Below are 230,686 nucleotides of genomic sequence, written 5' to 3' on the forward strand. Positions count from 1 at the left end.
ATGAATACAGTACAAAGCGCTATCGAATTAATACTACATAAAGGGTTACGAAAATATAAATCTAAAAATTCGAAAGCTGGATTAGTATCTATTGCAACACAAGAGAAATTTGAAAGCAAAGTGTTAAATGGCAAGAAGAATAAAAAAGGTTCAGTTTTTATTACTCGTAAGAAAGAAGATTTAAGCGCCAAGTTTGGAACTAGGGGCGTAGTATTATCATCTGAAGAAGCTGTACTGGATCATGTTGGACAGGCTTCACACTGGACACCTAATGTATATAATTTTGGTACATATGGTGAAAATGGTCTTCGTACAATTGTGGGGCATACTGAAAAGAACCTACAACAAATTAACTGTTTTGTTATTGATATTGATTCAAAGTCATTCCCTATGACTGCGATTAATGATGTGGCATTAAATGCAGGTTTTGGTGTACCTACTATGATTCTTGAAACAACAAAGGGCTATCAAGTGTATTATGTGTTGGATAAAGCTGTGTACGTATCAAATAACAAGAACTTTATAGCTATTAAATCAGCGAAACGTATCTCTCAAAACCTACGAGAAATGTTTGCTGAGAGTTTGTCAAACGTGGATTTAACATGCAATCACTTTGGGTTCTTCAGAATGCCTTCAGTACAAAATGTTGTGATGTTCTTTGAGGAAAATGTGTATACATTCAAGGAGTTACAAGAGTGGAGCAAGCGACAAGACGACAACAAGGGAAATGAACAGTTTCATAATGTGATAGAGAGTCCTTTTGCTAAAAACGCTCCTGTAGAGCAACCAAAACAAATGGATGAACTATGGTTCAAACAGGTGATTAGTTGTACAAATGTATCTCCAAAACAAACGAAAGCAGGGCGAAACAATGCGATTTTCACCCTTTCTTTAGCGTGTTTCCAAAGTCAGTACGTTATTAAAGACACAATGGACTTAATGGATCAGTTTAATAGTAACCTAGAGCAACCGCTAGATCATACTGAAGTTAGAGGAATTGTTATGTCTGCGTACTCTGGAAAGTATCAGGCAGCACATAAAGATTACATAGAGCGTTTATTACAAACATATGGGGTGGGTGGACAGGCTTCAGCTTTCCGTGCGCCTTCTGTACTTTGGAAGAAACATAAGAAACAACGTAAGGATCGTGTGCGTAGTCATTGGCACGAGTGGGAAGCTGACATTATTACTTTCTTATCGATGAATTCAAATAATAAACCTGTGCTATACTTTACACAATCAGAACTGTGCGAAGCGCTTAACATTCCACGTAGTACATTAAACACGGTTCTAAAAAGGAGTACAAAAATCTATAAAACGGTTGAGGGAAAAGGCAAAACAGCAAAAACAGGACTATCTACACAAGGAATGCTAATTGCATTTGCTTTAAAGGAAAACGGAAAAAGAAGAGAGAGCTATTTAAACTATTTACAAGGGCTATTCCCTCAAATGGGTAATGTTCTTGGACAAGCAAAAACAAGTAACGCTATGGCGGAAGAAGAAACACTATACGGCATATTAGAAGGGCTACCAGCCGGTTAATTTTTAATTGTCCACTCTGCCAATACATAATTATATCTACGATACACGGTTCGGTCAGCTAGCTATAGCGTTATGGCCTTACATAGTTTATGTTTCTTTTATTCTTGGAGATTAGTCTTATACTACTAGGGTTAACTACTCATTATGGTATGTGAAATTTATAGAGGTTTACTAGAAAATTATAATATTGGTGGTGCTTACTTTGGGTAAAAATTATCCTATAGATCGTGATAGTAGAGGGCGTTACAGACACTCTTTTGTATTTATGAGGGGGGCTACTGTAGATATAAAGCTACTAAATCATGATGATTTGTTAAAAGGTAAAATTTCAACAATAGAAGAGTATTATTGTGTTCTTGATGTGGAGGGGAACGGTGCTCTGTATCAAGTAACAGTTAATTTCTCTGAAGTTAAATATATAAGGCATGAAGAGTTTCCAACTGTTGAAGAAAGATCTCCTAAGTTTAGCGAGGGGAAGAAGAAAACATCCTTTGTATTTGAGATTGGTGAACTGATAGGTTGTGTATTTAAAGATGGTAAGGGGATCAAAGGGACTTTATTGTCTGAAGATGCCTATTATCTTTATGTTAAAACTGAAAAAGAGAATTACTATACAATCATGAAGGGTGCTTTATCTTATGTTACACATGTGAAGCATGATCCATTACTTATGACAAATGATTTCTATACGAAGGAAATGAAACTAGCTGATTATAAAAAGCCTACGGAGTATGTATTTTCTGTAGAGGATACTATTACGGTTTATTTTCCTAGTGGTAAGAATGTATCAGGTGTTGTGTTGGATGAAAGTAAGTATTGGGTGTTGTTGCAGACTGAGAAGCGCCAACTAACGATTTTTAAGGGTAGTTACTCGTATTTTAAACATGAGCCTTATGAGACAAAAGCCTATTTGTATGTTGGGAACAGAAGTTTAAGAAAACAGTTAAGAAGCGAAGGGTAGCTAAAATAATAGTGCAAAAGAGAACTTTGGTTTCATTACTGAAGTTCTCTTTTTTGAAAATATGCATTATTTCATATTTGACAAGTACGGTTTATCGACAATTTACGACAAAATCTCTAGTGTTATTATGCTAAGATACGACATGCTAACATTACGTTAAAAGAATATTAAATGGATCGAGATTATTTTTTAGTTTTGTTTACTTTGATACTTCCAGACTGAAAGGTTCGATTTTAAAATAATAAATTAAAAATTAGAAATTACATAGTTCTATTCAAGGAGAAATGTTTATGCATGATAAAATAAATAAACAAGAAGAAACTAAAAAAGCGTTAATAGAATTTCTAAGAATACTTATTGATGAAATTGATTTTCAAAGAAGAACTCATGGTAAGTTAGCGGAACAAATTGGGATTAGTAGTGGCTTGTTATCAAGGCGTTTATCGGGGAAAAATCAATTCAATTTTTTGAGTTTAATTAAGTTGTTAAATATTTTATATGAAAATGATGCACTTCAAAAACAGAAATTAATACACAAGTTTTGTTTACTTACCACAAGTAAACAAAACTTACGTATTGCGATGGAGTATGCGCATGCTAAAGGAGATTTGAATCTGTTAAAACTACTCGTTGATCAGGAAAAAACATCATCCCTTGCAACAAATAGAGAATGGGCCTATGTATATGATTTGGTATGGACAAGGGGTCAAGGGACTCTTCTAGGTAAAGAGTTACTTGAAAAGTTAGAGAGTAGTAAAAAGGGTAGAGTAATAAAGACAACTGAAATGAATGCTTTATATGATGTTTTGACATGTTATATTATGTATGATATAGAAAAAGTAACCTCTTTTTTCGAATATATTGAGATATCGAAGCCGAAATTCACTGAAATAAAAGATGAATTTACTAGAAATATGTATAAAATTAGGATGAAGGAGGTTCATGCTGCTGCACATTTGTTGGGGGGAGATATAAAAACTTGTCGCAAATTATGTAATGAGATTATAGATACGGAAGATTTGTATGATGTTTTTTCGATACAAAAAGCTTCAGCATATTCGTATTTAGCTGAGTCATATACCTTTGATTGCTTTGAAACTGCATCAAGTTATGTGAAAATGGCTTTGCAATATTTAGATACATTGTATTTTAAAAGAGCGGAAGTAAGAAAAAAACAAATATTAAATACATATGGGTTTATGCAGATGGTACAGTATTTAACTAGTGAGAAACCACTTTTCAACCTAAATGATATTAAGGTGTTTCATCCTGCTGAACAAGCTTTATTAGAAACGCTAAAAGGAAATAGAGATACGGCGATAAAGATTATAAAAAATATGAAAAAAGAGAATGGATATCTATTACCAATAGAGTATTGCTATTTAGGATTGGCGATGAATGATATAGAATACATTCATAAATCTATTGAGTTATTTAGGTATAAAGGAGGAGGGTTTTATAGTGAATTACCGATTTTTATATTGAAATATTTTTCGGAAAATGGTATCATGTATAGGAGTGTAGAAAATGAAAAAAGTATTATGTGTAGTTAAAGTTTTAGTTATAGTTGCTGTTGTATTATGTACAGCTTACGAAAAAAAAGAATCATATCAGATTTCCCAAAAACATGAAAAGCCTTTACTTGCTAAAATGGTTAACCCAGGTGGCGGAGTTGGGTAATTAATTATATTTATGAATGCGATTGTCTCAAATGAGGCAATCGCATTCGCTGTTTTTAGGGATGTTTACTAAATTTCAAATTCGTAATTTAGTAAAGGATTGTGATTTGATTCACAAACTATGAAACGATAACTATATTTTAATTACTAATTATCAAGATTTTATATTAACAAAGCTAAAAAGAAGTGTTAAAATCAGAACAAACGTTCTACGCATTTCCACAATTTGTAATTTAGAAAAGTCAAAAAAAATCCCAGTTATCTAATCCGTTGATAACACTGGGTTTTCCGAAGACTTTTGATATGTAGTTTGGTTAGATGTAGCAGTTTTTGAGAAATTATGGATTGACGATAAAACACAATCGTTGTAATCTTAATTTTGAAAGATGTTTATTAGCATCTAAATTGTGAACTACTAACAATTACATAGTTACATGGGCTGAAAATAAAAAGAGCTACCAACTCTTGATATTTTCGACCTTTTAAAACAACGACCTGTTTTAGAAAGGCTGCCCACTTAATGAAGCATAACGAGATGCAACATCAATAATATTATACTGTTTCGTGTATTTATACAAGATATGTAAATGTATACGTACACGTGAGTTTAAGCAATATTATTGATGTTGTGCGGTTATCCTTCTTAAAAGTGGTTCTTCGGATTGAAGAAAAAGGCGTAGACTAAAACATTAGTTTACGCCTTTTTTGTATTCTGTAAGAAACCCATTGGCTATATGAAAATTTTATAATGCTCACCTTTATATTTGTAATTGTTTATGTGGATAGGGTTGAGTTAAGAAACTTGTTAAGTATGATGAATCTAGACCCTGAGAAAGTCTAGATACAAACTGAAATTTTAAAGATTGGAGAGAAGAACCATGAGAGAAAAAGAGTTTAGCAAAGGTACACACAGGCTTAAAGTAACAAAAGAGATGGATGTTGGCACTCTATTAAACAGAGCGCACAAAGTTAGTACATTTGATGGCAAGAATTTAGTCGTTCTCGACAATGGCAATCTGTACGATCAAACAGTTAGAAGAGAAGTTCCAGTAACAAATATGTTTAGGTATATCAAATGCGTAAGAAATAGCGATGGTATCATCATTGCCAAGAAGAATAAACCATGTGCTACATTGATGCAGGTTATTTTTGAGAGAAAAACAAAGAAAAAAGTGAAGTAGTAATACATTTGATCGATTTAATTGTGCAAGAAATACAGCACACTTGGGGTTCATAGCTTAAGGACATAATTCTTGTGTATGTTCCCCATACGTTCTTTGAAAACTTGATATAGTTGCTGGGGGAAGGGCAAATCATCGCATGCCAATCTATTTCGTGAATCTAGGAGATGCAAGACACGAATAAACCCTTAGGGACAATAGTCCGCTTGAAAATAGCAATCGATGTTGGTCTATCTGTAGCAAGCCTACAGACTACTTAAAGGGCTGTACACATGACGCCATGACGGAGAAATTCCAAAGCGATATATTTGTACAAGCATTCCTTTAACGAGAGGGCGTAACGAGACTAAACGCCCCTGTTACAAATGGAGATACTCCTTTTTCGCATTTGTATCCGACCGAATATAGACCGTTTATTTTTTAAAAATCAAGAATACAAAATATTTTTTGTAGAATTAAACAGATCAAATAGGAGTAAAAAATTATGAGTATGGAATGCCGAGAAAGGTATATTAGGCAAATAGCAAATATTCTTACAAGCAAAACAAAGCATGCAACAGGCTGCCTAATTGAAGGCAAAGATGATGTGTGTTTAGAGTTTCAAATAGAGCTAATAAACGCATTACAAGATAATGATACACTTGCTTATCATGTAGATTTCACCGATTATACAAGCGAAACTGAATGTCTTGCAGCGTTGAAAAAGGCACGTAAACAACTTAGTTCAAATAAGCAAGATGGAAAGACATTATTTCTTTCTCTAGCTTCCTTTGAACGTGTAGAGAAGAAAACAATGGATGCAGTAAAAATATTAATTGGTAGCCGATCACTAGGCATACATTTACTAGTTAGTGCAAATAAGAGATTCGTCCACTTAGTAGGATTAACAGAATACTTGGTTACAATGAACAAATCAGATGTAGTGTTTTCTCAGCTGTACCGCTATAGCACACAAAAGGTACTGGCTTCCCTAAAAAATGATTCATGGGGGGAAGCTGATGAATCATAAAATCGAGAAAATATTGAGAACAAAGAGCATTCATGTAGATTTGTTTAGATTGGATGAAAGATATGATCTCGGACAAAGTATAGATGTTTGCTGTAATAAAATGAATGTAATTCATACCTTTAAAGTGTTTAACATCACTTTGCTAAGAGGTAATCATTGGCTCGTTCATTTGCAGTAAGGTTGTAGTATAGCGCTATAAAAGTAGTGGGGTCTCAAATGTTCATATGTTAATATATTAATGTAATGAATATAAATGGAATGGAGTGTAGAGACCATGTTTAAAAGGTTTAAGTTTTTATCAGCTGTATCGGCTTTATTTATATCTATAACAGTACTGCTTGCAGGGTGTGGAGGTTCTTCAGTCCCCTATAAAAAGGGTGATACTTATAAAAATAGTAAAGACAATTTCGTTACTATTACAGCTGACAACGAATGGAGAGTTAAAGGGTATCAAAATCGTGAAGCAATTTATAAGGTGGAGCCAACGGAATATAAAGTTGATTCGTATTCAGTTGTATCAATTTCTGTAAAAGAAAAAATAAATGGTAGAGATCCTTTGCAGGTTGTAAATGATTATGAATATTACATACTTGCAACTACAGAAAAAGGCTTTAATTCTGTGTATATTGGTTCTTCGCATCCAAATGATACCAAATGGAAAGAAATCAAGAAAGAATTAGAAAGCTCTAGTGATAAAGAGGATCTTTTGAAAAAAGAGTATGAGAATAATAAGAAGACTCTAAAGAAATTCGAAAAGACAAATTAGGACATACAAATAACTGTAAGAGCAGAATCATATTAATGGTTCTGCTCTTTTTTATTGTCAAAATTAAGTAGGGCAATGGGAGGTAAGGGGATATGATCAGCCGAGATCAACTGTTATTTCCAGCTATGATAACTTTTATGGTTTTAATGATTTTGTTATTTGATGCATCGCTATCATTCATAATGATTCTTACAGAAAAGACAATGTAGTAATGGAAAACGTCAAATCAGCTGTAAAAGATGCTTGTTTGTGGTTGTTAGTTTTGGTTTTAACAACTTTAACCTGGCTGGGAATTGAAAAAATGGTTATTACCATGCTTTTAGACTAAATATATTTTTTGTGTGCAAACTCTTTTTGCACATTTTAAATGGGGGAAAGTCATGAATATTGTTGCAACATTTCATTTTGTAAGTGGTTTAAGAAGATCGACTATTATCAAATCGGAGAATATAGAGAAAGCGAGTATATTTATTAATAATAAGTTTTTTCAGGGTGTTGGACATGCAATATTTGAAGTAGAGATGCAAGAAAGTAGAGATGGATTTGAAGGTATTGATGGTAAAGTAGAAAAGTTTGAAGTGTTTCGTGATCAAGTAATGTTTATTGATTATCAAGTGAAATAATTTTATGTAAAGAGAGCAGATCCCTGGGGGCTGCTCTTTTTATGTTTTGAGATTAGCAATAAACAAAGCATATTGAGTATCTTCAATATGTTTTGTTTGTAATTAATCGATAAATTACAAGTTGATTAGAAAGTGGAGGTGTTAGCATGGTAAGGCTTGGTCAAGTCGAAAAAGCTGTTGAAATCGTGAAGGAAGAAGTACAGGAGCAAGAGAATGTAAACACAGCTGTTGTAGGTGGAATAGGAACAGGAAAAGATTTTTCTGTTATAATACCTAACATTCTGCTAGAGGAAGAAAAGAATTTAGTAGTAATAGATCCAATAGATCAAATATCAAATGTGTATACATTTAAAGAAAAACAAGGATATCATATTTTAACGTATAATTTAGAAAAAGAAGATATTTTGCGGCAGTTAAATAATGATTTAATGGCAAAAAAAGAAGAAAAACTTTTAATTCATGTAATCTTCCCTAATGAATTTTTTGGAAATCAAGAAATGAATAGTCAACGTGTTATGGAATTCTTAATGGAAATAAAAGAAATGCAAGATATAAAGTGGGGACAAGAAAAATCATTACATCTTTTCCTTATGGAATATGAAGAATATGCATCTCCTAAGTTTCATGCTATTTTTCAAACATGGTGTGGATACGGAATTAGCACCACGTTGAGCGTTCAGCATGTACTAAGATTGGATGATGTTATTCTAGATAATTGTCATTATGTACTTTATAAAAGAATACTTGATCCACAAACAGCTGAATGGATTGCAGAGAAGCTGAAATATCATCATGTAGAATTTCACTCGAAATTTTTAGTAACAAACTTATTGTTTTTACCATTGACAGCGGGTATGTTAATGGATTTACCTCTTAATTTAGGAATCTTACAGAAAAACTATAGAGATAATCCTTATGGAAATGATTCATGGACAAAACTTGTAGAAACTTACAATGCTGAGGATATTTTGGGCAGAGCGTTATATCCTAAAGTGTAAAAAAATCTAAAGATAAAGATGATAAAAGAGCAGCTCCTTAAAGGTCTGCTCTTTTTTTATAGTCAGTTGTGTATAAGAGTGGAGGTAACAGATATATTTCTTCCTCCTTTCCCCAGGTGATATAGCGTTGTTACCTCTACTCTTATGTACATCTAAAATATTTTAAACAAGATTGGTACTGAAAAAGGGTAGATCCTAAAGGGACTGCTCTTTTTGTTAAACAGTTGTATATAAAAGTAGAGGGAGGTGTTTGTATTGGTAAAAAAACCCCTAATAACGGAATACGAGTTAGCTAATTTGAAGCATAATTCAGAGAAAGAAAAACAAGTGGTGTTAGAAATTTATAGAATAGCTTTTGAAAATTTTTTAGAAAAAGAGTTTACTAGTAAATTTCTTACTAAAAAAATTAGAGAGCAAATGAATAAAGGATTTGATCATTTAGGAATAAGCCTAATGAATTGTAACATTATGGAGAACCGTACTAGTTTCAATTTTAAGGATATGATTAGAAAAACATTTTCGAATTTCTTTTGTAGGTTTTTCTATAATAGTGTCGTTATTAAATGGAAGTATTGGAAATATCGCAAAGACGTAAAAAGAATTGTAGGTATTTGTTGGGAAGATGAAATAATTGAACTTAGCATGGAAGAAATTGCAGAAGAAGTAATTTATAAGAGTAATGTTTACTTGAAAATAATTGATGATCTAGAGAAATCAGGATTAAGAGTAAGTGTGAAAGTTGATGGTGAAATCTTTATTTTACTTTTAACCTGGGGGAAATGGATGGAGACGGACAATGAAGAAGGTTAGAAAATGTAAAAAGTGCCAGGGCAAAGGTTTCATGTTCGGTAAAAATTACATAATAAAAGAGAATTCATTTGGTTATGAAACGCAGGAGTTTGGTATTAAAGTAACCTGTACTAATTGTTATGGGAAAGGTATTAAATAATTGTATGATTCTAAAAAAATATAATTGGTATTCAGAAAATAGATCCTATACTAACCGTAGCAAACGAGGGGGGAAATCATGAACAAGGAAGTCACAATAAAAATTAATGAAAAAGGTTGGGAAATGTTCGTTCAAGTTGGAGAGAACTTATATGAAGAGAAAGGTATCATGCAGAAGTTTAATGATGCTTTAAACGTAAAAGGCGTGTTAGACGAAGATGCTGCATGGATGTCAGATCCTTTGTTTCAAGTACTTAGTGAAAACTTCTTTTGCTATCAGGTAGCAAATGCCTTAATAAAAAGCTAGTAAGAGGGTGAATGTTTTGAATGCAGCAGAAAAAGAACGTAGGATAGGTCAACTGGAAGATGAAATTGGTGGTATATGGATATCTTTATTTATAGGATGTATTATGTTTTTGGCGTTACAGTGGGGAATAGAACCAATGATGAAAAATGTACTAGATAGAGAGGGTTTTCCAACTACTCTTGTTGATATTATTTTTAATTATATTATTGGTGCTGCTTTCTGGATAGGGTATATCATTGGAATTATAACTATTTTGAAGAAAAAGAAAGAAATTAGGAGATATAAAAAAGAAAAAAATTCTCCTTCAAAAATTAATATACAAAAAGATGATATAAATCAGAATCCTGTTTATGTAATTGATCATAGCAAGGATAAAAAAAATCGATATGAAAAAGGGGATAGAGATATGATGAAGCGAGTATTTAACCAAAATAACAATGTTTCTACTAATTTGGGTAAACAGAACACTAATAAAACGAGAGGTAAAGGAAGTCCAATACGTTCATACAATGGGTCTACTCATTCTTCTAATAGTACGGAAAGTAATGACATTAATAATATTGTTTTAGGTGTTGCATTAGGAAGTTCAATTTATTCTTCAGGGGATGATAATAATTGTTCCCAATCGGATTCTTCATCGATTGGTGATAGCGGCCCAAGTTGTGATTAATGGTTTCTGTTGAGGATTAATAAAATAAGAGAATGTAAAAGAAAGAGCAGATCTTAATTGGCTGCTCTTTTTTATTGGTAAAGATTAGCTATAAACAAAGCATATTAGGTAGTAATCAGTATGTTTTGTTTGTAATTAATCTCAAAAGGAAAGGCAATTTAAGAAATTAGGGAAGTGGGGATGGAGATATGAATAAGAAAAAAGCATTAATTAGTTTAGCGTACGCTATGGCGCTATATAGCTTAGTAGGTTGTTCGAATTCTACTAATACAGGTACTATGGCAGCGGAGAATGAAAAGGCTGCTACAAGTGTAAATAAAGAAGTTACAAATACCGAAGAAAATTATGAATTAGGAGAAATTAAGATTACAAATAAAGAACGAAATAAGGAATCAAGAATTGAAATTCTAGAAGCTCATATTGTTGATGATGGTGTAAGGGGAACTGATCCTCGAAATACAGCCTTACAAGAAGTAATCATTTTACATGATAAGGTACAAGATTGTAATTATCTTTATACATATAGCTCCAGTAGTACGGGATCAGGTTCAGCGACAATGAAAAAGCTAGAGTGTGGTAAGAAAGAGTAAGGTGATTCTATGAAGGGGTACCGCCAGCATTTCGGAAAAAAACCACGCTAAGAAAATCAGAGTTAAAAAATCAGAAAATATATCATTATTCCAAGACACATACAGTGTCTTTTTTTATACAAAAAATAATACAACACAATATTAATTGTGTTGTATTAGGTGTTATAATAAATATAAATCTAGGGGTTTAACGCAACACAATTTATCGATAAATAAATACTTTTAGACGCAACACAATTTATAGACGCGGAGGAAATCACATGGATGTTGCAAAACAGTTTTCTTCTTATCTTAAACAAGAGAATAAAACTGAGAACACTGTTCAGGGATACACATCAGGTATTAGACAGTACATAAAATGGTTTGAAGGTTCCTATGACAGAAAATTAACAAAATTGTACCGACAAAATATCTTAGAGTACATTAGTTATTTAAAGAATGTCAAAATGTTGAACGCCAAGTCCATTAACCACAAGATTAGTAGCCTTGCTAAATTTAATGAATTTCTAATACAGAAAGGAAGTCAACAAGATCAAGTAATTTTAAAAACAGACATGATAAAGGTTCAAACTGTCTATGCTTCTCCAACCCAAATTGTTGAATTAGATGTAAAAAAGTTTTTACAAAGTGTGTTAGAGGATAATAACAAACGTAATTATGCAATTGCCACTCTCCTAGCATATACAGGAGTACGTATTTCAGAGGCATTATCTATCAAAATGAATGACTTCAATTTACAGACTGGGGAATGTATTATTCGAAGTGGAAAAGGAGGTAAACAACGAATTGTATTACTAAATAGTAAGGTACTTAGTGCTATCAAAGATTATCTCATCGATCGAAAAACATACAGTACAGCACATGAATCTCCGTATCTTTTTATTAGTAAAAAGCGAGAAAAGCTCGACCGTACGGTCGTCAATCGTATCTTTAAATCATACAGCAATGTTATTACTCCACACCAATTACGACACTTCTTCTGTACGAATGCAATTGAAAAAGGATTTAGCATTCATGAAGTTGCAAATCAAGCTGGGCACTCTAACATCCATACGACACTACTTTACACAAATCCAAACCAACTGCAGCTAAAAAATAAAATGGAGCTCTTATAAAGGAGTAAAGGGGAAACAATGGGAGTTAAACAATTACTGTCAGAGGCACAACGAAATGAGTTAATGGATTTATCACGTTTAACAGAATGGGATTTGGTAACATTTCATACTTTTTCTAAACATGACTTACATTTAATATTAAAACACCGTAGAGGATACAATCGTTTAGGGTTCGCTCTTCAGCTTGCATTAATTCGTTATCCTGGCTGGTCCTTAACAGAATATAAAGACATTCCACAATATGTAGTGGCTTACGTTGCGAGTCAGTTACAGATTCCACCTGAAGAATTTTTAGTATATGCCAAACGTGGGAATACTTTATGGGAGCATCTTGGGGAAATTCGAACAGAATATGGATATCAGAATTTTTCTTCTGAATATAAAGAAACTTTATTACAATTTTTAGTGCAACAAGCAATGGATAACAATAATACCCTCTATTTAATTGAAATAACAATATCTACATTGCGAAAAATGAAAGTCATTCTTCCAGCTATGTATGTGATTGAAGATATCGTCTGGGAAGCAAAGCAACAAGCAGATCAGAAAGTGTATAGTATACTACATGACGGTTTGGTCCAAGAACAAAAAGATCAATTAGATGCGTTACTTTTACCAACTATAAATGGTAAATCTCCATTAGCATGGCTAAAAGATGTACCGGCCCAGCCTTCACCAGAATCATTTTTAAAAGTAATAGACCGATTACAATTTGTTCAAAAAATTGGTCTTACTATTGATACCACAAAAATTAATACAAATCGTCTTCGGCAGCTCGCTAGATTAGGATCAAAATATGAGCCATATGCTTTTAGACGATTCAATGAAGTAAAAAGATATAGTATGTTAGTCTCATTTTTATTGGAGATTACACAAGACCTTATAGATTACGCAATTGAAATTCATGATCGTCTTATGATGAATCTTCAAACAAAAGGGAAAAAAGAACAAGACGAAATACAGCAAGCAAATGGGAAAAAATTAAACGAGAAGATTTTACAATTTATTACTGTATGCGGGACACTAATTGAGGCAAAAGAAACGGGTAAAGATGCTTTTGCAGCCCTAGATGAAGTAATGTCATGGAATGAGATGGTCGAATCTGTTGAAGAAGCAAAACAACTATCACGGCCTTTAAATTATGACTATTTGGATTTGTTAAATACTCGTTATTCCTATGTTAGACGATATGCACCTACTTTATTACGCAGTCTTCATTTTAGAGCGACGAAATCTGGAGAACCCGTTTTACAAGCACTTGATACGATTCATGAATTGAATGAAACAGGTAAACGAAAAGTGCCTCATGGCGCTCCCTTACACTTTGTATCTAACCGTTGGCAAAAACATGTATATGATGATGACGGAAACATTAATCGGCACTATTATGAATTGGCAGCTTTAACCGAGTTAAGAAATCATATTCGTTCAGGAGATATTTTTGTATCAGGCAGTAGACATCATAAGGCATTTGATGATTATCTTATACCGTATGATGAATGGAACGAAGTTTCAAACATTCCAAATGGCCTTACAGCCCCTTTAAAAGCTGAAGATTATATAACTGACCGAATAAACCGATTAAATGAACATTTAGAATGGTTATCAAAAAATAGCGAGAAATTAGAAGGAGTAGATATTAGTCAAGGAAAACTACATGTTGAGCGATTGGATAGAGGAACTCCAGAAGAAGCAAAAGCATTTAGTAAACTTCTTCATAGTATGTTACCCAGAATAAAACTGACAGATTTACTAATAGAAGTGGCCAGTTGGACTGGATTTCATGATCAATTTATCCACGCCTCTACCAATCAATCTCCTGATCAAGAGGAACAGAATATTGTATTAGCTACTTTGATGGCAATGGGGACAAATATAGGTCTTACAAAAATGGCGGAAGCTACCCCTGGAATCTCCTATAGACAAATGGCAAATGCTTCACAATGGAGAATGTATGATGATGCAATGGTTCGCGCTCAATCTATTCTCGTGAATTTCCAAAAGGAACAAAAGTTATCATCCTATTGGGGAGATGGGACAACTTCTTCTTCTGATGGTATGCGTTTATCCATTGCTGTACGTTCTCTACATGCAGATTCCAATCCACACTATGGAACGGGAAAAGGTGGAACCATTTATCGATTTGTAAGTGATCAGCTATCTGCCTATCATGTGAAAGTCATTACTACCAATGCACGAGATGCTCTTCATGTATTAGATGGGCTTCTTCATCATGAAACAGATTTAAAAATTGAAGAACATTACACAGATACAGCTGGATATACAGATCAAGTTTTCGCTTTAACACACTTGTTGGGATTTCGATTTGCTCCTCGTATTCGTGATTTGGCAGATACTAAGCTTTTTTCTATACCTGGTGGAGAAGAATATGAAAATGTTCAAGCACTTTTAAAAGGAAAAATTAATGTAAAGTTAATAAAAGAAAACTATGAAGATATTAGAAGGTTGGCATACTCGGTTCAAACAGGAAAAGTATCTAGCGCTCTTATCATGGGGAAGCTCGGATCATATGCAAGACAAAATAAACTCGCAACAGCACTTGGAGAAATGGGACGAATCGAGAAAACCCTCTTTACGCTGGATTACATATCTAATAAAGCCGTAAGGAGACGGGTTCAAAAAGGTTTAAATAAAGGAGAAGCAATCAATGCATTAGCTAGAATTATATTTTTTGGACAACGTGGAGAATTTAGAGAACGTGCTCTCCAAGACCAGTTACAAAGAGCTAGTGCACTAAACATAATTATTAACGCTATAAGTGTGTGGAACACTGTATATATGGAAAAAGCCGTAGAAGAATTAAAAGCAAGAGGAGAATTTAGAGAAGATTTAATGCCATATGCGTGGCCGTTAGGATGGGAACATATCAATTTTCTTGGAGAATACAAATTTGAAGGATTACATGACACTGGGCAAATGAATTTACGTCCTTTACGTATAAAAGAGCCGTTTTATTCTTAATATAACGGCTCTTTTTATAGAAAAAATCCTTAGCGTGGTTTTTTTCCGAAATGCTGGCGGTACCCCATGAAGAAGCTAATAAAAATGATATTTAGTATAGAGTGTCTCATATTTGCACTGATGATATGGTTTTTCTTATGGTCTTATACATGGATGACTAATGAAGCAAAAGAGGATAAGGTAAAATCCCTACAAACTTATGAAAATATTAAAATAGCAGAAGAGTTAATTGCAAAGGAACTAAATAAGGATATTAAAAACATTAAGTTATTTGATAATAGACATGGCAAAGAACTAAATAATCAAAAATGGGTAGAAGAGGACATGAATTGTAATGTCAAAACGGATGATGGAAAGTATAAAGTGTATTTTAATGTCAAAAAAATAATTGATAAAAAAACGAATACTGAAATGTATGCCCCTAAAAATATTGAAAAGTTAGTAAGGGAGTAACTTAAAATGGTCAATATTATTATCATTTCAGGAATTGTTTTTCTAATATTAGTATTGCTAGTTCTTTATATCCATTGGCTAATAAATTAAAGGGAGAGAAGAAGTATGAAAATAAAAGAAACAGATTGTAAATATACGTATTGGGAAGAATCAATAAAAATGTTTTATAAAAAGCAAGAATGGGAACGAAAAAGACAGCAAGAAAATCAAGGAAAACGAGAAGGTAAGTAGCATGGATTCGCAAACAAAGAAGAATACCAGATCTAAAATAGGGTTAATTAAAGTAATAAGCATAATTATCTTTATTGTTGGAGGGCTAGTTTATATAGGAATTAGTTGGGAGGAGTATCTTGATAAGAGCAATAAGGCGCATGCTATAAAGATAGAACAAACCCATGAAAATATAAAAATAGCAGAAGGGATGATTGAAAAAGAATTAAATATTAGTAGCAAATATTTCAAAATGCTCGGTACACGCACTCTTTTATTTTTATCAGAAGATGCAGAACTAAACACCAATACGGATGCATATTGGGTAAGTAAAGATATAACATGTAAAGTACAAGTTAATGGTGAGAATTATAGCGTTACTTTTGAAACTCAAAAAGTAGATAGTGAAAATGAAGAATTAGAAATGTATGAACCAGTAAAAATTAACAAGATCATAAAGGAGCAGAAATAGTATGAAAAAATTCTTACTAGGATTTGTTCTTATAGGGCTTGTTGGTTGTGTAGATGTTGATAAGCCGGTAACAGGGGATTCTGAAGCTGTACAAGAGATTTCAAGTGAGAAAGAAGGTATTAAGGTTTTTGTAGATAAAGAGACAGGGTGTGAGTATTTATATAGAAATAAATTTGTTGGAAATGTTACATATGGTGGAATGACAATTAGACTAGATGAACAGGGTAAACCGAAAGGGTGTAAAAAAATCTCTGAGCAAAATTACAACTAAATATGGAGGGTTACAATGTCAGTTTATATTGAAGGAATTCATGAGGATTATACTTATGGATTCCTTTTTTACTCTAAAAATAAAAGAATTGTTTTGGATGATGGAGTTCAAGAGTACCCAATAGATGAAGCAGAAGTACTCCTGGAAAAAGAATTCGTGTTTATAGATGAGTTAAGGAAGCTTGATCCATTAAAAGTACCAGGATTAAGAGCAAGGATTAAATTACAAGTGAATTAAATAGAAATCAAAAGTCTATCAAAGCCTATTGGTAGACTTTTTAGTTTTATTTAAACAGTAATGAAGTTGGAAGGGAGGAGAGAATATAATGCCAGTCTTTCATGTTTGGTATAAAAAAGGAATAACAGATGAAGATAAATTACATCAAATTGTCAGGTCGAAAAATGAAAATAAGGCAATATTAAAAAGTGATGCTTATAAGGAGGGAAGGTGTATAGATGATGTGGGAATAGAAAAATATGAGTGCCTTAAAGCGGAATTCGGTATGTCTTTAAGGGAGGAGTTATTCGAGCTTGGATGGGCATTTCGATGTGCGAAATGTTATCAGGTAGTAGGTGATGGCATAATATTAACCAAAGTATTCCGTGGAATATTTTGTGAATGTTGCAAGGAACAGAATGCCAAAGAAATTGATGAGTATTCACATTTTAGAAAAGTTATTGATGCAAGGCTAACTTATATATTTCGTATTAGTTGTTTGCTCATCATAATTGGGACGTGCATGGCTGGATATATTTATGATGGGATTTCATTACCAGGATTTGTTATGAGTTATCTTTTATGGTGTACAAACTGGCTGTTTTATTATATTTCTGTTAATCAATCAACGTTTGAGCCTGAGAGTGACCTGAAAAAAGATTCGATTGCAATAGGCGGTTTTACGTTTATCCCTATTGTGATAAATTTGCTTGTTACTGGTGAAATTCCTAATTGGTTATACCTTGATTGGTTTAATAGCCAGTGGTTAAATTTAAGTTCGTTTTTAATATTAGCTGTAATTTTAATGATAATAGCGTATATTATCATATTTATATTCTGTGTATTAGTGCATGAAGCGATACCTTCTTTAATACGATGGTTAAAACGACAAAGAAAGAGCTATTGGATTGATTTAAATTATGGTGATTGGGTTATTTATAAAGGATGTACTTGTCAGGTAATAAGTTCTAATACTTTATTTCATAGTAATAGATATTCTGTAACTCTTGATGAATGGAGTTACCTTAGTATTGAAAGTATCACTCGCTTAGATGGTTATTTTATAGTTGAAAATAAAAAAAACATAACTGTATTTATGGATGAGGATGAGATTGAAAGAGTAGCAACAGAGGAAGAAATTCAACAAGAAATAAATAGAAGAAGTAAATTCAAGATATATGAGTTTAAGGAAAGATATGGGTTAGAATTCACATGTGAGCAATATGGACCTGAACTCATAGACAATCGATTTTATTCAGAGGGTATCATGTTTAATAATACCAAAGTTAAGAGCAAGGATTAAATTACAAGTGAATTAAATGGAAATCAAAAGTCTATCAAAAATATATGGTAGGCTTTTTAGTTTTATTTAATAAGGAGTGGTTAAGAGTGCTGAACAAAGTAACTATTGAGTTTGGAGAAGGAACAAAAGCCTGGAAGGATATGCAGGATGTAATGACTATTTTAAAAGAAAAAGGATATTCTGTTGAACCTTATGAGGAAATTGGCACTGTAAAACTAACTAAGGGGATTGTTGATGAGATGTCTGAAGAAGATAGAGGAGCAGAGTCATTAGCAGCGGTATACCATTCTAAGTAAATTGTCATAGCGCTATGATTCGACTGAAAGGAGGTTTATATGGAAGAAAGAGCAAGAAGTCCAACCAATCCCCTTCTCTCATGTGAGGATAGATCCTCATGGTTGTAAAGAGAGGAGGAATACGATTGTGGTTTAGAAGGTCATTTAGTTTACTATTTGTTGTTATGCTTCTGTTTGGAAGCTTGGCCGACTTTGTATCAATTGGACATGCAGAAAGTACATCGGACCAGAAACAGGCTCAAGAGAAAAAAACGGACGATGTGACTGTGCTGCAAGAAAAATCTGATCTGAAGAGTACGGGAACTAATCCAAGCGAGGTAGTTGTAGCAAATGGTAAAAAAGGTAGTGAGTTGTTTGATTTTGAAGCCTTTATTAAGCCTTCAGACATTGTAGATGGAACAGCACCTTTTGATTCGAATGATGAAGCAGGTAATGATTCTAGCCCTAATAATGGCATTGTAAGGACGTTTGATACAGTAACGTACCCATTGAAAGTGACGATTAATCCTAAGAAGAATGAAACGTTAAAAAATATTAAGATGAAAATCACTGGTACATTAGAAAATGGAATTACAAACAAGCGTGTTAATGCAAAATTTGCTGTTGGTGGTAAAGAGGATTTGGAAAAGGGTATTGTTTCTTTTGATATGGAATACACGTTAAAGGAAACAGGTAACTCCTTAATGATTCCTGTTACGGTGGAAGTACAAGGGGCGGAGCATGGATTGAAATTAAAGCCTAACATTAAAATCCAGGTTATAAGTGTAGATGGGAAAGATATTGCAAATGAAAATGTATCGCAATCATTTGATGGTATTAGTCCCGTTACTACTTCAGGAAAGGTTAATGTAAAGGCTCGCTTTACTGCTTCTTATGGTGGAATGCCTAGATTGGATTATAAGGTTTATGATCCCAATGCAAAAGAGGATGATCGTACAATCATATATCCAGTTGCTTTAGATTTATTTGTAAATAATTTACCAAACCGAACTGATTTACGAGGAGCTACATTCCCTGCTGGAAAGATTAATTATCACTTTAATTTTTCAGGAAAAGTCGATTGGGATTATAAATCGTTAGGTGCAGAAACATTGAATTTTGAGGGTCGGGATAAACCGATAAAGATCTTTAACTATCAGGCTATTGATAAAATAGTAGATAAAGTGCCACAAGAAGGTACGGAAAGTTTTGAAATTGGTATGAAGGGCTATAAAGATCCTCGTACTGAGACAGCAAACAGTCCTAAATCATATATTCCAAAAGATATATGGAATGCTAGTGATATTGATAAATACACGATTGACAGTGTATGGGATAGTGGAACAGTACGTTTGAATAAACCAGAAATTACAAAGGATCGTGTAGGTTATACGGGTAGTATAGAAGACTATGTAATTGGTTCAACTTTCCCAACGATGATGTCAAGGCCAGGTTATTCAGTAATTCCTACCTTCGGAAAGAATGAAAAAGCATTTTCAAGCACACGTTTCTTAATACATTCAACAAATGAATATTATCCTGTACTGGGTAAAAATAATAAGGATAATCTACCGAATAATGTTTTTTATTATTTAGAATTTGTTATTGATTCTTATGAGGATGGCAAGGGTAATACAATTCCTTATAACACTGTTGGAAGATACACGCTTACCGAAAGGAATAACCCTAAAGGTGCATACTCCATACAAACTACATTCCATACAACAGATCATAAGGAGTTAGGTACACCAAATGTTGGCTATAGCGCTGTATCTAAAGGAGATCCAACAGTTATAGTAGGACAAAATGTAAAAGTCGTTAGTCATTTGAATGTTCGTGCTGTTACAGAAGGTGGTACAACGATGATTTATAAGTGGAATACAGATTCGTTTTATCTATCTAAAAATAGTGCGGAAACAGCTAGGAAGAACATGTTAAACGAGGGGTATCCCAACACTTCTGCGGGAAGGGTTACAAATAGTGATAAACAAAAAATCTATTTTGGAATATCTAAAAAAGGAGATAATTCTTTTGAAACACTAACCCAAAACAAAGATGAGGATTATGATTGGTATAGCACATATGATGAAGCAAAGAAACAAGGTGAAGTAGCTGCTATCAAAAATGATATTAATGCATCTATGGGGGATGGTGAGGTTGTAGCATGGAATATTCCATTAGAGGTAAAAACAAAGAAAATAGGTAGTGTTAATGAAAAAGGAACGCCAAACATAACGGTTACGGATTCAATAGTGTATCCTTCAGCTGATAGAAAAGTGGGTTATCGAGTACGTGGTGAAGGGAAATATAATAACTTTACTGAGTATGATGAAAAGGGAAATATAACAAAACTGCAATCTCCTGTAGGAAGTACTGTGAATTTTGAAACGCTAGGCATTATGAATGGTGAGACGAGTAGTGATGTGAAAACAAATAAAAATACTTACTACAGTTCAGATAATGTTAGTGTAACCGTTGATAATTTAGTAAAGTTACCTGATGCAATGGATTATAATTCATTAGATGAAAAAGTAGAAATGAGAGTGAAAATACCAAAAGGTCTTGATTATGTGGTTGGTTCTGCTAAATATGGTGATCAGTATATCGAACCAAAAATTGAGCAACAAAATGATGGAAGTAATCATTTGATTTGGCATGACACATTGACTCGTGGTAATAAAACGCTCAAAAAAATCAACTTTGAGACAAGAATTAATCCTGTACTACTTCCGCAAGGAAATCAGGTAGGTTTGGAAATTACGAATGTTCTTAGTAGTGCGATGGACACAAGGGCAGAAAAATTTAGGACAAGTTCTAAGAATATTTCAGTTGTGAAAATTGGTATGGTTGGTGTTAGTGAAACAATTGAGAAAGTGACAGGGAAAAAGAACAGTGACTATGTGGTCGGTGTTCAACCGTATACGACAATCAAAGATGAGTCACATATTAAGGCACTTACATATGTTCCAAGAAATAAGGATCATAATGGATCTGCTTTTAATGGTGTTACTTTCTTGAGACAAATAGCACTAGAAAATGCTAATAATAAGAACGTTGAAATATGGCTTAATAACAGCTTTGTTGAATCAAATAATCCAAACAAAATTGATTTAAAGTCAAATGGTTGGTATAGGTATACAGGAGAGCAGGATCTATCAAAAGTGGTCTCTATTTTGCTGTATATAAATGATTCATTAAGTAGCAGCGATATTGTAAAAATGAATCTTGTTTACGGCACACATAAAAATGAATTTGGAGATTTTTACGTAAGTAAAACAGTGGTAAATACCTCTGTTGATTACAAATTATCTCCTGTTTCTAACCAGGTGAAATATACAATTGTAGCAGATGCAAATTTAGGTCTTAGAAAAATAAGAATCGATACTGCACCTGCTGATATTGGTTTGCCAGTAATTGTACGTTTAGACAAGGACATCATTTATGAGGACTCTAATAAGAGTAATGTTGCTGTTAACTTATATGATAAGTCTGATAATAAGTTGGTAGACAGTAAAGTATATACAATTCAGGAATTACCGGAGGAAATAAAATTCAAGGTAGATCCTAAATTTTTAAAGAAAAATAATAAGAGAAACTACGAGGTTAGATTTGAAAAAGTCAATAAAGAATCTATTTTTATCGTAGATGGGAAAGGAAAAGTAGATACGGATGGTTATACTTCTTCTGAAGAAACTGTAAAGGCAAATACAAAAGCATCTACTGAGTTAAAATATAAAGGCGTTATAATGACGGAGCGTGAAGTCGGAAAAGAGATGGAAGTCTTTTATGAAACACTTACAATTCCGTTAAAACAGCTACCTAAACAAAAAACTGGCTATGGTTTTGAGTTGAAACCATTAGTTAGTTATAACAATGAATTAGCGGTTTCTTATGATGTTAAGACAAATGCTTTAGTAGATAAGAGATTAATTGATTCTCATTTGAATTATGAGAAAAAAGGTGATCAATTTGTTGTTCCTTTAGAAGAAGCTGAGAAAACAGGCAGCACGGACAAAAAGAACACTGATTATCTTTTTGAATTGCCACATATTAATGTGGAACAAAAAACGGGTAATTTATTTACAGACCAACAAGTAAAAGACCATGATCCACGTATTAAGAATGCAATAAAGGATGGGAAGCGAAAGTTATATGTTCCTATTTGGGCAGATCTGGGAGAATACAACGTTTTAATAGTATCGGGAATCCCTATAGGCGCTAATAAAGTTAACTTTGAGGTAACACAACCATTAAATTTATATGCATATATGTACGGGACAATTGGCTCGAAAACCCTGGAAGATGATGAATTACTGTTAGAGCCTGTTGATCCAAAAAATCCTTTCTCAAATGGCAAACCGCCTGGTTGGTCAGATGTAGATGTTGCTTGGTTAAAGCAATAGGAAAGGAGATGAAAAATGTGTGAATGTCCTAACTTATCATTCGGCCAAGAAACAAATTATCTTTATGGCGCTATACTTCGTAATTACAGGAATAGTAATTCGTTTAATTGGATATTCGTTGCAAGGCAGCCTTTCTGCTTTTACACAAGCTGGCATCGGAAATTTACTTTCGGGAAATTTATCATTAGGTGATATGTTCCACTTTGACTTTAGCTTTGATACGAGTCAATTTGATGGATTTAGTTTTAATATGTGGATTGTTTTTATAAAAGACAAGATTCATAGTATTATAAATGATTTATTGCCTACTACATTAGGAGCAATTAATATGCTTATGATGGGCAAATACTTAACGGTAGAGCGTGCTATTAAATTAGGCATTAGGTTGTATTAAAAAATAAATAATTGGTAGAAAAAGAGACGTGATTTTTTAATTGCGTCTCTTTTTTATATACAAAAATAAAAATTGAGAGGATGTAGTAAATATGTTAGATCAAAATACGGATCGTAGTTGGTGGATGATTGGTGCAGTTTCTGTTGGTGGTGTTTTGTTAGGAGCAATCCTAATCGCTTATCCTGAAATTTTACAATCAGTAATTGATTTGTTTAAGCAAAAACTGGCTGCTGCATCAAAATAACTCTTTTAAATGTGGATGTTTAACCATTATCCAACAAATTAGGGGGAGTAAGCTCTCCCTTTATTTGCTTGGAAAGGAGTGAAAGAAGTGAAAGAACATCCTTTCATCCTAGTGATAATCGTTTTAGGGATTTTCTTAGTTTCCATAGGTGGTTATTACTATAGAGAGAATTTTGCTACTGATTCAGTCACACAAGGAGTTACAGAGACAGTTCGAGCGAGTGTAATTTCGAATGTAGATAATAGCTCTCGTGTGCAAAGTGGAGAGCTGTTTATTGTAAAGAGTGATTTTGAAAAGGATTTTAAAAAACGTATTGAGTCAAATAAGCTTGTGAAAATCAGTAACGATGCAACATATGAATTTAAGTACCGAGATAATAAGAATGGCTCTACTAAAGCAATTCGAGCCATTATCCATGACGGAGATCAAACGTATCAAGCAACTTATAAAGTAAGTATTGCAACATCCTAGCAGAAAGGAGAATTGTATGTTAGAAGCGTTTAAGAACGTAGCAGTAAAAAAGAAAAAAGACAGTAAATTTAACGATTTTAGCTCTGTGAATTTTCAAAAATCTTTAGAAACAATAAGAAATGATTTGAAAAACAGTAAAGCGGAATTAGTTATTGATGCCATGTTAAAAGAAGAAGCAAGACAAAAAATCAAAGATATTATTAAAGAGAAATATGCAGCTCATTTCATGGATTTTCCAGAAGATAAATTGGTTGAGGTTTATGAGTATGTGGTATCTGAAATTGTTGGAACAGGTGTTATAGAAAGGTTAATTAATGAACGTCCTGATATTACTGATATATCATATAACTCAAGTCACTTAATTGTAGAATCTAGTGATTATAAAGAAATTCATAGAGACACTGATCATCAAATTACGGAACAGTATATAACACGAGTAATACAGAAATTTGCTCATGCAGTGGGAAAAGAGTTTGCTCCTAAATCACCTATTTTTGATGGTGTTTATGACTCTGTACGTATTAATGCGGTTCATCACCAAAATACAACAGGGAATTCTACAATGTCATTAAGGATTGTTCGTCCGAGATTGGCATTACATGAAGGAAACTTTGAAACATTTGCTCCTACGTTCATGCTTGAATTCTTTAGAATTCTCATGGAAACCCGAAATAACATTGTGATTTCAGGAGAAACAGGGACAGGGAAAACCGAGTTTTTGAAGCTTTTGTTCTCATATATCCGATTTGAACATAAGGCAATTATGATTGAAGATGTTCCTGAAACGCATGTAAAAAAACTATTTCCTGATAAAGATGTGTTTAGTTGGTTAACGGGACATGGGGTTACTGTTACAGATCTTATAGAAGCTGCATTGCGAAATAATCCACGCTGGATAATGATTTCAGAATTACGTGGTAAAGAAGCATATGAGATGATTCAAGCGGTGTTCTCAGGACATCATATTGTTACTTCTTTACACTCTGTAGATGCAGAAACTTCTCCAAAACGACTTGTTAATATGTCAAAGATGGGATACCAATTTGATGAAAAATCTCTAGAAGAGGATATTTTGCGCTATTTTAATTTTGGATGCCATATTAAGCGATTGGTAGTAAAAACAACTAAACAAGGGAATGTACAGATTAATAGAGTTATTCGTTATCTAGCAAAGGTTGTGGAATATTCGCCAGAAGGTAACAGAATGGTATTTGAACAAAAATATAAAAATGGTAAATTTACTTATTCAACAGGAAATCTATCTGATCAATTTTATGAAAAGTTAGCGGAAAATGATATGAATTATAAACTTCCTGATTTTAAGGATGAAGTAGCCGTTAAAAAGGATTTAATCATTAGTAGATAAAAAATGGAAAACTCCGAGAAAGGAGGTAAAGGTTTGAAAATCTCTACTTTTAATGCAAAAACAAGAAAAAAGAAATTTGTGAATGCCGAAGAAATTAATGCATTCAAGGTAGCATATGGGAAACCCTTAAACAAAAAGGATTATATGAGATATGCAGCTATTCCAGGTCTAGTTACAGGGGTATTTTCTTTTCTCTTACTTTATATATGGTGGCTCTCATTAATTTTAGGATTGATGGGGGCACTATACGGATTGAAAGTGCTAATGCCTAATATTATTAAAAGGGCATATGAGCGTGATTCATTTAGGGAAAGAAATAAATTTGTCAATAATATGACCTCTCTCTTATCGAATGAAAATCAAACATTATTAATCTCCTTAAAACGAGCGATTAAGCGTGCAAATGGGGAGTTGAGGGAAGATTTAAATATATTAATGGCAAATATTATTGGGGCGGATCAAACACAGGTGATTCATGCTTTTAAACAACTGTCCAATAAATATCGAGAAGATATTACATTTGATCAGTATTTAGAACAACTTGAAACATGTGTTTTAGAGGGGAGAACAAACCTGGAGACATTGAAAGATATTAAAACTCATCACAATGAAACGAAAGAAAAAAAGGATGACTATGCAAGAAAGAAAGAGGGCCATATGAAAGATATGAAAACTCTTTGTTTTATTATAGTAGTGTTCATCTTGGCAATTACTGTTTCTTTTGGTGTTAATACGTATATAACAGCATTTGCAAGACACCCTATTGGCTGGGTTACGGGTGGTATTTATATGAGTACAATATTTTTCTTCTTTAAATCCTTTACTGCATACTTTTTCGATGATTCGATAATGGAGGTCAAAGTATGAAGATAGTAACAGCTAAAAGTAGTAAAAAAAATCGTTACAATCGATTACTGGCGGAAGAAGATTTATATAGCATGTTAGAAGAAATGGGAAATACAAAGGCAATGATTGATAAATTTCAAAAGAGACGATTGTTACAATCATTTGTTATGTGTATTTTCGGATTGCTATTAGGTTTGTTTCTCTCCAGTTGGTGCTACCTCATAGCAATTGGTCTACCAATTTTCTTGTATCGTTCTAAATATACACACGTTAATAAGGTATATAGTGCTTTTAAATTTGAAAGACATTTAAATTTTTCTAAATTCACTAGATTATTAATGCCTTACTTGAAAGAGGCGGGTGAATCAGTGAGTCTATATCAAGTTTTTCGTAAAATACTTAATCGTATGGAAAAGCCAGTAGATAAAAATTCGTTAGCTAAATTAATGTCGGAAATGACAGACAAACCAAATGATATTCAGCCATTCACCGATTATGCTATGCGTTCAAGTGGTAGCGATATGTCAATAAACTTTATGCAACTTGTTTATGATTTTCAACAAAATTCATCAGATACAAACGTTATTAATGAGTTAGGACAAATAGCAAGTGCTGAGTTACAAAGAGCAATCGATGAAATTATCGCTTTTAAGTTAAGACGATTTAATTTCTTCCCTACGAAAATGGTAATGAGTTCTTTCATATTAGTAGTAGGGTTTGCAGCAGCGGTATTGGTATATCACCTATCATCAATTAATCTCTCATAAATAATAGGGGAGGGTGAAATGAAAATGAGTGGGTGTAAAATATGTTAGATGGTTCAATTATGACAATTGTAAAATGGTTTGTAGGGTTAATGTTAATCATGCTGATGGTTGCAGTAACCCTTTTCGGCATTCAATTGAACGATGTAAATTCTTATAAACAACAGGTGAATTATCAAATAGAACGACATGGTGGATTAACAAAAGAATCTATTCAGAATTTGAAGGAATATAGTGATCGTCAATACAAAGGAGCTTTTACTATAAAAAGTGAGCAACTAAATAAAAAAGTTAATTACGGTGACGTTGTTGATTATCAGGTAATAGCAAATTTGAAAATCATACTTTTTAATTTACCTGATGTGAAGATGGAATTTCATGGATCTGCAATCTCGCAAGTACGCTAGAGAGTAGGTGTTTGAGAAATGCTAGAAAATAATACTTTTCGCTTAATAGTTCTTATGGGGGGAGTAATCACACTTATTGCGATTATAACAATATGTTTAGATGAAAAGCCTAATATGGAAGGTTTATTCCATCATTTTATTTCTCAAAAAAACACAAAGTATTAAGTAAAGGAGTCAATTAGATATGGCTAGGAAAGTTGGTAAAAATGAAAAAACACCATTGCAGAATGCAGCAGCGGTGCTTTTAAAGAAACAAGGAACGATATATGAGGAATGGTCTCAAAAGATTGTAAGTGACAATTGCTTATCTCTACTTCAAGGGGGAAATCCTGAGTGGAGAAATAAGATGTTAGAAGGAGCTGCGATGGATCTCATCGCAGCTTCTGTTGTTGAAGAGGAAAAAAAGAACAAAACACAAAGTCAATCGGATGCACAACCGAAACCTAATCATTTAACTCAAAATAATCAATCACATAAATAAGAAAGTGGGAATTTAAAATGGATCTATTCAATATTTTTGCTATCAAATTATTAACTTACAATGATTTCTTTGATTCTGTAAGTAATGCATTAACATCTTGGTCTGGAAAGTTACAAGGACTTGGTATAGCAGTTATTATTTTCTGTGTATGTATTATTGCTTTCATGTTCATGTTCGGCGAAGGGCCAAGCCGTACAGCGAAAAAATGGCTACTTTACATTGTTGTTGGTGGTGTTCTTTTATGGGGAGCAGGAACTTTCGCAAGTACAGTTCAAGGCGTTACAGCTGGTTTCTAAGAAACACACTGAAAGAGAAGCTTACTAATTGTGGGCTTCTCTTTTGTTTTAAAAAAATTCTATATTTGAAATGAGGTTAAGAGAGTGTATATTGTAGAGTTTTTACAAAAAGAACAATCAAAAGCTTTCAAAAAGTTTTTAAGGAAGAATAAAGCAGGGAACGGAAAACAACTAGGGTTAAAGGCAGCAGAAGAGTTAATTCAAAGATATATTGAACAAAATCAACAATCTGATCAAGTGCTACTGTTATTGCAAGATGTTGAGAATGAAAAGGCATATGAATTTGAATTACCGGTACAAGTAGGAAGTGAATTTTCTTTACTCAATGCTATTTCAAAAGACCTTGAAAAAGGAACAGATTATAACTTAGGAATGGAAATCAAACAAGGTATATATGAAAGTTACAGAGCTGAAGAAGGTGGAGCAGTTATAGAACATGAGGAAGGAGCACCTAAAAAGAAAAAAGGTGGCTTGTTCGCTAAATTGTTTGGAAAAAAGGAAGAAGTACCACATGGTGATAATGAAGTGAAAAAAGAGTTTGCAGGTGTAGAGGAAAATCCTTTTGAAGAAATGCCTATGCATGAATTGAAAAGTAGGGGAACACATCATTTTGAGGATGAAGATATTCAGGGGCTACAAGAACACGCTGCTGCTTTAGATGAAAAAGAAGATGATGATCCATTTACAATTGAAGAAGAAGAACAAGATGAATTACCCGCAGGAGTGAACTTGGAAAAAGTGGCTGAAGAACTACCATTTCCTACAAATGAAGTTGATTCAGTTCAAAGTATAGAAGAAGAGCTATTTAGTAACGGTTCAGACGTTCAGAAAACAAATCAAGAGCCTGTAATTGAAGCTCAGAACCAAGGTGTAACATTCCCTGATTATGAAGAATATCTGAACCTTAGTGAAGTTGAGACAAAGCAAGAAAGATATGATTCACGATTTACTATCAAGCACTTACTAAGTCGGTTTGGTATGAGTGAGGAAGCAACTACAGGGCTTGAAAAGAAAAAAATGCAATATGTAAAAAACGTGTTAAGTGGAAAAGATTTTTTGCTGATTCAAGATAAATATTACCAAGAAGTAAATAATTTGAGAGATGAAATCCGTTTGGCTCTTGAAAATATTTATAAAGAAGTCATGATGCGTGATTATCAAAAAGAAGCTGAAGAAAGGCTGCAAGACATTTTTGAACAAGGTTTCCAAACAAGGTTAGCAGAGTTAAATGAGTTTGAGAACAAAGAAATGCAAGAAATGCAAAAAAAATTATCTGTATTTACTGAAAAACAAAGATTAGCATTAGAGTCTTTTAAATTGCAGCAAGAAGCAGAATTTACGGCATATCAAACAGAATTAGAAGGGCGTAAGAATACGTTAGTAAGTGCGTGTGAAGAAGAATTAAAGAAAGAAAATGAAATTGAAAAGAGAAAAGCAACTTTAGAGAAAGTGTATGAGTTGAAAGTAGAAGGCAAAAAAGAACTGATCAATAAAAAGAACGAGTATTTATCTGATTCTATAGAAATGACAGAACAGATTATGAACGCTGCCAATGAACAACAAGAAGTGGGGTTTGCGGTTTTAGAGGATAAAATGAAGCAGTTAATCCCTGAATGGAAAGAAGAAATTCAAGCAGAGCACGATAAAGAAATGAAAGAACGTCAATTAAAAATAGAAGAAGAAAAGAACAGAATTGAAGTAGAAGCACTAAACTTACAACAAAGAAAAGAGGAAGCGAAAGAGGTAAGGAGCACCGATAGAGAACAGAAGCTATTGAATATCATAGAAGATTTAAAAGAAAAGTTATTAAAAGCTCATGCTAACCCAGAACAACAGCCACTACAACAACCAGTGATGATGTATCCGCAACCTGTACAACAGCCAGTATATATGTATCAACAGCCAGTACAACAAGCTCCAATACAGCCACAACAACCTGTAATGCAACAACAAACAAAAACGTCTACAAAAAAACGGAGAACATTTTTAGCTAGACTAATGGACTCTGAGTAAGTGGTTAATAAGGAGGGAATGCGAAAATGACACTATTAAAATTCAAGCGGAATAAGTACCTTCATCATAATTACAATATTGATGGTGAAGACCTGCCACAAGAAAAGAATAGGATAAATAAAAAAGCACTCGCAATTTCTTCACTTGCGGTGCTTTTTCCTTTAGGTGGACTAAATTTTGTAGCAGGTACGTACTACGCCATTGTAAATGAATTATCAAAAACGGTTGAAAAGCCAACTATTTTTGATGTATTTGGTACGGATTGGGAGAAAGGTATTTCAATTAAAAATGTTTTTCTTCCTGTTCTGCCTACAAATATGTACTTGTTTGGCTTATTAGCTTCTACGGTGATGGGTTTTTTGGTGTATTCAAAGGTTAATTATCGAAGTGACGAAAATGTAGCTTATGGTCAAAAGGGGGATAGCCGTTTTACTACAATTGAAGAAATTCAAGAACAGTATAGAGAAATTCCCGAAAAGACGGAAATGTTTGAGGGGTATGGCGGTGTTCCTGTATCACATTATAAGAACAAATATTATGTCGATACAGATACAGTCAATACAGCAATACTAGGGGTTTCTCGTTCAGGTAAAGGGGAAACGATTGTCGTACCAATGATTGATAATTTGAGTAGAGCAAAAAATCAATCAAGTATGGTTGTAAATGATCCGAAAGGAGGCGCGACACGTTCCTAAGTGAAAAGCTTAGGCACTGTCGAACTCAACAGTTCAGCAGTGAACTGTCATTTTGAGAAGTCAAATGAAGGAGTAACGTCTGGAAGGGCTTCCCTTAATCCTCCGACATGCAGGAAAGTAAGCAAGTACTGAACTGTGTGAAGCTCGGTGAAGTCGGTTGAAGGTTACCGTAAATTAGTATCTCTAATACGAAAGCTATTCAGCGGTGGATGGTGTAACTGATAGACCGGAGGTCTATAAAACACTCAAGGTTAGGATGCGCGATGAACTAGAGGCGATCGCTAGTAAGCGCAGACGAATCCCTGATGGTACGGGTCTATATCGGGAGGGAATCGAAAGGTTCTCTGACACAAATAAGTGTCGCTACTGTGGGTGAGTAAAACTCTCCTTTATGAAAGCCCATATATCGTTACAGGCGTTATTAAGGTAGCAGGCTCATAGGGGAAACCTAAAAGTGTATGTACAGATAAGAATGACGGAACGTGGTAAGCTGCCGACATGGAGGGCTTGTTCTCTTTGAAGTGTTGCCAAGGAAAGTCACAATGAGATTAGTTGTCGATATAACTTGGTTTAACGGCAGTGAAAGTGGTGGCACAGTACCGATGAAACGTGTAATGAACGTGGAGGGATAGCCACTAGTCGATTGAAGATTGAAGGTTACTATTGGTTAACATGGTTTCGAGTAAGACTAAGAGATGTAATGCTCCAAAGTAATAAGGAGGTTACAGCCCATGTTAAAGAAAACCAAGCTAAGACATAACGAATATTATGATACACAAAAAAAAGTGTATGACAATTTATACTCGAACAGTCTTAACGGTAACAATTTCTTTCAATTGGAAACGATGGAACGCCGTATGCCCGGAAACGGGCGCGTACGGTGTGAAGTGGGGGAAAAGCTGGAGATAATCTCAAAGGCTTACCTATCACTATAATTGTATAGTGCATCTAAAGAGACATTAGAAAAACGTGGGTATGATGTTCAAGTTTTGAATATCTCAGAACCCTTACAAGGAATGTCGTATAACCCGTTACAGTTAGTCATTGATGCATGGGTGAATGGCGATGACCAAGAAGCGGCTAAACGAGCGAATACATTAACATTCTCTCTTTATAACAACCCAAATGCTGGTGATAATGCATTCTTTAATACATCTGCACAAAATGCGATTAACGGTATTATTCTCGCTATCGTGGACTATTGTGTGAAGAATAACTGTATTGAAAAGATTACAATGCACAATGTATCTCAAATGCTAAATGAATTAGGTACTTTTTATTATAAAGAGAAGCCTGATGATTTTACCGAAAAGAGCGCATTAGATGAATATTTTAAGAGTCTACCGCAAGGTAATGTCGCAAAGATGCAGTATGGATCAACTAGCTTTGCAGGAGAAAAAGCAAAGGGGTCTATTCTAGCAACAGCCAATCAAGGGTTACAAACTTTTGCGGATAAAATGTTTGCAAAAATGACTTCGAAATCAAGCTTGGATTTAAAACAAGTAGGTTTTCCTAAAAATCTATTTTTTCAGTTGGATGAACGATTTTTGAATAAGCGTGTAACGGTATCTTTTCATAAGAATAACCAAGAAAAAACGGAAATTTTAAGCTATGAAATTAAGGTGAAAGCCTTAGGTATGTGCAACATGAACTTTGATGAATCCCTAGAAGATGGGGATTTATTACTAATTCGTTATCAAGATGTAGAAAACCAAAAAAAGAAGTACAGATTATTTTATAGCTTACAGTTTGAAAAACTGCTAGATGAAAAGGGGCAAGTTGTTTATCAAAAGAAAGAGGGATGCGAACATAAACCTGAGTATCAGCGTCAAGTCACACTGATTTTAAAAGCTAATACTTTTCCTTTACAACCGAAAGCGAAGTTATCGTATTCCAATAAGCCTACAGCTGTATTTATGATCGTCCCCGACTACGATAAGTCGAATCACGCACTAGCAAGTATTTTTGTTAAGCAGCTGTATACAGAGCTATCGATGAATTGTAATGATACAAAGGGTAAAAAGTGTTATAGGCGTGTCCATTTCTTACTAGATGAGTTTGGTAATATGCCACCTATTGATGATATGGGTGGGGTATTAACGGTTTGTGCTGGGCGTAATATGCTGTTTAATTTGGTGCTTCAGTCATACTCGCAAATTGAGAAACTATATGATAAGCAAGCGAAAGAAATCAAACAAAACTGTCAAAATCATCTTTATATTATGTCGACAGATCCTGAAACAATTGAAGAAATTTCAAAACGTGCTGGACATGAAACTATTATTGGAAAATCTTCCAATGAAAGTCACTTGGATACAGATAACAAGGTAACGAAAAGTGCAGACCAACAACGTATCATCTCTCCAGATAGATTATCACAATTTCTTGAGGGAGAAACTTTAGTTATTCGTGCATTGCATAGACAAGATTTAAATAGGAAAAAAGTGCGACCATATCCGATTTTTAATACACAAGGAATGACAATGCCTTTTCGTTGGCAATTTCTATCGAGCTTGTTTGATACTTCAAATGATTTAAATGATATTGATATTCCTTCCTTACATACAGGATTAGATTTAACAGAGCTATACCTAAACTTCTTGGATTTTATATTAAATCCAGTTGCGAAAAAGGAATATATTAAAAAGCAACAAGCTAATCCTGTAGTGAAAAAAGAGCAAACAGATATTAATGAAGCGATTAAATCGCTCATTGGTCTTGTGAAAGAGAAAAGAAATAGAAACGACACTGAAGATATTCAGAAACGACTTGTACAAATGCTATTAGATTATGCAAAACATACCATCGTTCCAAAGACGGAAGAAGTGAAGTTTTTAAAAGAACATTCTTCAGATGATGAAATCAAGATGTATTTAGAAAAAATATTGGACATGTTGGTAGAGTAATTGATTTGAAATCAAGCAGAAAGGTAGAAAAGTAATGGCTACTATGAAAATAAAAGAATGGATGTTACGTAGTAAAAAATCTTTAGTTCTAGGGATTTTAGCAGTCGCAATGCTATTTGGAAGTTTCACGTTCACACCGATTGCGTATGCTTTTGATTGGTACAAATTTCTTGGTCTGAAAGATGTGGATACAGAAAAAGCAATTGTCTTTTTAAAAAATGAGTGGATACAATATGCTGATTTTTTAGGTTCTATTTGGCAAACAATTCAAGGAGGGATAATAAAGACATTACTCTATATCGTATCAGCGCTAGAAGGACTAATTCCTGACACTTTTTCTTTTTTTGATGTGCTAAAAGATGCAGGATTAAATGACTTTGCATCATCTATTATAAAGGGTTTATTCTATGCCTTATTCGTATTAGTTGTCGTATGGTTAGGGATTAGAACAATTATTCAGCATAAGCCCCCACGTTTTAAATCAGTAGGAGTTAACATTATTGTAATGATTGGCTTACTAGGTGGATTAAATGAGTTGATGGCGGATATGCAGAAGATATCCACTGATTTCTTTTCGGAAACGACAAACACTAGTAAAACAAAAGATGGATTGGCTTGGGATTTAGTCAAGCAGAATACAGCTGATCTGATTTATTTAAGTAAAACAGGATTCGATCCAATACGAGGGAAAAAGGAAAATGAACCAGCAATTTCATCTACAGATAATAAACCGAAAAATGGAATGGGAAAGGAAGTCTTCCTTCAAGCAAATTTGGGGGATATAGTGACACCAGAGTCTATAGAAGATTTATCAAAGCAGGATGGAATTCCTGAAGAAACGAAATTTTTATCTTATAAAATTACAAATGATGGGGATAAAGAAGTAATAGAAGAAATAAAGAATAGTGTGTTTAATCCATTTAAGGATAAATTTCCAGGGGGCTATGTTCGTTATCCAATGAACTTCGGGACTATATTTTTGGGGTTATTAGCTCTAGGAGTTGCTTATTTATTTACAGTTTTCGTATTTGTGATGACGATATTTGAAATTGCCATGAAGAAAATTATTGCGCCAATTGTATTCGTTACAGATATTGAAACGGGCGAAAAAACAAAAATGGTAATGCAGGATATCTTTAAAGGGTTCTTAATATTTGCCTTTACAGGTTTAAATTTAAGATTCTATACAATTATCGTTAACTATTTAGCAGAGAAAAACATCAATGCGTTTTTATATATCGTAGCAATGGTTTGTTTAACTGTCGCATTAATTAAAGGATCAGAATCTATTTTAAAATACTTTGGTGTTGATGTTGGATTAAAAGAAGGAAAGAATCACTTAATGGGTATGGTTGGCGGAGCTATGGCAGCGAAAGGAGCTGTGAAGGGCGTTGGTCGTATGTTTAGTGGTGCGAAGAACCTAATGAGTGGTGGAAGTGGACAAACACGAGAGGATACGCCTAAACGCTCTGAAATGGACTCGAATCATGAGAGTGCTGATCTACATGGAGAACAAAAGAATAATGCTAAAGGCGGCGGTATGCAAGCGAAGAAATTTGCTAGAAATACGGGCGCTGCGTTGAGTTATGCTACTAATCGTGGAGTTGGCGGCATGATGAATGATGCAGGAAATAAAGTGGCTGAGACTGTTGGTGGCGCTGTTGATAAAGGGAAAGAAAAAGTATCAGGCGTTGCGAAAGGCGTATCGGACGGTGTGAAAGGTACTGTAAGTGAATTTAAGAGTGGTCAAGAGCAAGGTAAAGAAAAGGCACAAGAAAATGCTGATCGTCAAACACTAAATACAATAGGTAAAGGTATTCAAAATAATGCAAATGCAGGTATAGAGCCATCTGCTAGCCCTAAGATGGCTAATCGTTCGAATGTAGCTTCTATTTCAAATGAAGGGCAGCAAGGCAATGTAAAAGGCGAAAGACAAACAGCGGAACGAGAAATCGAATTACAAAACAAACTAAGAAATACAGGAAGAGAAGAATCACAGCAAGGCAATGTAAAAGGCGAAAGACAAACAGCAGAACGAGAAATCGAATTACAAAACAAACTAAGAAATACAGGAAGAGAAGAATCACAGCAAGGCAATGTAAAAGGCGAAAGACAAACAGCAGAACGAGAAATCGAATTACAAAACAAACTAAGAAATACAGGAAGAGAAGAATCACAGCAAGGCAATGTGAAAGGCGAAAGACAAACAGCAGAACGAGAAATCGAATTACAAAACAAACTAAGAAATACAGGAAGAGAAGAAGGACAGCAAGGCAATGTGAAAGGCGAAAGACAGACAGCAGAACGAGAAATCGAATTACAAAACAAACTAAGAAATACAGGAAGAGAAGAAGGACAGCAAGGCAATGTAAAAGGCGAAAGACAAATAGCAGAGCGAGAGATTGAGCTACAAAATAAATTAAGAAATACCGGAGGTACTGAAGCATCGCAAGGAAATATAAAATCAGGGACACAAACAGTACAGCGTGATGTGAACGTTCAAGATACATTAAGAAATACAGGTGGAACAGGAACAATCAATAGTGATGCAAAAGCAGGTGTAGCAACAGTACAACGTGATGTAAATGTACAAAACAATGTAAGAGGAAGTGAAGCGGTAAATAACGATGTAAAAGCAGGCTCAACCACGGTACAACGAGATGTGAATGTACAAAACAATATAAGAGGAAATGAAGCGGTAGAGCATACTGCAAGGGCAGGAGCAGCAACAGTACAACGTGATGTAAATGTACAAAACAATGTAAGAGGAAGTGAAGCGGTAAATAACGATGTAAAAGCAGGCTCAACCACGGTACAACGAGATGTGAATGTACAAAACAATATAAGAGGAAATGAAGCGGTAGAGCATACTGCAAGGGCAGGAGCAGCAACAGTACAACGTGATGTAAATGTACAAAACAATGTAAGAGGAAGTGAAGCGGTAAATAACGATGTAAAAGCAGGCTCAACCACGGTACAACGAGATGTGAATGTACAAAACAATATAAGAGGAAATGAAGCGGTAGAGCATACTGCAAGGGCAGGAGCAGCAACAGTACAGCGAGATGTAAATGTACAAAACAATGTAAGAGGAAGTGAAGCGGTAAATAACGATGTAAAAGCAGGCTCAACCACGGTACAACGAGATGTGAATGTACAAAACAATATAAGAGGAAATGAAGCGGTAGAGCATACTGCAAGGGCAGGAGCAGCAACAGTACAACGAGATGTAAATGTACAAAATAATGTAAGAGGAAATGAAGCGGTAGAGCATACTGCAAGGGCAGGAGCAGCAACAGTACAGCGAGATGTAAATGTACAAGATAATGTAGTAGAAAGAACAAAATCAGGATTAAGACAAAGAGGAAGTAAACATAATCGGACAGATCAATTACGTAGAAAATGAGATTAGGAGGGTTAGCTGTGAAAGTAATTGATATTGCGAATCAAAGAAGAATTTACTTTGAGATGAAACAGCGAGAATCACAGGCGAGTATCTTAATAATAATAGCGGGATTGTTTGCTGCCGTCGCTATAATGGTTTTTCAAATAAGTTTTGAATTAGATCATTTATATCATTACATTGTTATTTTTTCCTTTCTAACTTATTTTTCTCTCCATCTGTACTCGAAAAACAAGTCATCAAAAAATAGAGAGAAAGCAAAAGGGATTTTAAGATGAATAACTGGATATTTGCTATCTTGATGTTAGGAGTTGCGATTGTGTTAAGCATGATCGCAACTTTTTTTAAACAGATTTTTAGAGTGCTAAGGCGAAAGAAGAAAAAAGATCCTAAGTTGGTTACAGTAATGAACGCTGAGTATGTAAATCAAGATTTTTTTGGGGGGAATTTTAATGAAAGAGTTTCTAATAGAAATACTAAATAATCAATTTGTAATGCAAATTATCTTTACAACAACACTTTCATTTGTAGTATATATGATATGTTTTATTGCCTATAATGGAGGGTTTTGGAGAGATATGCAATTAGATGCTTCAGAGCATATCTTTCTTGAGCTTGATCCTTTACTGCGCATTATAGTAAAACCTGCCTTATTAAGTTGGCTAATATATGACAAGCCCTTTATTAAGCAATGGTTTTTATGGTCTTTAGATCATACTTTAGTGAAATGGATTATTGGGATTTTATTTGTATTAATTGTGGGGGTATGGATTTTACAAATAGCAATGTGGGTATATTGCTTTGTAAGAGAAACTATTTACGCAATTATACGTTGGAAAAGAAAACAAAGGATAGCATTTACAACACAGGAAGAAGAAATATTTGATTTTTGTGTAGACAAATTTCCGAGTTATACAGAAAAATATTTAGCTAATGAATTAACTGATTCTGTAGAAGCAAAGGAGATAATTTATAAGTCATTTTTATGCTTGCACATTTTGAATCCTAAAGGTTTGCGTAATTATTATGGTTTGCGTGTTTATGAATATGATATTAAAGATTATCCTGAGGAACATCCAGTTAAACAATATTATGCTAAGTTTGAAAAGTATCCACTTTTTATAAAGGAACGTATGGAAAACGATAGTAAAATGTTTAAAACTATGAACCTATATATTAAAAGTACGATAAGAGAGTATAAGTCTTGTAACAATAAGGGGGAAAAATAAAATTTATAACGTAATAAGGGGAGTGTTGAGTAATGGAAATGATGCGTAATCCTAAGAATACAAAGCAAGAAATTAAGTTAGCCTTCTTTTATATCATGGATGGAGCAATCATAGTTCTAATGTTAGTACTAGCAAGTTATATGTCGAAGCTTGTTCCAGTCGGAGGACTTGGAAGGATAATGTTTTATGTGCTGTTTGGGGCGTTTGGGGTGTTCTTATGTATTAAACCTCATAACAGTCCTACAAATAGAAATATATTTGTGATTTTGGATATGTTGAAGATGGACAATAAAAACTATCATCCAATTGAAGTAAATACCATAAGCAGCGAAACAAAAAAGAAATAGGAATGAAAGGAGAGTGCAGATATAGCGCTCTCCTTTTTTATATCTCATGAAAGGAAAGATGAAGATGAAAGTTGCGACAGTTGAATCTAAAAAAGTAAACCGAAAGAGACAAGTTGAGTCAGAGAAAAGTAATGGAAAACAAAGTTTTATTTCAACGATCTTTGCTTCTTTTAAAAATACGGATGCATCAATTGTTGATGTTGCACCTTATAAACGACTGGAACAAAAAAAGGGGATCTTAGTAGATCGTAGAGACAACTTGCAGGTGTATTTAAAGGTAAAGACTACGGACTTAATTTCTATGAACAAAGATGATTTAAATCGATTTATGAATCAGTTAACTAGTTTATGTCGTGTGTATCATGAGCCATTCAAGATTTTGTCTCTAACGTACTCTACAGAAACAACAGAACAACAGGTGTACTGGAAGCGCATGGCGCTACGTTATCAAGGGAAAATGAGTCAAGATGTGTCAGAGAGAAACGAAGAACACTTATGGTCTCAACGCTATAGTTTAGCAATTGAAAATTTAAATCGGGTACTGTGGGTAGAAAAGAATTTAAAGGAATTGGCTTTCTTCATTGTTGTGTATGCAAAAAATGAAACAGAGTTAGTAAAGAATGTGAAGGACATGAAGCGCTATGGTGGACGTCAATTTAACTTGCAGAATATGAAAGCAAAAGAAGTTGAGAAGCTAATCTTTAAGCTACAAAACATGAATTCAGAAATGTAAAAGGAGGAAATGAATAATGGTAAAGTTGGGGAAAAAAGAACACCGAAAATATCGTACTGAAGGATATGATTTAGATTTTATTTCGAGGGTGCAGCCGCAAGGTGGCATTAAATTTAATGAGAAGTACATAGCGCAAGGTGATTGCTATGTTGCATGTTTACATGTGTACTATCTAGCTGAAGATATTCCTCCGCTATGGCTAACGGCACTCATGAACAATAAAGATACCGTTTCAAGTGTAGACATAGCGACAGCGAATAAAGAAGAAGTAGTAAAAGACATTAACCGTTCTATTACTGAATTAAAAGACCGTATGACATCAGAACGTCGTTCTACTGATCGTGACGATGCTCATTGGGAACTACAAAATTTAACAGACTTTGCTCGTTCTATTACGCAGCAAGGTGAAATTGTTAAACTCATAAAGTTGCGTATCTTCATATATGATCCAGTGCTAGAACAATTGGAGAAAAGAATTGGTGATATTAAGAAAGAAATTGCGGGGCAGAACTATAAAGCGCAAGTGTATGTTTTTAAACAAAAAGAAGAGTGGCAAACATTGTTTGCAAGCTATGACGATCAAATAGAATACTTGGGAGTGAAAAGTGGCTATCCATTACCTTCACAAAATATTGGTTTCGGTATTCCATTTCATCATCAAGATTTAAAAGATCCAAGAGGAATTTATCTAGGACAAACTACTACAGGTGGCGCATTTATTTTAGATCCGTTTTTCTCTACAAGTACTAGAACATCATTTAGTGGTTTCATCTTTGGTAAGATGGGTGCTGGTAAATCAACACTACTTAAACAAATCGAAGAAGGATTGGTTGCGAAAGATTGCTTCATTCGTGGTTTTGATAAAGCAAGAGATTATTACACAATTGTGCAGCAGCAAGGCGGTAAAATAATTGATTTAAGTGGGGTTCAAGATTCGGAAGAAGTAGAAACAGGAATGATAAACCCCTTAGAAGTATTCGCAACGAAAATTACAAATACAGGTGCAGTTGATGAGAAAGGTTCATTCATTCAACATATTTCTAAAGTCACGAATATGGTTCGATTTTTAAATTCAGAATTTGATGATACGGTGATTCAAGAGTTTCGTAAACATTTGTATGCTTTCTATATTGAGTGGGGACTTGTACCTCAAAAGGGAAGTGATCGCCCGTACAAAGTAACGGGATTCCCTCCTAATCACTATCCAATTTTAGAAGATTTTTATAAATATTTAAGTGAGCTGAAGCTAGAAGCGGGAGCAACACCACAACGTCTCCGTGATTTAGAAGCAATCAAATTGCAGGTGGAGGACATGATTACGGTGTACGGTGATATGTTTAACGGTCATACAACACTTAAAAACTTTGAAAATGAGCAGATTGTTTTCTTTGATATTGATGGGATTTCAAAATACGATAAATCAGTTTTTAACTGTCAATTGTTTACCGCATTAACATTGATTTGGAGTCATGCGCTTAAAAATGGTCGTCAAATGAAGTATTTACGAGAAGAAAAAAACTTATCAATAGAAGACGTTAAGTATTTCATGGTTTTCCTTGATGAGTGTCATAACATTATCAATTCGCAAAATGAATTTGCCAATCGTTATGTATTAGAGTTCGAACGTGAGATGCGAAAATTCTTTGCAGGTATATTTTTTGCGACACAATCCCCACAAGAAATGTTACCACCACCAGGAAGTACAGTGGATGTGTCTACGATGAAAGCCATCTTTGAATTAACTCAATACAAAATATTCTTGAACATGGATAACTCCGTGTTAGAGACTTTAAAAAGTGTTCTAGGTGAGAGTTTAACAGAATCGGAGTTTCGTATCTTACCTGAGTTGAAACGAGGGGAAGCAATTGTACAGGTAAGTTCTACTGAAACATATAACGTGATGTTTGATCCTGACGAGAAACAATTAGAACGCTTTAAAGGTGGTCAGTAAAATGGCAGCGACGCAAGAAACAGCAATAGACAAGTATAAGAAAGTGAAAAGAATAAAATGGCTCGTTCGCTTGTTAGGTGGTTCTACAGGAGTAATAATTGCGGCAGCCATTACGATTCTTTTAATTGTTAGTATGGCGATTTTGGGTGGAGAAAGCTCTACAGGTACACCGAATGGTGGCATAAGTGGGAATGCTTCAGTGCAGAATTTACCACCTGAAGTCATGAGGTGGCAATCGATGGTGGAGCAGGAATGTGCAGCGCAAGGTGTACCAGAGCTAGTTCCATATGTACTAGCAATTATTATGGTAGAGAGCAATGGTATTTCAGAAAAACTACCTGATATTATGCAGTCTTCAGGCGCGACACGTTTCTCTATAAGCGTTTAGACGTGAAGTGAGAGTGTTGCTGAAATTTATCTTAAGCAACAATAACTAATATATCGAGAGTTGGAATGAAAATCGTCATGTTGAATTGAAACAACTCCATTAATACTCCTACATGCATGATTTGTTAGTAGACAGATTGTGTATGAAGCTAGGTGAAGTCGGCTGAACGAGCCTAAGTGATTTTTAATCATATGGTGTAGGATAGGTCGGATGGCTGAAAAGATAACTATGGTGAGAATGTCCCTTATGGGTCTGACGAATTTGCGAAGGTACGGGTCTAAAATTGCACTATACCGAAAGGTATAGCACACAAGAGTGTGGTAGGGTACCGAGAAGTACGAATCTGACGGTAGGAAATCGGGATAAGCAACGATGAGCTTATAAACTCTACAGGCTTATAGCAAACACCTACGGTTATCATGAATAGCTAGATATATTGGAACGTGGGAAGCAAAAAACTGCTAAATGAAAACAGCTACTACTGGGCAGGTGGATATAAGGTAATTAGCCGAAATTCCTTTATTTTTGTGAAGGTAGGGGCACAGTACCGTTGAAGCGTCTAATGAACGTGGAGGGATGGCCCCAAGTCTAGTTTGTTTTATGTTTAATTTTAAGAAAATGAAGCTCAATGGTCAGGTAGGAATGTGGGCAAAAACCTAGGAGGTTTCCACAGTTGAGCACAACAATGAGATATTGGGAATATTACAATATGCAAGAAACATTTGATAGGTTATATGAAGAAAGTCAAGGAAATAAATCATTCCATGGTCTATATGAATTGATTACTTCGGAGAACAATATTCTTTTAGCATACCGAACAATAAAATCTAACAAGGGGTCCAAAACCGCTGGCACGGATTTGTTCACGATAGATAATTATAAACCAATGTATAAAAAGGAATTCTTATCATTGGTTTGTAAACAACTAGAGATATACAAACCAAAAGCAGTAAAGAGAGTTTTTATTCCTAAGTCCAATGGAGATAAAAGACCTTTAGGAATTCCAACAATGTTTGATCGGTTAATTCAACAAATGATTAGGCAAATTTTGGAGCCGATTTGCGAGGCGAAATTTTACGAACATAGTTATGGATTTCGTCCGATGAGAGGAACAAAACATGCCATTTCTAGAGTAATGTTTTTGATAAGCAGAAATACTTTTCATTACGCGGTAGATATAGATATAAAAGGATTCTTTGACAATGTTAATCACACATTACTTCTAAAACAATTGTGGAATATGGGTATTAAAGATAAGCGAGTGTTAAAACTTATCTATTTAATTCTAAAAGCACCAATTAAGGGATTTGGAATTCCAAAAAAGGGAACACCACAAGGTGGAATACTCTCGCCATTACTATCCAATATAGTTTTAAATGATTTAGACCAATGGATAGCAAGCCAATGGCACTATTTTGAAACATCATATCCATATACAAATAATGCAAATCAAAAGCGAGCAATGAAAGGTACCAAATTGAAACAAGGATTTATTGTTCGTTATGCAGATGATTTTAAAATTATGGCAAAGGATTTCCGAACGGCACAAAAATGGTTTTTCGCGACAAAAATGTATCTCAAGGAACGATTAAAGTTGGACATTTCACCAGAAAAATCCAGAATAATCAACCTTAGAAAAAACAAATCTGAGTTCTTAGGATATTTATTATATGTAGTACCCAAAAGAAACAAATGGGTTTGTAACTCTAGGATATCAAATAAGAAAAAGAAGCAAATCAAACTTGAGATCAAAAAGCGAATAAAAGCTATTCAGTTGTCATCAACTCGGAAAAATGTGCAATTATATAATGCCTATGTACTTGGACTGCGTAACTATTTTAGGTATGTTACACATGTAAATATTGAAATGAAACAGCTTGCATTTAACCTATCATTAGTAATATTCAATCGATTAAAAAGTGTCGGGAAATATGAAGTTCCAATCAATGCACCTCCGGTGTTTACAAAATTCTTTAAAAATAATTATCGAACATTTAAAGTATGTGGTATTTACTTATTTCCACTAGCGGATATACAAACAGCAACTATATGGAATTACACGCAAACCCAAACACCTTACAATCAAAAAGGCCGAAAGATTGCCAAACATATTGAGTTAAATAAATTGGTATTAGGCGAAATTAAGAAACTACTAACTGCAAATATCCCTAATGAAAGTATAGAGTACTTGGATAATCGAATGGCAAGGTATTCTATGTTGAATGGAAAATGTGAGATACTTAAAGAATTTTTACCAGCAAGTGAGCTACATTGCCACCACTATATTCCGAAGGGATTAGGCGGAACAGATGAGTATGAAAATCTTAGAATCATTCATAAAGAAATTCATAGATTAATTCACATGACAAATAAACAAACGATTGAATCCTACTTTCAAAAACACTCGTTGACTGTGGAACAAGTTAAACGAATAAACCAATATCGAAGAGCTTGTAATTTAGAAAAAATTAAACAATAAACAAATTAGATGGAGCGCCGTATGAGGTGAAAGTCTCACGTACGGTGTGGAGTGGGGGAAAAGGTAGAGATAACTTCAAATCCTTACCTATCACTAACAGGGGCAATATGGAGACATGAGCTCATCTTGTATTGGTGTAAAGGGGAATGCTCGTGTAGGGTGTATTAAAGATCCCAATATTTCTATAGAAGCAGGTGTACGGGAATTTAAAGATGTACTAGGAAAGGTCAATGGTGACATTGCACTCGCTTTGCAGTCGTACAACTGTGCGACACGTTCCTAACTGAAAAGGTTAGGCGCTGATTCAATATTCAGCAGAACTATTATTTCGAGAAGTCAAATGATAGGGTAACGCCTTGAAGGGCTTCCTCTGATACTCCGACATGCAGCATACAAAAGATAAGCCTGTAGTTGTGTGAAGCTCGGTGAAGTCGGCTGAGAGCTACCGTTAAAGTATCTCGATACTACGAAAACTGTCCAGCGGTGGATGGTGTAGCCTATAGGCCGGGAGTCTAAAAAGCACTCATGGGTAGAATGGATTCAACAAAACCAACGGGTAGGCAGAATCTGACGAATCTTCGAATGTACGGGTCTAGAACGATGACACATAGAAATGTGTGTGCCACGAGCGTGGTGCTGATGTGGATGAGTAAAAATAGTTGTTATGAAAGTCCATATGTCGTTATAGGCGACATCAAGTCAGTAGGCTTAAAGGAGAACCCTAAAAGTGTTATGCATAGATAGAAATAATGGAACGTGGAAAGCCACCAACATGGAGAACTTATCTTCGAGGAAGTGTTTGAAGGGAAGGTGTTTGTGAGATTAGCAAACGTATAACCTTCATTTATGGTGGTGAGAGTGATGGCATAGTACCGGTGAAGCAATGGAAACATTGCAGAGGGATAGCCATTAGTCTGATGAAAGATTGACCAACCGTTTCAACAAGCTACGCAGTCGAATTATAAGGTTCTTGTGAGACTAAAAAAGGTAAACTCTGAAAGGAGATCCGACTTATAAAGAAAACTGAAAAGCTTAGACACGCTGAATATTATGATATGCAGTCTACACTAGATGACTTGTATCAGCAAAGTCAAAACGGTAACAACTTTTATAAATTAATAGAGCTTATGAAGATGGATGAAAACATACGTTTAGCATATCGAAATATAAAAAGAAATATGGGAAGTCTGACAGCTGGAACAGATGGAATGACAATTAATGATATTAAAATGCTTTCAACGGATGAAGTGATAGAAAAAGTAAGAACGATGTTTGGTTGGTATGAACCACAATCTGTAAGACGCGTATTTATACCAAAACCAAATGGAGACCGTAGACCTTTAGGGATACCAACCATATGGGACAGATTATTTCAGCAATGTGTATTGCAAATATTGGAACCAATATGCGAAGCGAAATTTCATAACCATAGTTACGGTTTTCGCCCTAACCGAAGTACACATCATGCACTAGCGAGAATGAAATCTTTAGTGAATAGAAAAGGAAACGGATTTCACTACTGTGTGGATATAGACATTAAAGGTTTCTTTGACAATGTGCATCATGGAAAACTTCTAAAGCAATTGTGGACGATAGGTATACGAGATAAGAAATTACTTTCTATCATTTCAAGACTACTGAAAGCAGAAATTGTAAATGAGGGTGTTCCTCAAAAAGGTACTCCGCAAGGAGGAATACTAAGTCCGCTTCTATCTAATATCGTACTCAACGAATTAGATTGGTGGGTAAGTAACCAATGGGAAACGATAAAGACCTCACATCCATATAAGGGAAATAGTGAAAAATATCGAGCGCTAAAGAAAAGCAAATTAAAGGAATGTTTCTTAATTCGATATGCAGACGATGCAAAAATATTATGTCGTGATTATGTAACGGCTTTAAAAATGTTTGAAGCAACAAAAGACTTTCTTAGAACACGCCTACATCTGGATATTAGCCTTGAAAAATCAAAGATTATAAATTTGAGGAAAAAAGCGAGTCACTTTTTAGGCTTTACAGTTAAGGCAAATAAGAAAGGAAACAAACATGTGGCTCATAGCAGAATGTGTGTAAAATCCAGAAAACATGCGTATAGCAAGCTGAAAAAGGCTGTTAAAGATATAAGCAGAGAACAAACACCAGAATCAGTATGGCGATTTAACACGACTGTAATGGGAATACAAAATTATTATTCAGCCGCCACACATATTAATCACGATCTAGATCACATGAGTTGCCATCTCATAAGAACACTCTATAATCGACTGAGGCGAGATTGGAAAAAAGCCACTAAGAGTGACATGTCGACTGTATTAAGGAAAAGATATAAACGATACAATCCTAAATTGTATAAAATCAAAGACATCGTATTACTACCTATCCATGCGCAGAAGCACAAACCGGCTAGAAATTTTACTCAGTCTATCTCAAATTATACAAAAGAAGGTAGAGAGAAAATACATGATACGCTAAAAGCCGTAGATAGGGAGACACTCCGACATGTACATCGTTTTTATATGAAGCATCGAACAGTAGAATACAACGATAACAGAATTGCAAAGTTTATTGCACAGTATGGAAAATGTGCAATTACGAAACAAGAAGTTGGATTAGTAGGTTGGCACTGTCATCATAAAATTCCGTTGGAATTTGGGGGACAGGACAATTATGAAAATCTGGTAATTGTACTAGAAGACATACACATAGCAATTCATAGCGATGATTCAGATAAGGCAAAATCAATCTTAAATAAGTACGACATTATTGAAGATAAGAAAGTGATGTTTGACAAGCTGAGAATATCAGCGCGTCGACATCCTATCTTTGCTTCAATACAAAAGTTGGTCAATTGAATTAGATGGAGCGCCGTATGAGGTGAAAGTCTCACGTACGGTGTGAAGTGGGGGAAAAGGTGGAGATGATGTCAAAACCTTACCTATCACTATACGGTCCTGGATTCATTAGCTATGCATTAGCAAGAGGTGGATATTCAGAAGAAACAGCTATTGCGTTTTCTAGGGAGCATGCTGATGAAAATAGAGCTGGCTGTTCTGATCCAAATAACTTCCGAACCAAAGTCGGAGCGTGCTATGGGGATTACGTGCGCCCATAAGGGGGCAAGGAAAAACGGTGATTGCAAGCTGTTAGGTCAACCCTAAAAGACCTAGTATCACTTGGCTAACCTTGGAAGGAAACTGAAAGGGGACAACAGCATGCCAAGAAAGCCGTAAGTTGGCTAAACATCAAGTCAAGACTGAGCGGCCAGATATAAAGTATAGATAAGGATGAAGGCTAAACCGCTTGAATGATAGCACAAGGGAGGCCACCGTAACTAGTCTCGAAAGATGTTTATAAACGAGATTCAACAGATATCATAAAGATAGTGTGAGTCATCTTATATGAATAGGGTTATCTGTTGCCCACTTCTATATGGAAGAAAAGTGTGAACGTCACATCCGACACTATACGTGCAAATTCCTTGTTTACTAAATGGGGATTGTCTAAGTTAGAATGCCTGCGAGGCTATTGAGGATAACTTCAAGATGTAACAGTCAAGAAGTATGGCTCATGAATATCTAATATGACAACGGAGCCTTCGTAGTAGTCAGAGCTAGGGAAAGCCTAGTACAGGGCGAAGGAAGGCAGTCTGTTAGCTTATTACCAAATTGGGGAGGTGCGAAAGGCACTATGCAATGTCCAAAAATAGTACTAAGCAATCTGCGAACGAAGAGTCTTAATAAGGAATATCAATATACAAGACTTTATCGTAATTTATATAACCCAGATTTCTTTTTATTAGCATACGATAATCTAAGTAAAAATGATGGCGCATTAACGATAGGAGTAGACCAAAGGTCTATTGATGGTTTTTCTATGAAGGAAGTGGAGGACTTGATAAGTGTTTTAAAAAGTAAAAGCTATCAACCATATCCATCTAGAAGAACCTATATTGAAAAGAAAAATGGCAAGAAAAGGCCATTAGGAATTCCTAGTTTTTATGATAAATTAGTCCAAGAAGTTATACGTATGATACTAGAAGCAATATACGATTCAAGCTTTTCTAGTTCATCACATGGATACCGAAAAGGAAAGGGATGCCATAGCACGTTATTAGAGATAAAGCGCACATTTACAGGTAGTAAATGGTTTATCGAAGGAGATATTAAAGGATTTTTCGACAATATTGAACATCATACTCTAGTTACAATTCTTAAAAGAAGAATAAAGGATGAGGCGTTTATAGAGTTGATCTGGAAATTCTTACGAGCTGGATATTTAGAAGAATGGAAATTTCATAATACCTATAGTGGAGCGCCTCAAGGTGGAATCATTAGTCCAATACTTTCTAATATTTATCTAAATGAATTAGATGTTTATATGAAAAAGTATCAGGATAGATTTGAATCAGGGAAAAAGCGACAAATTAATAAAGAGTATAGTAATTTACAGTATAAAGTACGAAAGATTCAAGAGAAAATCGATACTGCCTATCTAAATGGAGAAGTAACACGAATTACGGAACTAAAAGAACAACAAAAAGTTTTGAAAGGGAAGTTGTTACAAACACCTTATAATAATCCAATGGATGAAAATTATAGAAGGCTCAAATATGTAAGATATGCGGATGACTTTCTTATTGGAGTAATAGGTTCTAAAGAGGATGCAATTCTTATTAAAAATGAGATAGCTTCATTTTTGAAAGAAGAGCTAAAATTAGAATTATCTATGGAAAAGACTCTGATAACAAATGCCTTCAAGAAACACGCTAAATTTCTAGGATTTGAAATTAAAGTGTTTAAAAGTGAAGCAACACGCATTAACAGTCTTGGGAGAGCTTCTAGGGTTCTTAACGGTAAAATTCAATTAAAAATGCCACATGAGGCATGGATAAAGAAACTTCAAAAGTATCAGGCCATTAAAATGTGTGCCGATGGCACTTGGAAACCTCAGCCAAGAGGATATTTCCAACACAATGAAGATTTAGAGATTATCACGCAATATAATAGCGAAATTCGAGGGTTATACAATTACTATCGACTAGCTGAAAATGTGAGCAATCACATGCACCGCTTTGCATATTTCATGTATTATTCAATGTTGAAAACTTTTGCGTCAAAATACAGAACACGTACGAAACAAATTCGAAAGAAATACGAAAAGTACGGACAATTTACTGTACAGTATGAGACAAAGAAAGGAATGAATAAAGTTCATTTCATTGAAAGAAAGTTTCCAATGACAAGAAATTTATCACTAGAAGGAACAGACATTTTACCAAATACTCGGCATGTAATGAGTACGACTAAATTGTCAGATAGAATCAAGGCGGAAACATGTGAACTATGCGGAGCTAGCAATGTTGTGATACATATGCATCACATTAAGAAATTAAAGAATCTACGAGCAAAGTCAAATAAATCATATCTTGAAAAACAAATGATAGCGAGAAATCGAAAGACTATCGCACTCTGTAAAGAGTGTCATATGAAAAGACACAAGGGCGAGATATAAAATGCAGAAGACAGATGGAGAGCCGGATACATTGAGAGATGTAAGTCCGGTTCGGGGAGGAACATTTGGAAACCTATCACAGGAATGTAATAAGGCGCTGGATGTTTACTCTACACGTACGTTTCTAAAGTTTTGAAATATTACAAAGATTTAGGATGCGTGGCGGATGTATCTGGAGAATGGATTTCTGATAAAGGTTGGAAATGGCCAACGAAATCAGGGCGTATTACAGGTACATTTGATGAAATTCATGCTAGCAAACCGCATAATGCTGTAGATATTGGGGCCATGACCGCCGGAAAACCAGGAGACCCCGTATGGTCGATGGAAGCTGGTATGGTTACGGATAAAACAGGAAATGTAAACAACGGTGGTTTAGGAGTCTATGTTGACCATGGAAATGGCGTTGTATCCCGTTACTTACATTTAAGTAAAATCTTAGTTGCACCAGGAACTATGGTAACAAAAGGACAGATTATTGGGGAAATGGGGGGGGCTAACTATGTTGGTGGTGTTCTTAATATGTTTGGATACGCTGTCCATTTAGATTTCCAAATTCGTATTAATGACCAACCAACGGATCCAATGAAATTCTTTAAGAAAAATGATGATCCAGGGTTATCATCAGGTGGTGCTCCTACAATGACAAATGCTAAACGACAAAAGGTATTAGAAGAAGCAAAAAAATGGCTTGGGCAAGGGAAAGTGAGCTATGTGTCCGGTGCTAGAAATCCAGCTGCAGGTAGTGCAGATTGTTCTGGATTTACACAATATGTGTTTAAAACCAGTATAGGTGTTCAGCTAGGAGATTGGACAGGTGCTCAAATTGGACAAGGAAAACAGGTGCCAGATATCGGTCGTGCACAACCAGGAGATTTAATTTTCTATGAAAATCCTAACCATGTATCTATTTATTTAGGAAATCAGAAAATGATTCATATTGGTGATAATAAGGGTGTACAAATTACAGGTCTAAACTATACGGCAAGAGGACAACATATGACGCAAATCCGTAATGTTATAGACTGATAAGGGATGAGAGTAGATGAAGAAAATAATCAACATTTTATCCAATATGCCTCGTAAGTACTTGGTCATATTAGGAATTATTGTACTAGTGGTAGGTGTTACTACCTATAATACTATTCATCGTTACATGATGAAATCTCAAGTACAAGAGGAAGAGCAAGTAAATCAAGATGAAATTGAGATGCTTGGAGATAAGCCAAAGGGATTTGATACAAAAGAAGAGGAATATATCGCAAAGACAAAAGCTGTAGAGGATTTACTACGAAAAATTTCTAATAGTAGTTATGATGTCCCGTATTTGTTTACAAAGGCTGGATTTGGTATTGAACCAATGAAAATGACAAGTAATGAACGTATGCTTGCTACAGAAGCTGTTCAACGATATTTCCTAAATGGGGATAAGTTTTACAATGCACGAATTACCAAAATTGAACGTGGGAAAAAAGTAGATACGTTTCATATTGAAGTTTTAATTCAACAGGTAAACTTTTTAGAACCACGACAATTTAAAGTGCAGGTAAACAAATATGCACAAATTGTAACACCAATTGCACAAATTCCACATGGTCAAGAAGAAGTGCCTGTGGATTAAGAGAAAAGCGAGGGTTGTGGATGTAAAGCACAACCCTTTATAAAATTTAAAGAAGTTTTGTTTTTGTTTGGGTAATAGATATTTGTTAGTGGAAAATTAGTAAAAGTAGATTGTGAGATAATTCCTATGAAGGAAAGAATTACTTTAGCGTAAAGAAACCTTTCCGAAGTGTAATAAAAAATATGATGTTTTTATGTTTTTATAATTTTAAAAATTCAGAATAGGATTTGTAGATGATGGTAAATGTCTAAAGAAGAAGGGTGATGAATATAATAATATGAATACTACTAATATACATAAATCGGCCTATGTCATTCTTATTTATTTTATTATGAATCAATTTGTAGGAATAATAGGTGTGCAGTTATTAGCTAAGACAGGTTGGTATGATATTCATGAGAATCAAGAACAAGCGATTCAACAAATTTTGGTACATTGGGAGCTAATTGGGTTTCTGCTTATATTAATTATCACTTTTACTATATATAAAGAAAAACATATTTATAAATCTATACTATCAATTAAATTATCAAAAACCGCATGTGGATGGATTCTAGTTGGAATTGTTTTAGTTTTCCTTGCACAGATAATTGGTAGTTTTTTAGATAAAAGTTTATTCCAAATTTCTACGCAATCAGAAAACACATCTAGTATAGTTGCAGCTGCATCAATTTCACCTATTGCAATTATATCAATTGTAATTCTTGCCCCATTGGTAGAGGAACTGGTATTCCGATATGCTACTATGAATATTTTAATGAAGAAATTTAAAGAGGTAGGGAGTATTGTAATCAGTGCATTGTTTTTTGCAATAATGCATTTTGACTTCCCATTTATATTTGGTTATTTTTTTATTGGTTGTGTATTGGCCTTTGTATATAAACAATCAAAACAATTATTAGTTTCTTATATAGTACATGCTATGATGAATTTTATTGTATTGATGATTCATATTATGCGAGTATGATTTTGATCTACTATATAGTATTTTTGTAATGAGATATATCTTGAGAAAATAATAGATAATAGATTTATATTCTTAGCAAAAATTAAAAAAGAATGCCATTTTCTTTAAATAGAAAGGCATTCTTTTTTTAGTGTTATTATTTGGAAATTATTATTTAAATTGTTTTTCTTAGTAAAACCAGAATTAACCAGAAGATATTCAGTATCAGCTATTAAAAATGTATAGCTTTAAAAATAGATTAATTCCCTGAATATTCCATAAAAACTTTATAAAATTTTACAAATATTCCAATTAAAAGAAATGTATGTTAAAGTTTTTCTTAGTTAGATATGATAAAAATTTTAAGGATTATTGTAGAAAAGAGCAGAAATTTAAGGGCTTAATAATTGTATGAAAAATAAAAAACAAGGAGGATACTATGGATTCAATTCTAGAAGGGCATAGGAAATTTTTTAGGTTTCCTAAAAGTTTAGATGTAGGAGAATATATAGAAAATGTTTATATAGATACAATGAATACGTGCAAATTACATGATATTTTGAAAAAACATCTCTTAATTCTATTTTATAGTACGTCATGTGAAGGATGCTTACCTTCCATGGAAGCGCTCGATAAATTTTTAACTAAAGATTCATCATTAAATGTTCTTATTTTAATCGATACAAGCCCAGAAAACTTTGAATATATCAAATCCACATTTGAAGGTAGAGCTTTAGTATCTTTATGTAATAAAGATAAGATGAAGAAAGAATTTAAAGTTAGTGGTGTCCCTAGAACGTATTTTGTCAATGAACTAGGACAAGTATTATATGCAGAAATAGGCTATCAAGATAATATGTTTGAAGACATTATAACTAAATTTAAATGTATTATAGAATATTAAGGAGGACTCCAGAATGATAAAAGGGTTTAAAGAAATGTTTCAAAAACATAGAGTGCCACCTCAATCTAATACAAATTATTTAACAGTGGGTAAAATATTACCTAAAAATTTAATGAATATTTCAAATAAGAGTCCTTGGCTACTAGGGGCAATTTCTTTAAGCTGTATGAAATGTATTGATCTACTCCCGAAAATATCAGAGATAGCAAATTCATATAAAGGAGAGTTTGTATTAGTAACTGATGGATCTATTGAAGATATTGATGAGATAAAAGATTACTTTGGGTTTGAATTTAATATAATCTCCTTTGGTGATGAATTGATTGATGAAGGTGGCTTTCAGGAAACGCCAAGTTTTTGTCTAATAGATGAAAATAACAGGATAACTGCTATGAGAGTAATTGATGATATAGAAAATGCAGTTGAACTTCTTTCTATCCTAGAAGGTGAGTCAAATTAATATTCTATCGTCGTGTATCGACTTGAGTATAGCATTTATATTTTTTGCATCTTTCTACATGAAAAGTTATTCTATCCATGGTTTAAAATGTGATTTAATTTTATATAATATTTTACCATTAAAATCTATACTATTTTTTAGTTATATGGTACTAATTTTAGAATTGTGCATTTTTATCACGTTTGTATTAAATATATATTATCCATATAAGGAAATAGGTACTATTGCTTTAATGATTGGTTTTATATTGTTAATTATCAGAAAAAAACATTTATATAAGTTAGAGAAAACAAGTTGTAGCTGTTTTGGTAAGATGCAGTTTATGAATAAGTCTCCAATTGCAAGAAATTCAATCATCGTAATATTATTAATAATAAAAGTATTGTTACCTTTCTCTTTTCGAACATTAGAAATAAGTTTATTCTTAGGGCTACTTAGTGTATATACTGTGCTATTGTACAATCTCATATCTTTAAAAAATTATGATAGGGAAAGATTAAACTATGGCTATAAATCTGATGTTAGTAATTAGTGGTTTAATAGCATGTGTACTTATTGTTTATGCACATTATTATAACAAACGACTACATGTGCAAGAAAAATATGAAATAGATAATTTAATTGATAGTTTGCACATACCCGAGATGGAGGAATATCATATTCTTTTTCTGAGCTATGATAATTATTATTTTAAGAATATCGATAAACTTCTAGAAACAATTGATGAAAAATATGTTGTTATATTAACAGCACCGATTTGGCTATACAAAAGAAAAGTTAAGCACTGGAGAAATCATATGGTAATTGATAGTACAGATGTGAAAAGCAGTATAGGTTATTTTAAAAAGTATGAATATGTACATTATCAGAAAGATAGTAAAAAATTACCCAAAAATGATAGCGCTTACTTTTCGTTAATTTGTATGAATAAGGAGAGAAAAGTATGAAGAATAATATTTCATGTCAAATTTTAATAGCAGAAAATATAATGTTTGATCCAAAAGAAAAAAAGCATACTGCTTATAATATTCTAAATAAAATTACTGTTCCTATACTTCCGGCTTCTGTTATTACATCAGTTTTATTCAAATTTCAATTTTCTGAAGAAGATGGATTGGAGGAAATTAATAACAAAATCCTTGTATATAATTCTAACGAGGAAATTGTTTATAGTGGTCAACTACCAAAATTAAAAAATCTTCGAGATAACAGAATGACTCCTGGTATTGATGGCGTAATAGAAATAAGATTTCCAGTTATGGAGAGTGGCAAATACGAATATGTGGTCTATAGCAATAATCAAAAGATTTTTACATATCCACTTTTTATTGATGTTATTCAAACAGAAGAGAAGGACAGGGAATTGTATAAAAAATAGATTGTAATAATATGTGTAATGTAAAAATTGATTACAAGGAAAAATATATTTAGTAGTTTTATAATTCAGTAGTTTGCAGAAAATGACAAACTTAATTATGAAAGACCAACTATGAGAAGTCAAGGGGAGTTTTTTATATAAATAGGGGGTGTTTTTCTAAAAAAGGGCGTGCCAAATAAACCTAAGGATTTTCAAAAAAAATGAAAAGGTCATGTTTCTGTTGTGTGAGGTGGTACTTCATAAGGCTTATTGCTTTTAAGAATGGCATAGATAATGTAACACAGCTTTCTAGCTACCGCCCCTATACAAACATAGTAGTGCTTTCCTTGCTTTCGTTTCTTTTCATAAAAAGCTTTTAATACAGGGTCATGTTTATGCGCTGTAATAGCCGCTTGGAATAAGGCTCTACGCAAATGAGAAGAACCACGTTTGGATATAGACGTACCTGAGGCTTCAAATTGTCCAGATTGGGACACAGAGGCATCAATGCCTGCGTAAGCGACAAGTTTAGATGGTTTGTCAAAGCGGTGAATATCCCCAATTTCACTTAGTATAGTGGCTCCTAAAATGGGCCCAACACCAGGTATTGTCATGATAGGAGTATCTAAATCAATTAAAAGTTGTGACATTTCTTCTTCACATTCTTTGATTTGATCTTCGATAAAACGAATTTGTTCCATCAACATTTTTAGTTGGAAGGAAAAAGCGTCTTTACAGAAGGTAACACCAAACGAATTAGAGGCTAATTCCATTAGCTTGTTGGCTGTTTTCTTCCCCAGTCGATTACGACTGGTTTGCTCAATTATTTGTGTTAAATCATCAATAGATATCTGTTCATAGTCACTAGGAGAGGCATATTCAAGTAAGATTTGCGAAGAAGTTTTACCAAAAACATCCGAAAAGATGCTTTGGTACTCTGGGAAAGTCTGATCTAATACGACAAGAGCTTTTCGTTTTAAATCACTCATATTACTTACAAGCGCATTACGAAAGCGGCTCATTTGTTTTAGAGCGAACATTTTCTCGTCCACAAGTGGGGTTTCAACAAAACGGCCGAATCGAATGATATCGGCAATCATAGTGGCATCAATGGCGTCTGTTTTTCGCTTTCTAATTTCTGTTCCTTTTCGCCAAGCATTGGTTTGAATTGGATTTAATACAACGACTGAGAAGCCATGATCAAGTAGAAAAGAATAAACGGCTAACCAATAATGTCCTGTTGCCTCCATTCCAATCAGTATTTCTGTAGGAGACTCAATATATTGGTACATCCAATTTAACAGTGCTTGTCCGCCTTCTTTATGATTCTGAAAGGGAAATGGCTTAGTAATAGGTTTTCCAGTTTGGTCGATAATGGACGCATAATGTTTATGTTTAGCGATATCAATACCTAAATAGAACATAGCTTACACCCCTATTTTAATCAGTGTTAGATAGTGTTGTCCTCCTCTGAACTAATAAGCGCTACTACCTCGTAAGAGATACGAAGAATGACCAATGGTCATCAACATCCAACTCATTCGTAAACTACTTATTAGACAGAGGTACCATTCTTTCAACCGAATACAAAGATTCAAGGAGGTGGTCGGCAACACTCTATCTACAAATATAAGTATCTCATATAACTAGATACTCACGGGTTTATAGGTAAATCCCTTTCCTAAAAAACCTAACTTTATCATACGAGGAGGTTTTGTTAATGAATTTGAACTATAAAGGTACTAATAACCAAGGTCGTGCCGAATGGATTGAATCGGATTTAGGGGAAGTAATGGAAGAATGGCAACTGAATCAATATAGGCCGTTTGTGGAATTCTTACAAGAACACATCAGTCGTCAGTTGACAAAAAACGAACTGCGAACAATTTTATGGTTATCAGGGTTCGAGCAAAGCTCTATTAATAACATCATGAGTATCGTAAGTGCAGCCCACGAGCATGGAAAAAATAAAAAGTGATGAACATTCCATAAATTAAGGGGCCTTTTTATTCTTAAACATTAACAAAAAGAAAAATTATTTACATCATTAGAAAGGGAATTGTTCATGAAGGAAATCGATAAATACATGTTTCTTCAGGAAGCAGCTATACGGTGGGGGATCCCCTATGAAACAGTGAAGAATAAGGTGAAACCATCTTTAGTAAAGGAAGAACAGATTAACAGTATGATTAAGCGTGGTTTAATTAAATATTTTGAACCACCTCGTGATCCAAATCGCATCTATAAACGAGATCAGAAAACTTGGCTTGTATCAATTGATGCAATGCATGAGTGGTTTGGTGAACCGAAAAATAAGGAGTAAAAATAAAAGAGAAAGATGTTTCCGCGCCTGGCAGCCTGGAAAAACACCTTCCTCTTGTATACAAACATAATTTTAGAAAGGATGGTTGTCATGAAACAACCCTTTATTAAAATCACGTCTGGTGAGTCTATTTTAACACAACCTCACCAAAAAACTAAATCCTTCAAAAAAATACGTCCATTAATTTCGGAAAATTACAAAAAGTTAAACATCTATTTTGGTATTGAAGAAAATTTCTCGGATCAAATTTGGTTCTATGGATTCTTTGGAGTATCTATTTCTATGATCCTTTTCACATATGTTTTATCAGGAGTTATGTACGGTTTTTAAAAAATAGAAATTATAAAAAGGGGAATTTAAAATGATGAAGTCGGTTCAATTATTAAAAGGTGAAGAGTTTGAAATAGGAACAACAGATAAACATGGAAATCCATTAAAACAATCTGATTTTGTTGTAACACAAAACGATTTCGAAGGGATTAGTATATGCCGAATTTTATATAACGGGATTACAAAAGAGTTTGTAGCAATGAGTTCGTCTAATTGGTGGATCCCATATCATGATTTATCAATCGTAACAGAACGGTTAGATCATGTAATTGCAAAGGAGTTTTTAGGATTGGAAAAATGCGGTGGATATTGGGGCAAGAACAATACACCATTTATAAGAATGCCGATTAAATATTTCAATCCAGTTGAAGAGTCAACGGCCATTCTAGAGAAGCTAGGAAGACAGTATGATGACTTGTTTACGGTGAAAGAAAAGGGATGTTGGTATTTGACGGTCAACAAAAAAATATATAGTGAAGCTCGTCTTGGCATTGCATCCTGTCTAGCGGCTATCGATACAGTGAGAAATAATGGGTAAAGTAAATCGGTAATTTAGGGGAGAAGTAGATTGTTAAATAAATTGATAAAGTGAGGGATTTAACATGATGCATGCACATTTACAAGAACAAGCCTATTGGAAAGCGCAAAAAAAGGTACTGCGGAAGAATACTAATAAGTTACTAATTTCCTTAGAACCAGATTTGTATGAAAAACTACAGGGATTGGTTCTTTACGATGAGAAGATGGATCATATTGCATCGGAGTTGGTGGTAGAGGGATTGGATTACATTTATATGGAAGACATTCCAGTACGTCAGTACCAGGCTTTTCAACATTTTGTAGAAATAAAATTGTCAAAATTCCAAGAGAAACGATTACACCGTTTAGCGCTAAAAAGAGGATGTTCATCACGCAGAATGGCTTATACTATATTACATTTCATATTGAAGGAACAATAAAAGAACCCTACAAAAAGCAGGATTCTTTCGCTAGGGTATTCTGATGGCAAATGAGCTATTACTATCAGAAGTTGAGTGGTCTAGACTCAATCTTCTTTATAATATTATAGTTTTAAATCGAATTGCAAGGATAACACAAATGTAATTTAAAATCAGGAGTTTAATTGTATAATGCTTCGTTTACATACAAAAAGATTGGGATAACCCAATCTTTTTGTATGTAAGGAATTCGATAACAGACTAAATATTCAACTCATTTTCATTACAACTAAATTAAACTGAAAATTCAATCCGATATTCTTTGAAAGTATTAAAATGTCTGAAAATGAAAGGAGGTCTACTACTTCAAATCTTTGTGTGGTAAAAGAAACAACATAATTTGAGAAACAAAATGTTAAGTTTTTATTTAAATTGGATTAATTCTGCCCTTCTGCAAATGTGTCTGATTGTTTTAAGATTTATGAACGGTTTTATCTTACTTGACTGAATTTTATTCAGTCAAGTAAGATTGAATTAGATTCAGTTGTAAAATGTGGAATTAGGCTTCGAGGAGAATATCACAACTATTGTGGGAATTTGGTATCAACAAAATGATACTGATATTGCATTGAAAACAAGGGGGACTCTATTATGAATTATAATAAACAAAATCATCCATTTGATACAGCAACGCAGTTGACTGGGGAATCTGGGATTTATTACGGGTGCACCTCTGAATGTTATGCCAATATGGTTGGGCCATTTGGCGGTATTATTGCGGCCACTCTTCTTAGAGCCGTAATGGAGCATCCGGAACGAAAAGGCGATCCAGTATCTCTAACTATTAATTATACAGCGCCGGTTTTGGACGGCAATTTCAGCATCAAGGCAATACCGACTAGAACGAATCGATCCACACAACATTGGTATATTGAACTCTGTCAAGATAAAGGTATTATTATCACGGGTACTGCAGTTTTTGCAAGCCGGCGAAAAACTTGGTCTTCTACAGAAAGGAATTTTCCAAATGTACCATCCGCAAAAGAAGTTAAGAATTTTTCATCTGAAGGGCTGCCACCTTGGGTATACAACTACGACATGAGGATTATACAAGGGACACCACTCGCATTATCACAACCAAATCCAAAAAATACTTCCGATTCTGTCACACTCCAATGGATCCAGGATGAACCGCGGAGACCCATCGATTTCTTATCACTTACAGCGATGTGTGATGCGTTTTTCCCGCGTATTTACGTGCGGCGCAAACAAATGGTTCCTGTTGGCACTGTTTCACTTACCGTTTATTTTCATATCAATTCAGAAGTGCTTACTAAACATGGTGATAAAGAGGTGTTAGGCCATGCTCGCGCGCTTCAATTCTACAATGGATTCTTTGACCAGACCGCGGAATTGTGGAGTCCTGAAGGAAAATTGTTAACTACAACCAGTCAGCTTGTCTATTACAAAGAGTAGAGAGTTGCAATCTATACTTAAAATAAAAAGAAAAGTAGTTTAAATCAAAGAAGATTATGGAAATTATATAGAACGAATATCACAAGAAATAAATACTCCTATACTTCAATCTTGCGCTTTCCTACAAAAATGGAACAGCGCTTATTTTTATTTGCGTATAGAATTTTTAATTTAAAGTAATCGAACTTGACTGAATTAAGTTCAGTCGTGTATGATTGAACTCGATTCAGTCGCGGAAAAATAATATAGGAGATGAATTATGAAAAGAATATCAAAAGAACCTGACATTAGGCGTCAAGAGTTAATGGATATTGGTTTTGAACTTTATATAAAAAACGGTATAGGAGGCTTTAGCATAAAGGATGTTGTTAATCATGCAGGTGTAGCAACAGGTTTATTTTATTATTACTTTAAATCCAAAGATAATTTTGTTGATGAACTTTTAAACGATTTTATCGCAAAAAATATAGAAAAAATTCAACAAATACTTACTTTGAATGAATTACCCGTTATACAAAAAATGAAAAATGCTCTGGATATATTTTGGACATTTGTTGAAAAATTGGCTCCCTACAAAGATGCCAGTTCATTTCATACAGAACAACATTACCTGCTTGAGCAAAAATTATTTATGCAATTACGGCCACTCATTGAACAAGTTATTGAGGATGGAGTAAAAATAGGAGTATTCCATACGGACAACTTATCTTTAACTTCTGGATTTATTTTATATGGTCTTAGTAGTATTGCCCATTCAGAGATAGATCTAACTCTAAATACGAAAAAAGAGACGATTAATCTAATCTTAACCACTCTAAAATACGAACAAAAAGAAGAAAAAATTTAAAATAACATCATGGGAATTTTATTTTCAGATATGTTTAAAAGAAATACTTAGGTTATATTCAATAAATTGACTAACAATAAGAGTAAAAACAATCGTTGGAATAATACTTGATGAAGAGCAAAGGAGAATTAATATGAAAATTTATATTGAGGGGAAAAATATTTCACCAGAAGAACTCACAAAATGGAAAAAAGAACGTATTAAGAAAGTTTTCAATACATTAGGACATAAAGAGCCTAAAATACATGATACAAATGACATGATAAAAAAACTAACGGAATTAAAGTTAAGATATTCATACAATGAAATGTACGATAAGTTGAGATTTAAACTTAGATTGAGCGAGATGGGCATGCGTATTGGTACAGCTTTATCTGGTGATAGACGGAAATTTTCAAAAACAAGTATTTATTTAGATGGAATTACAGCAGAAGAAGCGATAAATGGAATTGATAGTTTTATGCTTGAACAGTCACGTGAGAATGATCAAGTGAATTTATCAGCTTGTCCTGATCACTATGTATTAAGACCTTTTGGAGAAAATGAATTAGAAGTTATAGAAACTACTGGTAATTCTCCGTTTCCAGTTCAATTCTTTATTGTTTTTGGTGACGAAACTAGGTTGCAAACACCGAGAGATAAGTCTTATCAATACCAATCAACAGGTGTAGCACGTATGAAAGATGGAACTATTATCGGTGGAGTTCGACATCAATTTAAAGATACTGATACTGGGATAGAAGTAAGTCTAGTTGTTGAGTTTCCTGCACTTTGTCCTAATAGCCTTATTAAATCGCATCAAATGCATTTAGCATGTGAGTTTTCTTACTGGTTACAGTGGATAAAGGATCATAAAAAATAATAACGGCAGAGCTTCTTGAAATAAAAAATCATATTTTTTTATAATTAACCCTGAACTTATTATATGTATTATATCTGACGACGTCTTTGACATAATCACTGCCGTCGTTTTTAATTTATATTTTTTAGACAGAGAATACTTCAGTAGGAGAGACTGGGTTTCTATTTAATAATAATGAGGTGTAAATTTCTATGTTTTCCATACTTTTAGCTATAAGTTTTGGTGCTGTTTTCGCTTTACAAACAGCCATCAATTCTCAATTAAGAAAATTTGTGATTTCTCCTTTTTTAGCTTCAATGATCTCATTTGTTATAGGAGTAATCTTCTTAACTATTACAATATTAATTAGTGGTTCACCATTAGGGATTCCACTAGACTTATTTTTGAACCAACCTATTTTTATATGGTTGGGAGGGATTGGTGGGGCAATTGCTTTAACCGCTAATATTCTTTTGTTCCCTAGATTAGGTAGTGTGCAAACATCGATAATGCCAATTTTGGGAATGACTTTGATGAGTATGTTAATAGATAATTACGGTTGGTTTAATTCAATACCGTATCCATTTGGATGGAGCCGAATTTCCGGCGTGTTACTAGTCTTAACAGGTGCCTTTTTAGCTATACAAGACAAAAATCATGAGAAACAATTTTCTAAAACAAATAAAAAAAACATGGTAAATCAATGGATTTGGCGATTGGTTGGTATAATGGCTGGAATGTTACTGGCTATACAAATTGCTATCAATGGTCAATTAGGAAGGGTTCTTTATTCCTCCTCACAAGCAGCTCTTGTTTCATTCTTTGTAGGTACTATTACCCTAATTATAATAGTCGGGATAATGGACCGTTCTTACACAAATATTAAAGAACCAATTAAGCAATCAGCTCCATGGTGGATATGGCTTGGAGGGATATTAGGCGGGTCTTATGTTCTAATAAATGTATATCTAGTTGACCAAATTGGAAATGGACAAACTGTAATCTTTACCTTATTCGGTCAAATCATTGGTAGCTTGATAGTAGAACAATTTGGATTGCTTAATTCTTCAAAAAATCGAGTTAAGCTTATACAAATTTTAGGTTTACTGGTTATGGTAGCTGGTGTTTTTTTTATTCGGGTGTTTTAAATTATTCATGAATATCTTTCTTTGGAAGTAACAAATAAATTTAGTGGTTTTTTATTTTAGGAGGATACTGTTTTATTAGGTTGATGGGTATGGGGCGGTACTCCTAAATGAAGTTAATAATGTTATAGGGGTACCGCCACATGCCCATCAACTTAAGGATAGAAACTCTACGGTTTTCCATTAATTGAAATGAACAAACTTTTAAACAGTATAATCCTCTTAAAAATGAGCATACGAAATAAACCCTAACGGGTTTCATTTTTTTCTTATGCAGCTTTCTTTTGTTTTCTCAATCCATTATACTCATAGACAACACCCATAATATCAAAGATAGTTTTCTTCTCATATCGATGGGATTTCCGGCCATTTTTCTTTAGTAGGGTAAACAGGCGGATTAAAACCTTTGTTATTATACGGGTGTTTCTCTGTATCGCTTGATATAACAGGGATAGATGATCTTGAATCATCCCAATTGCTTTATATTCGCTTAGTTCTCTTTTGTGCTTTTGCAACAGAAGTTGGCGCATCTTAAACATCGTGGAAGAACATATAAAAATGGCAATGAGTTTTCCATACACATGGCATTCTAATCGCTCTTGTTTGATAGTTTGCCAATGATGAATTTGAAATAGAGATTTCCACGTTTTAAATATGATTTCGATCTGCCAGCGGAGGGAGTAAAAATCATGGATTTGTTCCATCGGAACCACTTCCCAAGGCGTATTCGTAACATATATGTTGATACCCGTTAATCGTTTACTCTTTTCTGAAAATGTAATCCCCTTTTTACTTTCGGTATAGCTTTGTTTTTTTCTACGTTCCAGTATTTGTTCCTCTGTTAATCGGTAGATAATTACTCTTGTAAATAATCTTTGATTCTTGCCAATATACGACTCTTTTATTTCATACGTTTGTCCTGGTTTTAACGTGTGCATAATGTTCTCTAAATCAACTTGGATATACTGTGACTGTTTTTTGATTGTCCCATTTCGAAAGTATTCTGGAAATGGATTTTTCGTATAGACGGTATGGTTTAACTTAAGTCTTGATATATAGCACACGCCACGTTGATCCATTTGATCTAAGTCTTCCAATGAAAAATATCCTAAATCACGAATACACAGATCACCCGGCCGTAAGGTATCTAAGCAATCTGTTCCAAATGTTTTATCATTATTTTTTCCAGGACCTACCTGGAAGTTTAAAAACTGTCCGCTGTGTAAGTCATATTCTAATTGAATCTTGATACCTGCAGTTTGTGCACAACCACCTGACCCAGGATATACATGTGCTAAATGTTTCGGTACTTGGAAAATCGTCGCATCTAAAATACGGATTCGTTGAAAATACGTGAGTGCTGCACTTGAAATGGCTGATGTTTTACAAAGTTTACTTTTCCATAATGCAGAAAAAATATATTTCAAAAATTCAACCGCTTTTTTATCAAAGCGTTTATTGAGTCCTTCTGGACTCATAAGAGTGCCTGTGGCGGCGTGTAATTGACTGCATAGTCGAACGAGAGAATCACTCGCTGTACGTTGACTGACCCAGATACATATGGTAGCTAATTCATTTCCTGAAAACTTTCGTTTTCTTTTTACAAAACCTAATTCTTTAGCGAGTTCTTCCAAAAGAGAAGGGGTTAAATGACGATACAGCTCTTCAGAAAATAGTTGTAATTCATCTTGAATTGAAAGATTCATAAAAAATGTCATCCTTTCTAGCTAGCTTTTTAGAAAGAATAACGTTTTTTGACACTTGGGGGTAGTGCAAATTCTTAAGTTGATGGGCATGTGACGGTACCCCATGAATAGGATATTCATAATAATAGTTCCAACCAGATAGATATCTCATGATAAAATAGAAATAAAAGGAAAGATGGTGAAGATTTGAAAAAACCATTAAAAACTTCAACAATTATAGTAACCATTATCACCATTATCGCTTGCGGAATAGGATTTGATTTTTACAATCACTCTTTATCTCCAGATACAATTTATAGTACAGGTATTATAATTATTATTTTTCTTCTTTTTAGTACAAGTATTACCGACAAGTCTAAAAATACTTCTAAGCCAACAAAGAAAAAGGTCCCAGCAATATTTTGGTCTAATATCCTCATAATGATCATTTTATTCGTTGTAATTAGTTTTGTAACTACAGGTCATATATCCATTCAAAATCTAATTTTATTTATGTGCTTAATTATATATGGTGGTTTTGTTATTATTAGCATTCTATCAAAGAAAGGCAAGATATAGATTTATTAACTTCCGAGAACGAGAATTATGTAAATAAGCTGTCCATATGGGCAGCTTATTATTTTTTTGCTTAGCGTGGTTTTTTTCCAAAATGCTGGCGGTACCCCATCCCTATCAAGCTAATAGTTTTAATTACCCCATAACGAAATTTTTAGCATCGTTAACTATTGATAATGATAGGTTATGTTAATAAAAATTGTATGGGTGATATATCATAAGTATTTGTATTTCAAGTTATAAATTGTTATGATAAACTGGTTAATTTAGGGAAATAAAGGAGGGGAAATATGGATTTAATCAAAGAAGTGACTTTATTAAGATATCAATTTAGACTTATGCAAAGTATGATTCAGTCAGATGAATTCCCATTTTATAGATTTGTTATAGATCATGAATTTGAAGAAGAACAAGTAAATGCCTTAAGAAACATTTCAATTGCATTTCATGATCGATTAACTAGAGAAGAAGTTTCGATTTTTGCACAAAACGATCATTTGTTTTCTAAATTTAAACTTCCTTTAGATATGCTATATAGCCCAGAAAAGCCTAATTTAGATGAGTTTAAACTATATATCACTAAGATTTTTTATCAAGAATTTGAATTGAAATACTTATTATTAAGTTTAAAAAAACAATGTATTTTTGTGAATGTCTGTGATTATCTTTTAGAGCAATTAAAAATGAATAATAACGTTTGATTATACAGATATATAAAGTTAGCATAAATAATTATTAAACGGATATTTGGTACCGCTACATCGCTATAAAATTAAGGTTTTGGACTATCCATAAAGTAAAAAAGGCGTTATCCTTTCTGTAGAATTATAGGAAAGGATGGCGTTTTTTATGTCTGTTTCTGTGTCTGATGAATTACAACTATTTGCTCAAGAGATTCAAAGTTTTTTATCTCCAAATACCTTACGGGATCTTGCTAGAGATGTTGGTTTTGTACAACGAACTAGTAAATACCAAGCAAAAGATTTAGTCGCTTTATGTATATGGATGAGTCAAAATATCGCTACAACCTCTTTAGCTCAGTTATCTAGCTGTTTAGAATCATCCACAGAAGTACTCATCAGTCCAGAAGGACTGAATCAACGGTTTAATACATCAGCAGTTCAGTTTTTACAACATATATTGACTAACCTTCTAAATAAAAAATTAACTTCATCTATGCCACTTTCTTCTCCATACACCTCTGTTTTCAAGCGTATTCGCATTTTAGATTCCACTGCATTTCAGCTTCCAGATATATTTTCAACCATTTATCCTGGGGCTGGAGGATGTAGCCATACTGCTGGGATGAAAATTCAACTTGAATATGACCTATTAAGCGGACAATTCCTACATATCCATACAGGTCCAGGGAAACAACATGATCGAACCTATGGTTCTCTGTGTGTTCCAACTGTAACACCAAATGATTTATGTATCCGTGATTTAGGGTATTTTCATTTGAAAGATCTTCAACATATACAAGATAAAAAGGCTTACTATATCTCTCGTATTAAATCCAATACACGTATTTATCAAAAAAATCTCACACCTGATTATTTTCAAGATGGAAGAATCAAGAAAGGTACAGAGTATATACAGATAGATATGGAGGTATTAATGAACTCTCTCCAACCAGGACAAACCTATGAAATATCCGATGCTTATGTAGGAATGACTGATAAAGTACCAACTCGTGTGATTGTTCATCGACTTACAGATGAACAACAACAAAAACGATTGCAAGATCAAGCTGTAAGAGAGAAAAAGAAAGGAATAAAGTATTCCCCTCGTAGTAAACGTCTCAGTGGTATCAATGTATATATGACAAACACCTCTACAGATACTGTCCCGATGGGACAAGTACATGATTGGTACTCTTTACGTTGGCAAATCGAGATTTTATTTAAAACATGGAAATCATTCTTTCATATTCACCATTGTAAAAAAATAAAACGAGAAAGATTAGAATGCCATTTGTATGGGCAACTGATCGCCATTCTCCTCTGTTCTTCTACTATGTTTCAAATGCGTCAACTACTTCTTATGAAAAAGAAACGAGAGCTGAGTGAATATAAGGCCATATATATGATTAGAGATTATTTTTTTCTTATTTATCAAGCCATACAGAAAGACACCCAAGAATTATCAAAGATTCTCATTCGCCTGTTCAACCTCCTACAGCAAAATGGGCGAAAATCTCACAGATATGAGAAGAAAACAGTCTTTGATATATTAGGTGTCGTTTACAATTCTACCATTTCTGAAGATCAAGCGGCCTAATTCAAAAAATGAAACCCGATAGGGTTTATTTCGCATGCAAACCTTTAAATTTTCTAAGCCTGGCTTTTAGAAAAAAGAAATAATCTCTACTATACTTGATATTGTATAATCTTAGCTTGATAGTGATGTGGCGGTACCCCATGCCCATCAACCTAACAGAACAGGTTGCCCCCAAAACGATAAAAATGAACTTCATTGCTATAAAAGACTCTAATTTTTCGTTTTGGGGGCATTATAAAATTTTAACTTGATGGTGGTGGGAGATACCCCTTCAAAGGAATTTCCTCTTTAATGTCGAAATATTTCGTTAAAACGAGAATCAAGGAGAGAGGAAAATGGATAAGGAATTTTTCAGCAAACATTTTAGTCTTGAAAAAGTTAGTGAAGGGATATACGTTGCAATAGCAAGAGAAGGCAGTGGTGCCGTAGCAAATGCAGGCTTTATTGATTTAGGAGATAAAACAATAGTTTTTGATACATTTAACACACAACAAGCTGCTGAAGATTTAAAATATATTGCAGAAAAAATAACCAATCGACCCGTGACATGGGTTGTAAATAGTCATTGGCATGGAGATCATATTCGAGGTAACCAAGCATTTAAGGAAAGTAATATTATTTCAAGTCAAGTTACATATGAAAAAATGAAGGATATTCATCCATCGAGAATCAATAAGCAGAAAAATGATATACAAGGTCTAAGAAATTATATTCATTCTTTAAAAGATCAAATAAATCAAACCAATGACCCTAAGTTAAAACATCAAATAAACTTTCTAAGCGAATTGGAAGTTTCATTACCAACTTTGAAATTAGTTTTACCTCAAAAAACATTTTGTGATGCAATAACGTTTCGTGGAATTGAGCGTAGTGCACAGCTTTTCACATTAGGTGGTGGACATTCATTTTGTGATGCAGTTCTCTATATTCCAGAAGAGAAAGTAATATTCATGGGTGATTTATTATTTGTTGATTGCCATCCAACATTTTTTGAAGAATCGAATCCTGAGAATTGGATTCGCATTTTGGAAAAGGTTAGCGATATGGATGTTGAGATAGCAATTCCAGGACATGGTTCAATTGGAACGAAAATCCGCATTTTAGAATTAATAGACTATATAACTGATTTAACTGTAATTGCACGAGAAAAAGACCATATCGAAGATATTAAAGTACCTAACAACTACAAAAATTGGGGTTCTCCAGAGGTTTATCAACAGAATTTTAAAATGCTAAAAGGAATATTGGAATGTTAAATCATATAGAAATCCCTTTTACATTCCACAATATGGGGTCCCGCCCATCGCTATTAAGCTAATAAAAAGAAATACCCTCAAAATGAAAATATACGTTATTCTTTCTGTAGAATCATAGGAAAGGATGGCGTTTTTTGTATGTCTATTTCTATATCTGATGAATTACAACTATTTGCTCAAGAGATTCAAAGCTTTTTATCTCCAAATATCTTACGAGATCTTGCTAGAGATGTTGGTTTCGTGCAACGAACCAGTAAATACCAAGCAAAAGATTTAGTCGCTTTATGTGTATGGATGAGTCAAAATATCGCTACGACTTCTTTAACTCAATTATCTAGCTGTTTGGAAGCATCAACAGAAGTGCTCATCAGTCCAGAGGGATTGAATCAACGATTTAATCAAGCGGCCGTCCAATTTTTACAACACCTATTAGCTGAACTACTAAACCAAAAATTGACCTCATCTATGCCGATTTCTTCTCCACATACTTCTATTTTCAAGCGTATTCGTATTTTAGATTCAACTGCATTTCAACTTCCAGATCCCTTTTCTTTCGTTTATCCAGGTGCAGGAGGATGCAGCCATACAGCGGGAGTAAAGATTCAGCTCGAGTATGATTTATTAAGTGGACAGTTCCTTCATATTCATATAGGTCCAGGTAAACAACATGATCGAACCTACGGTTCCCTGTGTGTCCCAACTGTAACAGCGAATGATTTATGTATCCGAGATTTAGGCTATTTTCATTTGAAAGATCTTCAACATATACAAGAGAAAAAGGCTTATTATATTTCACGTATCAAATCGAATACACGTATTTATCAAAAAAATCCTAACCCTGATTATTTTCAAGATGGCAGAATCAAGAAAGGTACAGAGTATATCCAGATAGATATGGAGGCTTTAATGAACTCTCTTCAACCAGGACAAACATGTGAAATATTCAACACTTATGTAGGAATGACTGATAAAGTCCCAACTCGTGTGATTGTTCATCGGCTAACAAAAGAACAACAACAAAAACGATTACAAGATCAAACTGTAAGAGAAAAAAAGAAAGGAATGAAGTATTCCGCTCGTAGCAAACGACTTAGCGGTATCAATGTATATATGACAAATACTCCTACAGATATTGTCCCAATGGGACAAGTACATGATTGGTATTCTTTACGCTGGCAAATTGGCGTGTCCAGATAAGGACACATTATCTAGTTGGTGAAAGTCCAATCGGGGGAATAGACTCCACTCCCGTAGCCTGAGAGGCGCCATGAAGTGAAAGCGACATGGCGAAGCCCTCTGACATCACATGCAAAAGGCATGTGGGCAAATCTCCAGGTTGTAACGTACAGTGAACGTAGATGTAGCCTCGTTACACGCAATTCCGGTGGCTGAGACGGTCGATAACGTGCGAAAGCAGCAAGAACTGACCGAAACGAGTCTGGAACGGCAGTTCTCACCGGCGGGGTATCAGCGGCGACATGGAGAGAAAGATAATGTGGAAACTGGAGAAGCCCTCGACACCCGATGAAGAAACCTCATCGAGGAGACCGTCTCTATAACCGCGATCGGGAAGTGAGAACGGTAGGTGTCAGGGTGGCGGAACGGATCGTAGTACCAGAGATCTGCGTGCAGCAAAACGCGCGGGGAGGAAAGGGTCCGAACCTGTAAACATTTCGTATGACTAAAGGAGGCAAGGGTGCCATGACAAAAACACCCATCACTTTGCAGGAACTAAGGCAACGAATCTATCGAAAGGCGAAGTCTGAACCTACGCACCGGTTTTGGGGGTTATTTACCCACATTACCAAAATGACAACCCTTCACGAAGCATATCAACAGGCGAGGAAAAACAACGGTGCTCCAGGCATTGATGGAAAAAGTTTTGCTGATATAGAACTAGAAGGAGTTATCCCATTCTTAACGGGTATTCAAGAGGAATTGCAAGCTGGAATATACCGACCACAATCCAATCGAAAAGTAGAAATCCCAAAGGCAAACGGCAAAATGCGAACTCTGCAAATTCCGTGTATACGAGATCGTGTAGTACAAGGAGCGCTAAAACTCATATTAGAAGCAATTTTTGAAGCTGATTTCTGTCCAAACTCGTATGGGTTTCGACCGAAACGCTCTCCACATCAGGCATTGGCAGAAGTACGACGCAGTATATTACGCCGTATGACCATAATAATTGATGTTGATTTGTCACGCTACTTTGATACAATCCGACACAACATATTATTGGAGAAAATCGCGAAACGTGTCCAAGACCCACAGGTTATGCATCTTGTAAAACAGGTAATTAAGGCAGCAGGAAAGATCGGTGTCCCGCAAGGGGGGCCATTTTCTCCACTAGCCGCGAACATTTACCTCAATGAAGTGGATTGGACATTTGATGCCATTCGACGCAAAACAGCTGAGGGCAATTACGAAGCTGTAAACTATCACCGTTTTGCCGACGATATAGTTATCGCTGTAAGCGGACACTCTAGTAAAAGTGGATGGGCTGAACTGGCATTACGACGACTGTGGGAACAGTTAAAGCCTTTGGGAGTTGAACTGAATCTGGAGAAGACTCAGATGATCAATGTCCTAAAAGGAGAATCCTTCGGATTTTTAGGATTTGACCTGAGACGAATACCGAACCGAAATAAGAATGGATTCTTCGTTTTCATGATCCCGAAGAAGAAAGCTCGCACGACAGTGAAAGCAAAAATTCGCGAACTCATTCAAAACGCAGGAGCGAAGCCAGCACAAGACTTAATAAAACAAATCAATGCCGTACTAACTGGATGGGTGAACTACTTCCGGATTGGGAACTCTAGTCAAGCTTTCAGTGAAGTACGTGATTATACGGAGATGAAAATTCGCACATTGTTAACGAGAAGGAAACGAAGACGAAAGCGTAGCATCGGATGGCAGAGATGGAGTAACGAATATCTCTATGGTGTACTGGGGCTCTACTGGGACTGGAAAGTCCTTCCCCTGAAAAGTGCAGAGAGTTTTCGATGAAAGTGTCTGCCATTTGATAGGTCTCATAACCCTTTTGATGAAGTTTATGGGGTGAGCTGCTTGTGAGGGAAAACCTCACGAGCAGTTCTTATGGGGAGAGGCTGGAAACGGGTCACAATTGATACCGCGCCAGTCTTTTACCCGACAGATTATATTTAAAACATGGAAATTTGATTACCGTATGTGCATTTAAATCTATTTCCAATCCTTACACCTAATTAATTTATACATTTTTATATATAAATTTTATTAACTGAAAGGTACCTTGTAAATACAAATTTATGGAACTACTAATATCAAAATCCATTGAAATATAAAATCTTAATATATATCTTATAGGTAATTTAGTAACTGAATAATTTCTTTTTTAAATTCTGGACTTGCTAGTTTCAATAATTTAGGGACTTCTCTAAAGTGTTTTACAAGGGCTCTGTTAATTTTATTAGAGTAATTTTTTTTGTCCCCTGTGAGTAAGTCTACAATGTCGTTTTTCAATGAAGTACTCACTTTCCCCCATAAAAATTCTGATTCTGCCTTGTGTTTATCAATAAATTTTTTTACTTGATTAATAAAAGGATCATTTTTATGCTGAATAGCATCTTGTAACTGTGTAATAGTCATCACTTCTGCTTGAAGAGATTGGTTCATAGGAGCTGGATTAGTATTTTCGGCAGCACTTACACTTGTTGCGAAAACTCCAATACCACTACATCCAATCATACTGGCCAACGCGATTCCTGTACATTGTTTTACAAATGATTTTGGTTTTCTTGCTTTCATAATAAATCTGCCTCCCATATTAATAATTCGTCTTACAGGTAAATGTTACCATATAAATTAATAGCTTGCGCATGTCGAATGTTACAATACAGTTAAATATAAGAATTTTATAATGAATTATTATAACTTCAATTGGAAACAGTGGTTTTGAAATTGAGTCATTTTATAGGATTCTGGTGCAAAAACTTCAGAATAATTACAATAAATCTATAAAACTTGGACATACTGATACTATTACTCTAGAAAGGGTGTGTGATTCGGATGGAAAAGGAAAAGTTTTTTCAAATGGAAGCATTATCAACCAAACATTATTTTGTTAACAGTGAGATGGTACCTGCGGTACAACTTGAGTTTTCGTAATGTAGTGGAAAGGATGGAAAAGTGCGGTTTATCGATGGCTCACACAACGATTATGCGTTGGGTTCATCAATATGGACCGGAATTAGATGAAAGAGTACGGCGTCATCTTAAGACAATAAATGACTCATGGAAAGTCGATGAAACATATATCAAAATAAAAGGTCAATGGATGTATCTATATCGTGCAGTGTATTCCAAAGGAAGCACGATTGATTTTTATCTCAGTGAAACAAGAGACACAAAGGCTGCAAAGCGCTTCTTCAAGAAAGCTTTGCGGTCTTTTCATGTTTCTAAACCTCGCGTCATTACGGTGGATAAGAATCCAGCTTATCCTATAGCAATTGAACAATTGAAAAAGGCGAAAAGCATACCTGACAGTATGCAACTTAGACAACAGAAATACTGGAATAACATAGTGGAACAAGATCATCGTTTTATCAAGAAGCGAGTTCGTTCTATGTTAGGATTGAATTCACTTCGTACAGCTACTTTAATTTTAAGTGACATCGAAGCTATGCATATGATGAAAAAAGGGCAACTTCACTAAAGGGTGAAATCTGCCCGAAGTGAAGCTGAATTCATTCATAGATTGTTTGGATTAGCTGTTTAATCTCCCTGTTAACAGGATATTGCAGTTCTATGGTTGTAGTAAAGTGTTTTTGCATCAGAACCAAAATTATTGCCTCTGGATTCTTTACTTAAATTTGCTCTACACAAGTTATAAATATAAATAGTAATAAAAGAGTTATTCGTAATCTAATTTTAAGTTTGTATTTTATATTGAAAGAGTAGAGGGGAAATAAGAGGTCCATATAAAGTCTAGAGAAGCTGTTGATAACAAAGAAAACAATTTCACATTAAATTCGAGTTTAACGTAACCAACAATTGTAGGAATCTAAAATTTTCATGTATATCCATCAAGAGAGAGTATGTATATACCAATTATAGAAGGATTTAAATTATGTATTTTTTACATAATAAAATCAAATTTAAAAAGAATAATAAATAGCGTTTAAATCTTAAGTATGTAAAAAGATAAAAGTTCAACAATGTAAAATTGCTGAACTTTTATTCCTTATTCTTTCCTATTCTGCCTAAACTATCTTTAATAGTTGTTTCCCCAAGTTGTGTATATAGCAAAGCTGTATCTTGACTCGTATGTCCAAGTTGCTGCATGACTTGTAATGAGTCTTTCTCTTCCATATATAATTTATTTGCCAATGTATGTCTTAATTTATGAGGAGACATTCTTTTTCCATAAGCCTTAGTATATTTTTCTACTATATCTTGGATAGCCCTAACTGAAAGAGGCTGTGCAGTATGTTTATATTTTGATAGAAACACATTTTTTAATTCTTTCCCTGGAGCGTATTTGTTATCTCGAATTTCCATATATTTTTCAAGATCATTTAATGCAATTGGGGTAATCCATACAGAATCTTCTTTGTTTCCTTTTCGGATTACATCAATGAGTCTTTCTTTTAAGTTTATATCTTCCATGCGAAGATCCGCCAATTCACTTACACGAATGCCACTGCCAAGAAAAAGAGAGAGGATTGCTACGTCGCGATCTTTATCTCTTAGGAAATAGAACAACTGATGTTTTGTTAAAGATTTTTCATGCTCATACTTAACATAATTTAAAAACTCTTGATCATCATTATTATGAAATATTTTAGATCTCATACGTTTTGCACGGGCATTTAATGTTTCTTTATCTTTATGAATTTCGATTTTAGCCATTACATTTCTATAAAAATAACATTCTCCATCTTCGTTCTCTGATAGGGAGGTAAGGTATTTAAATAAAGATTTTAAGGCTGAAATTTTCCTGTTAACAGAAGAATTCTGCATATTCTGTTGTAGTTTTAGAAATCTCATAAAGTTCTCAACATCTTTTTTCTTTAAATTCTCCAAATCAGCGAAGGATATGTCTTTAATGGGTTTTAATTCAATAACTTGTTCAGATAATAGCCAATTAAAGAAGACTCTAAAATCATATACATAATTCAGTAGGGTGGAGGGAGAGGCATCATGCAATTCTTTGTACTCCACAAATTCTTCTATGTAAAAGGGCATTTCATTAAGATTTTCGTATAATTTTTTACGATGTACGGATTTTTGACGTTGTTTGCTGTAGTCCATAAAAATCACCTCATATATAATATAACAGAAAAAAGAGGCGAACACAAGTTCGCGTTAAATTCAATTTTTACACAAACTTATTTACATAATTAAATTATGAAATACTAAAATATGTTCAAAACTGAATGGTACAGTGTAGTTAGTCAAATGAAAATTATAGCTAACTATGTGATAAATTTGTATAAGACCATAAAATTCAGTGCAAAAATTACATATAAATGCATGTAAAATAAAACAATTTTTATATATAAATTCATACAAAAAATTAATATATAAAAACAGTTTAAAATTCGTTATTTAACATGAATTGGTTAATTTAAGCATGATTATGAGGGGTTAATTAGATGAACTTAAGAAAAAATCTTATAAATTAAAATGTAATTTACTATAAAAAATATTAATGACTAACTTAGCATTTAATGATTTCTATATAAAGCATGAATTATATAGGCACATACAAATATAAAGAAATTCATGCTAACGAGCTTAAAATACCTAAATACTGTATTAGATTTTTATTTAACTATCTTATTGTTCGTAAAATTGGTATTTCGTGCGAAGTTGTGAGTGTTTATTTTTCCACCCTTTTATAAAGCTATCATATACCTTACTTTTCATCAGTATTAATGTCTTTTAGTTTCGGGTACAGTCAGCTATACATATTAATATTGATTAAATGCTTGCTTATAGAACTTATCCAATATATAACATTTTAATGCAAAACAGTTTGCTTTAACTCCTTAAAACTAAATAGTTGGTGTATTTTTCAAAATTTAATTGTTGTGATGTCGAAATAGAGCATTTCCTTTAATTCTTTTTATTGTAGTCGGTTTAGCTAAGCGTTCCGCTAAATATTATTTAAATGCAGATTTCAAAATGTAACTACTAAATTTTTCTTTCTGTCTCAATGATATAAGTATTCTTTTCATTTTGAGATTTATTCACTTGTTTTTTATAAATCCCTATTAGATATGTTATGTAAACTGTTTAAAAGTAATTTATTGTAAATCCCTTTATATAGCCATTTTTCAAGTCAAATTCCTCCCCTACTTTACCACTCGGTGTATCCTCATTCTGTATGCTTTCTGCTTCATGTAAGTGCAAATCCGTACATCCGCATTCATCATGATATATGCTAAATCAATTCTTTATTTTTTTAGATTCATATATTCTTCTAAAGTTAGCTTTTCTTGATATATACTCTCAGCGATATCTCCTACATAACGAATATGCCAAGGTTCATATGCATAACCTGTTATACTGTCCTTACCTTTTGAGTAACGAATGATAAACCCTGCTCGCTGTGTGTTATCCCTCAACCATTTTCCTTCCTTCGTATTTGCAAAGGCTAGCTCTAGTTCATTGTTTGCACTTTTAGAAGAAACATCTATAGGTAACATATATCGTTGTATTTCTTTAGGTATCATCATTATTATAAATAGCAAATACATCCTGTAAATCAGTACTCTTAAAAAGTCTAACAATTAATCTTTCTGTTGTGATTTCCAAGTTAGCTTTCCTCCCTTACATTCGTTCTACAAATCATTTTTTATAGTAATTAAACCTCCTTCTTAGATTTCACCTAGAAGATTACATATTTCATCATATTAAATTAAAATCCTTCTTCCACTAACTGCACCGTTAGCTACATAAGAAAAAGAGCTACAATCGCAGCTCTTAAATTACTATTGCATCAATGTGCTTGTACTCAAAAATCAACAATAAAGTTATTTAATTTGAGCTCAATGCCTTCTATCTATTAGTAATAATTTATTAGTTCCCACGCCTTTCATGCATCTCTATTTTTTATTGAGTAAATCTTTACCTCAAACTTACATTGCTTTTGATTATATTTTTTGATGTAATTTGTCGATGGTCTCTACTTTTCTAACATTCTATGTAGAGTATTTTGGGCTATTCGATTTACATATTACGTTCGTGGTTATGTCATCTCATGCTGTTTTGATTTTCACTAGCCTATCTACTATATTGCTAGAAATCATATTTTACATATTAGATAGGCTAGAATTTTCAGTACCGAATTCAAATAATAAATAGAAAGTTACATGTATTGTACATTCTACATTCTTAAGATATTATGCAAGGAGTACAAACGATGACAAAAGAAAAATACGTGCTGCCGCTTAGAAAATCATTCGAGAAGTACCAGCGGAAGAAGAAAATAACGAAAAATTAAAGTGAGGTTCTCCCTCACTTTTTTCTATGCACTCATAAAGAATATAGATTTTATTCTTTTATAGTTTAATTCCTCTAAATAGCCCAATTACACGCAGTACTTTTACGCAAAGGATACACTTATTAGTTCATTTCTTTCCATTCTTGTTCCAAAATACTGTATAGAAGGGAATCACGCCAGCCATCTTTTAATAATATACACTCACGAATCCTTCCCTCTTTCGTCATTTCATTTTTTTCTAACACTTTTTTCGAACCTATATTTCTTGGATCGCAAGTCGCAAAAATACGATGAAGATTTAATTCCTCAAATCCAAATATAATCAGCAACCTTGCTACTTCCGTTGCAAGTCCCATTCCCCAATAATCTGGATTTATGTTATACCCTATTTTTCCCTCCCTATTAGTAAAATCTCGAATCTTAATCTCACCTGCCCCTACCACTCTTTCGTAATCCAATTCAACCAATGCAAAAGAAAATCGACTTCTCGGGACCTTACTTGCATCTTGAAGAACTTGGTTTACAAATTCTTTTGTTTCCGTTTCCGAATTAGGGCCCCATGCTTGGTATCGGCACACAATGGACTTTGATGTGTATATATGTATATCCTTCCAATCATTTTCTTCGATTTCTCGTAGTTTAAATCTATTATGTATTATGTTATGAACCATCTAATTCCCTCCATTAACTTATCTTAATTACAACATGAAAAAAATCGTAAATCCACTGATACTATTTATCTAGTAAAAGAGAATCAGTACATATAACCTTTGTACGTTTCTTCAAACATCTTACTCGAAATTGATCCTACATATTTGAATGTTCCATACCAGAAAATAAGTTCTTGTAGAGATTTGTCAAACACTGTACACTGAATACGTGCCGTCTTTGCCCTTCTCTTTTTAGAGGAGGTGACAATAGAACGTGGAGAATACTAGAACCACCCGTAAACGTTCAGAGAGAGAAAAGAAACGTAAGCGTCTTTTTTCTTTTGGCACAATCGTTACAGCATTCAGTTTCCTTAGAAATATACATTACTTTTTTACCAAAAGTGAAATAGGTAAGGGTATAACTGAATATGTAAGACATCTTCTTAAATAAAAAAGTGCCGCTATAAGTAGCGACACTAAGACCAGTTTGTAGTTATGATTGGGTTCCAAGGTGAAGTACTGACCATACTTTCATTGCACACGACCAATGCAGTATCATTTTGAAGTGCAAAGACGTTGAAACCCAGCTTACTACTCTATATAGTATTGCGACATGCAGTGCTTTTATTCCTGTCTGCGTACGAAAAAAAGCCTTGGTGACCAAACCAAGACTTTTCAAAAAGCTTACGACCTATCAATAGAACGAGAATCAGAACCACCCGACTTCTTGTTCGTTATAATCTAGCTTACACCCTTATTGTACTATACGTTTTTTATATTTTCAACAGTCTGCATTCCTTTCACGCAATATTCATACTTCTAATACTGAAGGTTACCTTACACGACCTCTATCCATTGAAGATTCACGTCACACTGTACATGCTTCATAGAAAAGATACAATAACATTACTATTTTTTAGTCTGTAGCTTGGTATACAATAAGAATATCCAAATACTAGGAGTGATCAGGATGACAAGTACTTTACTACTATTAGCTCTTACTTTGTGCGGAATAAGTGGACTATTCTCTCTAATTAAGAAACTAACTACACCAAAACAAGATGAGGCTAAACGTTTAATTATTATCGAATCATTGTCTATATTAGGAGTTGCATGGATAGGTATTGGACTATTCTTGTAACATACTTACACATTAATTTCGTTACGAATGAATAAAACTCATTATTCCGTCAATAATACGGATAGGCATTAGCCAAAACTCATTTAAAGTCCTTAGTCTTTCTCTTTTCCCCTTGGAGATTCCTTGACCTGGAGCAGTTAGCTTTACTAACAGCTCCTTTTTTGTATCTGTAAATGCATGATTTGATTTGCATTTGTTTGAATTGCATACAGAATGCTTTCCTAAAGTAATCGGTACATAAAATTCCATTCTATATGAAGACTACCTGTGTAATGTACCAAGCAACTCCTGCTCGTGCATTTACTCTATTAAACTAGATCCTATTTTCACTTCACCTTCTCTACGAAACTTATCCCCATTCTCTATACGACCCAGTTTCCAGTCGTACGGATATTCATCATTATGTAGTTTTTGTAGTATGTATTTATTTCCTCTTTACCTTTAATTCTAAGTCCATATGTCGACTCTCCCAAGTATGCGTATTGAATGTTTCCTGCCTAAAATCAATATACTACTTTGAAATTATTTGAGTGTTAATTCTTTTTATCTAGTATCTATTCCCTATGTGATAATTATAAATTGTAATTAGCTATAAGCATTCCATTTATCACTTTGATATAACGGTTGACCTGTGTTCCAGTCGCACATAATCCATTCCACCGTTCCACTCCCAGCATCTTTAAACTGCATTTGAACTTCTACCTTATCCGTTGTAACATGAAAAACATCCATTGCTGGACTCTTCTACTCTTTCATACGGACTTTTTATGATATGTATGCAGGATTCACCCATACATATACCGAAACCCCAATAGGGAATCATTCCACTAATTACCATCCCCATTTCATACCATTACATTTTGGAGGTTAAACAGGATGAAAAAAAAGAAGTTACAAAAATCAGCACTTTCTTTTACCCTACTCTTTTTTTTAGGTATTTCTTCTTTTCCGCTTACAACAACCATTCATGCGGATACACAAGGGGCACAAACTGCAGAAAAGAAACAAGTCTCTTTAACGGAGCGTACGTCATTATTTTTTGACTATCTCCAGCAAGGTAAATATGCAGAAGCACTTCAGTTGACGTCTGCTGCTTTTCAATCCAAGTTTACGGCAAACATATTACAAAACTGGTGGACACAAAGTGGCGGGAGCAGGATTACAAGCATGGGAACACCTGTTATTAAAGAACGAAACTTAGTCCATCAAACGGTTGAAATTCCAGGAGCTATCGAAGGAACTACTATTCCACTACTCCTTAAATTCACGCCTGGCGGCAAAGTTGATGAAGTTGGCGTAAGGACGATGCAACAGAAATCTTATACCATCCCGCATCCTAGTTATGACCAACCTGATTCCTACCAAGAACGTGAAATCGTAATTGGAAATACTACATACCCGTTACCAGCCACATTAACGGTTCCAAAACATAAACCTGGCGAAAAAGTGCCTGTTGTTGTTCTTGTTCACGGTTCGGGTCCGCAAGATCGTGACAGTACAATTATGGGAGCTAAAATCTTTAGAGACCTTGCAGCCGGTCTTTCATCAAGCGGTATCGCAGTGTTACGTTACGAGAAACGTTCCTTAGAACACGGTTTTAAAATGAGTGCAGAACCTGCTACATTAGACCAAGATACTACAGATGATGCCATATATGCAGCGAAATTAGCAGCGCAGCAGGAAGGTATTGACCCAGGTAACATTTTCATTCTCGGACATAGCCAAGGAGCTGGGACCATGCCGCGTATACTAAGCAAAGCACCTTCATCTCTTGTAAGAGGAAGTATTTTAATGGCACCTCCTGCACGTCCTTTTACTGACATGCTCCTTGATCAGTATCAGTACCTCGGGGCACCTAAGGATTTTATTAATGAACTAAAAAAACAATTCGCTTATATTAAGGATCCTACTTTTGATCCAAATCACCCACCAGCTGGTTATAATTATCCTTCTCCACATTTCATGTATGATGTGACTCGTTGGCGTCCAGTTGAGGAAGTGAAATCACGAAAAGAGCTATTACTGATTCTGCAAGGCGCACGTGATTATCAAGTAACTGTAAAAGACGATTTTACGAGATGGCAAGAAGGGCTTTCAAGCCGCAGTAATGTTCAGTTCAAAGAATATCCGAAATTGAATCACATCTTCACGGAGGGCAACGGGGAATTCAGTCACCCTAGTGAATACGAAGTCCCTTCCAATGTTCCTGCGTATGTCATCCAGGACATCGTTACATGGGTCAATGAGACAAAGAAATAAGAAAACAACAAAAGCCATCATGCAATCATCATTTCGTGATGGCTTTTGTGATATTAAAACATGTCATATCAGAAATTAATCGCTTCTATGAATTGATATTTTTACAGCGCTTATATGCTTCATATCTTGCTATTCCTGGTCCGTCAGTGCAAGAATACAAAATTTATTTCGATATGTAAGAATGCATATTATTTCTCTTGGATGTTATGATATACTCTCTTTGTGAGCTGATACGATATTTCTTTAGATTGGAAAACTAAAACCTCATTAACCCAAGTTGGGGGCGCCATTTGGCGTCTTTTTTTAGTTTTGCTCCATAGGCATTTAGCTTAGATATTGAAGTAACCCCAAAACAAAAAATAAGCTGCCCATTTGGAAAACTTATGTACATCATTTTCGAATGCGGGAGTTCCATCTTTCAACACTAACCTATTAAATAGGGTTAGATGTATAAACTATATTAGTATCGGAATACTCTCGACTTGGGGTTACCGTAAATGCTTTCTCCTAATCATCCATATCGATAAATGACTTACTTCTGATCAATTTACCTTTGTAGTTCTTCGTTTAAAAGGAGCTAGTTTTACATACGATAAAGCACTAAAAAAACTGTGCACAAAAACCTGCATGGTAACAAGTTTTTGGCACAGTTCTATTATTTAATCCCTTTCATAAGTACCTGAATCTTTGGAGCCATGAAATATAAAATAACACTTAAAACAATGGATACTCCGCCAATTACACCGAAATAAATAATCTCTGTTTCAGGATTATATAATCGAACAAGCTGCGCATTGATAGCTTGTGCAGATGCACTGGTTAAGAACCATAGACTCATTGTTTGAGCAGAGAACGCTGCTGGAGCTAGTTTTGTAGTAATAGATAAACCTACAGGTGATAAACAAAGTTCCCCGATTACGACTAGAAGAAAACTAATGACTAACCAAATTGGGCTAACAAGGGATTCGGTACCATGGATATATGCAGGAATAATCATCACTAAGAATGATAAACCAGCAAATAATAAACCGATAGCAAATTTATTTGCTGTACTTGGTTGGCGTGAATTCAGCTTTACCCAAAGCCAAGCAAATACTGGTGCTAGTAAAACAATATAAATAGGGTTTAAAGATTGGAACCATGAAGACTGAACCTCCAATCCTGCAAAGTTTAACTGCGTACGTTGATCAGCATAACTAGCTAAGATGATTGCTCCCTGCTCTTGAATCGCCCAAAACATTGTAGCAGCGATAAATAGTGGTATGTAAGCAATTAAGCGAGATTTTTCAACTTCTGTCGTCTTTGGACTACGGTACATAAAGACAAAGTAGCCTGTTGGAATTAGAATACCTAAGATACTTACAAGTAAAGTAAATCGATCAATCGTTAAAATACCTGTTGGAATTGTTAACACACCAACTAGTGCAATTGCGATAATACCAATACTAAACTGTATAAGGACCTTTTTTCTTTCCTTGTCTGTTAAAGGATTTGGTACTTGCGTTCCTGCTAATCCTAGATTTTTCTTTTTCGTAAGAACATACATAATTAATCCAAATAACATACCAATTGCAGCCACACCAAAACCTAAGTGAAAGTTATACTTTTGACCGAGTGTTCCAATCACAAACGGAGATAATAGAGCCCCTAAATTAATACCCATATAGAAAATACTGAAACCTGAGTCACGTCTAGTGTCTGTTTCGCTATATAAATCACCAACAATACTAGATACATTCGGTTTTAATAACCCTGTTCCAAGTATTAAAAATACCATTGAGATAAATAATGTACTAACCGTGCCTGGTAGAGCTAAGATGAGATGACCAATCATTATTAAAACGCCACCCCAAAATATTGTTCTACTTGAACCTAATAGGCGGTCAGCAATCCACCCACCAATAATGCCAGACATGTAAACTAACGAACCATAGATAGCCATAATGGATGCAGCTGTGGCGTGATCCATCCCTAAGCCACCTTTAGAAATGGAATAGTACATATAGTAAAGTAATATTGCTCTCATTCCATAGTAAGAAAATCGCTCCCAAAATTCTGTAAAGAATAGGGTAAATAGCCCTTTTGGATGTCCAAAGAAACCATTTTGTGGAACGGTGCGAATGATATCGCTTTTGTTAAGCTTCTCCATACAAATACACTCCTAATATACAAATATAATAATTCATTTTTAAGTATATACCAAAAAATAGAAAATTTAAATAAATTTTTATTTGTGTAATAATTAGATTTTTGAGAAAAAACTAATTTATGTGTTGTTTTCGATGATAATTTTATGTAAATTATATAATATATATATAATAATTCTGATAGTGATATTGTACAAATATAAATACAAATATAGGAGGATTTATATATTGGCAATGAAAGCAGTTACGATAGAAGAAATTTATCAAGAAATATTGGATGGCAAAAGGAAACGATTCCCTCCAAATACTTGGAAAGAAGATTTGGATAATAAACTCGCCCGCAGAGTAATCACATATTTATTACACAGTATCTTAAAATGGGATAAGGAAGACATCATGTAAATGTCAAGATAAACATGTACATTTTCGCTTGTTTAAGCATGTACAAAATCAATCATTTTCTTTGCTAAAATGATCTTTAATTCGATAGGATTGTCCTACAATACTGACCACCGTGGCATGATGTAAGACACGATCTAGTATGGCATTGGCGAGTTTAGGGTCCTGGAATACTTCGTCCCAAGACTTGAAGTTGATATTGGTCGTTAGGATGGTACTACGCTTTTCATAACGCATATCGATTAATTGAAAGAATAATTTTGCATCCTCCGGATCAATAGGCAAGTACCCAATTTCATCAATAATAAGTAATTTGTATTTTGTATAGTGCTTTAAACGAGATTCTAGGCGATTCTCAATCTTGGCACGTTTTAAATTTTGAAGTAAATCATGACATTTAATAAAATAAGTACTTGTTCGCTTTTTAGCTGCTGCTATACCAATAGACGTGGCCAAATGGGTCTTACCAACACCACTAGGTCCTAAAAATACTATGTTTTCTTGTTGCTCTAAGAAACGTAGAGAAATAAAATCTAAGATTTGTTGTTTATTAATACTCGGCTGGAATTCGAAATCAAACTCATCAACCTCCTTTCTATGAGGAAATGCGCCCATTTTCACCATAGAATGAATCATATTTTGTTCTCGTACATCAATCTCATAGTTTGTCAGTTTAACAAGTGTCTCTACGAAGGATAATTCATTATTAATGCTAAAATCGACTACGTCACCTAAATGTTGTGCCATTTGTTTTAATTTTAAATACTCTAGGTTTGTTGTTAATTGTTGATAGCTATTCTTCATTTCTATATACCTCACCAATTACTGATAAATTTTGTTTCGCCAAATTGTCAATGTTCGGATATTTAGGTAGTGACTTAGCCAATGCTTTTTTATAATGTTCTTCTTTATAATTGAGCTTAGATTGGCTGATTTTATGTTGTACAATTAACTTCATGTTATGATAAACATATATTTGATTATCATATACTTGTAAACCGACGGTTTTACCTTGATATTCAGCTGGAACTGAGTATTGATTCGATTTGTAAGATATCATGCCTGATGTATTAACTTTTACAAGTTTATGCTTAATCATATAGGAATCTCTTATCGCGCTCTTCGGGAGTGGTTGTAGGAGATTCTTTTCCTGTTTTAGGGCAAACACTGGAATCTTACCAGTCCCTTGATGAAATGTTTGATTAATTCTTGCACATAATTTTTGCACAAATTCATGTAATTCTTCAAAAGTGAATCTTCCTTGATAAGCATGAATTTCGTCTAGAAGTTTCATTGGCGCTTCTACTTTCCCTTTGGTATTTGGTCGCCCTGCGATACAAGGTTGTACCTTAAATCCAAAATCTTGAGCGAATTGGGCAAACTTATTGTTAATCGTTCCTGTAAAGTGTTCTGTTCGAGCTTCATCCATTACCGTCTTCATATTATCCGTGACAATTACCTTCGGTACACCACCAAACATTTCAAATGCCTCTGTCATAAATGACATTAAAACACTTTGTGATTTTGAAATATTCAAATGAAAAACTTTAAATCTCGAGTAGGACAATAAAAGTACAGCTACATTCACATATACGATTTCGCCACTTTTGGTTTCAAATCGTATGCTTTCTTTCCAATCTAATTGAGCTTGTTCTCCTGGAGGTGTCTCATAACGGACACCCACTGAATGACCTGATAAAATACGCTTCCCCTCATCAAAATATGTTCTAAATTCAGGCTTTCTATTAATATAAGCACGAAATGCAGACTGTGAACATTTTAAACCGTGATTGTCTGTTAGATACTGCCATAACACTCGTTTGTAGTAGAAGATTTGTTTAGAATCACTAGATAAAAGAGCTGCAATCACTTCATAATATGTATCGATTTTCGATGTTTTATTTTTTGTCCCTTTTGGTGTAAAACCATTCAAATACTTATCTATGGTACGCCGATCCACATTCAATTCTCTGGCTAATTGACTTTTATTTATCTTCATTTTTAAGTTCCCCATTAGTTTTTTAAAATTTGGTAAGTCTGAAAGACTTTTAACCTCAAATTCTGTTTGAATATCTAGCTTAATATACATACTAACCACCTCAGAGTCAGTATGGAGAATCCAATTGAAAATGTACATATTTATTCAAGCGTTAATGTACATATTTAAGTTAGCATTTATAGACATCAGAAAAAAATGGAACACTCAATTACTTGTAAAGTATAAATTACGAGGATTACTCAAACATAGATACGAAAATAGCCCTTTTAAAGCAATAAATGATTTATACCCAAGTGAGTTTAAAGAATGGGAGTTTGGTATGACTCCTTTAAATTTTTGGACGAAAGAAAAGGCATTAACGATTTTGAGATGGATGATTGAAGAAAAAAAAGGGTTATCGAACGAAAAGCTCTTACGCGTATACGGCAAAAAATGGTTGGAGAAAAACAAACTTAGTGCCCCTCTGGCTATGTACTGGAATAGTAGTCCGTTTGCAATGATTAACGATTTGTACCCTAGTCGTTTTAAAGAATGGGAATTTCTCATGACGCCCAATAACTTCTGGACAAAAGAAAAAGCATTAGAAGCATTGAAATGGACCATTGAAGAAAAAGAAAAATTAACACCCGAACAAATACTGGATGTATACAGTATAAAGTGGCTAAAGACTCACAGATTAGCGTCTCCATGTCAATTAATGTGGGGAAATAGTCCATTTAAAATGATAAACGACTTATATCCAGGTCGCTTTAAAGAATGGGAATTTAAAGTTACACCAGTTGGCTATTGGTCCAAATGTAAAGCACTAGAAGCATTAAGATGGACCATTGAAGAGAAAGAAAAACTGGATGAAAAACAGCTATTAAACGTATTTAATCAACGATGGCTCATAAATCAAAAATTACGGACACCCTTACAACGCTATTGGAAAGGAAGCCCCTACGGGATGCTTATTGCTTTATATCCAAATCGTTTTTCTAAAGGTATGTTAAAAGGGTATTGTAATAATTAAAGTGGAAATGTAAGTATGCAGAGACGCCCTTTGGTGTCTCTTTTTGAAATCCTATGTAAGTACATTCTTATGTGCCTATCGCTTTATTTATCGAAGAAAGTGAACCTGTTATATTATTTCCCAATCCATCTCGTCAAAGCCATACCAAGAAACCCAGCGCCCATCCCTATCATCCACCCAGTTTTGGCGCCCCCAAACATAGATCCCACTCCCGCGCCAAGAAACGTACAGCCCACGAATACTATCCCCCGATGCCCCAGTTCGGTCGTTCCATACTTCATCCCCACCCTTTCTTTACAACATATACTATATGCAAGCTAAAATTTCTAGCTTATGAACTGTTCATTTTCTCGACCATAACTATATGTTTCATATCCATTACTTACAGGTCCAAATGTCATTTTTACATCAATGCGTTACTTAACTTCATTGGTTACTTTTTTTCATCTTATAGAAGATTATTTCTCAACACATAACACATGGAATTATATTACCAGTAATGGTAATATAAAGGTACCTTCAATTGTTAACTGTTGTTCCCTTTTTGAAAGTCCTGTCAAAAGACAGGACTTTTTAAATTTACTTCCTACTAATTTGGCTTTTTCGTTAATATCCTTTCACCTTGTATTTATTTGTTTTGTTATCTTTCCTTAACAACAAATAAGACGTCGCCAAAATCAAGGCAGCGCCTACTATAATTCCTATACATTTAATCAAAATCATTTATCCTCACATTATTTATTTCTTTGCTTCCATACCCTATTCTCTTTACGAAAAGTATTCTTTCCATTCATGAAGTCAGCTGTATTACCAGGAATGCTATATTTCTTATTCTTTTTCTTAGACTTCTTCTTCAGCCTTTTCTCTTCTTGGATAGCTTGCAAATCCGCCTTCCATTGTTTCAACAAATCCTTTTCACGTCGCATCGAATTTGTACCCCTTGGTTTAAAATGTGAACCAGATAATTAGATTCTACCTATTCATATGGATATCCTCTAATCCAATGTACCAAGTTATGTTTTTCTTTTTAAATAGACCAACAATATATTAAAATATTCTATATATCCAAGGAGGTTTGTCATGCTCAACTTTCATAAAGAATTACCCCTATTAGGATTCTTTTTGTTTTTATACAGTTTTATTGGTATCATCTTTTTATTACTATTCCTGAGCGTGTAGTAACAATGCAATGCGTATACATATATGTTTAATGTGTAAATTCTATAAAAGAAGTAAAAAGCACCTCTGCTGGATGATTAATATATACTATATATTAATTAGGAGAAAACATTTGGTATAATATAAGTGCTTTATTATATGTGTTTTCTTCAAAACGTCTTAGGAGGAAAACAGTTTTTTATTTTTTCAATAGTACTTACTAACTATTTCTGTTAATATTTAGTTACCGATATGTGTATCAACCGGCCTGTGCTTCTGTACGGGCTTTTTTGATGCTTTTATGCTTCGTAATACCCAGGAACCTGTCTTAGTATTCGGGAATTCTACTAGATTCCCGAATACTAAGACAAACAAAAGCCTGCCCTATTAACTCTATAAAGACACCATTGCAAACATAATCCCTTATAGCTTCTATAGATTCTCAACTTTTTCATAATATTTATGAGAGTTTTTTTATATTCATATTTCTGTAACATCTTTATATAACGTTTTAATATATTATGTGTTAAACTTAAAACATTCCAAGAAGTCCTTTACTTTTAGAATCGACAATTCTTCAATACCCTTAGTCTTGCCCTGCATCCCCTGCAGGGCTTTTATCATTTAGCTAGAATTGATAAAGCCTTTTGTAGATTTCTTCAACCTTATCTGTGCTGTTATTTATATCTCTAGCTCTTAAATTCTTTGTGAGCCACAAGATTTTCTTCCGTTCATATTCATTTCTCTGCTATTTATCCGTTATTTTCCATCCTTAATAATCCGTTTATTGATGCGTTCAATAACTTTATCCTTAGTTAGATTTTCAATAATAACCTCTATTTTCCTAAAATTCAATCAAATCTTTATAAATTTCTAATGAGTATTAATTGATAGGAATACCACAGCATAAAATGGAATTTATTCTCAAAAGTTATTAATTATTCTATCTGTCAAACTATTAGTTTATCTCTTCTTCATATTTTAATTGTCTTTTGACCACGATCAAACGAATAAAATACACAAGTAGGTAAGGAGCATTAATATGATTATACAAGAAAAATTATCTTTTTCAGATCTAGATTCATTAGATTCAACTACAGACTCCATAATGGATGCGTTTAAAGATCTTTATGGAATACTTCCTGACGAAATTGCATTAAATAATGAGACGTTTCCAATTCATAATAAGCCTGCTATTACTGAACGTTATGGTCATGCTTGTTATAAAATGCTGGGCCCTTTTATATTTCGAGATCTTGAAGAACCTTCAATAAATGAAATAACCCTAAAGGAACAATTTGTATATAATCCTAATAATGAAGAAAAAGAGATTGTAGTGATAATAAAAGAACAATGGGTCAATATACAATCTTGGAGTTCGAAATCTATTACAGGTTTAACTTTAAAATCAGATCTTATTATTGCAGGTAAATTTCAATCGGGTAATGAATTTAATATTTCAACTTTTGCAGGAGAAAGTAATTCAAAATCAATTCATACCTCTCCTTCAATTGAACATTCTATTAAAGTACCTCCAAATAGTAAAATGAAAATTGCAATGATAGGAACATTAATTACTGAGGTTCTACATTTCCAATCAATTATAACAGTACAAGGCATGTTTGGTGCATGTTTTCCACGTATGGTTCGTGGACATTATGTTGGGTTTAAAAGCGCCGGTCACATCCTAAATAAAACGTTTGGAATAATTGAAGGATCCATTAACAATACAGCAATTCAGGATATTGAAATAAATATTAAAGGGATAGAACCTTATTCCTATAAACAAAAAGTGATCAAGTAGTAAAGTTGCAAAGCAAAAAAATATACTGTTTTTTGATTCTATATCATATATAGATCATTAGAATAAGGAAAATGAAAAATCTATGGCTAACAGTACTTCAAAATCATTGAATGGGGGAAAATCAATTGTCAAACAAAAATGAGTTAAGTTTTTTCATTATTAGATTAGTATTAGGGTTAACTTTTTTTGCACATGGACTCATAAAATTTCAAGATGGTATTCATAATACAGAAAATTTCTTCAACAGCCTAGGAATATTCGATTGGCTTGCATATCCAGTAGCAATTCTTGAACTAGTGGGTGGAATTTTAGTTATTCTGGGGCTTGGTACACGAATTATTTCAACCTTATTTTCTTTACTTATAGCCGGTGCCATTATTACTGTGAAATTTGATCAAGGATTTATAGGAGGGTATGAATTTGATTTATTATTATTGGCTGTTTCTTTATTTTTTGTAGTAAATAACAGCCAATCTATTTCATTAGATAAATTCCTATCGAATCGTAATAATAAACAACAACAAACTCTATAAACATAAAGTTTCTCCTCAACACGTAAATCTTTATTTTGTGAAGAAGCTTATTTATATGAATTACTCAATTTAGATCCGAAAAAAGTAAAAAGAATCCCTTATATTTTGAAAAAGTTTTTTCAAAATATAAGGGATTTATAATTTATTTTTAAATTATTGTATAAAAGAACTTCAACTTTTGGTTACATAAATACCTTCTTATCTTTTTTAAAACGCTCTGTATGCATTTTCTCAGTTGTTAATACCACTTTCTGTGGAATCTTATATAATGGTAGTTTATCTTTACAGAACTCTCTTAATCGCTTTCTAAATTCACTTACACTTTCATTTGTACTTAATTTAACCACAGCCTTAACCATTTGCCCTGTGATTGCATTTTTTTCACCAACAACAGCAACCTCCTTTACTCCATCCATTAGCTGTATTACATTTTCAACTTCAGCTGGAAATACTTTTTCTCCGCCAATATTTATAATCTCTGATTTTCTTCCTAAAATTTTAATATAATCTCCATCTACTTCCACCATATCTCCTGTCATAAGCCAGCCATCTTGAGTAAATGGACTTGGAGCATTAATATAACCAATCATTGTAGACATTGATTTGATCTGCAACATTCCATCCACTACTCTTGATTCAATATTCTTATCGCTTAGTTTGATCCACAATGAATCATTCGATTTAGATTGTGAATATAAAACTCCATATTCTGACAAACCATACATTTGTGTAATTTTAACATGAGGGAATATTTCGTTTATTTTACTTAGTGTAGCCTCAGGCATAACTTCTGATCCATAAGAAATGGTCTGCAAACTATTTAAATTATACTTTTTATAAACCTCACTCAGTATAAGTAGATTTATAAAAGTTGGTGATGCGGGTAAAGCTTGTACTTGATGTTTCTCAATCATGTTACATACTCGATTAGGGGTACGATCATCAATAATTACCAAACACCCTGAGCTGGAAATGATTTGGAATAGAGTATTAACTCCTCCAATGTGATCAAATAACATAAATGGTATAACACGTTTTGCACTCCTTGCGACACTGTACTTCTTTTGAAGTAATGTAAAATCATGTACAATTGCTTTACTACTTCCGGTTGTACCAGATGAAAACAATACTAATCCTGGATGTTTTAACTTTTTCAGTTGTAATAATAAATCATTTTGAATGTAATCCCTTTGTATATTGATTATTTCAAAGCCTCCCCTTTCAACTTTAATTACATTTTCTAATTCAACTATTTCATAGTATTCTTTCTTCTTACTGTCAACCAATGAATTTAATATCGGTACTACAGTACATCCTAATTCAATAAGTGCTAAAAACATTGCTATAGAGTATGGAGAATAATCCGCTTCCAAAGAGACTATTGTATAATCCATCTTTCTATGTTCATTTAACTCCCTTGTATAAATCTTTATTTGATTTAGAAACCACTCATATGTGTAAGTTTTATCCTCCCAAACTATAGCTTCGCATTCTTTATTCATTTCAAATCTTTCAAATAAAAAATCAATATGCATACCTAACCTCCTTTTAAATTTTCTCCTTTAATTTTTTGTTATGTTAGTGATTTTAATTGTTCCTGGCATTCTAAAATATACGCAACTAATGTTTCTATTGTTTTAAATGGGCTATTATGTTGTGACATTGTATCTAAATTCACCAAATCAACTGATAAACCCAATTCATCTTCTAAGCCTTGTTCAATACTTACCAATAAAGATACCAGCCCTAACGAATCTAAATACCCCTCCCAATCATAAAGATGTGCTTTCAAGCCTTTTTCAAGGTCAATTTTATTTTCAAGATTTTCATTCACTTCTTCAACACAGCACAATACGATTTGAATAACCTTTTCTTTATTTGTATCTTCCAAGTAAATACACTCCTTTTTATAAATCATCTTTTTACTATGAAGATTTCCTTCCGGCAATTGTAGTAGTATATAACATGAACACTAAATACACTTATTCTTCTACTAATAAAGTTTGTAAGTATACGTAGTAGCCTTCTCTACTTCTCTTAATTATCTTTTCCCTATTAAGACTGAAGACTATAATTATGTTGCAGAAGAAATAAAATATTTTCATGTAAGACACACTCTCTATTAATAATATCCATCATTATCAAATTAAAAGATTCGAGATCACTTAAGTTACTATCTTTTTTTAATAATTTAATATGTGCAATCTTATATAGTCTTTCCCATAATTGTTTTATATCCATTAACTCACTAGTAATATTAATAAATTTATCTTTAAATAACTCGTTCATGTCTATAAGTAAGTCATATAAAAAATATCTACTCCATCTCATATCAAATAAACATTTCAAATACAAAGGAAACATATTTCTTTGTTTATAAAAATCTTCATTTATATTTTCTTTAAGTTCAAGAGCTGCAATCTTACCAAAATAATATATCTTATTGTTTTTTTGTATAATTAAACCTCGAACATACTCACTGGATATTTTTTTTAGTGTTCTCAAAAAAACATCTTTAAGATTTTCCATGCTTATTTTTTCCTGTATAATCACATCAATTGATGAGTAAGATGAAATTCTTTCTATACCTTTTGCTTGAGCCAATTCAGGTATAGCTTTTCCTCCTTTCCAAAAAGAATGGAACTCCTCCATTGATATCTCACCCATAAATTTATTAGGAACTGGATCTTGAACAAATACTCTATCTTCTGTAAGTTTGTTAATTGCGAGGTAATGGTCTGTAACATATTTATCTGTATGGACGTCTATATGACTTTTTATAAATTTGGGGTTCAAATAATCATTACTATATGGTAGAAAAAAGGTGCTTCCTAAGGCAATAAATACTTCTTGACGATTCAAACATTCTTTTATATACTGAAGCCCTTTTTCGAAATTAGAATATACATGTTTCTCCATACGAAATGTTTGATTATATTCTAACAACTGTGTATATCTTGCTACAGAAGGTACCGATGTGATAGTATCCATACGATATGCTGGTATACTATATAACTCTTCATTCGCTATTAAACTCATGTAACTAATGCTACCCATACTTTTTAATTTATCGTGAAGAATTGGGATATAGCATGAATAATAATAAGGGACATCAAAAGTTGGAATTAATTCTTTCATTTTCACTACAGCACTCACCCCATATTTATTTTTTTTACAGCCCTATCCAGTTCTCAACAGTATAATTCAACTGTAAGTCCTTAGTAGCTTTAAATTTTCTATTTGGAATAGGTTGTCCTAATTTATCCACTTCAAAGAGCCTAAATCCTCTTGAAAACTTAAACCTGCATGCAAGGTCCCTTGGCACTTTAAAATTCCCTGCAAAACGATTTTTTTCTATTCTATCTAGTATCATGCCTACACTCATATAAATTCGTTCACCAACTGGTGTATTTTCAGGTACTTCGACTATTACAGAAACATCTACAAATTCTGATAATGTTTCTATTACCTTATATTTTTTAGGTATTCCTTTTACACCTTGTGTCACAAAGGTAACTTCGGCTTCTCCTATTTTCTTAGGTATAATTGTTCCATCCCCCATAACCTCTAACACATCTGGGTTATCAACTAAAAATACACCATCTAAAACACTCATTTCAAAACCACTATCGTACGTAACAATTGGATTAATTTTCACTTTCATTCCAGTTAATCCAACTACATCTCGACCATCTAATGTAACATTAACTATATTACCAACATCTCCAAAGAAATATATTAATGGTAGATGCATACGTTCTCCCCAGTCTTTCTCAAAATGTGCACCATTTGGATCCTGATAAAAAATTAAATCATCTCTATATTTATAACCATTTTCCAATAAAGTTTCTGCAATATCCCTCACATGTTTTACCAAGAAAAAACCTTCCGCACTACCTATATCCATCCATATTTTCAAGTCTTTTTTTCCTTCATACATTTCATATAATTTTAATTCCGAATGATCATCTTCAACTTTCACAAAGAATGGAGATAACATCCCAATTTTCCCAAACACTTCAGGATTGCGGAAACCAATATTATAAGTTGATAAACCACCTGCTGATGACCCTATTAGAGCAGTGTTTTCAGTATTAGTCAATGTTCTAAAATTTTCATCAATGTAAGGTTTCACCTCATTGATTATAAATTTTTCATATAATAAACCTGAGCATTCTATATGTTTATCTGGTGAAATGAAATGACAAAACTCATTATTTTCTATGATTCTTTTATGTGCTATACCTACTATTATTATCTCTTGAATTTTACCTTCATAAATTAGCATATCAGTCGTTTTGTGGACATTCCATGATTCATCATTTTTTACTACTGGTTCAAACAAGCGCTGCCCAGCATGCATATATAATACAGGATACTTTTGGTACGAATTACTTTCATAACCAGGTGGCAAATATATAAATAGTTTCCTACTATTCTCAAGTATTTCAGAATGAAAATTTTCAATCGTAATCACTTTAGAAGCTCGTTCCATAGTAACCTCCAATTTTCTATTTTTCACTTTCATTAATACAGTTCTTTTCTAGTTTTTTCTTTAAAACCGTATCCTTTATTAACTTTTAATAGAATTTTTCAGTATAAGCTTTTGTTTTAACTACCAGAATGAAATTCCCCAAATTTTAATTACAATTGTAAAAAAAGTTTAAGACTCCACCAAGATAGTTTTTTCTGCAGTTTGCCATTTTACAACTACTTCTCCAGTTCCAAAACTCGGGGTACGATATTTATGATTCTCTCCGCCTTCAATCAATAGTGTGTTATTGATCTTTCTAATAAATTTGAATTCAAGCAAGGTATCAGCCGGAACACTTATATCAAAATAACCCGTAGGAAATTGATACATTATTTGATTAAAAAATGGCCCTACTGCTTTGCAAGGATTCATATTTCCTAATGAATATGTGTTCCCCATTATAAAAACTTCACTCTCTGGTATTTCATATCCATTTTCAATAACAAATCGAATACAAACTTGCTTTGTATTTAAGACCTCTATATGTTTATAAATATTACTCCTAGTTCCTGTATCTGTTACAACAGTAATTTCATATTTACCATCGTTTACTGCTGGAACTTTTACTTTTATACTAGTATGTGACCACGAAACAACTTCCGCCTCTTTTTCTTCAAATAATACTGATCCTTTTTTAGAAGTAAAGCCACATCCTTCAATACAAATTATTTGACCAACGGTTGTCATTTTATGTCCCACAGTTCCTATTAAAGGTATACTATTTACTCCTTTATGGTGCCAAACATGTACTGACCCAGGTCCAAGCCATAATGAATCTATATTATTATTTTCAACTCTAATTGCTTCACCATCTAAAAGACCATCTAATATGTCCTTATACTTTCTAGAAGGAAGAATTGTTTTAACATCTTTTATTTCATATCCTTCTGTTAAATTTCGATTCAACGCTATTAATACCACATCACTTCCAAAGTACCTTTCATATACATAAATATCATTAGTTATATATCTTTCTTTGGTATTTCCATATGGAAGTGCATAATTTAAACTACGAAGGGAAGATAAAGATTGTATTATCTTAAAGTTATCTGTATTCACATCAAAAGATTCCATTTGACCACGATTGTTCGGATCTCCATTTCCAACCATATATTGCTCTGTACCATAGTATACAGAAGGTATTCCCCTTGAAGTTAACAAGAATACTAATGATTGTTCTATTCTACGTTTACTTTGTCCATTAATGTGAAAACGGTCCATATCATGATTATCAATAAAAGTAACAAGATTATTTACATCATTATAAATTTGATATGTTTCTTCAATCATTTTGTGTAACCCATGCATGGAATCCATTCCATCTCGAAAAACTTCTCGTACTTTATGAGCAAAACTAAAGTCTAATAAACTCATACCACTATTATTTGCAAAATGAACATTTCTATGGTCATACTCATTTGGATTGATATACCATTCACCAAAAATAAATACTGGTCTATAATTATAGATTGAATTTAGCCAACTTTTTTGCCAGCCATATGACATGTGTTTTACTGCGTCAACTCGTATACCATCTATCCCTTGGTCTAGCCATAGTTTAATAGCTTCTTTAAAATACAAATCAATAGCTATATTTTGGTGATTTAGATCTGCAAGATCAAATAAATTACGATAAACTCCGTCTTCATATTCTTCAAAATCCGTCCCACCATTATGATGAAAATAATGATTGTAATCATTATCGTATCCACCAAGTAACAATCCATTATCATATAATCTACCATTTTCAGCATAGGTCGCATCATCATGTAATGCAGGCGAAGTGTGATTAGGTGCAAAATCCATAATGATTTTAATATCTTTTGCATGAGCGGTTGTTATTAAGGTTTGAAAATCTCCAAATGTCCCAAAAAAAGGATTTGTTCTTTTAAAATCACGAGCCCAATAGCCATGATATGAAGTACTTCCTACCAAATCATTTATTGGAGTAAAGATATTTTCTACCGGTTGAGATATCCATAATGACGTCACACCTAGTTCAGTAAAATAATTTGTATTTAATTTTTCAATAATCCCTATCCAATCTCCACCAAAGTATTTCTTTTTATTTTTCCTAGATTCATCATATAATCCCCCTTTGGGATTATATGATGGACATCCATTATGGAATCTGTCCGTTACAATTTGATATATTATATCCTTAGAAAAATTAACGTTGTTCCTATTCACCTTAAGCTTATCTTTTTCTTTCAAATGACAACCTCCATCCCATAGAAGCATTTACCAGCTATTTTCAAACGTTTAGCACTCTACCCTTAAGTACTATTTGAAAAATAGTTAAAATATATTTCGCCTCCTAACTAGTAACTCATGTTTCGATTCAATTTTTCACACAAAATAATGTCTACAAGTGGGTTCTATATTTGTCCTATAAACTGTACCATTTGATTTATGTCGAAGTAAGGGAAAAAATGTCATTATATAGGGAGGATAAATATAGAAAATTCTTACATATAATTATGCTTACAAAATATAGCCCCAATAAAATACATAGACAAAACATTTTTTATTTGGTAATATTCACCTGAAAATATTTGGTAAAACTTTATGCGGAGAGGAGTATTAAAAGTAAATACTAGATTATTAATAAAAATACTATTTATACTACTAATACCAATCTTATATTCCAAAATAAACTATAAAATATAAATATAGCTTCCAATCTTACAAATATTGAAAATCCAAGGAAAAGCTGTAAAGAAATTTCAAAATAATCTGGAGAAATATTTTATTTTTAAAAATTTTATATAAAAATTAAAACATTATTGTACAGTTAAAATGTTCCTTCCTAAATGCTAATTAAAATTTTCTTTATAAATTAAAGATTTACTTCTACAAATTTGATAATGCCATTAGTAGATATTTTCTAGTAATTTAATTTCATAACAATTTAAATCCACTTACATTCTAAGATTTCTATGGTTAATTTATATTGTTTTTTATTTTTCAAACATTTATGTACTTAAATCGATTTCATACCTGCCGTTTTTACCTCAAAATAACAATATCATATATTAATATAGCTCTTTTACAATTAGATTCCATTTCATTAATCATCTAACTAACTCGATTACTAAAGTTCATCACCATTAGTTTGCAAACAAATTTTTATAAATGAGATACTTAAATTTGTGAGGTGACAATACTATGCAACAACAGGTCGAATTAGATTCCGCTCTTGCTGTTTCTTCGAAAAAGACATTATGGAAAAATCGTACATTTACTTTTGTATTTACAGGTTATACCTTATCAATGTTTGGAAATTCATTTCACAGTATTGCTTTAAACCTCTGGGTACTGCAAGCAACAGGAAGTGCCAAATTAATGTCTACAATTGCCATAACTCATATGGTCATGAGCATGTTGTTTTCTTCCATTGCAGGTACTGTTGCAGATAGGGTGGATCGTAGAAAACTAATGTGGATAACAGATATAATAAGAAGTCTTTTAATACTAAGCATCGCATTTTGTATTGCAATACCCGGTACCCCCTTTATTCTTATTATTATCTTAACCGCTCTTACTTCCTGTGCAGGATTATTTCAGTCACCTGCATTCCATGCTTCCTTAGTTGATATTGTAGGAAAAGACAAAGTTCAACAAGCTACTGGAGTATTAAATGTAGCAGATAATGTATCTCGTATTTCGGGGCTAGCAATAGGAGGAGTTGTAGTTGCAGCATTTGGTGGTAGCATTGCTATCTCAGTTGACGCAGTTACATTTATGTTATCCGCTATTTTAGTGTTGCTAAGTGGAAAGTTTCCTAATTCTACAAAAAAAACAGGAATCAAAAATTCATTTCAAGAGGACCTTGTTGCAGGATTCAAGTATATATGGCAGAACCCTTTTGCTAAATCTGTTATTATACTCTCGCCTACTTTAATCACATTTTTCACTGCTTCATTAATGCTTATTCAAGTAATGTCTGTAAAAGTGTGGAAGGCAAATCCGATTGAATTTGGGATAATTGAATCTAGCATTCCAATAGGTTATATGTTAGGCGCAGGCATTATTATCTTTTTTGATAATAAGTTACATCGACGGGGTTGGTGGATAATCCTGAGTATGGTTTTACTAGCTCCAATCTTTGTAGGGCTATCTTTTGCTCCATCTGTTCTTTATGCAGTACCATTAATTCTCCTCTTGGGAATACTTTTTTCATTTTGTACATTGCTTGTCAATGTGATTATTAAAGTTGAGGTAGATCCTGAGTTACAGGGAAGGACTTTTGGAACACTAGGTTCTCTTACGAGTATTGCATCACCAGTCGCTTTAGCAATTTCCTCATTTTTCGCTGACATTTATGGTCCACCATTAATCTTATTAATAAATGGGGTCTTATTATTTATTTCAGGACTAATTGTACTGTTCTTTCTTAAATCAATTAGATCATATAAATGATTCTTTTTCGTTATAAAAAAATTTAAGTATCCAAACTTGAAAAAAGCCGAAATTGTTAAGGATATCAACTCCTTCGGCTTTTTTTCTATATCATTTAAGGAGAGATTTTTATGCCAAAGAAAATACTTATACTCGGAACCTTTCTGATAGCGGCTAGCCTTTTAGGTTGCACAGATATAGAACACAAAGATACTCTCAACAAAATAGAAGCACCCGGAAAAGAACCAGTGGATGTAAAAGAAAAAGTTGCACTTAAACATATGACAGCAGAAGAATATTTAAAAAACTATAATAAAATTAAAAGTACTGTATCTACACAAGGCATTGAAATTCTTCCATTTAATCTTGAACTAGAAAAAAAATCTAATACATATAGGTTTTATTACCCTAAAGAAGTAGATAAATCAGATCAAGATATGAAATGGGTAAGTGTTATGTTAGGAGAAAGCGGAAAAGTAATTGATGGAATTATGTATACTGGCTACGCAGATATACCTACGATTAAGGCAATGATTCAAGCTACTAACATTACATGGACTAATGAATTAGATCAGTTAATTGGTTCAATAGGAAATGAAGATTTTTCAAAAACATTGGAAATTGAAAAAGTGAAACTATCTGTTAACGGTAATTCGAAAAATATTAAAGTTATGATAGATTCAATGAAATTAGATCCACCTCAATCCCTTTAAAACAAATATAGTCCCAAATTCCTATTTAATTTCTTTAATTTTACACCATATAGAAATTTATTTAGCTTTTAATAATTAAGACTAGCTATGAGACTATATAAAAAATCGTCAGCGCTTTTAAAAAGCAACTGACGATTTTTTATTCTCTAACATTTTCATTTAAATTGGCATCAACAATAATTCCATTGACATCTATAATAATTATGTATGTTATATATTTCTTAATCTCTTGTTTTAATTAAATAACAGATTCGCTATGCGAACCGAACAAACAATCTCTTATTTCTCCATGATTCTACAAATGCGCTTTAAATTTTATACAACTTGAAACTGACCCACCAATGTCATCTTTATTTGATGAGGCCTTTTCTATTTTTAAATCTTAGTGCTTTTAATATAGTTTCTTTCATGATTTCGTTTCGATTTCTCTTTTGTTTCCGTTGTTCTTGAAATGAAATTGAAAATTAATTATAGTATCCCAAATGGTATACACAAGCTATTTCACACAAATGATTGACCACGTTCCTTAAATTGTATTTAACCATTAATTTTTGAATTACCAATAATATTTTTCTTGGTTATTACATTAAAGTTAATATTATGATATATTTATATTCGGAATAATTATATCTTACATTTAAAGGGAGAATTCTAATGGATAACCTACTATTGAAAAAGGACTTAACAACGGATCAAATGGTTCTTGTTACTTCAGAGTTTGAGAAAAAGAAAAAATCAAAAGGACTTGCTTACCTAATTTGGTTTTTTCTAGGCGGACTTGGTGGTCACCGCTACTACGCACGTGACTTTGGTATGGCAATTGCCATGACACTGACTCTTGGCGGACTTGGTTTCTGGGCTTTAATCGATGTTTTCTTTATTGGAAGCCGAATTGGTAAGAAAAATGAAATATTAGAACGTGAAATTATTATGAAAGTTAAAAAGATGACTGCTTCAAAACGTTTATCTTCATAAAAGACCTCCTTTAGGAGGTTTTTTATACAAACACTTCAATTTTACGTAACTCGTCCTTACTTCTCTTTTTATGTATTTTTATGTTTTAAGAAAATGACTCCACCAACTAGTAACAACGATGCTCCCACTGTAATAGACTTGACGCTTGTATGGAATTGATCACGCAGATATTTCGATGTAAGATTTCATGTTTAATTCAGATATATTGATATACACTAACAATGAACTACTCAACATTTTCATTTTAAGTTAGTATATCAAACCCTAACTACCTAAAGAACTCAAGTAAACGTATCTTATGTCATTTTAAAAAATACAAAAGTACCTTATATTTTATAAGGTACTTTTGTATTTTTTATTTTAGAATTCCTCGATTTAAACTGTAAAATTGAAATATAATACAGATTACGAACCGTTTTACACGTATCTCGGATGGACTTCAGAATCACATATTGTTATAACTACTGCTATTCTTCTCTAATTACATCTATAACGTTATCCTTTTTAATTTTCCGAAGCGGAATTAGTACCGATACATAACTAATCAACAGTGCAGTAATAAATGTGATAAAACTAGATTGATAAGGAATAATCCATTCAAAAGACACCGTATTTGACAATGCTACATAAAGAATATACGACAACATACAGCCGAAAAAGATCCCTTGTATACTTCCAAAGAAACCGTACAGGAGTCCTTCATATATAACCATCTTTTTCAAATCCTTCTGTGACATACCAATCGATTTTAAAGCAGCCAATTCTTTTCTTCTCATAATGATGCTGACTGTAATGGTATTTAAAATATTTACACATCCAATTAGTGTAATAACAGCTATAAATCCGTACCCTAATATTTTTATATAAAGTATATTGTCTGTATGGAAATTACTTTGAACAATATTATTTTGTACATCTATAGATGCATCTCCACCCAGTTTCTTTTGTATATCTAAAATTGTAGCATCAGCCCGAGATTGATTCTCTAAATCAATTTCAAAACCTGTTAATTTTTGTGGAGATGGTGTAATATATTCAGCTATTTGTTCACTAGTAATAAAAGTTATGGTATCCATCACTCTGCTCATATTAAAAATGTCCAATTCTACAATTGCAGCTATTTTTAAAGTTTCTAGTTTTTCTTCATTGTAGGAGATTTCCTCTGTAGATTTTCTTTCTTGCTGACTTGTTATTTGGATTTCATCCCCTACCTGAAAAGTGCTTAGAGAACCTATATATTTTTTACTTGTATTCATATCATTTGATGCAGCTTGTTTTACTAAAACAACCTCTTTTTCACGATTTAATTTTGAAATATCAATTCTTCCACTAGTTACATTTTCAGCTAGTTTCTTTAAACTATTCTCATCGTATGCTTTTATTTGTGTTTTCATAATTTCTACAGTTTGATTATTATATTTTATTTTTTGATACAGCGATTCATTTCCTTGTAATTCTTTAATTTGTTTATTATTTGGTACTTTCGTATAAAAATTATTTGCCTGATATTTCTTGTACAGCTTCTCTACGTTATTAACTTTATAAATATTTTGACTCATACGATCTATGCTAGGCTTGTCTAAATTTGAATTAACCGTAACTGATATATCCGATTTTAGAGCTTGAATTTCCGGTTGTTTACGCTGAATGGCAGTATCTATGAGAAACGTAAACGTGATATACAGTACACTACTTATAATAATAGACAAAATTGTAACTGTATATCTATTGGGATTCCTTTGGATATTTTTTAATGCCATACTTAACGGAAAAGATAGTGGTTTCTTTAATTTTGTTCTCTTTTTTTTCTTTATTTTTTCTTTTTTTATAGCTAATCGGCTACTTACGGCCAATAACGGTGAAATTCTACCTGCAAAAAAAGCAGGAAAATAGCTTGAAATATAAACAGTTATCAATGTAATTAAAGAACATACACATATAATTAACCAATCTAATTTAATTGTATATCCTATAGAGTTTTTAAGTACGTTTATCAATACTTGATTAAGTAAAAAGACTACTAATATACTGCACAAAATCCCAAAAAAGATAGCAATAATAGAAAGAAATGTTGCTTCCCTTATCACAATCTTTCTGATTTGTTTTTTTGTAGCTCCTATACTCCTCAATAACCCAAACTGTTTCATTCGCTCTACTATACTAATTTGAAATGCATTGTAAATAATAACAATTGTAGAAATCACAACAATCCCAATACTAATAGCGGCTGCCGCCATTATCTCCACACTAGGCTTTAAGGCTTTCTTTAATTGGTCATTCACTCTTATATTTTCTTTATTCGTCAATAATTTAAATTGATTTTCAACTTCATCAAAGTTTGCGTACTTATGCAATTCAATCAATACGCTACCTTCTCCAACTTTAAACTTATTTTTATATGTCAATAATTGACCGGGTTTATTTTCCTGATTACTACTAGACTTATTTAACAAACCAACAAGTTTATATTTTTTTTCATGAATAGTAAACATACCGCCTAATTTAAGATTAGGCCCGAAGTAAGGCAGCATCCATTTTTCTAAAACAGCCTCGTTTTCATTTGAAGGTAGCTTACCTTCTACAGGAATACTAGACTTTAACAGCTTCAATGCTTGATGATCTGCATACATATAAGAGACAGCTATCTCATCAAATTGGATCACCTCTCCTGGAGTTATGATGCCATAAGAAGATATATTAGGATTACTTTTTATCATATTGAAAAGCTTTTGATTATAATTTTCAACTGAAATATTTGCAGAACCCATAGAACCTTTTTTAGCATTTTCAATTCCCGAAGTGTATCCACTATTAAAAAAAAGTCCAATCGTTGTTATTAGCGCCAACGCTAGAATAATACCTGTTAATGTTAGCAAAGTACGTTTTATATTACTTCTGAGATATTTTTGACTTAACTGTTTGTAACTATGAATCAATACTCCTCCCCTCCATATTTTTCTTGACTTTGCACTAATTGTTTATCTGAAATAATCATGCCATCTGTAATGGTTATAATTCGATCAGAGTTTGATGCGATAGCAGGATCATGAGTAATTAAAATCACCGTCTGATTATATTTTTTAGCCGTTACTTTTAATAAATTCAGAACTTCTTTTGTATTTTTTGTATCTAGATTTCCGGTTGGTTCATCCGCTAAGATAATATCGGGTTTATTTATAAGAGATCTACCAATAGATACCCTTTGTTGTTGACCACCCGATAATTCAGAAGGCAAATGATCTCGTCTTTCATTTAACCCTAGAGTTCTTATAATTTCATCCAGGTAATGATCATCTACCTGTTCTTCGTCCAATAGAGCTGGCAAAGCAATATTTTCTTGTACATTCAAGACAGGAATTAAATTAAAAAACTGAAATATAAAGCCAACTTTTCTTCGGCGAAAAATAGAGAGTTCATTATCTTTATAATTGTAGATATTTTCATCACCTATAAACACATTTCCCGAACTCGGACGATCCAGCCCTCCTAAAATATGCAATAAGGTACTTTTACCAGAACCTGATGCTCCAACTATGGTTACGAATTCTCCCCTACGAATGGAAAGATTAATTCCTTTTAACGCCTGTACTTGCGTTTCTCCTTCTCCATATGTTTTTACTACATTTTCTAATCTAACAACCTCCATACAACTCATCCTTTTCACAGATTAATTTTGAATCTCTACAAAATAGATTTTATCCTTATCGTACTCACCATTCTCGTCTTTCACTGCATACACTTTTGAAACGTATTCCACCACCTTATTTACCTTATTTTTATTTTTATAATCAAACTTTTCTTTTGCAAACTGAATTAACGAAAGGCTTACTTCTTTTTCTTTTAATTGTTTATACGTTTCCTCATTAACAATTACTATCGGTGATGAAAAATAGCCAATCCAATTATTTTGTTCAATATGTTGAACAGGTATCATTTGTCCATTTAAATTTAAATTTCCATCCTTAACTTCCTCATCTTCCGCTTCTTTTCTATAAAATAAATTTTTTTCACTCGCTAATTCTTTTATTTCTTTTACCGGGGTTGAAGTTATTGAACTATCTTCTTTAGATAAGGGTGTTCTTACAATTCCTTTTTTTAAGAATTTTTCTGCTGTAGATTTTGTAATAACCGCGTATTGTTTCTTTCTAACAGATGACTTATCAAGGTCTTTGTCCATCTCTTCTTCAGTCATATTTTCTCCTTTTTCTTTCCATTCTTTCTTAATATCTTCTTTCTGTTCGGTAGTGAGTTCTTGTTTTATTACTTCTGTGACCAATTTATAACTATAATCTGCTGTTTGCACGTTTTGATCTTTATACAGATTTTTAACAGCAGATATATTTTCTTTCGTTCCAGATACCATAATACCGTCTACTGGTTGTGAGGGACCATTTATATAACGATTTACAGCAAACCCTATACCTATAAAAATTGCTGTTACTACTAGAAATCCTATTATCTTTTTCATTTTCTTCCTCCTCATATACTATGTTTAATCTGGGATTAGAACAGTAGGTTTTTTCTTTATATAAACAGTGGCTAAAATGCTACAAGTCTTAATAAAGAATGATTACCTTCAGTATAGACGTCTTTAATTGTTAATTGAATAACTCTTGTCTTACTATATATACTTTAATCTTACAGTTTAGTAAGATTACTAAATCTAACTTTTGATATACTCGTAACACTGATCAAGATATACTTTAAAATTAAATGGCTTTTATACACTTATTTAAGTACACACATATTTTTCAAATTCTCAAAAATCCGCTCCCATTCGGCTCTTATTCTCAATGATTTGTTTTTTTAAATCCATTTACATAATTAATGCGAATTCAATTTCATTTAACATTTTTGTATAAGATAACTTAAACAAAACATTAATGGTTTTATAAAAACGTACAAATTCAACAAGACACTATTACAAGGTTTTTCAAAATATAAGCAAGTACATGTATGAATTACATAAATATTCTACTTTAAGTAATTGTTTGTATCTCATTATGTACTAAAAAGCTTCAAGCCGATTTGGGTATTATGCTTATACTCAGAAAAGCCTCTAAAATTCCATTTCCATACTAAACTATTTTAAATTAGCCAACCAACGTGTAAAATAACTGTCATAATCTAAAATACTGCCATAATCAAAGACAAATGAGGAGAGATACTGTGGATAAAGTATTATTCGTTGAAGACGATAACGATCTAGGAATGGCTATTGAGTTTACTCTAAAAGGAGAAGGACTTGAGGTTATAAGAGTTTCTACTGTACAAGATGCAAAAGACCAATACGAAAATAATAAATTTGACTTAGCTATATTGGATGTTGGACTACCAGATGGAAATGGATATGATTTATGTACCTACCTTAAAAGAAAAGGTGATATACCTATTATTTTTCTCACAGCACTGGATGAGGAGGCTAATGTAGTAATGGGCCTTGATATTGGTGGAGATGATTATATAACAAAACCCTTCAGGGTAAAAGAGCTATTATCTAGAGTAAAAGTACAATTAAGAAAAAAAATTAAAACAGCTTCTAATACTATATTGAGGTCTGAAAATATACACCTTGAAGTTGAAGCGGCTAGAGCTTTTAAGCATGAGAAAAGTATAAATTTAACACATTTAGAATACAAACTCTTATTAACGTTAATGCTAAATCCTCATAAAGTGTTACAAAGAAATGAGATATTGAAAAAAATAGTAGATGAAAGTGAAGTGTTTTTCGATGAAAACACTCTTTCCGTTTATGTAAAAAGATTAAGAAGTAAAATTGAGGATATTCCCCAAAATCCTAACTATATAATCACACAAAGAGGTGTTGGATATTTTTGGAATAAAAACGTCAGTAAGGAGTAATTTAATGATAAATAGAGAAATAAAAATTAATATACTTACATTAGCATTAATCGCTTTTTTATTTATTATATATCAAGGTATCACAGTTCATATTCTATATGACCATTTAAAGAATGATTATATTACTATTTGGAGTGAAATTACCGGGAAACTAATTGCACAAAACCCAGAAAATGAATATGAAATAATACAAGCACTTACAAATGATACAGCGAATAAAAAAGAGTATTCCAGTGATGGAGAAATGCTATTAAATCAATATGGTCTATCTGCTGAATTAGACTCAAGACTTTTTCCTTATTTAAATAAACATATATCTCAAAACAATATATACATGTTCCTTGGAGCAATAGGGTTCAGCTTAATCCTAATTTTTCTAAATTACTTACAATATAAATCTTTTTTCTTAAAAATTAGAAATGTAACAGCTGCAGCGAATAAAATTATTGAAGGTGATTACACCATTGATATCAAGGAAAATAGAGAAGGAGATCTAGCTAAACTTGCTAATTCTTTTCATAAACTGAAAAATGTTATTAGAAAAAGTATGCATAATTTAATGGAAGAGAAACAATTTTTAATTCAAACTTTACAAGATATTTCTCATCAACTAAAAACACCACTCTCAACACTAACAGTGAACAATGATATCTTATTACAAGGTAAATTAAATGAACAGCAATATCATTTTTTACACAATAATGATGTTCAAATTTCAAGAATCAGCTTTTTAATACATAATTTATTAAAAGTTTCAAAAATAGATGCTAGGGCAATACTATTTGAAAAAGAAAACTCTGATATTATTGATACGATTTATGAGGTCATTGCTAGTTTGAAAAGTAAATTAAATAAAAAAAGTATGAACATACATTTAAAAGCCAATGAAAAAACATTACTTTTCCATGACAGTATTTGGATGCAAGAAGCTTTATTAAATATTTTAAAGAATTCCATTGAACATTCAAATGATAATAGTTCCATTTATATTGAAGTCACAAACTCCCCTATTCATACTGAAATTATAATTCAAGATTTTGGTGAAGGTATTGCATCAGAAGATTTGCCATATATATTTGATAGATTTTACAAAACAAAAAATTCTAATAAAGAAGGGTCCATTGGAATTGGCTTAGCGCTATCAAAATCAATTATCGAAGCTCATCATGGATTTATTAAAGTAGAAAGCCAAAAACATTCATTCACAAAATTCACAATAACTTTTATGAAATATTAACAGTACATAAAAGTTATTATAAAACCCTAACCTTTGAGTATATTTTTTAAAAATTAATCATCTGTTAAAAAAAGAAATTCGATTAATTTTTCATAAATGACTGTAGAGAGATAAATTTTTCCTTTGGGGGTAATTAAAAACCTTAGCTTGATGTGCATAGGATCACCATATCAAAAAAGGAAACTTGTACGTTTGGACACAATTTAGAAACAAAATATCCGATTCCTTGTACGTTAAGGGATTAGATATTTATTTTACTATTTTATATTGTGTACAATTTCTTGCTTATGAGGTCTGTGTGGCAACCGAACCAAATCTGATGATAAGTATTAGTGGACATCAAAAATAGTACATTAATATAATTGCTTTTATTAATTATACAAGTCTACCTGTGGCAATAGTCTCAGGTATTTTTTCGTTCATTGTGTTTGTTTAATTTGTTATTATATTTTCTTAATAAAAAATAAGACACAGCCCAAATCACGACAGCGCATACTATAGTTCCTATACACTTAATCAAAATCATTTATTCTCAAATTATTAATTACTTTGCTTCAATACCCATTCTCTTTACGAAAAGTATCTTTTCCATTCATGAAGTCAGCTGTATTACCAGGAATGCTATACTTCATATTCTTTTTCTTAGCTTTTTTCTTCACCCTCTTCTCTTCTACAACAGCTTGTAAATCTGCCTTCCATTGTTTAAACAAATCCATTTCACGACACAGCGAATTTGTACCCCTTGGTTTAAATCTGAATCAAATAACTATATTATATCTATTTATATAATCGTTTAATATAAATATTCATTTTTCCAAAAAATAAAGAGCACCTGACGATTTCAGGTGCTCAAATATATGAAGTGGGGCTACCCCATTCTCTAATATATGCCTGTCCTTATTAAAAAGTGCAAAAAAAGGGTACCCTTCAACAAATAAATATGGTGCTCCAAAGTTTCATCTCACATGATAATTCGTCCCATGAATTCATCATATGCTTGTCTAATTAGAATGTTCACTGGTTCAATGCGGAATTTCTTTTTAACTTTTAACAAATTAAAAACATCCATTTTGGATACTTAATGTACACTAATATTAATATTGAATAGCTTTATTGATAGACTGTCTAGAGCAAAAAATATACTAGCTGAAACTGATCTATATCCAATATTCTTTCCTGTAACATTGATAGTAATCTCCGCTAAATGGGTTCGCACATCATCTCTTTCAAAAAGTTTATCTTCAACCTTTTCGACTATTGCTACATTATCCACTTCTTTAAAAGTTTTCAGCAATTTTGTTTGAAGTAAAGTAAAATCGAAATTTTCACCTTTAACCACATCAAATTTAATCTACATTTTTAACTAGTAAATATATTTATATAAATATATTTTTGTATATTAACATTAAATAATTCAAAGGTCATTCTTTATTAAAATCCCCTATTGCTTAAATTTGTTCTTTATTTTCACATAAGGTACGTGAAATTTTATTATCTCATTATTGAATAGGAGAAACTTGAATAGCTAGTATGCCCCCAATCTACTCTGCATGGTTCCACTATCCATTAAGCCTTTAATAATTTACGTGTCTTATCTATTTCGTATGTGTGTTAACCAGTTCGTTTGCAAACTTGTTAGCACATTTTTTATATTTCTTCTATATATATTTCCCTTCACAAACATATCATACTTTCCCGCTAACTCTTCCAGTTTCTTTTCTTTGTATTTGGTATGTATAAAGAAATGAAGTATTATTATTTTTCTATGTTTTTTTATTCTAAAAATACCTTTTCGTTTCATGAGGCTTCATTTTATACATCATATTAATAGGAGAAAACATACATGTTACCATTTGAATCCATATTCAAGAAACAAAATGATAAAAAAGACTACCATAAAAACCCACTCATTACTAGAAAAAATACATAATATAATTGCGAACGTATAAAATTCAGGTATATTTTAAGGGGGAAAATTATCCAATGTCAAATGAACCGTGTCCAATTATTGCTCCGTGTCCAGTTGTCAGTCAAACACAAACACCTTTATCTAATGCACCAGCAGAACCTATTGTTACGGTAAATCCTATAATTAAAGTTCCAGTTGTTTTAGCGGAGAGAACACTTCAAATTGTTGTAGAAGCAGATGTTCCATTAGATCCACCGGCATCTGAAATTAAACGTGTTCTAAAAAATGTATTTTTAACACAAGGTAAATTAGTTCCTGTAGCATTTACTCCAGTAGAAGGTACGCCTTATCGTCGTGTTACAAGAGCAAAATTATTTGTATCAGGTTATATTCGTAAAAATATTGAATATGCATCTGGTGAATGTAATGCAGCTTTATATGATCGTATTGCTAATGTTCCTTTTTCTGGATTTGCAGATTTAACAGAAGGTGATTTTTTCACTTTACCTTTAATTGCAGCTTCTTCAGATACAGCCTCTCATTTTATTAATCCTAAGGATGGCGATTTACCTCGTTTGGATAAATATTTCTTCGAAAATCATGTAGTTTATAATGAGCAACCTACTGTTGAAATAATCAGTGCTAATTTTTATGAATTAGATTTTTCTCCATGCCCAACAACGTTAGAGGCAACATTTGATGCTTTACGTGAAAAAATTGTGTTAGATCTTACACTAAAAGTGTTGCAAGTACAACAAGTACGAGCTGGTATTGTTTAATAAATAGAAAAAGACATTACCTTCTTTATAGAAGGTAATGTCTTTTCTGTTTTGATAAAACATACATAATATTAACAATGAGTGTATATAACTGATATGGGTTTAGTTATAAATTCATCGGATGGGATGTGTGTTACTGATGAATAAGCCATGGTCTGGTAATAATATGGGGCATAAAATTTATAAGATTAAAAATTTAAATGAGCAATTAGTTTCAAAGAAAAAACAAAAAAAAGAGAAAGAGAAGGAGAAAGAGAATGTATTTTCTGAAATGAGTCAAAGTAATAGAGTAAATTCCATGGTGGTAAAAACACCGTTTTCTGTTGTGTCAGAAGTAACTAATTTTTTGACAAATCCTATTTTGAGTGAAAGAAGGCAAGAAGTGTTTCAATTTGAAAATAACAATATTAATAATGAATTTCGTGAATTAGAGACACAATTAATAGCTACCTCAAATTATTATTATGAAGAGCCGTATTGTAAAATGGTTTCTTCTAAGATTTTTGAAAATAGAATTCTTTTCGAATTGGATTTAAAGAAAAATACAAGTGATATTCCAAGAATAAATAAAGTAGAATCATCATGGGTTCCTATACACAATTTCATAGTAAAGAAAAAAGAAATAGAATTTGAGAACTATATAACAGGTGAATTACCAATTGAATTGGGTAGATATAAAACAGAAATTAGCTTACAAGAAGTGATAGATTTTAAGAAGAGGATTATAGGTTTTCAAAACATTTCACAAGATGTTATTTTAACTGAAAGTAAATTATTGTTATCAAAGAGAACAGAGAGAGCAAATTCAATTTCAAAAGAAATTGTAATAGATAAAGGTACTTTATTTGTGAATGGGCATATTCTTCAAACAATTGAATGTCTTATAGATAATAAACAATCTGGTGATAATTTTTATTGTTTAATGCAGAATATAGAGTTGGAAATAGTTATTAAGATTTTACAAAAACAAGAGCTGTCCAATTGATTGAAGTGCACCCCAATTGTTAGACACAGTCTAACAATTGGAGGTGCATTTTTTATGGCTAAATTTTCTTCAAAAGAAAAAATCCAAGCGGTGAAACGATATTTAGATGGTACAGAAAGTGGAAAAACAATTGCTAAATCTATAGGAGTTAACCCTAGCGTACTTCGTGAGTGGATTAGACGATATGAGTCTTCAGGTGAAAAGGCCTTTGAAAAGTGCTATACATTCTACCCAGCCCAGTATAAACTAGATGTACTTTATTATATGAATGAACACGGGACATCTATCAGAGAAACAGCGGCACTTTTCAATATACCGTCTTATGAAACACTTCGGAAATGGAAAATAGCTTATGAAACAGGAGGATTGGATGCCCTACAATCAAAGAAAAAGGGGCGTCCAACCATGAAAGATAAAAAAATAAAGCCAGTAGATGAAGGATCAATCGAAGCCTTACAAGCGGAAAATGAGCGTTTACGTATGGAAAATGCATATTTAAAAAAGTTGAATGCCTTAGTTCAAAACAAAGAAAAATCACCAAACAAGACAAAGCGCAAGTAATCTACGAGTTAAGGCATGAATTTCCTATCAAGGAGTTACTTCAACTCGCAAACATTCCACGTAGTACGTACTATTACTGGATGAAACGTTTTAATCGTCCTGATCCAAATGCGGAGGTAAAAGAACTGATTCAAGCTATTTATAATGAACACGATGGGTGTTATGGTTATCGTCGTATTCGTGATGAACTTATGAATCGTGGACACAAAGTAAATCATAAAAAAGTGTATCGCCTTATGAAAGAATTAGGGTTAAAATGTCTGGTTCGTATGAAAAAATACCGCTCTTACAAAGGGACAGTTGGGAAAATTGCGCCAAATATTTTAAATCGCAACTTCCAAGCTGAAAAACCAAATGAAAAGTGGGTTACAGATATTACGGAGTTTAAGTTATTTGGGGAGAAGTTATACCTATCACCAATGTTGGATTTATTTAATGGTGAAATTATCACGTATACAATTGGTTCAAGACCGACCTATTCCCTTGTTTCAACGATGTTGGACCAAGCCCTTTATTGTGTAACCAATCCGGATAAACTCCTCATTCACTCTGATCAAGGTTGGCACTATCAAATGAAACAATACCGTCATTCTCTTAAGAATTGTGGCATAACTCAAAGTATGTCTCGCAAAGGAAACTGTTATGACAATGCCGTTATTGAAAATTTCTTCGGTATCATGAAATCGGAATTTCTGTATCGAAAAGAATTTGAAAGTATAACACATTTCAAACAAGAATTAGCAAAGTATATAGAATACTATAATCATAAAAGAATTAAGGCAAAATTAAAGGGTATGAGCCCAGTACAATACCGGGCTCATACCCTAGAGGCTGCCTAATGAAACGACCTGTCTAACTTTCGGGGGTCACTTCAGATGAAGGACGGCTCTTGTTTTTTACTTCACAAACACATAAGCTTCATTTGCTGTTACATAGTATAGAATCCATAATACTTTTACTGGTAATCCACGATCACTAGGGATTTTAGCTAATGACTCAACGTATTTATCATAGCTACGTTTGAACTTCTCGCAATCTCTCGTTTCACATAATTCTGCAGGAACAAATCGTTTATTTGCATCTGATTCTGCACCATAAGCAATGTATATGAGAATTGTAAACTTTTCTTGGATATAGGATCAGAAAAGAATTAATGATGCAAAATTACATATTTCATTTTTATATATTTATTTATAATAAAATGGAATTGCTCAACATTTTCATTAAAGATAGTCTATCAACCTCTAACTACCTAATGAACTCAAGTAAACGCATCTTAAGTCATTTTAAGAGGTACAAAAGGCACCCTTTTGGGTGCTTTTTGTATAAAAATTCTATTTTTTTATATTCGATACCAACCACGAACCTTTTTAAAATAATAGTATCATTATGTCTCCTTTTTAGAGATTATTTTTAATTACCTTGAATTTTTCGCACCAGAACCGGAAAATTCCTGACTACTCGAAATATCAACTATTAAGTGCTAATATTCAATAACGCGTACTGAAAATGATTAAACATTTTTATAAACCAGTGGAACATTTAAGAAATCAATTTTTCTCTTATCGAAATTTAATTAGCTTACAGCAATACAGTGGTCATATATTTTTAAGAATAACGGAAGAATATATAGAAATTGCTACAGAAATGTGAAGTTTAATTAATTTAGGAGGAACAAATTTGTTTAATCAGCTTGTAAAAGTTATACCGAATTTATTTACGATTGGAAATTTATTGTGCGGTGTTTTCTCAATCACCTTGAATATGAGTGAATATTTAGGAGCAGCCTCCATTCTCATTTTCTTTTCAGCTGTTTTAGATTTTCTTGATGGAAGAATTGCGAGAAAATTAAAAGTGAACAGTGAGTTTGGCATAGAATTGGATTCCTTAGCTGATATTGTTAGTTTCGGCGTCGCTCCTGCGCTTTTATTTCATACAATGGCAGCACCTTCTATTTTAACTTCTTTGGCATTTATCCTTTTCCCAACAATGGGTGCTTTAAGATTAGCTAAATTTAGTATTCAACCAACTATTGGATATTTTAAAGCATTACCTATTTCAGCTGCAGGATTATCATTTGCTGGTATAGGATTGTTTTCATATAGCAATGCATAGATTACTTTAATCCTCGCCCTCTTAATCGTAAGTCCCATTAGGTTTAAAAAATTTCAATTGAAGTCACGCCCAGCGCCATAAAGGAGCATTTCAAATGGATTTAACGCGTCACTATGTATAAAAAAGCGGGACAATAATATTAAATTCGGTGCCATTCGTAAAAATTAAAACCTTGTATTTATGGCTATTGGGTTAATTCATCGATATGTTGTTCTAAAACTTCAATACACTTTTAACAGGAGCCCCTTTATCAAGAGAGCACCCGTTCTTATTTTTTCTTCTTTTCTGTCGGTTGGCTTTGTTTAGCAAAATTAGATGAATCATCAAAATTCGGTTGCTTTTTACCAGCATTATTACTTCTACCTTTTCCCATATGTAATGCACCTCCCCTCCTCCTTACTATTCCCAATAAAAAAATTCTCTTGCATCCAAGAGAATTTTTGATTGGGTTCTTATTAATAATACCCAATTACTTCCAACACTGCTATTTGATAAAAGATGGATCCAATGTCAAATTCTTTAATGCTGAAAAAAGCATTACATTTTCATATTTAGATCAATTTTTAGATGGACCACCTATTTATCCGAATTTATCTAATTACACGATCCTTCCGGAAGGAAAAGTATTTATCTATCATCACAATTATTTCATAATGACAGATTCCACGCTTCATCTTATAGATAAAGACATATTGCAAAAACTTTATTTATTAAAGAACTGTATACCAATTTCAAAAATTAATTTATCCTACTTTAAAATTTGACCCCCTATTTCATCATATCCCTCTCACTTTGTCGAAAAATACTTAGAATAATACCTATATTTAAAAGAATTTCTTAGTGGAATTTTCATCATCAATAATTATTATCTAAAAGATACTAATCTAAAGAAAACTCTACTGGTTAAAAGCTAACCAATAGAGTTTTCTTTTTTATCTAAGGATTCTTTTAAAAAGTGTCTTTTTTATAGTATTTTAAAAAGAATTCCTCATACTAACACCTTATTGTTGCGGCTATTCATTTATTTCAATATGATACTTTTCCATCTCGTATATGCAATAGACAATGATAGCTAAACTCCAACTGACACCATAATAATTATGTGTGTAGAAGTCATATCCCGCCTTAATACCTTTCTCTATTACAACAAATGTAAATCCTAAAGCCACCCATTTGTTAATTTTCATCTTAATAAACGTTAAAGAGATAATTATTAAAAATAAAATATTTGTAAGATGATTTATCATTAGCTCATATTTTTGAATGTATACTGCCATCATACAAGCAACGATATTAGTCGCAATGCCAAAGGCAACCATCGCTCCCCAACCCCTGTCCGAAAGTCCCATTCCTGAGTCAGTCCCTTCCTGAACAAAAATCCTTTTCTTTAATTCGTTCCTTCATCCTATTCAAGGTATGCTAAATTATCCTTGTCTGATGAATATCTATTTATCTTTTCATATAGAGCAAACAAAATTTCTACTTATAATTTTTTCTTTATTAGACAAACTATGTCTAAGCCGTTTGAACTAGCGGCTTCACTCTTCTGGTAATGAGATAGCACAATTTATTGAATTGACTAACTCATTCAACCCACTGGCACCGGCAGGCAACAAAATAGTTGTCTGCCATTTTCATGTATACTTTTTCTAATTTCATTACAAACCAAATGTGTGCTGTATTGATTTCAAAAGGACAGAATTTCATTTTTTAAAATGTAAAAAAGATAAGATCCTATCTACTTTTGGTATAGGACTTTTTCTTTTCACACATACTATTTTTGAACTTGTTTACCAATACGTGTCCTAATGGTGTCTTGAATTCCTCCTAAAAAGGGCTGCAGATACGACTGCATGCCCTTTTATTTACGTTGCTGCTCTATATTGAGTAAAATAATTAAAAACTAAAAATGTAATATTACATATTTTTTCTGTTCAGATTATGTTAAGATTCACTTCATAGTCGAATTATGGTTTCGTATCTAATTCAGCAATATGTGAACTGTTTACCTAAAGAAAAGACACCCAAAAGGTGTCTTTTCTTCTTTTAATCTAAAAAACATTTCTCCTATTTAGTAAGATCCAATTAGCCCTCTAACCTAAGCCTCATATTTAAAGGCAATTTAATCATACACTCAAGAGTTTTCATCTATTTCAATATACTTATAACTTAATTTCCAATCACATTTCCAGCACTATATTTGCTTTCTTACAGAATTTCTGTCTTGTTCTTAATTCTGTCAAAATCCTCATGTAGCTATACAAAGAATATATGCTACTATGATATTAAGAAACTATGCGTTCCCTTAACCCTGTATCCGGCCCTGTATTTATTACAGGGTCTTTGTTTATTTTATTTACTTTTATTGGCTTATAAGAGTTAATACACAACCATTTTCAATTAAAACCGTTTAAATGTTAGTTAGAAATTGAAATAATATATCTATTAGCTTTTTTAACAAATGAAATCTACTATTAGATTTCTAAATGTATACTGTACTAAGCACCAATTAACACTATACAAATAGTGTCAACTATGTTAATTGAATATTGGTAATAGTAAGTATAAATATTATCAATTTACTATATATTACATTTATGTAAAAATAGACGTATGTTGAGCTTATTCAAAATCTTTCCCCTAATAAAGATTTGAAGTAGCATTTCATGATTCTCCTTACTGTTAATATGCCTTGAAAAAGAACCCTATAGGGTTCTTTTTCTTTTCATTATAACCTCAGTAAGTCCTTATTTAACATGCAAAAAGGACTGCTAATTATTTGCAGCCCTTTTACACGTTAATATACACTTGTATTACATGCTGAAAACTTTATTATATTAGGTATTTATACCAACTAAACATGCCATTATCATTTAGATATATAACACTTCAAAGTTTAGAAGTATACAATAACAAATCTTTCCCAGCTTCCAGCTACATAACTAGTAACTGTTAATTCTCTACCACCATTTGCTGATATATATCTACCATTACTTAGTGCTTGTAATACATATATCCTATTGTCTCCACCATTATATAAGATAAACTTTTCCCATGCACCAATTGATGTACGATCTGCTACTATTCTACCATTTGAATCAAACGAAACATACTTTTACGTATGTTTAACCTACAGCCCTAAAATTTCTACAATCTGACGAGCTTTATTATTATCAATATAATAATGCATCTCTAATCCTTTTCTTTCTGCACGGATTACAATTCCTTTTAACTTTGCTAAATGTTGTGAAACAGTGGATTGTGGAAGTTTCAATATTTCTGTTAACTGTGTAACATTGCACATTTTATAATGCATTAGCTCACTTATAATTTTTAATCGAACCGGATGCGCCATTACCCTTATTACATCTACATCTTCTTCGCTTATTTTAGCTAGGTCATTATTAGATATTACTGTTAACATTTCTCATTCTCCTTTATTATTAATTTCTATTTTCCTATTATCCTTATAAGTAATACTTATAGATAATTACAATTTTTCCTGTTGAGAAAATATATTCTACTCAATACAAAAAGACACCTATTCAAAAAACAGTTTTTACCGTTCCAATGAATTGGTGTCTTGAAATTTTTTAGCCACACTTTATTTATTCATATTTTAATCTATATATGATTTTGAATGCTGCTTAATATACGTTGCAAAGCAAAAGGAATATTTCCATCCCTTTTTAAACATAATCATAAAATAAGTTATATAAATAATTTGTTATATTTCCATGTACCCTAGCTGATATAATGTATAAGGAAATTATTGATTAATTAATGGTTAACATATATTAGGGAGGTACATAAGTCATGATAGAGGTAATCGCGTCACTATTTTTAGTAGTCGTATATTTTATTAGTTATCTCTTTTCAACAGGAGAAGATAAGAAAAAAGCAAAAGCTGAATTAAAAGAAATTGTTAATGGTACTCATGGAAAAATATTGGTAGGATTTCTTGGAGGTGCGGCAGTTACAGGAATATTTGTAGTCATTTGGATCTTATCAGAGTAAACCTTTCAGACATTTTAGCTTATATAACGTATAATGCAGTTATTGGTTAATTAAGAAGAAAAGCATTAGAGAAAACAAGATATGAAATAATATATAAGGATCTCGCCTTTTCTGTTGAATGGTGAGTTTTTTAATGTACAAAAAAAAGACACCCTAAGGTGTCTTCCTCCGACTTGAACCACTTTAATTTTATATAAATATACACGTATTACCCCTTTGTTATACGTGTAAACACATCCTATAAAACAGAATCTTCTATTTACACCAGATTGTTAGTTCACAAAATATCAAGAGATTTGAGATCAATATGTTACGTCTTTCAAAAGAATCTGCTTTATAGAATGTATCCACAATTTATATTTTACTACATGTAATATTTATATAGTATATTTTTGCGAATATGTATAATTGCATAAAGTTTACGAGAAAAAGAGAGTATAATTTGATATTGTGTAATGAAGATAAAACCCACCTACGGAAATAGGTGGGTTATTTTATATTGGTGAGCTTGTATAAGTATGATAGAATAAGAACAACTATATATTGTAGGGTGGTTGGTTGCGATCCTTTCTCTTATTTATAGGGAAAGGAGGTGACCGAATGGACATTCTTTTTCAAATATTATTAGAAGTATCCAAAACTATTGTCTGAGAGATCGCAGTTTTTGGATTTAAAAAAGTTACTTCTAAAAAACAGAAGAAGACCACCCCTAAGCCAGCAAAGCGTGGGCGGTCTTCTAAAAAACGCAAAAATTAATTTTTAATAACCGATCACCTTACGGTAGCAGTTACTTGAAGAGATGTTGACGCATCTCTTCTTTTATTATATACGTACAGCAACATTGAAATACCTTTAAGGAAATTATAACAAATGTAAAAAAAAAAGAAAAGCCCACTGGTACCAGTGGGGTATTGTTTGGGTACTACTATCTCATTGCACAAAAGGGCCTTTGCATTAAAATAATATCATATTCTTAAAGTTGTTATATTGAGAATTGAACTACCCCCACTTTCACTTCGTTTAGAAGTGAGGGATTCCTAAGTAAATAGTTCTATCGAACTCTAATTGATTAGGCTAACCCCGCAGTCCTTGCGGTTAGAAGCCTTATCGCTTCATTCTTTAGATTGATACTTGCGTTAATATCCCTATCATGGTGTGTACGACAAGAAGGACAGTTCCATTCACGTAGGTTTAAATTTTTAACGTCTTTATTTTGATATCCACAACAAGAACATAATTGGCTGGAAGCAAATGTTTTCGATACGACAATGACTTGTTTGCCATACCATTTTGCTTTGTATTCTAACATGGATCGAAATTGCAACCAATATACCTCACTAATTGCTTTTGCTAACTTATGATTCTTTAACATATTCGATACTTGCAAATCCTCTATACCGATAACATCGTGGTTTTTGATGATTTCAGTTGAAATTTTGTCCAAGTAATCTTTTCTAGTATTTGATATGTATTCATGAATTCTAGCTACCTTTACTCGTTGTTTATTCCAGCGAGAAGATCCTTTCATTCTTCTAGAAAGAACACGCTGTGCTTTCGCCAACTTATCTTCTAATGATCGGAAAAACTTCGGATTTTCATAGTGGGTTCCATCTGACAAAATAGCGAAATCTTTTAGTCCTACATCTATTCCAGTGTAAGAATGTGTTTTCGGAAGTTCTTGTACTTCTGTTTCAACTAATAGTGACACAAAATATCTACCAGAAGGGTTCCGTCTAACTGTAGCATTTACAATACGCCCCTCTACTTCGCGACTTTTGGCAAATCGAACAAGTCCTAGTTTCGGTAACTTTATTTTGTTCCCTACAACGGCAATGTTTTCATTTGTTTGTTTTGTGGTATAAGATTGTACGTTGTTCTTCTTAGATTTAAAGCGCGGTGCACTGTTTTGTTTTTTGAAAAAGCGTGTATAAGCATCCGCAAGGTTGCGAACAGACGACTGAATCGCAATACTATCCACTTCTTTTAGCCAAACAAGCTCTTTCTTCATGGCAGGTAGTTTGGCAGAGCATGTACCATAGGTCAAGCCTTTTCCTGTCTCTTTGTATGCTTGATCCCATAAGGATAGGAAATGATTGAATACAAAGCGAGAACACCCAATCGTTTTGTTGATTAGAATTGCTTGTGCCTAATTTGGATAGATACGAAACTTATAGGCTTTATTTATCATTATTTAATTCACCTCCATTTCGGTATATGACTATTATACACCGAACGTACATTCGATATATAGTGGAGTAACACTTTCTATATGTCGAACAATTAAGATGGCTTCCTGCCATCCCTTGTTCGAAGTCAATTCATCTCCCACCTACTCACTGGGCTGTGCCCCTTCACGCTCCTTTTTATCTATTAGTAAAAAATAGTCACCTATATGGTTGATATTGGTGATACTGTTGATATGATTGAAAATGTTGTGTCGGTATACTATAAGGATGAGCATATGGATCTGCTAGTGGCCAAGGCTTTGGTTTAGGAATATACCACCATGGTATTTCAGGTGTCCAAGGTTTAGGTATAGTGGTTAACATAGGACTCTGTCTATAAAAATATCCATTCAAGTTCGTTCCTCCTAACATAAATTTGATATTTATTTGATGTATTATATCTAATTGGGAACATTTATGAATCAAATATAATTGGACTATCAAAATTAACTTTTTTTTCAGAATTTTATTGAAAAATAAATATAATACAATTAAACGAACTGGATACTTTGCTATAATGGTAATATATAACATTAGTAGACTTTTATAGGATGGGGGAATATATAATGATGGTTTCAGCTAAGGGGAATAATGAAATTACAAAGCTATTAAGCGATTGGTATGTTGAAATCCGCTCAAGGCGTATAGGTAATGCACATCAATTAAAAGAAATAATTGATTCTAAGATGCATAATATTGAAGAGGATCAAGATTTATTACTCTACTACTCACTACTAGATTTTAGATACCAATTTGTAATTGATAATTTAAGCGTTTCAAAAAGCAGTTTTGACAAAGTTGAGGCTTTTGATATGCCTACAGATAATTTCCTAGCTTATTATTATCACTTTTTCAAAGGGATTCATGCCTCTACTATTGGCGAATATCAAATCGCAAAGGAGAGTTATGAAAAAGCAGAAAAACTTTTAGACTGCATTCCTGATGAATTGGAAAAAGCGGAATTTTATTATAAAGTTGGAGCTTTCCATTATGACATATATCAAGGGCTATTATCTTATAAAAAAGTATCAGAGGCAAGAGAAATCTTTGCTCAACATGCTGGGTATGAGATCAATGTAGCATTCTGTGATAATCTTATAGGCTTAGCTTGTACTCATTTGAGAGAATGGGAGCTCGCTGAAGAATATTTCACGAAAGCAATGGATATGTTCCAAAAAATAGACGAAGAACAATTTATTTTAATGGTGCGTCAAAATTTAGGGTTAATGTATGCTACTCAAAATCTTTCGCCATTAGCCATTAGATATCTTTCAGAAGTAAATCAAAAAATGCCTAACAATTATAAGGCTCTTTTTATTGAGGCAAGGGAACACATGAAGGAAGGAAATCACTCCGTCGCCAAAGATCTCATAGCAAAGGGATATTCCGTTTGTCAAGAGATTGAAAATATAGAGTATCTACACCATTTTAAAATATTAGATGCAATGAATGGAGGTTTTCCTGCCGAAGCACTTGAAATGACAGTGTTAAAAGGCGTATCATATTTTAAAGAGCAAGAACTTTTCGAATTCATTAAGGAATACGAAGAATATCTTGCTACTGCATTTTATAAAGAGAATAACCATATTAAAGCAAGTCATTATTTCTATTCATGTTCTCAAGCAGGAAAAAAAGTTATTGAGAAGGAGGCATTAAAATGAAAAAGGCAATTCTCGGTTTAGTTGGTGTAATTACTATTTTTACTTTAATGTTTGGTGCCCAATCCCCTACAGAAACACATAAAGCTATTGATGTTATTCAATATGCTCACGGAAATCATGGTGGTTAAGATCTTAATTTAGCGAGGATAAAATCGCACAATACACTCATAGCCATACTGACGGATATTAAATGAATAAAGGTCTTCACTTCATTGTGAGGGCTTTTTTTTATAAGAACCCCACTTATAACATCTTTAAAATCTACTATATGTGAACTACCCGCCACTTAACGCCCTAACGGACTGTTTGAAGTGGGGGCTTCTCGGTTAGTCGTTACTTTTGGTAGCTAACGAATTCGTCCTAAGACAGCCGAGCTAACTCCCTTGTTCCAAGGGTTATTTTATTGCTATCTATGCTAACGCCAATAGGCGTATTGCTTCATTTTTGATATTGATAGCTGCGTTATAATCTCTATCGAGATTTACACCGCATATACAAGAATAGACTCGCTCAGACAATGACATATTTTTCACATCTCCACAACTGCTACATGTTTTTGTGGAAGGAAACCATTTGTCTATTTTCACAAGTTGTTTGCCTTGTTCATGTAGTTTATAAGCTAAAAAAGAAGTGAACATACCCCACCCATTGTCAGCGACACTTTTTCCAAAATGAAGTGCTTGCGACATTCCTTTCATATTTAGATCTTCAATAGCTACAACATCAAAATGAGTAGCTAACTCTTTAGACTTATGATGAAGGAAGTTCTTACGTTGATTCGTTACTTTTTCATGTAACTTAGCTACACGGATACGTTGTTTATTCCAACGAATAGAACCTTTTGTACGTCTTGATAATACTCGTTGCGCCTTTGCTAATCGGTCTAACATTTCACGATAGAACTTAGGATAATTGGCTCTCTCATCCTCAGAACTGACGTATAATTGTTCCATCGCAAAGTCTAATCCAACAACTGTTTCTACTTCTTTTTGTACGATCTCTTTTTCGTATTCAGTCAAAATGGACACATAGTATTTACCAGTAGGTGTCATAGAAATCGTACATGACTTAATTATATGGTCTTGTGGTATTTCTCTATGCTGTTTGATACGTACCATTTTCAGTTTTGGCAATTTGATATGACCGTTAAGCAACATAATATTTCCGTTCACTACATTCGTTGTATAAGACTTTCTGTCTTTTTTGCTTTTGAATGTTGGGAAGTCATTTTGACCACGAAAGAAATTTTTATAGGCAGTTTGCAAGTTTAGTTGAGCATTTGCCAAGGCTAATGAATCCACTTCTTTTAACCACTCAAATTCTGCTTTGTATTTCGCAGGAGTGGGAAGCTTTTGTTTCTTTAGTTGATCCTTATCATCTTTATGTTTTTCATACGCTTCTTTCCGTTCAGCTAACATTCTGTTATACACGAAACGTACACAACCGAAAGTTTTACGCATAAGATGTGCTTGGTCTTCTGTTGGATACAAACGGAATTTATATGCTTTATTCTGCTTTGTCATATCATTTCACCTCACTTTTCACTTTGATTTTCAATATATGTTTTTACTACGTCTATTGGCGAACCACCAGTAGTTAGCAAGCAAAAACTTCTTGACCAAAACATCTCTTTCCAAAGTTTCTTTTTCACTTGTGGAAAGTCTCTTTTAATAAGTCGAGAACTTGCACTTTTATAAGCATTGATGAATTTTGTCATTTCTGTATTAGGGTGTGCCTTGAACAAAATATGAACGTGGTCTACATCATGATTCCATTCAACTAACGTGATGTTATAGTTTTCAGATAGTCGAACAAACATATCTTTTGCATAGTCTGACATATCATCATCAAACACATTTCTTCTGTATTTCACGACCAACACAAGGTGATAATATAACAAGAATACTGAATGGTTATTACTATCTAATTTCATTTATATACCAGCCCTTATAATTTATAAGACTGATTATATCAGAGGCAAAATAAAAAGGAAAACCTTTTGGCTACGCCAAACCGAAATTCATCTCCCACCTACCGTTGGGCTACGCCCTTCACACGCTTGAGGAAGGAGAATTCTTTCCGGAAATTCGTTAAAAACATTATAATTACACCAAACCTTTTACATCTATAAGAGAAACTTAAAAAGATTAAAATATTTAAAAAGAGTAATAACAAATTTTCTAATCAACGAAGTTAGAATACCTGTAATCATTATTACTGTAGATAAATTTTCAGGGCTGATCCCCAGCAATAGAAATCAACAATTCCCCTATAATCAAGCAATTTCAATAGTTGTTGTATAAACTATCTTAAACTCTAGTGGCTCATTATTAATATATGAGCCACTAAAAAAGGAATCCTTATTAAAAGGATTCACCACAGAAAGATATACATCAATAAAAAGAATTAATTATAATATAAAAATAAAAGAAATATATTGAGAAATATATAATAAATTTGAATATTCTTTCTTTTTATCGTAAAATCAATATGAGTCAAGTGACAACATCTCTCTAACTCTCCTAAAAGAATCCTTTATGACATGGGGATTCTTTTGCTTTGGACAAAGTATCCTTATTTTAGCATTTGCAAAAAAACCTCTTCTTAACCAACTACTCAACAAATATAAGTAAGGATTTAGTTTTAAGAATATTTTTTTGATCTAAGCAACAGGTAATAGCCTTCAATATTTGTTAGATTTAAAAATATCCTAAAAAATAAAAAGATGCTCTATCAATACTGTAAGAAGATTTGCTGCTAAACATGCATTTTTTCATTGTACCTTTTATAATCTGAGCTTTTTAACACTAAAGAATTAAGTATAGATTTATAGCCATGAATTCTTCTATTTGTACATATAATATTCTTTATATCTCTCAAAGTTTGTTTTTTTTGTTCGTGTTGATGTTATGGGTGATTTTAATGATTTAGATACTGCTACCTGCTTTGGTGTTTGTAATGTGCCCCGTTTCTTAAGTTCTCTATACAAACTACTCACATTGCACCTCAGATTTTTTGCAATAGTTGGATATTCCTCTCCTTGATTAAATAATTGTACTGCTTTTTTACATTTTATGTCCCATTTTTCTTCTGACGTTTGAAATTTTTGAGTTCGTTTTTTAACTCTATTTTTTTCTAAATTAATACCCTCTCTTTCTATTTTACATCGCTTGGAAGAATACTGTTCTGCGTCTGCCTTAAGCCCGGAATGCTCCTCCTGTAAACGTATCATTTTTACTTTTTTTGCAATTTCTCTCAAGTTAAAGTCACCTCATTTTGTTTGATAAATTCTACCAGTACTTGATCACCCTATTGTCTGTATCCCCAATCATCGTTTATAAACAGCTATAAATACTCACATTCCCCTTATAATAGTTTTCAATCTAATATTTACGGAAAATTATAATCAATTCTATTTTTACATAATTGGAAACTATAGTAAATTGATAATATTGACACAGAATATTCTAAACCTTAATTCATACTATACACATCAATAAACTAATTATCCCCTTTGCTTAAAAAGTCGAAAATATCGTTTTCGCATAGCAAAACACTGTATCCCCTATTCAGAGTCATACAAAACAAAATACTTTATCTATTATAGCTATGGCACAAAGAAAAAGAATGCAGACATGTACTGCACTCTTTTTTAGTAACCTCTATATCAATTTTTCACCACAGTCAGCTCCTCCATTATTAGAAGGACTAAACTTTAAGCTTGTGAATTTATCATTCTGCAGTACATCATCTTTTGCAGCTATATTTAACAACACTCTTTCTATCATCCTATTTCGATTTAGAATTAAATACCTAATACTCCGACAATCTGACATGCCTTGGAATTCACAATATGATAATACATCTCTAATCCTCTTCTTTCTGAGCGAAGAATTTTTCCACGCATTTTAGATAAATGCTGAGATACGGTAGATTGAGGAACATCTAATAGCTCTGTTAACTGTGTTACATTACAAATTTTGTGGTGTTCTAGCTCCTTCACAATTTGTAATCTAACTGGATGGGCCATGATTTTTAATAGTTCTATATCTGCCTCTGGAATTTTGTACATTTCATTACTTACTTGCATTGTTGTCATTTTTTATTTCTCCTTTTTTAATTTCTTTATATTTTTATCTATTTATAGGTATTTTTTGTTTATTCGAGCATATTGTTCATAATCGCTGTATTGTTTATTCTTTTGTCTCTCTCAGATTTAATATATAGAAGTATTATGATAGCTAAAAATCCAACAAAAGATAGCATAGGTATCGAGATGAAACCGAATAAATTTAAGTAATCTTTTGTGCAAGAAACTCCTACTGAACAAATCTGCATCTCACTATTAGGAAACGCTTGAATTGTAATTTGATATACAGATAACATTAAACCGATACACGCAAATGGAAATGCATACGTGCTTACGTGCGAATCTTTTCTATATATCCCTACCCCCATATTAATACTAATGGATACATGGCCATTCTTTGGTACCAGCAAAAATCACATGGCGGCAGCTTCATCCATTCACTAAAAAACAAACTAATTAACATTGCACTAGTAGCTATCGTCCAAGCAATTACAATGTGATACTTTTGAATGATCAACATCTTATTTTCGCCTCACCTATTTTTTAAAATACAAAACATTTGCTAGTATATGACTAGTTTATTTCCGTGTTTCGAGTACCCTGTTTCAATAGAAAGTATCCAATCATTGATATCTTCTCAGTCGTATCCCCTCTCTTTTAATTCTAGAGGGAAAAGATTTTCAAAATCACCACGCATTTCGTACATGGTTTCTAATGCTTTTTCTAGCGAACCAAATCTATATACCATGTGTGTAAGTACTTTTTTGTTTTTCTTTTCTCCTACAACTAAATATACATACCGTCTTTCTTTCGCTAAAACAAACTTTAAAAATCCAGGTACTTGACTCACCTTTCACACTCCTTTTCGGCTTTCCTTACCAAACTTAAAAGGATATGAGTAAGGAAAACTATTTAGCTTTAATTACCAATTTAATAAATGTCCCGTTTTTTTGCTTTGAAAATACAAGAAAACGCTCATCATCACAATATTTATTACACCTGCTGCAGCACCAATTTTGGAGATAACATACACATATTCATTATTACTAAATGGCAATAGACTCGCGAAAATAAATAAAATTGAAATAATAAAGGATAAGAGCATATTTCTTTTGTTTTCATTCATTCAAAAAACCTCCATTTTGCACAAATATTTGTATTGCAATGGGTTAGGGTGTTAAGCTGCATCTTTACGGTTATAATGCTGGTTCTTTTCATCTACAAAGCCTTTAATGCTCCATACGCCAACCTTTGATTCTTTTGCTTCATTTTCTGCTTCTTTCATTTCAGATAGAATTGTAGTATTAGGTCTAGAAATATAGGCTATAATCCCATAACCCGACTTGACCATTAATTCGTTGATGTGTATTCCATCGCAAAATACATAAGCCAATTTTCTACCGTATTTGTCTTCTTTTGGTCCCCGATCATAAACAAATGTTACACTTTTCCCTTCTAGCTGTTTCTTTAAAAAGGAAGATGGTTCTTTTCCCATCTTTTGTGGTGGAATTTTTTGAGATACAGACTCAGGGGTATCTAATAACAGTAACCTTACCATCTGTTTCTGCCCCTTTACGTTTACGTCTATTGTATCTCCGTCTTTTATATGTAATACCTTCCCTTTAACGGTCTCTAAGTCTTTTAATTTCCCCTTATAATTCCCTGGAATATCAACAATACCTTTCCCTTTTACGTGCTGTTGTATTCCGTTTTGTACTGCTTGGGCAGGTCTCGAATCATTTTTTGTTTGCGTCGAATTGCTACATGCTGTCATTTGAAATACAAATGATGTTATACAAATAGCCTTAATTCATATTTTCATATCGGAAATTCTTCCTCCTAATCAAAATACGTAAATAGCTACATCTAATAAACAAACGGACTCTCTATTGTATTTACTTCTCGATAATTACAACATAGGCAATACTGTATCCATTTTGGATAATCATTATAAAGTACTCTAAATGAGCGTTTCTTACAATTCGGGCATATTGACACTATGTTTTTTTCATTCTCTTCCTGACTTTTCAATTTTTCAAAAGAAACATTAGTAGATGCTATATTACTGGTACACAATATACATCCCCCTTTTCAGTCTTGAAATCTTAAAAACAAATAAAAAAGGACACACCTATCGCATATGTATGCGTAGGTGTGTCCTTTTGCAAGATAGTTTTAGATGTATTTTGTTACTTTCATCATATCATACTTCTTATTAAATTTATATATGAAATTAAAGATTTTACGATATTATTTCTTTTTCTCATGTATAAACATAATGCGTTGTTTTTGTATAACATACCTTAATTTTGCATCAAGTTTTTCTCCATTATTCCTATTTTCAAAACTTGAAATTGTATTGGTCATATTCTTTCTAATAACCTTTTTTATTTCGTGCTAGTTATTTTCTTTTTCAACATGATGTTATTTATCTTTTATTTTGGGTAAACAAATATTACGGGTAGAAAAACTTCTCTTATTCTAAAATAATTCCCTCGACACAAAGATACTATCTCGTACAAGCATTCAACTTAATAAATATGTTTTAGGAAGGTTAGAAAAATGGATATTTTATTAGCGATTTTACCAGCCTTATTTTGGGGAAGTATTGTACTCTTCAACGTTAAACTAGGAGGCGGTCCTTACAGTCAAATACTTGGAACTACCCTTGGCGCTCTAGTTTTTTCTATCGGTGTTTATATTTTTATAAAACCCGTTTTGACGCCCGTGGTGATAATTATCGGGATTATATCTGGCCTATTTTGGGCATTAGGACAAGCCAATCAATTGAAAAGTATTGATTTAATTGGGGTTTCTAAAACAATGCCTATTTCAACAGGGATGCAATTAGTTTCGACTACTTTATTTGGGGTCATTGTATTTCATGAATGGTCAACAACAACATCTGTTGTATTAGGTGTTCTGGCACTTCTTTGTATCATAATCGGAATCGTTCTCACATCCCTCCAAAGCAAAGAGGAGAAAAACGATGAACAAAAAGGAAATTTCAAAAAAGGGATTGTGATGTTATTAATTTCAACTCTTGGTTACTTAGTATATGTGGTAATTATCCGCCTATTCGGTATAGACGGATGGTCAGCGTTATTACCACAAGCCATTGGTATGGTGTTAGGTGGAATTCTACTAACCTTTAAGCATCAACCATTTAATAAATATGCGATTCACAATATTATTCCTGGTTTAATTTGGGCAGCAGGAAATATGTTTTTATTTATTTCCCAGCCGCGTGTAGGGGTGGCAACAAGTTTTTCCCTTTCCCAAATGGGGATCGTGATCTCAACTTTAGGTGGAATTTTTATATTAGGTGAAAAGAAAACAAAACGACAATTTATTGCGATTGTCATTGGAATTATCTTCATTATTGCAGCTGGCATTATGTTAGGAATTGCTAAAGGATAAAAAGGAGGAAAAAATTATGTATACAGATTTAAAAGGGAAAGTTGTTGTTATTACAGGTGCATCCACAGGATTAGGAAGAGCGATGGCAATTCGTTTTGGAGAAGAACAAGCCAAAGTTGTAATTAATTATTATTCAAACGAATCAGAAGCAAATGAGGTAGTACAAGTAGTTAAACAAGCAGGTGGAGAAGCGATTGCGGTAAAAGGAGATGTAACAGTTGAATCAGATGTTATCAATCTCGTTAAATCTGCTGTGGAAGAATTTGGTACACTGGATGTCATGATTAATAATGCGGGTATTGAAAATTCAGTACCTTCACATGAAATGCCATTAAGTGATTGGAATAAGGTAATTGCTACGAATTTAACAGGGGCTTTCTTAGGGAGCCGGGAAGCAATTAAATATTTTGTTGAGCATGATATTAAAGGTAGTGTTATTAATATGTCAAGCGTTCACGAGCAAATTCCATGGCCATTATTTGTACACTATGCAGCAAGTAAAGGTGGCGTTAAGCTAATGACAGAAACATTAGCACTAGAATATGCACCAAAAGGAATCCGTGTAAATAATATTGGGCCTGGTGCTATGAATACGCCGATTAATGCTGAAAAATTTGCGGATCCAGAAAAACGTGCCGATGTTGAAAGTATGGTTCCTATGGGATATATCGGAGAACCGAAAGAAATTGCAGCGGTAGCAGCATGGCTTGCTTCTTCACAAGCGAGCTATGTAACAGGTATTACACTGTTTGCTGATGGTGGTATGTCGCTATATCCATCTTTCCAAGCTGGACGTGGTTGATTGATATATAACTAAATTAGTTACTTTCAATAAGTTTAAATGCGGCAGTAAGCTTTTTATTGAATAACCTTTTAATTATTCGTGACATCACATGCATTTTGCAAAAAATACACTTTTCTTTCTGTAGAATTATAGGAAAGGATAAAGTTATTTTATTTTAGGTTTACAATTTCGCTTTAGTTAAATGCCGATGGGTAAAGAAACCCTATAATAAATTTAATATTATAATCAAAAAAAAGAATACCTTATAATAAAGGATTCCTTTTTTTTGATTATATAGCTGCTATTTAAAAACAAATAATGTTATACAAGCGATCTTAATCCAAGACTTCATCGTATTAACTATTAAAAAATTTAGATGTTAGCTATATTTCTGAAGTATACAATGTGACCATTCCATGTGTTCTATTTTCACTTGATATAATTAATTTGGTAATATTCTTAGGCGCAAATCGATATATAGAAATATTCGGACCAGGATTATTAGATTTAAAGTGAATAACTTCTTCATTATCAATAAAACCTTGAATATAGCTTTCACTTCCTTCAAAAAATTGAAAATGAGCTGACACTGATATAATCTCGCCATTGTTCTCAAATAAAACTATTGAATTTCTATATGTATCAAAATTAATAAGTTTCATTTTTGACATAATTAGGATGCTCCCTTCTATGAAAGCATGATGATTAAAGCATACTACCATTTAAAGCAATTCTTTTATTACCATGTGTAAGTTCTAATGTTTTATTGAGAAAATACAAGCCATCTTGCTGATGTGAAATCATAATTAATATATTACAAAGATTGTAATTTTGAAGTATCTCATACATAAGATTTCTTGTATCAATATGTAAATTAGATGCTGCTTCATCTAATATTATTATATCCCTTTTTGTGAGGATAGCCCTTAAAAAGGCTATAAATTGTGCTTGACCTCCTGAAACACTGGAACCATCTTGTACAATTATAGTATCTAATCCATTCTCAAATCTGTTGAGATGTGATGTTAAATGATACCTTTTCATTAACTTAACTACATCTTCTTTCGTTTTATTTGTTTGTCCATATAATATGTTATCTAATATAGTTCCTTTAAACAAAAATATATTTTGTGAAACTATACCTATTCTATCTCTAACACTTTCTTTATGTATTAAGTTATAGTCAATATTATTTATCAATATCTTTCCACTTTCAGGTTGATATAAACCTGTTAATAATTTTATAAAGGTAGATTTTCCTGATCCATTTATACCATCAATTAATAACTTGTCACCCTTTTCAATTTGCACGTTTAAATGATCAAATATCAAATCACTATTTCCATTATATTTAAAACAAACATCTTTAAATTCTATTGAATTAATTGGTTCTTTCATTATATTTGTACCTAGTGTATTTTCAACATCTAAATTGAAGAACTCCTTAATTCTCTTAATACTAATACACACGGGTTTTAGAGTTATATCTAAGCTGCCTAAAGCTTGGGTAGTCGCAAGGAGTTTAGCCATATAAATTGAAAATGAAGTATACACCCCTATAGTAAGCTGGTTTTGTAAAATTAAAATACCTGATACCAGTAATACTATTACTGTAACAAAGTTATTTGTTACTATTAAATTTTGCATAAAGAAAATAAAATGTAAACTTTGTTTTAGCGCACTTTTAATTACATTATTTAATTTACTCTTAATCTTATTGGTTTGTATATTTTTACCGTTTAATAATTTTATATCCTCTATTCCATTTAAGGTTTCATACATTTCTGCGTTTAATACTGCCGATGACTCGTATACGTTTGTGGTACTTTTTGATATCATTTTAGAAGAATGTTTGGATATTATAAAATATATTGGGATAATAATTACTATGATACCTGTAAGTTTAACACTTAAATTAAACATTATAAATAAAGCAAAGAAAAAATCGAATATACCTGAAAAAACCCTTAATAAATTTGGAGAAAATAATGCACTTACATTACCAGATTCAGCAATTCTGCTAAGAATGTAACCTTTCTCCTTCTGATTAATATAAGAAAGAGGCGCATCTATAATATTACTTATCATAGATAATCGAATTTCATTAACTACATTTTGTTGTACACGAGTAAATAAATACTCATAACCTATCGATATTAAATAGTTAATACAATAAATTAATAAGAGTATAAGAGTTGTTTTTAATAATTGATCGTAGCTTTTGTTTAATAGTATAACTTTATCAATAATGTAGCCAATAATATATGGTATCGGTGCGATAATCAAAGAAGCTATAACCATCCCAATTAAACCAAGAGCTAACAAAGTTTTTGTATTTTTCAAATACGGATATAAAAATAATAACTCTTTATAAGAAATTTGAATTTCATCTTGTTTATTTATCTTCTTATTCACCCTCTTTCTCCTCCTTTGTCTATTTATTATATTAATTTACGAATCAATATAATGAGGTTTATATAATTCCATAGATATCTTGAGACCTTATCCCGACGCATTGTCTATGGAATTATATTGGTTTATCCTCAGAAACTTAACAATATTCATCTCATCCAATCATACTAATTTTGCCCTACCATTAATGGCTCCTTAATTATTTCAGGGACATGATTTTTAAACCATTTACATTTATCGCCAATTTCTTGTGCTTTTATAAAGCTTCTTAAGAAGCATGTACTACAAAAACGTTTATTTTCACACTCTTTACATTCCTCAGAGTCCATTTGAGGTGCTTGCAAGTTAAAAAATGCATTAATGTATTTGAATTTTTCGTCATAAATATCTTTAATATTCTGTTCAAAAACATTACCTATACTGTTTTTCAAATCATCTAAACTATGCATAGTACACATTTTAATTTCACCATCAGGCGCAATCACAATATGTGATGTTATTGCACCACAATTCCTAATCTCAGCGCGCGCACCTTCATATAATGAAACAAATTTAGGATATTTTTTATTTATTTTCAACAATGCTTCACCATATGTTTTAACATCCTCTTCATTTAAATAAAGATCACTACATCCTAAGGCTCTTCCCATTGGTATTACTGGAGATACCCCAATACTATCAATCCCTAAATTATGTACCCATTCAGCTATATCTTCTACCTCGTGCACATTCAAATGTGTAACTATTGTGGCGATCCGCAAACGAACATCATTTTCGGCTAATTTCATTATGTTATTTTTAATTTTATGAAGTGTATTAGGAACTTTAAAGAACCAAGTCAAATAATTATCATCTAAGCTATGCATATCAATTTGCACAAATGTTTTCGACTTATTTTTTATTATTATGTCCATAACTTTCTCAGAAAGAGCTATACCATTGGTCAACAGTGTTATTTGAGAAAAATCCAAGTTAAGTGCATATAACAATATCTCTTTTAGATTTGGATGTACTGTTATATCACCGCCCGTAAGTTCAATTAATTTCACTCCTATATTATTTAAGTCATCTAATAAGGATTTTATTTGATCTAAGCTCATTACTTTTGGCTTTACTGCTCCAAAATCTCCATAGCAATGACGACATCTTACATTACATCTGTTTGTGATTTCAATTGAAGCCACTTTTGGATATATAGTCTGTTCTTCAATTAAATTAACTGGTACATTTATAGGTTCTTCTTGCGTACCAATGTTCATATTGTAAACTTTGGATACATTATTTAAAAATGCATTTAATTTCTTTTCAATACTTATTGGATCTTCACTGTATTTTAAAGACAAGAAAGATACAACTTGTCCATATGTTTTAGTACCATCAATTAACTCAATAATTTCAGTGGCGGTTTTATTTATCGTAAATGTATTTTCGTTTTTAAGCGTAGGAGCGCTTTCGTTTGGGTTTTTATGAACTACCAACATAGATTCATAATTTGATGTGAATTTTCTTATTTCTAGCTTTTCTTTCCAAAATAAATAGCCATTCACTTTAATCATCTCCTATAAAATTTAAATTTGTTTTTAGTTTATGTATTACAAAAATCCCATACTCGTTTTCGATAAATATATAGGACTTATTCTTAACATAACTGTTTGTCATTAGAATAAGTCCTAATTTAATTTCACCATAAACACTCTCACATTTTAAAATTTTAACTTGCAGTACTAGCTCCGGTTGCCGCAGTAACTAGATTTAATAACTCTACAGAACATGCTGCACATACTAAGCAACTCCAACAAGTCCAATCCCTTGGTTGTACTACTGGTGTTTCCATTTAGAACATCTCCTTTTTGGTTATTTATTTTTCTTCTAGAAAATTCATTTGACCAAAAGTGCTCATTCTCTTAGTACCTTTAACCAAAAAACTTCTAAAAGGATATTAGCTTGCAGTACTAGCCCCTGTTGCCGCAGTAACTAAATTTAATAATTCCACAGAACATGCTGCACATACTAAGCAACTCCAACAAGTCCAATCCCTTGGTTGTACTACTGGTGTTTCCATTTAGAACATCTCCTTTTTGATTATTTATTTTTCTCCTAGAAAGTCTAATTTGACCAAAAGTGCTCATTCTCTTAGTGCTTTTAACCAAAAAACTTCTGAAAGGATATTAGCTTGCAGTACTAGCCCCTGTTGCCGCAGTAACTAAATTTAATAATTCCACAGAACATGCTGCACATACTAAACAACTCCAACAAGTCCAGTCCCTTGGTTGTACTACTGGTGTTTCCATTTGACCTACCCCCTTTTCTGTATTGTGTGGTGCGACTAAAGTATAACTCCCTATGTTTTCTAAAAACAATCAAAAAATTTTAAACATTTTGTGTGTGTTTCTTTAATATTTTGTGACATATATTTACAAAACTTTCTTTTTGGTTTATTTAAAATAACAAATATCTTTATTAACTGATACTAAAAATTTTATTTATGAAAAGTTATTTAATCGCAGTATATCTTGTTAAACTGCTTTTTATAATTTATAATGTTAACTGTGTATGGTGTGTATGGTGTGCATTACATAACATAACACTTATCGATAGAGAGGTTGTTTAATGAAAATAGTCTTAAGTAATGTATCAAGTCTGCCTTTATATCAACAGATAAAGGAGCAAATTAAGGAATCCATATTTAACAATGAATTAAAAGAGGGTGAACAATTACCATCAATCCGCTCACTTGCTAACGACTTACATGTAAGTGTACTTACTACAAAAAGAGTTTATGCAGAATTAGAAACAGAAGGCTTTATTATTACAAAGGTTGGAAAAGGGACCTATGTAGCTCCTACAAATTTAGAGTTGTTAATGGAGTCCAAACGCCGGATGGTAGAAGTTAAACTTACTGAAGTTTGTCAAATGGCTCGTAGTATAGGTATTCATGCAGATGATCTCCATTCAATTTTAGATTTAATTTTAGAGGAGGAGAATGAAAAATGAATGTTGTGTTAGAAGTAAATAATTTAAATAAATCTTACGGAAATTTTTCGTTAAAAGATGTTACCTTTTCACTTAATACAGACTGTATAACAGGATTTATCGGTACAAATGGTTCTGGAAAGACCACTACAATTAAAGCGATTTTGGGTCTTATTTTAAAAGATTCTGGGAAAATTAATTTTCTAGGAAAAGATATGGATAAGCATGAAAGAAAGTCTAAAAACAAAATTGGTATTGTGCTAGACGAGGGCTATTTTTATGATGAATTAACAGTAAAGGAAATGAAAAATGTTATTGCTCCATCCTACACTGAATGGGATGAAACAGTTTTCCAAAATTATATTAAAAAGTTTAACTTAAATCTAGAACAAAAAATCTCTACTCTATCCAAAGGAATGCGAATGAAATTTGCAGTTGCATTAGCCCTATCCCATCATGCAGATCTATTAATAATGGATGAACCAACAAGTGGCTTGGATCCATTAGTACGGAGTGAATTAATGGATATTCTCCTTGATTTCATGAAAGAGCCGGGGAAAAGCGTATTTTTTTCCACTCATATTACATCTGATTTAGATAAAATTGCTGATATGATTATTTTAATTGATGATGGAAAAGTTTTAGTAAATGATGAAAAAGATGTTTTAATAGATACACATGCATTGGTAAAGGGCGACAACCGCTTAATTAATAAACAAACAAGACCTCTTTTTTTAAATTTACATCAAACTCACTATGGATTTGAAGGGATTACTAATAAAAAAGATGATGTACGTCGACTCATGCCTGATGTATTAATAGAAAGACCAACTATTGAGGAGATTATGCTTTCATATATTGGGGGGAACATCCATGTTAATTAACCTAGTGATGAAAGACTTTTTGTTAGTCAAAAAATATTTTCTAATCTTACTCGTTTTTGCTGCTATAGCTCCTATTTATCTTTCTTCACAATTACAATTAAACGATGGCGGTCTTGTTAGCTTTCTTTTAACCGTTATTTTGATGGAATATATTTTGTTCGGAACGGTATCCAAATTTGAGGATCAGTACAAGGGAGCGGCTTTACTTTGTGCTACCCCATACACACGAAGCGCATTTGTAAAAGCGAAGTACCTTTTTCTTTTTGTAATTTTTATTTGTGCAGCTATTATCCGTATAATCATTTCAGTTGTCGCACCATCGGGTATAGAAAGCCTGAGCGCTAGCGCTCTTGGAATAACTTTTTTAACTCTAAGTATTTTATTTGGTGTACTACTTCCTGTTCAGTTTAAATTTGGTTATGACAAAACCAAAATCATATCACTTTTAACTGCTTTTTTAATACCTTTTGTTGCTCCTACTCTTATAAGGGGACTACAATCAAGTGATATTGATTTCAAAAGTATTTTTCCATTCTCACCAACTGTCCTAACATGGATGCCTTGTTTCATCTCAATTATTATTGGTTTTATATCAATGATAATATCTCTGAAAGTATATGCAAAAAAAGATTTATAATTTAAATTTGAAATCATAGGAATGAGTAATTAAATACTTTATATATTTAATTACTCATTCCCTTTTATTTAATTCTCTTCTCTAATGAACTTATTCCTAAAATACATTTTATCGATATCAAAGTGAATAAATTTTTCAAATCACTAATTCCCTTAACATCTCTTTTCATTAACGATTTAGTAAACTAAGGATTATACATAATATATCAAGAGGTGATTTTATGAAAAAAATAATTAAATTCCTTTTGTTAATTAACTTGATTTCCGGAACTTTCATACCTATTACTACAGTTCATGCTGAAAATAAATCACAATATTATACTATAATGTTGAAGAACTATGAAAATAACCAAAAACTAGCTAGTAAGTTTCAAAAATATGATATGCAAGTAGTCTATAGTGTCCCAGAGATTGGTGTTATACAAGTGAAAGCTACCGAAAAAGCAATGAATATTGTTCATTCGGATCCTAATATAGATTCATATAATAAGTCATTACAATCGTTTAATTCAAGAGAAGTAGCAACCAATGTCTCTTCCCCCCTACCCTTAAATGAAATATGGGAGAATCAATGGGATATGCAACAAGTAACCCATAATGGTGATAGCTATAGACTATATCCAGGAACTAAAAATGTAACTGTTGGTATCATTGATTCAGGCATTGATATAAATCATCCTGATTTAAAAGATAACATTTCACCTGGATCTAAAAATTTAGTACCTAAAGGTGGATTTAGAGAGCAAGAATCTCAAGAAACAGGTGAATTAAATCGCCTAATAGATCTAAGAGGACATGGAACTTTTACTGCTGGACAGGTTGCAGCTAATGGTTTTATGAAAGGGGTTGCTCCTGGTATTGGAATTAAAATGTATAGAGTGTTTGGTAATGGAGCAGGTGAGGCTATTTGGGTTATTAAAGCCATAGTTGAAGCTGCGAAAGATAATGTTGATGTTATCAATTTAAGTTTAGGCGAATACCTCATCAATGGTATAGTATCTTCTTCAGACGGTGAATCTAGTGAGGAATTATCCGAAATTAAAGCTTATAGAAAAGCCATTAAATATGCTAAATCAAAGGGAAGTATCATAGTTGCTGCGGCTGGTAATGATGCTCTTGATGTTACTAACAAGCAGGAAATGAATGATTTTTTTAGAAAAAAAAATGAAAATACTGGGATAACATTTACTGGAGAAGTATTAGATGTTCCTGCTGAGTTGCCAAATATAGTAACAGTTTCATCTGTTGGTCCATCTAAATTACTCTCCTTATTTTCAAATTATGGTGAAAGTTTTATAGATATTGCTGCACCTGGAGGAGATAATAGATTATTTCAGCAATATGGTTTAGAACAGTGGGTAAAAAATAAGTTAATGTTAAAAGAACTAATATTAACTACCGCCCCTGGTGGTGGCTATGCTCTCTCTATAGGGGTTTCACTTGCCGCTCCAAAAGTGTCAGGTGCTTTAGCATTAATTATTGATAAAAATAATTTTAAAAAAAATCCAGATAAGGCCGTGAGATATCTTTATAAAAATGGAGTTAGCAATGATACCCCTACTAATAAAAGTTTTTTTGGTAATGGTTTGCTTGATGTCTATAAAGCGATTTCCCAATAAAATATATACACTTCAATTTGGTTTTAAACTAACAATTGATAGTGATTTTTTGATGGAACCTTTATTTAAAGCAAGTCTAATCGCCTTAAATAAAGGTTTTTTATTATATTGAATTAAATTTTTCCATATCCATCTATTAGATTCCCTATTTAGTCATTCTTGGATCCCACTTTTACTAATAACCTTAACAAGTGGTTATTTGCATAATTAGACTATTGTATCCAAAATAAAAAAACACTATTCTTCCTTTATATTTCTACAGAGAGAAAGGCGTTTTTCTGGCAGATATTTCTCTAAACTTTTGAGAGAGATGTTAATGCAAGATTGTTATTCCCTATGTTCCTCTATCACCTTATAGTAATCAATTTTTTCTTCAATAAACATTATACTACTCGGAGTATACCGAGTGTATTTTTGTAAATAATAAGATTGTTAAATGTTAAATCGAGGAGGGGTTGTATGCAAGATCGTAAAAAATCTATAAAAAGTCCTGGTTCTGTTATGAAACCAGATTTTGCTGAAACAGATGCACAAAAAGTGAAACAAGAAATTCAAAATGATGTAAGAGCAGGACAAGGAGCAATGACTTCCCGAGAGGCAGGGGCAATGCGAGATTAAGAAAACACTCCTTATTGGTTTTTTCTTCTCTAGAACTTTAACCAGTAAGGAGTTATTCCCGAACTATTTTAGCTTTTTACGTTTTTCCTTTAGAAACATAATGCGTTTCGTTTGTAAATCATAGGTTAATCTTACATCGAATTTCTCTCCATTAAATCTATTTTTTTAAACTAAGATTATTTTCTTTCAGATAATGTATTGCATCTTTGTTCACCGATCTTAAATCTATACCTTGTTTCTCTGCTGCAAATGAACATCCACAATAACACTGACGGAAAACATCATATTCATTACACATTTCAATTGAACGTTGATATCCATTACTTTTTTTGAAATCACTTGGTAAATAACGCGAATCATAATTTTTTTGTACACCGATTCCAAGTTCATTTATTAATTGACTATTTTTATTTTTAGAAAGAGTAATGGCACTCCCAAAGTAATCAAAACCTTTTTCTTGTGCTACCTCAGCTGAACGATCCAATCTCATATCAAAACAAGCTGAACAACGAAGCCCGCCTTCTGGCTCTTCTGCCAAACCTTCTTCTTTTACCATTTTAAAAAATACATTTGAACGGTAGTCATCCTCAAGAAATCCTACTGTGTGCCCAGTACGATCATTGAACTTTTCTACAAAGATCTTTTGTTCATTAGAGCGTCGCATGTACTCACTTTTCGGATGAATATTCGAATTCGAGAAAAAAACCGTAATATCTGCATGTTCTGCAAGAAATTCCAATGAAGCAGTACTACAAGGAGCACAGCATGAATGAAGTAACACTTTTGGTCTTTCGTTCCTTGCTTCCCAATCATTAATCATTTTTCTTAATACTTTATCATAATTTATTTTCTGATTCTTCATTTTCTTTAAATACGTTTCTACATCTAACACTTCTTTCACAACTAAACCTCCTGTTTATTTTTATTTATTATATCACTTAAATTCATTAATAAAATATAGTAATGTATGTATTTATCGATCGTAAAACGGTTCTTATGACCTTTGGTGATGGCTAAAATAATATATGTATTCTATTACCTCTATTTCTAAAATAAATCCTTAATCCTTCTTTTTCATCACAAAATCTTTTGGATTACCTTTTAACTGGTAATACTTCACGTTAAGACGAATAACTACTACGATGATTACCAAAAATCCTATTATATATAACATTGTTCCTTGCTCCGTTTCTTATTGTTTAGCGAACTTATTCTGTAAATACTTCACATGTTTATTTTCAGTATCCTTATCAGTAATATTTGCTTGCAAAATAGTCTGGTAAATATGCTCGACCTCGTCTTTTGTTAATTTCACATCAATATAGGATTCGATACATTTTTTTAGATCGTTATAATATAGGACATGTTTATCTTTAGAATGAACATTTACTCTTTTTAGGCTGCATTTTGGATGAAACGCTGCAATAGAAATACACGGCAGCTGTTGTTCCATCACCCATTCAATTGTTTTCATGTGCTTATAATTTTGTCTAAATGGATTCTGAAAAGAGTGTTTCTTTCTAAAAATACCTTGTGTCCATCTTGCTGCCTTCTCACTTCCATAAATCCAGCCCTCGTAGTTCTTCGTCTCTATAACAAATATACCTGTTTCTGCAATAACAATATGGTCAATTTGAGTTGTATCACCATACTCTGTATGAACCGCCACATCATGTAACACCCAATACCTTTCGTGATCTAATTTTCTTACTATACGTTTTACCATCTTTTCTCCAGCTCTTCCTTTCCATTTTGGAGCATGTTTTTTTACCATAATGTTTATCGGTATCAGAAGCACAATTAGAATTAATTCAAATATTAATACTTTCATAATTTAAGTCCCCTTTTCACATTCTTGTGTTTCTACGCATTAAACGATATACATGGGTTTCTAATCCTAAAATATAATATGAGATACATAAACCTTTTATCACCATCTCTATGAATCCTAATGCTAATGAAACAATGAGTCCGCCCCGAAATTGAAACGGTCTTGTCACCCTCCGATTCACTGTTTTTTCAATCACTCCAAAATTAGCCCAGGTTGGCAAACGCTTTTCTACATTCTTTATAGTGCCCATTAATCCATATTTCAATGACAAAATAAAACATCCAATTAGTAAATATATAATAGAAGAAAAATAGATAGATAAGCCCATAACAATAATTGTGAGCAGCCAACCTATCAAGATAGAATTACGTAAAGCGGTATATTCTGGATTTCTTTTCAAAACAAGCACTCCTATCAAAATAAATTAAGTTATTATTAAATACGAGGTATGAATTTCTAATTTAAATATTATTTTAGTTTCTATCTTCCTCGTCTGTTTTGTAGGCATACCAGCTCTACTACGAGGAGTATTCATTCTACAAATGGAAATAATTTACAACGAAAAACAATTAAAAATCGAACAAATTATCCCCTATATCAGAGGAGATATTTGCAGAATATGAAAGGAAAAATCAGATGGGTAGATAAAAGGTACTGAATGAACATTCAGTACCTTTTGCATCTATATATATTTCTTTACATATTCGCAAATAACCATGGAGCCAGTACGGCTAACATACATAGTAAACAAGATCCCGTTATAACGCGATTAGACCAACGATAATACTCAGGTTGTTTTGTACTCTCATGAATTCTTCGTAAACGAATTCCTGCAATTAACATAAAGGGTGTAAAAATAAGTGCTGTTGCTTTAAACAGGTCTAAAAAATCCGTAAAAATGTTCATAAACGAAAATACATCCGAACTAAATAAGAAATATACACTTAATCTCATTGCCATCATACTAACGAACGAGAAAATCATACTCCCTGTTGCCCATTTCATCCATTGACCATTCTTTGTAATTAACCCCATAACCATGACAATAACACCTAATATGAAAGAGATAGAAAAGATATTTACCCCTACTTTAAAAGCTGGTGCATACATACCCTCAACTTTTTGTATAATTGATGACCCAAATGAATCGTCTTTCTCTGTCGTTTTTGTTCGATTGTTTAATCCTTCGTTAAAAGATGAAGAAACATCATTTCCTTTCAATTCATTAAAATCCATTTTTACAGATGCATGAGCTGTATGTAAAGGTATGAGTACTAGGATCATAAAAACATATGTACATAAAACTCCAATCATCCCTTTTTCTCGCTTCACAACACATCACCCGCTAATTTTGGCTTAATGCTCTTTAATTTGATTTCATTTCCTTCTGCAACATAACGGAGATCTGCGGAATAATAGATATTGGCTTTTGTATATGCCCCCATAATCGCATTTGCAATTTCTTCTTTTTCTACTGCTACATATGTTTCATTTTCATTATAAAACTCTATTTCAATTCGATTAATATTATTATTTAATACTGTTATATGTAACTCTTTTAAGCTATTCAAACGATTTCCTAAACCACACACTAGCTTAAATACCTTACTCGCAAGTGTAGGTGGCTTAACATACGTCGTATTAAAATGAATCGTTTCATCATCTATAACACCATCTTCCTCGACTGCGCATGTCATAATGAAAGAATGATTTTGTTTTTCAATTTCTTGTAGACTTAACTTGCGATCAATGACATATTTCAGACTTGTTGATAGATTTTCTATATATTCATCCAGTTCAGTATTTGAAATTTTAACCTCTGAGAATTCTGGGAAAATCATGTAAGCGTGCATATTAGAACTACTTTTACTTACACGTAATACCTGTACCTGTTTCTTTTCATAGCGCACCGTTTGTTCCAATTTTTTTACTACATTGTTGCTTATATGATCTATTATCATATTTCATCAGCCTCCAGTAATTTTAATAAAATAATTTTTACAATCTCATGTATATAAAGCATTGCAATATTTTGCTGAGGTCTCGAAACTCATATTTTATGACTAATAATCACTTTAATCTTAAAACATCTTAATATTACAATGACGTACAGTGTTTCATTATAGTCGAATATTCTTATATGGTGAATCGTTCTGTTTCACTCATTTGCATAAAAATAAAAGGCTATTTTATCCTTATACAAATGAGTGAGAACATACTGTATTTCATGCTATTTATCTAAGAAAATTTAACTGGGAAATGGATGTTATACACTCCCTAGTCATCTATTGTTTGATTCAACTAATGTATAGAAAATAGGTGGATTCACCTCAAATTTTATATACATTCATATATTTTCTGGTATTATCCCTCCTTCTGTATAAATCCGATAGCACTTCTTATTAGATATCTTTATAAATAATGTTAATCCTTGTTCTCTTTCTGTCACTTTTGCAGTCCACTTTAACGCTTGTGCCTCTTCTACTTCTGATTTTCACTATTAACAAAAAGCACAATTGTTCAAGTTATAGAAATGTCATTCATGTTCTCACTTAGCATTTACTTCTCCATCCAAATTCTTTTAGACCGATGTAACAAATAAATTGTAAACACTGACAGACCCTTTTCTAATGTAATTTCCTTTGTGAGAGTAGTAATACGCTCTTACGCCTTACTAATCATCCTGCATTCCCTTGGTCAGCAAGAAACAAGACGTTTCACCAATACATTTCCCCTCTCAATTATTCAAATGAATCGTACTTAAACTAGCCCTTTACGAATTTGTTTTTTTCTTTTTCTTCTATGTATTGAAATTAAATAAAATTTTTCCGCCAAATCATTTTTATATGCATAATCATCTACCAGATTTCTAATTGCAATAAAAAAGGAAGCTCCAAGTATTCATATCACTTAGTTCTTCCTTTTCCCCTGTATAAACTACCATCACATGATTTATATCGCAGTTCTTCATTTGCACTCCCTAATAACTTATCTATATCAATCAATATATCATCCGGCTCTTTAGATTACTCTTTTAGATCTACTAATACTATTCAAACATTATTTTATTTCATTTTGTTATGAATCATAAATAATCCCACCTGCAACTTGAAAACAACATAAAAAGGACTTCTTCAAGTCGATTAAAAATGTGCATAACAAAATAAGCTATATATGCACTAATCGGCTCAAAGAAGCCCTTTCAAAATTGAAACAAGAACACAACTTGCTTCTGCAACTCAACCACAACACATAAGGCGTGGGAATAAACGGAATTCAACAAATAACAATATACCTATATATTATACAATTTAGATTTTCGTATCAAGAATTTTTTTATTATCTTTAGTCATTTGTCAGATGTTATACAATCAATACGCATTATCTAATAAGTTAATTCCAAGATCAAATATTATAATATTAATAGTAATCACCAGTGAAGTTTTACTAATAATGATAAATAAAAGACGCCAACTAGCGTCTTTTATTTACTCTTCCATATTTTGATTTTTCAATAATTCAAATTCCTATCTATGAAATATACTCCTCGTACCATTTAGCTTTTTTAGTTTACACTTTACACTCTTTTTCTTCATCTCACTCTTGTATTTCTTCGTACATACGCTGCCTTTCTTTGTTAACAGCTCTAATTTGATCGTAATCGTAGTCAATCGATTCCCTTTCTTCTGTTCTACGTTGTATTTCTTCGTATATACGCTGCTGCTCCTTGTAAGCTGCATCCCCCTGATCGTAATCAATTAATTCCTGTTCTTCGCCCCTAATTTGTCTTTTTCGCTCTTCTCTCTTTTGTTGTAGTTGATATCTTCTATATGCCTTCTTATCAGTAATTTTTTCACAGTCGTGCGCTAGCTCCTTCGTTTCGTCATGTCCATGTCCGCAAAAATCGTTTGGAATTATAGCACTAGATTTCTTAACAGATTCAGGATTAGGGTCTTCATGTTCTTTGCTAGCCTTCTCATCTTTAACTGCAGTATTGCTAAGACCATCTTGCTCTTTGTTCGTTACATTTCTATTAGAATCAAACTTTATAGTCATCGAACCGTGTCCACCGTGACCTAAATATATGTAGATAGAGAACAATTTAGTTGTTTCGCTGGATCCAGGCTTTCCTGCTATCTCTATGACTTTGTCCGCAGGCATTCCAACCTTGATTTGATTATACTGTTCTAGTGATACTGTTGATGCGTCCTCATGTACATCTTTATAATGCGGATATTTGTCATTAATTTCCTCATCTTTATTCTTAGATTCCTCCACTTGTTGTAGCTTTTTTTTCTTCTTAGGTTCTTCTGTATCCTCTTTGACCTTAGGCAGAGTGGACTTCTTCTCTACAATCTTAGGGGGATTAGTCTTCTCCTCTTCGACCTTTGCGACTTCTATAGAGTCTTGTTCCTTATATGGCTTGTAATCCCCATCTTCCTTTGCAGAGCAGGCACTGAAAATTGATACAGACGTTGCACTTAATACAAGTAATTTCTTTAATAATTTCGTATTAAATTTCATAATATTATTCCCCCGTTACATATATTAAATTGCCCCCTCATGCTTCCTCCTATAAACGTTATCCTTTTCCTTCGCACATAGACTCACATATAACTTTGCGTAAGCCTCTTCGATATTCATTACAGATCACTTTTTGGCTGTAGTACTTGTACACCCCTATAACATTTCAAGTTGATCAGTGTAACCCACAAGTCAGCATCTTTCTCATTATTCGCACTCTATTTCTATCAAATGTCTTAATTACGTATCTTATGCTGCGTAAAGAATTGTATATTAAATGTACTTCGTTATTTACCTTACTCCATTAATCAACGGCTAAGCGTTAAATTAGTGATATGTAAATTTTTTATCTTTCTATTATATAAATTGCTGTATATCGCATTATTATAATATTATTTTAGCAAATATTGTTTATCCATTCAACGTTGATTTATAGGTGTTAAAAAACGAATAGAGATGAAATTTCATTTGCTAATTCACATAATTTTCACACATTAAAACGCTTCATGTTAATATTTGTTATATAATGAAACCAAGCCTTAAGTAAGATAGTTTCCCTGTTACGAGTAATGAGATAGTTTGTTTCACCTTTTTATATTATCTAAAAAAGAACTTGTAGTGATGCCTACAAGTTCTTTTTGCATTTTTTATCATTTTAATCAAGGAGACACCTACAAAAATGAAGATGAATCAAGTGATGATTAATAAAGCCTATAAATTTCGAATCTACCCACATCTAGCACAAGCAATTCTAGGCAACAAAGTTAATGTTATCTCTTTATTATCAAGCGAAGGTTTTATAGTACCCTCAGAACGAAATTTTGTGCTAACTTGTAACAATACAGCTCATTTTTTCGTTTTAAGGTATTTCATAATATGGGCTGGATGGGTATGTATAGTGACCTCTGCTTAATTATCACAAAAACAGGTTGTGAAGAAAGTCTTCTTCACAACCTGAGATTAAGTTATATATCCAAATATGACCTGTTCTTTTAAGTATTTAGTCTTTTATAATCTGTTATAGTCGATATAACTAGAGTCATAATAAATCCACTGACCTGTTCCAATTCTTAGCCAACCATTCTTTTCTTCATATACTGTAACTTTTTCGCCTTTACTTGTCTTTCTAACAATAGAATAGTTTGTACCTGACCCGCTTCGAACATTTACCCCAATACCATTAATTTGAGCTGTTCCAACTACCTTTTCAACACTGCCATTTTCAATTACTTGTAGCATATTTAGAATGAATGTTGCTGTTTCACCACGAGTTGTTGTTCCTTTAGGGTCGTATTGATTTTCACCCTTACCTTTGACAATACCTAAGCCATACAATCTTTGTACATCTTCTTTATAGCTAATTTGGTCTTTGTCTGAGAATGGTAGGTTTACAACTGGTCCCCATATACCTTTATACTGTAAAGCCTTGTTTACAATAATTGCTGATTCTTCTCTTGTAATAGGTGTGTTTGGGTCAAAATAACCATCTCCTCTACCTTGAATGATACCTGCACTTGCAGTACGTTTAATACCATCTCGTAAAGTTGAATTTGCATCGTTTAGGTCTTTAAATGAAGCATCTCCAGCTGGCAGGTTTAGAGATTTAGAGATTAATTGAGCAAATTCGGCTCTTGTTATCGCTCTATTGGGTGCGAAAACTCCGTTTCCTTCCCCTATCATAATACCCCTTCTATTTAACTCTCGAATAGCTTCTTCATACCAACCTCCTGTAATGTCATCTTTTGGTTGATAAAGATTATTATAATATCCCTCAACGCTATTTACGAATACATCCCATTGCCCATTATTAATCATGTTAGCAGGGCAGATTTTACCGCTCCATTTTTGGTGTTTTACAATGTTATTTAACGGTACACCAGTTTCTTTCATTAAATAAGCTACAAGTTTCTTAGCGTTATCTACTGCTTTACTGTAGTTTCCGTCACTGTTAACTGCGATTTCAATTGCAATAGATTCTCTATTACCTGGACCATCACCGTCTCCTGCGTGCCATCCGTTCTCGTTTAATGGTAGATGTTGATAAATCTCTTTATCGTCTACTGTAAAATGCCACGATGCAGCACGGTCCGTGTTACCTACTGCTTGGTTATATAGGTATTGAGCATGGTTTCTAGCACCTGCTCCTACACTTGTATTATCAGTCTCATGAATTGTAATATACTTTGGACTCATGTAGTTTTGAGGACGAATATTATCGTTACCTGCTGGAACAATCCATTCAGTGAATGGAACACCGTTTATTGTACTAGAGGTGCTAGGTGATATGGGAGACAGACTACGTTTTGTTCTGTTTGAATTGTTAGGAACAGTTAATGTACCTGTTTCTTCATGAATACCTTCTGAACGTTGAAGACTATCTACTTTCCTATTGTCGACAGTACCTCCACCACGTCCGTCTACCTCTTCAAAACTAGCTTCAATACTTTTTAAAGCCTGTTCATCTGTTGTTGTTTGAAGTTGGTCTGTGTTACCTTGCACTTGAAGGCTTGTAGATTGCTTATTGTTTACTGATTGTTGTTCCTCTGCAAACGATACCAATGGTGAAGATAATACCGTTAATCCTGCCGTGAATGCTACTACTTTTTTATTAAATTTAATATTCATTTCTAATTTGGCATATCTCACTATCTTAATAGATATACCTTCCTCCTTGTACTTCTTTTAGTTCGAATAATAGTTTAAATATTGGTAGCCTGAACCTTCAAAATGACGGATTGATTTTACATTTCATATGTCAAACCGACATCTATAAGTCCTACATGAAATGTCAGTACTTTAGAATTATAACACAGCACGGTTGCAATAATTCCAAGACTCTTGCAAGTAATCTCCTAATCTTCGACATGCTGATAGGATGACTCTAAAAAAGGGGCATTATCAGTATGGAAAAGGGAAATTTGTTTAAACGGGGCATTATCACAGCGCTATCAAGCTAAAGTTTTATACGACCCATAAAGCAAAAAACGTTATCCTTTCTATAGAATTATAGGAAGGGATAGCATTTCTTTATGAATCTTTAAATGCTTACGTTTACTGAAGAATTACAGCGGCATATGCCTCCCCAGGTTCTACAAAGGACGAAGCACTTGATTATCAACATGATTGATCGCATCTAGTTTCTCAGGATAACATTTTAAGAGTTCCTATTTCAAATGGTGAAGATTACACTATAGATGATAAATTTACAACTTCACTCTTATTATTCATCTGCATAGTTTATCATAATGGAATAGCATTCAAAAAATTCCCTAACAATATAAATCCCCCTCTCCAATTCCTTGAATCTGAGCAATCGGTACACCCTTACTGGTCTTTTTGTTTTTATCGTCACCCTTTCAAATCATCTTCATATGTTGTATATAGATATCTCCTTTCGAATTGACAATGATGCCTCTTTCAAGTCCTTAATGTACGCCTTACAAAGAGCACTTTTGAAAAGTGCTCTTTGTACTTTGTAATACACTCAATCTATAATAAAGTAATTTTAATGTATGAATAATTTACACCTGCCTCTTTGTATGAATTGTAATTATTTGTACACACTATAATTGGAAGGCTTGAATCATTGTCATTGAAAAATGTTCAGCACTTATGTTCAGCACTTCCGCTCCTCGTATAGTATGTTTAAACTTAATTTTTTTACTTTCATGAGAGACCTGTAAAATAACTCTTGGACGTCTCAAGATATTTCTAGATAATGGTCTTAGGATCATTTGGGACAATTCTTACCGCTCCTGTGGACTTACCACATAATTAAGAGTGTTTCTCAGTGAACGTGCGGGACTCCCTACTCGCAGGCTGAGCAGCCTGACCCTCGAACCTAGATGTTAGTAGCTCTAGGGCGGCTTTCGATTCAGGACTAGCTCTCATACACGAGGTTGTTGGTCGGCGTGCACACTAGAGATATCTCGAGACGTCCGAGGAATGATTCTAAATAGAAGGGAGGTCTCTTACATGAGATTATTTGTTGGTTTAGATGTAAGTTCGTTTGATATAAAAGCTTGTATTTTAAATGGTGAAGGGAAAAAGCTAGATTCCTTTTCGGTCAACAACGACTTGCCAGGTGCCACAGCGCTCAAAGAGCGAGTGTTACAGTGTATAGCCAACCAAGAAATTGAAACTTTTAAAATCGGTCTAGAATCCACATCTGTTTATAGTTTTCATCCATCTATGTTTCTTCATTATGATGAAGACTTACAACGGTTTGGGGCAAAGGTATTTCTGATGAATCCAAAACAAATTGCAAATTTCAAGAAAAGCTATTCTGACATGGATAAAACAGATGAGATTGATGCCTTTGTCATCGCTGATTACTTACGATTTGGACGGAATCAAATGTCCATCGTAAAAGAAAGTCAGTATGTGGCACTCCAGCAATTAACAAGATCTCGTTATCAGCTCGTTAGAATGTTGACAAAGGAAAAACAACATTTTCTCCAACACCTAAGTTATAAATGTAATACGTTCTCACAAGAAGTGGATTCTTCTATCTTTGGCAACGCCATGATGGAACTGTTTCTTGAAAAATTCAGTCTAGAAGAATTAGCTGACATGCCTTTAGAGGAACTCGCTGAGTTCCTACAAAAGAAAGGGAAAAACCGATTCGGTGACCCAAAATGTATCGCATCGACCATTCAAAAGGCTGTTCGCTCTTCCTATCGTTTGGATAAGGTCGTAGAAGACTCAATCGATGTTCTTCTAGGAACATCAATTGCGGTGATTCGTACCTATCAACAGCAAATCAAAGAACTAGAAAAATCCATTAAGCGAATCATGGCTGGATTAACGCAAACACTTGAGTCCATTCCTGGAATTGGTCCTGTATTCGCCGCCGGTATTATCGCTGAGATTGGTCAAATCGAAAGATTTGATGATGAAACCAAGGTAGCAAAATATGCCGGATTATATTGGCGTACGCACCAGTCTGGTCGATTCACCGCAGAAAACACTTCGTTATCCCGTAATGGAAATCATTACTTGCGGTATTACTTAGTTGAAGCCGCCAACTCAGTAAGAAGGCACGTATCTGATTATCAAGAATATTACGTAAAAAAATATAATGAAGTACCAAAACATCAACACAAACGTGCACTCGTTCTAACCGCAAGAAAACTTGTGCGATTGGTGGATGCGCTACTACGTAGTCACCAACTCTTTACGCCAGAAAGGTGCGTGAAAGTGTGACATAAAACTTGTCATCGCTACCTTTCAATTAATTTCCAGTAAATTACATACGTTACTGGTTTAGTTTCGTGATGTCTTTTTTTAGTAAATAGGCCTTTGATAACTAAAAATTCTTTTGTTTTTCAGTTGACATACTACCGCAGGTCTTAAGAGAACAGTCTACGCAACTGTTCTCTTTCCTTTTTTAACAAATATAACAGGACAAGCATAGTTAACTATCCTACGATCGATTGCATTGCAACAGTCTCAACGTTTCCTCAACAATTTCTCAATATTTTTCATGGACAATAGCACACTTCCTCACCGTTATTAATATCTTAATATTAAATACTGAAAGGAGGTGCTAAAAAATGACTTGGTTCATTATTTTAGGATTTATGCTTATTTTAAGTATAGGCAACTTTTATACACATAGTATTCATATCATTTTCAAAATAGATTCAGATACAAAAGCTATGCCAAATTGGTCTTTCGTTAATAAAATAAACTTTCAAACATTTAAAGAATTGATAAAAAGACCAAAGAAGAATAAACTCAACAGCCTTACAATAGGAGAACTGTTTATTCCTTTAAGTATATTTAATAAATTATTTGGCAAAACATTAATTTTTCTAATCCTATTCTTCTATTCTCAATTCTTAAACTAAATATAATATGAGATGAGTAAAAGAATAGCAGTCGCCAACCATAACAAACAACAGACCGCCTATTACAGACGGTCTGTTTTAAAACAAATTGACTATATCAACAGAATAAGGACACTTTAAATATTCATTATATTCTTATTATTAATGAAAAAAATGGTAGTAATAAGTGCATTAGCATATAGCACGAATAGTTTACATGCACCTCAACAATCTTCTAATGGTGGAAATACACCAGCACCAACAATTCCTAGTGTCTCTGTAGAAGTATCTATTAATTAATGTAATATATTTTTCTCAGTTATAAAATCAGAAAATTCAACTTTTTATAAAAATGTTGAATACACTGGATAGAATATTGAACCCTTAGTCCGAAACAAATTTATTTCGGACTATTCACGTTACTATAATTGTACGTAGAATGATAGACTAAAACTTCCACTTAGTCTTGTTCTGTAATTTCTTCTCATTTTGAAGTAAGGCCTTTAACTTTTTTAAATAATCGATTTCCATACGTAAGCATTCATTTTCATCTTTTAATGTCTCTATCCCCCCTTCAATAGTTGCATTATTTAACTTTGATCTTGTCTTTTCCATAACTGCCCACCTTTCTTCTTTTTATATGAGAATTCCACGCCTTTTAAATCATATATTTCCCTTTACCTACTAACTATTCCAATAAATTCTTTAACACAAGCAATTCATTTATTTCATTTGTTTTTATTTTATTTCTCAGAATTTCAAATATATCTTTTGAAAAACCCCTGGTATTCCATTCATATTTATCTCTCCTAAATAAATCGTAATACACATTATACCCAACAAATTTATAAGCTTTAATCTTATTTTTAACAAAACCTTCATAATTTTAAATAGACATAACACTTCATGCTGTCAATTCCCCCTATATTAATAAATATGAAACTTCTAATTTATTTGACATTTCAATGACTTATGACAGGAAAATATATACATTTAATTAAACCTAATGTATCTTTGGTTTGTAAGTCTTAGTTAGTTGGCCAACTTTTAATACAATTTAATAATTACAAATAAGGGGGATTTAAAAATGAATCAAGTATTAAGGAAAAGTAAGAAAAAAATGATGTATCTAGTCGGTTCACTTCTAATTTCTCTATCAATGTTTTCAACTACAAGTTTTGCAGCTACAGAAGGTGCTGTAAAAAGTGTTACAAATAGTAATTATACTGGAATTGCAGCTGATATAAACCTACCAAAATCAGTTGTTGTTAAGGATGGATATGTGAATTGGTATTTAGGTATTGGAGCATCTAAAGTTGAAGGTGGTATTTCAAAAACACCAAGTGGATATAAAGTATTTCTTAATTCAGGATATAATGAATCAGGTCAAAACAATAAGTATTGGAACACACAATATGATACATCAATTAAAGATAGTGATCGAGTAAACCTTAAAATAATTAATAACGGCAATGGTACGGTTACTATGTATGTAAATGGAATCCCTAGATATACAAATCAGCCTGTATATGGCTCATTTTCTCAATACGAACCAGTAAAAATGGTTCAGGGCGTTGAAGATACTGGACGTAATTCTTTTAGCCAAGCTAGCTTTTCAAACGTACTTCTAAGAGAAGATACATCTGGATCTATCTACAAGAGTTGGAACAGTTCTATTTCTTCCACATTTTCTAAACATGGTACTTATAGTAACAATTTCACAGTTTATTCTCAAGTACCATTAAGCGCAAGTTTACGCTAAGGTTGCTCTTGTATACGAATGATGTTCTAAAAAAAGGTAGCTGTACTTTTTAATCTGTACCCTTTGTAAAGGACATTTTGAAAAAAGTTAGGCAACATCAAGAAGATGGTTTCTGTATCCAACAGGAGTCATCTTTTTTAAATTCCATTGATATCTATAATGATTATAATACGTCATATATTTCTTAATCTCTTGTTTCAATTCATTAAAGGACACGCAAGGTTTTATATGAGCTTCATCTTTCAGATGACCAAAAAATGATTCTTGTGGGGCGTTATCCCAACAGTTTCCTCTTCTTGACATGGATTGTCCTAGGTTTAGCTTTTTAACTAGCTTTTGATAGGTAGGGCTTGTGTAGTGGGATCCTTGATCTGAATGAATATAAGCACCTTCAGTCAATCGAATCCGCGGATTCCTTTTTAGTTTATGGAGATTTGTCGTTACGAGCTCTAATGTCATCTGTTCTGAAACATGGTAAGCTAAAATTTCATTAGTTGAGCCGTCTAAAATTGTAGATAAATAGGCCCTTTGATTCTTACCGTAAACTAAATAGGTGATATCTGTAAGAAGTGTTTTCCCTGGGGTATTTTGTTTAAATTCCCGATTTAATTGATTCGGTACTATTCGATGTTCTTTTGTAGCTTTAAGCATTCTTTTATAAGGATTCGCTTTGCGAACCGGACAGATAATCTCGTATTTCTTCATAATTCTACGGATACGCTTTAAATTGTAGACAACTTGAAACTGACCCGCCAATGTCATCTTTATCTGACGAGCCCCTTTGTTTCTATTTCTAAATCGAAGTGCTTTTAATATGGTTTCCTTCAAGATTTCATCTCGATCACTCTTTTGTTTCCGTTGTTCTTGAGATGAAACTGAAAAGTAATTATAGTATCCCGAACGGGATACACCAGCTACTTTACACAAATGACTGACCATATTCCTTAAGTTGTATTTCATGATGACAGAACGAATCAAGATGAATTTCTGACTAGGTGGTAGTGTTATTTCCTTCTCATCCTCCCTTCCATAAGTTTGATTTTTTTTAGCAATTCGTTTTCCGCCTTTAGTAAGTTTCGTTCGGCTTCTAAACGGGCATACTTTTCTTCTAACGTAAGCTCTCTCTCAAGAGTTCTTCCAGCGCTTTCGATACGTGTATCCCTTAAACCCAATACACCATTTTTTCTATAAGCAGCACGCCATCTACTTCCCGATGACATAACTCGTTTCATTCCAATCATATCTATATCAAAACCACATTCTTCAAAAATATTTCGAGGTAGCTTTCCTTTTTCATTTTCCTCAATAAAAATATGCTTAAATTCCTCTGTATAAGTGATACCTTTCTGACTTACAGATTTTACGTATAGGTTATTTGATAGAATTTGAATTTCTCTTTCTGTAAATAGTTTTTTTGTCATTTTCAACATTCTCCGATCCCAATTTTCCTTTTATTATACAAGAAATACCCTATAGAATAGACTTTTTTCAAGTGTCTATTCTATAGGGTACATTTTATTTTGTACAGCTACCTTTTTCATATGGTGAATTTTTAATAGATATTCTATCAGCCATAAGTTACATTCTTCATATTTGAGCTTCTTTGAATTCAATAATACTTAATCAGCTTGTCTTATTACTTCACTTAACGTAACGAGATTCATCTTATAGCAACTACAACACGCTTTATTATTAATAATACTACTCTTCTTATTTTAACTTTAATTCCATTGCCTTGATTTTTTAATAATAAATATACAACTTAGTAATGATAATAGATATACAATAAGAATAATATACAACTGTTTTGGTTCAATGCTATCGATATAAAGACTCATAATTGGATATGACCAAGGAAACAGTATCCAATAGTTTGTATGAGAGATAAAAAAACTACCCAGTCCACCTATAACCCCTACTAATAATGAAAGTAACGGGATTTTATAAAATATTATATTTATTAAAAAATGTAGATTCACAATAGTTAAAGAGCTAATCACCATAAAAAGTATAGAAAAAATTAACCTTTGATAAACAGTCCCAAGATTATCAGCCGTTAATACTATAGGTATACTAGTTATGACTAAAGCACATATTAAATAACCAAAGGTAATCATTAAGCAAAACAAAAACTTATTACTTAATATAGTTTTTAAAGTGATTCCATGATAAATAGCAGACATATATCCTTTTCTTCTGAATTCGTTTACAAAAGAAAATGACACTAATAGACCTATTGCAATAGGTAAAAATAATCTACAAAAAAGACTTAGAATCGCTATATGCATGAAAACGCCATCTTTTGATTGAGATGATACAGTTAGAAAGATTTGAAAACTAATTGGTATCAACAGAAATACTAGTAACAGGATATACAATCCATTATGAAGACTTTTTTTATATTCACCTAATATACCCACTTATTTCACCCTTTATTATTCATATGTATAATATTTAAAACTCACAGCTAATAACATAATTCCTAAAATATAGATTGAAGAACTTGCAAGATATATTAAAATAGTTGTTTCTTTCATCATTACATCACTTACTATATTCAATGCATAAAATATTGGAAATGTCTTTGTGAATACTACAGGAAATAATCCATAAGTTACGCTAAAAAAAATCCAAATAACTGACAAGGACGCCGCAAGAATTCCCTTTTTTATAATTAAATGAAAAAGCAATTGAGAATATGGTATTGCTAAAGATAAAATGGTACAAAGTAACAACATTTTTAAAAAATACAGTATAGATATTTCATATCCATTTATAAAAATATAGACACCCATAACTGAAAAATTTAAAATATTAAAGATTAAATAAAACAGTATAAACAATAAATTTTTAGCTACCAATAACTTGAATTTTGAAATGGGTTTTGTATAAATAATAGCCCAAGTACCATATTTATTTTCAGAAGAAATGATAAAATACCACATACAAGCAGAAAAAATGCTTAATGTTAGTGTATTAAAGTTTACTGTAATTGCTATAAGATTGGTAGATTGAAACATATCGGGATTATTCTTGTTAAAAATAAAATAACTTATACACAAAAAGCTTGATAATAATGAAAAAAACAAAGAAAATAACAATAATTTTCTCCCACCAATTTTCCTCATCTCACTATTCACACTTTTAAAGATAAATTGCATTATGATAGTAACTCCTTTTGTTTAGTTAAAGATAAAAATACTTCCTCTAATGTTAGCTTTTTAGGGCTAACTTCAAAAATATCTATATCATTTTCAATTAATATTCTGGTTAAATTAGGAACACTATTTTGATCTATCATTAGTTTGAATACCCCTTCTTTTTCTATGCTATAAGGTATATCCTTTGTATTTAAAATCCTTTCTGTGGCAGTAGTGTCATTAACATGAACAATATATTCTCTAGAAGTAATAATACTGTTTAAATTCCCTTCATAGAGTAAGTTACCCTTATGTAGTAATGCTATGTGATCTGCTATCATTTCAATTTCAGCTAAATTATGACTAGAAATAAATATTGTCTTCCCCTCATTTTTTACTAAATGAAGTAATAAGCGCCTTATCTCGTGTACTCCCTCTGGGTCTAATCCATTTGTCGGCTCATCAAGAATTAGTATTTTAGGATCATTAAGAATAGCAAAGGAAATACCTAGCCTTTGTTTCATTCCTAAAGAAAAATCTTTCACTTTTTTATCTTTTGCTTTATATATTCCTGTAATTTTTAATACTCTGTCTATTTCATCTAAAGGCTTATTAATCATTTTTTGTACATAGGCTAAATTTTCATATGCTGTCAAATTAGGATAGTAGGTAGGTGAATCAATAAAACAACCCACATTTTCAAATAATTCTTCTTTCCAATCTTTGATATCTTTATTATTAAATAATATCGTTCCTTTATCTAATGGAATTAATCCTAATAGCATTCGCATTGTTGTTGTTTTTCCTGCACCATTTGGTCCAATAAAAGCATATAAACTTCCTTCAGGAACAGATAAGTTTAAATCCCTTACAATGGATTGATTGTCAAAAGACTTTGTTAAATTTTTAGTTTGGATTGCTAATTTCATTTTGTTCCTCACTTTCTTATTCTCAAATAAAAGTAAGTATCTATTAAATTCTTGATCTATTAGATATTCTATTTACCCTTTACCTAATGTTTGCAATTTGGATTTAGAAAATATTTCTCGTTGTTTTAATTTTTTATCAGTAAGTTCATAAACTCTATCTACACGCTCTAAAATATTTTCATCATGAGTGATAATAATCTTAGTGGATGGTATGGCAAATATATTTTCAATAACAGCATTTGCCGTTTCCCTATCTAAATGGTTAGTTGGTTCATCCAAAATAAGAATCGGATATTCTTTCATGAACAATCGTAACATAGCCAACCTTTGTCTTTGGCCACCGGAGAAATTTGTTCCTCCCTCTGAGATTAAAATATCATTTATACTTTGAAATTGAATATAATTACTCAGATTCAATTTATCAATAGACTCCTGGATTTTTGAAGGATCATAATTTATATCAAAGTAAGATAAATTCTCAGATAAACTTCCTCTAAATAAAACTCCATCCTGAGTCATTAGTCCTACATTTTTTCTTAGTTCCTCACTGTTCCAATCTTTAATATCTCTATCGTCTATTAATATATTACCCTTATCGGGAGTATGCAATTTTAATAATAAGTTAGCTAAAGTGGACTTACCACTGCCACTTTCTCCAACAATAGCAATACTTTCGTTATTTTTAATGTTCAAACTTAAGTTTTCTATTATTTTTTTGTCATCAAAACTAAACGAAATATTATTAAATTGAATCGATCCTCTAAGAATGTTTACTTTAGTATCCGATCCATCTTTTTCTAGTTCCTCTTCCAAGATATCTAAAGTTCTTAATAAAAGTGGTTTAACTGAATTCCAATTTAAAATTGATCCTATAATTGTTGAAACCGGAGAAAATATAATACTAGATATAGCAATAAAGAAGAAAATATTACTTAAATCCCCTTCTCCTTTACTAAAATTATAAAATCCTACAGCAAGCATTATGATAATAAATATTGTTGATAGGGAACTATTAAATGATTCTAAAGCATTTTGTTTTAGCGCTCGTTTATGTACTGTATCTAAGTATTTATTATAATCTTTTTGCCATACAGATTTAATTCTAGAAAAAATCCCTGTAGCCTTTACATAATACATCGCTTTTAATGATTCATTAATTTTCCCTCTATGTTCTCCTAGGTAATACGTTTCGACTAAATTAGCATTATATATGAATTTCCCTAAGGAAATATTGATAAATAGGGAACTAGCAATAAAAAACATCAATATTAAAGTATAAAAAGTCTCAGTATATAATAGATACATCAATAATGGAATGATAACTACTATTGATATAATCATTTCAATTAGATCCTCTAAAATATATCCTCGTATTGATTCTAGGCTCATGATTCTTACATTTAAATCCCCTGCATGACGTGTAGTAATTTTTTCTATGGGGGTATTAAACATATGCTCAAAAACTTTTGTTGTACTTTTTCTATCAATTTCTTTCTGAAAGTTTACTTTTATAATAGAAGTTATAGATTTTATCCCTATAACAACGATTAAACTTCCCAAAATAATTAAAAGGTATCTTACATCCACTTCCTTTGAAGCATTCAAAATATCCATAAACTTTTTCAAAATAAAGGGGAAAGCAAGAATTGAGATTTGTGCTAACAATGCTAATAGTGCTAATAAAACAATCTGGCTAGGAGATACAAAATGATCAATATATCTAAGTAATATATGTTTTTCACGCCTTTTAGTATTTGGCTGTATATCTTTTTTGTTTTCTATTACTAGGATATAGTCACAGAACATTTCCTCAAAACTTCTTATATCAATTATCATCGGCCCTGCCTTAGGATCTACAATATAAAATTTATTTGCTTTAACCCTTTCAATAATTACAAAGTGATTAAAGCCCCAAAATGCTATCATCGGCTTTTGTATCCTTTGTAAATCAGTTATATTTTCTATCCTATATGCAGTTGCAGAAAGTCCATACGATTTACTAACTTTTTTAATATCCAACAAACTCCATGCCGATTTTTTATTGATAATTTTACTATTTCTAATTTCCGAAGCTTGTACTGCTGAACCATAATAATGCATAATCATTGCTAGACAACTAGGCCCACAATCAAAAGATGTCATTTGCGGTATAAATTTAATTTTCTTCCTTAACATATTTATCACCTATTCTAGGCATTAAAGTATAAAATGCTATTTAGTTTATTATCCTCTAACCTTTGTAAAAAATACAAAATACTTCCTAGCCCTGTAAATAATGCGATTTTATGAGGATTAAAATCTTCTATATCAAAATTATTCAAAAAGTTATTTGTTACTTTCATAACAATTTGTTTTTCATTGCGCTCGAGCATACCTCCATTTTCTAGCTCCAATAAAAAGTCTAGTTTCCCCATTAAACCATGACATAAACAATAATCACTATTTTCATGTAATGTACTTAAGATTTGTTTTTTAAAAAAAATTAAATCTGATTGTATATCCTCATTTTGATACGATTCTAAAATTTTAATTCTCGAGATTCCCATTCCACTAAATCCTTTACACCAGCTATCTGTATACTCATATTCACTCATACTCATTTTCTCACTTTTATGTATACCATGTATTACTCTATCGTACTTATTTGTTTTTAATATGCCTTTTAACTTATAAAATGCGAGAAGTTGTCCTGATAATCCATGAACAAACCCCTTTAATGAATCCTCTAAATTTAGAGTATCGTGAGCTTTCCAATATACAAATTCATTATGTGTTTGCATATTATTGACAATGTAGTCACCGAGATTTTCAGCCACTTTAAGCAATATTTTATAATTAGGATTAATTTGATAGAACTTAACTGCCGTTAAAATTAGACCAGCTGAACCCCCTAATATATCAAAATGCTTATCGCTATATTTACCTTTTTCAATATCAGAGTTGACATCCATAAATATTTGCAATATCAATCTTTCATCGATAGATGTTATATGTGGTAAATTTGTTAAATAGTAAGAAATAATTGCATTAACACCATTTACAAAACCATAATTATTTTTATTTTTGTTTAATATTTCTTGCAGGGCTTTTTGTTCAAGTTTATTTATAATTTCAATCTGATTAGGATCAGCATTATTTCTCAATAATGAACTTATTCCCAATAATCCATCATATATTCCACTATTCAAATGGTTTATCTCAAGCTCCCCTTGCCAATTTGTTTTTAATCCAATAAAATCTACAGCACCGTCTTTTGATATATAACTGCCATCAAGAATTTTCCCTGTAATTGCTTCCTTTATTTTATTTGTAGGTAAATTAGTTCGAAAATTAATTGTTTCCTTTACTGTATTCAGCTTATATAGATTGTCATTTTGATTAGAAAGGGATATTTCTATAATTTTTCTTTGTAATAAAAAGTCAGCATATGAAATTTTTTTAAATTTTGTTTCTAGATCTATTTCATTATTTGATAAACTTTCGCAAGACTCCCATTCATACTTATTAAAGAAATATGGAACATCATAGGATAATAGTGCCTCTATCTCTTTTTGAATAATATCTTTCCTAGTAGCCAAGTATATGTTTTTTTCAAGAATATTCCGCAAATATTTTATAGTCTTTAATTTATTCTCTAATAAATCCGGAACATTTAGTCTATCTAATAAAAGGGTATAGACTTTTGTATTTCGATATACTTTTCGATAATTCCATTTAGAAACACTATTTTTTAATATACACATATACTCCTCTTTGTTTTTTAAAACTGAGTTATATGCATTCTCAAAACCTTTAATAATATCATCTATATAATTATCATACTCGTATATATCATCGTTAAGAAACGGTAAATTCTGAACCGTATCTTCTACTATTGTCTCTTCTCTTATTTCAATTGGATTCGATGTAAATTCATTTTTTATTTTAATTGTTTTTACCAAAGACTTCATTACTCTCCCAATTGCACTGTAATCTCTTATTACCTCCCTACCTCCACTAAACCTTATAGGTAGCATTCTAGAATTTAATACTGAATTAGATAATATAAAACTACTGGTTTCTTCAGTAACACTTGGATTTAATGTACTTCCTAATGTCTCAAAATCAATTATGACTGGTGAGGATTGTTTAGCTATGATATTTTCATTATGTATGTCACTTCCATTAATCAAATACATTACCGAAAGCACTACACCTAAATTATAATAATAATCTTTAATTTGCTCATTAGATTCACATGATTCATGATTAATGTATTCCATATATCCATAATTTCTTTTATTAACTACTTGCGGAATAAAGATATCCGTATTTAAATCTTTATTCAGTTGATTAATTAAACTATGATATAGTATAGAATTTTTCAAATCGACTGGTTTTAAAATTACCTTATTATTAAATTTATCTTCTAAAAGAATTGTTCTCTTTCCATTATTATGGTAGTCACCTAGGTTAATAACTTTTTCTACATGCATAATATTAAAACCCGACATTTTATGAATTTCTTTTTGATCTTTTTCAAGAGCACCTTGCAACCAAATCATATAATTTATTTCATTTTCAATGATTGTAAAAATTTTTTCGTTTAATACGGGTAATATTTTAAAAAAATTCATATAAAATTTTTTAAAATGAAAGAAGTTCTTTGTAAAATACTTATATTCTTCATTGGTATCCATTCCTCTTAAAGCATTTTCTACCCTAAGTTTATTTATGTATACAATTAAGGATGGCCTTAATACTTGGTATAGTCTTTTTTCTAAATCAAACATTATCGATTCAGAAACCTTCTCAAAATTACCAAAAAAATCAATTTTATTTATTATCATATTTTTAAAGAATACTACATATGTTTGTATTATTTTTTGAAAGTTATAGTTTTCGTCATCCTTAATGACATCATTACATGAAAAACCCTCTAAAAAGATAACAAAATTTTTTTCTAGATATTCTTTTGTTACTAAAGAATGTGATCCATTATCTATTGTATTCAAAATTCCATGTGAATTATTTTTCATAATAACCTCTTCTTTTTATAGGTAGGAGAAACAGTTAGAAATTCATTCTCATTAAAGAGAGTAAGGCCTTTCGCCTTACTCTCTTTAACTATTAGTAGCATTTTTTACAAATTCTTTGTCCCATAATCGTGACACATGCTACAGGCACATTCCAAGGACAATCTTTAGTTAAAGTTTCAACCCAACCAGGTCCTGCTCCACCAACTAATTGTTCAATCTCTTCATCTTCTACGACTTGTAAATATTTTTCAGTTTCCATTTCAATACCTACCTTTTATTTTTTTGAAAATGATGTTATAAATTCAATAATTTACCACAACATTATCTAAAAACAATATACCATTAAATGTTAATAAAAAAAAATATATTTATAGAAAAATAAAATAATAGGATATTTAACTATATTAATATAATTAAAGGAGACTCACTTACTATATCATTAAAATTTAAAGGCTATTTTCCAAGTTAATATTTTTAAAATTTTATAAATTTATTAATAATCAATGCTGTTTAATAATTTAAATAATTCTTCTAATACCTGAATAACGATTAAGAATATTAATTAAACTTGTAAAAAATAGATTTTCAGAAGATATAGCTCAAGAATATTTTACCATAAAATAGGATAATCAATTCTTTTTTTAATAGTATAATGCTTCGTCAGAAAATTTTAATCATGAATTGCAAAAAGCATGTTAAAAATAAAAAGATGAAATTGCAAGTATATTCACTTCACAATCCCATCTCTTCTAAAAATTGTATATCATCAACTCTCTTGATCCTCGCAATTCTACCAAATTAATAGCAACACATTATGTAGATATAGGTTTATACTATTCTACATTTAAATACATGTAATATTGCCTATACTTTGTTATTTTCATGTGAAACTAATTCACTATATATCTCTTTCTCTATATTTTTCAAGAGAATTTCCAACCTATTTTTTGTAGCTAGATTAAAATGTGGATTTAATTCTTTTATTATAAATTCAAGTATCTCAAAGCTTATGTAATCTCCTAATTCAAGTGAATATTGATCACCCAAGAAAGTTTTTAATTTTTTAGAGATCTCCACTTTATCTTTTTTGGTAATATTTACCCCATCCGATAACAAACCTCTCTTAGATTAGTCTTAAATACTAATTCAAAAAGTTTTTATAACATAATAAAAATATTTTGGAATTAATATAAATCATATAATGAAATTTTTACAAATAAATAAAAAATATACATCATAATCATTAAACAATATATTAAGCATCGTAAACATATATTGGCTCGTCATAAAGGCGTAAACATTTTGACCAATTTCCACATAACGTTTCCCATTCACCAGCAGGATATACTTCCGTACGCAATATATGAAGTGGTATACGTAAATTCAATAACCGACCACTAAGCGTCGTACGAGTAACTCCCGCTGGCATTAAAAACTTTGCTTCAATTACCTTTTTCAGTTCCATCAACGAGTATTCTGGATAACTCATCAATATTTCATTTGAATGAGGCCAGACCTCAGTATCATTTGAATGACGGCGTACCGTATACTCATGTTGATATAAGCTGACAATACGATGCCATATCTCTAAATGATTAAATAAATCGCTATTTAAATCCCTTGCATATAAAAAATGTACTTGTTTATTTGCTTCTGTAATTTTTGCAAGCAAACGTTTATTAGCAATAATCTTACCTGACCAAATTATTGTAGGTTCTTTCTTTAAATTATTTACCCATTCCCCCATTGGTAATAAATGATTCCAAGCACGAATTTTTATTTTTTCATCAGGTACTACCTGTACAGCAACGCGTTTACAACCTAATGCCATCATAGCCTTCATACGATGGGCACCATCAAGTAACAGATAATTACCATCACTAAGCTCAGATACTAAGGGAGGATTCCGTAAAACACCTTCGCTTTCCATTACACGACAAATTTGTTCCAATCTTTTGTGTTCATATGATTCATGAAAGCGAATTTGCTTGGGATGTAAGAGATCTAAGGCCGAAATAATTTCACTCATAAAAACAGCTCCTCAAATAATTACATAAATTCTAAGCTTATCAAATAACTAATTTTCTATAATGATTAGTCGTGTTTACCGATATTTAGCAGCTATTAGACAATTATTTCAAACTACGTTTAATAATTTTACTAGTCTTCTAATAAAACACCTATTTCCTTTTCCCTAGCCCTTTGATAGTAATAAGCAGCAATGGCTACATCAAAAATGGCCATACCCATTGGATTAAATAATATTGCTTTGTCATAAGGGAAGTTTTGCAGTGCTCCTCGGATTACAACGTCAGCAATTGATACTGTATCTTCTTTTTGTAAACCTCTTTCAAGGTGCATCCTTTCAACATCAGTTTTTTCACGACAGACTTCTTCCCAATTATCAACAACTAGGGATTTTGTATATTCTAAGATATCAGGCTTAAAATCACGAAGAGAAACATTGAGTAGTAGCGCTCCATCTTTAGGTTTCTTATCAATATAACCTTCTGCAGAAACAGTACAAGTAATAAAAATATCAGCATCATTATAGGCTTCTTCATAAGCATTAACCTTTTGAGTTTTAGAATAAATATCCTCAGGAATTAATTCGTCTTTAATTCCATTGATATCATATAGGTAAACACTTTCGATTTTATCGCCTAATAGGGCAGTTACCATCTTTAAATGCATCTGACCAATAGGTCCAAATCCAATAATTCCAACTTTAACATTATTTAAATCTCTTAACTTGGCAAACTCTCGAATCATTAACCCTGTTACAGAAGCTGTTCGTATTACACTGACCATTGCTGTATTAAGCGTCGCAAATGGTTTTCCAGTCATAGCATCATTTAATATAGTAACTGAATGAGCACGCTGAATACCTTTCTCAATATTCTTCGGAAAACTAGCTATCCATTTGATTCCTGAAACCTTAAATTCTCCTCCAATATAAGCTGGCATAGCAATAATTCTATTAGCCGGATCATCGAAACGTAAGTATGGCTTAATTGGCTGAGAAAAATCATCTAAATCAAGACTTTTTACTGCCTTTGAAATGACATTTATTGTTTCTTCCCAATTAACACCCATTTCATTGATATGTTTGGTATTTAAATACATCATAATTGCTTCCTCATTTCTATATCATTTTTATAAAGAAACTAATTGGTCTTCTACTGATTTTTGTGTATTAAGCCATTCTACCCATTCTACGTTGTAAATAGTTGATGTGTAAGCTTGTCCATTATCAGGACACAAGAAAACAACATTAGGTGTATTTTGAACATCCTTATTTTCAAAATACTTTTGGATTGCATAATATGAAGTCCCTGATGATCCACCAGCAAATATTGCATGTTTATTAAATAGCTCATAACAACCTGCAACAGTATGAACCTCCGGTACAATCATTACATCATCAATCAATGCTTTTTTAACCATACCAGGTATCATACTGGCACCAATTCCTGGTATGTACCGTTTACGAGGCTTATCACCAAAAATAATGGACCCTTGACTATCTACCGCAATAATTTTAATATTAGGGAATTTTTCTTTTAATCGTGTAGATACCCCAGCGATAGTTCCTCCAGTACTCACTCCAATGAAGGCATAATCTAACTGTTTAAAATCATTAGATATTTCCCCACCAATTCCTTGATAATGGGCTTCAAAGTTATCAGCATTATTATATTGATTTGTCCAGTATGCATTAGGAATAGTATTTAAAAGTTCTTCCACCTTATTTAAACGCGTTAATAAATAGCCACCTGTTTCATCTCGTTCATCCACTTTAGCTACTTGATAGGAAGTTGCTCTCAAAAAATTCTCATAACTATCATTAATATTTGGATCAATAACTGGTATGAATTTCAGGCCGATATACCTACAAAGAGTAGCAAGAGCAACCGCAAAGTTACCAGATGAAGATTCGATAATTGTAGAATTTTCAGTCACTTCACCGCGACTTATTGCTGATTTTAAAATATGGTGAGCAGCACGCACTTTAACACTATTCATTAAATTGTGATATTCTAGTTTTGCATACAGATTAATCTTTTCATGCTCTAATTTAATCATAGGTGTGTTGCCGATTACCCTTTCTAAACTCTCTAATTTCTTGAGCATAATTTGCTTCCTTTCTTGGTTAAAATCTAAAAAAATAATTAAAGATAATATTTGTAAATGTTCTTTCGAATGTATTTCAAATAGAACTTATACCTGAAAGACAATAAATGCTAGATTCTTTAGTATCGATAAGCTAAGCACCATTCAAGTACTGCCATAGCACTATTTAGCTTGTTTTCGGCCTGGGTAAATACAATACTTTTCGGTCCATCAATAACTGTTGCTGCTACTTCTTCCCCTCGGTGTGCTGGGAGGTCATGCATGAAAGTAGCTTCCGGATATAAAGTCAAAATTCTCTCTGTCACTGCAAATGGATTAAATGCATCTTTCCATAAAGGATCTATTTTGCTTGTCCCTGTTGTTTGCCACCTTGTTGTATATACAACATCCACTTCACTAGGTAACATTTTTATATCATGACATTCAATAACTTTAGCACCAGATAATCGTGCATATTCTTTTGATTTTTCAAGCACACTTGGAGACACTCCATAACCAGCAGGTGTAAAAAGATATAACTCCGTACCTGGAAAACGAGATAAAGAAAGAGCTAGAGCTGCAGCACTGTTATTACCTTCTCCCATATATAAAACCCGTAATCCAGCTATTTCACCAAATTTTTGTTTCATTGTTGTTAAGTCTGTTAGCGCTTGTGTTGGATGTTCTTCCGTACTCATTGCATTAATGACTGCCATACGACTTTGAGATGCCAGCTTTTCCATTTCCTTTTGACTATCTGCAGTTCTTGCTACTAGTGCATCCAGCATTCGCGAAAGTACTTGAGTAGTGTCTTCTATAGACTCCCCTGTATTTTCTTGCAAATCATTTGGACCATACGTTACAATTTGTGCACCCATCTTTAATGCTGCAACAGAAAATGCCGATCGAGTTCTAGTCGATGTTTTACGGAAGTAAATCCCAATTATATTTCCCGCTAATATTTGATTAGGTTGCGATTTACCTGTGGCAAACTCTACCCCACGAGTTACAATTTGGTTAATATCACTATCAGTAAGATCCTCAAGAGTAATTAAATGTTTTCGAATAGCCATTATTATATTACCTCCCTTTTGAATAATTGCATGTAACAAAAATGTATTTACATATGTATGTAAATACAAACTACTAAACAGCTAAAGTAAAAATAATAGATTGGAAATATAATTCATGTGGATCCATTACCACACTTTTCTATAATTTTTTTTAAACTAATGTATAGCAGTTGATATATAGCCTATATGAACTCGAATACTATTTTTACTCAGAAATACTTACATATAATTCTATTGTTAGTCTATATTCCTATTTTTTATGATATAGCTCTGCTGAATATATTACACACTACAACACTAAAAATATACTCAAAATACAGAATTTTCAGCTTTCTCAATTCTTTCATCAATTTTCTGTCAATTCATATTCAAATTATCTTTTTTACTAATAATATACATACAATGTTGGCTGTTTCTTTTATAGCCCACTTCTAAAAAATCCACCCATTCAAAAATAACGTTTTCCGGATTGTCAGTTAAGATACAAATTACTGCTGCAGTCATTAAAGAGTCCTCTTTAAAAGAGATATACTCCTTCTACTGGCTCGCTATTTTTAGTTATGATAACCTCTTAATTGTTACAGCTATAACGCTAACAATTGTTATTGCAACCATTGATCTAAGTAAACAAACAATGAATGACATACTAATATATACACAAAGTAATCTATTAAGCGTAAAATGATTGCATCTCCAGCAAGTTTAATTACTTATTCAGATCTTTGCTTTTATAATTTTCAAAATTAAATTTCCGAAAATTTTCTTTCCTTAAGGAAATATCGATCATTTTAAACTATGTAAGAATGCTTATCTTCTATAAAGTAATTACACAAATCAACAAAGTCAATTTCAATTATTGATTCTGGAAAACTATCTAAAGAAGCACAACAAGAAAGCTTATAATCTTTACCAATAGTAAACTTTTTATAATAAACCTCATTAGATAGCATGTCACCATAAAATATTGTATTTTTTTTAATAACAAAAGAGTTTAAAGGTATAGTTAGTCCTTTCCCTATCCATTTAACAAAGCTTTCTTTTATAGTCCATAATTCATAAAACACATCTAATTGTTGTTCTACATTTAATGAATTTAAATAATTAAATTCTTCCTCAGTAAATATATTTTTAATCATTGTAGTATCCATGGGCCGGACTTTTTCTACATCTATTCCTACTTCTTCCTCATGAATAGCTCCAACAACCCAACTTTCGGAATGCGATATATTAAAATGAAAATTATTTAACTCATCCACATAAGGCTTTCCGTATTCATTGTATTTATATTTAATATCTTTATTTTCTTTTGAGAAATTTGTAGTAATTAAATATCTTATTATAATGTCTCCAATTAAGGCGCTATATTGGTCGGGCTTTCTTTTATATTTCTGTATTTTCATCTGCTTTTCTTTTGAGACCAAACTCATAAGTTTCTGCATAATGTTATGATCTATATTTCCTGGCACACGTACCTTATATATATTCATTATTTCCTTCCCACCTAACTTCTTATATAAATATAAAAAACTCTCAATGAATAATTCCTATTTATTTTTGATTAGTAAAAAACATTTTCAGAGGATAATATTCTATTTTACATTCATATTTTCGACTTATTTTCTAACCTCTTTATGTCTATTATTGAATGGGCTCAAAGAAAAAAGTCTCATAATATGTTATACACGAATTTATGAGACTTTTAGAAAACTAATAGTGTACAATTTCAAATAATATTTCACCTATTTGCATGTGCTAATAAGAGCATTTGTTTAAAACTCATTTTTATACTCTTTACCAACTCATGAATATGCGGTTTCTCTAACATACTCAGATGGGAACCTGGCACTTGCAAAGCGTATACTTCCCCTGATGTATATTCATTCCATCTGTTATAATCTACTAGTGGGTGAATGTCATTAATAGATGCATTAAATAGAAAGATATCTGCTTTTATTTTTTGTTTACAATTATATTTTAGGTATGCATATCTATTAGCTATCATTACTTTTAACTTATTCATCATTGGATCTTCAAAATTTTGCTGACAACTATTTTCATTCAATGTAAATTTTTTCAGTAAAGATTCTATTAATTGTTCTTCACTCATTTGCTCAAAACTAATTTTCTCAATCCCTAACTGATCATTGAATTTTTCCAATTCTTCAAAGGCATTCTTAATATTTAAACTAAGAATCTCCTTACCTTGTTCAATAGGATGAACATCAAGTAAACCTAGAAAACTAACTTTATCACCTAGTTCTTCTAATTTTCTAGCCATTTCAAATGCAACTATTCCTCCAAAAGACCATCCTAATAAGGTATATGGCCCTTCTTTTTTTACTAGTTTAATCTCTTCTATATATCTTACCGCCATTTCCTCTACAGATAAGTTTGAAAATCTATTATCATCATATCCTATAGATTGTAACCCATATACAGTCTTATCCTCTCCTAATTCTCTAGCCAAATCATAATAGTTTAATATACCCCCTCCTTGTCCATGAACAATGAACCATTGACTATCCTTGTTTGTCCCATTTTGAATTGGAATTAAACACTCACTGTCTATTCCTTTATTCCTACTTATTACATCACTTAATTGTTCAATAGTAGCATTTTGAAATAATAAACTTAATGGCAGTTGTACATTAAACATTCTCTTGATATTTTCGAATAACTTTAATCCCTTAAGAGAATGACCACCTAATTCAAAGAAATTATCATTTATACCAATATTATTTACGCCTAATATACTACTCCAAATATCAATTAAACTACTATCTATGTCATTTCTTGGTGGTACATAATTACTATTGTCCAGTGTATTTAGCTTCGGTAACTTACTTCTATCTATTTTCCCATTTTGTGTTAATGGTATATTGTGAATTGGTATGAGTTGTTGAGGTATCATATAATATGGTAACTTTGTTGCCAAATATGCTCTTACCTCTGGAATAGGAATATCTTTTTCTGTAACTACGTATGCACATAAATACTTTTCCCCAGCTTCATCTTCTTGATCTATTACTACGGCCGTTTTGATTGTCTCATATTTTAACAAACTCGCTTCTATCTCACCTAGTTCTATTCGATATCCCCTTATTTTTACTTGATGATCGACTCGACCCAAGTATTCAATGTTACCATCAGGTAGCCACCTTGCTATATCCCCTGTTTTATATAGTTTCTCACCTCGTTCAAATGGATGATCAATAAATTTATCTGCTGTTAATTCTTTTCGATTGATGTATCCTCTAGCTAACCCTATGCCAGAGATACATATTTCACCTGGAACACCTATAGGTTGTATCCTATAAAATGAATCCAATATATAAATTTTAGTATTTAACAATGGTGAACCTATCGGTACGTTTTGTGTTGTAATTTCTTTATTACTCTCATATCGATAAGATGTACAACAAACTGTAGCCTCTGTAGGTCCGTATCCATTTAATATTTGGAGGTTCCCCCTAAATAGATGATCGTATTTTGCGAGTAATTCTGTTTTAATGGGTTCTACTCCCACAAGTAGCTTATTTAACACTATCTTCTGGTTATCTCTAACAAAATAATCATATATTTCATTTAATAAAGTAGGTGGAATATATGATAATGTAACCTGTTCTTCAAGAATAACTTGTACAAGTTTTGATACATCAAACTTCTCACCTTGATAAATAGTCATTCTTGCGCCATATATCAATGGGACAAATATCTCAAAAATAGTAACATCAAAAGAAATACTACTTGAGAATAGAACGTTATCAGTTATCCCTATATCTTGAGAGAAATCTTCATACATTGCACACAAAAAATTAGTCAAGGATCGATGTTCAATCATTACTCCTTTAGGTTGTCCTGTAGAACCTGATGTATAAATAACATACGCTAAGTTGTGAGGTTCTATCATCATTTGCATGTCTTCTCCTGGTTCTTCTTCAAAAGACATATCCATTAGATCTATTACATTACCTTGGAATTCTATTCCCTTTATTTGATGTACTAATACATGTGAACACCCACTGTCTGTCAGCATATATTCCACTCTTTGTTTTGGTAAGTCGGTATCAATTGGTAAATACGCCCCACCTGCTTTTAAGACACCTAATATACCTATAACCATCTCGATGGATCGTTCCATTATCACACCAACAATGGATTCTCTTTTAACTCCTTGGTCTAATAACCTTCTCGCCAACTGATTAGCTTTTATATTTAATTCATTATATGTAATTCCTTTTTCATTACATACAACGGCTATTTGATTAGGGTTCCGTTTTACTTGTTCTTCAAACATTTTATGCACTAATAAATGATTAGAATTTGAATTCTCTTTTTTGTTAAATTCATTCATAATACAATGTTCTTCTTCTATAGATAACATATTAATATTACGCAATCGTACTCTAGGGTTATTAGTTACTTCCTCAACTATATTTGTAAAATGTACCATTAACCTTTCTATTGTCTCCGCTTTAAATAACTTAGTACTATATTCTACTTTTAAATGAATGTTATTATCTATTTCCGTTGCTACTAATGACAAATCAAATTTTGAAACTGACTGCTTAAACGGATACGGTGTAAATTCTAATTCACCAATAGATATTGGATTCATATCCATGTTTTGAAAAACAAACATGGTATCAAATAATGGATTTCTACTTGTATCCCTATGCAAGTCTAAACCTTCTAATAGTTCTTCAAAAGGATAGTCTTGATTTTCATAAGCTTCTAATGTATTGAGTTTTAATCTACTCAAAAACTCAATAAACTCATCGTCATTTTCTAGATAATTTCTCATTACCAAAGTATTAATAAACATACCAATCATATGATTAGTATCAGAATGAGACCTTCCAGCAATAGGCGAACCTACAATAATGTCTTCTTGACCTGTGTATCTAGATAAAAGTATGTTATAAATGGCCAATAAAATCATATATGGCGTAGTACCAGTTTCAGTTGCTAGCTTATTTACTTTAAAAGTTAAATCTCTTCCCAAATTAAAAGAACAAACATTACCTTTAAAGCTTTGTATAGTCGGTCTTTGAAAATCGGTTGGAAAATTTAAAACCGGGAGTTCTCCTTTTAAAGTTGTTAACCAATAATTCTTTTGTTCACTAATTAGATTCTTATAGTAAGGTCCATTTTGCCACATCACATAGTCTTTGTACTGCACTCTCAATTTTGGAAGCTCATTTCCTTTATACAATTCTACAAACTCTTTTATTAATATCCCCATTGATAAACCATCAGATATTATATGATGCATATCTACTACAAGGATATGTCTTTCTTCTGCTATCCTTAAAAGCAACACCCTTAATAATGGAGGTTTTGATAAATCAAATGGACTTATAAACTCATGTATTAAATAATCCGCATCTTTTTCATTTACATGAACGTATTCAATATTGAAATCTACATTAGGCTCAATTTTCTGCACTAATTCCCCATCTAAAATTTGAAAAGAAGTTCTTAATATTTCATGTCTCTCAATTAAAGATTGAAATATATTTTCAAACTTATCTTTACAAATATCCCCTTCTACTTTAAGTATTGTGGGCATATTATAAGTTGTATTTGTACCATCTTCGAATTGATCTACTATAAACATTCTCTTTTGTGACGTAGAAGCTAAATAATACTCTTGTTGTTTTACAGGTTCTATGGAAATATAATTACTTTTTTCCATTTCTAATATACATTTTGAAAAATCAACCAAAATAGGAAACTTAAATAGGGATTTAATAGATAATTGCACATTAAATTCTTTATTAACGATAGAAATTAGCCTAGCAGCCTTTAATGAATGACCACCTATCTCAAAAAAATTATCCCGTATTCCTACCCTTTGTATTCCTAATACATCTTTCCAAATCTCAACTAATTTTCTTTCTGTAGAATTTGTCGGCTCTAGATGACTAGATTTCAAATTATTTATAGGTTGAGGTAATTTTTTTCTATCTATTTTTCCGTTTTGTGTTAACGGTATGTTTTGAATGGATATGATTTGTTGAGGTATCATATAATATGGTAACTTGGTTGCTAAATATGCTCTTACCTCTGGAATAGGAATATCTTTTTCGGTAACTACATACGCACATAAATACTTTTCTCCACTTTCATCTTCTCGCTGTATTACTACGGCGGTTTTGATTGTCTCATATTTTAACAAACTTGCTTCTATCTCACCTAGTTCTATTCGATATCCCCTTATTTTCACTTGATGATCAACTCGTCCCAAGTATTCAATGTTACCATCAGGTAGCCATCTCGCTATATCTCCTGTTTTATATAATTTCTCACCATGTTCAAATGGATGATCAATAAATTTATCTGCTGTTAATTCTTTTCGATTGATGTATCCTCTAGCTAACCCTATGCCAGAAATACATATTTCTCCTGGAACACCTATAGGTTGTAGCCTGTGAAATGAATCCAATATATAAATTTTAGTATTTAACAATGGCGAACCTATTGGTACGTTTTGTGTTGTAATTTCTTTATCCCTCTCATATTGATAAGATGTACAACAAACTGTAGCCTCTGTAGGTCCGTATAAATTTAATATTTGGAGGTTCCCCCTAAATAGATGATCGTATTTTGCGAGTAATTCTGTTTTAATTGGTTCTACTCCCACGAAAAGTTTATTTAACGATATCTTCTGATTCGCCCTTACAAAATAATCATATATTTCATTTAATAAGGTAGGTGGAATATATGCTAACGTGACCTGTTCCTCAAGAATGACTTGTACAAGTTTTGGTACATCAAACTTCTCACCTTGATAAATAGTCATTCTTGCTCCATATACCAATGGGACAAATATTTCAAATATAGTAACATCAAAAGAAATACTACTTGAGAATAGTACATTATCAGTTATCCCTATATCTTGAGAGAAGTCCTCATACATTGCACACAAAAAATTAGTTAAGGAACGATGTTCAATCATTACCCCTTTGGGCTGGCCTGTAGAACCTGATGTATAAATAACATATGCCAAATTTTGAGGTTCCATCGTTATCTGCAAATCTTCTAATTGTTCTTCTTCAAAAGAAATATCCATTAGATTTATTACACTACCTTGAAATGCTACTCCCTTTATAATAGAGTTTTGATATGTTAGTAGATGTGAACACCCGCTGTCTGTCAGCATATATTCCACTCTTTGTTTTGGTAAATCGGTATCAATCGGTAAATACGCCCCACCCGCTTTTAAGATACCTAATATGCCTACAATCATCTCAATAGAGCGTTCCATCATCACACCAACAATGGATTCTCTTTTCACTCCCTGATCTAATAACCTTCTCGCCAACTGATTAGCTTTTATATTTAATTGCTTATATGTAATTTCTTTTCCATTACATACAATCGCTATTTGATTAGGATTCTGTTTTACCTGCTCTTCAAATAATTGAGGAGCTGTTACAGTCTCACAAAGTAATGTTTTATGAACTTTAGTCGTATGATTGAAATCAAATAATATTTGATTCTTTTCTGTTTTAGGCATTACATCTAGATCCATTGCAGATTTATTTGGATCTTTCATTAATATATCTAAAATATTATATAAATGATTAACTATTCTACTAACTAATCCTTCACTATATAAAGTAGAATTGTAATCCACTTGAACCTTTAACTGTTCTTCATTTTTCATAAACCTAATAACCATATCAGAGTTTATTTTATCTGTACTCTCATAACAATGAATATCATCTAACATTACTATTGTATTTAATACGGGAAGATTATTACTCTCTCCATCTAGACTTAATAATTGAGTAAGTTTATTAAAAGGAAAATGACAATGTTCATTTGACTCTAAAATTGTTTCTTTAATTTTATATATTATTTCTTTGAAATTATCTTCTTGATTTATTTGAGTACGTAATAATAAAAAGTTGTTTTGAAAAACCGTCTCTTCTTGACCTTGCTTAAAAACTGGCATTCCAATTACTACATCATCCCTATTGGTATATCTACTTAAGAGATATTTCACGCCTGATAATAAAATAGTGTACAGTAACATATCAGAATTATTGCTAATTGCTACAGCTCTCTTCGCAATATCCGATGGGAATTGACAATAATAACTTTCTTTAGAAGCCTGAATATTATTTAAAGACAGACAATCACAAGGAAATCTACTTAACTCAACATCACCTGATAACTTGTCTAACCAATATTCTTTTTCTTTTTTAAATTTTTCACTAGATAATAAAACCTGCTGGGTAAATTTATCAAGCATTTTTTCTTCCCACCATTCTCTATGATATTGATACTAAATACTACATATTTAGTGGTTATGTTCCCCATAGACCTATCCGTTTTATCATGAGGGGGCACAATCATACTCGTCATTGGGAGTTTTCTTCCTCAGTAATAAAACTCCCAATGACGACCAATTAGATTGCTACTTTAACGATAGAAGTTTCACATAAAGCATAGAAATGCACTTTTCTCTTACTCAGATACATCTCTTAATTTTTTTACTTCACAGATTTTACCCTATCTAGTATTTTCATAATTAACTCGCCCACGATGTCAGCTTGATGTAGTAAAAACATATGACCACCATTAACTATTAGAAAATGAACCTCATTGCCCCATTCTACCCACTTCTTAGCCCCTTTTACTGTATAATTAGAGTCTGTTGTTCCACTAATAATATATAGGGGCGCTTTCAACAATGTTGTGTCATCATTTATATAATTCTCAATGGCACGAAAGTCTGATCGAATAACTGGAAGGATATAGTTTAAAAGCTCCTGATGTTGTAATACTTCATCCGGTAATCCTCCCAAAGACTTTATATAATCTATAAAGTCTTTATCATCTAAATGATTTGTTTTTCTTCTTATTTCCGGTGGATTCATAGCAGAGATAATAACATTTTTAGGATTTATGCCCTTACTTTCTAAAATTTGAGCCATACGGTGAACTATAATTCCTCCCATGCTATGGCCAAATAATGTAACCTCTCCCTCTAAAATTGGTTGCATCTCCATTAAATATAAATTAACAAGATCATCTATGTTATCAACTAGTGGAGAAAGATTAGGACCATGGCCTGGAGGATCAAATGAAATAAGTTTTATATCTTTCGGTAAATAATTCTTTAAAGGTAAAAAAGAATTCGAATAGCCCCCAGCATAAGGAACACAAACCAAATATTTTTTACTATTCAATCCTGGCGATAAATCTTTCATTAATTTTCTCAAGTGACTTCTCCTTTATTAAATAAAATTTTCATCAAATAGTTGTTTAATCAAACAAATTATCAATTTCTTCATCACTAAGGTTTAAGGTTTCAAAATCTGATGAAGTAAATTCTTTTGTTTGCATTTGACAACAGGATTGGATATATGTCTGTAGTCGTTCTAGATAATCTGAAAATAAATTTTCTAAAAAATTCTTTTGAAAATGACTTGTACTAAATGTCACATGAATTTCTAAGCTTTTATTCTTAACCATAGCCACAATATCCAATAATGCAGTAATATGATTATCTTTTGATTGTTCACTGCCACTTTGATAATCAACAATAGTAAACCATCCATCCCCGAGAGAATTATCTATCTCTCCTAAATAGTTAAAACGAATTATATTTTGAGTTAAATCTTTGCAAGAAGGAAACTTCTCTTTAAGAATTCCATATCCAATTCCCTTATTAGGTCTTTTACGAACCTCTTCTTTAACACTCTTTATTTGATTAGCAATATTATGCGAAACTTGTAATACAATAGGATACATCGTTGTAAACCACCCTACTGTACGTGAAATATCAAGATGCTCAAATAATTCCTCTCGACCATGACCTTCTAACTCAAATTTAATTTGATCTTGGTTTGTATATTCACCTAAATTTTCTGTCAACACAGCAAGTAACAACTCCATTGGTTGTGTATTGTAAGGCACATTTGCAGTAGTTAATAGTTTTCTTGTATCATCTGCATTCAATGTAAAGGTAAGAGTCGTACAACTTTCAACAGTACTATTTTCTTTTTCTCTATTAATTTGAAAATTATTATCTAGCGTGTTATCTATGGATTCCCAATAATCTAATTCAGCATGTACTAAATTAACTCCTCGACTATTTAAAGCTTCAGACCAATCTTGGAAAGAGTTAGTTTTTAATGGTAGCGATGGAACTTCTCCTAAATACAAGCTATTCAAACATCGGTTTGCATCTTCAATTAAAATACGCCAGGACACAGCATCAACAATAAGGTGGTGTGCAGTTAATAATAACAACTGTTGATCATTTGAAAGCTGGAATAAGGCCCCTTTAAATAATGGTCCTACATTCAAATTTAAACTTCCTTTTAACTCTTCACCTTTTATATGAACCTGATTCAAAGCCATTTCAATTGGAATTTCAGACAAATCAAACATGGTAACCTTAGAATCAACAATGGACATATCTTCGTCATAATAGAAGTAATCCTGCTTATCCTCGTACCTTAACCGTAACAAATCATGATGATGCATGATCGTATTTAACATCTTATTAACATATTCTTCTTTAACCGGCTTCTTCAAAGACAGTAATACCGATTGATTCCAATGATGCGGGTTCTTAAACTGTTGATCAAGGAACCAACGCATAATAGGCGTAGGCTCTACCTTTCCTGTTACCAATGTTTGTGAGACTGTAACATCTTTTTGTTTAACTAACATTGCTGCCAATTCACTTACAACTGGATAATTTAGTACATCTTTAACTCTAACTTTCCATCCCAGTTCTTGTAATCTAGCGCTCACTTGGATCGCTTTAATAGAATCTCCACCTAAATGATAAAAATTACTATGCAATTCGATTCTATCAGTCTGTAATATTTCCTTGAGAACTTCACTAACCATTCCAGTAACATCTTCATCTACTTCTTCTAAATGAGTATGATTAGAACCGTTATTTAACATCGGATCTGGCAACGCTTGACGATCTACCTTTCCATTGATAGTAAGCGGTAGCTGATCCATATAGATAAAAAATGAAGGAATCATATAACTTGGTAGCATATGCGAAATAAAACTGCGTATTTCTATATTTTGAACACTGTCTTTCAAAACAATGTAAGCAACTAGATGATTTGAATTATCCTCACCTTGCCAATTCACCACTACTACATCTTTAACAGACTTGTGTTGTAACAGTGCATTCTCAACTTCCCCTATTTCAATACGATATCCTTTAACTTTCACTTGAGAATCCATCCGTCCTTGATACTCAATTAATCCATTTGGCAACATGACAGCTAAGTCACCACTTCGATACATCTTCTCACTCGAAATAAATGGATTGGATAAAAAACGTTGCGCTGTTAAATCCGGACGATTTAAGTAACCTTTAGCTACCCCATCACCCGATATATAAATTTCTCCTTTTACACCAATAGGAACCGGCTGAAGATTCTTATCCAATAAATATATTTGAACATTATCAGCTGGTGTACCAATTGGTACGGATGCTCTTCGATCTAGATCTGGATCATAACGATGAATCATACATCCAACCACAGTTTCAGTTGGTCCATATTCATTAATTATTTCAACTTTACCGCTAAAAAGATCATATATCTTTTCGGCTACTGAGGTTTTCAAATCCTCTCCACCCACAATCAATCTGCGAAGAGATGAAACTCTTGGGGGTGAATAGTTATTTAACAATGCTAAATGTGAAGGAGTAACTTTCAACACTGTTACTACATTTTCCTTGAGTATTTTTGACAAAATAAACTCATCTTCATTATCATGATATATTACTAACAATAAACCACTTATTAAAGGAGTGAATATTGAAGTTACTGTTAAATCAAAAGAAACGGATGAATATAATGCAAAAACATCATTTTCACTACTAATATAGTTCTTTTTAGCCCAGGAAATATAGTTAACCAATCCACATTGAGTGATTACAGTTCCTTTAGGATTCCCCGTGGTTCCAGAGGTATAAATTATATATATTGGATCATTTGGTGCATTTACTAGGTTTAGATTGGCATTATCTCCTTCATAAAGTTTCTGATCACATATATTAATTTTCTCACCTAAATATTCTAAATTACCCTCATTTGTATAGTCAGTTAAAAGTAATGTTGTGCCGCTATCATTCAAAATATAACGAATTCGGTCCTCTGGGTAGGAAGGATCTATAGGCAAATATGTACCTCCAGCCTTAATAACTCCCCAAATTGCAATTACTATCTCAAGTGAATGTTTAGCTAGTATACCCACGACTTGACCATTTTTGACTCCTTTTTCTCGTAACTTTCTTGCTAACTGATTAGATTTCTTATTTAATTCAAGATAAGTCATTGATCTATCAGCATGTTGAATTGCTATTTTTTCTGGTGTCTGTTTTACTTGTTCTTCAAATAATTCTTGAATAGTTTTTTCTTTCGGATACACAACAGCTGTATTGTTAAATTTCTCTAACATAAACTTTTGCTCATCATCCGATAACAAAGATAATTCTTTTATCGATTGATCTTCATTACGTAAAACTTGTTCTATTAAAGCTAAAAACCTTTCATGCATACAATTGATTTGATCTTCTTCAAAATCCGCGACTTTATAATCATATTGAATTTCTAAACCTTCATCTGCCCATTCCTTAATAACTAACTGCAATGAATAGGCTTGGTAACCACTGTAAAACTCCACGTTTTCTAAAGAAAATCCATCAATAGTATTTTTAAGTTTTGTATTATAGTAATTCACACTATATTGAAATAAACCATCGTATCCTTTACTAGTCAATTGCAAGTCTTTTACCAATAAGTTATAAGGATAACGCTGGTGAAATAGACATTGTTTTATTTCATGATTTACTCTTTTAATGAAAGATAGAACACTCTCATCTTCATCCACATTTAACCGTAACGGCATTGTGCTAGTAAACATACCTACTATTTTCTTTTCTAGTACACCGGAACGATTTAGTACAGGAGATCCAATGATTATGTCTGATTGATCATACATTTTATGAATATAAATAAGCATAAAGGTTGAAAATAATGTATTCATAGATATTCTATGTTTTTGTATAAAAGACTGTAGAGCAACCGATTTTTCTTTTTCAATTAAAAATATCTTTCGTTTCCCTTCTAGAGAATGAGATGTTTTTGATAAAAAGAAATCTGGCAGATTCATAAATTTCTCATTCCAATAATTCTTATTTTTTACGTATCGAGGGGATTCCAGATATTTCTCCTCTGCTTGTAAATAAGACAGATAAGTAGATTCAACCGTATCATTTATATGCTCATCATTCTTTAACTTAGAGTAAAAATCGATAATTTGACTCGTCATAAGTTGGATTGTCCAACCATCAGCTATAATATGATGAAACTTAACAAAATAGGAGCTTTCTACATCACTTATTTTCAAGAGCACAAATTCAAACAGAGGGCCTCCTTCAAGTGGAATTTGTTTTTGAAATTCATCCTGGGCCCATTTTCTAGCTTCTAAACTTGGATTATGATGATTAGAAAAATCAATTAAACGTATTGGTGTAGGTTCAAATGGTGATATATATTGGTGGGGTTCTCTATGTTGTTGAAAAATCCGTAGACGTAAACCATCATTTTTCTTAATGAATAATTGAATTGCTTTTTCTAAAATTGTAAAATTAATTTCCCCATTAATAAGAACCATCCCTCCGATGTTATACATAGATGTGTTTGGATAAATTTGTTCATTATACCAAACTCTTTTTTGTGGATGCGTAAGAGAATGCTTTACAATTGTTTGTTGCATATTTCCACTTCCCCTCTATCCACATCCGTTGGTATTTCCGGAAATTGTATATTAATATAGTGAGGATAAGGATTTATATTCTCAAGATTATGTTCTAAAATTAATATTCCATTTTCGTTGCTAGTTTCCTTAAATCCAGCTAATCGGTACGTAACAAACATCATACGGTTACGGTCAGTCTGTCGAAACTCAGCCAAAAAGCGTTTACCTGCCTGTTTTGTCCTTTCCATTAGATATGTGAGGAGTATAGTACCAACGCCACGGGACATTACACGACAAGACATGAGAAGAAGTTTTAGGCAGTCGGCTTCCTCCGTCCTTTTTACAAGTGTTAAACCAATCTTCCCATAGGAGCCATATTTGTCTGATAACTCACAAACTAATAATAAATAATCTGGATGATTACGATAATAGTTTAATTCATCATAATCATAGGTAATACCAGTCGAATTTAATTGATTCGTACGTACTGTTAACTCCTCTGCACGCTGCAAATCTTCCTCACGAGCCTCACTAATCACAAAATTCATCCCAAGTGAAGCTAAAAATTCTTCTTTTGGGCCTTCATATTCTTCTTCATCCTTCGTTCTCTTAAGATTTTCTAAATACATCAGTCTTCGACGACCTGAATCTTCTGTAATTCTTTTTGGTTGTAGTCGTGGCAAGTCTAATAACGACTTATATTCATTCACATGTATACACAGAATATCATTATGAACACTCTGTACTTCTTCTAATTCAAAAGGTTGGTCATCAATGAACGCAAAAGTATCAATACCTATGTTTAAATTTTTTCTAATTTTCTCAATGGAACTAGATTTAGAGTTCCAATGAATCTCCGGATATAAAAAATACTCTTCTATTCCAAATTCCCGTAATTTAGCTATTGCATCTTCGTAGTTATTTTTACTAGCAACTGATTGCAGTATTCCACGTCGATCTAATTCACATATAATTTCATAAATTCCAGGTTTTAAAGTAACTGTACCACTCTCTAATAAAACACCATCCCAAATTGTACAATCTAAGTCCCAAACAACACATTTAATTTCCTTACTCATGATAATGCCTCCTTTGTTTTATTCATTTTCACAGTTCCCATCTCCATCACTATAAGCTTATCTGCCAAATGAAAATATTGATCGTCGTGAGTAATAGCAATAATACATTTACCCTTTGCTCGCATTTGAGGTAACAATTCTTCATAAAAGAAGCGTCTATAACCAGGATCTTGATCCGCTGCCCATTCATCAAATAAAAGTATAGGTCGATCTTCCAAATACGTAACCAGCAATGCCAACCTTTTCTTTTGTCCAGTTGATAGTTGCGTAGTAGTAAAGCGCCCATTCTCAATGCCAACCTTGTCACTCAGTTGGAGAAGTTCTAAATAATGATCGATTTCTGCTTTCATTCCTTCTGTATTAATTCCATATAGCCTATCAAAAACATGAAAATCACTCAGGATAGCTGAATAGTATTGATTCAATTCCTCTGGAGCTATTTCTTTTCCATTTAATAAAATGTTACCTTCATTAGGTTCATATAACCCAGTAATCAGTTTTGATAAAGTAGATTTTCCACTCCCATTACCACCAGCAATAAAGACTATTTCTCCAGAATTAAACTCCATGTCTATTGGACCAATACCAAAACCAGTAAAATCTCCATCTTTATTCTTATACTTATAACTTACATTTTGTAGCTGCAAACAAATTGGCACATCTAAGTACTCTTTTGTTGTCGCGATTTGCTCATTTGCCTTTATATGATCTACACTCTTCACCATTTGTTGAATACGTTGCCAAGAAATACGTACATTTACGAGCTGAGGGATACCGCCCAGTATTTCATTAACTGGACCTGTCATATACAGAAAAACGATTACATAGTTACTTATCGTCTCTTTCGGCATATTAACAAAAATTTCTGGAAATACGAAAACTACAATACCAATAACAAAAATGAATAATAGTTCTCCCAGAACAAACACATTTGCAAATTTAATATCTCCTATCGTTCGTTTAACACGATAGTTATTACAGCTTTCATTCATAACTTCTCGAAAATCGTTTCGTTTTCCAGTATGAAGCCTAAGCTCTTTGAAACCATGCCTTAGATCACCAATCAAACGAAAATATACATTCTGAATATCTCTTGTTTCATTCCAAACTTTATCTGCTTGTCGTCCGATCAAAGAATATACCCCTGCAGTAATAAAGATGATACACAAGGATAGTAAAAAGGCATACATATTCATTACACCAAGATAGAGAAAACAAAATAGTAACGTTAATAAACTTGTTCCAGCAGTAACTAATAGATTGAGAGAACGAGAGATAACTTCCGTATCGTTATTTAATGTCGCCTCTATTCGGCCCTTCTCAATCAACTCCAATTTGTAATAAGGAGTCTGTAACAACTTATCTGTTAATTCCATCCTTTTTTCATAAACTAGCTCGTTTGTATACGATACAATGCTAGTTCTAATAATACGTTGTGAAAAGACATACATAACGATTCCAAGTACAAAGTAAAACAACAAGCCATTTTCCAAATTATTTGATCTAACAAACGTTTCATTAATCACAAAAATGAGAAAGGCATTACCAAATCCTGATATTAATCCCAAAACAATTAAAGTCAAAAGCGACTTTCCCTTTTGTCTTGGAAAACAAAGATTTAAGAATGTATGGATAACATAGGCCAAACCCACCCCAGCAATTGCATATATTGCAAGTACAACAGTTGAAGGAGCCCAAACTTTTATAAATGCCCACGGAAGCCCTCCAAACAAGAGATTTGGTAGTTGATAAAGTGCATAAATCATTAGCCCATATATCGCAACAACTAATACCATATGTAACCATGTTTTTCCCGTTGGTAATATAAACTTTCTTTTTCTAAAAATAATCTCCCTGATTAAATGAAATAACATGACCAATAACGTTAGTAAACACAAAGATGAGATCACAAATAAGGCTGTTCCTATTTGATCCGTTTTCTTATATTCATCATAGAGTAACGGTTTAACTTCTTTATCTATCATCATATTTAAAAGACTGCTACCGATATAGTAAGTGTAATTACTATTCAGATTCGCTAATACTACGACCCCTATCTGTTCCTCATCACGGAAACCAATATACGATGAATAATTTGGGTTACTTCCACCATGTGAAATTTCCCCTCCACCACTTTGATAGACCTCCCATCCAGCTGCATATGAAGCTCCATTGCTATCTGGGGCAACCTTTCTATTCGCTTTATGAGAATCGTTAATCAATTCCTCCGGAAACATCCTAGGCTTTTCAACCCCAAGCTGTAATTTTAACCATCTTTCCATATCATTTATATTTGAAATAAAATATCCAGCCGGTGTATTCCCCCTATAATTAGGAGCGTCATAGGGTAATGATTGTAAGAAATTACGCTTGTAACCTTGGGCCATGTTATCTAATGGGGCCATCTCACGTCCAGCGTATGTACTCAATAAATCCAACTTTGATAGCACATGATCTTGAACATATCTTTCAAATGATTGATTAGTTGCCTTCTCGATTACTAATCCTAATAGATCGTAGTTAACCGTAGAATATTCAAAACTGCTACCCGGCTCTCGGTTTAGTCCTATTGGCATAACATTCCTAATCGTTTTCTCAATAGAATCTTTGCCATTGGTTATAGGAATATATCCAATGGCCTTTTCCGGTATTCCACTAGTATGGTGTAATAAGTCATAAAGTGTAATTTCATAAGGTTTGCCTTTATACTCCATTTCAAACCATGAAACATATTTAGTTAAAGAATCACTAAGTTTAATTTTCCCTTCTTTTTCTAGCTGCAATACAGCTAATGCCGTAAAAGCTTTTGAAGTAGAACCTAGCTCGAAAAGCGTCTCATTCGTAACTTGACGTTTATTGTCTATATCGGCATAACCATAATTCTTCTTATAAATCGTTTCGTTTCCTTTTACAATTACTACTGAAAGTCCAGGAATACCCGCTTGAGATATTTGTTCTTCTATATGCTTCTGTATTTTCTTCTCATTAAACTGTACCGTTTCCTGCGCTTCCACCTGTCGATAAGGGAGTACTATTAAAGTCATTAAAATGATAAACTTCAACCATATGTTTAACTTCATATTTTTAGCCCTCTTTTAGTTAACTTGGATTAACTTTTCAATTTTCTTTTTAAATGGTTGCACAACATTTTGACCAATACGTTCAATTTCATGCTCACTAATCTGAGAAGTAATAAGAAAATAATTTGCCCCTATTTCCCAAAAATCAGTTAATGTCGAGATGACTTCCTCATAGCTACCAACTATAGAAATTGAATTAGATGGGTTAACTAAACTTAGACCTCCCCAAAGATGATCATCTATCCACATACTATCTTTTGTAATTAAATCTTTGTATCGGCGAAGTCCAACAGAATCTGCATTATCTAAAAATAGCTTAGTCATCCTCTTTAAGGCTGCTGGTGTTCTCTCAAGTAATTCATATGCTTCTTTATATGCTTCTTCCGAAGTCTCACGAGCAATGATGTCTACTAAAATAGCACCTGGAATTTTCTCGCGCCCATATTGCTTAGCGTAATTATTAACTGTTTGATAGTGTTCTCTAAGACTTTTGCGGTCTGTTGCATAAAGTATATAAGCATCACCATACTCTGCAGCTACTCTCATTGCCTCCTCGGAGGACCCCGCTACAAAGTAGCGGGCACTTCGAGAGAGATCTTCCTTTGGATAAATATCACTATTTTCTACTTGATAAAACTCACCTTTATAGCTAGTTACTCCTCGTCTTAATTGTTGTAACAGCTCAATATATTCTTTTGTCCTAGCATATCGAACATGGTGCGGTTCTGGTAATCCATCACGCGCAAGGACAAGCGAGGCACTTCCAGTTACAATGTTAATATCTGCACGATTACCAATTAAACTATTTAAAGTATTCAATGCTTTTGCTGTTACGGTAGGAAGCATCTGGTTTGTATTTTGCGCAACCAAAATCTTTACAAACTCCGTATTCATTCCAATCATAGACGCTGCTATCATTGGATCAACAGATGTTGGTGCAATGGAAACCAATACCGAGTCAAAGTTATTCTTCTCAGCTCTTTTAGCTTGATTAACATATTCCTCTAGAAGTTCTTTTGTTTGTGGTGTTGGAATAACAGGTAATCCCCAGCAAAACTCAACTTTTGACGGAACTACTTCTTTATTAATCATGTTGTTCCCCTCCCTTTACTACTTTCTACTTTTTAAAGCAGATAATGTATTTTTCATAACCGATTTCGCTTTCAATAACTCTTTTTTATTTGTTAAATTGTTATTTACTTCTTGATTACTTAAATATTTAGCAAGAGATTTAATTGACGTATGCTCATAAAGAACAACTATAGGTAAGTCTCGTTTAAAGGCCTCTTTTAATTTCACATTAATACGAACAAGATCTAAAGAACTCATTCCTAGATCGAAGAAATTATCGTAAATTCCTATTTCTTCGATTCCAAACATATCTTTTAATAATTCGTATAATTGTTGTTCAATTTCATTAGTTGGTGGTCTATACGTTGTGGAAACATCTGAACGATTCTGCTTTAATCTATTCTTACTTCCTTTTTCCAATAGTTCATTATAATAGTTGGCACCATTTAAAAGTTTCCAATGTAAATCTATTGGAGAAACCACGACTTGTTGTTGATTTCTATTGATGATACTACGGAATACTTTTAAACCCTCTTCTACAGTTACACCATCATGTAATACACTTTCCATATCCATATTAAATTGCTTTGCCCATATTTTAGCCGACTTAAGTGACATACCCACCTCTTGCCAATCTGGCCAATTAATAGCTACAGTGAACACTCCATCATGAGCCCGCTTATAAAACGCAAATGCATCTAAAAATTCATTCGCTGCATTATAACCACTCTGACCAAATTTCATATGATACGCCACATTACCAATTGATGAACATAATACGAAGAAATCAATTGGTTCATCTTTTAATAAAGCATCGAGTACTAGTGTACCTTTAATTTTCGGAGCTAAAATTTTATTATTAGATTCTTTTTCACGATTCATCATAATACCTAGATAATCAGCGACACCTGCTGCATGAATTACGCCATTAATAGAACCAAAACGAGATTTAGCCTTTTCAATTGCCTGTTTCATATCATCTTGATTGGAAACATCAGAACTTAGGATCATGTATTCTGCACCTTGAGACTCCATTGTCAACAAATCAGAAATAACTCGGCTTACACGCTCGTCTTTATTTTCTAAGTACTGTTCCCATTGATTACGTGGTGGGAACTCTGAGCGGCCAATCAATATAAGTTTGACATTTGGTACTCTATTAGCTAAATCTTTTGCAATTTCAAATCCAATTCCACCAAGTCCACCAGTAATTAAATAAACGCCACCCTCTCGTAATCTATCAATTTCTACATCTTCTTCCTCAAAAGGACTTTGAATAATCGTTTGCGCCCATCGATGACGTCCTCGATAAGCTACAACTATATCAGTAGAATCCACAAAACTCTCCATTAAACCCGCTTCTTCAAACATTTGTTGAGAATCTGTATCCATATCAATGGTACGACATTTTATATTTTGAAACTCAAGATTGCATATTTTTGAAAAGCCTAGAATTGTAGCTTGCTCTGGCTTTAAGTTCAGCTCTGTACCTGTAACTTCAAACATACGGTCAGTAAAAATGTTTAACTGTAATGCGCCCTCATAATTAATTTTCCCAATTGCTTGTGCAATATAAAGTAACGAATAATATCCTTCATCCATTGATCGTTCAATTCTCTCTTGATCGAGAATAACATCATTAACTGGATTAAAGCTCCAAGCATGTATAATCTTATTTGGTAATAAATCTTTTTGTTCTAATTCTGAAAATAGCATTTCATAATGCATTTTTTGAGATGGACATATCGTATATAAACCGTCGGATTTTTCAGAGAAAATACCACCTGTTTTAACTTCAATTACATCATGACCTTCTCTTTTTAATTTTTCTATCAGTCGATTGAATCGATTTAGATGATCATTGAAAATAAGCCATTTATATTTTTGTTCTTTCTTTATTTGTATAGATTTTAATGTTTTGCGTTCCCAAGAAGGCAAATAAAACCAGTCTTTAATATTAGCCTGTTTATTATGGCCTCTTGTTTCCTGAGTTAAACTCTGAGATTGAGTATTAAAAAATGGATCAGCTTTAAATCGTTTTTTCATGAAAGGATACGTTGGTAAATCTAATAACCTTTTATTCTCACTGTTATTAAAAGTATTCCAATTTATAGTTCCACCTTGCATCCATAACCGTCCCATTTGCTTGCATAAATGCTCGAAGTCATTTGATTTATCCAGAGGATGACGTAACATGTTTAAAGCCAATTGATCTTTACTTCTATTTAAATGTTTTAATACAAAAGTTGATAATGCATTACCTGGGCCAATCTCAAGGCAAATTACATTTTTTAAATGAAAAATTTCAGATAATCCCTTTGAAAATTGAACAGTACTTCGTAGATGCTGTGCCCAATAAGAAGGTGATGTGGCTTCATTTGCTGTAATCATTTCACCTGTAACATTAGATATATAAGGTATTTTAGGACTTGATAATTTTATATTTCCTACAGCTTGCTCAAATGCATCTAGAACTTCATCCATCATTCGAGAATGGAAAGCATGCGAAGTAAATAGACGCGTTGTCTTTACTCCATGATTTAAAAGTAATTCCTCAATCTTATTGATTGAAAGTACAGTACCAGAAATTACTGAATGTTGAGAGGAATTTACAGCTGCTATATCTACATCATCTGTTATATAGGTTTGTAATTCATCAACAGATAAATTTACACTTAGCATAGCGCCTTCTGATACGCTATTCATTAACTTCCCTCTAATCATTACTAAATGTAATGCATCTTCATAAGACATTACTTCTGCTAAACAAGCTGCTACAAACTCACCAATACTATGGCCAAACATGACCCTTGGATAAACTCCCCAATTCATTAGAAGCTTGGCTAATGCATATTCAATAGTGAATAGTAGAGGTTGCGTCATTGAAGTTCTATTTAACTGTTCAGTTGCTTTATCCTCTGTCTCCTTTGTAGGATACAAAATATTTTTCATGTCTATATCTAACCAATTTGAGAGTAAGGCTAAACCTTGATCAACGTGTTCACGAAATACAGGTTCATTTTCATATAAATCTCTACCCATATTGATATACTGTGATCCTTGCCCTGAAAAAAGAAAGGCTAAAGGTCTACTCTCCATTGCGTTTGTTTTCTCTAGTCCCGTATCACCAAGTTTTTCTATGGCATCCTCTATTCCATTAACAACTACAGCAGTTCTGTATGGAAATTCACGACGACCTTTTTGTAATGTATAAGCTGTATCAGATAGTGATATCTCTCGATTCCCCTTCAAATGCAATAATAGATCGTTAGTAGCTTTATCTAAGGATTCCTCTGTTTTTGCTGAAACAGTTAATAAGTTCCAAGATTGTTTTTCAAAATTCTTAGCATTGTCAGGAACAGACTCTAACACTATATGTGCATTAGTTCCACCCATCCCAAACGAACTAACACCCGCTCTTCTTACCTCTCCTTTCCATGGGATAAGTTCCGTATTTACACGAAACGGATTTTTTCCAAAATCAATGCTAGGGTTTGGGTTATTATAATGAAGGCTCGGCGGAATTTTCTTGTTTTTCAAAGCTAAGACCGTCTTTATAAATCCTCCAACTCCTGCTGCAGCATCTAAATGTCCAATGTTCGTCTTCACTGATCCAATTAAAATTCTACCTGGTTCTTGCTTACCAAAAGCTAACTTCAATGCTTCTACTTCTATAGGATCACCTAGTTGCGTACCAGTACCATGAGTTTCTATATATGAGATTTCTTCAGGCTTAACGCCAGCTATTTCATGAGCCGATTTTATAACAGCAGCTTGTCCATCAACCCCTGGCGCTGTAAATCCAGCCTTATTGGACCCATCATTGTTTACTGCAGCCCCCTTAATAACTCCATGTATTAAATTCCCATCTCGAAGAGCGTCCTCCAACCTTTTCAGTACTACAATACCAGCACCATTTCCACCCACTGTTCCTTGAGCATCCTTATCAAAAGCTCGACAATGACCATCTGGTGAGAAAATCATACCATCTTCATATAAATATCCTGTTTTTGTTGGATAAGTTATACTTACTCCCCCGGCCAGAGCTATATCGCATCGTCCATCAATAAGATCTGCCCATGCGTTTTGAATAGCAACTAAGGAGGTAGAACAAGCTGTTTGTACTGTAACCGCTGGTCCTTTTAGATTTAATTTATAAGCCAATCGAGTAGCAAAGAAATCTTTTTCGTTTAACAACATTGCTTGGAAATCTTCTAATGTATTAGAAGATTCACTGGCAATAGAACGAAGCCAGTGGAAATTTGGTGATCCTCCAACATAAACTCCTGTATTCATATGAGAAGAATTAACCTCACCTGCTTGTTCTAGTGCTTCCCATGCGCATTCATGAAGTATTCGCAGTTGTGGATCCATCATTTCAGCTTCTTTTAGACTGTAATCAAAAAATTCATTATCGAATGCATCTACATCTTCTAAATACCCTTTAGATTTTATATAATTAGGTTTTTGAATCACTTCTTTTGGTATGCCCATCTCACTAAGTTCTTCATCTGTAAATGTACGAATGGATTCTATCCCTTGTTCTAAATTTGACCAGAATTGCTTAAGATTAGAAGCGCCTGGCATACGAACCGCCATACCAACCACTGCTACATCATTTTTATTCATAGATAAAAAATTTTCTTTCTTAACTTCTTCAGGTTGGTGTTCCATAGCATTATCACTTCTAAAGTAGGAAGCTTGATCATGAACCGTTGGGTATCGGAATAACATAGGCATTGTAAGTTCTTTTTCAAACTTGCTTCGTAAACGAGAGAACAATCGAACCATTTTTAAGGAGTTCCCTCCAACATCAAAGAAATTATCATACAACCCTACTTTTTCTACCCCCAAAACTTCCTTCCAAACATCAGCTACCGTTGTTTCAAGCTCATCTAGTAAATCATTTGGTTGTACTAACTTAGTAGGCTTAGGTAAAGCACGACGATTAACTTTTCCATTCGTAGTTAATGGCATTTCACTTAAAAGTACAAAATACATAGGTATCATATACGAAGGTATTTTGTCAGTAAGATAATAACGTAATTCATTTTGAGATATATCTTGATCAGTTAGTATATAAGCACACAGTTCTTGTTCCTCTCCAAAAGCAATAGATAAAACTACCGCTTCCTTCACATCCGCATGCTGTTGTAAATGATGTTCTATTTCTCCTGTTTCAATTCGATAACCACGTATCTTCACTTGATGATCACTACGACCTATATACTCCATTTCGCCATTTTCAAGAATACGGACTAAATCTCCTGATCTATATAATCTTTCACTTGGATTATAAGGATTCTGTATAAAACGTTCACTGTTTAGTTCAGGACGATTTAGATATCCCCGCGCAACTCCATATCCTCCAACATAAAGTTCCCCTTGCATTCCCTTAGGTGTAGGATTCATATGTTTGTCAAATACATAGCACGAATACGTAGGAAGAGGCACGCCTATAGCACTAAGATTACTGTGCATTTCTTTTTCTCCAATTTCCTTATAAGTAACATGTACTGTCGTCTCAGTTATTCCATACATATTTACTATGACCGTATTAGGTGAACGCTTAAACCAACTTTGCAGTAAACCTGGCTTCAGCATTTCTCCTCCAAATGTAAGTAACCTAATTCTGAAAGAAAGTTTAGGCATTTCTTCAACTACTTGCTGAAAAACATAGAATGCAGATGGTGTTTGATTAAATATCGTTACTCCCTCATCTGCAACCAACTGAGCAAGTTTATACGTATCACGGATTGTTTTTTTTGTTGCCAGGACAAGACGTCCACCATAAGTAAGGGATCCAAATATCTCCCAAACTGACATATCAAAACAGAAAGAATGAAACAGTAACCACACATCATTACTAGAAAATTTAAAACTATTTGGTTGATGCATAACAAGTTGTATTACATTTCGATGTTCAATCATAACCCCTTTAGGACGTCCTGTTGTTCCAGAAGTATAAATGACATATGCTAAATTGGTTGGGGCAACATCTACTCTCTCGAAATCTTGCATAGGTGTCTCATTGAGTTCTTCAATAAAAAGCATTGTGCTATCAAATTTAACTTTATCCTCAAATAAATTTGAGGTTATTATTACATTTGAACCACTATCTTGAAGAATAAAATCAATTCGTTCCTGAGGATAATCAGGATCAATTGGAACATAGGCCCCACCTGCTTTTAAAATACCAAGTAGAGAGATAATCATATTAAATGAGTAATCCAACATTACAGCTACTGGAGAATCTAAAGTTACACCTTCTTTTAGAAGAGCAAATGCCACTTTATCCGCACGCTCATTCAACTCTCCATAAGTCATCTCACTATTCTCAAATGTAAGTGCCACTCTCTCAGGATGCTTTTCAGCTTGCATCTCAATTAATTGATGAAGTGTTGTGTGTGGGAATGTAGCACTTTGATTTTGACCACCTTGAAGCAAAAACTTTTCTTCTGCCTCATCTAACATTTTAAGAGTTTGTATTGGTTGTCCTTCATCTAAAAGCATTGAATCTAATAGCTGTATAAAATGGTTAGTTATACTGGTAATAATGGATTCATCAAATACATCTTCAGGCCACATCATTGCAAGTTTAATAGAATCGAAACACTCTATTGAGACAGTTAAATCATAGTTGGTCATTTCATTTACTTCATAACCTGAAATTCTTACACCTTCATCAATTTCTTTCAGCTTTTCTATATCAAGAGGGTAATTCTCAACTACCATAATAGTGTCAAATGACACGTTTAAATCAACAATTGGAGTCGTTTCATATTCAGTTCTTCTTTGGACATCACTTTGAATTATTTGTAAAAGATCTGAAACAGTCATTCTCCCATCAGCACTTACACGAAGTGGTGGTGTATTTATAAATAAACCTACCATTTCACTCAGACCATGCATTGGAATTGAACGACCAGATACTGTTGTACCGAATATTACGTCCTCTGAATTTTTGTATCTTTGTAATAATAGACCCCAGGCTGTATAAAATAATGTAGCCAATGTTACACCTTGATTACTTGCAAAACTTCGGAATCTATCACTTCGCTCTTTATCTATCTCTTTTACATATGTTTTTGCTTTTTTTAGTTCATTAGAATTCTTATTGGATAAATTTATTTGTTCAGTTAATTCATTTAAATATTGTTCCCAAAAAAGCTTTTGTTTTGATTTATCTTGTTTTTGTTGCCATAGTATATATTCTTTAAATTTCTTTTTATTTATAGATGATGGTACCTCTCCCTTTATTAACTCTCGATATACCTCAATAAACTCTTGTAAAATAATACCATTACTCCAACCATCAAACAAAATATGATGATGACGTAAAACCATTTCATATTCGCCTTCGTTCAAATGGCACAGTTCGATAGAAAAGGGAACTGTTTGTAAATCAAAGCTTTCTGTATTATTAGAGACTTTACCATCACTATACATAATCTTCGGAGTATGCTTTTTTAGTATAAGTTGTACAGGTTGTTTAACTTTTTCCCATCGAAAAATTGTACGTAGCATTTCATTTTCCCGCGTCACATAATTCCACGCCTCTTCAAACTTTGGAATATTAATTTTTCCAGTTAAGCAAAGTCGAAGTTCTTCATGATATAGCTTTCCTTCGGGTTCTTTCAAATAATGATAAAGAATTCCTTCCTGCACTGGTGTAAGGGCGATTACATCTTCAATATCTTCTTTATGAATCTTTACTGCTTTCCTCATTAACAGAACCTCCTACAAGTGTGGTATGGTGTGAATATTTATCGGAACCTAATAAGGCAAGTGCTTTTCTATCTATCTTTCCGCTATCCGTTAATGGCATTTCATTTACACGTACAAAACGGTTAGGTATCATATAATCTGGTAAAAATAAGCGAAGATATTTTTTTAACCTCTCTAACTCAATATCATTTTCTGACTCATAGAAAGCTATTAACTTAACTACCATCTCTGATTCTTGTCTTACAATTACCGCACATTGTAAAACTCCTTCACAAGACATTAAACACGATTCTATTTCCCCTAACTCAATACGAAGCCCATTAACTTTAACTTGAAAATCAATTCTTCCATGAAACTCAATATTCCCATCCGATCTTATTAAAGCTAAGTCACCAGTTTTATATATACGGGTATCAAGGGAATATTGTACAAACTTTTCTGCCGTTAATTGCGGCCTATTTACATATCCACGTGCTAATCCTATACCTGAGATACATAATTCTCCTATATGGCCTTCAGGAAGTTTATTACCATATTTATCAACAACAAACATCTCAATATTCTTAATTGGTCGCCCTATTGGAACGCTCCCTTCTGTAATCTCATGTGTCGGACAATCATAAGCAGTCACATCAATGGTTGCTTCAGTAGGTCCGTACAGATTAGTAAGAAGTGTACCATTAGAGAAATTTAGCAACTTATTAAAACGGTTTACATGTTGAGACAGTAGTGCCTCACCACTAACAAATACTTGTTTCAACGATTTTATTCGGTTAGTTTCACCTGTCACATCAAGATAGTGTAAAAATGCACTTAACATAGATGGTACAAAATGCATAATTGTCACGTCATTACTTTCAGTTGTCTCAATAATAGCCTGTGGAAACTTCTCCATCCCCGGCGCAAGAATACATACTTTGGCTCCAACTATGGCCCACCAGAACATCTCCCATACGGATACATCAAATGTATAAGGGGTCTTTTGTAATATAGTATCCTTTGAACTAATTGGATAAGCCTCTTGCATCCACTCAATTCGATTTATTAAGGCCGAATGCTCAATCATAACACCCTTAGGTTTCCCGGTTGAACCGGAAGTGTATATTACGTACACAAGATCAGAGGGTTTGTTAATACACTCTAGATTTTCACTCTTTCCTTCATAGGAAATCGAATCTAAAGCCAACATATCAGCCTTCAAACTATCTTGAAAACGATGTAGGATTTGCTTTTGCGTCAGTATTAATTTAGCACCGCTATCTTCTATAATGAATTGTAATCGTGATGATGGATGGTTCGGGGAAAGCGGCAGATATGCTCCGCCCGCTTTTAATATCCCGAAAATTCCGACAACCATTTCGATAGATCGCTCTACCATAATACCTACAACTGTATCTGAACCAACTCCACCTTCACGTAAAAGACGAGCTAATTGGTTACTTTTTTCATTTAATTCCTTATAGGTTAATGTTTCTTTTTTAAAGATAACAGCAACCTCATCTGGCGTACGGACTACTTGTTCTTCAAACAGCTTTTGTATACATGTACTCATCCGGGTTGTATCACTCCTTTAGTTACAGGTATTTTTTCAATGGCACGTTTCGCTTTTTTAGCAAATCCCTTACCAAGTAATAGCTGATGAATCTGATTACTCCCCTCAACGATCTCCATTGTTTTAGAATCTCTAAAGCACCTTGATATTGAATAATTATCATTACAACCAAGTGCTCCCATAATCTGTACAGCATTCGTTGAATGCCTTGTACCTGAGCGCGATGCAAAATATTTTGCAATCATAATCTTTTCAGTAGCATCAGCTCGATGCTCATTTTTGGCCTTACAAGCTTCTAAACTAAGTAGTATAGAAGCTTCTAAATCTACTCCCATATCCGTAATCATATGTGAAATCATGCCATGATCAATTAGAGAGTTACCAAATGCACTTCTATGCAATACATGATTCCCACATATTTCCAAACAAGTACGTAATACACCAAGAGCAGCAAAGGCAATTGAAATACGCCCAAATTCTAAAGCATACGGTGCAAGGTAAGTAAAAGCAAATCCTGGTCTACCAATGATATTTTCTAAAGGTATTTCTACATTATTGAATTCAATTTCTGCCAAATATGCAGCTTTAAATCCAAGCATGTCTCTTATATGAGTAACATTTACACCCGCACTATCTTTTGGTACTAAACAGGCAACTGGTTGTTCACCATTTAGCTTTCCAAATACCAAAAACACATCAGCAGCTGCACCAAAAGTGATCCACTTCTTCACTCCATTAAGAATTAATTTATCCCCGTGTTGATCGAAGTTCGTTTTAATCATATTTAAATCTGATCCTGCTCCAGGTTCAGTAAGAGCTAATGCAGCTATTTGATTACCAGATGCAAGTAATGGTAACCACTGATTTTTTTGATTTTCTGTTCCCCATTTTAAAATCGTTTCTGTTACCATCGTATGGACATTAAATAATCCCGAAAGAGAGACACTACCTCTTGCTATTGCTTCAGTAAATAACCCATACGTTACATAATCCCACTCTAATCCACCATACTCCGCTGGAAGTGTTCCACCTAAATAACCATTTTTAGCACAAGTCTTTATTATGTCTGATGGAATGCCCTGTTCAATCTCCCAACTATTAGCGTAAGGTTCTATATTTTCATAAACAAAATCCAAAAAATTCTGATACATTTTATATTGAGATGGCTCTAAGTATTGTTTCATGTCCATTACCGAACCATTTGCTTATTTCTTATAAAATTACCAATAGAATTTACAGACTTATAGTTATCCATATCTAAGTCATCCATAGTTACCTTTATGGCAAATTCTTTTTCAAGAAAAGTCATCAATTGGATTGCAAATAAAGAATTAACTAATCCTTCTTCAAAAATCTCAGTATCATCATTAAATTCAATACCTACATGATCTTGAATATACATATGAATAATTTTTTCTAAATTTTTATCTTGCATTTTATACACCCCTATTTGTAATTTTTAATTTTAATAAGCGTAAAAACCTTTACCACTCTTTCTACCACATTCACCTGCATCCACCATCTTTTTAAGTAATGGACAACATCTAAACTTTGGATCTTGATATTCCTCATAAAGTACATTCAAAGAATGTAATACTGTATCTAACCCAATTAAATCTGCTGTTTCTAATGGACCCATTGTATGTCCAAAGCATTTTTTAAATATATCGTCTACCTGTTTAGGCGTTGCTACACCATCCATTACAACCCAAGCCGATTCATTCATGAATAAGTGGGAGATACGGTTAGAAACAAACCCAGTCTGATCATTAACCACAATTGCATCTTTATCTAATTGTTTGAGGAAAGATTGAGCTTTTTCGACCGTTTCATCTGAAGTTAAATACCCTCTAATAACTTCTATAGATGGTTTCATATATACCGGATTCATAAAATGCATTCCTATTATTTTATCTGGACGCTTTGTTACTCCTCCTACTTTTGTTATTGAGATACAAGACGTATTGACTCCAAAAATTGTATCCTTTTTACATATCTCATCTAATCTTCTATAGATCGGCTCTTTAATTTGCCAGTTTTCTGGAACATTTTCTACTATATAATCACATTCAGCCACTTCATCAAGATTAGTAGAGCTACTTATTAACGAAAGTACTTCTTCCTTATGCATTCTAGGAAATGCTTTATTAATTAGAGGAGCAAAGCGAACTGTCTCTAATATTTTCTCTTCCGCTATTTCTAACTGCTCTTCTGTAACATCAATTAATACCGTTTCTAGACCATGCAGCACTAAATCTACTGCCATGCCGATCCCCATTGTTCCAGCACCTACAATACCAATTTTCTTGAACATTTATCCATCATCGCTCCCTTAATATATTTATAATTTATATCTAAAAACTTTTACATTGAAGAACTCTTTGCAGGTAACGTTTTTGTTCTCTCTCTTTAATCTGTTTTTCAGTAAGTGCTGTTTTCATCATTTGGATTGCTTCTTCTACATCACTTTTCTCCACTGAATACCCCGAATTAATTTTTTCTTCCAATTGACTTTGGACCTTTTGAAATGGGAGTACTACCTTTTTCTGATAATCACTTAAATCTGTATTATAATTTTTTGTACTTACAACTACAGTTAAACACCCTGATATAACTTCTTCATAATCAGATTCTTGTAATGTAAAAGAATTTTTTGTATTTAGGATATCTTTCTCCCTTTCATAATTAAATGTCGATATAGCAGGGTTAATAGCTTGCAGAAGATACTTCAAGACTTCCTTTGGTCCCATTTCAATAGCTTTCATAGACCCTTGATTCATTAGATAGTGAATCATGTCCAACCATTTCACAGGCTTTATTAATTGTAAGTAAAGGTTTTCTCTTATATTTTCTACACCTTTATACATTGAACTATCATGATTCGCTATGACAGGTACTAATGGCTGTTTCATATCTATATTTTCTAGTACACTCTTATATTTTTCAGCAGCAGGTTGCATCATAGGAGAATGAAATGGCCCACTTAATTTAAGGGGGATTGCAATTCCCCCATGCTCTACTACCATTTCACAAGCTAACTGAACCGCAGAGTTTGTACCAGAAATTGATGTTTTATTTGGAGTGTCATAAGCCGATATATATACTTCCTGTCCCTTGGTTAACAATTCTGAACAAATACCTTCAACAATTTCTGGAGCAAGATTGTTAACCCATGCCATAGTTCCATCTATAGTCAATGCATAGCTACTCAAAATCGTACTACGTTCTTGTACTAATTTTAAGGTATCTGAAAATGCAATTGCTCCAGAAGCACATAGAGCTGTATATTCTCCCAAAGAATATCCAATCATTGCCTCTGGTTTATTGCCTATTTCCTGTTCAAAAACTCGAAAAGCTGCCATGCTAGTTGTTACTAAAGCAGTCTGTGAATTTTGTAACTTTTCAAGGTCAGCTTTGTATATCTTCTCCATACAAAGGGAAGCCATGTCTATTTTTAGAGTGTCACTTGCTTCTTCAAATATCTCACGTGCTACAGGGAAGTTTTCATAAAGGTACTTACCCATTCCAGAATAATGGGATCCTACGCCAGGAAACATAAATACAATATTCATCTTTTTATCTCCCTTTTTTTCATCTTAAGCTATCTTCAACTCTATCTAATAAAGCTCGTCCCTCTTCAGTTTTTCTTAAATTCACTAAATCAACTACATAGCGAATATCTGATACATCATTCCATCCTAAATCCAGTGCAAGATTCATATGCTTTAACGAAAGATCGATTCTATCAATTAATGAATAACCACATGAAAGTAAAAAGTGATGCCATGCATTTAAATCTCCTACAGTACGAGCTTTTTGTACAAACTCACTAGCTTTATTAAAATCTGAATAGTATCTTAGTTGATGGTATGCGGTAAAAACGAAATTATCTAATTCGTTATAAGGAAACACATAAGCTGTATAGGTTTGAAGATTTGTGAATCCAACTTTTCCCGCTAGTTTAATAGATGGAATACGAAAATCCTCTGTCTTCCAATGTGGTGTTCTTCCTTGTTTTAAACAGTCATCCAAGAATGCTCTTGCAGCCAACCAAGCATACCCTTTACCTCGCTGGAATAAATCATAAGTATTAATTCCAATTTCCACATCAGTATCTGTTGCAAAAACCGATAAGCAACTAGTTACAACTTGTTCATGTACCATTACTACATAACCAAATCCATTTCGGATGAAATCCTGAGTTGACTCCCAAAAATCAACAATATCATCCCGTACCATTGCGAACTTTTTATCTGATAGCATGTCGATTGTAATGCGTTCCACCGTTACCTCATCAGGCATATTAGGTTTAGATAACTTATTATAAGACTCCGGATCAAAAGTAAATGTTACTCGAGTGTAAGGTTTAGGAATAAACATTTGCAATTGTTCCTCGACAACCTGTTTCCATTTTGATTCGGGTAATAATTCAACCTGAAAAAAGTCATCCCCTATCTGCTGAGCCTCAGGTGCAATTACTTCTTTAATAAAAGTTGGTAGACTTGAAACAAAATTACTTGTAGGATCACCTAATAAATAAAAAATTTCTTGTTCTGCCCATACAAGTGCACATCTAGGGTTATTAGGATTATCCACATAAATATGTCCCTTATTGTAACCATGAACTATACCATTCAGTATTGGATGGTTCTTATAATCAACGAGAAGTGGAGATATTTGTTTGAATTCATCCTTTTCTTTTACCAATTCATAAATCATATTCTTAAAAGTCCTCCCTTTTGAGAACAAGTGTGAAGTGCATGCTGCGCAATAATTGGCTGAAGTACCTGCGAGGTACCTTCAATAATTTCTAAAACCTTTGCTTCCCTAAATAAACGCTCAACAGGATATTCTCTTGAAAACCCGTTTCCACCAAACACTTGGACAGCGTTTGTGGCTACCTTCATAGCCATCTTTGAGGCAAAATATTTTGCAATGGTTGTTTCAATTACAGCATCAGTATGTCTATCCTGACGCTTTTTCCCAGCCTCTTGGCATAACGAACGAGCTGCTTTTATATTTACACTTGCTTCTGCTAAAATTGTTTGAATTGCTTCATATTCACATATATATTTATTTCCTTGTTTTCTTCTTCTTGAATAAGCTACCATTGCTTCTAGTGCTTCTTGAGCAATGGCTACTCCCGCCCAGGCAATACTATATCTACCATGATCAAGAGCTGTGTTAACTACATAACTCCATCCACCCCCAATTGGTCCTAACAAATTTTCAGCTGGTACCTTTACATCTTGCAAATGAATCTCAGCTATATGCGAGGAATTACTTGCTAACAGTTTACTCATTTTATTTGTAGAAACACCCGTCATTGACCGTTCAACAATAAAAGCGCTAACTTTTCCCTCACTAGACGCAAAAACTAAAAAACAATCCGCAATGTCAGCAAAAGAAATCCATTTTTTGTGCCCATTAAGAATAAAATGATCATTAACTTGTTTATAGGAAGTTCCAACAGCTTTTGCATCAGAACCAACCTCTGGCTCAGTTAGGGCAAATGAAAATAATAGGTTCCCCTTTGCCATCTCAGGTAACCATTTTCTCTTTTGCTCTTCAGTCCCCCACCTTTTAATTGACTCCCCTACTAAAGATACATGAACTGTAAGTAATTCACGAACCGAATTACAAGCTTTACCAATGATTTCAGTAAGACGACCATAATCTAAAGAATCAAGAGAAAGCCCACCATATTCTTTTGGTATCGTTGCACCCAATACACCATAACTTGAGATTTCTTGTATCACATCATAGGGAAGCTCTTCATTACTTTCAAACTCACTTGCTCGAGGCCGAAGCTTCTTTTCCGCAAACTCATCAACTACTCCCAGAATCTCTTCTGCATTACTCATACTGTGAAATTCCCATTCTTCTTTTTGTTAATTAGATCAACCATATTATTAATAGTAGAAAAGTTAATAATATCAAGTTCATCATTATCTACTACTATATCAAACTCCGTTTCTATGAAATTTAACATTTGCATAGCAAAGAGCGAATTTACATAACCTTTTTCAAATATGTTGTCATCATTAGCAACAATAGTTTCCTCTGCATTAAAAATAATAAGATTTTTTTTAATGTATTGACGTATTTTTTCATGATTATCCATGTAATTACTCCTTCTGAGACCTGGGAAATCAATTAACCTATATCCCAATTAAAATCAGTCTCTATTTTTATTTTTTCTTTCTCCTGAGTCGCAGATAAAACAAGTTCTTTTTCCTCACTTGTTAACATTTGAATATCTTTTAGACTAACATTAGGATGAGTTGTTATTTCTTCTAATAGAAGGTTAAATCGCCGTCCAAATTCTACTATTGTTGATTTATCAAATAAAGATGTAGCATATTCAAAAGTGAATTCATATATATCTTTATTTTCTTCAGCAATAAGAGTTAAATCAAACTTACTTGTTAGTGTATCTGTGTTTGTTTCCGTGCTAATTTCTAATCCATCCACAACTGTATGTTTTTCATCCGAATTTTGTAATACAAACATGACATCAAATAAAGCACTTCGGCTTAAGTCTCTAGAAAGATCTAATTTTTCCACTAACTGATCAAATGGATACACCTGATGTTCGAAAGCTTCTAACGTATCGTTTTTCACTTTTTTCAAGTGATTAATAAAAGATTGATCTGGATTTATTTGATAACGTAATGCAATTGTATTTACAAACAGCCCCATAAGAGGTAACAGATCAGCATGCGGCCTACCTGCAACTGGTGATCCTATAATGACATCCTTTTGTTCCCCATGCTTGTACAGAAAAATAGTGAAGGTAGCCATAAGTAACATAAAAGGTGTCGTATCAGTTTCTAGTGCTATTTTTTTTATTTTCCGAGTAATTTCCTTGTTTACTTGGAAATTATATTGTTCACCCTCAAAACTCTTTACAGGTGGCCGACCTCGATCATATGGTAATTCAAGAACTGGTATATCCCCTGAGAATAATTCTTCCCAGTATTTCTCATGGATATCAAATTCTTTAGAAGATAATAATTTTTGTTCCCACACAGCATAATCTTTATATTGCAAACGATTTTCCGGCAATGTTTCCCCAGCATATAAGGCCTTAAAATCATGCATAAAGATACTTAAAGACACGCCATCTGTTATGATGTGATGAAGGTCAATTACAAGTAAATAACTATTATCTTTTAGCTCCTTTAGTCCAGCCCGCATTAACGGAACCTTAGAAAGATTAAATGGTTGCAACCATTCTTTATAATCTCCCTTTATCATTTCTAGCTCAAATGTTACCTGTTCTAATACTCTCTGTACTAATTGATCCCCCTGCCACTCAAACTGTGTTCTGAGTATTTCATGGCGTTTAATAAGCTTTTCAAAGACTAATTCTATCCTTTTCCGATCCACCGTTCCTTTAAGAATAAAACAACTTGGTACATTGTATGTCATCTGTACCCCATCCATCTCTTGTAGTAACATCATTCTTTTTTGAGTCGATGAAACCGGGTATACCTCAGATTCCGGTACTATTTCTATCTCTTGCAACCTATTTTCTTTTGAATTTTTAATAAAATGACTTAAAGTTCTTATTGTTGGATACTCAAAAAGATTTGCTAATGATAATTGCACATTAAATTCTTTCCATATTTTAGCGTTGATTACAGTAGCATGAAGGGAATGACCACCAAGTGCGAAAAAATTATCTTCCACACCAATACAAGGATTACCTATAACTTCTTTCCATATATCAACTAGCTTTCTCTCCATATTATCGAGTGGTTTTACATAATTAGTAGTCTCTTCTATCGATGGCGAAGAATCTATGATTACATTCTTTGTATTACCTTTTATAACAGAAACAAGAAATGTCATTATTTGTTCAGCTAAATTTTGCTCGTATTCTGCAGCATGGTGAATTTTATCTGAAATGTTTACTATTCCTTCTTTAGTTACTGATTTTGTTAAGTGCATTTTTATCAATGATCCACGAATTACTCCCCAATTAGCAGCTGCTGTCTTCATAGATTCAGCGATAGTTTGGAAGTCCGAGTGATAACGCTCACCAAGAAACGAAAGCATTTTTGAAAACTTCACTCGGCCATCTACAACTTGACCTAAATGTGAGAATAACGGAACATCATTAAAGTCTAAATATCCATCTGTCTCTTTATTTAAATCAAACCTACTTATTAGTTTCGTAGCAAAAAGGTGCATTTGTGAAAAAATATGTTTTTCATCTTTTATATGTTTTATCCAATTTGACAAATCGGTTGTAATTGATTGTATGTCTGTGATTTCATCTTCAGTAACTTTTAAAGTACTTACTTTTTGATAACCCTTATGAAAAAGTTCTGTTGAAAGTTGTGCATTTTTAACCATAAAATATGGATCGGTAATAATGAAACAGTCTTCTTCGGGCTCATATCCTACAATAACAAATGAATGAACAATATGATTTTTTAGATAATTCTCATCCCAAGGAAGCCAGTATGCATTCATGGTTACCACCACAGGAAATCCCGAGTATAATTGTTCTAATATAATTTCAAATCCTTCATCGGATGAATCTGTATCAAATATAGTACTTTTTATACCATGATATTTTTCTAAATCACTTACAAAATAACCAGACTCTGTATATAAACCATCCCCTAGATTTCCATTATCGACAGGAGAAAAACCAAAATCCCATAATCTAGCGTACATTAAATAATGTTTACGCTTAAACCAATTAGCTAACGTAGCAATTACATCATCAATACAATTCTGTTCAGAACTTTTACAAGGCTCAACATCATATAAGATTGAAGAAGTATAATTTCCCATTTACTCACCTCTATATTTTTACCAACAGGAAAAACTATTGTAATTTGGTTATTTCTCTATACTAAGTTGACAGAGATATGTATATCTTCTTTAAAAATCTATCAATTATTATTAACGCATTTCATATAAAGAATCTTATTTCTCGAATCACTTTTTTATTTTAATCATTCTATAATAAGGAGGAGAATTCCCTAACTCATAGTCACCAGAATAAACACTAACATTCCAGAAAGCTAAGAGGGAAAGCTCCTTTAATCCCACAGTATAGCAAGTGTAAATTTAAACTCTTAAAAGTCGTGTTTACAATATGAAGTAATACTAATTATTTTTCTTTTCTGCTATATAAGCAGCTAGTTGTTTAATATTGCGTTTTGTATATGCGACTAAGTCGTCCGTATTAAGATTCTCGTTTTCTAAAGCAAGATCAAGCTCAATAGCTAGTAGAGAATTTCCTCCTAAGTCAAAGAAATCATCCTCTACACCGACAGCTTCAATCTTCAATATACTTTTCCATATTTCAACCAAACGAGATTCTAACTCATTACTAGGAGACATCATACTCTCCTCCTCATTCTTAGGTAAAGATCTAGGTGAAGGTAAGGAATGTCGATCAACCTTTCCACTTGGTGTTAATGGTATGTTTTCAACTTCAACAAAGAAAGTAGGTATCATATAACTCGGAACTAATTTAGCAAGATGCAATTTCAAATCAGAAATGGATACAGGTGATTTTGCTACGAAATAAGCTACAAGTTTTTTCTGCCCATCTTCATCTTGAATGTCTACTATCACTGCTTCTTTAATTGCATGATGTGAAGATAAAGCATCTAAAATTTCCCCTGGCTCAATTCGATATCCTCTAATTTTTAATTGTTCATCATTTCTACCGAGGAATTCTATATTCCCATCAGGTAACCAGCGTGAAAGATCTCCTGTCCTGTACATTTTCTCCCCTTTTACAAATGGGTCTGGTAAAAACTTTTCTTCAGTTAATCTCATTTGATTTACATATCCTCTTGCAAGCCCTTCTCCCGCAATATACAGCTCTCCTACCGCGCCAATAGGCTGAAGTCTCTGTTTTTGATTAAGTATATAAAGCCTTACATTCGGAATAGGCTTTCCAATAGGAATAGTATTATAGTTTTCACTTTCTTGAAGTGAAAACGTACTTGCGATAACTGTCGCCTCAGTAGGACCATACATATTTTCTATTTGAGTCGATAGTCGATGCTTTTTAAACTTATTAACCACCTCATGTGTCAAAGCTTCACCCGCAAGTAATATATACTTCACTTTATTTAAAACCTGGCAATTTTCATTATTAAGTGTATTTACGAAAGCTCTAAACATAGACGGTACAAAATTTAATAATTTCACATCATATTTATCTATAGTTCTTAAAATTGCTCTTGGGTTTCGATGTTCCCCATTGTCCATTATTACTAATTTACTACCTACTATGGTCCACCCAAACAACTCTAGAACAGATACATCAAATATATAAGGTGTCTTTAGTAAATACGTATCTGATTCATCCATAGGATATAAATGAGACATTGAAAATAAGAAATTCACAATACTACAATGTTCAATCATGACTCCTTTTGGTCTACCTGTAGAACCGGAGGTGTATAAAATATAAGCTAAGTTATTTGATTTTCCAGCAACTTCCAGGTTGCTTGTATCACCAACGTACAAATTTTCTTGCTTTAAATCAATAATCTCTCCTACAAATGGAATTTCACCTACGTATTTAGATTCTGTAAGTACAAATTGAGGATTACAATCCTCTAAAATATGTTCCATTCGACGCTTTGGATATTCAGGATCAATTGGTACATATGCAGCTCCAGATTTTAGCGCAGCAAATATAGCTATAATCATTTCTACGGATCTTTCCACAACGATACCAATTTTAGTTTCCTGATCTACACCTTTTTGTCTAAGAATACGAGCAAGCTGATTTGCTCGATTATTGATATACGAATAACTGTACGGTATATCATTTGAAATAACTGCGATTTCTTCTGGTTTATTTTCAACCTGATCCTCAAAAAATTGATGAACTAATTTACCCTGAGTAAAATCTAATTTTGTATTATTAAGTTCATTTAACATCCTTGTGGATTCACTTTTACTTAAAACATTAACGTCTTCAATTTTCGCTTCAGGATTAGCTACCATCCACTCTAGCGTATTTATAAAATGCATCATAAACCGCTCTATAGTTTGCGGATAATATAGTCCTGTCGCGTATTCCAATTCTAATCGCAGACCCTCTTCTTCCGGAAATACTTCTATACTCATATCTACCTTTGAAGCTTGATGCTTAATTTCGTATGATTTAAATGTAATATCTTTTATTTTTTCTGATGTTCTTCCGATATTCTGCATTACTAACATGACATCAAATACAGGATTTCGATTAGTATGATAAGCCATGTCTAACTTATTTACTAACTCATCAAATGGGTATTCTTGATATTGAAATGCTTCTAGCGCATTTTCTTTTACTTCATTTAAGAATTGAATTATCGTCTTTTCCGCTTTAGGATGATTTCTCATAGGTAGAGTATTTACAAACATACCTATGATAGGCTCAAGATCATGATGAATTCTTCCTGCAATTGGAGAACCTACTATAATATCTTCCTGTTGCGTATACACATGCAATACTATATTTAGTGACGAAAGAAGTACCATATATAAAGTAGCTTCTCTTTCATCCGCAAAGGATTTTAATTTATTAGAAAGTTCAGGTGTTAAATGGAATACTAATCTATCACCTTCAAAAGTTTGATTTAGCCCACGTGGCTTATCGGTTGGGAACATAAGAATTGGTAACTCACCTTTAAACTTCTCTACCCAATACTCTTCAATTTCTTTCAGCCCTTCATCATGTAAACGGTTGGTTTGCCAATTGGCATAATCTTTGTATTGTATTTTAATAGGCTCTAAGGCTTTGCCTGAATATAAATCTATAAACTCTTTTTCTAACTTCGCTAAAGATACTCCATCTGCTATTATGTGATGAAGATCAAATAGTAACAGATATTGATTGAATTCTAATTTCATTAAACCGACGCGCATAAGTGGAGCCCTATCTAACTGAAAAGGACGAACAAATTCCTGTATTAGCTCTTCAATTGTTGATCTATCAGATTTATATAAATGTTCAATTCTAATATCTAAACTATCATGAATAAATTGAACTGGTTCACCTTTAATAAATTGGAATGAAGTTCTTAATGATTCATGACGTTCTACTAATTCTTTGACACATTGTTCTGCCTTTATAAAATCAAACTCACCTTCTATTAACATTGCACCTGGTATATTGTAGGCAGTTCCTATTCCAGCAAAGCGGTTTAATATATATAATCTTTTTTGTGAAGAAGAAGTTTGATAAAATTCTCTATCAGGTACGATCTCAATTTGAGAATAATTTTTCTTCCCTTCATATTTCTCTATATACTCCGCTAATAGCATAATTGTAGGCCTTTGAAACATTTCACGTATAGGTACATCTACACCTAAACGTTTATATATGTGTGAAACAACAGAAGTAATTTGTAATGAATTACCTCCTAATTCGAAAAAGTTATCATTCACACCTATTTTCTCTATTCCAATTACTACTTTCCATATCTCAGAGAGCATTTGTTCAATTTCATTACGTGGTTCAATAAATAAAGCTGTGGATTGCTCCCAAATTGGATCTGGAAGAGCTTTCCGATCTATTTTACCGTTTGATGAGATTGGAAACTGCTCAATCGGGATGATGTATGCAGGAATCATATAAAAAGGTAAATACTCTCTAAGGAATTGGCGTACCTCTTCTACTTTAGCTGAAGAATTCATAACAACATATGCACATAAAACCGGAGCATCTTCTCCCTCTTTTTTACGTGTAATTACAATAGCTTCACCAATTTCAGGATATCGTAATAGTTGCTTTTCTATTTCTCCTAATTCAATTCGTAATCCACGAATTTTGACTTGATCATCCATACGGCCTAAATATTCAAGATTTCCATCTGGTAACCAGCGAGCCAAGTCTCCAGTACGATATACCTTGTCATCTATAATAGAAGAACCTGTTTTGGTGATTTGTATAGGAACAAATTTGTCCATAGTTAACTTAGGTTGATTTAAATACCCTCTTGCTAGCCCTTCTCCTGAAATACACAACTCTCCAGGAATTCCAACGGGTTGTAATTGTTGATTATCACCCATAATATAAACTTTTTGATTGGCTAGAGGTCGTCCTATTGGTAATTGATTCATAAGTTCTAACTTATCGTGCTGAACATGATAACATGTAGAATCTACAGTAGTCTCCGTAGGTCCATAAGCATTTGTTAAATTAGGTTGGCAGTTCTTATTAAATAAACCAAGGAATTTCCGCGCTAATTTCGGTGGTAATTCCTCTCCAGCAATAATAAAATGTTTAAATGAATATTCTATTTTTTCATCTATAAAATTAGTTAATAATCGAAGATGCATCGGCGTTCCATCCGCGATATTTATTTGCTTTTCTTGATAAAAATTAATTAGCTTCTGCCCATCAGTTCTTGCTTCCTCTGGTACTATAAATAAACTATTTCCTAATAAAAGCGCACCAAACATGTTTTGTACTGAAGCGTCAAACTCAAAAGGTGAAACTAACCCGATTCGCATAGAGGAACTATATTTATCATATATTTCATTTTTTAACCCGAATATTAAATTTACAACACTACGATTTTCAATCATAATTCCTTTAGGATTACCTGTTGTTCCAGAGGTAAAGATAACATATGCCAAATCGTAAGGTGTACTTACTGAAGGTAAACTAACCAATTCTGTTTCAAGTAGTTCATTAAAACTTACCATACTACAATCCTGGATTTCCCTTGTAAAATCTTCACTAATAACTTCTGGTTTTACTATACAAAGTGGAGATTTACATTCTTTTAGCATTGCCTCTATCCGTTTATACGGCAAATATATGTTAATAGGTAAATAAGCAGCCCCACTTTTTAAAATACCTAGCAATGCAATTACTGCATCAATTGATCGATCCATCATAAGGCCAACAATGTGTCCTTTTCCAATTCCTTTTTTATGTAGAGAACTGGCAACCAGATCTACCTTTTCTTTTAATTGAGCGTATGTTATTTCTCTTTTGTCATCAGAAACAGCAAGTTTATTTGGATTATGCATGACTTGTTCTTCAAATAACTGTATCACCGTTAAATGATGCGGGTAATCTAACTCAGTTTGATTAAATGTGATTAACTCTCTTATATCATTATCACTAACCCAATCTAAATCTATATGCGGCGTATTCGGTTGTAGTAAAGCTTGCTCTAACAAGTCTATAAAATGATGACCAAATCGCATAACAGTAGATGTTTTGTATAGATGCTCATTAAAATACATATCAACTTCTATACACCCATTTACTTGACGGAAAGAGAATATAATCTCAGCATTGCTCTCACTTAAATAATTTAAATCTTGAATTTCCTCTAGCAAAATTGCAGTACGGAACGGATAATTACGCCCCTCTGGAAGGTAGTTACTCAAAACCGGTTGTAAACTTTCCAATGGGAAATTTTGATGTTCTAAAGCATTAACCATTACTGTACTAACATGCTGGAGAATTTGTCTAAATGTCATATGTTCCTCAAGACCATGTCTTAAAACTAACAAATTATTAATAAGGTTAGTATCACTGTCTTGTTTTAAAACAGGTGTACCAATGCATATATCTTGCAATCTAGTATATTTATTTAACAGCAAGGTAAGTCCAGCAGTAAGAATCATGTGCAACTGAAGATCTGATCCATTTGCTAACTTTAAAATCTTCTCGGACAATTCCTCTTTTAGTTTTATGTTAACATTTGATAAATTCACCTGTTTGTTTGATGTCCGGTAATCATAAGGGAAATGGCAGTCAGCCAGTTCCCCTGATAAGTTTTCTAACCAAAATTCTCTTTCCTTTATTCGTTCATTTGCGGCAATTACTTTATCTTTATTTGCTATTCGTTCAACCATAGTTACTCACTCCTGACAATAATCAATTAAAAGTTAAAATCCCCAAAATCTACTGATACCTTAACTGGTTGCAGTTCTTGAATTTCTTGTTTAAATGAAATATCTTTTAATAAAATTTCAGGATGATCTACAATTTGTTCAAAAATCTCAACATAACGCTCACATAACTTTTGAACCGTGTCCCTAGTATATAAAGAGGTTGCATATTCCATAGTCAGTTCAATTGTATCTTCCAATTCAACCACTCTTAGCAATAAATCCATTTGTGCGCGCTTAAAGTCGTGATCATATGTCCTTAGTTCTAAACCATCGATAAACATATGATCTGCATCCATATTTTGCATAACAAATGAAACATCGAAAAGTGGGTTCCTATTATACGTGCCCTGAAGTCCTAATTTATTAACCAGGTCCTCATATTGACATTTTTGATGTTCAAATGCTTGTAAGACCTGCTCTTTTACTTCAAATAGGAATTGAGTAAACCTTTGTTCAGCTCTTGGATAGTTCCTTATTCCTAACATGTTTACAAATACTCCTATAATATCTTGTAAATCCGCATGCGGGCGACCAGTAATTGGTGAACCAATAACAACATCCTCTTGGCCAGTATATTTACCTAGCAAAATATTATATACAGAGAGCATCAGCGTATATAATGTAGTTTCTTCTTTTGCTAATAAACGCTTAATTTTCTTGGTAACATTTGAATCAATAGTAAAGGATATTTTACTACCTTTCAGATCTAATATTTCAGGTCTTGTATAATCAGTAGGCATATTCAAGACAGGTACACCATCTTTAAATTGCTCTAGCCAATACTGTTCATGTTTGAGAGCAATTTCTTTTTCTTTTTCACTTTGCTGCCATTCTGAGTAATCCTTATACTGTATTTTTAAGTTTGGTAATTTCTCTCCTGAGTAAAGCGCAAATAGATCTCTAACAAAAATATCATAGGAAACTCCATCGGTTACTATATGATGTAAATCAATAATTAAAATATGTTTTTGTTCTTCCAATCTAATTAACCCTACACGGAAATATGGAGCATTATTAAAATTAAATGGGCGAATAAATTCATTAATTATTTGTTCCACTTCAGATTCAAAGCCCTCAATTTGAGTAATATGGAAATCAGCATGATCATGAATAATTTGTACTGGTTTATCATTTTTCATTTCAATAGTAGTTCTAAATATCTCATGACGCTTAATTAATTGAGTGAACGCCTTTTCTAAACGTTCAATGTTTAATTTTCCATTCAAAAGAATAACGGAAGTATCATTATAAGCTGTACTTTCTGGATACAATCGGTGTAATACATAAAATCTCTTCTGAGCTGAAGAAAGCTGATAATGAGATTTAGGTTCAGCTGGAACAATAACATCAAATTCACTCTTATCTGCCCTTGAAATATAATTTGCTAGTTTCTCAATATTTGATAGAGTAAAGAGCTCTTTAATAGGAACTTCAACATTAAACTCTTTATGAATTTTTGAAACAATAGTAATAGCCTTAAGTGAATCTCCACCTAGTTCCAGAAGATCATCATGAACACCAACTTCTGAAACTTTAAATATATTTCTCCAAATTTTTGAAAGCTTTTCTTCTACCTCATTGCGAGGTGCTACATATTCAGTCAAGAGTTGTGGTCTAGAATGGTATAACGTAGAATCTAATTCTTCTTCCTTCTCATCATTGAAAGAATTTAATAACACCCATTGATCAATACGCGCTTGCAGTTCTCCTGGAGAATGAATCAGTACTTCCCCTTGTTTCCATGACAGTGCTATATTAAAGGCCTGAACTCCTTCTTCAGGTGTCATAGATAATTCATGTACACTTGCACCTATTTGCATATCTTTTTCTTCATCTTCCCAGTATTTCCAATCACTCCAATTGACACTTATCCAAGGTAGTTTGGAATAACGATTTATATATTGTGCAAAAACATCCATGTATATATTTGAAGCAGCGTATGAAACATAACCTAATCCACCTAAGACCGCTGAAATTGAAGACATTAGAACACAAAAATCTAAGTCTTTATTTCGTAAGCACTCTTCTAAATTGAGAAGACCATAAATTTTTGCAGAAAATTGTTCCTCACAGTCCTCTTTTTCAAGTTCCTGAATCAAATTAAAAGTCTTTCCACCGAGAATACCTGCACCATGAATTACACCATTAATCTTTCCAAATTTTTGTTCTGCCTTATGAATTGCTTCGTATAGTTGTGATTGATCTGTAACATCAGCAGCAAGTACATAAACTTTAGATCCCGTTTCTTCTATCTCTAAAACTTTACGAATTCTGTCCGAATACATCGTATTTTCCTTCAAATGCATATCCCACTCATCACGATTTGGCAGACCTGTACGTGTAAGAAGAACTAAGTTGGCTTGTACAGTTTGAGCCAAGTGTTTCGCAAGAATTGTACCAATACCTCCGAGTCCTCCTGTAATAAGGTAAACTCCATTTTTTCGTAAAGGCAGTTTCTCTTTAGCTGGCTGTTCTAGTTGTAAAGGCTCGTAAGTTTGAACAAATCTTTTATTTCCTCGATAAGCAATCATCTTATCATTCGTATTTGAAAGACATTCTTCTACTAATTGATTTATTAACCTATTCTTCCATTCTTTGTTTAGAGGTAAAACAACATCAACACTTGAACAAGAAAGATAAGAATACTCTTGCGGAACAACTAATGACGTTCCAAGTACAGTTGATTTTTCTGGAATTAATTCTTCATCACCAATCACTTGTTGAACACCATTTGTAATGATTCGAATTGAGATTGAATCAGAGATATTCTTGTCTCCTAGTGCCTGAGTTAAGTAGAACATTGAATAGAATCCTAAGTTTTGTTTACAATTTACATATTCAATTGAGGCTTGTCTTTCCTCATTGGTAATTCCCCACATATGAATTATTCTTGTAGGTAAACCATATATTTCTTGTACTTCATCCAATAACTTAACGTAATCTGTACGTTCTTCAGGATTTATAATGAAGCGATCGTTATTCTCCTTATTAAAAGCAAAGCCAGGTTCTACTGTAACTACTCTCTGCCCTTTATTTAATAAGTCCTTAACTAGTTCATTACCTAAACCTTCTTGATCTACAAAAACAATCCATGTCTCATTCACATCATGATTTGGTTCAAACAATGTAGAACTTTTCCATTGCGGCGTATAGAACCATTCAGAAATGTTGTTATTCTTACTAATTTTAGATTGCTTACTATTAAGCTTTTGACCTAAATCATACGGATTACCTTGTAATTTATAAGATATTTTATTGAAAGAATACATTGGTAATGGGATACGTCTTCTCTTCTCATCTTTATAAAATTGTTCCCAATCTACAGAAATACCTGTTACCCACATTCGAGTGATGTGACTGAATAAGAAATACATATCTGATACATCTTGTTGAACAGATCGAACCGTATTAAATATTCTTTCATTACCATTTTCATAGTCTAAAAGGCGACTAGTAAGCCTACTAAGGTCATTTCCAGGACCAATCTCTATGAATAGACTTGTATTGTCCCTATTCAACTCTTGAATTCCATCAGAGAATCGAACAGTTCCACGCATATGTTTTACCCAATAAACTGGGTTTGTTGCTTCTTCAGGTCGTATCCAAGTACCGGTCAAGTTTGACAAATAAGGTATTTTGGGTTCTCTAAGTGTCAATGTACTAACATAGGAAGCATACTCGTCCAGAATTGAATCCAGTTCGTGTGAATGTGCTGCTCCTTCTATTGTTACTCGCATACACATTAAACGCTTTTTCTTTAATTCATTTTCAAAATCTACAATTGCTTCTTCTGTCCCAGAAACTATACAAGCAGGGCCATTAACTACCGCTAAAGAAATGGTATGTTGATATTCTTTTTCAAAAGAATTAATCAAATGAATTAATTCCTCTTCTGGAAGTGGAACGCTAAGCATTACTCCTGCAGGAAGACTACTCATTAGCTGACCTCTTTTTACAACCAATTTAAGTGCATCTTCTAAAGTAAATACTTCTGCTAAACAAGCAGCCACATATTCACCAAATGAATATCCAATCATTGCTTCAGGTTTAATTCCCCAACCCATTAATAGTTTCGCAACTGCGTATTCAAACGCGAAAAGAATTGGTTGACTAAATTCCATTCTTTTTAATTTTTCCGTCGCCTCATCAATACTGAAAGTAGTTGGGTATAACACTTCTTTCATGTTTACATTCGTAACAGATTGAAGGATTGCAAAGCATTCATCCATAGCTTCACGGAAAATTGCCTCTTGTTCGTATAATTCTAACCCCATGTTTACATATTGCGATCCGTTCCCAGAAAACAGGAAGTTGATTTTAGGATGTTCCTCTTTTACATTTGCATATTGTACTCTTCTTCCGTCTGGCTGGTTTAATTGTTCAATTCCTTCTTGAGTACTGGAACAAACTAAAGCTCTCCTATGCTTGAATTCCTTACGTCCAATTTGCAATGTATAACTAGCGTCTGCCAAATTCAAATGAGGATTCTGTTCAAGGTGATTTCCTAAATTCAAAGTCATACGATCCAAAGCATCTTTCGATTTTGCCGAAATCATTAACATCTGGTATGGTCTACTATTTGAGGTTGCTTCAAGCTTTGGTGCCTCCTCCAAAATAATATGTGCATTTGTACCACCAATACCAAATGAACTAACACCTGCACGTAATGGTTTATTATCCTCTTTCCACTCATTTAATTGTTGATTTACATAAAAAGGTGTATTTTCAAATCCAATTTGCGTGTTTGGTTTTGTGAAATTCACACTTGGCGGAAGAACCTGATCTTTCATCGCAAAGACCGTTTTAATTAGACCAGCAACACCAGACGCTGCATTTAGATGGCCTACATTTGCTTTAACAGATCCAATTGGTACAGATTGTTTTTCATTAGAGTTAAACACTTCACTAAGCGCCTTGATCTCAATGGTATCTCCTAGTTTAGTAGCAGTTCCGTGTGTTTCAATATAGGAAATGGACTCAGGTTCTACATTTGCTTCATGTTGCGCCATTTTAATAACTTCTACTTGGCCCTCTACACTAGGTGCAGTGTAACCAATTTTCCGATTCCCATCATTATTAATCGCCGTTCCTTTTATTACTGCATGTATAGTATCCCCATCATTTATAGCTTCCTGTAAAGGCTTCAGAACAACAATCCCAACACCGTCTCCAAAAAGCATTCCATTTGCATTTTCATCAAAAGGACGACAATGACCATCTGAAGAAAATAGCATTCCTTCTTGGTAGGTATAACCTGCTTTTTCAGGTTGAGTTAATGTAATTCCTCCAGCTATAGCAATATCACAATGCCCCTGTAATAATGCTTGGCTTGCATTATGAATAGCCACCAATGATGTTGAACATCCCGTAAAGATATTCATACTTGGTCCTTTAAGGTTAAATTTGTAAGAAATTTGAGTACTAAGCGAGTCTTTGTCGTTAAGTAATGAAATTAAAAATTGCCCAGCTGGTTCATTTGCCTCTGATAGAGTAGATAACACTTGCCAATATAAGTTAGGAGATGCCCCACTATATACACCAATTAGGCCCGGGTAGGTCTCAATATTATATCCAGCATGTTCAAGGGCAGACCACGCACATTCATGGAATACTCGTAGTTGTGGATCCATTAATGATGCATCTTGAGGTGTATAATCAAAGAATGGAGCATCAAAATTATCAGTACCCTCCAAATACCCTTTCGCTTTAACATAATTAGGGCTTTTTACTTCCATAGGATTCACACCAGATTCAATTAACTCTTCATCTGTAAAAAATTGAATAGACTCTGTACCAGACTTTATATTATTCCAGAATTCATTTACATTCTGTGCTCCAGGAAAACGTCCATCTATTCCTATAATTGCAATATCGTTATCTTCTTTCGTTTTTCGATTAAAACGTTTTGTATGTTTAACTTGATTCTTTTGCTTATCTCCACTTAAGTATCTCGCTAAAGAACGAATACTTGGATACTCAAACATAACTCCAATTGAAATCTGTTTTTCTAATCTATTAATTAATCTCTCATGAATTTGAATTATATGAAGTGAAGTTGCACCAAGATCAAAGAAATTTTCATTTACATTTACAGTATCAACACTGTAAAACTCTTTCCAAATCCCTATAATTATTTCCTCTACTTCATCTTGATTTCTGAACTTATCTCCCGTTTTCGTTTGAGTTTGAGTTTCCAATCCAGAAATTCGTTTACGAGAATTCAGATTAATCCATTGATCAAAACGTTTATTTAAATCTCCTGAAGAAATAATTACCTGATTTAAACCACTTAAACCAAGCACACATTGGAATGTTTTTTGTCCTTCCTCAGATGTCATTTCAAGCGCTTCTATACTTTGAGCATTGAATATTTTATTAACCTGTTGAGCTCCCGTGTACTGCCAATCTCCCCAGTTAATACTGGTCCATCGATTATTAGATGTATTACTCACTTTGTCTGAAAAACTATCTAAGTAAAGGTTTGCTGCTGAATAGGCTACAAAACCTAATCCACCCAAAATAGGTGAAAGTGATGAAACAAGATAACAAAAATCAAGATCATAATTACTCAATAACTTATCAAGAACTAGCACACCATGTACTTTAGGAAGAAATTGCTCTTCACATTCAATCCTACTTATCTTTTCCATTGGACACTGAGCTGATTTAACACGTAAGACACCTGCTGCATGAATTACTCCATTTATGTGACCAAAATTAGCCTCGGCCTGATGAATCACGTTTCTCATCTGCTCTTCATCAGCAACATCTGCAACAGCTGTCATTACTTTTGCTCCCAATGACTCCAACTTCTGAATATGGTTAATACGTTGACATAATTGTTCATTTTCAATCTGCTCGTGAAGAATCTGATCCCATTCTTCACGATCAGGAAGAGCTGTTCTACTAACTAATATTAGTTTAGCCTTTACTGTACGCGCCAAATATTCTGCTAATTTAAGGCCTACTCCTCCCATTCCACCAGTAATTAAATAAACCCCTTCCGATCGAATATTCGGAATTTTTGAAGCTAATTCATTTTCATTTATTACTAGCATTTCACTTACTTTTTCATCAGGTATAGGCTCATAGATTCGAATGTAACGAGTGTTATTTCGAATTGCTATTACAGTGTCAATAATGTCCGTTTGAATTTCAAAATATAAGTTTGATATTAATGCTTCTTCATTATCAGACAACATAAAATCTACACTACGGCATCTAATATTTGGATACTCTTGCGGAAATACTTTTATAGGAGCCAAAAGAGTAGATTTTTCTGCAATAATAGACTCGTCTCCTACTACCTTTTGCATATTATTCGTCATAACATTTATATTGATAGGATAAAGTAAATTAAATTTACTAATTGTCTTTGCAAGTGATATTAATGAATAGAATCCAGTATCTAAGGTCTCGATACCTAAATCCTTATTATCGACATTCCATAGGTGAACAATCTCCTCTGGTAAACATTCTTGTTTTTGTAGCTCATTAAATAACTGATAATAATCTTCTTGTTCAGTAGGGCATATTGTAAATTCATTTAAACTAATCTTTTTATATGAAGGACCCACACCGACTGTTATAACACGATGTCCATCTCTTTCAAGTTTTTCTTTAAGAGCTAAGCCTATATGCTCATTGTCTAAAAATAACAACCAACTTTTAGTAGATCCTTTAGTTACATCTACAATTTCTTTTTCCATCCACCCTGGAGTATAGAACCACTCAGCTATATTAGAACGTTTCTTTATCGATGTTTCTTCATTATTAGTTATATTTTGCTGTTCAGCTGGATCTATCCAATATCGCTTTTTCTCAAAAGGATATGTTGGTAAGGCAATACGTAATCTATATTCCTCTTCATACAGTTTACTCCAATTAATTTCTACCCCTAGCTCCCACGCTTGTCCCAATACCTCTAACAAGTCGTTTCGTAAAATAATCTGATTATTATTAATTTCAGAATTTAATAACTCTCCAATATGTACAATAACAGAATTAGGATTTACATCCTTAACTTGTGTTAGAAGTTCTACTTTTTCTCCATGCATCCATTCTGTCTGTAACTCTGTATAGTTCTCAACTAATTGATTCAGGACATCTTCTGGCTTAAGAGATTTATTATAAATATCTGAAACCATTCCAGCTAGGCCTGTATCAATAATGTTAGAAGGACGTACATCACATTCAATTAATACATCAATAATCGATTGCAAGCAGACGAAGAAGGTTAAATCTTCAACCAAGCTATCATCTGTTCCTTTAAAGAATGCTTCTTTCAATGCTTTTCCAGTATACATTTGGGCATCAGTCATATTACGCTCAAATACTTGTAAAAATAATGGTTCCTTTTGGTATAGTTCTTTTACATTCTCAATAATTGATGAGTATTCGCTAGGTAACACAAATACCAAATCTGGATTTTCTTGTATTTTCACGTGAAAATCTTTAACTGTTTTTAAATTGTCTATGGCGCTATCTATATCCTTACATAAGACCGCTCTTCTATACGGAAATGGTCGACGGCCAGTTTGCAATGTGTATGCTACATCTGCTAATTCAACATCTTTATTAGATTCCAGATATTGAACCAAATTTACTGTAGCATTATTTAAAGCTTCTTTTGATCTAGCAGAAAGAACCATTAACTTTTTCTCTCTAGTAGAAGCAGAACTTTTAACTTTAGGCGCTTCTTCTAATACAATATGAACGTTAGTTCCACCATATCCAAAAGCACTCACACCTGCTCGAAGGAGATCATTATCTTCACTTTGCCAATTCACCAAATCAGTATTGATATAAAATGGGCTATCTATAAAATCAATTTTCGAGTTAGGGCGCTTCACATTTAAAGTTGGCGGGAGTTGTTTATGCCTCATAGATAAAACTGTCTTTATAAGTCCCGTCACCCCTGCAGCTGTATCTAAATGACCTACATTACTCTTAACAGAACCAATTGCACAAAAAGATTTCTTGTCCACATCTTGAAACGCTCTCTTTAGAGCCTCTACTTCGATAGAATCCCCTAATGGCGTTGCCGTCCCATGCGTTTCTATATAACTAATTGTAGAAGGATCAACTTCAGCAAAACTATGAGCTGCTTGAATTACTTCAGCCTGTCCCTCAACACTCGGAGCAGTATAGCCTACTTTTCGACTACCATCATTATTTGCTGCTGATCCCTTAATTACACCATATATCGTATCTCCATCAGCAATCGCATCTTCTAATCTCTTTAGTATTACCATACCTACACCATCACTAAAAACTGCACCCTGGGCTTCTGCATCAAAAGTACGCACTTTACCATCAGGTGAACTTGTCATTCCTTCATGGTATTTATAACCATTCTTTTTAGGATACGTTATAGATACTCCACCTGCAGCTGCAATAGAGCATTCTCCAGTTAACAATGATCTACATGCAAGATGAATGCTCAAAAGAGATGTAGAGCATGCTGTATATAATGTAAAACTCGGTCCCTTAAGTCCCAGCTTATAGGATGTAAGCGTTGAAATTGCATCTTTATAGGAAAGAGTACCTGCCTCTGAAAACTCAACCACACTATCACTGTTTAATAATGGCGTGTGCTTCATCCAATTAAAATTAGTAGATGCTCCTACATATAACCCTATTAATCCTTCATAATCAAATGGATTATAGCCTGCCATCTCTAATGCTTCCCATGTCGTTTCCTGTAACATACGGATTTGGGGATCCATTATTTTCGCTTCCCTAGGTGTATAAGCAAAAAAGGATTCATCAAAATATTCTACTTCCTCCAAATACCCTTTTGCTTTCACAAAATTAGGATGTTGTAAAACATCTAAATTAACACCTTCTTTAATTAACTCATCTTCAGTAAATGTAGAAATTGAATCAACACCATTTTTTAGGTTATCCCAGAATTGGTTTATTTCATTTGCACCTGGAAATTTACCTGCCATTCCAATAATCGCTATTTCCAAACCAGTTTTACTATCATCTTGATGCTTCATTTTCACTTTCCTCCTATTTTGTTTAATTCGGATTTTCTATGCTTTACATACTCTTAGCTACAATATTTAGAGCTAATACTTCTATTTCATAAACTTAAGCAAAAGAAAAAACACATGAAATTACCCATAAAGTAGCTAAAGTGATTTACATATCTGACAGAAAACAAAAAATTTTAATTACGATTTCTATTCCTGGATTTCAATGATATTTTGAGCACTCATTTTTATTCTAAAAACCTAATACTTTGGTAATAATTCTGTTAATATTACACTTTATGTAGTTAGTAACATATTCACAAGAAGTTTTCTTTAAGAAATTAATTTGTAGAGTAATAATTTTGTAGGGGTTTTATGTTATTAAATTAAGCATACTTTTTCCAATATCATATAGAAAAAAACAAAAAAGTGACATACAGTGAATATTGAGAAATAAAATTCATTTATTCCATATCTAACCAAAATAGAACGAATTTTCAATTTTAAATTAGATTTTCTTGCATTTATAATTGCATTCTCTATAAATCATCTATGTTGAGCTTTTAAACGTTAAACATCAATGAAGTTATATGCGAAATTTTTTATTTTAGATGAGGATCTATACGTGAATTCATTCAAGAGGAATTACATATACTACAGATTTAATATTCTTCATAAAGTTATATACATAAACTAAATTCCTTCAAACGTTTTAAGAAAATATTGAGGATGAACATCGTTAGTGGAACGCTTCCTACCGAAGGCAAACTTATTTCTAGGATTGCTGACTTACAATTTTGCATTGTACTACTCCTAAGACAGACCAAATAAGTTCATATGCTACAGTACTGTTTATCCTTCCGTTCATGTTGTTGATTTTCTGTTATGTTTTGATATGTACAGACAATATTTTTATCTTATACCCATAGCTATTGTCCTACAGACACTTTATATTATCTTCAAACCCACTATTTCACGAAACTGTAAAACTAAAACCACTAAATTTCCGAATAAACTGAAAACTTATGAGAAATTGACAAGAAATCTCAATAAGATCTTTTCAATATATCTTAACTTCAAACGTATGGAATCAGGACTCAATAATGATGCTATACAGGGAAATATTCTACTAAATAGAATTACTAAAAGAGATATCTATAGAGAGCTCGGATGTTAAAGAGGCTACTTTAGATTTTGTTGAAGAAATATCACAAAATGTAGAGCAAGGTGCAGCTGTAAAACCCTCTCTTCTTAGACGAGTAAAAGCGGCTTTAACTGATATTAACTCAATGGTTGCTCATTACTCCCAAGTTGCAGCTAAGATTAGCCAATTCATTAGCATAATTTGAAATATCACTTTTTGGGAAAATTCAACTACAAAATTAAAATTATTTTTACAATTCGCAAAAACCGTCGTTAAATAACCAAATAAAAATCCAGTGATATCAGTATGTTTGCTTAACATTACTAGGTTCTATGATTTTAACATTTTGTATATTTTGAAAAGCTCGTTTTGATATGTCGAATAGCTTCGTATATTAAAAAAATTAATATTCATAAAAATAAATATTAATTTATATGTTTTTATAAACATATTGAATTTATGATTTTTTTACTACGGGAGGAAGAATTAAAATGGAACATATTAATTTAGTATCTTTAGTTAATGCTAAAAGTAAAATAATGGATGGGAAGCGATATATTATACACCAAGTCGGCATAAGACTTATCATTATGAATTTTATCAAAATTCGCAAGATAAAAGTGCACATAAGGTTATTGGACAGGAATTTGATAATGTAATTGTTGTAATAGATTCTCATTTTATCTATTATAAAAATCTATTAACAAGTAAGAAGGATTACTATTATGATAATATAAAAATGCTCTATCAGATGGTAACAAGGGCTAGAAAAAAACTGCACATTGTTATCATTGATAATGAGGAAATCTTAGAGAAATGTTTAAATATTTTAAAATCTAATAGACAGGTTTCAGGCCAAGATAAAAAGGGATTTTTAAAGAAATATCTAGAAATTCTAGAATCTAATGGAGAAATTACAGACCAAAAAATTGAAGGAAATCATGAACAGCAAACTTTAACATGAAAGAAACGATTTTTATATGCTAACAGCATTTTAATGAAAAATATTAAAACATAATTTGAAAATCAATAAAACTCCCATAATGAACACAATATAAAATATAAGAGCCTTGTTACATTTTTGTAGTAAGGCTCTTTACAGTTTTGCATGTTTTTAAATATTTTATGCAGTAATAGCAAGAGAATCTAATAATTGTTTTATCATCAATGAGTATTCTTGATCCTTATTAGTAAATGATTTTAGATCATCTAATATCATTTTTCTTAACATATCGTCCTCAGTATTCTCATATTGCCAAATTAAGGGTTGGATTTTTTTTATTAAATCACTTCTATGTTCGATTAATTCAATTCGATCAAGCTTTAACTGTTTGATAGTTTTATATGCACTTCTACATTCAGGTTTTGCAAAAGGAATGGGTCCTTGAAATATTATTTGATTTTCGGGGGAATCAATATATGGATTAAGTAACGGTAAAGTATCATCATAATAATTACTCTTACTCTGATTACATTTTGCACATCCAATTGTAAGATTATCCCACGAAAATGTTTTTTGAGGGAAGATACTTTTAGGTATTATATGCTCAATATCTCCATAATCTATATGAAGTATCTTACTTTCACAGTATGCACATTTAGAATATGTTTCTTTTAATAATGCTTCCTTGATTTCTTCGTGACGATATCTACCTTTAATATAATTAGGTACTTTTTCACCAGATTCTTCAAAACTTAACAATTCATTTGTCCAATTGATTTCTTTCTCCACCAGGATTGTCGGTTTGGACGATTTTATTAAAGAAATCATTAGTAGATACCTCCTTGAAGGATTCCTAATGCCTGAGGCAAATGATCTCTCAATCCAACTGTAGCAAGTTCATCTTTTAGTCTACTATAACTTTCAGGTGTAATTTCGTATCCTTTAAAACTCTTTAAAATCTCTTCTAATTTGTTCTCTACCCATAGTGGCATTGTTATAGGGACACCTAATACATCTCTTAAGATTTCTGAAGCATTCGACGCCTTATTTTCGAAGTCTAATAACTCGCTAACTACTAAATGATTTTCATTATATTTTAGCACAAAGATGGAAGAATCTCTTACAGAGTTTACCATTAAAGGGCTATGTGTAGAAATTATGAATTGTGCATTAGGAAAGGCTTGAAGTAAACTCGGCATTAATCTTCTCTGCATTGAAGCATGTAAATGATTTTCCGCCTCATCAATTAATACAATATATGGCTCGTATTTATCTCCATCATACATATAGATTTGCCATGCTAAATCTAATATTGCACCTATACCGCCAGAAACAGCATCTAATAAGAAATCCCCACTATTTGTTTCTAATACCACTTCACCATCTCTAATTGAAATCTTTTTAAAACCCAATGTTGGTGGAAGAAGTACTTTTAGTATTTCGATAAATCCTAAAAATAAATCTAATGCTTCTTTATTTTCATTAACATGCGAATTACCTTCACCAAATAGAGCTAAACTTATAAGTGTTGATTTCATTTGAAAGGAAGGGGAATCTCCATAACTTTCAAATAATTTATTCATTAAAGAGTGGTTAAATAAGCTAAAAGCTTCTTCTCTAGAAGCAGGTCTTACAGGAATGTTTCCAACTGGTTTATAAGAATACGCTATTCTATGAGAAGGAATATTGATACCTTTTAAATCTAAAGAATTATTAGTATAGTAATTGAGACCAGGAGTTTCATAATTTATACAATAATTTGCTGAAGGAGTTAAATCTGGAACAAATAGGTTTGCAGTCTTACCATTAAAACACTCTAAACTCCCAATATTTATCTTATCTTGTTGCTCTCTAGGTTGAATTTTTCTTCTACCACCACTTTTATATTTCAAAGATGTAGTAGATTCTTTCGATGGTATAGCCGTTTCATTATAGCCCCAGCCAAGCTGTGTGCTAAACATTCTTAGAATTGTACTTTTACCCGCACCATTTGCGCCAGTCAAGACCGTTAACCTAGGATGAAAATCAATATCAACTCTTTCAAATTGGTTCCAATCCTTTATTTGCAGATTTTTTAGTATCATTTGTATCATTTCCTTTTTTTGTAATTCCTTCTTCTACTTTACAATCATAATACTTTTTGAAGAAAGTTGGTTTTCATTTTCTATTTCATAACAAATTATTGATAATTATATTATAATCCAAATGGAAAGGAATTTTAAGAAATATAGCAATTTTAAAGTGATTTCGAATCCTTGAATCATACCATTTGGCTAAACTAATTTAAATTCGGCATTTTGAGATAATTTAACTAAAAGGAGTCACCATACATGCCCATCAACTTAAGAATTTGCACTACCCCCAAGTGTCAAAAAACGTTATTCTTTCTAAAAAGCTAGCTAGAAAGGATGACATTTTTTATGAATCTTTCAATTCAAGATGAATTACAACTATTTTCTGAAGAGCTGTATCGTCATTTAACCCCTTCTCTTTTGGAAGAACTCGCTAAAGAATTAGGTTTTGTAAAAAGAAAACGAAAGTTTTCAGGAAATGAATTAGCTACCATATGTATCTGGGTCAGTCAACGTACAGCGAGTGATTCTCTCGTTCGACTATGCAGTCAATTACACGCCGCCACAGGCACTCTTATGAGTCCAGAAGGACTCAATAAACGCTTTGATAAAAAAGCGGTTGAATTTTTGAAATATATTTTTTCTGCATTATGGAAAAGTAAACTTTGTAAAACATCAGCCATTTCAAGTGCAGCACTCACGTATTTTCAACGAATCCGTATTTTAGATGCGACGATTTTCCAAGTACCGAAACATTTAGCACATGTATATCCTGGGTCAGGTGGTTGTGCACAAACTGCAGGTATCAAGATTCAATTAGAATATGACTTACACAGCGGACAGTTTTTAAACTTCCAGGTAGGTCCTGGAAAAAATAATGATAAAACATTTGGAACAGATTGCTTAGATACCTTACGGCCGGGTGATCTGTGTATTCGTGATTTAGGATATTTTTCATTGGAAGACTTAGATCAAATGGATCAACGTGGCGTGTGCTATATATCAAGACTTAAGTTAAACCATACCGTCTATACGAAAAATCCATTTCCAGAATACTTTCGAAATGGGACAATCAAAAAACAGTCACAGTATATCCAAGTTGATTTAGAGAACATTATGCACACGTTAAAACCAGGACAAACGTATGAAATAAAAGAGTCGTATATTGGCAAGAATCAAAGATTATTTACAAGAGTAATTATCTACCGATTAACAGAGGAACAAATACTGGAACGTAGAAAAAAACAAAGCTATACCGAAAGTAAAAAGGGGATTACATTTTCAGAAAAGAGTAAACGATTAACGGGTATCAACATATATGTTACGAATACGCCTTGGGAAGTGGTTCCGATGGAACAAATCCATGATTTTTACTCCCTCCGCTGGCAGATCGAAATCATATTTAAAACGTGGAAATCTCTATTTCAAATTCATCATTGGCAAACTATCAAACAAGAGCGATTAGAATGCCATGTGTATGGAAAACTCATTGCCATTTTTATATGTTCTTCCACGATGTTTAAGATGCGCCAACTTCTGTTGCAAAAGCACAAAAGAGAACTAAGCGAATATAAAGCAATTGGGATGATTCAAGATCATCTATCCCTGTTATATCAAGCGATACAGAGAAACACCCGTATAATAACAAAGGTTTTAATCCGCCTGTTTACCCTACTAAAGAAAAATGGCCGGAAATCCCATCGATATGAGAAGAAAACTATCTTTGATATTATGGGTGTTGTCTATGAGTATAATGGATTGAGAAAACAAAAGAAAGCTGCATAAGAAAAAAATGAAACCCGTTAGGGTTTATTTCGTATGCTCATTTTTAAGAGGATTATACTGTTTAAAAGTTTGTTCATTTCAATTAATGGAAAACCGTAGAGTTTCTATCCTTAAGTTGATGGGCATGGAGTCACCATATCAAAAAAGAAAATTGTACGTTTAGACAAAATTTTGACATAGATTAAGATGTTTGTTGTACACTAATACTATTTTCTGGCTAAATATGGACTATTTTGCATCGGAAAGTCGATGTTCTCTAAAATACCAACTAAAATATTAAATCAACTAATGGGATAAGTGAATGGAGTTTATGAAGATATAGCTTTACAAACAAAAAGGGTTTATATACGAAACATTGGAATATCCAGTTTATAAAGGTGATTAAGTTTATTTTATAAACGTTTTTTCAATAAATACCTTTTACAAACGTTCATCTTTAATTAACTCCAATATTGTATTCATAATCTTTTCTTTCTTTGATATGTTTTCATTTTCCATCAACTTAACTCCCCCTCTAGAATGCATTAAATGTCATTTAACTTCAAGGTATCACCTTCAATTTTTAATATTAATAAATAAATTTCTAAAAAGAATTTAAAACTATCTATCAAAAACTTTTCAATTATATATCAAATTTTATTACTTTAAAAACGCATAATTGTATATTCATATTTTCAATAGTGCGTTCCCAACCCTATTGAAAAGAAATCTGTTCCATACCAATAAGTAGATCTCTTTCCAGAAAAAGAACCTGTTCTCAATGAAAAACAGGTTCTTTTTTGTTCAAAATTGATAAATTATACTACAACAGTATTGGTTCTTTAATTAATGGTAAATACTTTATATCCATAGCATAATTTAATAACAAATTGATATACTCTTGATTTGGCTCTAAACAATATACATTCTTCAAATATCCTTGCGTGTATAAACAAGATGGTATAGCTACTGATAACTCTTCTACAGATTCTAATAAAGGCATTATGAGCTCTAAAGCTTTCTGTTCATCAGTAGTTAGATTCGTATTAAAAAACTTCTCTATATACTTCTCTTGTTTCATTAACAGGATATCGTATCCAAAAGCTTGTAAACTATTAATAAATTGGTCCCATTTAAGCTGATGTGGATTACAAATATGCATGGTTTTATTTACTGTATTGGCCTTATAAGATAATTCAGTAATAGCTAAACTTCCATAGTCTACAGGCGTTAAATCTACATACGTATTAACGTTAGGAGCTATGCTAGATAGGCATATCCCTTTTAATAATCTATAAAATGCGTTTTCATTAATATTGTATTGAAATTTACCTGTTTTAGAGTTACCCACTAAATTCCCCACACGGTATATCGTGGCACGAACTCCTTTTTCCATTGCTTCTCTGACCATTTTCTCGCCTTGAAACTTACTTTCCAGGTACAGATTATCTAAATTTTGCCCTCTATCAAAATTAGACTCAAAGAATTCAAATTCTTTTGGATCACTTTCAGCCTGACCTACTACACTTAAAGTCGATATATAATGAAAACGTGCCTTTGTGTTCTTAGCTAATTCCAATAAGTATTTTGTAGATTGAACATTTACCTTTTGAAAATGCTCACGTTCTCCATAGTGTCTAACTTCTCCACCACAATGTATAATTGACTCTACCCTATTCTTTAAATGGTCCAATTGCTTTGAATCTAGACCTAGATTCATCAAAGATAAATCTCCTTCAATTAATTCTACTCTCTCCTTCAACTTTTGGAGGATTTCTTTACCGAAATAAAACTCCATTCTTTCTTTTAACTTTGCACCAATTACTTGACCCTCACTTTTTCTTACTAAACAGTAAATAGTCGTAGATGGTAACTGTAATAACCGTTCTAAAATATGTGCTCCTAAATATCCTGTTGCCCCTGTAAGAAAAACTGCCTTTGGATAATTCACCATATCTAACTCACATTCTTCTAATTTAGTTGTTTCATAAACACGAGTCGTTTTCGTTTCATTTTCCATACATGCTACATTCATATTTTTCTCTTTCTTGAACGATATATCTTCCATCTCTTCAATATGAGAGGCTAATTTTTCTATGGTTCTATACTTAAAGAAATCTTGAATTTTCAAGTTAGGGTATAACGGTTTTAATTTGACTAATGCTGGCATAACTTTTAAAGAATGTCCACCTAAATTAAAGAAATCATCTTTTAAACCTATAGATTTTACGTTTAGAACTTCAGACCATACCTTTGCAATGTCTTTTTGCACTTTAGTTTGAGGTTTAAGTTTACACTCATCTTTTTGCTCATGACCAAACTCTATTTTTGGCAGCTTTTCAAAATCAATTTTACCGTTCGCCGTTATTGGTATTTCTAACACATGAGAGTAATATTTAGGGACCATATATTCTGGCAATACATTTGATAAATGTAAAGCTAACTTATTTTTCTCTATCCCTATACCGTCCACTGTTTTATAATAAGCTTGCAGTAACATTCCATCTTCCGTTTGTGTTACTACAGCCTGACTAATCCCCTCAAGTTGTAACATTGCATCTTCTATTTCACCTAATTCAATTCTGTGCCCTCTAATTTTAACCTGCTTATCTTTTCTCCCCATAAATTCTATATTTCCATTTGGTAACCACCTTGCTAAATCACCTGTTCGATATAATCTTTTACTATTGTCTTCTGAAAATGGGTTTGAAATAAATGCCTGTTTTGTTTTTTCTTCCTGCTTCCAATACCCTTGGGCCAATCCTAAACTTTCAATATATAATTCACCCATAGCCCCTACCGGACAATGTTGCATATATGAATTCAATATATGAACCTTTGTATTAGAAATAGGAATACCAATTGGTATGCTTCCTAAAAGATTATTATCGCCTTCTAAAACTGGTATAAAATAATACATTGCTGAAACGGTTGCTTCAGTAGGGCCATACTCATTTACCAGTTGTACTTGGTTTTTAAAAGTATTTTGCCAACTTCTAATAGCATTTGTTGATGCAGCTTCCCCTCCCATTATTATAAATCTTAAAGAACGTATCTTTTCGCAATCCAGTTTAGTTAATGAAGTTGATAATTCATTGAAAAAAACTGTTGGTAAGTCAGAAATAGTTGCTTGTGTTTCTTGAATAGCTTGAACATATGCGACAGTTGAATAGCGCTGTTCATCACTTAATACATATAGTTCCGCCCCATTTAACAAGGTAGAAAAAATTTCTGATACTGAAGAATCAAAACTATGAGAATAAAACTGTGTTACTTTATCATTTGGAGAGATCTGAAATATTTCCTTTCTCCATTCAACTAAATTTAATACTCCTTTATGCGTTAATAATGTACCTTTTGGTTTTCCTGTTGAGCCTGAAGTATAAATTACATATGCCAAGTCATCTGGTTTATTTAAAATTTTCACATCATCATTTATAGTTGTACGATATATATCCTCTATTATTGAAACCTTATAATCACTTACATTCAAATGATTTTTGAATTTGTTACTCG

At 32.8% G+C, this 230,686-nt stretch carries 177 protein-coding genes and 19 pseudogenes (1 of these 196 cut by a window edge); 109 read left to right on the plus strand and 87 right to left on the minus strand.

Annotated features, from left to right (window positions below; genetic code table 11):
* From repS to ACXKY9_RS30805, 58 genes and pseudogenes are all read left to right on the plus strand, one after another.
* On the plus strand, positions 1-1,542 hold the full coding sequence (gene repS / locus ACXKY9_RS30520) for a replication initiation protein RepS (RefSeq protein ID WP_016097341.1): 1,542 nt from the start codon (positions 1-3) through the stop codon (positions 1,540-1,542).
* A gap of 202 nt (positions 1,543-1,744) precedes the next feature.
* The gene (locus tag ACXKY9_RS30525; protein WP_021729741.1) at positions 1,745-2,503 is read left to right on the plus strand and encodes a hypothetical protein; all 759 of its coding nucleotides are present in this window, start codon (positions 1,745-1,747) and stop codon (positions 2,501-2,503) included.
* A 290-nt stretch (positions 2,504-2,793) separates the two neighbouring features.
* Positions 2,794-4,056, plus strand: a complete 1,263-nt coding sequence (locus ACXKY9_RS30530; protein ID WP_016097515.1) for an AimR family lysis-lysogeny pheromone receptor — start codon at positions 2,794-2,796, stop codon at positions 4,054-4,056.
* A complete protein-coding gene (locus tag ACXKY9_RS30535; RefSeq protein ID WP_016097514.1) occupies positions 4,031-4,183 on the plus strand; it encodes a hypothetical protein in 153 nt (50 codons plus the stop codon). The genes ACXKY9_RS30530 and ACXKY9_RS30535 overlap by 26 nt, the downstream gene beginning before the upstream one ends.
* An 877-nt stretch (positions 4,184-5,060) precedes the next feature.
* Positions 5,061-5,363, plus strand: coding sequence for a hypothetical protein (locus ACXKY9_RS30540; protein WP_016097513.1), 303 nt, complete (start codon positions 5,061-5,063; stop codon positions 5,361-5,363).
* A 484-nt stretch (positions 5,364-5,847) separates the two neighbouring features.
* Positions 5,848-6,372 (plus strand): hypothetical protein, encoded by a 525-nt coding sequence (locus ACXKY9_RS30545; RefSeq protein ID WP_016097512.1) that lies wholly within the window; start codon positions 5,848-5,850, stop codon positions 6,370-6,372.
* The gene (locus ACXKY9_RS30550) at positions 6,362-6,550 is read left to right on the plus strand and encodes a hypothetical protein (protein WP_021729740.1); all 189 of its coding nucleotides are present in this window, start codon (positions 6,362-6,364) and stop codon (positions 6,548-6,550) included. Before ACXKY9_RS30545 ends, ACXKY9_RS30550 begins: the two co-directional genes overlap by 11 nt.
* A gap of 96 nt (positions 6,551-6,646) precedes the next feature.
* Entirely contained in the window at positions 6,647-7,138 is a 492-nt protein-coding gene (locus ACXKY9_RS30555) for a DUF5512 family protein (protein WP_016097511.1), read from the plus strand.
* A gap of 380 nt (positions 7,139-7,518) precedes the next feature.
* Positions 7,519-7,761, plus strand: a complete 243-nt coding sequence (locus ACXKY9_RS30560; RefSeq protein ID WP_016097509.1) for a hypothetical protein — start codon at positions 7,519-7,521, stop codon at positions 7,759-7,761.
* Between the two features lie 146 nt (positions 7,762-7,907).
* Complete coding sequence (locus tag ACXKY9_RS30565; RefSeq protein ID WP_073340412.1) at positions 7,908-8,759, plus strand: type IV secretory system conjugative DNA transfer family protein; 852 nt, start codon at positions 7,908-7,910, stop codon at positions 8,757-8,759.
* Positions 8,760-9,005: 246 nt separating this feature from the next.
* Positions 9,006-9,569 (plus strand): hypothetical protein, encoded by a 564-nt coding sequence (locus tag ACXKY9_RS30570; RefSeq protein WP_073340416.1) that lies wholly within the window; start codon positions 9,006-9,008, stop codon positions 9,567-9,569.
* A 217-nt stretch (positions 9,570-9,786) separates the two neighbouring features.
* On the plus strand, positions 9,787-10,014 hold the full coding sequence (locus ACXKY9_RS30575) for a hypothetical protein (RefSeq protein WP_016097505.1): 228 nt from the start codon (positions 9,787-9,789) through the stop codon (positions 10,012-10,014).
* A gap of 16 nt (positions 10,015-10,030) precedes the next feature.
* Entirely contained in the window at positions 10,031-10,684 is a 654-nt protein-coding gene (locus tag ACXKY9_RS30580; RefSeq protein WP_016097504.1) for a hypothetical protein, read from the plus strand.
* 188 nt (positions 10,685-10,872) lie between these two features.
* A complete protein-coding gene (locus ACXKY9_RS30585; protein ID WP_016097503.1) occupies positions 10,873-11,274 on the plus strand; it encodes a hypothetical protein in 402 nt (133 codons plus the stop codon).
* A 260-nt stretch (positions 11,275-11,534) separates the two neighbouring features.
* Complete coding sequence (gene tnpI / locus ACXKY9_RS30590; RefSeq protein WP_000382147.1) at positions 11,535-12,389, plus strand: TnP I resolvase; 855 nt, start codon at positions 11,535-11,537, stop codon at positions 12,387-12,389.
* Between the two features lie 18 nt (positions 12,390-12,407).
* Complete coding sequence (locus ACXKY9_RS30595; protein ID WP_000538375.1) at positions 12,408-15,371, plus strand: Tn3 family transposase; 2,964 nt, start codon at positions 12,408-12,410, stop codon at positions 15,369-15,371.
* Between the two features lie 153 nt (positions 15,372-15,524).
* Positions 15,525-15,824, plus strand: a complete 300-nt coding sequence (locus ACXKY9_RS30600; RefSeq protein ID WP_228522939.1) for a hypothetical protein — start codon at positions 15,525-15,527, stop codon at positions 15,822-15,824.
* A 105-nt stretch (positions 15,825-15,929) separates the two neighbouring features.
* The gene (locus ACXKY9_RS30605; RefSeq protein WP_016097501.1) at positions 15,930-16,055 is read left to right on the plus strand and encodes a hypothetical protein; all 126 of its coding nucleotides are present in this window, start codon (positions 15,930-15,932) and stop codon (positions 16,053-16,055) included.
* Position 16,056: 1 nt separating this feature from the next.
* Positions 16,057-16,506, plus strand: coding sequence for a hypothetical protein (locus tag ACXKY9_RS30610; RefSeq protein ID WP_016097500.1), 450 nt, complete (start codon positions 16,057-16,059; stop codon positions 16,504-16,506).
* Between the two features lies 1 nt (position 16,507).
* A complete protein-coding gene (locus tag ACXKY9_RS30615) occupies positions 16,508-16,777 on the plus strand; it encodes a DUF6440 family protein (RefSeq protein WP_016097499.1) in 270 nt (89 codons plus the stop codon).
* Positions 16,778-16,792: 15 nt separating this feature from the next.
* Complete coding sequence (locus ACXKY9_RS30620) at positions 16,793-17,014, plus strand: hypothetical protein (protein WP_016097498.1); 222 nt, start codon at positions 16,793-16,795, stop codon at positions 17,012-17,014.
* 88 nt (positions 17,015-17,102) lie between these two features.
* Entirely contained in the window at positions 17,103-18,296 is a 1,194-nt protein-coding gene (locus ACXKY9_RS30625) for a hypothetical protein (protein WP_016097497.1), read from the plus strand.
* An 86-nt stretch (positions 18,297-18,382) separates the two neighbouring features.
* A complete protein-coding gene (locus ACXKY9_RS30630; RefSeq protein WP_021729731.1) occupies positions 18,383-18,592 on the plus strand; it encodes a DUF8088 domain-containing protein in 210 nt (69 codons plus the stop codon).
* A 98-nt stretch (positions 18,593-18,690) separates the two neighbouring features.
* On the plus strand, positions 18,691-22,974 hold the full coding sequence (locus ACXKY9_RS30635; RefSeq protein WP_044129296.1) for a hypothetical protein: 4,284 nt from the start codon (positions 18,691-18,693) through the stop codon (positions 22,972-22,974).
* A gap of 19 nt (positions 22,975-22,993) precedes the next feature.
* Positions 22,994-23,368, plus strand: a complete 375-nt coding sequence (locus ACXKY9_RS30640; protein WP_016097494.1) for a hypothetical protein — start codon at positions 22,994-22,996, stop codon at positions 23,366-23,368.
* Between the two features lie 91 nt (positions 23,369-23,459).
* Positions 23,460-23,612 (plus strand): hypothetical protein, encoded by a 153-nt coding sequence (locus tag ACXKY9_RS30645; protein ID WP_016097493.1) that lies wholly within the window; start codon positions 23,460-23,462, stop codon positions 23,610-23,612.
* Between the two features lie 87 nt (positions 23,613-23,699).
* Positions 23,700-24,083, plus strand: coding sequence for a hypothetical protein (locus ACXKY9_RS30650; RefSeq protein WP_016097492.1), 384 nt, complete (start codon positions 23,700-23,702; stop codon positions 24,081-24,083).
* 16 nt (positions 24,084-24,099) lie between these two features.
* Positions 24,100-25,449: a CpaF/VirB11 family protein gene (locus ACXKY9_RS30655; RefSeq protein ID WP_016097491.1), complete on the plus strand. Its 1,350-nt coding sequence runs from the start codon at positions 24,100-24,102 to the stop codon at positions 25,447-25,449.
* 33 nt (positions 25,450-25,482) lie between these two features.
* Positions 25,483-26,316: a hypothetical protein gene (locus ACXKY9_RS30660; protein ID WP_016097490.1), complete on the plus strand. Its 834-nt coding sequence runs from the start codon at positions 25,483-25,485 to the stop codon at positions 26,314-26,316.
* Positions 26,313-27,062 carry a hypothetical protein gene (locus ACXKY9_RS30665; protein ID WP_016097489.1) on the plus strand — a complete coding sequence of 250 codons (750 nt, stop codon included), beginning with the start codon at positions 26,313-26,315 and terminating at the stop codon, positions 27,060-27,062. Before ACXKY9_RS30660 ends, ACXKY9_RS30665 begins: the two co-directional genes overlap by 4 nt.
* Positions 27,063-27,103: 41 nt before the next feature.
* Entirely contained in the window at positions 27,104-27,466 is a 363-nt protein-coding gene (locus ACXKY9_RS30670; RefSeq protein WP_016097488.1) for a hypothetical protein, read from the plus strand.
* An 18-nt stretch (positions 27,467-27,484) separates the two neighbouring features.
* A complete protein-coding gene (locus tag ACXKY9_RS30675) occupies positions 27,485-27,631 on the plus strand; it encodes a hypothetical protein (RefSeq protein WP_016097487.1) in 147 nt (48 codons plus the stop codon).
* Between the two features lie 19 nt (positions 27,632-27,650).
* On the plus strand, positions 27,651-27,947 hold the full coding sequence (locus ACXKY9_RS30680) for a hypothetical protein (protein ID WP_016097486.1): 297 nt from the start codon (positions 27,651-27,653) through the stop codon (positions 27,945-27,947).
* A gap of 17 nt (positions 27,948-27,964) precedes the next feature.
* Entirely contained in the window at positions 27,965-28,243 is a 279-nt protein-coding gene (locus ACXKY9_RS30685) for a TrbC/VirB2 family protein (protein WP_016097485.1), read from the plus strand.
* Between the two features lie 84 nt (positions 28,244-28,327).
* Complete coding sequence (locus ACXKY9_RS30690) at positions 28,328-30,256, plus strand: coiled-coil domain-containing protein (RefSeq protein ID WP_016097484.1); 1,929 nt, start codon at positions 28,328-28,330, stop codon at positions 30,254-30,256.
* A 26-nt stretch (positions 30,257-30,282) separates the two neighbouring features.
* A pseudogene (locus ACXKY9_RS30695) lies at positions 30,283-30,933 on the plus strand (type IV secretory system conjugative DNA transfer family protein); the annotation flags it as partial.
* A gap of 953 nt (positions 30,934-31,886) precedes the next feature.
* Positions 31,887-33,857 (plus strand): annotated as a pseudogene (locus ACXKY9_RS30700) (VirD4-like conjugal transfer protein, CD1115 family); the annotation flags it as partial.
* Positions 33,858-33,891: 34 nt separating this feature from the next.
* Positions 33,892-37,263: a pLS20_p028 family conjugation system transmembrane protein gene (locus tag ACXKY9_RS30705; protein WP_047225425.1), complete on the plus strand. Its 3,372-nt coding sequence runs from the start codon at positions 33,892-33,894 to the stop codon at positions 37,261-37,263.
* On the plus strand, positions 37,260-37,538 hold the full coding sequence (locus ACXKY9_RS30710; protein ID WP_016097298.1) for a hypothetical protein: 279 nt from the start codon (positions 37,260-37,262) through the stop codon (positions 37,536-37,538). Before ACXKY9_RS30705 ends, ACXKY9_RS30710 begins: the two co-directional genes overlap by 4 nt.
* Positions 37,535-37,744, plus strand: coding sequence for a hypothetical protein (locus ACXKY9_RS30715; protein WP_016097299.1), 210 nt, complete (start codon positions 37,535-37,537; stop codon positions 37,742-37,744). The genes ACXKY9_RS30710 and ACXKY9_RS30715 overlap by 4 nt, the downstream gene beginning before the upstream one ends.
* A complete protein-coding gene (locus ACXKY9_RS30720; RefSeq protein WP_016097300.1) occupies positions 37,713-38,489 on the plus strand; it encodes a hypothetical protein in 777 nt (258 codons plus the stop codon). The genes ACXKY9_RS30715 and ACXKY9_RS30720 overlap by 32 nt, the downstream gene beginning before the upstream one ends.
* Positions 38,490-38,521: 32 nt before the next feature.
* A complete protein-coding gene (locus tag ACXKY9_RS30725; RefSeq protein ID WP_016097301.1) occupies positions 38,522-38,836 on the plus strand; it encodes a DUF5592 family protein in 315 nt (104 codons plus the stop codon).
* 64 nt (positions 38,837-38,900) lie between these two features.
* The gene (locus ACXKY9_RS30730; RefSeq protein ID WP_016097302.1) at positions 38,901-39,569 is read left to right on the plus strand and encodes a TraC-like domain-containing protein; all 669 of its coding nucleotides are present in this window, start codon (positions 38,901-38,903) and stop codon (positions 39,567-39,569) included.
* Between the two features lie 16 nt (positions 39,570-39,585).
* On the plus strand, positions 39,586-41,520 hold the full coding sequence (locus tag ACXKY9_RS30735) for a VirB4 family type IV secretion system protein (protein WP_016097303.1): 1,935 nt from the start codon (positions 39,586-39,588) through the stop codon (positions 41,518-41,520).
* A gap of 1 nt (position 41,521) precedes the next feature.
* Positions 41,522-41,878 (plus strand): annotated as a pseudogene (locus ACXKY9_RS30740) (lysozyme family protein); the annotation flags it as partial.
* Positions 41,879-42,581: 703 nt separating this feature from the next.
* A complete protein-coding gene (gene ltrA, locus ACXKY9_RS30745; protein WP_000108316.1) occupies positions 42,582-44,387 on the plus strand; it encodes a group II intron reverse transcriptase/maturase in 1,806 nt (601 codons plus the stop codon).
* 97 nt (positions 44,388-44,484) lie between these two features.
* A pseudogene (locus ACXKY9_RS30750) lies at positions 44,485-44,652 on the plus strand (transglycosylase SLT domain-containing protein); the annotation flags it as partial.
* A 790-nt stretch (positions 44,653-45,442) separates the two neighbouring features.
* Entirely contained in the window at positions 45,443-47,239 is a 1,797-nt protein-coding gene (gene ltrA / locus ACXKY9_RS30755; RefSeq protein ID WP_003275463.1) for a group II intron reverse transcriptase/maturase, read from the plus strand.
* Positions 47,240-47,304: 65 nt separating this feature from the next.
* The gene (locus tag ACXKY9_RS30760) at positions 47,305-47,499 is read left to right on the plus strand and encodes a lysozyme family protein (protein WP_230690708.1); all 195 of its coding nucleotides are present in this window, start codon (positions 47,305-47,307) and stop codon (positions 47,497-47,499) included.
* Between the two features lie 575 nt (positions 47,500-48,074).
* A complete protein-coding gene (locus ACXKY9_RS30765) occupies positions 48,075-49,898 on the plus strand; it encodes a reverse transcriptase/maturase family protein (protein WP_001149935.1) in 1,824 nt (607 codons plus the stop codon).
* Between the two features lie 111 nt (positions 49,899-50,009).
* Positions 50,010-50,927 (plus strand): annotated as a pseudogene (locus ACXKY9_RS30770) (NlpC/P60 family protein); the annotation flags it as partial.
* A 16-nt stretch (positions 50,928-50,943) separates the two neighbouring features.
* Positions 50,944-51,519: a hypothetical protein gene (locus ACXKY9_RS30775; RefSeq protein ID WP_016090655.1), complete on the plus strand. Its 576-nt coding sequence runs from the start codon at positions 50,944-50,946 to the stop codon at positions 51,517-51,519.
* 277 nt (positions 51,520-51,796) lie between these two features.
* Complete coding sequence (locus ACXKY9_RS30780) at positions 51,797-52,486, plus strand: CPBP family intramembrane glutamic endopeptidase (protein WP_016090654.1); 690 nt, start codon at positions 51,797-51,799, stop codon at positions 52,484-52,486.
* Positions 52,487-52,904: 418 nt separating this feature from the next.
* Positions 52,905-53,369 carry a TlpA family protein disulfide reductase gene (locus ACXKY9_RS30785; protein ID WP_000377268.1) on the plus strand — a complete coding sequence of 155 codons (465 nt, stop codon included), beginning with the start codon at positions 52,905-52,907 and terminating at the stop codon, positions 53,367-53,369.
* A gap of 13 nt (positions 53,370-53,382) precedes the next feature.
* Positions 53,383-53,829 carry a hypothetical protein gene (locus tag ACXKY9_RS30790; RefSeq protein ID WP_000589597.1) on the plus strand — a complete coding sequence of 149 codons (447 nt, stop codon included), beginning with the start codon at positions 53,383-53,385 and terminating at the stop codon, positions 53,827-53,829.
* Between the two features lie 58 nt (positions 53,830-53,887).
* On the plus strand, positions 53,888-54,361 hold the full coding sequence (locus tag ACXKY9_RS30795; protein WP_016090653.1) for a MauE/DoxX family redox-associated membrane protein: 474 nt from the start codon (positions 53,888-53,890) through the stop codon (positions 54,359-54,361).
* Entirely contained in the window at positions 54,348-54,776 is a 429-nt protein-coding gene (locus ACXKY9_RS30800) for a hypothetical protein (protein WP_230690709.1), read from the plus strand. The genes ACXKY9_RS30795 and ACXKY9_RS30800 overlap by 14 nt, the downstream gene beginning before the upstream one ends.
* Positions 54,773-55,207, plus strand: a complete 435-nt coding sequence (locus ACXKY9_RS30805; RefSeq protein WP_016090651.1) for a hypothetical protein — start codon at positions 54,773-54,775, stop codon at positions 55,205-55,207. Before ACXKY9_RS30800 ends, ACXKY9_RS30805 begins: the two co-directional genes overlap by 4 nt.
* Positions 55,208-55,416: 209 nt before the next feature.
* Here ACXKY9_RS30805 and ACXKY9_RS30810 read toward each other — a convergent pair whose 3' ends face one another.
* Positions 55,417-56,610 (minus strand): IS110-like element ISBth13 family transposase, encoded by a 1,194-nt coding sequence (locus tag ACXKY9_RS30810; RefSeq protein ID WP_000499523.1) that lies wholly within the window; start codon positions 56,608-56,610, stop codon positions 55,417-55,419.
* 296 nt (positions 56,611-56,906) lie between these two features.
* Between ACXKY9_RS30810 and ACXKY9_RS30815 the strand changes: the two genes are divergently transcribed.
* The 9 genes from ACXKY9_RS30815 to ACXKY9_RS30855 all read left to right on the plus strand — a co-directional run bounded on the left by ACXKY9_RS30815 (position 56,907) and on the right by ACXKY9_RS30855 (position 63,089).
* Complete coding sequence (locus ACXKY9_RS30815; RefSeq protein WP_016090650.1) at positions 56,907-57,164, plus strand: hypothetical protein; 258 nt, start codon at positions 56,907-56,909, stop codon at positions 57,162-57,164.
* Positions 57,165-57,251: 87 nt separating this feature from the next.
* Positions 57,252-57,509 carry a helix-turn-helix domain-containing protein gene (locus tag ACXKY9_RS30820; protein WP_016090649.1) on the plus strand — a complete coding sequence of 86 codons (258 nt, stop codon included), beginning with the start codon at positions 57,252-57,254 and terminating at the stop codon, positions 57,507-57,509.
* Positions 57,510-57,599: 90 nt separating this feature from the next.
* A complete protein-coding gene (locus tag ACXKY9_RS30825; protein ID WP_016090648.1) occupies positions 57,600-57,839 on the plus strand; it encodes a DUF3961 domain-containing protein in 240 nt (79 codons plus the stop codon).
* A 34-nt stretch (positions 57,840-57,873) separates the two neighbouring features.
* The gene (locus ACXKY9_RS30830) at positions 57,874-58,377 is read left to right on the plus strand and encodes a hypothetical protein (protein WP_033679633.1); all 504 of its coding nucleotides are present in this window, start codon (positions 57,874-57,876) and stop codon (positions 58,375-58,377) included.
* A gap of 64 nt (positions 58,378-58,441) precedes the next feature.
* Positions 58,442-58,798: a hypothetical protein gene (locus tag ACXKY9_RS30835; RefSeq protein ID WP_016090646.1), complete on the plus strand. Its 357-nt coding sequence runs from the start codon at positions 58,442-58,444 to the stop codon at positions 58,796-58,798.
* Positions 58,799-59,428: 630 nt separating this feature from the next.
* Positions 59,429-60,253, plus strand: a complete 825-nt coding sequence (locus ACXKY9_RS30840) for a thioesterase family protein (RefSeq protein WP_016090645.1) — start codon at positions 59,429-59,431, stop codon at positions 60,251-60,253.
* A gap of 259 nt (positions 60,254-60,512) precedes the next feature.
* A complete protein-coding gene (locus ACXKY9_RS30845) occupies positions 60,513-61,100 on the plus strand; it encodes a TetR/AcrR family transcriptional regulator (protein WP_016090644.1) in 588 nt (195 codons plus the stop codon).
* A 133-nt stretch (positions 61,101-61,233) separates the two neighbouring features.
* Positions 61,234-61,962: a hypothetical protein gene (locus ACXKY9_RS30850; RefSeq protein ID WP_016090643.1), complete on the plus strand. Its 729-nt coding sequence runs from the start codon at positions 61,234-61,236 to the stop codon at positions 61,960-61,962.
* 191 nt (positions 61,963-62,153) lie between these two features.
* Entirely contained in the window at positions 62,154-63,089 is a 936-nt protein-coding gene (locus tag ACXKY9_RS30855) for a DMT family transporter (RefSeq protein WP_016090642.1), read from the plus strand.
* 266 nt (positions 63,090-63,355) lie between these two features.
* Here ACXKY9_RS30855 and ACXKY9_RS30860 read toward each other — a convergent pair whose 3' ends face one another.
* Positions 63,356-64,792, minus strand: a complete 1,437-nt coding sequence (locus ACXKY9_RS30860; protein ID WP_001053969.1) for an IS4-like element IS231C family transposase — start codon at positions 64,790-64,792, stop codon at positions 63,356-63,358.
* A 186-nt stretch (positions 64,793-64,978) separates the two neighbouring features.
* Between ACXKY9_RS30860 and ACXKY9_RS30865 the strand changes: the two genes are divergently transcribed.
* From ACXKY9_RS30865 to ltrA (ACXKY9_RS30890), 6 genes and pseudogenes are all read left to right on the plus strand, one after another.
* Positions 64,979-65,350 carry a hypothetical protein gene (locus ACXKY9_RS30865; RefSeq protein ID WP_016090641.1) on the plus strand — a complete coding sequence of 124 codons (372 nt, stop codon included), beginning with the start codon at positions 64,979-64,981 and terminating at the stop codon, positions 65,348-65,350.
* A gap of 287 nt (positions 65,351-65,637) precedes the next feature.
* Positions 65,638-66,048 carry a DUF1878 family protein gene (locus tag ACXKY9_RS30870; protein ID WP_000364215.1) on the plus strand — a complete coding sequence of 137 codons (411 nt, stop codon included), beginning with the start codon at positions 65,638-65,640 and terminating at the stop codon, positions 66,046-66,048.
* A 148-nt stretch (positions 66,049-66,196) separates the two neighbouring features.
* Complete coding sequence (locus ACXKY9_RS30875) at positions 66,197-67,627, plus strand: IS4 family transposase (RefSeq protein ID WP_000116992.1); 1,431 nt, start codon at positions 66,197-66,199, stop codon at positions 67,625-67,627.
* 335 nt (positions 67,628-67,962) lie between these two features.
* Positions 67,963-68,883 (plus strand): MBL fold metallo-hydrolase, encoded by a 921-nt coding sequence (locus tag ACXKY9_RS30880; protein WP_016090640.1) that lies wholly within the window; start codon positions 67,963-67,965, stop codon positions 68,881-68,883.
* 138 nt (positions 68,884-69,021) lie between these two features.
* Positions 69,022-70,071 (plus strand): annotated as a pseudogene (locus tag ACXKY9_RS30885) (IS4 family transposase); the annotation flags it as partial.
* Positions 70,072-70,584: 513 nt separating this feature from the next.
* Entirely contained in the window at positions 70,585-71,892 is a 1,308-nt protein-coding gene (ltrA, locus tag ACXKY9_RS30890) for a group II intron reverse transcriptase/maturase (protein WP_000169374.1), read from the plus strand.
* A 333-nt stretch (positions 71,893-72,225) separates the two neighbouring features.
* Here ltrA (ACXKY9_RS30890) and ACXKY9_RS30895 read toward each other — a convergent pair whose 3' ends face one another.
* Positions 72,226-72,672: a hypothetical protein gene (locus ACXKY9_RS30895; protein ID WP_000647561.1), complete on the minus strand. Its 447-nt coding sequence runs from the start codon at positions 72,670-72,672 to the stop codon at positions 72,226-72,228.
* A 307-nt stretch (positions 72,673-72,979) separates the two neighbouring features.
* Between ACXKY9_RS30895 and ACXKY9_RS30900 the strand changes: the two are divergent.
* Positions 72,980-73,576 (plus strand): annotated as a pseudogene (locus ACXKY9_RS30900) (IS6 family transposase); the annotation flags it as partial.
* Between the two features lie 524 nt (positions 73,577-74,100).
* Here the strand turns inward: ACXKY9_RS30900 and xerS are convergent.
* The 4 genes and pseudogenes from xerS to ACXKY9_RS30920 all read right to left on the minus strand — a co-directional run bounded on the left by xerS (position 74,101) and on the right by ACXKY9_RS30920 (position 78,045).
* Complete coding sequence (xerS, locus tag ACXKY9_RS30905) at positions 74,101-75,177, minus strand: tyrosine recombinase XerS (protein ID WP_000386619.1); 1,077 nt, start codon at positions 75,175-75,177, stop codon at positions 74,101-74,103.
* Between the two features lie 1,148 nt (positions 75,178-76,325).
* Positions 76,326-76,574, minus strand: a pseudogene (locus ACXKY9_RS30910) (M15 family metallopeptidase); the annotation flags it as partial.
* Between the two features lie 22 nt (positions 76,575-76,596).
* Positions 76,597-76,686 (minus strand): annotated as a pseudogene (locus ACXKY9_RS30915) (GNAT family N-acetyltransferase); the annotation flags it as partial.
* Between the two features lie 810 nt (positions 76,687-77,496).
* On the minus strand, positions 77,497-78,045 hold the full coding sequence (locus tag ACXKY9_RS30920; RefSeq protein ID WP_016090636.1) for a GNAT family N-acetyltransferase: 549 nt from the start codon (positions 78,043-78,045) through the stop codon (positions 77,497-77,499).
* 949 nt (positions 78,046-78,994) lie between these two features.
* Between ACXKY9_RS30920 and ACXKY9_RS30925 the strand changes: the two genes are divergently transcribed.
* Positions 78,995-79,165: a hypothetical protein gene (locus ACXKY9_RS30925; RefSeq protein ID WP_000204756.1), complete on the plus strand. Its 171-nt coding sequence runs from the start codon at positions 78,995-78,997 to the stop codon at positions 79,163-79,165.
* Positions 79,166-79,750: 585 nt separating this feature from the next.
* Here the strand turns inward: ACXKY9_RS30925 and ACXKY9_RS30930 are convergent.
* A complete protein-coding gene (locus tag ACXKY9_RS30930) occupies positions 79,751-79,897 on the minus strand; it encodes a hypothetical protein (protein WP_002101774.1) in 147 nt (48 codons plus the stop codon).
* A gap of 144 nt (positions 79,898-80,041) precedes the next feature.
* Here ACXKY9_RS30930 and ACXKY9_RS30935 point away from each other — a divergent pair, with 144 nt between their 5' ends.
* Positions 80,042-81,424, plus strand: a complete 1,383-nt coding sequence (locus ACXKY9_RS30935; RefSeq protein ID WP_016090635.1) for an alpha/beta hydrolase family protein — start codon at positions 80,042-80,044, stop codon at positions 81,422-81,424.
* Positions 81,425-82,079: 655 nt separating this feature from the next.
* Here the strand turns inward: ACXKY9_RS30935 and ACXKY9_RS30940 are convergent.
* The gene (locus tag ACXKY9_RS30940) at positions 82,080-83,573 is read right to left on the minus strand and encodes a peptide MFS transporter (protein WP_016090634.1); all 1,494 of its coding nucleotides are present in this window, start codon (positions 83,571-83,573) and stop codon (positions 82,080-82,082) included.
* A gap of 133 nt (positions 83,574-83,706) precedes the next feature.
* Here ACXKY9_RS30940 and ACXKY9_RS30945 point away from each other — a divergent pair.
* A pseudogene (locus tag ACXKY9_RS30945) lies at positions 83,707-83,967 on the plus strand (DUF4046 domain-containing protein); the annotation flags it as partial.
* Between the two features lie 54 nt (positions 83,968-84,021).
* Here the strand turns inward: ACXKY9_RS30945 and istB are convergent.
* Both istB and istA read right to left on the minus strand, forming a co-directional pair.
* On the minus strand, positions 84,022-84,774 hold the full coding sequence (gene istB / locus ACXKY9_RS30950; RefSeq protein WP_000798699.1) for an IS21-like element IS232 family helper ATPase IstB: 753 nt from the start codon (positions 84,772-84,774) through the stop codon (positions 84,022-84,024).
* Positions 84,764-86,059, minus strand: coding sequence for an IS21-like element IS232 family transposase (gene istA / locus ACXKY9_RS30955; RefSeq protein ID WP_000275580.1), 1,296 nt, complete (start codon positions 86,057-86,059; stop codon positions 84,764-84,766). The genes istB and istA overlap by 11 nt, the downstream gene beginning before the upstream one ends.
* Positions 86,060-86,099: 40 nt before the next feature.
* Between istA and ACXKY9_RS30960 the strand changes: the two genes are divergently transcribed.
* A complete protein-coding gene (locus ACXKY9_RS30960; protein ID WP_228410197.1) occupies positions 86,100-86,981 on the plus strand; it encodes a DUF4046 domain-containing protein in 882 nt (293 codons plus the stop codon).
* 113 nt (positions 86,982-87,094) lie between these two features.
* On the opposite strand, the gene ACXKY9_RS30965 is transcribed toward ACXKY9_RS30960, so the two are convergent.
* The gene (locus ACXKY9_RS30965; RefSeq protein ID WP_002063117.1) at positions 87,095-87,217 is read right to left on the minus strand and encodes a hypothetical protein; all 123 of its coding nucleotides are present in this window, start codon (positions 87,215-87,217) and stop codon (positions 87,095-87,097) included.
* A 498-nt stretch (positions 87,218-87,715) separates the two neighbouring features.
* A complete protein-coding gene (locus ACXKY9_RS30970; protein WP_016090630.1) occupies positions 87,716-87,907 on the minus strand; it encodes a hypothetical protein in 192 nt (63 codons plus the stop codon).
* Between the two features lie 1,274 nt (positions 87,908-89,181).
* Here ACXKY9_RS30970 and ACXKY9_RS30975 point away from each other — a divergent pair.
* Both ACXKY9_RS30975 and ACXKY9_RS30980 read left to right on the plus strand, forming a co-directional pair.
* Entirely contained in the window at positions 89,182-89,943 is a 762-nt protein-coding gene (locus ACXKY9_RS30975) for a hypothetical protein (RefSeq protein ID WP_016090629.1), read from the plus strand.
* 125 nt (positions 89,944-90,068) lie between these two features.
* Positions 90,069-90,476, plus strand: a complete 408-nt coding sequence (locus ACXKY9_RS30980) for a DoxX family protein (RefSeq protein WP_016090628.1) — start codon at positions 90,069-90,071, stop codon at positions 90,474-90,476.
* Between the two features lie 182 nt (positions 90,477-90,658).
* Here ACXKY9_RS30980 and ACXKY9_RS30985 read toward each other — a convergent pair whose 3' ends face one another.
* The 5 genes from ACXKY9_RS30985 to ACXKY9_RS31005 all read right to left on the minus strand — a co-directional run bounded on the left by ACXKY9_RS30985 (position 90,659) and on the right by ACXKY9_RS31005 (position 97,224).
* Positions 90,659-92,011 (minus strand): ANL family adenylate-forming protein, encoded by a 1,353-nt coding sequence (locus ACXKY9_RS30985; RefSeq protein ID WP_016090627.1) that lies wholly within the window; start codon positions 92,009-92,011, stop codon positions 90,659-90,661.
* A gap of 38 nt (positions 92,012-92,049) precedes the next feature.
* Complete coding sequence (locus ACXKY9_RS30990) at positions 92,050-92,367, minus strand: hypothetical protein (RefSeq protein WP_016090626.1); 318 nt, start codon at positions 92,365-92,367, stop codon at positions 92,050-92,052.
* Between the two features lie 164 nt (positions 92,368-92,531).
* Positions 92,532-93,620 carry a cysteine peptidase family C39 domain-containing protein gene (locus tag ACXKY9_RS30995; RefSeq protein WP_016090625.1) on the minus strand — a complete coding sequence of 363 codons (1,089 nt, stop codon included), beginning with the start codon at positions 93,618-93,620 and terminating at the stop codon, positions 92,532-92,534.
* Positions 93,621-93,648: 28 nt separating this feature from the next.
* Positions 93,649-94,971: an alpha/beta hydrolase gene (locus ACXKY9_RS31000; protein ID WP_016090624.1), complete on the minus strand. Its 1,323-nt coding sequence runs from the start codon at positions 94,969-94,971 to the stop codon at positions 93,649-93,651.
* Positions 94,972-95,139: 168 nt separating this feature from the next.
* Positions 95,140-97,224 carry an alpha-amylase family glycosyl hydrolase gene (locus ACXKY9_RS31005; RefSeq protein ID WP_016090623.1) on the minus strand — a complete coding sequence of 695 codons (2,085 nt, stop codon included), beginning with the start codon at positions 97,222-97,224 and terminating at the stop codon, positions 95,140-95,142.
* 954 nt (positions 97,225-98,178) lie between these two features.
* Here ACXKY9_RS31005 and ACXKY9_RS31010 point away from each other — a divergent pair.
* Positions 98,179-99,432, plus strand: a complete 1,254-nt coding sequence (locus ACXKY9_RS31010) for an MFS transporter (protein WP_001187351.1) — start codon at positions 98,179-98,181, stop codon at positions 99,430-99,432.
* A 110-nt stretch (positions 99,433-99,542) separates the two neighbouring features.
* Entirely contained in the window at positions 99,543-100,124 is a 582-nt protein-coding gene (locus ACXKY9_RS31015) for a hypothetical protein (RefSeq protein ID WP_016090622.1), read from the plus strand.
* Between the two features lie 282 nt (positions 100,125-100,406).
* Here the strand turns inward: ACXKY9_RS31015 and ACXKY9_RS31020 are convergent.
* Positions 100,407-100,666, minus strand: a pseudogene (locus ACXKY9_RS31020) (IS3 family transposase); the annotation flags it as partial.
* Positions 100,667-100,778: 112 nt separating this feature from the next.
* Here ACXKY9_RS31020 and ACXKY9_RS31025 point away from each other — a divergent pair.
* Entirely contained in the window at positions 100,779-101,099 is a 321-nt protein-coding gene (locus tag ACXKY9_RS31025; protein WP_016090621.1) for a TM2 domain-containing protein, read from the plus strand.
* A gap of 467 nt (positions 101,100-101,566) precedes the next feature.
* Here ACXKY9_RS31025 and ACXKY9_RS31030 read toward each other — a convergent pair whose 3' ends face one another.
* The 3 genes from ACXKY9_RS31030 to ACXKY9_RS31040 are packed head-to-tail and all read right to left on the minus strand — an operon-like array spanning position 101,567 to position 105,567.
* Positions 101,567-104,035: an ABC transporter permease gene (locus tag ACXKY9_RS31030; protein WP_016090620.1), complete on the minus strand. Its 2,469-nt coding sequence runs from the start codon at positions 104,033-104,035 to the stop codon at positions 101,567-101,569.
* Positions 104,032-104,745, minus strand: coding sequence for an ABC transporter ATP-binding protein (locus ACXKY9_RS31035; protein WP_016090619.1), 714 nt, complete (start codon positions 104,743-104,745; stop codon positions 104,032-104,034). Before ACXKY9_RS31035 ends, ACXKY9_RS31030 begins: the two co-directional genes overlap by 4 nt.
* Positions 104,746-104,766: 21 nt before the next feature.
* Complete coding sequence (locus ACXKY9_RS31040) at positions 104,767-105,567, minus strand: lipoprotein BA_5634 family protein (RefSeq protein WP_016090618.1); 801 nt, start codon at positions 105,565-105,567, stop codon at positions 104,767-104,769.
* A 701-nt stretch (positions 105,568-106,268) separates the two neighbouring features.
* Between ACXKY9_RS31040 and ACXKY9_RS31045 the strand changes: the two genes are divergently transcribed.
* Both ACXKY9_RS31045 and ACXKY9_RS31050 read left to right on the plus strand, forming a co-directional pair.
* Positions 106,269-106,961, plus strand: coding sequence for a response regulator transcription factor (locus ACXKY9_RS31045; protein WP_016090617.1), 693 nt, complete (start codon positions 106,269-106,271; stop codon positions 106,959-106,961).
* A 4-nt stretch (positions 106,962-106,965) separates the two neighbouring features.
* Positions 106,966-108,198: a sensor histidine kinase gene (locus ACXKY9_RS31050; protein ID WP_016090616.1), complete on the plus strand. Its 1,233-nt coding sequence runs from the start codon at positions 106,966-106,968 to the stop codon at positions 108,196-108,198.
* A 554-nt stretch (positions 108,199-108,752) separates the two neighbouring features.
* On the opposite strand, the gene ACXKY9_RS31055 is transcribed toward ACXKY9_RS31050, so the two are convergent.
* Together ACXKY9_RS31055 and ACXKY9_RS31060 are read right to left on the minus strand one after the other, a co-directional pair.
* Positions 108,753-108,914 carry a hypothetical protein gene (locus ACXKY9_RS31055; protein ID WP_160171671.1) on the minus strand — a complete coding sequence of 54 codons (162 nt, stop codon included), beginning with the start codon at positions 108,912-108,914 and terminating at the stop codon, positions 108,753-108,755.
* Positions 108,915-109,276: 362 nt separating this feature from the next.
* The gene (locus ACXKY9_RS31060) at positions 109,277-109,549 is read right to left on the minus strand and encodes a hypothetical protein (protein ID WP_228161208.1); all 273 of its coding nucleotides are present in this window, start codon (positions 109,547-109,549) and stop codon (positions 109,277-109,279) included.
* Positions 109,550-110,181: 632 nt separating this feature from the next.
* Here ACXKY9_RS31060 and ACXKY9_RS31065 point away from each other — a divergent pair.
* The 3 genes from ACXKY9_RS31065 (at position 110,182) to ACXKY9_RS31075 (ending at position 113,271) form a co-directional block, all read left to right on the plus strand.
* Complete coding sequence (locus ACXKY9_RS31065) at positions 110,182-110,886, plus strand: CsxC family protein (protein ID WP_016090614.1); 705 nt, start codon at positions 110,182-110,184, stop codon at positions 110,884-110,886.
* 166 nt (positions 110,887-111,052) lie between these two features.
* A complete protein-coding gene (locus tag ACXKY9_RS31070) occupies positions 111,053-111,871 on the plus strand; it encodes a DUF7852 domain-containing protein (RefSeq protein WP_488898571.1) in 819 nt (272 codons plus the stop codon).
* A 54-nt stretch (positions 111,872-111,925) separates the two neighbouring features.
* A protein-coding gene (locus tag ACXKY9_RS31075; RefSeq protein WP_087942842.1) for an IS3-like element ISBth10 family transposase occupies positions 111,926-113,271 on the plus strand; the annotation gives its coding sequence in 2 pieces (ribosomal slippage) (positions 111,926-112,367 and positions 112,367-113,271; 1,347 coding nt in all).
* A gap of 87 nt (positions 113,272-113,358) precedes the next feature.
* On the opposite strand, the pseudogene ACXKY9_RS31080 reads toward ACXKY9_RS31075, so the two are convergent.
* Positions 113,359-113,538: pseudogene (locus tag ACXKY9_RS31080) on the minus strand (N-acetylmuramoyl-L-alanine amidase); the annotation flags it as partial.
* A gap of 574 nt (positions 113,539-114,112) precedes the next feature.
* On the opposite strand from ACXKY9_RS31080, the gene ACXKY9_RS31085 reads away from it, so the two are divergent.
* Positions 114,113-114,547, plus strand: a complete 435-nt coding sequence (locus ACXKY9_RS31085) for a CDP-alcohol phosphatidyltransferase family protein (RefSeq protein ID WP_016097411.1) — start codon at positions 114,113-114,115, stop codon at positions 114,545-114,547.
* Positions 114,548-115,098: 551 nt separating this feature from the next.
* Positions 115,099-115,311: pseudogene (locus ACXKY9_RS31090) on the plus strand (glycosyltransferase family 2 protein); the annotation flags it as partial.
* Between the two features lie 249 nt (positions 115,312-115,560).
* Here the strand turns inward: ACXKY9_RS31090 and ACXKY9_RS31095 are convergent.
* From ACXKY9_RS31095 to ACXKY9_RS31105, 3 genes and pseudogenes are all read right to left on the minus strand, one after another.
* Entirely contained in the window at positions 115,561-115,896 is a 336-nt protein-coding gene (locus ACXKY9_RS31095) for a hypothetical protein (RefSeq protein WP_016090611.1), read from the minus strand.
* Positions 115,897-117,443: 1,547 nt separating this feature from the next.
* Positions 117,444-117,662 (minus strand): annotated as a pseudogene (locus ACXKY9_RS31100) (fascin domain-containing protein); the annotation flags it as partial.
* Between the two features lie 15 nt (positions 117,663-117,677).
* The gene (locus ACXKY9_RS31105; protein ID WP_000958635.1) at positions 117,678-117,971 is read right to left on the minus strand and encodes an ArsR/SmtB family transcription factor; all 294 of its coding nucleotides are present in this window, start codon (positions 117,969-117,971) and stop codon (positions 117,678-117,680) included.
* Between the two features lie 392 nt (positions 117,972-118,363).
* Between ACXKY9_RS31105 and ACXKY9_RS31110 the strand changes: the two genes are divergently transcribed.
* Positions 118,364-118,564, plus strand: a complete 201-nt coding sequence (locus ACXKY9_RS31110; RefSeq protein WP_016090610.1) for a hypothetical protein — start codon at positions 118,364-118,366, stop codon at positions 118,562-118,564.
* 1,069 nt (positions 118,565-119,633) lie between these two features.
* On the opposite strand, the gene tnpB is transcribed toward ACXKY9_RS31110, so the two are convergent.
* Positions 119,634-120,701: an IS200/IS605 family element RNA-guided endonuclease TnpB gene (gene tnpB / locus ACXKY9_RS31115; RefSeq protein ID WP_228176719.1), complete on the minus strand. Its 1,068-nt coding sequence runs from the start codon at positions 120,699-120,701 to the stop codon at positions 119,634-119,636.
* A gap of 654 nt (positions 120,702-121,355) precedes the next feature.
* Between tnpB and ACXKY9_RS31120 the strand changes: the two genes are divergently transcribed.
* Positions 121,356-122,450 (plus strand): response regulator aspartate phosphatase, encoded by a 1,095-nt coding sequence (locus ACXKY9_RS31120; protein WP_016090608.1) that lies wholly within the window; start codon positions 121,356-121,358, stop codon positions 122,448-122,450.
* Positions 122,447-122,578, plus strand: a complete 132-nt coding sequence (locus ACXKY9_RS31125) for a hypothetical protein (protein WP_016090607.1) — start codon at positions 122,447-122,449, stop codon at positions 122,576-122,578. The genes ACXKY9_RS31120 and ACXKY9_RS31125 overlap by 4 nt, the downstream gene beginning before the upstream one ends.
* 282 nt (positions 122,579-122,860) lie before the next feature.
* Here the strand turns inward: ACXKY9_RS31125 and ACXKY9_RS31130 are convergent, their stop codons facing one another.
* The 9 genes and pseudogenes from ACXKY9_RS31130 to ACXKY9_RS31170 form a co-directional block, all read right to left on the minus strand.
* Entirely contained in the window at positions 122,861-123,973 is a 1,113-nt protein-coding gene (locus ACXKY9_RS31130) for an RNA-guided endonuclease TnpB family protein (protein WP_016097410.1), read from the minus strand.
* A gap of 11 nt (positions 123,974-123,984) precedes the next feature.
* Complete coding sequence (gene tnpA / locus ACXKY9_RS31135) at positions 123,985-124,383, minus strand: IS200/IS605-like element ISBth16 family transposase (protein ID WP_000762752.1); 399 nt, start codon at positions 124,381-124,383, stop codon at positions 123,985-123,987.
* Positions 124,384-125,295: 912 nt separating this feature from the next.
* Positions 125,296-125,709: a hypothetical protein gene (locus tag ACXKY9_RS31140; RefSeq protein ID WP_001206759.1), complete on the minus strand. Its 414-nt coding sequence runs from the start codon at positions 125,707-125,709 to the stop codon at positions 125,296-125,298.
* Between the two features lie 546 nt (positions 125,710-126,255).
* Complete coding sequence (locus tag ACXKY9_RS31145) at positions 126,256-126,549, minus strand: ArsR/SmtB family transcription factor (RefSeq protein WP_000210390.1); 294 nt, start codon at positions 126,547-126,549, stop codon at positions 126,256-126,258.
* A 59-nt stretch (positions 126,550-126,608) separates the two neighbouring features.
* Positions 126,609-127,060: pseudogene (locus tag ACXKY9_RS31150) on the minus strand (disulfide oxidoreductase).
* 42 nt (positions 127,061-127,102) lie between these two features.
* Positions 127,103-127,390 (minus strand): annotated as a pseudogene (locus ACXKY9_RS31155) (hypothetical protein).
* Positions 127,391-127,462: 72 nt separating this feature from the next.
* On the minus strand, positions 127,463-127,666 hold the full coding sequence (locus ACXKY9_RS31160; RefSeq protein WP_001004894.1) for a hypothetical protein: 204 nt from the start codon (positions 127,664-127,666) through the stop codon (positions 127,463-127,465).
* A gap of 51 nt (positions 127,667-127,717) precedes the next feature.
* Positions 127,718-128,314 carry a thermonuclease family protein gene (locus tag ACXKY9_RS31165; RefSeq protein ID WP_016090603.1) on the minus strand — a complete coding sequence of 199 codons (597 nt, stop codon included), beginning with the start codon at positions 128,312-128,314 and terminating at the stop codon, positions 127,718-127,720.
* 476 nt (positions 128,315-128,790) lie between these two features.
* Positions 128,791-128,907, minus strand: coding sequence for a DNA topoisomerase I (locus ACXKY9_RS31170; protein WP_071686442.1), 117 nt, complete (start codon positions 128,905-128,907; stop codon positions 128,791-128,793).
* Between the two features lie 195 nt (positions 128,908-129,102).
* Between ACXKY9_RS31170 and ACXKY9_RS31175 the strand changes: the two genes are divergently transcribed.
* Positions 129,103-129,960 carry a RhaT/GlcU family sugar-proton symporter gene (locus ACXKY9_RS31175; RefSeq protein ID WP_016090602.1) on the plus strand — a complete coding sequence of 286 codons (858 nt, stop codon included), beginning with the start codon at positions 129,103-129,105 and terminating at the stop codon, positions 129,958-129,960.
* Between the two features lie 16 nt (positions 129,961-129,976).
* On the plus strand, positions 129,977-130,762 hold the full coding sequence (gene gdh, locus ACXKY9_RS31180; RefSeq protein WP_016090601.1) for a glucose 1-dehydrogenase: 786 nt from the start codon (positions 129,977-129,979) through the stop codon (positions 130,760-130,762).
* A 365-nt stretch (positions 130,763-131,127) separates the two neighbouring features.
* Here the strand turns inward: gdh and ACXKY9_RS31185 are convergent, their stop codons facing one another.
* The 6 genes from ACXKY9_RS31185 to tucA (ACXKY9_RS31210) all read right to left on the minus strand — a co-directional run bounded on the left by ACXKY9_RS31185 (position 131,128) and on the right by tucA (ACXKY9_RS31210) (position 135,447).
* Positions 131,128-131,415 carry a hypothetical protein gene (locus ACXKY9_RS31185; protein WP_016090600.1) on the minus strand — a complete coding sequence of 96 codons (288 nt, stop codon included), beginning with the start codon at positions 131,413-131,415 and terminating at the stop codon, positions 131,128-131,130.
* 34 nt (positions 131,416-131,449) lie between these two features.
* Positions 131,450-133,159, minus strand: a complete 1,710-nt coding sequence (locus tag ACXKY9_RS31190) for an ABC transporter ATP-binding protein (protein WP_016090599.1) — start codon at positions 133,157-133,159, stop codon at positions 131,450-131,452.
* A 164-nt stretch (positions 133,160-133,323) separates the two neighbouring features.
* Complete coding sequence (locus ACXKY9_RS31195) at positions 133,324-134,712, minus strand: radical SAM/SPASM domain-containing protein (protein ID WP_033679607.1); 1,389 nt, start codon at positions 134,710-134,712, stop codon at positions 133,324-133,326.
* A gap of 155 nt (positions 134,713-134,867) precedes the next feature.
* Positions 134,868-134,990, minus strand: coding sequence for a subclass IId bacteriocin thuricin17 (tucA, locus tag ACXKY9_RS31200; RefSeq protein ID WP_000449799.1), 123 nt, complete (start codon positions 134,988-134,990; stop codon positions 134,868-134,870).
* A gap of 105 nt (positions 134,991-135,095) precedes the next feature.
* Positions 135,096-135,218, minus strand: coding sequence for a subclass IId bacteriocin thuricin17 (gene tucA / locus ACXKY9_RS31205; protein WP_000449799.1), 123 nt, complete (start codon positions 135,216-135,218; stop codon positions 135,096-135,098).
* Between the two features lie 106 nt (positions 135,219-135,324).
* The gene (tucA, locus tag ACXKY9_RS31210; protein WP_000449799.1) at positions 135,325-135,447 is read right to left on the minus strand and encodes a subclass IId bacteriocin thuricin17; all 123 of its coding nucleotides are present in this window, start codon (positions 135,445-135,447) and stop codon (positions 135,325-135,327) included.
* A gap of 319 nt (positions 135,448-135,766) precedes the next feature.
* Here tucA (ACXKY9_RS31210) and ACXKY9_RS31215 point away from each other — a divergent pair, with 319 nt between their 5' ends.
* The 5 genes from ACXKY9_RS31215 (at position 135,767) to ACXKY9_RS31235 (ending at position 139,886) form a co-directional block, all read left to right on the plus strand.
* The gene (locus ACXKY9_RS31215; RefSeq protein ID WP_000706800.1) at positions 135,767-136,150 is read left to right on the plus strand and encodes a GntR family transcriptional regulator; all 384 of its coding nucleotides are present in this window, start codon (positions 135,767-135,769) and stop codon (positions 136,148-136,150) included.
* A complete protein-coding gene (locus ACXKY9_RS31220) occupies positions 136,147-137,013 on the plus strand; it encodes an ABC transporter ATP-binding protein (protein ID WP_001103609.1) in 867 nt (288 codons plus the stop codon). The genes ACXKY9_RS31215 and ACXKY9_RS31220 overlap by 4 nt, the downstream gene beginning before the upstream one ends.
* Positions 137,003-137,650 carry an ABC-2 transporter permease gene (locus ACXKY9_RS31225; RefSeq protein ID WP_000906771.1) on the plus strand — a complete coding sequence of 216 codons (648 nt, stop codon included), beginning with the start codon at positions 137,003-137,005 and terminating at the stop codon, positions 137,648-137,650. The genes ACXKY9_RS31220 and ACXKY9_RS31225 overlap by 11 nt, the downstream gene beginning before the upstream one ends.
* A gap of 220 nt (positions 137,651-137,870) precedes the next feature.
* Complete coding sequence (locus ACXKY9_RS31230; protein WP_016090598.1) at positions 137,871-139,268, plus strand: S8 family peptidase; 1,398 nt, start codon at positions 137,871-137,873, stop codon at positions 139,266-139,268.
* 459 nt (positions 139,269-139,727) lie between these two features.
* The gene (locus ACXKY9_RS31235) at positions 139,728-139,886 is read left to right on the plus strand and encodes a hypothetical protein (RefSeq protein WP_001154000.1); all 159 of its coding nucleotides are present in this window, start codon (positions 139,728-139,730) and stop codon (positions 139,884-139,886) included.
* A gap of 157 nt (positions 139,887-140,043) precedes the next feature.
* On the opposite strand, the gene ACXKY9_RS31240 is transcribed toward ACXKY9_RS31235, so the two are convergent.
* The 3 genes from ACXKY9_RS31240 to ACXKY9_RS31250 all read right to left on the minus strand — a co-directional run bounded on the left by ACXKY9_RS31240 (position 140,044) and on the right by ACXKY9_RS31250 (position 142,117).
* Positions 140,044-140,778, minus strand: coding sequence for an epoxyqueuosine reductase QueH (locus ACXKY9_RS31240; protein ID WP_031303436.1), 735 nt, complete (start codon positions 140,776-140,778; stop codon positions 140,044-140,046).
* A 300-nt stretch (positions 140,779-141,078) separates the two neighbouring features.
* The gene (locus ACXKY9_RS31245; RefSeq protein ID WP_016090596.1) at positions 141,079-141,717 is read right to left on the minus strand and encodes a nuclease-related domain-containing protein; all 639 of its coding nucleotides are present in this window, start codon (positions 141,715-141,717) and stop codon (positions 141,079-141,081) included.
* A gap of 16 nt (positions 141,718-141,733) precedes the next feature.
* Entirely contained in the window at positions 141,734-142,117 is a 384-nt protein-coding gene (locus tag ACXKY9_RS31250; RefSeq protein ID WP_016090595.1) for a hypothetical protein, read from the minus strand.
* A 55-nt stretch (positions 142,118-142,172) separates the two neighbouring features.
* Here ACXKY9_RS31250 and ACXKY9_RS31255 point away from each other — a divergent pair.
* A pseudogene (locus ACXKY9_RS31255) lies at positions 142,173-142,365 on the plus strand (hypothetical protein); the annotation flags it as partial.
* A gap of 48 nt (positions 142,366-142,413) precedes the next feature.
* On the opposite strand, the gene ACXKY9_RS31260 reads toward ACXKY9_RS31255, so the two are convergent.
* From ACXKY9_RS31260 to ACXKY9_RS31270, 3 genes are all read right to left on the minus strand, one after another.
* Positions 142,414-143,049, minus strand: a complete 636-nt coding sequence (locus ACXKY9_RS31260) for a hypothetical protein (RefSeq protein ID WP_016090594.1) — start codon at positions 143,047-143,049, stop codon at positions 142,414-142,416.
* Complete coding sequence (locus tag ACXKY9_RS31265) at positions 143,046-143,678, minus strand: hypothetical protein (protein ID WP_000582601.1); 633 nt, start codon at positions 143,676-143,678, stop codon at positions 143,046-143,048. Before ACXKY9_RS31265 ends, ACXKY9_RS31260 begins: the two co-directional genes overlap by 4 nt.
* A gap of 1,636 nt (positions 143,679-145,314) precedes the next feature.
* Positions 145,315-146,241, minus strand: a complete 927-nt coding sequence (locus tag ACXKY9_RS31270) for a hypothetical protein (RefSeq protein WP_016090593.1) — start codon at positions 146,239-146,241, stop codon at positions 145,315-145,317.
* A gap of 694 nt (positions 146,242-146,935) precedes the next feature.
* Between ACXKY9_RS31270 and ACXKY9_RS31275 the strand changes: the two are divergent.
* A pseudogene (locus ACXKY9_RS31275) lies at positions 146,936-147,004 on the plus strand (helix-turn-helix domain-containing protein); the annotation flags it as partial.
* A 245-nt stretch (positions 147,005-147,249) separates the two neighbouring features.
* Here the strand turns inward: ACXKY9_RS31275 and ACXKY9_RS31280 are convergent.
* Positions 147,250-148,866 carry an S-layer homology domain-containing protein gene (locus ACXKY9_RS31280; protein ID WP_016090592.1) on the minus strand — a complete coding sequence of 539 codons (1,617 nt, stop codon included), beginning with the start codon at positions 148,864-148,866 and terminating at the stop codon, positions 147,250-147,252.
* A gap of 463 nt (positions 148,867-149,329) precedes the next feature.
* Between ACXKY9_RS31280 and ACXKY9_RS31285 the strand changes: the two are divergent.
* From ACXKY9_RS31285 to ACXKY9_RS31300, 4 genes and pseudogenes are all read left to right on the plus strand, one after another.
* Positions 149,330-149,443, plus strand: a pseudogene (locus tag ACXKY9_RS31285) (DUF3221 domain-containing protein); the annotation flags it as partial.
* A gap of 773 nt (positions 149,444-150,216) precedes the next feature.
* Complete coding sequence (locus ACXKY9_RS31290) at positions 150,217-151,446, plus strand: IS110-like element ISBth166 family transposase (RefSeq protein ID WP_001236345.1); 1,230 nt, start codon at positions 150,217-150,219, stop codon at positions 151,444-151,446.
* Between the two features lie 350 nt (positions 151,447-151,796).
* Positions 151,797-152,093, plus strand: a complete 297-nt coding sequence (locus ACXKY9_RS31295; RefSeq protein WP_000219740.1) for a hypothetical protein — start codon at positions 151,797-151,799, stop codon at positions 152,091-152,093.
* A 153-nt stretch (positions 152,094-152,246) separates the two neighbouring features.
* On the plus strand, positions 152,247-152,372 hold the full coding sequence (locus tag ACXKY9_RS31300) for a Phr family secreted Rap phosphatase inhibitor (protein ID WP_087971388.1): 126 nt from the start codon (positions 152,247-152,249) through the stop codon (positions 152,370-152,372).
* Positions 152,373-152,519: 147 nt separating this feature from the next.
* Here ACXKY9_RS31300 and ACXKY9_RS31305 read toward each other — a convergent pair whose 3' ends face one another.
* A complete protein-coding gene (locus ACXKY9_RS31305) occupies positions 152,520-152,687 on the minus strand; it encodes a hypothetical protein (RefSeq protein WP_000416175.1) in 168 nt (55 codons plus the stop codon).
* A gap of 472 nt (positions 152,688-153,159) precedes the next feature.
* Here ACXKY9_RS31305 and ACXKY9_RS31310 point away from each other — a divergent pair, with 472 nt between their 5' ends.
* Positions 153,160-153,834, plus strand: coding sequence for a hypothetical protein (locus ACXKY9_RS31310; RefSeq protein ID WP_016090591.1), 675 nt, complete (start codon positions 153,160-153,162; stop codon positions 153,832-153,834).
* Positions 153,835-153,921: 87 nt separating this feature from the next.
* Here ACXKY9_RS31310 and ACXKY9_RS31315 read toward each other — a convergent pair.
* The 32 genes from ACXKY9_RS31315 to ACXKY9_RS31470 form a co-directional block, all read right to left on the minus strand.
* A protein-coding gene (locus ACXKY9_RS31315; protein WP_144406502.1) for an IS3 family transposase occupies positions 153,922-155,264 on the minus strand; the annotation gives its coding sequence in 2 pieces (ribosomal slippage) (positions 153,922-154,883 and positions 154,883-155,264; 1,344 coding nt in all).
* 291 nt (positions 155,265-155,555) lie between these two features.
* Positions 155,556-156,254 (minus strand): ABC-2 family transporter permease, encoded by a 699-nt coding sequence (locus ACXKY9_RS31320; protein ID WP_016090589.1) that lies wholly within the window; start codon positions 156,252-156,254, stop codon positions 155,556-155,558.
* Positions 156,255-156,269: 15 nt separating this feature from the next.
* A complete protein-coding gene (locus ACXKY9_RS31325; RefSeq protein WP_016090588.1) occupies positions 156,270-156,995 on the minus strand; it encodes an ABC transporter permease in 726 nt (241 codons plus the stop codon).
* Positions 156,995-157,903: an ABC transporter ATP-binding protein gene (locus tag ACXKY9_RS31330; RefSeq protein ID WP_016090587.1), complete on the minus strand. Its 909-nt coding sequence runs from the start codon at positions 157,901-157,903 to the stop codon at positions 156,995-156,997. The genes ACXKY9_RS31325 and ACXKY9_RS31330 overlap by 1 nt, the downstream gene beginning before the upstream one ends.
* Positions 157,904-157,975: 72 nt before the next feature.
* A complete protein-coding gene (locus ACXKY9_RS31335; RefSeq protein ID WP_016090586.1) occupies positions 157,976-160,078 on the minus strand; it encodes a peptidase domain-containing ABC transporter in 2,103 nt (700 codons plus the stop codon).
* Positions 160,079-160,092: 14 nt separating this feature from the next.
* A complete protein-coding gene (gene lanM / locus ACXKY9_RS31340; RefSeq protein ID WP_016090585.1) occupies positions 160,093-162,921 on the minus strand; it encodes a type 2 lanthipeptide synthetase LanM in 2,829 nt (942 codons plus the stop codon).
* A 91-nt stretch (positions 162,922-163,012) separates the two neighbouring features.
* Entirely contained in the window at positions 163,013-163,180 is a 168-nt protein-coding gene (locus ACXKY9_RS31345) for a type A2 lanthipeptide (RefSeq protein ID WP_016090584.1), read from the minus strand.
* A gap of 605 nt (positions 163,181-163,785) precedes the next feature.
* Positions 163,786-164,037 carry a DUF2164 family protein gene (locus ACXKY9_RS31350; RefSeq protein WP_000947505.1) on the minus strand — a complete coding sequence of 84 codons (252 nt, stop codon included), beginning with the start codon at positions 164,035-164,037 and terminating at the stop codon, positions 163,786-163,788.
* Positions 164,038-164,176: 139 nt separating this feature from the next.
* On the minus strand, positions 164,177-164,950 hold the full coding sequence (locus ACXKY9_RS31355) for a ParB N-terminal domain-containing protein (protein WP_001289608.1): 774 nt from the start codon (positions 164,948-164,950) through the stop codon (positions 164,177-164,179).
* Positions 164,951-165,081: 131 nt separating this feature from the next.
* Positions 165,082-166,050: a 2,3-diaminopropionate biosynthesis protein SbnB gene (sbnB, locus tag ACXKY9_RS31360; protein ID WP_016090583.1), complete on the minus strand. Its 969-nt coding sequence runs from the start codon at positions 166,048-166,050 to the stop codon at positions 165,082-165,084.
* 27 nt (positions 166,051-166,077) lie between these two features.
* Positions 166,078-167,055, minus strand: coding sequence for a 2,3-diaminopropionate biosynthesis protein SbnA (sbnA, locus tag ACXKY9_RS31365; RefSeq protein WP_000914210.1), 978 nt, complete (start codon positions 167,053-167,055; stop codon positions 166,078-166,080).
* 119 nt (positions 167,056-167,174) lie between these two features.
* Positions 167,175-168,107, minus strand: a complete 933-nt coding sequence (locus ACXKY9_RS31370; protein ID WP_001007708.1) for an ornithine carbamoyltransferase — start codon at positions 168,105-168,107, stop codon at positions 167,175-167,177.
* A 357-nt stretch (positions 168,108-168,464) separates the two neighbouring features.
* Positions 168,465-168,611: a hypothetical protein gene (locus ACXKY9_RS31375; protein WP_016090582.1), complete on the minus strand. Its 147-nt coding sequence runs from the start codon at positions 168,609-168,611 to the stop codon at positions 168,465-168,467.
* A 284-nt stretch (positions 168,612-168,895) separates the two neighbouring features.
* On the minus strand, positions 168,896-169,594 hold the full coding sequence (locus ACXKY9_RS31380) for a 4'-phosphopantetheinyl transferase family protein (RefSeq protein WP_016090581.1): 699 nt from the start codon (positions 169,592-169,594) through the stop codon (positions 168,896-168,898).
* A gap of 248 nt (positions 169,595-169,842) precedes the next feature.
* The gene (locus ACXKY9_RS31385) at positions 169,843-176,370 is read right to left on the minus strand and encodes an amino acid adenylation domain-containing protein (protein WP_016090580.1); all 6,528 of its coding nucleotides are present in this window, start codon (positions 176,368-176,370) and stop codon (positions 169,843-169,845) included.
* A gap of 241 nt (positions 176,371-176,611) precedes the next feature.
* The gene (locus ACXKY9_RS31390) at positions 176,612-177,343 is read right to left on the minus strand and encodes a thioesterase II family protein (protein ID WP_016090579.1); all 732 of its coding nucleotides are present in this window, start codon (positions 177,341-177,343) and stop codon (positions 176,612-176,614) included.
* 43 nt (positions 177,344-177,386) lie between these two features.
* A complete protein-coding gene (locus ACXKY9_RS31395; protein ID WP_016090578.1) occupies positions 177,387-181,883 on the minus strand; it encodes a non-ribosomal peptide synthetase in 4,497 nt (1,498 codons plus the stop codon).
* Positions 181,865-182,944 carry an HAD-IIIC family phosphatase gene (locus ACXKY9_RS31400; RefSeq protein ID WP_016090577.1) on the minus strand — a complete coding sequence of 360 codons (1,080 nt, stop codon included), beginning with the start codon at positions 182,942-182,944 and terminating at the stop codon, positions 181,865-181,867. The genes ACXKY9_RS31395 and ACXKY9_RS31400 overlap by 19 nt, the downstream gene beginning before the upstream one ends.
* A complete protein-coding gene (locus tag ACXKY9_RS31405; protein WP_000773395.1) occupies positions 182,941-186,024 on the minus strand; it encodes a cyclic peptide export ABC transporter in 3,084 nt (1,027 codons plus the stop codon). Before ACXKY9_RS31405 ends, ACXKY9_RS31400 begins: the two co-directional genes overlap by 4 nt.
* Positions 186,025-186,039: 15 nt before the next feature.
* Positions 186,040-187,116, minus strand: coding sequence for an LLM class flavin-dependent oxidoreductase (locus ACXKY9_RS31410; protein ID WP_000608549.1), 1,077 nt, complete (start codon positions 187,114-187,116; stop codon positions 186,040-186,042).
* Between the two features lie 18 nt (positions 187,117-187,134).
* The gene (locus ACXKY9_RS31415; protein ID WP_016090576.1) at positions 187,135-194,823 is read right to left on the minus strand and encodes a hybrid non-ribosomal peptide synthetase/type I polyketide synthase; all 7,689 of its coding nucleotides are present in this window, start codon (positions 194,821-194,823) and stop codon (positions 187,135-187,137) included.
* Entirely contained in the window at positions 194,798-196,375 is a 1,578-nt protein-coding gene (zmaJ, locus tag ACXKY9_RS31420) for a zwittermicin A synthase ZmaJ (RefSeq protein WP_016090575.1), read from the minus strand. The genes ACXKY9_RS31415 and zmaJ overlap by 26 nt, the downstream gene beginning before the upstream one ends.
* The gene (locus ACXKY9_RS31425) at positions 196,372-197,565 is read right to left on the minus strand and encodes an acyl-CoA dehydrogenase family protein (protein WP_016090574.1); all 1,194 of its coding nucleotides are present in this window, start codon (positions 197,563-197,565) and stop codon (positions 196,372-196,374) included. Before ACXKY9_RS31425 ends, zmaJ begins: the two co-directional genes overlap by 4 nt.
* The gene (locus ACXKY9_RS31430) at positions 197,565-197,810 is read right to left on the minus strand and encodes an acyl carrier protein (protein ID WP_016090573.1); all 246 of its coding nucleotides are present in this window, start codon (positions 197,808-197,810) and stop codon (positions 197,565-197,567) included. Before ACXKY9_RS31430 ends, ACXKY9_RS31425 begins: the two co-directional genes overlap by 1 nt.
* Positions 197,811-197,840: 30 nt before the next feature.
* Positions 197,841-198,689 carry a 3-hydroxyacyl-CoA dehydrogenase family protein gene (locus tag ACXKY9_RS31435; RefSeq protein ID WP_000473347.1) on the minus strand — a complete coding sequence of 283 codons (849 nt, stop codon included), beginning with the start codon at positions 198,687-198,689 and terminating at the stop codon, positions 197,841-197,843.
* 40 nt (positions 198,690-198,729) lie between these two features.
* Positions 198,730-199,947 carry an ACP S-malonyltransferase gene (locus ACXKY9_RS31440; protein ID WP_001028177.1) on the minus strand — a complete coding sequence of 406 codons (1,218 nt, stop codon included), beginning with the start codon at positions 199,945-199,947 and terminating at the stop codon, positions 198,730-198,732.
* A gap of 19 nt (positions 199,948-199,966) precedes the next feature.
* A complete protein-coding gene (locus tag ACXKY9_RS31445; RefSeq protein WP_016090572.1) occupies positions 199,967-201,094 on the minus strand; it encodes a GNAT family N-acetyltransferase in 1,128 nt (375 codons plus the stop codon).
* Positions 201,091-202,239, minus strand: coding sequence for an acyl-CoA dehydrogenase family protein (locus ACXKY9_RS31450; RefSeq protein WP_040120039.1), 1,149 nt, complete (start codon positions 202,237-202,239; stop codon positions 201,091-201,093). The genes ACXKY9_RS31445 and ACXKY9_RS31450 overlap by 4 nt, the downstream gene beginning before the upstream one ends.
* Positions 202,236-202,499 carry an acyl carrier protein gene (locus ACXKY9_RS31455; protein WP_000368639.1) on the minus strand — a complete coding sequence of 88 codons (264 nt, stop codon included), beginning with the start codon at positions 202,497-202,499 and terminating at the stop codon, positions 202,236-202,238. The genes ACXKY9_RS31450 and ACXKY9_RS31455 overlap by 4 nt, the downstream gene beginning before the upstream one ends.
* 32 nt (positions 202,500-202,531) lie before the next feature.
* Positions 202,532-205,186: a condensation domain-containing protein gene (locus ACXKY9_RS31460; RefSeq protein ID WP_016090570.1), complete on the minus strand. Its 2,655-nt coding sequence runs from the start codon at positions 205,184-205,186 to the stop codon at positions 202,532-202,534.
* A 318-nt stretch (positions 205,187-205,504) separates the two neighbouring features.
* Positions 205,505-211,228, minus strand: coding sequence for a non-ribosomal peptide synthetase (locus tag ACXKY9_RS31465; RefSeq protein ID WP_016090569.1), 5,724 nt, complete (start codon positions 211,226-211,228; stop codon positions 205,505-205,507).
* Positions 211,229-211,254: 26 nt separating this feature from the next.
* A complete protein-coding gene (locus tag ACXKY9_RS31470; protein ID WP_016090568.1) occupies positions 211,255-221,271 on the minus strand; it encodes a type I polyketide synthase in 10,017 nt (3,338 codons plus the stop codon).
* Positions 221,272-223,130: 1,859 nt separating this feature from the next.
* Here ACXKY9_RS31470 and ACXKY9_RS31475 point away from each other — a divergent pair.
* Positions 223,131-223,355, plus strand: a complete 225-nt coding sequence (locus ACXKY9_RS31475) for a hypothetical protein (RefSeq protein WP_016090567.1) — start codon at positions 223,131-223,133, stop codon at positions 223,353-223,355.
* A 159-nt stretch (positions 223,356-223,514) separates the two neighbouring features.
* On the opposite strand, the gene ACXKY9_RS31480 is transcribed toward ACXKY9_RS31475, so the two are convergent.
* Together ACXKY9_RS31480 and ACXKY9_RS31485 are read right to left on the minus strand one after the other, a co-directional pair.
* Entirely contained in the window at positions 223,515-224,162 is a 648-nt protein-coding gene (locus tag ACXKY9_RS31480; protein WP_016090566.1) for an HNH endonuclease, read from the minus strand.
* On the minus strand, positions 224,162-225,418 hold the full coding sequence (locus ACXKY9_RS31485; RefSeq protein ID WP_016090565.1) for an AAA family ATPase: 1,257 nt from the start codon (positions 225,416-225,418) through the stop codon (positions 224,162-224,164). The genes ACXKY9_RS31480 and ACXKY9_RS31485 overlap by 1 nt, the downstream gene beginning before the upstream one ends.
* 336 nt (positions 225,419-225,754) lie before the next feature.
* On the opposite strand from ACXKY9_RS31485, the gene ACXKY9_RS31490 reads away from it, so the two are divergent.
* Positions 225,755-227,191 (plus strand): IS4-like element IS231C family transposase, encoded by a 1,437-nt coding sequence (locus tag ACXKY9_RS31490; protein WP_001053969.1) that lies wholly within the window; start codon positions 225,755-225,757, stop codon positions 227,189-227,191.
* An 802-nt stretch (positions 227,192-227,993) separates the two neighbouring features.
* Here the strand turns inward: ACXKY9_RS31490 and ACXKY9_RS31495 are convergent.
* Positions 227,994-230,686 carry the end of a non-ribosomal peptide synthetase gene (locus ACXKY9_RS31495; RefSeq protein ID WP_016090564.1) on the minus strand. The gene runs 4,906 nt beyond the window's last position, so the window shows 2,693 of its 7,599 coding nt (coding positions 4,907-7,599); its start codon lies off the right edge, out of view; it ends in the stop codon at positions 227,994-227,996.

It is taken from the genome of Bacillus sp. 2175 (assembly GCF_057812155.1).

Bases quoted from the DNA above. Each gene is read 5' to 3' on its own strand.
- repS (WP_016097341.1), top strand. From the start codon at position 1: ATGAATACAGTACAAAGCGCTATCGAATTAATACTACATAAAGGGTTA.
- ACXKY9_RS30530 (WP_016097515.1), top strand. From the start codon at position 2,794: ATGCATGATAAAATAAATAAACAAGAAGAAACTAAAAAAGCGTTAATA.
- ACXKY9_RS30535 (WP_016097514.1), top strand. From the start codon at position 4,031: ATGAAAAAAGTATTATGTGTAGTTAAAGTTTTAGTTATAGTTGCTGTT.
- ACXKY9_RS30540 (WP_016097513.1), top strand. From the start codon at position 5,061: ATGAGAGAAAAAGAGTTTAGCAAAGGTACACACAGGCTTAAAGTAACA.
- ACXKY9_RS30545 (WP_016097512.1), top strand. From the start codon at position 5,848: ATGAGTATGGAATGCCGAGAAAGGTATATTAGGCAAATAGCAAATATT.
- ACXKY9_RS30550 (WP_021729740.1), top strand. From the start codon at position 6,362: ATGAATCATAAAATCGAGAAAATATTGAGAACAAAGAGCATTCATGTA.
- ACXKY9_RS30555 (WP_016097511.1), top strand. From the start codon at position 6,647: ATGTTTAAAAGGTTTAAGTTTTTATCAGCTGTATCGGCTTTATTTATA.
- ACXKY9_RS30560 (WP_016097509.1), top strand. From the start codon at position 7,519: ATGAATATTGTTGCAACATTTCATTTTGTAAGTGGTTTAAGAAGATCG.
- ACXKY9_RS30565 (WP_073340412.1), top strand. From the start codon at position 7,908: ATGGTAAGGCTTGGTCAAGTCGAAAAAGCTGTTGAAATCGTGAAGGAA.
- ACXKY9_RS30575 (WP_016097505.1), top strand. From the start codon at position 9,787: ATGAACAAGGAAGTCACAATAAAAATTAATGAAAAAGGTTGGGAAATG.
- ACXKY9_RS30585 (WP_016097503.1), top strand. From the start codon at position 10,873: ATGAATAAGAAAAAAGCATTAATTAGTTTAGCGTACGCTATGGCGCTA.
- tnpI (WP_000382147.1), top strand. From the start codon at position 11,535: ATGGATGTTGCAAAACAGTTTTCTTCTTATCTTAAACAAGAGAATAAA.
- ACXKY9_RS30595 (WP_000538375.1), top strand. From the start codon at position 12,408: ATGGGAGTTAAACAATTACTGTCAGAGGCACAACGAAATGAGTTAATG.
- ACXKY9_RS30600 (WP_228522939.1), top strand. From the start codon at position 15,525: ATGACTAATGAAGCAAAAGAGGATAAGGTAAAATCCCTACAAACTTAT.
- ACXKY9_RS30605 (WP_016097501.1), top strand. From the start codon at position 15,930: ATGAAAATAAAAGAAACAGATTGTAAATATACGTATTGGGAAGAATCA.
- ACXKY9_RS30610 (WP_016097500.1), top strand. From the start codon at position 16,057: ATGGATTCGCAAACAAAGAAGAATACCAGATCTAAAATAGGGTTAATT.
- ACXKY9_RS30615 (WP_016097499.1), top strand. From the start codon at position 16,508: ATGAAAAAATTCTTACTAGGATTTGTTCTTATAGGGCTTGTTGGTTGT.
- ACXKY9_RS30620 (WP_016097498.1), top strand. From the start codon at position 16,793: ATGTCAGTTTATATTGAAGGAATTCATGAGGATTATACTTATGGATTC.
- ACXKY9_RS30625 (WP_016097497.1), top strand. From the start codon at position 17,103: ATGCCAGTCTTTCATGTTTGGTATAAAAAAGGAATAACAGATGAAGAT.
- ACXKY9_RS30635 (WP_044129296.1), top strand. From the start codon at position 18,691: ATGGTTGTAAAGAGAGGAGGAATACGATTGTGGTTTAGAAGGTCATTT.
- ACXKY9_RS30645 (WP_016097493.1), top strand. From the start codon at position 23,460: ATGTTAGATCAAAATACGGATCGTAGTTGGTGGATGATTGGTGCAGTT.
- ACXKY9_RS30655 (WP_016097491.1), top strand. From the start codon at position 24,100: ATGTTAGAAGCGTTTAAGAACGTAGCAGTAAAAAAGAAAAAAGACAGT.
- ACXKY9_RS30665 (WP_016097489.1), top strand. From the start codon at position 26,313: ATGAAGATAGTAACAGCTAAAAGTAGTAAAAAAAATCGTTACAATCGA.
- ACXKY9_RS30670 (WP_016097488.1), top strand. From the start codon at position 27,104: ATGTTAGATGGTTCAATTATGACAATTGTAAAATGGTTTGTAGGGTTA.
- ACXKY9_RS30675 (WP_016097487.1), top strand. From the start codon at position 27,485: ATGCTAGAAAATAATACTTTTCGCTTAATAGTTCTTATGGGGGGAGTA.
- ACXKY9_RS30680 (WP_016097486.1), top strand. From the start codon at position 27,651: ATGGCTAGGAAAGTTGGTAAAAATGAAAAAACACCATTGCAGAATGCA.
- ACXKY9_RS30685 (WP_016097485.1), top strand. From the start codon at position 27,965: ATGGATCTATTCAATATTTTTGCTATCAAATTATTAACTTACAATGAT.
- ACXKY9_RS30705 (WP_047225425.1), top strand. From the start codon at position 33,892: ATGGCTACTATGAAAATAAAAGAATGGATGTTACGTAGTAAAAAATCT.
- ACXKY9_RS30710 (WP_016097298.1), top strand. From the start codon at position 37,260: ATGAGATTAGGAGGGTTAGCTGTGAAAGTAATTGATATTGCGAATCAA.
- ACXKY9_RS30715 (WP_016097299.1), top strand. From the start codon at position 37,535: ATGAATAACTGGATATTTGCTATCTTGATGTTAGGAGTTGCGATTGTG.
- ACXKY9_RS30720 (WP_016097300.1), top strand. From the start codon at position 37,713: ATGAAAGAGTTTCTAATAGAAATACTAAATAATCAATTTGTAATGCAA.
- ACXKY9_RS30725 (WP_016097301.1), top strand. From the start codon at position 38,522: ATGGAAATGATGCGTAATCCTAAGAATACAAAGCAAGAAATTAAGTTA.
- ACXKY9_RS30730 (WP_016097302.1), top strand. From the start codon at position 38,901: ATGAAAGTTGCGACAGTTGAATCTAAAAAAGTAAACCGAAAGAGACAA.
- ACXKY9_RS30735 (WP_016097303.1), top strand. From the start codon at position 39,586: ATGGTAAAGTTGGGGAAAAAAGAACACCGAAAATATCGTACTGAAGGA.
- ltrA (WP_003275463.1), top strand. From the start codon at position 45,443: ATGCAGTCTACACTAGATGACTTGTATCAGCAAAGTCAAAACGGTAAC.
- ACXKY9_RS30760 (WP_230690708.1), top strand. From the start codon at position 47,305: ATGATGTCAAAACCTTACCTATCACTATACGGTCCTGGATTCATTAGC.
- ACXKY9_RS30765 (WP_001149935.1), top strand. From the start codon at position 48,075: ATGCAATGTCCAAAAATAGTACTAAGCAATCTGCGAACGAAGAGTCTT.
- ACXKY9_RS30775 (WP_016090655.1), top strand. From the start codon at position 50,944: ATGAAGAAAATAATCAACATTTTATCCAATATGCCTCGTAAGTACTTG.
- ACXKY9_RS30780 (WP_016090654.1), top strand. From the start codon at position 51,797: ATGAATACTACTAATATACATAAATCGGCCTATGTCATTCTTATTTAT.
- ACXKY9_RS30785 (WP_000377268.1), top strand. From the start codon at position 52,905: ATGGATTCAATTCTAGAAGGGCATAGGAAATTTTTTAGGTTTCCTAAA.
- ACXKY9_RS30790 (WP_000589597.1), top strand. From the start codon at position 53,383: ATGATAAAAGGGTTTAAAGAAATGTTTCAAAAACATAGAGTGCCACCT.
- ACXKY9_RS30795 (WP_016090653.1), top strand. From the start codon at position 53,888: ATGAAAAGTTATTCTATCCATGGTTTAAAATGTGATTTAATTTTATAT.
- ACXKY9_RS30800 (WP_230690709.1), top strand. From the start codon at position 54,348: ATGTTAGTAATTAGTGGTTTAATAGCATGTGTACTTATTGTTTATGCA.
- ACXKY9_RS30805 (WP_016090651.1), top strand. From the start codon at position 54,773: ATGAAGAATAATATTTCATGTCAAATTTTAATAGCAGAAAATATAATG.
- ACXKY9_RS30810 (WP_000499523.1), bottom strand. From the start codon at position 56,610: ATGTTCTATTTAGGTATTGATATCGCTAAACATAAACATTATGCGTCC.
- ACXKY9_RS30815 (WP_016090650.1), top strand. From the start codon at position 56,907: ATGAATTTGAACTATAAAGGTACTAATAACCAAGGTCGTGCCGAATGG.
- ACXKY9_RS30820 (WP_016090649.1), top strand. From the start codon at position 57,252: ATGAAGGAAATCGATAAATACATGTTTCTTCAGGAAGCAGCTATACGG.
- ACXKY9_RS30825 (WP_016090648.1), top strand. From the start codon at position 57,600: ATGAAACAACCCTTTATTAAAATCACGTCTGGTGAGTCTATTTTAACA.
- ACXKY9_RS30830 (WP_033679633.1), top strand. From the start codon at position 57,874: ATGAAGTCGGTTCAATTATTAAAAGGTGAAGAGTTTGAAATAGGAACA.
- ACXKY9_RS30835 (WP_016090646.1), top strand. From the start codon at position 58,442: ATGATGCATGCACATTTACAAGAACAAGCCTATTGGAAAGCGCAAAAA.
- ACXKY9_RS30840 (WP_016090645.1), top strand. From the start codon at position 59,429: ATGAATTATAATAAACAAAATCATCCATTTGATACAGCAACGCAGTTG.
- ACXKY9_RS30845 (WP_016090644.1), top strand. From the start codon at position 60,513: ATGAAAAGAATATCAAAAGAACCTGACATTAGGCGTCAAGAGTTAATG.
- ACXKY9_RS30850 (WP_016090643.1), top strand. From the start codon at position 61,234: ATGAAAATTTATATTGAGGGGAAAAATATTTCACCAGAAGAACTCACA.
- ACXKY9_RS30855 (WP_016090642.1), top strand. From the start codon at position 62,154: ATGTTTTCCATACTTTTAGCTATAAGTTTTGGTGCTGTTTTCGCTTTA.
- ACXKY9_RS30860 (WP_001053969.1), bottom strand. From the start codon at position 64,792: ATGAATCTTTCAATTCAAGATGAATTACAACTATTTTCTGAAGAGCTG.
- ACXKY9_RS30870 (WP_000364215.1), top strand. From the start codon at position 65,638: ATGGATTTAATCAAAGAAGTGACTTTATTAAGATATCAATTTAGACTT.
- ACXKY9_RS30875 (WP_000116992.1), top strand. From the start codon at position 66,197: ATGTCTGTTTCTGTGTCTGATGAATTACAACTATTTGCTCAAGAGATT.
- ACXKY9_RS30880 (WP_016090640.1), top strand. From the start codon at position 67,963: ATGGATAAGGAATTTTTCAGCAAACATTTTAGTCTTGAAAAAGTTAGT.
- ltrA (WP_000169374.1), top strand. From the start codon at position 70,585: ATGACAAAAACACCCATCACTTTGCAGGAACTAAGGCAACGAATCTAT.
- ACXKY9_RS30895 (WP_000647561.1), bottom strand. From the start codon at position 72,672: ATGAAAGCAAGAAAACCAAAATCATTTGTAAAACAATGTACAGGAATC.
- xerS (WP_000386619.1), bottom strand. From the start codon at position 75,177: ATGGACTACAGCAAACAACGTCAAAAATCCGTACATCGTAAAAAATTA.
- ACXKY9_RS30920 (WP_016090636.1), bottom strand. From the start codon at position 78,045: ATGGTTCATAACATAATACATAATAGATTTAAACTACGAGAAATCGAA.
- ACXKY9_RS30925 (WP_000204756.1), top strand. From the start codon at position 78,995: ATGACAAGTACTTTACTACTATTAGCTCTTACTTTGTGCGGAATAAGT.
- ACXKY9_RS30930 (WP_002101774.1), bottom strand. From the start codon at position 79,897: ATGGATGTTTTTCATGTTACAACGGATAAGGTAGAAGTTCAAATGCAG.
- ACXKY9_RS30935 (WP_016090635.1), top strand. From the start codon at position 80,042: ATGAAAAAAAAGAAGTTACAAAAATCAGCACTTTCTTTTACCCTACTC.
- ACXKY9_RS30940 (WP_016090634.1), bottom strand. From the start codon at position 83,573: ATGGAGAAGCTTAACAAAAGCGATATCATTCGCACCGTTCCACAAAAT.
- istB (WP_000798699.1), bottom strand. From the start codon at position 84,774: ATGAAGAATAGCTATCAACAATTAACAACAAACCTAGAGTATTTAAAA.
- istA (WP_000275580.1), bottom strand. From the start codon at position 86,059: ATGTATATTAAGCTAGATATTCAAACAGAATTTGAGGTTAAAAGTCTT.
- ACXKY9_RS30960 (WP_228410197.1), top strand. From the start codon at position 86,100: ATGTACATATTTATTCAAGCGTTAATGTACATATTTAAGTTAGCATTT.
- ACXKY9_RS30970 (WP_016090630.1), bottom strand. From the start codon at position 87,907: ATGCGACGTGAAAAGGATTTGTTGAAACAATGGAAGGCGGATTTGCAA.
- ACXKY9_RS30975 (WP_016090629.1), top strand. From the start codon at position 89,182: ATGATTATACAAGAAAAATTATCTTTTTCAGATCTAGATTCATTAGAT.
- ACXKY9_RS30985 (WP_016090627.1), bottom strand. From the start codon at position 92,011: ATGCATATTGATTTTTTATTTGAAAGATTTGAAATGAATAAAGAATGC.
- ACXKY9_RS31000 (WP_016090624.1), bottom strand. From the start codon at position 94,971: ATGGAACGAGCTTCTAAAGTGATTACGATTGAAAATTTTCATTCTGAA.
- ACXKY9_RS31010 (WP_001187351.1), top strand. From the start codon at position 98,179: ATGCAACAACAGGTCGAATTAGATTCCGCTCTTGCTGTTTCTTCGAAA.
- ACXKY9_RS31015 (WP_016090622.1), top strand. From the start codon at position 99,543: ATGCCAAAGAAAATACTTATACTCGGAACCTTTCTGATAGCGGCTAGC.
- ACXKY9_RS31025 (WP_016090621.1), top strand. From the start codon at position 100,779: ATGGATAACCTACTATTGAAAAAGGACTTAACAACGGATCAAATGGTT.
- ACXKY9_RS31035 (WP_016090619.1), bottom strand. From the start codon at position 104,745: ATGGAGGTTGTTAGATTAGAAAATGTAGTAAAAACATATGGAGAAGGA.
- ACXKY9_RS31040 (WP_016090618.1), bottom strand. From the start codon at position 105,567: ATGAAAAAGATAATAGGATTTCTAGTAGTAACAGCAATTTTTATAGGT.
- ACXKY9_RS31050 (WP_016090616.1), top strand. From the start codon at position 106,966: ATGATAAATAGAGAAATAAAAATTAATATACTTACATTAGCATTAATC.
- ACXKY9_RS31055 (WP_160171671.1), bottom strand. From the start codon at position 108,914: ATGGATTTGTTTAAACAATGGAAGGCAGATTTACAAGCTGTTGTAGAA.
- ACXKY9_RS31065 (WP_016090614.1), top strand. From the start codon at position 110,182: ATGTCAAATGAACCGTGTCCAATTATTGCTCCGTGTCCAGTTGTCAGT.
- ACXKY9_RS31070 (WP_488898571.1), top strand. From the start codon at position 111,053: ATGGGGCATAAAATTTATAAGATTAAAAATTTAAATGAGCAATTAGTT.
- ACXKY9_RS31095 (WP_016090611.1), bottom strand. From the start codon at position 115,896: ATGGGACTTTCGGACAGGGGTTGGGGAGCGATGGTTGCCTTTGGCATT.
- ACXKY9_RS31105 (WP_000958635.1), bottom strand. From the start codon at position 117,971: ATGTTAACAGTAATATCTAATAATGACCTAGCTAAAATAAGCGAAGAA.
- ACXKY9_RS31110 (WP_016090610.1), top strand. From the start codon at position 118,364: ATGATAGAGGTAATCGCGTCACTATTTTTAGTAGTCGTATATTTTATT.
- ACXKY9_RS31120 (WP_016090608.1), top strand. From the start codon at position 121,356: ATGATGGTTTCAGCTAAGGGGAATAATGAAATTACAAAGCTATTAAGC.
- ACXKY9_RS31125 (WP_016090607.1), top strand. From the start codon at position 122,447: ATGAAAAAGGCAATTCTCGGTTTAGTTGGTGTAATTACTATTTTTACT.
- ACXKY9_RS31130 (WP_016097410.1), bottom strand. From the start codon at position 123,973: ATGACAAAGCAGAATAAAGCATATAAATTCCGTTTGTATCCAACAGAA.
- tnpA (WP_000762752.1), bottom strand. From the start codon at position 124,383: ATGAAATTAGATAGTAATAACCATTCAGTATTCTTGTTATATTATCAC.
- ACXKY9_RS31145 (WP_000210390.1), bottom strand. From the start codon at position 126,549: ATGACAACAATGCAAGTAAGTAATGAAATGTACAAAATTCCAGAGGCA.
- ACXKY9_RS31160 (WP_001004894.1), bottom strand. From the start codon at position 127,666: ATGAATGAAAACAAAAGAAATATGCTCTTATCCTTTATTATTTCAATT.
- ACXKY9_RS31165 (WP_016090603.1), bottom strand. From the start codon at position 128,314: ATGACAGCATGTAGCAATTCGACGCAAACAAAAAATGATTCGAGACCT.
- ACXKY9_RS31170 (WP_071686442.1), bottom strand. From the start codon at position 128,907: ATGACCAATACAATTTCAAGTTTTGAAAATAGGAATAATGGAGAAAAA.
- ACXKY9_RS31175 (WP_016090602.1), top strand. From the start codon at position 129,103: ATGGATATTTTATTAGCGATTTTACCAGCCTTATTTTGGGGAAGTATT.
- gdh (WP_016090601.1), top strand. From the start codon at position 129,977: ATGTATACAGATTTAAAAGGGAAAGTTGTTGTTATTACAGGTGCATCC.
- ACXKY9_RS31185 (WP_016090600.1), bottom strand. From the start codon at position 131,415: ATGTCAAAAATGAAACTTATTAATTTTGATACATATAGAAATTCAATA.
- ACXKY9_RS31195 (WP_033679607.1), bottom strand. From the start codon at position 134,712: ATGATTAAAGTGAATGGCTATTTATTTTGGAAAGAAAAGCTAGAAATA.
- tucA (WP_000449799.1), bottom strand. From the start codon at position 134,990: ATGGAAACACCAGTAGTACAACCAAGGGATTGGACTTGTTGGAGTTGC.
- tucA (WP_000449799.1), bottom strand. From the start codon at position 135,218: ATGGAAACACCAGTAGTACAACCAAGGGATTGGACTTGTTGGAGTTGC.
- tucA (WP_000449799.1), bottom strand. From the start codon at position 135,447: ATGGAAACACCAGTAGTACAACCAAGGGACTGGACTTGTTGGAGTTGT.
- ACXKY9_RS31215 (WP_000706800.1), top strand. From the start codon at position 135,767: ATGAAAATAGTCTTAAGTAATGTATCAAGTCTGCCTTTATATCAACAG.
- ACXKY9_RS31220 (WP_001103609.1), top strand. From the start codon at position 136,147: ATGAATGTTGTGTTAGAAGTAAATAATTTAAATAAATCTTACGGAAAT.
- ACXKY9_RS31225 (WP_000906771.1), top strand. From the start codon at position 137,003: ATGTTAATTAACCTAGTGATGAAAGACTTTTTGTTAGTCAAAAAATAT.
- ACXKY9_RS31230 (WP_016090598.1), top strand. From the start codon at position 137,871: ATGAAAAAAATAATTAAATTCCTTTTGTTAATTAACTTGATTTCCGGA.
- ACXKY9_RS31235 (WP_001154000.1), top strand. From the start codon at position 139,728: ATGCAAGATCGTAAAAAATCTATAAAAAGTCCTGGTTCTGTTATGAAA.
- ACXKY9_RS31245 (WP_016090596.1), bottom strand. From the start codon at position 141,717: ATGAAAGTATTAATATTTGAATTAATTCTAATTGTGCTTCTGATACCG.
- ACXKY9_RS31265 (WP_000582601.1), bottom strand. From the start codon at position 143,678: ATGATAATAGATCATATAAGCAACAATGTAGTAAAAAAATTGGAACAA.
- ACXKY9_RS31270 (WP_016090593.1), bottom strand. From the start codon at position 146,241: ATGAAATTTAATACGAAATTATTAAAGAAATTACTTGTATTAAGTGCA.
- ACXKY9_RS31280 (WP_016090592.1), bottom strand. From the start codon at position 148,866: ATGAATATTAAATTTAATAAAAAAGTAGTAGCATTCACGGCAGGATTA.
- ACXKY9_RS31290 (WP_001236345.1), top strand. From the start codon at position 150,217: ATGAGATTATTTGTTGGTTTAGATGTAAGTTCGTTTGATATAAAAGCT.
- ACXKY9_RS31295 (WP_000219740.1), top strand. From the start codon at position 151,797: ATGACTTGGTTCATTATTTTAGGATTTATGCTTATTTTAAGTATAGGC.
- ACXKY9_RS31300 (WP_087971388.1), top strand. From the start codon at position 152,247: ATGGTAGTAATAAGTGCATTAGCATATAGCACGAATAGTTTACATGCA.
- ACXKY9_RS31305 (WP_000416175.1), bottom strand. From the start codon at position 152,687: ATGGAAAAGACAAGATCAAAGTTAAATAATGCAACTATTGAAGGGGGG.
- ACXKY9_RS31310 (WP_016090591.1), top strand. From the start codon at position 153,160: ATGAATCAAGTATTAAGGAAAAGTAAGAAAAAAATGATGTATCTAGTC.
- ACXKY9_RS31325 (WP_016090588.1), bottom strand. From the start codon at position 156,995: ATGCAATTTATCTTTAAAAGTGTGAATAGTGAGATGAGGAAAATTGGT.
- ACXKY9_RS31330 (WP_016090587.1), bottom strand. From the start codon at position 157,903: ATGAAATTAGCAATCCAAACTAAAAATTTAACAAAGTCTTTTGACAAT.
- ACXKY9_RS31335 (WP_016090586.1), bottom strand. From the start codon at position 160,078: ATGTTAAGGAAGAAAATTAAATTTATACCGCAAATGACATCTTTTGAT.
- lanM (WP_016090585.1), bottom strand. From the start codon at position 162,921: ATGAAAAATAATTCACATGGAATTTTGAATACAATAGATAATGGATCA.
- ACXKY9_RS31345 (WP_016090584.1), bottom strand. From the start codon at position 163,180: ATGGAAACTGAAAAATATTTACAAGTCGTAGAAGATGAAGAGATTGAA.
- ACXKY9_RS31355 (WP_001289608.1), bottom strand. From the start codon at position 164,950: ATGAGTGAAATTATTTCGGCCTTAGATCTCTTACATCCCAAGCAAATT.
- sbnB (WP_016090583.1), bottom strand. From the start codon at position 166,050: ATGATGTATTTAAATACCAAACATATCAATGAAATGGGTGTTAATTGG.
- sbnA (WP_000914210.1), bottom strand. From the start codon at position 167,055: ATGCTCAAGAAATTAGAGAGTTTAGAAAGGGTAATCGGCAACACACCT.
- ACXKY9_RS31370 (WP_001007708.1), bottom strand. From the start codon at position 168,107: ATGGCTATTCGAAAACATTTAATTACTCTTGAGGATCTTACTGATAGT.
- ACXKY9_RS31375 (WP_016090582.1), bottom strand. From the start codon at position 168,611: ATGACTGCAGCAGTAATTTGTATCTTAACTGACAATCCGGAAAACGTT.
- ACXKY9_RS31380 (WP_016090581.1), bottom strand. From the start codon at position 169,594: ATGAATATATATAAGGTACGTGTGCCAGGAAATATAGATCATAACATT.
- ACXKY9_RS31385 (WP_016090580.1), bottom strand. From the start codon at position 176,370: ATGCTTGATAAATTTACCCAGCAGGTTTTATTATCTAGTGAAAAATTT.
- ACXKY9_RS31395 (WP_016090578.1), bottom strand. From the start codon at position 181,883: ATGCAACAAACAATTGTAAAGCATTCTCTTACGCATCCACAAAAAAGA.
- ACXKY9_RS31400 (WP_016090577.1), bottom strand. From the start codon at position 182,944: ATGAGTAAGGAAATTAAATGTGTTGTTTGGGACTTAGATTGTACAATT.
- ACXKY9_RS31405 (WP_000773395.1), bottom strand. From the start codon at position 186,024: ATGAAGTTAAACATATGGTTGAAGTTTATCATTTTAATGACTTTAATA.
- ACXKY9_RS31410 (WP_000608549.1), bottom strand. From the start codon at position 187,116: ATGATTAATAAAGAAGTAGTTCCGTCAAAAGTTGAGTTTTGCTGGGGA.
- ACXKY9_RS31415 (WP_016090576.1), bottom strand. From the start codon at position 194,823: ATGAGGAAAGCAGTAAAGATTCATAAAGAAGATATTGAAGATGTAATC.
- zmaJ (WP_016090575.1), bottom strand. From the start codon at position 196,375: ATGAGTACATGTATACAAAAGCTGTTTGAAGAACAAGTAGTCCGTACG.
- ACXKY9_RS31425 (WP_016090574.1), bottom strand. From the start codon at position 197,565: ATGGACATGAAACAATACTTAGAGCCATCTCAATATAAAATGTATCAG.
- ACXKY9_RS31430 (WP_016090573.1), bottom strand. From the start codon at position 197,810: ATGCAAGATAAAAATTTAGAAAAAATTATTCATATGTATATTCAAGAT.
- ACXKY9_RS31435 (WP_000473347.1), bottom strand. From the start codon at position 198,689: ATGTTCAAGAAAATTGGTATTGTAGGTGCTGGAACAATGGGGATCGGC.
- ACXKY9_RS31440 (WP_001028177.1), bottom strand. From the start codon at position 199,947: ATGAATATTGTATTTATGTTTCCTGGCGTAGGATCCCATTATTCTGGA.
- ACXKY9_RS31445 (WP_016090572.1), bottom strand. From the start codon at position 201,094: ATGATTTATGAATTGGTAAAAGAAAAGGATGAATTCAAACAAATATCT.
- ACXKY9_RS31450 (WP_040120039.1), bottom strand. From the start codon at position 202,239: ATGAGTAATGCAGAAGAGATTCTGGGAGTAGTTGATGAGTTTGCGGAA.
- ACXKY9_RS31455 (WP_000368639.1), bottom strand. From the start codon at position 202,499: ATGGATAATCATGAAAAAATACGTCAATACATTAAAAAAAATCTTATT.
- ACXKY9_RS31460 (WP_016090570.1), bottom strand. From the start codon at position 205,186: ATGGGAAATTATACTTCTTCAATCTTATATGATGTTGAGCCTTGTAAA.
- ACXKY9_RS31465 (WP_016090569.1), bottom strand. From the start codon at position 211,228: ATGGTTGAACGAATAGCAAATAAAGATAAAGTAATTGCCGCAAATGAA.
- ACXKY9_RS31470 (WP_016090568.1), bottom strand. From the start codon at position 221,271: ATGAAGCATCAAGATGATAGTAAAACTGGTTTGGAAATAGCGATTATT.
- ACXKY9_RS31475 (WP_016090567.1), top strand. From the start codon at position 223,131: ATGCTCTATCAGATGGTAACAAGGGCTAGAAAAAAACTGCACATTGTT.
- ACXKY9_RS31480 (WP_016090566.1), bottom strand. From the start codon at position 224,162: ATGATTTCTTTAATAAAATCGTCCAAACCGACAATCCTGGTGGAGAAA.
- ACXKY9_RS31485 (WP_016090565.1), bottom strand. From the start codon at position 225,418: ATGATACTAAAAAATCTGCAAATAAAGGATTGGAACCAATTTGAAAGA.
- ACXKY9_RS31490 (WP_001053969.1), top strand. From the start codon at position 225,755: ATGAATCTTTCAATTCAAGATGAATTACAACTATTTTCTGAAGAGCTG.